The organism is Rhizobium sp. WSM1328 (assembly GCF_057653715.1).
In genome coordinates this window covers 2,354,975-2,576,659 of sequence record NZ_CM172788.1, presented here as the reverse complement: position 1 = coordinate 2,576,659, position 221,685 = coordinate 2,354,975, and the positions used below count along the sequence as shown (strand labels likewise).

Annotated in this window: 224 protein-coding genes, 5 pseudogenes, 1 riboswitch and 1 other annotated feature (2 of these 231 only partly in view); of the genes and pseudogenes, 120 read left to right on the top strand and 109 right to left on the bottom strand. The window is 61.3% G+C overall.

From position 1 onward, the window contains the following. Positions 1-233: the 3' portion of a cytochrome C oxidase subunit IV family protein gene (locus AC2444_RS13115; RefSeq protein ID WP_012758043.1), read on the top strand. 133 nt of this gene lie to the left of the window's left edge; the window shows 233 of its 366 coding nt (coding positions 134-366); the start codon falls outside the window, past its left edge; it ends in the stop codon at positions 231-233. Positions 234-389: 156 nt separating this feature from the next. Here AC2444_RS13115 and AC2444_RS13110 read toward each other — a convergent pair whose 3' ends face one another. Beyond that, positions 390-638 (bottom strand): hypothetical protein, encoded by a 249-nt coding sequence (locus AC2444_RS13110; protein WP_041935544.1) that lies wholly within the window; start codon positions 636-638, stop codon positions 390-392. Between AC2444_RS13110 and AC2444_RS13105 the strand changes: the two genes are divergently transcribed. Both AC2444_RS13105 and AC2444_RS13100 read left to right on the top strand, forming a co-directional pair. Beyond that, positions 637-2,157, top strand: a complete 1,521-nt coding sequence (locus tag AC2444_RS13105) for an FAD-dependent monooxygenase (protein WP_012758042.1) — start codon at positions 637-639, stop codon at positions 2,155-2,157. The genes AC2444_RS13110 and AC2444_RS13105 overlap by 2 nt on opposite strands. Positions 2,158-2,360: 203 nt before the next feature. Further along, the gene (locus AC2444_RS13100) at positions 2,361-2,942 is read left to right on the top strand and encodes a dienelactone hydrolase family protein (protein ID WP_012758041.1); all 582 of its coding nucleotides are present in this window, start codon (positions 2,361-2,363) and stop codon (positions 2,940-2,942) included. Positions 2,943-3,036: 94 nt separating this feature from the next. Here AC2444_RS13100 and AC2444_RS13095 read toward each other — a convergent pair whose 3' ends face one another. After that, the gene (locus AC2444_RS13095) at positions 3,037-3,411 is read right to left on the bottom strand and encodes a VOC family protein (RefSeq protein ID WP_012758040.1); all 375 of its coding nucleotides are present in this window, start codon (positions 3,409-3,411) and stop codon (positions 3,037-3,039) included. A gap of 8 nt (positions 3,412-3,419) precedes the next feature. After that, positions 3,420-3,596: a hypothetical protein gene (locus AC2444_RS13090; protein ID WP_012758039.1), complete on the bottom strand. Its 177-nt coding sequence runs from the start codon at positions 3,594-3,596 to the stop codon at positions 3,420-3,422. Between the two features lie 266 nt (positions 3,597-3,862). On the opposite strand from AC2444_RS13090, the gene AC2444_RS13085 reads away from it, so the two are divergent. From AC2444_RS13085 to AC2444_RS13060, 6 genes are all read left to right on the top strand, one after another. Beyond that, the gene (locus AC2444_RS13085) at positions 3,863-4,843 is read left to right on the top strand and encodes an SDR family oxidoreductase (protein WP_012758038.1); all 981 of its coding nucleotides are present in this window, start codon (positions 3,863-3,865) and stop codon (positions 4,841-4,843) included. Positions 4,844-5,092: 249 nt separating this feature from the next. Beyond that, complete coding sequence (locus AC2444_RS13080) at positions 5,093-6,166, top strand: helix-turn-helix domain-containing protein (RefSeq protein WP_012758037.1); 1,074 nt, start codon at positions 5,093-5,095, stop codon at positions 6,164-6,166. Positions 6,167-6,444: 278 nt separating this feature from the next. Further along, positions 6,445-7,758, top strand: coding sequence for an efflux RND transporter periplasmic adaptor subunit (locus AC2444_RS13075; RefSeq protein WP_012758036.1), 1,314 nt, complete (start codon positions 6,445-6,447; stop codon positions 7,756-7,758). Then, positions 7,755-8,459, top strand: coding sequence for an ABC transporter ATP-binding protein (locus AC2444_RS13070; protein ID WP_012758035.1), 705 nt, complete (start codon positions 7,755-7,757; stop codon positions 8,457-8,459). The genes AC2444_RS13075 and AC2444_RS13070 overlap by 4 nt, the downstream gene beginning before the upstream one ends. Then, positions 8,456-9,595, top strand: coding sequence for an ABC transporter permease (locus AC2444_RS13065; RefSeq protein ID WP_012758034.1), 1,140 nt, complete (start codon positions 8,456-8,458; stop codon positions 9,593-9,595). The genes AC2444_RS13070 and AC2444_RS13065 overlap by 4 nt, the downstream gene beginning before the upstream one ends. Before the next feature lie 4 nt (positions 9,596-9,599). Continuing rightward, a complete protein-coding gene (locus AC2444_RS13060; protein ID WP_012758033.1) occupies positions 9,600-10,802 on the top strand; it encodes an ABC transporter permease in 1,203 nt (400 codons plus the stop codon). Between the two features lie 97 nt (positions 10,803-10,899). On the opposite strand, the gene AC2444_RS13055 is transcribed toward AC2444_RS13060, so the two are convergent. From AC2444_RS13055 to AC2444_RS13045, 3 genes are all read right to left on the bottom strand, one after another. Further along, positions 10,900-11,778 (bottom strand): NmrA family NAD(P)-binding protein, encoded by an 879-nt coding sequence (locus tag AC2444_RS13055; protein ID WP_012758032.1) that lies wholly within the window; start codon positions 11,776-11,778, stop codon positions 10,900-10,902. A 73-nt stretch (positions 11,779-11,851) separates the two neighbouring features. Beyond that, the gene (locus tag AC2444_RS13050; RefSeq protein ID WP_012758031.1) at positions 11,852-12,280 is read right to left on the bottom strand and encodes a limonene-1,2-epoxide hydrolase family protein; all 429 of its coding nucleotides are present in this window, start codon (positions 12,278-12,280) and stop codon (positions 11,852-11,854) included. Between the two features lie 69 nt (positions 12,281-12,349). After that, positions 12,350-13,246 carry a helix-turn-helix domain-containing protein gene (locus tag AC2444_RS13045; protein ID WP_012758030.1) on the bottom strand — a complete coding sequence of 299 codons (897 nt, stop codon included), beginning with the start codon at positions 13,244-13,246 and terminating at the stop codon, positions 12,350-12,352. A gap of 328 nt (positions 13,247-13,574) precedes the next feature. On the opposite strand from AC2444_RS13045, the gene AC2444_RS13040 reads away from it, so the two are divergent. The 3 genes from AC2444_RS13040 to AC2444_RS13030 all read left to right on the top strand — a co-directional run bounded on the left by AC2444_RS13040 (position 13,575) and on the right by AC2444_RS13030 (position 18,511). Further along, entirely contained in the window at positions 13,575-14,546 is a 972-nt protein-coding gene (locus AC2444_RS13040) for a DMT family transporter (RefSeq protein ID WP_041935543.1), read from the top strand. Between the two features lie 526 nt (positions 14,547-15,072). Continuing rightward, complete coding sequence (locus tag AC2444_RS13035) at positions 15,073-16,560, top strand: right-handed parallel beta-helix repeat-containing protein (protein WP_012758028.1); 1,488 nt, start codon at positions 15,073-15,075, stop codon at positions 16,558-16,560. A gap of 457 nt (positions 16,561-17,017) precedes the next feature. After that, positions 17,018-18,511 (top strand): right-handed parallel beta-helix repeat-containing protein, encoded by a 1,494-nt coding sequence (locus AC2444_RS13030; protein ID WP_012758027.1) that lies wholly within the window; start codon positions 17,018-17,020, stop codon positions 18,509-18,511. Between the two features lie 65 nt (positions 18,512-18,576). Here AC2444_RS13030 and AC2444_RS13025 read toward each other — a convergent pair whose 3' ends face one another. The 3 genes from AC2444_RS13025 to AC2444_RS13015 form a co-directional block, all read right to left on the bottom strand. Continuing rightward, positions 18,577-18,858: a hypothetical protein gene (locus tag AC2444_RS13025; RefSeq protein ID WP_012758026.1), complete on the bottom strand. Its 282-nt coding sequence runs from the start codon at positions 18,856-18,858 to the stop codon at positions 18,577-18,579. 137 nt (positions 18,859-18,995) lie between these two features. After that, positions 18,996-19,640 carry an NrsF family protein gene (locus AC2444_RS13020; protein ID WP_012758025.1) on the bottom strand — a complete coding sequence of 215 codons (645 nt, stop codon included), beginning with the start codon at positions 19,638-19,640 and terminating at the stop codon, positions 18,996-18,998. Next, positions 19,637-20,185, bottom strand: a complete 549-nt coding sequence (locus tag AC2444_RS13015) for a sigma-70 family RNA polymerase sigma factor (RefSeq protein ID WP_012758024.1) — start codon at positions 20,183-20,185, stop codon at positions 19,637-19,639. The genes AC2444_RS13020 and AC2444_RS13015 overlap by 4 nt, the downstream gene beginning before the upstream one ends. Before the next feature lie 235 nt (positions 20,186-20,420). Between AC2444_RS13015 and AC2444_RS13010 the strand changes: the two genes are divergently transcribed. From AC2444_RS13010 to AC2444_RS13000, 3 genes are all read left to right on the top strand, one after another. Next, positions 20,421-20,705: a pentapeptide MXKDX repeat protein gene (locus tag AC2444_RS13010; protein ID WP_012758023.1), complete on the top strand. Its 285-nt coding sequence runs from the start codon at positions 20,421-20,423 to the stop codon at positions 20,703-20,705. Positions 20,706-20,792: 87 nt separating this feature from the next. Further along, a complete protein-coding gene (locus AC2444_RS13005) occupies positions 20,793-21,635 on the top strand; it encodes a cytochrome b/b6 domain-containing protein (RefSeq protein ID WP_012758022.1) in 843 nt (280 codons plus the stop codon). Continuing rightward, positions 21,632-22,408 (top strand): molybdopterin-binding protein, encoded by a 777-nt coding sequence (locus AC2444_RS13000; RefSeq protein ID WP_012758021.1) that lies wholly within the window; start codon positions 21,632-21,634, stop codon positions 22,406-22,408. Before AC2444_RS13005 ends, AC2444_RS13000 begins: the two co-directional genes overlap by 4 nt. A 100-nt stretch (positions 22,409-22,508) precedes the next feature. Here the strand turns inward: AC2444_RS13000 and AC2444_RS12995 are convergent, their stop codons facing one another. After that, complete coding sequence (locus AC2444_RS12995; RefSeq protein WP_012758020.1) at positions 22,509-23,285, bottom strand: dioxygenase family protein; 777 nt, start codon at positions 23,283-23,285, stop codon at positions 22,509-22,511. Between the two features lie 343 nt (positions 23,286-23,628). Here AC2444_RS12995 and AC2444_RS12990 point away from each other — a divergent pair, with 343 nt between their 5' ends. Further along, positions 23,629-25,209 (top strand): Na+/H+ antiporter, encoded by a 1,581-nt coding sequence (locus tag AC2444_RS12990; RefSeq protein WP_012758019.1) that lies wholly within the window; start codon positions 23,629-23,631, stop codon positions 25,207-25,209. Positions 25,210-25,294: 85 nt separating this feature from the next. Here the strand turns inward: AC2444_RS12990 and AC2444_RS12985 are convergent, their stop codons facing one another. Next, positions 25,295-27,196: a potassium transporter Kup gene (locus AC2444_RS12985; RefSeq protein WP_012758018.1), complete on the bottom strand. Its 1,902-nt coding sequence runs from the start codon at positions 27,194-27,196 to the stop codon at positions 25,295-25,297. Between the two features lie 342 nt (positions 27,197-27,538). Here AC2444_RS12985 and tyrS point away from each other — a divergent pair. The 3 genes and pseudogenes from tyrS to AC2444_RS12970 all read left to right on the top strand — a co-directional run bounded on the left by tyrS (position 27,539) and on the right by AC2444_RS12970 (position 31,192). After that, positions 27,539-28,803: pseudogene (tyrS, locus tag AC2444_RS12980) on the top strand (tyrosine--tRNA ligase). Between the two features lie 289 nt (positions 28,804-29,092). After that, positions 29,093-30,268 (top strand): MFS transporter, encoded by a 1,176-nt coding sequence (locus tag AC2444_RS12975; protein WP_041935673.1) that lies wholly within the window; start codon positions 29,093-29,095, stop codon positions 30,266-30,268. A gap of 501 nt (positions 30,269-30,769) precedes the next feature. Continuing rightward, positions 30,770-31,192, top strand: a complete 423-nt coding sequence (locus tag AC2444_RS12970; protein ID WP_012758016.1) for a TIGR02594 family protein — start codon at positions 30,770-30,772, stop codon at positions 31,190-31,192. 68 nt (positions 31,193-31,260) lie between these two features. Here the strand turns inward: AC2444_RS12970 and AC2444_RS12965 are convergent, their stop codons facing one another. After that, positions 31,261-32,046: a class I SAM-dependent methyltransferase gene (locus tag AC2444_RS12965; RefSeq protein WP_012758015.1), complete on the bottom strand. Its 786-nt coding sequence runs from the start codon at positions 32,044-32,046 to the stop codon at positions 31,261-31,263. A 153-nt stretch (positions 32,047-32,199) separates the two neighbouring features. Between AC2444_RS12965 and AC2444_RS12960 the strand changes: the two genes are divergently transcribed. Then, positions 32,200-32,676: a GNAT family N-acetyltransferase gene (locus AC2444_RS12960; RefSeq protein ID WP_012758014.1), complete on the top strand. Its 477-nt coding sequence runs from the start codon at positions 32,200-32,202 to the stop codon at positions 32,674-32,676. A gap of 92 nt (positions 32,677-32,768) precedes the next feature. Here AC2444_RS12960 and AC2444_RS12955 read toward each other — a convergent pair whose 3' ends face one another. Both AC2444_RS12955 and AC2444_RS12950 read right to left on the bottom strand, forming a co-directional pair. Continuing rightward, the gene (locus tag AC2444_RS12955; RefSeq protein ID WP_012758013.1) at positions 32,769-33,089 is read right to left on the bottom strand and encodes a low molecular weight protein tyrosine phosphatase family protein; all 321 of its coding nucleotides are present in this window, start codon (positions 33,087-33,089) and stop codon (positions 32,769-32,771) included. A 142-nt stretch (positions 33,090-33,231) separates the two neighbouring features. Then, positions 33,232-34,635 (bottom strand): pyridoxal phosphate-dependent decarboxylase family protein, encoded by a 1,404-nt coding sequence (locus AC2444_RS12950; protein WP_012758012.1) that lies wholly within the window; start codon positions 34,633-34,635, stop codon positions 33,232-33,234. Positions 34,636-34,948: 313 nt separating this feature from the next. On the opposite strand from AC2444_RS12950, the gene AC2444_RS12945 reads away from it, so the two are divergent. The 3 genes from AC2444_RS12945 to AC2444_RS12935 all read left to right on the top strand — a co-directional run bounded on the left by AC2444_RS12945 (position 34,949) and on the right by AC2444_RS12935 (position 37,085). Next, positions 34,949-35,422, top strand: a complete 474-nt coding sequence (locus AC2444_RS12945; protein ID WP_029870541.1) for a hypothetical protein — start codon at positions 34,949-34,951, stop codon at positions 35,420-35,422. Positions 35,423-35,558: 136 nt separating this feature from the next. Next, positions 35,559-36,065, top strand: coding sequence for a GNAT family N-acetyltransferase (locus AC2444_RS12940; protein WP_012758011.1), 507 nt, complete (start codon positions 35,559-35,561; stop codon positions 36,063-36,065). A 99-nt stretch (positions 36,066-36,164) separates the two neighbouring features. Then, positions 36,165-37,085 (top strand): ornithine cyclodeaminase family protein, encoded by a 921-nt coding sequence (locus AC2444_RS12935; RefSeq protein ID WP_012758010.1) that lies wholly within the window; start codon positions 36,165-36,167, stop codon positions 37,083-37,085. 15 nt (positions 37,086-37,100) lie between these two features. Here the strand turns inward: AC2444_RS12935 and dapB are convergent, their stop codons facing one another. Both dapB and AC2444_RS12925 read right to left on the bottom strand, forming a co-directional pair. Further along, positions 37,101-37,871: a 4-hydroxy-tetrahydrodipicolinate reductase gene (dapB, locus tag AC2444_RS12930; protein ID WP_012758009.1), complete on the bottom strand. Its 771-nt coding sequence runs from the start codon at positions 37,869-37,871 to the stop codon at positions 37,101-37,103. Between the two features lie 131 nt (positions 37,872-38,002). Then, the gene (locus tag AC2444_RS12925; protein ID WP_012758008.1) at positions 38,003-38,218 is read right to left on the bottom strand and encodes a hypothetical protein; all 216 of its coding nucleotides are present in this window, start codon (positions 38,216-38,218) and stop codon (positions 38,003-38,005) included. Positions 38,219-38,411: 193 nt separating this feature from the next. Between AC2444_RS12925 and AC2444_RS12920 the strand changes: the two genes are divergently transcribed. Both AC2444_RS12920 and AC2444_RS12915 read left to right on the top strand, forming a co-directional pair. Continuing rightward, positions 38,412-38,801 carry a VOC family protein gene (locus AC2444_RS12920; protein WP_012758007.1) on the top strand — a complete coding sequence of 130 codons (390 nt, stop codon included), beginning with the start codon at positions 38,412-38,414 and terminating at the stop codon, positions 38,799-38,801. Positions 38,802-39,024: 223 nt separating this feature from the next. After that, positions 39,025-40,029, top strand: a complete 1,005-nt coding sequence (locus AC2444_RS12915) for a carbon-nitrogen hydrolase family protein (RefSeq protein WP_012758006.1) — start codon at positions 39,025-39,027, stop codon at positions 40,027-40,029. A gap of 189 nt (positions 40,030-40,218) precedes the next feature. On the opposite strand, the gene AC2444_RS12910 is transcribed toward AC2444_RS12915, so the two are convergent. From AC2444_RS12910 to AC2444_RS12900, 3 genes are all read right to left on the bottom strand, one after another. Next, on the bottom strand, positions 40,219-40,863 hold the full coding sequence (locus tag AC2444_RS12910) for a histidine phosphatase family protein (protein WP_012758005.1): 645 nt from the start codon (positions 40,861-40,863) through the stop codon (positions 40,219-40,221). A 268-nt stretch (positions 40,864-41,131) separates the two neighbouring features. Then, on the bottom strand, positions 41,132-41,467 hold the full coding sequence (locus AC2444_RS12905) for a nucleotidyltransferase family protein (RefSeq protein WP_348630174.1): 336 nt from the start codon (positions 41,465-41,467) through the stop codon (positions 41,132-41,134). Next, positions 41,451-41,606: a hypothetical protein gene (locus AC2444_RS12900; protein WP_348630173.1), complete on the bottom strand. Its 156-nt coding sequence runs from the start codon at positions 41,604-41,606 to the stop codon at positions 41,451-41,453. Before AC2444_RS12900 ends, AC2444_RS12905 begins: the two co-directional genes overlap by 17 nt. A 140-nt stretch (positions 41,607-41,746) precedes the next feature. Here AC2444_RS12900 and AC2444_RS12895 point away from each other — a divergent pair, with 140 nt between their 5' ends. After that, positions 41,747-42,220, top strand: coding sequence for a VOC family protein (locus AC2444_RS12895; RefSeq protein WP_012758004.1), 474 nt, complete (start codon positions 41,747-41,749; stop codon positions 42,218-42,220). A 78-nt stretch (positions 42,221-42,298) separates the two neighbouring features. Here the strand turns inward: AC2444_RS12895 and AC2444_RS12890 are convergent, their stop codons facing one another. Then, the gene (locus AC2444_RS12890) at positions 42,299-42,700 is read right to left on the bottom strand and encodes a GFA family protein (RefSeq protein ID WP_012758003.1); all 402 of its coding nucleotides are present in this window, start codon (positions 42,698-42,700) and stop codon (positions 42,299-42,301) included. Positions 42,701-42,806: 106 nt separating this feature from the next. After that, positions 42,807-43,811: a LysR family transcriptional regulator gene (locus AC2444_RS12885; RefSeq protein ID WP_012758002.1), complete on the bottom strand. Its 1,005-nt coding sequence runs from the start codon at positions 43,809-43,811 to the stop codon at positions 42,807-42,809. 85 nt (positions 43,812-43,896) lie between these two features. Here AC2444_RS12885 and AC2444_RS12880 point away from each other — a divergent pair, with 85 nt between their 5' ends. Both AC2444_RS12880 and AC2444_RS12875 read left to right on the top strand, forming a co-directional pair. After that, complete coding sequence (locus tag AC2444_RS12880) at positions 43,897-44,466, top strand: YybH family protein (RefSeq protein ID WP_012758001.1); 570 nt, start codon at positions 43,897-43,899, stop codon at positions 44,464-44,466. A gap of 163 nt (positions 44,467-44,629) precedes the next feature. Then, positions 44,630-46,510, top strand: a complete 1,881-nt coding sequence (locus AC2444_RS12875; protein ID WP_012758000.1) for an ABC transporter ATP-binding protein — start codon at positions 44,630-44,632, stop codon at positions 46,508-46,510. 31 nt (positions 46,511-46,541) lie between these two features. Here the strand turns inward: AC2444_RS12875 and AC2444_RS12870 are convergent, their stop codons facing one another. The 3 genes from AC2444_RS12870 to AC2444_RS12860 form a co-directional block, all read right to left on the bottom strand. Beyond that, positions 46,542-46,988: a LysE family translocator gene (locus AC2444_RS12870; RefSeq protein WP_244432221.1), complete on the bottom strand. Its 447-nt coding sequence runs from the start codon at positions 46,986-46,988 to the stop codon at positions 46,542-46,544. Positions 46,989-46,999: 11 nt separating this feature from the next. Beyond that, positions 47,000-47,155 (bottom strand): hypothetical protein, encoded by a 156-nt coding sequence (locus AC2444_RS12865; RefSeq protein WP_244432220.1) that lies wholly within the window; start codon positions 47,153-47,155, stop codon positions 47,000-47,002. A gap of 319 nt (positions 47,156-47,474) precedes the next feature. Next, positions 47,475-48,251 carry a phosphodiester glycosidase family protein gene (locus tag AC2444_RS12860; protein WP_012757998.1) on the bottom strand — a complete coding sequence of 259 codons (777 nt, stop codon included), beginning with the start codon at positions 48,249-48,251 and terminating at the stop codon, positions 47,475-47,477. A gap of 252 nt (positions 48,252-48,503) precedes the next feature. Between AC2444_RS12860 and AC2444_RS12855 the strand changes: the two are divergent. Continuing rightward, positions 48,504-48,886, top strand: a pseudogene (locus AC2444_RS12855) (VOC family protein). Between the two features lie 41 nt (positions 48,887-48,927). Here the strand turns inward: AC2444_RS12855 and AC2444_RS12850 are convergent. Next, on the bottom strand, positions 48,928-49,758 hold the full coding sequence (locus AC2444_RS12850; RefSeq protein ID WP_012757996.1) for a class I SAM-dependent methyltransferase: 831 nt from the start codon (positions 49,756-49,758) through the stop codon (positions 48,928-48,930). A 342-nt stretch (positions 49,759-50,100) separates the two neighbouring features. Between AC2444_RS12850 and AC2444_RS12845 the strand changes: the two genes are divergently transcribed. Then, positions 50,101-50,691, top strand: coding sequence for a TetR/AcrR family transcriptional regulator (locus AC2444_RS12845; RefSeq protein WP_012757995.1), 591 nt, complete (start codon positions 50,101-50,103; stop codon positions 50,689-50,691). A 100-nt stretch (positions 50,692-50,791) separates the two neighbouring features. Here the strand turns inward: AC2444_RS12845 and AC2444_RS12840 are convergent, their stop codons facing one another. Further along, positions 50,792-50,962 (bottom strand): hypothetical protein, encoded by a 171-nt coding sequence (locus tag AC2444_RS12840; RefSeq protein ID WP_164902761.1) that lies wholly within the window; start codon positions 50,960-50,962, stop codon positions 50,792-50,794. Between the two features lie 348 nt (positions 50,963-51,310). After that, complete coding sequence (locus tag AC2444_RS12835) at positions 51,311-52,522, bottom strand: argininosuccinate synthase (RefSeq protein WP_012757993.1); 1,212 nt, start codon at positions 52,520-52,522, stop codon at positions 51,311-51,313. Positions 52,523-52,646: 124 nt separating this feature from the next. On the opposite strand from AC2444_RS12835, the gene AC2444_RS12830 reads away from it, so the two are divergent. Beyond that, a complete protein-coding gene (locus AC2444_RS12830; protein ID WP_012757992.1) occupies positions 52,647-53,114 on the top strand; it encodes an Lrp/AsnC family transcriptional regulator in 468 nt (155 codons plus the stop codon). A gap of 17 nt (positions 53,115-53,131) precedes the next feature. Here the strand turns inward: AC2444_RS12830 and AC2444_RS12825 are convergent, their stop codons facing one another. After that, positions 53,132-53,500, bottom strand: a complete 369-nt coding sequence (locus AC2444_RS12825) for a hypothetical protein (RefSeq protein ID WP_012757991.1) — start codon at positions 53,498-53,500, stop codon at positions 53,132-53,134. A gap of 122 nt (positions 53,501-53,622) precedes the next feature. Between AC2444_RS12825 and AC2444_RS12820 the strand changes: the two genes are divergently transcribed. Beyond that, positions 53,623-54,057, top strand: coding sequence for a MarR family winged helix-turn-helix transcriptional regulator (locus AC2444_RS12820; protein ID WP_012757990.1), 435 nt, complete (start codon positions 53,623-53,625; stop codon positions 54,055-54,057). Positions 54,058-54,130: 73 nt separating this feature from the next. On the opposite strand, the gene AC2444_RS12815 is transcribed toward AC2444_RS12820, so the two are convergent. Both AC2444_RS12815 and AC2444_RS12810 read right to left on the bottom strand, forming a co-directional pair. Continuing rightward, positions 54,131-54,862: an SDR family oxidoreductase gene (locus tag AC2444_RS12815; protein ID WP_012757989.1), complete on the bottom strand. Its 732-nt coding sequence runs from the start codon at positions 54,860-54,862 to the stop codon at positions 54,131-54,133. A 43-nt stretch (positions 54,863-54,905) separates the two neighbouring features. Continuing rightward, positions 54,906-55,385, bottom strand: coding sequence for a VOC family protein (locus AC2444_RS12810; RefSeq protein ID WP_012757988.1), 480 nt, complete (start codon positions 55,383-55,385; stop codon positions 54,906-54,908). Between the two features lie 178 nt (positions 55,386-55,563). Between AC2444_RS12810 and AC2444_RS12805 the strand changes: the two genes are divergently transcribed. Beyond that, positions 55,564-56,451 (top strand): transcriptional regulator GcvA, encoded by an 888-nt coding sequence (locus tag AC2444_RS12805; RefSeq protein WP_128449169.1) that lies wholly within the window; start codon positions 55,564-55,566, stop codon positions 56,449-56,451. Between the two features lie 152 nt (positions 56,452-56,603). Here AC2444_RS12805 and AC2444_RS12800 read toward each other — a convergent pair whose 3' ends face one another. Then, complete coding sequence (locus AC2444_RS12800; RefSeq protein WP_041935672.1) at positions 56,604-57,416, bottom strand: hypothetical protein; 813 nt, start codon at positions 57,414-57,416, stop codon at positions 56,604-56,606. Positions 57,417-57,562: 146 nt separating this feature from the next. Between AC2444_RS12800 and AC2444_RS12795 the strand changes: the two genes are divergently transcribed. Further along, positions 57,563-58,438, top strand: a complete 876-nt coding sequence (locus AC2444_RS12795; protein WP_012757985.1) for a bifunctional helix-turn-helix transcriptional regulator/GNAT family N-acetyltransferase — start codon at positions 57,563-57,565, stop codon at positions 58,436-58,438. A 140-nt stretch (positions 58,439-58,578) separates the two neighbouring features. Here the strand turns inward: AC2444_RS12795 and AC2444_RS12790 are convergent, their stop codons facing one another. Then, positions 58,579-59,610, bottom strand: coding sequence for an aldo/keto reductase (locus AC2444_RS12790; protein WP_012757984.1), 1,032 nt, complete (start codon positions 59,608-59,610; stop codon positions 58,579-58,581). 138 nt (positions 59,611-59,748) lie between these two features. On the opposite strand from AC2444_RS12790, the gene AC2444_RS12785 reads away from it, so the two are divergent. Beyond that, positions 59,749-60,369 (top strand): TetR/AcrR family transcriptional regulator, encoded by a 621-nt coding sequence (locus AC2444_RS12785; protein WP_041935541.1) that lies wholly within the window; start codon positions 59,749-59,751, stop codon positions 60,367-60,369. 67 nt (positions 60,370-60,436) lie between these two features. On the opposite strand, the gene AC2444_RS12780 is transcribed toward AC2444_RS12785, so the two are convergent. Beyond that, positions 60,437-61,090 (bottom strand): O-methyltransferase, encoded by a 654-nt coding sequence (locus AC2444_RS12780; RefSeq protein ID WP_012757982.1) that lies wholly within the window; start codon positions 61,088-61,090, stop codon positions 60,437-60,439. Positions 61,091-61,178: 88 nt separating this feature from the next. On the opposite strand from AC2444_RS12780, the gene AC2444_RS12775 reads away from it, so the two are divergent. Further along, positions 61,179-61,823, top strand: coding sequence for a TetR/AcrR family transcriptional regulator (locus AC2444_RS12775; RefSeq protein ID WP_012757981.1), 645 nt, complete (start codon positions 61,179-61,181; stop codon positions 61,821-61,823). 144 nt (positions 61,824-61,967) lie between these two features. Here the strand turns inward: AC2444_RS12775 and AC2444_RS12770 are convergent, their stop codons facing one another. Then, on the bottom strand, positions 61,968-62,171 hold the full coding sequence (locus AC2444_RS12770) for a hypothetical protein (protein ID WP_012757980.1): 204 nt from the start codon (positions 62,169-62,171) through the stop codon (positions 61,968-61,970). A gap of 188 nt (positions 62,172-62,359) precedes the next feature. After that, complete coding sequence (locus tag AC2444_RS12765; RefSeq protein ID WP_012757979.1) at positions 62,360-63,001, bottom strand: dihydrofolate reductase family protein; 642 nt, start codon at positions 62,999-63,001, stop codon at positions 62,360-62,362. 92 nt (positions 63,002-63,093) lie between these two features. On the opposite strand from AC2444_RS12765, the gene AC2444_RS12760 reads away from it, so the two are divergent. Beyond that, on the top strand, positions 63,094-63,615 hold the full coding sequence (locus AC2444_RS12760) for a winged helix-turn-helix transcriptional regulator (RefSeq protein WP_012757978.1): 522 nt from the start codon (positions 63,094-63,096) through the stop codon (positions 63,613-63,615). A 25-nt stretch (positions 63,616-63,640) separates the two neighbouring features. Here AC2444_RS12760 and AC2444_RS12755 read toward each other — a convergent pair whose 3' ends face one another. The 3 genes from AC2444_RS12755 to AC2444_RS12745 are packed head-to-tail and all read right to left on the bottom strand — an operon-like array spanning position 63,641 to position 66,245. After that, a complete protein-coding gene (locus AC2444_RS12755) occupies positions 63,641-64,444 on the bottom strand; it encodes an ABC transporter permease (RefSeq protein WP_012757977.1) in 804 nt (267 codons plus the stop codon). Positions 64,445-64,446: 2 nt separating this feature from the next. Continuing rightward, a complete protein-coding gene (locus AC2444_RS12750; RefSeq protein WP_012757976.1) occupies positions 64,447-65,247 on the bottom strand; it encodes an ABC transporter permease in 801 nt (266 codons plus the stop codon). Continuing rightward, on the bottom strand, positions 65,244-66,245 hold the full coding sequence (locus tag AC2444_RS12745) for an ABC transporter ATP-binding protein (RefSeq protein ID WP_012757975.1): 1,002 nt from the start codon (positions 66,243-66,245) through the stop codon (positions 65,244-65,246). The genes AC2444_RS12750 and AC2444_RS12745 overlap by 4 nt, the downstream gene beginning before the upstream one ends. A gap of 163 nt (positions 66,246-66,408) precedes the next feature. Here AC2444_RS12745 and AC2444_RS12740 point away from each other — a divergent pair, with 163 nt between their 5' ends. Further along, positions 66,409-66,951 (top strand): NADPH-dependent FMN reductase, encoded by a 543-nt coding sequence (locus tag AC2444_RS12740; protein WP_012757974.1) that lies wholly within the window; start codon positions 66,409-66,411, stop codon positions 66,949-66,951. Between the two features lie 16 nt (positions 66,952-66,967). On the opposite strand, the gene AC2444_RS12735 is transcribed toward AC2444_RS12740, so the two are convergent. After that, complete coding sequence (locus tag AC2444_RS12735; RefSeq protein WP_012757973.1) at positions 66,968-67,114, bottom strand: hypothetical protein; 147 nt, start codon at positions 67,112-67,114, stop codon at positions 66,968-66,970. Between the two features lie 140 nt (positions 67,115-67,254). Here AC2444_RS12735 and AC2444_RS12730 point away from each other — a divergent pair, with 140 nt between their 5' ends. The 3 genes from AC2444_RS12730 (at position 67,255) to AC2444_RS12720 (ending at position 70,389) form a co-directional block, all read left to right on the top strand. Next, positions 67,255-67,926: a response regulator transcription factor gene (locus tag AC2444_RS12730; protein ID WP_012757972.1), complete on the top strand. Its 672-nt coding sequence runs from the start codon at positions 67,255-67,257 to the stop codon at positions 67,924-67,926. Further along, positions 67,926-69,278 carry a sensor histidine kinase gene (locus AC2444_RS12725; RefSeq protein ID WP_012757971.1) on the top strand — a complete coding sequence of 451 codons (1,353 nt, stop codon included), beginning with the start codon at positions 67,926-67,928 and terminating at the stop codon, positions 69,276-69,278. The genes AC2444_RS12730 and AC2444_RS12725 overlap by 1 nt, the downstream gene beginning before the upstream one ends. A 211-nt stretch (positions 69,279-69,489) precedes the next feature. Continuing rightward, the gene (locus AC2444_RS12720; RefSeq protein ID WP_017994463.1) at positions 69,490-70,389 is read left to right on the top strand and encodes a DUF3313 domain-containing protein; all 900 of its coding nucleotides are present in this window, start codon (positions 69,490-69,492) and stop codon (positions 70,387-70,389) included. Positions 70,390-70,520: 131 nt separating this feature from the next. Here AC2444_RS12720 and AC2444_RS12715 read toward each other — a convergent pair whose 3' ends face one another. The 3 genes from AC2444_RS12715 to AC2444_RS12705 all read right to left on the bottom strand — a co-directional run bounded on the left by AC2444_RS12715 (position 70,521) and on the right by AC2444_RS12705 (position 72,637). Continuing rightward, complete coding sequence (locus AC2444_RS12715) at positions 70,521-71,111, bottom strand: GNAT family N-acetyltransferase (protein ID WP_012757969.1); 591 nt, start codon at positions 71,109-71,111, stop codon at positions 70,521-70,523. Between the two features lie 255 nt (positions 71,112-71,366). Continuing rightward, positions 71,367-71,888 (bottom strand): BA14K family protein, encoded by a 522-nt coding sequence (locus AC2444_RS12710; RefSeq protein ID WP_012757968.1) that lies wholly within the window; start codon positions 71,886-71,888, stop codon positions 71,367-71,369. Between the two features lie 266 nt (positions 71,889-72,154). Next, entirely contained in the window at positions 72,155-72,637 is a 483-nt protein-coding gene (locus AC2444_RS12705; RefSeq protein ID WP_012757966.1) for a BA14K family protein, read from the bottom strand. A 448-nt stretch (positions 72,638-73,085) separates the two neighbouring features. Between AC2444_RS12705 and AC2444_RS12700 the strand changes: the two genes are divergently transcribed. After that, on the top strand, positions 73,086-74,144 hold the full coding sequence (locus tag AC2444_RS12700) for a calcium-binding protein (protein WP_128449166.1): 1,059 nt from the start codon (positions 73,086-73,088) through the stop codon (positions 74,142-74,144). 159 nt (positions 74,145-74,303) lie between these two features. Here the strand turns inward: AC2444_RS12700 and AC2444_RS12695 are convergent, their stop codons facing one another. The 3 genes from AC2444_RS12695 to AC2444_RS12685 form a co-directional block, all read right to left on the bottom strand. After that, positions 74,304-74,513 (bottom strand): hypothetical protein, encoded by a 210-nt coding sequence (locus AC2444_RS12695; RefSeq protein WP_012757964.1) that lies wholly within the window; start codon positions 74,511-74,513, stop codon positions 74,304-74,306. Between the two features lie 196 nt (positions 74,514-74,709). Beyond that, positions 74,710-74,991 (bottom strand): hypothetical protein, encoded by a 282-nt coding sequence (locus tag AC2444_RS12690; protein ID WP_012757963.1) that lies wholly within the window; start codon positions 74,989-74,991, stop codon positions 74,710-74,712. 43 nt (positions 74,992-75,034) lie between these two features. Next, entirely contained in the window at positions 75,035-75,871 is an 837-nt protein-coding gene (locus AC2444_RS12685) for an alpha/beta fold hydrolase (RefSeq protein ID WP_012757962.1), read from the bottom strand. A gap of 593 nt (positions 75,872-76,464) precedes the next feature. Between AC2444_RS12685 and AC2444_RS12680 the strand changes: the two genes are divergently transcribed. Continuing rightward, positions 76,465-77,421 carry a S1C family serine protease gene (locus tag AC2444_RS12680; RefSeq protein ID WP_012757961.1) on the top strand — a complete coding sequence of 319 codons (957 nt, stop codon included), beginning with the start codon at positions 76,465-76,467 and terminating at the stop codon, positions 77,419-77,421. 38 nt (positions 77,422-77,459) lie between these two features. Here the strand turns inward: AC2444_RS12680 and dusA are convergent, their stop codons facing one another. From dusA to AC2444_RS12630, 10 genes are all read right to left on the bottom strand, one after another. Next, positions 77,460-78,461, bottom strand: a complete 1,002-nt coding sequence (dusA, locus tag AC2444_RS12675; RefSeq protein WP_012757960.1) for a tRNA dihydrouridine(20/20a) synthase DusA — start codon at positions 78,459-78,461, stop codon at positions 77,460-77,462. Positions 78,462-78,640: 179 nt separating this feature from the next. Then, complete coding sequence (locus AC2444_RS12670) at positions 78,641-78,853, bottom strand: cold-shock protein (protein WP_003540801.1); 213 nt, start codon at positions 78,851-78,853, stop codon at positions 78,641-78,643. A gap of 217 nt (positions 78,854-79,070) precedes the next feature. Next, positions 79,071-79,199 (bottom strand): hypothetical protein, encoded by a 129-nt coding sequence (locus AC2444_RS12665; protein ID WP_260687155.1) that lies wholly within the window; start codon positions 79,197-79,199, stop codon positions 79,071-79,073. Between the two features lie 197 nt (positions 79,200-79,396). Further along, positions 79,397-79,864, bottom strand: a complete 468-nt coding sequence (locus tag AC2444_RS12660) for a DUF3828 domain-containing protein (RefSeq protein ID WP_012757959.1) — start codon at positions 79,862-79,864, stop codon at positions 79,397-79,399. Between the two features lie 228 nt (positions 79,865-80,092). After that, positions 80,093-82,921, bottom strand: a complete 2,829-nt coding sequence (locus AC2444_RS12655) for a metal-binding protein (protein ID WP_012757958.1) — start codon at positions 82,919-82,921, stop codon at positions 80,093-80,095. Between the two features lie 227 nt (positions 82,922-83,148). Continuing rightward, positions 83,149-85,395: a metal-binding protein gene (locus AC2444_RS12650; RefSeq protein WP_245461236.1), complete on the bottom strand. Its 2,247-nt coding sequence runs from the start codon at positions 85,393-85,395 to the stop codon at positions 83,149-83,151. Then, positions 85,293-85,946, bottom strand: a complete 654-nt coding sequence (locus AC2444_RS12645) for a calcium-binding protein (RefSeq protein ID WP_245461235.1) — start codon at positions 85,944-85,946, stop codon at positions 85,293-85,295. Before AC2444_RS12645 ends, AC2444_RS12650 begins: the two co-directional genes overlap by 103 nt. A gap of 381 nt (positions 85,947-86,327) precedes the next feature. After that, positions 86,328-86,714 (bottom strand): GNAT family N-acetyltransferase, encoded by a 387-nt coding sequence (locus tag AC2444_RS12640; RefSeq protein WP_026157400.1) that lies wholly within the window; start codon positions 86,712-86,714, stop codon positions 86,328-86,330. A 203-nt stretch (positions 86,715-86,917) separates the two neighbouring features. Beyond that, positions 86,918-89,911: an excinuclease ABC subunit UvrB gene (uvrB, locus tag AC2444_RS12635; RefSeq protein WP_128449164.1), complete on the bottom strand. Its 2,994-nt coding sequence runs from the start codon at positions 89,909-89,911 to the stop codon at positions 86,918-86,920. A gap of 329 nt (positions 89,912-90,240) precedes the next feature. Further along, a complete protein-coding gene (locus AC2444_RS12630) occupies positions 90,241-92,031 on the bottom strand; it encodes a glycoside hydrolase family 15 protein (RefSeq protein WP_012757954.1) in 1,791 nt (596 codons plus the stop codon). A 795-nt stretch (positions 92,032-92,826) separates the two neighbouring features. Between AC2444_RS12630 and AC2444_RS12625 the strand changes: the two genes are divergently transcribed. Both AC2444_RS12625 and AC2444_RS12620 read left to right on the top strand, forming a co-directional pair. Next, positions 92,827-93,219 (top strand): DUF982 domain-containing protein, encoded by a 393-nt coding sequence (locus AC2444_RS12625; protein ID WP_012757952.1) that lies wholly within the window; start codon positions 92,827-92,829, stop codon positions 93,217-93,219. Positions 93,220-93,369: 150 nt separating this feature from the next. After that, entirely contained in the window at positions 93,370-93,759 is a 390-nt protein-coding gene (locus tag AC2444_RS12620) for a hypothetical protein (RefSeq protein ID WP_012757951.1), read from the top strand. Positions 93,760-94,018: 259 nt separating this feature from the next. Here the strand turns inward: AC2444_RS12620 and AC2444_RS12615 are convergent, their stop codons facing one another. Beyond that, a complete protein-coding gene (locus AC2444_RS12615; RefSeq protein ID WP_026157398.1) occupies positions 94,019-94,786 on the bottom strand; it encodes an adenylate/guanylate cyclase domain-containing protein in 768 nt (255 codons plus the stop codon). A 244-nt stretch (positions 94,787-95,030) separates the two neighbouring features. Between AC2444_RS12615 and AC2444_RS12610 the strand changes: the two genes are divergently transcribed. The 3 genes from AC2444_RS12610 to AC2444_RS12600 are packed head-to-tail and all read left to right on the top strand — an operon-like array spanning position 95,031 to position 99,207. Continuing rightward, a complete protein-coding gene (locus AC2444_RS12610; protein ID WP_012757949.1) occupies positions 95,031-96,770 on the top strand; it encodes a rhomboid family intramembrane serine protease in 1,740 nt (579 codons plus the stop codon). Positions 96,771-96,818: 48 nt separating this feature from the next. Then, complete coding sequence (locus AC2444_RS12605) at positions 96,819-96,959, top strand: hypothetical protein (protein ID WP_017994448.1); 141 nt, start codon at positions 96,819-96,821, stop codon at positions 96,957-96,959. Between the two features lie 31 nt (positions 96,960-96,990). Beyond that, a complete protein-coding gene (locus tag AC2444_RS12600; protein ID WP_128449161.1) occupies positions 96,991-99,207 on the top strand; it encodes an adenylate/guanylate cyclase domain-containing protein in 2,217 nt (738 codons plus the stop codon). Between the two features lie 19 nt (positions 99,208-99,226). Here AC2444_RS12600 and AC2444_RS12595 read toward each other — a convergent pair whose 3' ends face one another. Together AC2444_RS12595 and AC2444_RS12590 are read right to left on the bottom strand one after the other, a co-directional pair. After that, the gene (locus tag AC2444_RS12595) at positions 99,227-99,718 is read right to left on the bottom strand and encodes a YHS domain-containing (seleno)protein (protein ID WP_041935540.1); all 492 of its coding nucleotides are present in this window, start codon (positions 99,716-99,718) and stop codon (positions 99,227-99,229) included. Positions 99,719-99,796: 78 nt separating this feature from the next. Further along, positions 99,797-100,444 (bottom strand): ankyrin repeat domain-containing protein, encoded by a 648-nt coding sequence (locus tag AC2444_RS12590; protein WP_080518550.1) that lies wholly within the window; start codon positions 100,442-100,444, stop codon positions 99,797-99,799. Positions 100,445-100,654: 210 nt separating this feature from the next. On the opposite strand from AC2444_RS12590, the gene AC2444_RS12585 reads away from it, so the two are divergent. From AC2444_RS12585 to AC2444_RS12565, 5 genes are all read left to right on the top strand, one after another. After that, on the top strand, positions 100,655-101,443 hold the full coding sequence (locus tag AC2444_RS12585; protein ID WP_012757945.1) for a DUF899 domain-containing protein: 789 nt from the start codon (positions 100,655-100,657) through the stop codon (positions 101,441-101,443). Positions 101,444-101,714: 271 nt separating this feature from the next. Then, positions 101,715-103,472, top strand: coding sequence for a phospholipase D-like domain-containing protein (locus AC2444_RS12580; RefSeq protein WP_128449159.1), 1,758 nt, complete (start codon positions 101,715-101,717; stop codon positions 103,470-103,472). Between the two features lie 280 nt (positions 103,473-103,752). Next, positions 103,753-104,130, top strand: a complete 378-nt coding sequence (locus tag AC2444_RS12575; RefSeq protein WP_012757943.1) for a response regulator — start codon at positions 103,753-103,755, stop codon at positions 104,128-104,130. Between the two features lie 76 nt (positions 104,131-104,206). Beyond that, positions 104,207-104,458: a hypothetical protein gene (locus AC2444_RS12570; RefSeq protein ID WP_012757942.1), complete on the top strand. Its 252-nt coding sequence runs from the start codon at positions 104,207-104,209 to the stop codon at positions 104,456-104,458. 144 nt (positions 104,459-104,602) lie between these two features. Continuing rightward, positions 104,603-104,658: a sequence feature (sul1 is cis-regulatory element that is thought to sense ions involved in sulfur or methionine metabolism; They are found in Alphaproteobacteria), on the top strand. Between the two features lie 70 nt (positions 104,659-104,728). Next, positions 104,729-106,195, top strand: a complete 1,467-nt coding sequence (locus AC2444_RS12565) for a SulP family inorganic anion transporter (protein WP_012757941.1) — start codon at positions 104,729-104,731, stop codon at positions 106,193-106,195. A 137-nt stretch (positions 106,196-106,332) separates the two neighbouring features. On the opposite strand, the gene AC2444_RS12560 is transcribed toward AC2444_RS12565, so the two are convergent. Beyond that, positions 106,333-107,256, bottom strand: a complete 924-nt coding sequence (locus AC2444_RS12560; RefSeq protein WP_012757940.1) for a LysR family transcriptional regulator — start codon at positions 107,254-107,256, stop codon at positions 106,333-106,335. Between the two features lie 100 nt (positions 107,257-107,356). On the opposite strand from AC2444_RS12560, the gene AC2444_RS12555 reads away from it, so the two are divergent. Beyond that, positions 107,357-108,229 carry an NmrA/HSCARG family protein gene (locus tag AC2444_RS12555; RefSeq protein WP_012757939.1) on the top strand — a complete coding sequence of 291 codons (873 nt, stop codon included), beginning with the start codon at positions 107,357-107,359 and terminating at the stop codon, positions 108,227-108,229. Between the two features lie 299 nt (positions 108,230-108,528). On the opposite strand, the gene AC2444_RS12550 is transcribed toward AC2444_RS12555, so the two are convergent. Then, positions 108,529-109,266, bottom strand: a complete 738-nt coding sequence (locus tag AC2444_RS12550; protein WP_012757938.1) for an SDR family oxidoreductase — start codon at positions 109,264-109,266, stop codon at positions 108,529-108,531. A gap of 93 nt (positions 109,267-109,359) precedes the next feature. Here AC2444_RS12550 and AC2444_RS12545 point away from each other — a divergent pair, with 93 nt between their 5' ends. From AC2444_RS12545 to AC2444_RS12535, 3 genes are all read left to right on the top strand, one after another. Next, the gene (locus tag AC2444_RS12545) at positions 109,360-110,271 is read left to right on the top strand and encodes an AraC family transcriptional regulator (protein ID WP_012757937.1); all 912 of its coding nucleotides are present in this window, start codon (positions 109,360-109,362) and stop codon (positions 110,269-110,271) included. Positions 110,272-110,353: 82 nt separating this feature from the next. Then, on the top strand, positions 110,354-111,163 hold the full coding sequence (locus AC2444_RS12540) for a class I SAM-dependent methyltransferase (RefSeq protein ID WP_012757936.1): 810 nt from the start codon (positions 110,354-110,356) through the stop codon (positions 111,161-111,163). Between the two features lie 438 nt (positions 111,164-111,601). Beyond that, the gene (locus AC2444_RS12535; protein ID WP_012757935.1) at positions 111,602-112,852 is read left to right on the top strand and encodes an MFS transporter; all 1,251 of its coding nucleotides are present in this window, start codon (positions 111,602-111,604) and stop codon (positions 112,850-112,852) included. Between the two features lie 79 nt (positions 112,853-112,931). On the opposite strand, the gene AC2444_RS12530 is transcribed toward AC2444_RS12535, so the two are convergent. Further along, positions 112,932-113,759 (bottom strand): RDD family protein, encoded by an 828-nt coding sequence (locus AC2444_RS12530; RefSeq protein WP_012757934.1) that lies wholly within the window; start codon positions 113,757-113,759, stop codon positions 112,932-112,934. Positions 113,760-114,072: 313 nt separating this feature from the next. Between AC2444_RS12530 and AC2444_RS12525 the strand changes: the two genes are divergently transcribed. The 3 genes from AC2444_RS12525 to AC2444_RS12515 all read left to right on the top strand — a co-directional run bounded on the left by AC2444_RS12525 (position 114,073) and on the right by AC2444_RS12515 (position 117,442). Beyond that, positions 114,073-114,420 carry a DMT family protein gene (locus AC2444_RS12525; protein ID WP_012757933.1) on the top strand — a complete coding sequence of 116 codons (348 nt, stop codon included), beginning with the start codon at positions 114,073-114,075 and terminating at the stop codon, positions 114,418-114,420. A 211-nt stretch (positions 114,421-114,631) separates the two neighbouring features. Beyond that, positions 114,632-116,143 carry a DUF1800 domain-containing protein gene (locus AC2444_RS12520; protein WP_012757932.1) on the top strand — a complete coding sequence of 504 codons (1,512 nt, stop codon included), beginning with the start codon at positions 114,632-114,634 and terminating at the stop codon, positions 116,141-116,143. 114 nt (positions 116,144-116,257) lie between these two features. Then, complete coding sequence (locus AC2444_RS12515) at positions 116,258-117,442, top strand: DUF1501 domain-containing protein (protein WP_012757931.1); 1,185 nt, start codon at positions 116,258-116,260, stop codon at positions 117,440-117,442. Between the two features lie 101 nt (positions 117,443-117,543). Here the strand turns inward: AC2444_RS12515 and AC2444_RS12510 are convergent, their stop codons facing one another. Next, entirely contained in the window at positions 117,544-118,533 is a 990-nt protein-coding gene (locus tag AC2444_RS12510) for an aldo/keto reductase (protein WP_012757930.1), read from the bottom strand. A 155-nt stretch (positions 118,534-118,688) separates the two neighbouring features. Between AC2444_RS12510 and AC2444_RS12505 the strand changes: the two genes are divergently transcribed. The 5 genes from AC2444_RS12505 to AC2444_RS12485 all read left to right on the top strand — a co-directional run bounded on the left by AC2444_RS12505 (position 118,689) and on the right by AC2444_RS12485 (position 122,564). Then, positions 118,689-119,588 carry a LysR family transcriptional regulator gene (locus AC2444_RS12505; RefSeq protein WP_012757929.1) on the top strand — a complete coding sequence of 300 codons (900 nt, stop codon included), beginning with the start codon at positions 118,689-118,691 and terminating at the stop codon, positions 119,586-119,588. A 141-nt stretch (positions 119,589-119,729) separates the two neighbouring features. Continuing rightward, positions 119,730-120,818 carry an alpha/beta hydrolase gene (locus AC2444_RS12500; RefSeq protein ID WP_012757928.1) on the top strand — a complete coding sequence of 363 codons (1,089 nt, stop codon included), beginning with the start codon at positions 119,730-119,732 and terminating at the stop codon, positions 120,816-120,818. A gap of 25 nt (positions 120,819-120,843) precedes the next feature. Continuing rightward, positions 120,844-121,260, top strand: a complete 417-nt coding sequence (locus AC2444_RS12495) for a carboxymuconolactone decarboxylase family protein (protein ID WP_012757927.1) — start codon at positions 120,844-120,846, stop codon at positions 121,258-121,260. 71 nt (positions 121,261-121,331) lie between these two features. Further along, entirely contained in the window at positions 121,332-121,814 is a 483-nt protein-coding gene (locus tag AC2444_RS12490) for a cytochrome P460 family protein (RefSeq protein WP_113545884.1), read from the top strand. Positions 121,815-121,847: 33 nt separating this feature from the next. Next, positions 121,848-122,564, top strand: a complete 717-nt coding sequence (locus tag AC2444_RS12485) for a DUF4405 domain-containing protein (RefSeq protein WP_128449157.1) — start codon at positions 121,848-121,850, stop codon at positions 122,562-122,564. Between the two features lie 255 nt (positions 122,565-122,819). On the opposite strand, the gene AC2444_RS12480 is transcribed toward AC2444_RS12485, so the two are convergent. Further along, entirely contained in the window at positions 122,820-123,407 is a 588-nt protein-coding gene (locus AC2444_RS12480) for a hypothetical protein (protein WP_012757924.1), read from the bottom strand. A gap of 19 nt (positions 123,408-123,426) precedes the next feature. After that, entirely contained in the window at positions 123,427-123,813 is a 387-nt protein-coding gene (locus AC2444_RS12475; RefSeq protein ID WP_012757923.1) for an acyl-CoA thioesterase, read from the bottom strand. 290 nt (positions 123,814-124,103) lie between these two features. Between AC2444_RS12475 and AC2444_RS12470 the strand changes: the two genes are divergently transcribed. The 3 genes from AC2444_RS12470 to AC2444_RS12460 all read left to right on the top strand — a co-directional run bounded on the left by AC2444_RS12470 (position 124,104) and on the right by AC2444_RS12460 (position 127,873). Beyond that, positions 124,104-125,921, top strand: a complete 1,818-nt coding sequence (locus AC2444_RS12470; RefSeq protein ID WP_012757922.1) for a methyl-accepting chemotaxis protein — start codon at positions 124,104-124,106, stop codon at positions 125,919-125,921. A 150-nt stretch (positions 125,922-126,071) separates the two neighbouring features. Then, positions 126,072-127,388, top strand: a complete 1,317-nt coding sequence (locus tag AC2444_RS12465) for an extensin-like domain-containing protein (RefSeq protein ID WP_012757921.1) — start codon at positions 126,072-126,074, stop codon at positions 127,386-127,388. 137 nt (positions 127,389-127,525) lie between these two features. Further along, entirely contained in the window at positions 127,526-127,873 is a 348-nt protein-coding gene (locus AC2444_RS12460; RefSeq protein ID WP_012757920.1) for a CAP-Gly domain-containing protein, read from the top strand. A gap of 17 nt (positions 127,874-127,890) precedes the next feature. Here AC2444_RS12460 and AC2444_RS12455 read toward each other — a convergent pair whose 3' ends face one another. Next, complete coding sequence (locus AC2444_RS12455; RefSeq protein WP_012757919.1) at positions 127,891-128,688, bottom strand: class I SAM-dependent methyltransferase; 798 nt, start codon at positions 128,686-128,688, stop codon at positions 127,891-127,893. A 262-nt stretch (positions 128,689-128,950) separates the two neighbouring features. On the opposite strand from AC2444_RS12455, the gene AC2444_RS12450 reads away from it, so the two are divergent. Both AC2444_RS12450 and AC2444_RS12445 read left to right on the top strand, forming a co-directional pair. Next, the gene (locus AC2444_RS12450; protein WP_012757918.1) at positions 128,951-129,346 is read left to right on the top strand and encodes an Ohr family peroxiredoxin; all 396 of its coding nucleotides are present in this window, start codon (positions 128,951-128,953) and stop codon (positions 129,344-129,346) included. Between the two features lie 117 nt (positions 129,347-129,463). After that, positions 129,464-130,525 (top strand): DUF3095 family protein, encoded by a 1,062-nt coding sequence (locus AC2444_RS12445; protein ID WP_012757917.1) that lies wholly within the window; start codon positions 129,464-129,466, stop codon positions 130,523-130,525. A 41-nt stretch (positions 130,526-130,566) separates the two neighbouring features. On the opposite strand, the gene AC2444_RS12440 is transcribed toward AC2444_RS12445, so the two are convergent. Beyond that, complete coding sequence (locus tag AC2444_RS12440) at positions 130,567-130,983, bottom strand: NUDIX domain-containing protein (RefSeq protein WP_012757916.1); 417 nt, start codon at positions 130,981-130,983, stop codon at positions 130,567-130,569. 231 nt (positions 130,984-131,214) lie between these two features. On the opposite strand from AC2444_RS12440, the gene AC2444_RS12435 reads away from it, so the two are divergent. After that, positions 131,215-132,516 (top strand): epoxide hydrolase family protein, encoded by a 1,302-nt coding sequence (locus tag AC2444_RS12435; protein WP_012757915.1) that lies wholly within the window; start codon positions 131,215-131,217, stop codon positions 132,514-132,516. Positions 132,517-132,548: 32 nt separating this feature from the next. On the opposite strand, the gene AC2444_RS12430 is transcribed toward AC2444_RS12435, so the two are convergent. Beyond that, complete coding sequence (locus tag AC2444_RS12430) at positions 132,549-133,022, bottom strand: MarR family winged helix-turn-helix transcriptional regulator (RefSeq protein WP_018074510.1); 474 nt, start codon at positions 133,020-133,022, stop codon at positions 132,549-132,551. 151 nt (positions 133,023-133,173) lie between these two features. Next, positions 133,174-134,229 (bottom strand): GlxA family transcriptional regulator, encoded by a 1,056-nt coding sequence (locus AC2444_RS12425; RefSeq protein WP_012757913.1) that lies wholly within the window; start codon positions 134,227-134,229, stop codon positions 133,174-133,176. A 162-nt stretch (positions 134,230-134,391) separates the two neighbouring features. On the opposite strand from AC2444_RS12425, the gene AC2444_RS12420 reads away from it, so the two are divergent. The 6 genes from AC2444_RS12420 (at position 134,392) to AC2444_RS12395 (ending at position 140,001) form a co-directional block, all read left to right on the top strand. Further along, positions 134,392-135,270: an ABC transporter substrate-binding protein gene (locus tag AC2444_RS12420; RefSeq protein ID WP_012757912.1), complete on the top strand. Its 879-nt coding sequence runs from the start codon at positions 134,392-134,394 to the stop codon at positions 135,268-135,270. Between the two features lie 183 nt (positions 135,271-135,453). Next, positions 135,454-136,206 carry an amino acid ABC transporter ATP-binding protein gene (locus tag AC2444_RS12415; RefSeq protein WP_012757911.1) on the top strand — a complete coding sequence of 251 codons (753 nt, stop codon included), beginning with the start codon at positions 135,454-135,456 and terminating at the stop codon, positions 136,204-136,206. Between the two features lie 7 nt (positions 136,207-136,213). Beyond that, the gene (locus AC2444_RS12410) at positions 136,214-136,873 is read left to right on the top strand and encodes an amino acid ABC transporter permease (RefSeq protein WP_012757910.1); all 660 of its coding nucleotides are present in this window, start codon (positions 136,214-136,216) and stop codon (positions 136,871-136,873) included. Next, a complete protein-coding gene (locus AC2444_RS12405; protein WP_012757909.1) occupies positions 136,870-137,532 on the top strand; it encodes an amino acid ABC transporter permease in 663 nt (220 codons plus the stop codon). Before AC2444_RS12410 ends, AC2444_RS12405 begins: the two co-directional genes overlap by 4 nt. 23 nt (positions 137,533-137,555) lie before the next feature. Continuing rightward, a complete protein-coding gene (locus AC2444_RS12400) occupies positions 137,556-138,785 on the top strand; it encodes an Atu1372/SO_1960 family protein (RefSeq protein ID WP_012757908.1) in 1,230 nt (409 codons plus the stop codon). A 1-nt stretch (position 138,786) separates the two neighbouring features. Further along, on the top strand, positions 138,787-140,001 hold the full coding sequence (locus AC2444_RS12395) for an FAD-dependent oxidoreductase (RefSeq protein ID WP_012757907.1): 1,215 nt from the start codon (positions 138,787-138,789) through the stop codon (positions 139,999-140,001). Positions 140,002-140,191: 190 nt separating this feature from the next. Here the strand turns inward: AC2444_RS12395 and AC2444_RS12390 are convergent, their stop codons facing one another. Further along, positions 140,192-140,962 carry a siderophore-interacting protein gene (locus tag AC2444_RS12390; protein ID WP_012757906.1) on the bottom strand — a complete coding sequence of 257 codons (771 nt, stop codon included), beginning with the start codon at positions 140,960-140,962 and terminating at the stop codon, positions 140,192-140,194. Positions 140,963-141,224: 262 nt separating this feature from the next. Here AC2444_RS12390 and AC2444_RS12385 point away from each other — a divergent pair, with 262 nt between their 5' ends. Both AC2444_RS12385 and AC2444_RS12380 read left to right on the top strand, forming a co-directional pair. Next, positions 141,225-141,836: an O-methyltransferase gene (locus AC2444_RS12385; RefSeq protein WP_012757905.1), complete on the top strand. Its 612-nt coding sequence runs from the start codon at positions 141,225-141,227 to the stop codon at positions 141,834-141,836. 120 nt (positions 141,837-141,956) lie between these two features. Beyond that, complete coding sequence (locus AC2444_RS12380) at positions 141,957-142,352, top strand: hypothetical protein (protein WP_003540671.1); 396 nt, start codon at positions 141,957-141,959, stop codon at positions 142,350-142,352. A 5-nt stretch (positions 142,353-142,357) separates the two neighbouring features. Here the strand turns inward: AC2444_RS12380 and AC2444_RS12375 are convergent, their stop codons facing one another. Next, a complete protein-coding gene (locus tag AC2444_RS12375; protein WP_012757904.1) occupies positions 142,358-143,050 on the bottom strand; it encodes a GntR family transcriptional regulator in 693 nt (230 codons plus the stop codon). A 371-nt stretch (positions 143,051-143,421) separates the two neighbouring features. Between AC2444_RS12375 and AC2444_RS12370 the strand changes: the two genes are divergently transcribed. Next, entirely contained in the window at positions 143,422-144,204 is a 783-nt protein-coding gene (locus AC2444_RS12370) for an alpha/beta fold hydrolase (protein ID WP_012757903.1), read from the top strand. Positions 144,205-144,243: 39 nt separating this feature from the next. Here AC2444_RS12370 and AC2444_RS12365 read toward each other — a convergent pair whose 3' ends face one another. Further along, on the bottom strand, positions 144,244-145,755 hold the full coding sequence (locus AC2444_RS12365; protein ID WP_012757902.1) for an epoxide hydrolase family protein: 1,512 nt from the start codon (positions 145,753-145,755) through the stop codon (positions 144,244-144,246). A gap of 42 nt (positions 145,756-145,797) precedes the next feature. Continuing rightward, the gene (locus tag AC2444_RS12360; protein ID WP_012757901.1) at positions 145,798-146,469 is read right to left on the bottom strand and encodes a TetR/AcrR family transcriptional regulator; all 672 of its coding nucleotides are present in this window, start codon (positions 146,467-146,469) and stop codon (positions 145,798-145,800) included. 93 nt (positions 146,470-146,562) lie between these two features. Between AC2444_RS12360 and AC2444_RS12355 the strand changes: the two genes are divergently transcribed. The 3 genes from AC2444_RS12355 to AC2444_RS12345 all read left to right on the top strand — a co-directional run bounded on the left by AC2444_RS12355 (position 146,563) and on the right by AC2444_RS12345 (position 148,950). Then, entirely contained in the window at positions 146,563-147,183 is a 621-nt protein-coding gene (locus AC2444_RS12355; RefSeq protein WP_012757900.1) for an NAD(P)H-dependent oxidoreductase, read from the top strand. An 82-nt stretch (positions 147,184-147,265) separates the two neighbouring features. Continuing rightward, positions 147,266-148,225 (top strand): acetylxylan esterase, encoded by a 960-nt coding sequence (locus AC2444_RS12350; RefSeq protein WP_012757899.1) that lies wholly within the window; start codon positions 147,266-147,268, stop codon positions 148,223-148,225. After that, complete coding sequence (locus AC2444_RS12345) at positions 148,222-148,950, top strand: esterase family protein (protein ID WP_012757898.1); 729 nt, start codon at positions 148,222-148,224, stop codon at positions 148,948-148,950. The genes AC2444_RS12350 and AC2444_RS12345 overlap by 4 nt, the downstream gene beginning before the upstream one ends. 16 nt (positions 148,951-148,966) lie before the next feature. Here the strand turns inward: AC2444_RS12345 and AC2444_RS12340 are convergent, their stop codons facing one another. The 13 genes from AC2444_RS12340 to AC2444_RS12280 all read right to left on the bottom strand — a co-directional run bounded on the left by AC2444_RS12340 (position 148,967) and on the right by AC2444_RS12280 (position 160,815). Then, positions 148,967-149,959, bottom strand: coding sequence for a dihydroxyacetone kinase subunit DhaK (locus AC2444_RS12340; protein ID WP_012757897.1), 993 nt, complete (start codon positions 149,957-149,959; stop codon positions 148,967-148,969). A gap of 51 nt (positions 149,960-150,010) precedes the next feature. Beyond that, positions 150,011-150,424 (bottom strand): hypothetical protein, encoded by a 414-nt coding sequence (locus AC2444_RS12335; RefSeq protein WP_011652427.1) that lies wholly within the window; start codon positions 150,422-150,424, stop codon positions 150,011-150,013. 1 nt (position 150,425) lies between these two features. Beyond that, positions 150,426-152,030 carry a putative PEP-binding protein gene (locus AC2444_RS12330; RefSeq protein WP_012757896.1) on the bottom strand — a complete coding sequence of 535 codons (1,605 nt, stop codon included), beginning with the start codon at positions 152,028-152,030 and terminating at the stop codon, positions 150,426-150,428. After that, positions 152,014-152,358: an HPr family phosphocarrier protein gene (locus AC2444_RS12325; RefSeq protein WP_017994418.1), complete on the bottom strand. Its 345-nt coding sequence runs from the start codon at positions 152,356-152,358 to the stop codon at positions 152,014-152,016. Before AC2444_RS12325 ends, AC2444_RS12330 begins: the two co-directional genes overlap by 17 nt. Continuing rightward, the gene (gene dhaM, locus AC2444_RS12320; RefSeq protein WP_003540653.1) at positions 152,358-152,756 is read right to left on the bottom strand and encodes a dihydroxyacetone kinase phosphoryl donor subunit DhaM; all 399 of its coding nucleotides are present in this window, start codon (positions 152,754-152,756) and stop codon (positions 152,358-152,360) included. Before dhaM ends, AC2444_RS12325 begins: the two co-directional genes overlap by 1 nt. After that, positions 152,753-153,373 carry a dihydroxyacetone kinase subunit DhaL gene (gene dhaL / locus AC2444_RS12315; RefSeq protein WP_017994417.1) on the bottom strand — a complete coding sequence of 207 codons (621 nt, stop codon included), beginning with the start codon at positions 153,371-153,373 and terminating at the stop codon, positions 152,753-152,755. Before dhaL ends, dhaM begins: the two co-directional genes overlap by 4 nt. 46 nt (positions 153,374-153,419) lie before the next feature. Next, entirely contained in the window at positions 153,420-155,063 is a 1,644-nt protein-coding gene (locus AC2444_RS12310) for a dihydroxyacetone kinase subunit DhaK (protein ID WP_012757894.1), read from the bottom strand. A 53-nt stretch (positions 155,064-155,116) separates the two neighbouring features. Further along, a complete protein-coding gene (locus tag AC2444_RS12305; RefSeq protein WP_012757893.1) occupies positions 155,117-156,145 on the bottom strand; it encodes an ABC transporter ATP-binding protein in 1,029 nt (342 codons plus the stop codon). After that, on the bottom strand, positions 156,138-157,235 hold the full coding sequence (locus AC2444_RS12300; protein WP_012757892.1) for an ABC transporter ATP-binding protein: 1,098 nt from the start codon (positions 157,233-157,235) through the stop codon (positions 156,138-156,140). The genes AC2444_RS12305 and AC2444_RS12300 overlap by 8 nt, the downstream gene beginning before the upstream one ends. Positions 157,236-157,238: 3 nt before the next feature. Then, complete coding sequence (locus AC2444_RS12295; protein ID WP_012757891.1) at positions 157,239-157,451, bottom strand: hypothetical protein; 213 nt, start codon at positions 157,449-157,451, stop codon at positions 157,239-157,241. Then, on the bottom strand, positions 157,448-158,401 hold the full coding sequence (locus AC2444_RS12290; RefSeq protein WP_012757890.1) for a carbohydrate ABC transporter permease: 954 nt from the start codon (positions 158,399-158,401) through the stop codon (positions 157,448-157,450). Before AC2444_RS12290 ends, AC2444_RS12295 begins: the two co-directional genes overlap by 4 nt. Beyond that, positions 158,398-159,366 (bottom strand): carbohydrate ABC transporter permease, encoded by a 969-nt coding sequence (locus AC2444_RS12285; RefSeq protein ID WP_012757889.1) that lies wholly within the window; start codon positions 159,364-159,366, stop codon positions 158,398-158,400. Before AC2444_RS12285 ends, AC2444_RS12290 begins: the two co-directional genes overlap by 4 nt. A 123-nt stretch (positions 159,367-159,489) precedes the next feature. Next, positions 159,490-160,815, bottom strand: coding sequence for an ABC transporter substrate-binding protein (locus tag AC2444_RS12280; protein WP_128449152.1), 1,326 nt, complete (start codon positions 160,813-160,815; stop codon positions 159,490-159,492). A 571-nt stretch (positions 160,816-161,386) separates the two neighbouring features. Between AC2444_RS12280 and AC2444_RS12275 the strand changes: the two genes are divergently transcribed. From AC2444_RS12275 to AC2444_RS12255, 5 genes are all read left to right on the top strand, one after another. Next, the gene (locus tag AC2444_RS12275; protein WP_012757888.1) at positions 161,387-162,832 is read left to right on the top strand and encodes an MFS transporter; all 1,446 of its coding nucleotides are present in this window, start codon (positions 161,387-161,389) and stop codon (positions 162,830-162,832) included. A 277-nt stretch (positions 162,833-163,109) separates the two neighbouring features. Continuing rightward, positions 163,110-164,174 carry a sensor histidine kinase gene (locus AC2444_RS12270; protein ID WP_012757887.1) on the top strand — a complete coding sequence of 355 codons (1,065 nt, stop codon included), beginning with the start codon at positions 163,110-163,112 and terminating at the stop codon, positions 164,172-164,174. A 120-nt stretch (positions 164,175-164,294) separates the two neighbouring features. Beyond that, on the top strand, positions 164,295-164,846 hold the full coding sequence (locus AC2444_RS12265; RefSeq protein ID WP_012757886.1) for a DUF924 family protein: 552 nt from the start codon (positions 164,295-164,297) through the stop codon (positions 164,844-164,846). A 92-nt stretch (positions 164,847-164,938) separates the two neighbouring features. Next, on the top strand, positions 164,939-167,473 hold the full coding sequence (locus AC2444_RS12260; protein WP_012757885.1) for a mechanosensitive ion channel family protein: 2,535 nt from the start codon (positions 164,939-164,941) through the stop codon (positions 167,471-167,473). Between the two features lie 112 nt (positions 167,474-167,585). Further along, entirely contained in the window at positions 167,586-167,852 is a 267-nt protein-coding gene (locus AC2444_RS12255; RefSeq protein ID WP_012757884.1) for a hypothetical protein, read from the top strand. Positions 167,853-167,873: 21 nt separating this feature from the next. On the opposite strand, the gene arsK is transcribed toward AC2444_RS12255, so the two are convergent. The 7 genes from arsK to AC2444_RS12220 are packed head-to-tail and all read right to left on the bottom strand — an operon-like array spanning position 167,874 to position 172,261. Then, complete coding sequence (gene arsK / locus AC2444_RS12250) at positions 167,874-169,109, bottom strand: arsenite efflux MFS transporter ArsK (RefSeq protein ID WP_012757883.1); 1,236 nt, start codon at positions 169,107-169,109, stop codon at positions 167,874-167,876. After that, positions 169,106-169,831, bottom strand: a complete 726-nt coding sequence (gene arsH, locus AC2444_RS12245; protein ID WP_012757882.1) for an arsenical resistance protein ArsH — start codon at positions 169,829-169,831, stop codon at positions 169,106-169,108. The genes arsK and arsH overlap by 4 nt, the downstream gene beginning before the upstream one ends. Further along, positions 169,806-170,234 (bottom strand): arsenate reductase (glutaredoxin), encoded by a 429-nt coding sequence (gene arsC / locus AC2444_RS12240; RefSeq protein ID WP_012757881.1) that lies wholly within the window; start codon positions 170,232-170,234, stop codon positions 169,806-169,808. Before arsC ends, arsH begins: the two co-directional genes overlap by 26 nt. Continuing rightward, on the bottom strand, positions 170,231-170,938 hold the full coding sequence (locus tag AC2444_RS12235; protein ID WP_012757880.1) for an aquaporin: 708 nt from the start codon (positions 170,936-170,938) through the stop codon (positions 170,231-170,233). Before AC2444_RS12235 ends, arsC begins: the two co-directional genes overlap by 4 nt. Beyond that, positions 170,935-171,378, bottom strand: a complete 444-nt coding sequence (gene arsN2 / locus AC2444_RS12230; RefSeq protein ID WP_011652407.1) for an arsenic resistance N-acetyltransferase ArsN2 — start codon at positions 171,376-171,378, stop codon at positions 170,935-170,937. The genes AC2444_RS12235 and arsN2 overlap by 4 nt, the downstream gene beginning before the upstream one ends. Continuing rightward, positions 171,378-171,908, bottom strand: coding sequence for an arsenate reductase ArsC (locus AC2444_RS12225; RefSeq protein WP_012757879.1), 531 nt, complete (start codon positions 171,906-171,908; stop codon positions 171,378-171,380). Before AC2444_RS12225 ends, arsN2 begins: the two co-directional genes overlap by 1 nt. Next, a complete protein-coding gene (locus tag AC2444_RS12220) occupies positions 171,905-172,261 on the bottom strand; it encodes an ArsR/SmtB family transcription factor (RefSeq protein WP_012757878.1) in 357 nt (118 codons plus the stop codon). Before AC2444_RS12220 ends, AC2444_RS12225 begins: the two co-directional genes overlap by 4 nt. A 42-nt stretch (positions 172,262-172,303) precedes the next feature. Here AC2444_RS12220 and AC2444_RS12215 point away from each other — a divergent pair. The 3 genes and pseudogenes from AC2444_RS12215 (at position 172,304) to AC2444_RS12205 (ending at position 174,092) form a co-directional block, all read left to right on the top strand. Beyond that, positions 172,304-172,826: pseudogene (locus AC2444_RS12215) on the top strand (DUF6428 family protein). A 131-nt stretch (positions 172,827-172,957) separates the two neighbouring features. After that, a complete protein-coding gene (locus AC2444_RS12210) occupies positions 172,958-173,461 on the top strand; it encodes a DinB family protein (protein ID WP_012757876.1) in 504 nt (167 codons plus the stop codon). 79 nt (positions 173,462-173,540) lie between these two features. Further along, a complete protein-coding gene (locus AC2444_RS12205) occupies positions 173,541-174,092 on the top strand; it encodes a TetR/AcrR family transcriptional regulator (RefSeq protein WP_244432218.1) in 552 nt (183 codons plus the stop codon). On the opposite strand, the gene AC2444_RS12200 is transcribed toward AC2444_RS12205, so the two are convergent. After that, a complete protein-coding gene (locus tag AC2444_RS12200) occupies positions 174,078-175,061 on the bottom strand; it encodes a hypothetical protein (protein WP_012757874.1) in 984 nt (327 codons plus the stop codon). The genes AC2444_RS12205 and AC2444_RS12200 overlap by 15 nt on opposite strands. A gap of 408 nt (positions 175,062-175,469) precedes the next feature. On the opposite strand from AC2444_RS12200, the gene AC2444_RS12195 reads away from it, so the two are divergent. Next, the gene (locus AC2444_RS12195; protein ID WP_012757872.1) at positions 175,470-176,300 is read left to right on the top strand and encodes a response regulator; all 831 of its coding nucleotides are present in this window, start codon (positions 175,470-175,472) and stop codon (positions 176,298-176,300) included. Between the two features lie 186 nt (positions 176,301-176,486). Then, positions 176,487-177,818, top strand: a complete 1,332-nt coding sequence (locus AC2444_RS12190; RefSeq protein WP_012757871.1) for a diguanylate cyclase — start codon at positions 176,487-176,489, stop codon at positions 177,816-177,818. A gap of 37 nt (positions 177,819-177,855) precedes the next feature. Here AC2444_RS12190 and AC2444_RS12185 read toward each other — a convergent pair whose 3' ends face one another. Next, positions 177,856-178,875 (bottom strand): GlxA family transcriptional regulator, encoded by a 1,020-nt coding sequence (locus AC2444_RS12185; RefSeq protein ID WP_003540607.1) that lies wholly within the window; start codon positions 178,873-178,875, stop codon positions 177,856-177,858. A gap of 467 nt (positions 178,876-179,342) precedes the next feature. Here AC2444_RS12185 and AC2444_RS12180 point away from each other — a divergent pair, with 467 nt between their 5' ends. Next, positions 179,343-182,135 carry a DEAD/DEAH box helicase family protein gene (locus AC2444_RS12180; RefSeq protein ID WP_012757870.1) on the top strand — a complete coding sequence of 931 codons (2,793 nt, stop codon included), beginning with the start codon at positions 179,343-179,345 and terminating at the stop codon, positions 182,133-182,135. A gap of 186 nt (positions 182,136-182,321) precedes the next feature. On the opposite strand, the gene AC2444_RS12175 is transcribed toward AC2444_RS12180, so the two are convergent. From AC2444_RS12175 to AC2444_RS12150, 6 genes are all read right to left on the bottom strand, one after another. Further along, positions 182,322-182,522, bottom strand: coding sequence for a hypothetical protein (locus tag AC2444_RS12175; protein WP_012757869.1), 201 nt, complete (start codon positions 182,520-182,522; stop codon positions 182,322-182,324). Positions 182,523-182,863: 341 nt separating this feature from the next. After that, the gene (locus AC2444_RS12170; protein WP_012757868.1) at positions 182,864-183,511 is read right to left on the bottom strand and encodes a MarC family protein; all 648 of its coding nucleotides are present in this window, start codon (positions 183,509-183,511) and stop codon (positions 182,864-182,866) included. Positions 183,512-183,617: 106 nt separating this feature from the next. Then, positions 183,618-184,022 carry a hypothetical protein gene (locus AC2444_RS12165; protein ID WP_012757867.1) on the bottom strand — a complete coding sequence of 135 codons (405 nt, stop codon included), beginning with the start codon at positions 184,020-184,022 and terminating at the stop codon, positions 183,618-183,620. A 54-nt stretch (positions 184,023-184,076) separates the two neighbouring features. Next, positions 184,077-186,233: a mechanosensitive ion channel family protein gene (locus AC2444_RS12160; RefSeq protein WP_487762894.1), complete on the bottom strand. Its 2,157-nt coding sequence runs from the start codon at positions 186,231-186,233 to the stop codon at positions 184,077-184,079. Positions 186,234-186,283: 50 nt separating this feature from the next. Beyond that, complete coding sequence (locus tag AC2444_RS12155; RefSeq protein WP_012757865.1) at positions 186,284-187,699, bottom strand: alpha/beta hydrolase; 1,416 nt, start codon at positions 187,697-187,699, stop codon at positions 186,284-186,286. A 143-nt stretch (positions 187,700-187,842) separates the two neighbouring features. Beyond that, positions 187,843-189,663 carry an adenylate cyclase gene (locus AC2444_RS12150; RefSeq protein ID WP_012757864.1) on the bottom strand — a complete coding sequence of 607 codons (1,821 nt, stop codon included), beginning with the start codon at positions 189,661-189,663 and terminating at the stop codon, positions 187,843-187,845. Positions 189,664-189,809: 146 nt separating this feature from the next. Between AC2444_RS12150 and AC2444_RS12145 the strand changes: the two genes are divergently transcribed. The 10 genes from AC2444_RS12145 to AC2444_RS12100 all read left to right on the top strand — a co-directional run bounded on the left by AC2444_RS12145 (position 189,810) and on the right by AC2444_RS12100 (position 196,800). Further along, the gene (locus AC2444_RS12145; RefSeq protein ID WP_012757863.1) at positions 189,810-190,067 is read left to right on the top strand and encodes a hypothetical protein; all 258 of its coding nucleotides are present in this window, start codon (positions 189,810-189,812) and stop codon (positions 190,065-190,067) included. A gap of 152 nt (positions 190,068-190,219) precedes the next feature. Next, positions 190,220-191,326: an HlyD family secretion protein gene (locus AC2444_RS12140; RefSeq protein WP_012757862.1), complete on the top strand. Its 1,107-nt coding sequence runs from the start codon at positions 190,220-190,222 to the stop codon at positions 191,324-191,326. Next, positions 191,316-192,344 (top strand): DUF2955 domain-containing protein, encoded by a 1,029-nt coding sequence (locus AC2444_RS12135; protein WP_012757861.1) that lies wholly within the window; start codon positions 191,316-191,318, stop codon positions 192,342-192,344. Before AC2444_RS12140 ends, AC2444_RS12135 begins: the two co-directional genes overlap by 11 nt. Before the next feature lie 92 nt (positions 192,345-192,436). Next, positions 192,437-193,804: a DUF3300 domain-containing protein gene (locus AC2444_RS12130; RefSeq protein WP_012757860.1), complete on the top strand. Its 1,368-nt coding sequence runs from the start codon at positions 192,437-192,439 to the stop codon at positions 193,802-193,804. 20 nt (positions 193,805-193,824) lie between these two features. Further along, positions 193,825-194,781: a DUF2950 domain-containing protein gene (locus AC2444_RS12125; RefSeq protein WP_012757859.1), complete on the top strand. Its 957-nt coding sequence runs from the start codon at positions 193,825-193,827 to the stop codon at positions 194,779-194,781. Between the two features lie 80 nt (positions 194,782-194,861). Further along, entirely contained in the window at positions 194,862-195,095 is a 234-nt protein-coding gene (locus tag AC2444_RS12120) for a DUF2171 domain-containing protein (RefSeq protein ID WP_012757858.1), read from the top strand. Between the two features lie 107 nt (positions 195,096-195,202). Further along, the gene (locus AC2444_RS12115; protein WP_012757857.1) at positions 195,203-195,412 is read left to right on the top strand and encodes a hypervirulence associated TUDOR domain-containing protein; all 210 of its coding nucleotides are present in this window, start codon (positions 195,203-195,205) and stop codon (positions 195,410-195,412) included. Between the two features lie 38 nt (positions 195,413-195,450). Beyond that, positions 195,451-195,636: a DUF3008 family protein gene (locus AC2444_RS12110; RefSeq protein WP_003560205.1), complete on the top strand. Its 186-nt coding sequence runs from the start codon at positions 195,451-195,453 to the stop codon at positions 195,634-195,636. A gap of 212 nt (positions 195,637-195,848) precedes the next feature. Continuing rightward, complete coding sequence (gene greA, locus AC2444_RS12105) at positions 195,849-196,331, top strand: transcription elongation factor GreA (protein WP_012757856.1); 483 nt, start codon at positions 195,849-195,851, stop codon at positions 196,329-196,331. A 109-nt stretch (positions 196,332-196,440) separates the two neighbouring features. Continuing rightward, complete coding sequence (locus AC2444_RS12100) at positions 196,441-196,800, top strand: hypothetical protein (RefSeq protein WP_012757855.1); 360 nt, start codon at positions 196,441-196,443, stop codon at positions 196,798-196,800. A 48-nt stretch (positions 196,801-196,848) separates the two neighbouring features. On the opposite strand, the gene AC2444_RS12095 is transcribed toward AC2444_RS12100, so the two are convergent. After that, positions 196,849-197,742 carry a LysR family transcriptional regulator ArgP gene (locus AC2444_RS12095; RefSeq protein ID WP_012757854.1) on the bottom strand — a complete coding sequence of 298 codons (894 nt, stop codon included), beginning with the start codon at positions 197,740-197,742 and terminating at the stop codon, positions 196,849-196,851. 100 nt (positions 197,743-197,842) lie between these two features. On the opposite strand from AC2444_RS12095, the gene AC2444_RS12090 reads away from it, so the two are divergent. Then, positions 197,843-198,451, top strand: coding sequence for a LysE/ArgO family amino acid transporter (locus AC2444_RS12090; RefSeq protein WP_012757853.1), 609 nt, complete (start codon positions 197,843-197,845; stop codon positions 198,449-198,451). Between the two features lie 98 nt (positions 198,452-198,549). On the opposite strand, the gene AC2444_RS12085 is transcribed toward AC2444_RS12090, so the two are convergent. After that, entirely contained in the window at positions 198,550-198,738 is a 189-nt protein-coding gene (locus AC2444_RS12085) for a hypothetical protein (RefSeq protein WP_012757852.1), read from the bottom strand. A gap of 73 nt (positions 198,739-198,811) precedes the next feature. On the opposite strand from AC2444_RS12085, the gene AC2444_RS12080 reads away from it, so the two are divergent. Both AC2444_RS12080 and AC2444_RS12075 read left to right on the top strand, forming a co-directional pair. Then, positions 198,812-199,753: a LysR family transcriptional regulator gene (locus AC2444_RS12080; protein ID WP_171598639.1), complete on the top strand. Its 942-nt coding sequence runs from the start codon at positions 198,812-198,814 to the stop codon at positions 199,751-199,753. A gap of 169 nt (positions 199,754-199,922) precedes the next feature. Further along, positions 199,923-200,078 carry an entericidin domain-containing protein gene (locus tag AC2444_RS12075; RefSeq protein WP_003560194.1) on the top strand — a complete coding sequence of 52 codons (156 nt, stop codon included), beginning with the start codon at positions 199,923-199,925 and terminating at the stop codon, positions 200,076-200,078. A 75-nt stretch (positions 200,079-200,153) separates the two neighbouring features. Here AC2444_RS12075 and AC2444_RS12070 read toward each other — a convergent pair whose 3' ends face one another. Together AC2444_RS12070 and AC2444_RS12065 are read right to left on the bottom strand one after the other, a co-directional pair. Beyond that, positions 200,154-200,516 (bottom strand): hypothetical protein, encoded by a 363-nt coding sequence (locus tag AC2444_RS12070; RefSeq protein WP_171815690.1) that lies wholly within the window; start codon positions 200,514-200,516, stop codon positions 200,154-200,156. 20 nt (positions 200,517-200,536) lie between these two features. Next, the gene (locus tag AC2444_RS12065) at positions 200,537-201,538 is read right to left on the bottom strand and encodes a glycine betaine ABC transporter substrate-binding protein (RefSeq protein WP_171815689.1); all 1,002 of its coding nucleotides are present in this window, start codon (positions 201,536-201,538) and stop codon (positions 200,537-200,539) included. A 629-nt stretch (positions 201,539-202,167) separates the two neighbouring features. Between AC2444_RS12065 and AC2444_RS12060 the strand changes: the two genes are divergently transcribed. Further along, positions 202,168-203,622, top strand: a complete 1,455-nt coding sequence (locus AC2444_RS12060; protein WP_041935669.1) for a cobyric acid synthase — start codon at positions 202,168-202,170, stop codon at positions 203,620-203,622. 122 nt (positions 203,623-203,744) lie between these two features. Beyond that, complete coding sequence (locus AC2444_RS12055) at positions 203,745-204,515, top strand: SDR family oxidoreductase (RefSeq protein ID WP_012757847.1); 771 nt, start codon at positions 203,745-203,747, stop codon at positions 204,513-204,515. Between the two features lie 79 nt (positions 204,516-204,594). Here AC2444_RS12055 and AC2444_RS12050 read toward each other — a convergent pair whose 3' ends face one another. Continuing rightward, on the bottom strand, positions 204,595-205,728 hold the full coding sequence (locus tag AC2444_RS12050; protein ID WP_012757846.1) for a helix-turn-helix transcriptional regulator: 1,134 nt from the start codon (positions 205,726-205,728) through the stop codon (positions 204,595-204,597). Between the two features lie 186 nt (positions 205,729-205,914). On the opposite strand from AC2444_RS12050, the gene AC2444_RS12045 reads away from it, so the two are divergent. The 4 genes and pseudogenes from AC2444_RS12045 to AC2444_RS12030 all read left to right on the top strand — a co-directional run bounded on the left by AC2444_RS12045 (position 205,915) and on the right by AC2444_RS12030 (position 208,424). Further along, positions 205,915-206,400, top strand: coding sequence for a hypothetical protein (locus AC2444_RS12045; protein WP_012757845.1), 486 nt, complete (start codon positions 205,915-205,917; stop codon positions 206,398-206,400). Positions 206,401-206,442: 42 nt separating this feature from the next. Further along, positions 206,443-206,715, top strand: coding sequence for a DUF4242 domain-containing protein (locus tag AC2444_RS12040; protein ID WP_003560176.1), 273 nt, complete (start codon positions 206,443-206,445; stop codon positions 206,713-206,715). Positions 206,716-206,804: 89 nt separating this feature from the next. Then, a complete protein-coding gene (locus AC2444_RS12035; protein ID WP_012757844.1) occupies positions 206,805-207,026 on the top strand; it encodes a DUF1127 domain-containing protein in 222 nt (73 codons plus the stop codon). Between the two features lie 103 nt (positions 207,027-207,129). Then, positions 207,130-208,424, top strand: a pseudogene (locus tag AC2444_RS12030) (adenylate/guanylate cyclase domain-containing protein). Positions 208,425-208,445: 21 nt separating this feature from the next. On the opposite strand, the gene AC2444_RS12025 reads toward AC2444_RS12030, so the two are convergent. Continuing rightward, on the bottom strand, positions 208,446-210,236 hold the full coding sequence (locus AC2444_RS12025) for a chloride channel protein (protein ID WP_012757842.1): 1,791 nt from the start codon (positions 210,234-210,236) through the stop codon (positions 208,446-208,448). Between the two features lie 259 nt (positions 210,237-210,495). Further along, positions 210,496-210,892, top strand: a riboswitch (cobalamin riboswitch). A 376-nt stretch (positions 210,893-211,268) separates the two neighbouring features. Between AC2444_RS12025 and cobU the strand changes: the two genes are divergently transcribed. Genes cobU through cobO form a run of 4 tightly spaced genes read left to right on the top strand, consistent with a single transcriptional unit; the run spans position 211,269 to position 217,650 of the window. Then, complete coding sequence (gene cobU, locus AC2444_RS12020) at positions 211,269-211,778, top strand: bifunctional adenosylcobinamide kinase/adenosylcobinamide-phosphate guanylyltransferase (RefSeq protein ID WP_012757841.1); 510 nt, start codon at positions 211,269-211,271, stop codon at positions 211,776-211,778. A 4-nt stretch (positions 211,779-211,782) separates the two neighbouring features. Next, complete coding sequence (cobW, locus tag AC2444_RS12015; protein ID WP_012757840.1) at positions 211,783-212,832, top strand: cobalamin biosynthesis protein CobW; 1,050 nt, start codon at positions 211,783-211,785, stop codon at positions 212,830-212,832. Positions 212,833-212,836: 4 nt separating this feature from the next. After that, positions 212,837-217,003 carry a cobaltochelatase subunit CobN gene (gene cobN / locus AC2444_RS12010; protein ID WP_012757839.1) on the top strand — a complete coding sequence of 1,389 codons (4,167 nt, stop codon included), beginning with the start codon at positions 212,837-212,839 and terminating at the stop codon, positions 217,001-217,003. Continuing rightward, positions 217,000-217,650: a cob(I)yrinic acid a,c-diamide adenosyltransferase gene (gene cobO / locus AC2444_RS12005; RefSeq protein ID WP_012757838.1), complete on the top strand. Its 651-nt coding sequence runs from the start codon at positions 217,000-217,002 to the stop codon at positions 217,648-217,650. Before cobN ends, cobO begins: the two co-directional genes overlap by 4 nt. A gap of 5 nt (positions 217,651-217,655) precedes the next feature. On the opposite strand, the gene AC2444_RS12000 is transcribed toward cobO, so the two are convergent. From AC2444_RS12000 to AC2444_RS11990, 3 genes and pseudogenes are all read right to left on the bottom strand, one after another. After that, positions 217,656-218,450 carry a helix-turn-helix domain-containing protein gene (locus AC2444_RS12000; RefSeq protein ID WP_017994374.1) on the bottom strand — a complete coding sequence of 265 codons (795 nt, stop codon included), beginning with the start codon at positions 218,448-218,450 and terminating at the stop codon, positions 217,656-217,658. Continuing rightward, complete coding sequence (locus AC2444_RS11995; RefSeq protein ID WP_017988609.1) at positions 218,450-218,863, bottom strand: nuclear transport factor 2 family protein; 414 nt, start codon at positions 218,861-218,863, stop codon at positions 218,450-218,452. Before AC2444_RS11995 ends, AC2444_RS12000 begins: the two co-directional genes overlap by 1 nt. A gap of 51 nt (positions 218,864-218,914) precedes the next feature. Beyond that, positions 218,915-219,181 (bottom strand): annotated as a pseudogene (locus tag AC2444_RS11990) (TSUP family transporter); the annotation flags it as partial. 100 nt (positions 219,182-219,281) lie between these two features. Here AC2444_RS11990 and AC2444_RS11985 point away from each other — a divergent pair. From AC2444_RS11985 to cobA, 3 genes are all read left to right on the top strand, one after another. Beyond that, entirely contained in the window at positions 219,282-219,701 is a 420-nt protein-coding gene (locus AC2444_RS11985; protein WP_026157385.1) for a cobalamin biosynthesis protein, read from the top strand. A 70-nt stretch (positions 219,702-219,771) separates the two neighbouring features. Then, on the top strand, positions 219,772-220,725 hold the full coding sequence (locus AC2444_RS11980; RefSeq protein WP_012757836.1) for a nucleoside hydrolase: 954 nt from the start codon (positions 219,772-219,774) through the stop codon (positions 220,723-220,725). A gap of 185 nt (positions 220,726-220,910) precedes the next feature. Next, a protein-coding gene (cobA, locus tag AC2444_RS11975; RefSeq protein ID WP_012757835.1) for a uroporphyrinogen-III C-methyltransferase crosses the window boundary here: on the top strand, positions 220,911-221,685 show its 5' portion. It continues 65 nt past the right edge of the window; only the first 775 of its 840 coding nucleotides appear in the window; the start codon lies at positions 220,911-220,913; its stop codon lies off the right edge, out of view.

Sequence of the window (221,685 nt, the reverse complement as noted above, 5' to 3'; positions counted from 1 at the left end):
TCGATTATCTCGGCGTCCAGAGCTACTTGAGGTGGACGCTGATCCTCGTGTTCATGATGCTGAAGGCCGGGCTGATCGTTGCCGTCTTCATGCATATGGCCTGGGAACGGCTGGCGCTCGTCTACGCCATCCTGCTGCCGCCGCTGCTGGTGCTGGTTTTCGTGGCGCTGATGGTATCGGAAGCGGACTACACGATCTTCACGCGGCTGGCCTTCTTTGGTGCGGCGCCGTAGGCCAGCGTTCGCCGATGTCTCACACGGCAAATCGGGAGAGCGTCTGCTCTGCCGGGCTGCTGTGATGAAATCGGCCGACTGGCAGATCAGCGCATCTCCCTCACGTCAGACCTGGCATAAGCGGCATTCCCCCGCCGTAAGGGCTTCTCCGTCAGGTCAGACCTTCAGAAGAGCATATCTTCTGTTGCCGATCGATCGCCCGGCGGCTATGTTGCCGATGTCGGAAAAGGCATGACTTGGTGTGGTTGGCCCAAGTCCTTTCGGAAACGAAAGCTCTGTTCCTTGCCTCGTGCATGAGTTCTCCACGACGAACAACGGACGCTGTTCAAGCGTCTCATTGTTCGTCCGCGTGGTTCTCGAAACGACGAACTGCTCCGGTCGAACGACCATAAAGGAGTAGTTCATGCCCGATTTTCTTGTGATTCATGATGTTGTGATTTCAGGTGCAGGCCCGGTCGGTCTGTTTCTGGCCTGCGAGCTGCGGCTGGCCGGCCTCTCGGTGTTGGTGCTGGAGCAGGCCGAAGACCCGCATTCGCCGTTGAAGCGGCTGCCGTTCGGCATGCGCGGCCTTTCCGCGCCGACCATCGAAGCCTTCTATCGTCGCGGGCTGCTGGATGACATCATGGCTCCGCAACGCGAAAAAGATCAATGGACTTCAGCGCATTGGATGCAGCAGCCGCGTCGCCCGGGCGGCCATTTCGCCGGCATTCAGTTCTTTCACGACACCATCGACACCTCGACGTGGCCCTATCGCCTGCCAGGTCCGGCCGGCACCAGCATGGCGGTCGAGATGGAGCATCTCGAATTCGTCCTGGCCGCCCGCGCAAGCGCGATGGGTGTCGAGACCCGGCGCGGGCTCGGTGTCGATGGCTTCGATCAGTCGGGCGGAGGCGTGACCGTTCGCGCGGGTGGCGAGATCTTTCTCGGACGATGGCTCATCGGTTGTGACGGCGGGCGCAGCACCGTGCGCAGGGCAGGCGGGTTTGAATTCGTTGGCACCGATCCCGAGTTCACCGGCTATTCCGTTCAAGTCGAGATGGCCGATCCGGAGAAGCTCGTCCCAGGCCGCCATTACACGCCGACAGGCATGTATACCTACCAAAAGCCCGGCACCATCGCGATGGTCGATTTCGATGGGGGCGCGTTTCACCGAACGCAACCGATCACGCCCGAGCATGTGCAATCGGTGTTGCGGCATATTTCCGGCGCCGATGTCACGGTGACGGGCCTTGAGCTTGCCACCACCTGGACGGATCGCGCCTACCAGGCGACGGCTTACCGCAAGGGCAGGGTGCTGCTTGCGGGTGACGCTGCGCACATCCATTCCCCGTTGGGCGGCCAGGGCCTGAACCTCGGGCTCGGCGACGCGATGAATCTTGGATGGAAGCTTGCAGCGACGATCCGCGGCGATGCGCCGGAGGGCCTGCTCGACAGCTATTTCTGCGAACGGCATCCAGTGGGAGCGCAGATTCTCGACTGGTCGCGCGCCCAGGTCGCACTGATGCGGCCGAGCCGGAGTTCGCGCGCGCTCGAAGCCATCATCCGCGACCTGATCGACACGCGTGACGGCGCGACATACTTTGCCGAGCGCGTCTGGGGTGTTTCTCTCTGCTACGATCTTGGCGGCAGTCACCCGCTGGTCGGCCGCAGCGCTCCTGATTTCGAGCTGGCCGACGGCACGAAGCTCGGTGATCACTTCAGGCAGGGCAAAGGCCTGCTTTTGGACTTTGACGCCGGTGCACCGCTGCAAGCGCTGGCAAGCCGCTGGAATGTGATCACCTATGTCGCCAGTGACGCCAGGGATCGGCTGGGGTTGAGCGCGCTGCTCGTGCGCCCCGACGGCTTCGTGGCGTGGGCTGGTGAGGCTGTGCCTGACAATGAGGAAGCCGCGCAGGCCGCATCGCGGTGGTTCGGCAAAGCCTGAAACTATGAATGGAGCAATCGATGTACAGCTCTCGGAGAGGTTCTTCAACCTTATCAGTCCGGTAGAGCGTCAGGAGGTTTCCCGCCTATCGGTTTCCGGCGGGTTTTCAGATGTTGTTTCGGCAACGTGTCCGCACTCTTTCCGGCGAGGCGGCGACGCTGTAGAGTGGCGATGCGCCCGACCGTCCCGCCCGGAGGCTCCTTATGGCTGAGATCCTGTTGTTCCATCACGCACAGGGGCTGACCCCGGGTGTGCGTGCGTTTGCCGACGATATCAGGGCAGCCGGTCACATCGTGCACACGCCCGATCTGTTTGACGGGCGCACATTCCCAAGCATCGAAGCGGGGATCGCCTATATCGGCGAGATCGGATTCGACGCCGTGCGGGAGCGCGGCGTGCGCCTCGCCGACGACTTGCCTGCCGGGCTCTTCTATGCCGGGTTCTCGTTCGGTGTGCTGCCGGCGCAGAAGCTGGCGCAGACGCGTCCCGGCGCCCGCGGGGCTCTGCTCTTCTATTCCTGCCTGCCGATCAGCGGCGAATGGGCCTTCGGACCCTGGCCGGCCGGCGTCGCGGTGCAGATCCACGGCATGGACAACGACCCGATCTTCGTCGGCGAGGGCGATATCGATGCCGCCCGCGAGATCGTGGAGAAGGTCGAGGACGCGGAGCTTTTCCTGTACCCAGGCGATCAGCATTACTTCGCCGACAGCTCACTGCCCTCCTATGATGCGGATGCGACCGCGCTGCTCACCCTCCGCGTGATCGAGTTCCTGAATCGCGTCTGATCCAGACATTCCGCGGGAGATCCGGTTGGTTCTGGTTAGCAGTCCGGAGATGGGTGCCGTTCATCCTGTAGCGCGCCTTTCGGCCCGGATCGGACTATTCGGACGCCACGCAGAAATTGTTGCCTTCGGGATCATTCAAGACCGTGTAGCCATCCGCTTCGCGGACGAAGCTCGCTCCCAGGGATAGAAGCCGTTCTACCTCCCTGGTCCGATCGGGGGTGGCAATATCGAGATGAAGCCGGTTGCGGGCCGGACGCTCCCCCTGGCGAAGGTGGAAGCAAATGCGGGTTCCGGGACCTTCGACCATCACGGTCGGGTCAGTCTCGGGTGTCAATCCGACCGCGGCAAGGCGGGCCAGTTCTTCGTCGTCATATGGCATCACGTCGTAACCATCGAGCGCTTCCGCCCAGAACCGGGCGACACGCGAGGGGATGTCGCAATCGATGACGATTTCTTTCAGCCTTGCCATGGAACCCTTCAAGAATTGTTGGGCCGGCGACAGCAAACGCGTTCGACGAGAGCGCCACCGACGGCCGGCAGCAATGCGAAAAGCACGAGCTGCGGTGTCTCCGTCAGCTCCAACAGGCCAGACATGAGGAAGGCGACCAATAATCCTGCCAGCACCCCGGCTGCATAGGGCAGATAATCCTTCAAGAAAGCCTCCGTCTTGTGCTGATCTCAAACAGAAGGGGCATTATTGGCTTGAGATAGAGATCTTTGCGGTATCGGCAATGGCTGGTTGCGGCCGAACCTCACGTCGTCCGATCCGGCTTATGCGGAATGCCACCGCGTTGGTTTACGGGACAGGTCGACCCAAACGACGTGAGCCGGTGCACGTGTTTTGCAGGAGACGACCGATTTCTTTCGCGCTATGAAGACTGACCGCATATCCCGCCACATCCGACACCGAGGTCCTTCCCATGGCTTTGAAAATCCTTTTCGTTGGCGGTACCGGCCAGATTTCCTATCCGTGCGTCGAACGCGCCGTGGTTCAGGGCCACGATGTCAGCGTCTATAACCGCAGCTTGAGAGGCGACCCATTGCCTGCGGGGGTTACCTCGATCGTCGGCGATCTCGCGGCGCCCACCTATGCGGACTTGGCCAAGGCCAATTATGACGTCGTGTGCCAGTTCATTGCCTTTACGCCCGATCAAGTCGCGCGTGACATCAATGTGTTTGCCGGGCACTGCGGCCAGTACATCTTCATCTCTTCGGCTTCGGTCTATGAAAAGCCGCCGCGCCATTATGTGATTACCGAGCAGACACCGGCGATCAACCCCTACTGGCGCTATAGCCAGGACAAGATTGCCTGCGAGACGCTGCTCAAGAATTCCGAGAATCTCGCCTGGACCATCGTTCGTCCCAGTCACACCGTTCGCACGGGCCTGCCCATCATGATGGGCGACAGCGATGTCATGGCGAGACGCATGCTGGATGGCGAGCCCACCATCGTGGCGGGCGATGGCCACACGCCCTGGACACTGACCCGCTCGGTTGATTTCGCGGTGCCCTTTGTCGGGCTTTTCGGCAAGCCGGCGGCGTTGAACGAGATCTTCCACATCACCTCCGACCGCGCCCATATCTGGAACGATATTCAAACGACGATCGCCAGATTGCTTGATGTCGAGGCCAGGATCGTGCACGTGCCGACGGACACGCTGGTCCGGTACAATCCGGAGTGGGTTGGCCCGCTGCGTGGCGACAAGGCATGGTCGGCGATCTTTGACAATTCAAAGGTCAAAAGCGTTGCGGGCGACTTCACCTGCGCCGAGAGCCTTGATGAAATTCTGGCGGAGCCGATCATGCATCTCAAGCAGCGCCTGGCCAAGAACCGTCCGCCAAAGGGCGATCTCGATGCTTTGGTCGATCGGATCTGCGCAGCACAAAGCGATCTCGGGTAGGCGGGGCCCTCGAAGAGCGCGTGCATGGTATTTTATGATCCGCGCTCGCCTGTCGGCGCGCGCCACTGCGGAATGCCAACCGGCGCACGGTTCGCCACAATGATCGCCGCCACTTGTCCTCGACGCAGAATCTGCAGGGCGGCCCCGGACCGTCGGACGAGGGATGGCCCGGCATATCGCTCACAAAAAAATCCCAGCCTAACGCGTCCTAAAACATGATGGAGGTCGCGCCGGGTGAGGATCTCGGCAATGATGGCCATCCATTCGCCACTCCGATCCTATCAGGCCATGCTGTTCATTCCGCTTCCCTTCGTCGTTGCCCTTCTGCTGCTCATCCTCTTCGTCACCGTCCTCAGGCGCGACGAGGAGGCGCAGCCCAACCTGCCGTTTCTGGCATTGATCCTGCTTGCCGTGCTGCAATCCGTCCTCTCCGGCCTGCGCTGGGGCTACGGAGTGCAGGCGGTAGGCGTGATCGCGCCGGTCACCGCGGCGATGGTGCCGCCGCTTGCCTATGCCGGGGTTTCCAGGCTGGTAAGGACGAGCCGGCGGCCGCTGGCGGCGCGGATTGCGCTGCATGCCGTGCCCACGGCCGTCATCCTCTTATTGATGGTGGTCTGGCGGGATGTGATTGATATCGCGCTGGTGCTTGTCTTCGTCGGTTATGCCCTGGCGATCCTGCTTCTGATGCGGCCGGGCGCGGATGCGCTTCGGCTTGCGCCCTTCGAGGGAGCGGTGCCGGCCTATCGGGCCATCATCTTCGCGGCGGCGGCGCTATGCCTGTCGGCCTCGGTCGATATCTTCGTCTTTTTCGATTTCACATGGGCGCATGGCGAGCATGCGCTGACGCTGATCAGCGTCAGCAATCTCGCGGTTCTCGTCATCCTCGGCATTGCGGCAGCCGCCGCCAGCCGAAGCCGGGCGCCGGCCGAGACGATGGAGGCGGTGCTGAAGTTCGAAACGACCGAGGACAAAGAGACGATCGCCACCGTCGATGCGCTGATGGAGGCAAGGAAACTCTATCGCGACGCCAATCTCAATCTCGACCGGCTGGCCCGCAAGGCCGGCATTCCCGCCCGCCAGATCTCGACGGCGATCAACCGGGCGATGGACAAGAACGTCTCGCAATATGTCAATGACCACAGGATCGGCGAGGCCTGCCGGCTGCTTGCCGCTACCCAGAAATCGGTGACCGAGGTGATGTTCGAGGTCGGCTTCCAGACCAAGTCCAACTTCAACCGCGAATTCCGCCGCGTGACCGACATGACGCCGCTTGCCTGGCGGGAGAGGAAGGGCGGGGCGGGGGGCTCTCCGGCCTCGTCCTGAGGTGCGTCCTCTCAGCTCCCACCTCCGCAATCACCCGCCCTCGTGGTTCGAGACGGCCCCCCGGGCCTCCTCACCATGAGGGCTAATCGCAGGTGTCTTTCCGCGCTGAGTGATTGGTGTATCTCAGATCGTGAGAGGAGGCCTCCAGGCTCATCCTGAGGTGCCCCCGCAGGGGCCTCGAAGGATGGGCTGGCCACCGCGTCGCTCTAACAATGCGCCACTCGCCCTCGTGGTTCGAGACGGCCCTTCGGGCTTCCTCACCACGAGGGCTGACCGGTGTGCCTAGCCGCGCCACGTACACAATCGCGATCGAGGACTGTCAGAAACGTGTTCGAGGTCGCGGTTTTGCCGCTGTTGGTCATTGTGGCGGCATGAACACGACATCAGAACATGACCGAGACCTTGCCGCCAAGCTGAGATCACTTTCGATCAGGCTCGCGGCTTTCAAGACAGAGCCGCCGGAGCCTCGTGCCCGACGGTGGGTGATCCCTGGAGCAATGCTGGCCCTTGCCACGACGGCATCGCTGGCGGTGGTTCTTTTCTATCGGCCCGATACGCTGGAGCGCATCGAGACTGTGCTTGCGGGTTTCATAGGCAAGGACGAGGCCGCAATATCCGTCGATGGAACAGACGTGCCCGCCGCCGATCCGATCCGGGCTCTGCCCTCCAATGACCCAGCGGACAGGGCATGGCCGCCCCGGGAAGTCACCGGCTCCGGCTACGTCGTGGCATCCGACATCGCCACCGTCTTCTCCAAATATGAGGGGCGGATCGTCACTGTTGAAGTCGAGGCCGGCGACCGGGTGGCGGTGGGGCAGGTTCTGGTGCGGCTCGATGATGCAGGTGCGCGCTTTGCGCTTGAGGGCGCCGAGATTGCCAGGCGGTCGGCGGAGCTAGCGCTGGCGGCGAAGAGTATTGATCTCTCGCAGGCGCGGTCTTCGCTCACGCGGATCGAGCGGCTGGCCGGGCGCGATGCGATGTCGGCGCAGACACTGGAGGAGGCGAAGACGGCGTTCGACACTGCCGAGAATGCCGCCCTGCAGGCACGGCAGGACGTGGCCAAGGCCGATCTCGATATCGACAGGGCGCGCGAGCAGGTGGAGGCGCTGACCGTCCGGGCGCCGATATCAGGCACAGTTACGCGGCTTACCGCGCATGTCGGCGACACCGTGCTGTCGCGCGAGGACAGCGTGCGGGAGAATGAAAGCCTGCTTGCGATTGCCGACATGGCAAACATGGTCATCGATGCCGATGTGGCGGAGGCGAATATCGCGTTGATGCGGCCAGGCTTGCGTGGTGAGGCTGCGCTCGACGGCTTTCCCGACCTGCCCTTTGCGGTGGAAGTATCGAAGATCGCTCCGGTGATTTCGCGCGAGAAGGGGACGGTGACGCTTCGCCTGTCGCTCTCCTCGCCGCCGCCAGACATGCGCCCCGCCATGGCCGCGCGCATCCGCCTTGTGGTGGGTGAGGCCGCAACCTCTGTTCCCACAGCCTCTAATCCCCCGGGCACCGGCGCACACACGGGCGGACCTACGACCTTTCGGCCGCAGGCCGGGGATACCAGAGACCAGAAGCAAGGAGCAGAGCGATGACCGACACTCAAGAACCTTATATCGCGCTTCGCGGCGTCAGGAAGGCATTCAGGATCGGCGCGGAGACGATCCCGATCTTTTCCGGGCTCGACCTTTCCATAGCACGCGGCGATTTCGTCGCCGTCATGGGGCCGTCGGGCTCGGGGAAATCGACACTGCTCAATATGCTCGGCGGTATCGACAGCCCCGACGGAGGGGAGATCAGGATCGGCCGCAGCCATCTCGAGCAGATGGGCGAGGGCGCCAGAGCCGCATGGCGGGCACACAGCATGGGCATCGTCTTCCAGTTCTACAATCTGCTGCCGATGCTGAATGCGGGCGAGAATATCGAGCTGCCGCTGCTGTTGAAACCGCTCAAGCGCAAGGAGCGGCGGGCGCGCGTCGAAACCGTGATGGATCTGGTCGGGCTCTCCGGGCGGCAGCGGCAGTTTCCATCCAGCATGTCCGGCGGGCAGCTGCAGCGTGTCGGCATCGCCCGCGCCATCGTCAGCGATCCTGATCTGCTTCTCTGCGACGAGCCGACCGGGGATCTGGATCGGAAATCGGCGAATGATATCCTGGAGATGCTCGGCTTTCTTAATCGAGAACTGCGGAAGACCATCATTATGGTGACGCATGATCCCGAGGCGGCTTCCTTTGCCCGGCGCACGCTGCATCTCAATAAGGGCGAATTCGTTGAGCAGGAAAGGTTGGCCCAATGACCTTCTTCCAGCTGATGCGCCGCAATGCTTGGCGCAAGCCGCTCAGGGCCACGCTTCTGATGTTCTCGGTCGGCGTCGCCTTCCTGATCTATGGGCTGACGGCGAGCTTTCTCAGCGGCTCGCAAGGGGCGGCCGGGGCGAGCGATACGCTGCTCGGCGTCTTCAACAGATCGGGGCGGGCGCAGCCGCTGCCGCTTGGCTATCTCAACAGGATCGCCGCCGATAGCGATGTCGCCGCCGTCGCCTACATGACGCGCATGCGGGGCTTCGTCGATGTCGAGAAGAATGTCGTGATGACGAGCGCGGTCGATCCACGATTGATCGCCGCGGCCAATGGCGACGAGCTCAGGCTGACGCCGCAGCTGATATCAGCGCTGGAAGAGGGCCGTGACCGGGTGCTGGTCGGCCGGGCGCTGGCGGAGGCGCAGGGCTGGTCGGTCGGCCAGCGCATCGGCGTCACCAGCCACCTGACAAGGGAAGACGGCAGCCGCAACTGGAGTTTTGAGATCTCCGGCATCTTCGAGGGGGCCGACGCCAGCACCGACACCTATTTCATGATCGCCCGCTATGATGCCGTCAATGCGGCGCGCGCCCGCGGCAAGGATACAGTCGATGGCTTCGTGGTGCGACCGCGATCGGGCGTTTCATCTGCCGTGCTGGCGGCAAGAATCGACGCGCTGTTTGCCAATTCGGCGGCACCGACGCGCACTCAATCAGAAAAGCAGTTCCTCGAGGCTTTCTTGCGGCAGTTCGCCGATATCGGCCTGATCGTCAGCCTCGTCGTCGGCGCCGCCTTCGTGACGATCCTGATGATCGTGGTCAACACCATGCTCTTTGCCGTGAGGGAGCGCAGCTTCGAGATCGGCGTCATGAAGGTGCTCGGCTTTTCCAGGGGGCGGATCATTGCGTTGATCCTCGGCGAGACACTGTTCGTCTTCGCCGTCGGCGGGGCGGGTGGGCTCGTTCTCGCCAAGCTCGCGACGCTGTTTGCCGGGCCGGAATTCGGCCTCGCCTTCACCTCGTCCGTGCTGCTGAAATCCGTCGCCATCATCGCCGGTCTCGGCCTCCTGACTGGATTGCTGCCTGCCGCCAATGCCATGCGCCTGCCCATCGTCAACGCTTTCAGAACGAGATAGTCGAATGTCATTAACGCTCAAGCAGATCTTTCTCATGATCAGAGTCAATCTCGGCAGCCTGCCGCGGCGGCTGTGGATCTCGCTGTCGATGGTACTCTCGGTGGCGCTCGTGGTGGCGGTGCTTGCGGGTTTTCTCGCCATGGCCAGGGGCTTTGAGGCAGCCCTTCAAGGCGCGGGTTCGACCGGCATCGCCGTCATTCTCGGCGGCGGCACCAACCAGGAGACCGGCTCGGATGTGCCGGCCGAAGCGATCCGCAGCCTGACCGCCGCAACCGGCGGGATCGGCGTGGCGCGGAATGCCGCGGGCGGCCTGGCGCTGTCGCGCGAGATCGTCGTTGCCGTCGATGTCACTAGGGCAAGCGACGGCGCCGATCAGACGCTGTCGCTGCGGGGCATGGATCTGGCCGGCCCCGGCTTGCGCGACCGCGCCACGCTGTCGGCGGGCAGGCTGTTTTCACCAGGCGCCCGCGATATCGTCGTCGGCGCCCGCATCGCCGATGAATTCTCCGGCTTCGCCGTCGGCGACAAGGTGCGACTCGGCGCGGTCGACTGGACGGTCGTCGGGCATTTCACGTCAGGCGGCAGCGCCTTCGAATCCGAGATCTGGGCGGATCTGGAGGCGGTGCAATCGGCCTTCGATCGGCAGGGGCAGGTGCAGAGCCTGCGCGTGCGGCTTGCGGGGGCAGGCGGGTTGCCTGTGTTGCAGGAGCATCTCTCCGTATTTCCCGGTGCGCCGCTCACCGCCGTCTCCGAGGCCGATCTTTATGCCGCGCAATCTGAGCGTACCGCGAGCCTCATCCGCCTGTTCGGCTGGCCGCTGGCGCTGTTGATGGCGGTCGGCGCCACCGCTGGCGCGCTGAACACGATGATGAGTTCGGTCTCCGACCGCACGGTCGAAATCGCCACGCTGCGCCTGCTCGGCTTCGGCCGCCTGCCGGCCTTCACTGCCACCTGGGTCGAGGCCGTGCTTCTCTCAGTCGCAGGCGTCGCCCTCGGCATCCTCGCCTCATGGCTCGCCTTCAACGGCTGGCAGGCCAGTACGATGGGCGCTGACAATACCAAGATGGCCTTCCAGCTCGACGTCAGCGCCGACGTCGCGCTCACCGCCGGACTGCTGGGACTTGCCATCGGCATAATCGGCGGCGCGTTGCCGGCACTTGCGGCGACACGGCTGTCGCTGACCTCGGCTTTGCGGGCGAGAGGGTAGAGGCTTGCTGCTTAAACCTGCCTGGCGGGTGAAATCATCACTGCGAACAGCGGATTGCTCTTGCAGTCCGCTCGACTGCAAGAGCCAGGTTTCGACGTCACTGCGGCGGAAGAAGCGGCCGGAGCGCGTCGATCAGTTCGGTCGCGCCATGGCGAACTTCGCCTGTCTGTGGTTCGATGTCGATCAGCCCGCCTTTGTTGTGAGCGTCGTAGAGGTTGATCAGCAGTTCGGTGGCGCTCGGACTCAAGGCGCGCTCAAAGCTCTCCTTCCATTGCGAGCGGGGCACGGCCTGTGCTTCAACTGTTCGGCCAAGCAGCTGGCTCAGCGCCGCCGCCACATCATTGGCGCTGTACCGGCGCGGTCCTTCGGCATGAACAACCTGCGGGTTTTCCTCGGTGGCGGGCTGCAGCAGCAAGCCCGCGGCAATCAAGCCGAGGTCTGCCGCCGAAATCGTTGGGAACTTCATGTCGACCGGGTCGTGAAAGCTCGGCAGGGTAGCTGACGCAATGGCGACCGGAATGACGAGGCCCCATCCTTCCATATGTTCGGCCGATCGCAGGAAGATCTTGTGGGCATCGAGTTGGCGAAGCCGCTCCTCGAACACCCGGAACATAGTGGGCATTCCGACGTCTTCGGCGATATGAGCGCCGTAGTCGGAAATTGCCAGCACTCGTTTCGGGCGCGCTTGCCCGAGCGCCTCGGCAAGGCCTTCGATCGATTGCCGCATTTCGCCGACCGCGTCCTCGGCCCGTAGCGGGGGTGGGAGGATGACCTGGACGGCATCCGCACCGGCAATCGACCTGGCGAGCGCTGCAGGATCCCGCAGGTCGGCGAGCGCAATCTCGCAGCCGATTTCGCTGAGCGGCGCTGCCTTTGCCTCGTCGCGCAGAATCGCTCTGACCGGCAGGCCCGCCTTGCGCAGTGCCAATGATGTTGAATAGCCCACCTTTCCGGCGGCTCCGACAATTGCAAACATATTTGATGTCCTGGTTATGGTGAGAAACGACCAAGGGGTCGACGGTCGTTCGGCATGATTTGAGCGCCGTGGCCTAATCAGGCTGCGCCCCTAAAGCTGCAGCAAAGCCGGCGGTGTCGAAGTAATCGCGCCAACGTGCGATCTTTTTGCCCTCGATCTCCAAGACCCCGAGCGCCCGGACCGTAAGAATGATCGAGCCGTCCGGCCGGCAGAAATGATCGAGCCGTTCGGCATAGACCCGATCGCCGGCGCCGGAAAGGACGAGATCCTCGACCCGCAAATGGTCGAATTTTACCGGAAACGCGCGCGCGAAATTCCGGGCTTCGACAGGCCCGACTGTGGTGGCGACGCCGACATTCTCCCAGACGGTCGCCTCGGTGAAGTATGCGTCGAACGAATTCCAGAAACCGTCCGGCGTCGCCACGGTCGCGTCGAAGAATTCCTTGACGAGCTGGACGGGCTGCGATGTCCCGGATTCGGTGTGTGCAAGACTTGATGACATTCCCTGAACTCCTTTCCCTGCTGAAGACGGGCAAGGAGTAGGGAGCCGTTCGCAATCCGTCGCACAGATTCAGGCGGTTCTTTGCAATTTCGGTCGGATTTCGCTTGCCTGGCGAGCGATCTCGCCCGGCGTCTGGCCGAGGATACGGCGCATCGTCGAGGCCATATGGCTCTGATGGGCAAAACCGGCGGCAAGAGCGACCTCGCTTGCCGGCATCGTCGTCGTGGCGATCAGCGCGCGTGCATATTCAATGCGGCGACGGATCACATATTGATGCACTGGCGTTCCGGTGCTGTTTCGAAACAGTGTTTTGAGACGAGTCATGCTGACACCTGCGACCGTCGCCAGATCGGCAAGATGAAGTTTCCGATCAAGGTTCGTCTCGATAAAATCGGTCAGCATTCGCAGCTGGCGCGTCGACATTTTTGCTGCGCCGGAGCGTTCCGAGTGCTGCCGGCCGCCATCGGCGGTTTCAATCAGCCGGACCGCCAATGCGTTCGCGAGATGATCGATGTAGAGCGGATCAGATGGCGTATCGGCCTCGAGATCCGCCCTTATGGCCCAACCGATCGCTTCGATGCGGGCGTCGCGAAGTTGAAGCCGGGGGATCAGATCGACCATGGCGGCATCTCTTCCAAGATCCTCGGCAACCTGGTCCAGGAGCGATGGGCGAAGGCTCAACCGCAGAATCTGGCAGTCCGCATCGTCCTCCCAGGAGCCGTCCATTCCCGCTGGAACGAAATCGATGTCGCCATGCCTCTGCAAGCGCCGCATCCGTTTGCCGCCACAGGAGCAATCCGCCCTGACGGGAGGGCCGACGTGGATCCCCAGACTGTGCAGTTCACCGTCCCGAACGCGTGACAGCCCACGCGGGACACGCAGGAGAGCGGCATCGAGCCCGCTCCACGCTCTTCCGGCGCTTGAAAGGAGAATGTCAGGCGAAGGCTGCAGGGAGAGGAGTGTCATATCCGGATGTGCTCAAGCCTCAACGTTTTGAACAATGCTATCCCTCAATCGTCGTCGCAGCAACGCATCAACTGAGCGGTGGCTTTACCTAGATGCCTGCTTCTGGCGCGAAGCCGACGCCGCCCTGACCGCCGGCCTGCTCGGCCTCGCCATCCTCGGCGGTGTCCTGCCGGCGCTTGCCGCGACACGGCAACCGCGCTTGTCCTTGCACGGCGGTGGCGAGGACTCCGGACCAAGGTGAACGGCATCCAGGGGGTGTTGTACTCACAACAGGCGGAGCGCCGCCGCCCATCTGTGCAGCCCACGGAAATTGTGGCATAACTGAGCCATGGCAATGAATGTCTTGGCGGTCCATCGCGACACGGTCGGGACGGAACAGGCGGCAGGCAATTCGCTTGCCGCCGCCTATTCCGTGGGCGTTCTCTGTTGGCTGCTGTCGGCCGGCGTCTATATCGCGGCGAAATGGGTTTCTACCGAGATGCCGCCCTGGGCGCTCTGCTTCTGGCGCGTGCTGATCGCCTTCGCGATCCTGATGCCGATCGTGCGCCGGCATTTTGGCGACATGGTCGCGCTGGTGCGGGCTCGCGCCCTCGAACTGCTTCTCATTGGCGGTGTGGGACTGGCGATCTGCCAGGGCATGATTTTTGTCGGTCTCGAACATGCCGATGCCACCACTGCCGGCATCATCATCGCTCTGATCCCGATCATCACCATGATCCTTGCCCGTTTAATGCTGGCCGAGCCGATGGGACGCTGGCAGGTGATCGGATCGATCCTGGCCTTTCTCGGGATCGTGGTCATCATCATCAAGGGCAGTCCGGCCGCGCTGATGCGGCTCGACTTCAACCCGGGTGAACTGTGGATCGTCGCCGGCGCGTTCTGTTTCAGCCTCTATACCGTCCTGCTCCGCCGCGCGAAATTCGACATGAATCGCCTTGCGCTCCTGGTGCTGCTGCTCGGCGCGGCGGTGCTGACGGCGCTGCCCTTCTACCTCTTCGAGCTATTCTCAGACGAGCGCTCGACGCTCAACGGCAGCGGGCTCATCTCGCTCGCCTATGTCGCGATCCCCGGCGGGGCGGTCATGTACTACCTCTTCAATCGCAGCATCGAGGCACTGGGGGCGGCTCGGGCGGGTGTCCTCCTCTACATTCAGACCATCTTCATCGCCGTGCTCGCCTATCTGATCCTCGGCGAGCAGTTGCAACGCTATCACCTCGAAGGCGCGGCACTCATCATTGCCGGCTTGCTTCTCATCATCCTGCTGAAGCCGAAGATCAAGGCCGAAGCGGCTACTGCATAATTCCTTAAATCGGGATCGATTTAAGGATAAAATTATGCAGCAATTCAAAGTGCTACAGCGTCCTTTGCGCGTCTGAAAAGACGCGCGGCGCTGTAGGGCCTGAGGTCTCCCCATCGCTGCGACATGGTTGCCGCTGACCTCGGCTTTGAGGGTGAGGGGGTTAGGGTTTCACCTTGGATTGCGCCTTTCGCTTACGCTCAAGGCGTTCGTCGTTGGCGCTCCTCACGCCTTGAGCGTAAGCGAAGGCAAGAATCACATGGCGTACAGACCGAAGGCGACGTGCGCCTCGCGCAAACACGCCGCGATTTATTCACCTCGAAGTCGCCGATTTCTCGGCCCAAGTTGTAACTTTCGTCACACCAGGCAATTGCCTGTGGAATGAGGCTCGCGAACCCGCCCGCTGCCCCATTGACAACATCTTATCGCCTTCTTGCCGTGGCCGGTTGCCCCGCCGCGTCCGATCGGCCGATTCCTGGACGATCCCGGCGGCGACATAGCGATCCGACGAACAGGGCAACATGGCGATATGACAGTCTACTATGTGAACTCAGCGAGTGGCTCCGACCGCAACAGCGGAACGGGCCAGACATCGGCTTTTGCGACTTTGTCCAAAGTGGAATCCTTGAAGCTGAAACCGGGCGACAGCGTGCTTCTTGCCAAGGGGAGCGTGTTCAACGAGCAGTTCGATATCAAATATTCCGGCAGCGAGAGTGCGCCGATCAAGATCGGCAGTTACGGGACGGGTGCGGCACCCGTCATCCACAGCAGCGGCGACGGCATCCACAGTCTCTATGCCTCGAACATCGTCATCGAGAACCTGAAGATATCGAATACCGGGGGGGCGGGCATTTATGGCGGCAGTATCACGAACTGGACGGTCCGCGACGTCGAGATCGCCAAGACGGGATTGTCGGAAAACTCAGGTGCCGTCACCTTCCGGAGCAGCAAGAACGTCACGGTCGAAGACAGCACGATATCGGGCGTCAAAGGCGACGGCTTCTGGATCGAGAAGGTCAACGGCATCAAGATTCTCAACAACACCGTCACCAACGCCCATGGCGCGACGGCCGATGGCGTGCAGGTGAACGACAGCAGCAACATTCTGATCAAGGGCAATCATCTCGACCAGACGCATGCCGATAGCCCGAAGGGCGTCATCGCGCTCGTCAGGCCGGTGAATGCCGTGGTCGAGGACAATGTGATCATGGGCGGCGGCTTCGGCGTCAGCGCCCAGGCGGGCAAGAACGTCGCCATCCGCGACAACGACATATCGGGATTTCACGGCTACAGCTGGTCCTTCGCCGTCGGTCTCGGCGACACCGGCAATACGCGAGACTACGATATCGCGGGCAACCACATCCATGACGGCGCTTGGGGCGTGGTCATCTCCGCGGCCGGCAGCCCCAGCTATGTCCGCACGAATATCAAGGTCCACGACAATGTCTTCGACGACCTCTCACAGGCGGCGTTAAAGGTCGACAGGCCGGCATCCGGCTCCTTTTCCAACAATACGATCGAGACCGGCACCAAGGCCACCAGCATTTCCCCTTCCATCGTCGACGCGCACACCTTCTCCGTCAGCAACAACCATACGGTCGCCAATGTCGAGACGGCGCTGGCGAGCCCAGTTGCCAAGACTGCCGCAGCGACGGAGGCGGCCGTGGATCCGGCGGTTGTCGCCGTCCATGACAATTTGAAGATCTTCACCGATACGGGTGCTGCCCATCACGGCAATCTCCTCGAAAACGACAGCTCGGACAATGACACCCTGGTGCTGCGCCGATTCGGGGACGAAACCGTCGGCAAGCACGGCCTGACGCTGACCGGGGAATACGGTGACATCCACGTGGACCGGGAAGGCAACTATGCCTACACGCTCGATGAAACGAAGCTCCCTGACCATAGCGGACATGTGAGCGAGTCGTTCAGCTACGGGATCAACGATGGAACCTCGCATCACAGCGACGGGGATACGCTGACCGTCTTCATCCATCTGGATGGCTTGCTGAGCTGAGGTGAGCGTGCCTCGGCACTACGCCGGGGAGGCTGCTTCCGGGGAAGACTCCCTGGGGAAGCGTTGCTCCTGCCACCAAATGGCTCCGCAGCGCCCCTCATCCGGCTGCCGCCGGGTGAGGGTAAGGGGCATGCCACACGGCCTCAACCTTTCTGGCTTGCGACTGACCTGAAACAGGACGCTGCTCCTCCCACGACCATTCGTCGCCGAGGCGTACGATACCGTTCGTTCACCTTTCGGTCGTTGTTGTGTAGATTGTTTGCGTATAAGTTGTAGTCTCGAAGATGCAGCCACCGCCAGGCGCTTCTCGGGACCAAGGCAGGCCCACAGGGTCTGCCAACCGCCGTGAAGGCAATATCGAAGACCTTCTTGAACATGGCCTTTAGCCCCGACCGCATCCGATCCACGCGTCGCAGCCGATCCAGACGGCTGCGCGGCAATTCGAGAACAAGGCGATATGGCAATCTATTATGTGAATCCGGCAATAGGCTCCAACGGCAACAGTGGAACGAGCGAGGACACGCCGTTTGCATCGTTCTGGGCGGTGGAAAACCTGAAGCTGCAGCCGGGCGACAGCGTGCTGCTCGCCGCCGGAAGCGTGTTCAACGACCAGCTCGACCTGAAATATTCCGGCACAGTGAATGCCCCGATCACCATCGGCAGCTACGGGGTCGGCGATGCGCCGGTCATCCATAGCCCCAACGACGGCATCCACAGCCTCTATGCATCGAACATCGTCATCGAGAACATCAAGATCTCCGACACCGGCGGTGCGGCCATCTATGGCGGCTCTGTTTCGAACTGGACGGTCCGCAATGTCGAGGTCGATCACACCGGACTGGCGGGCAAGTCAGGATCGATCACCTTCCGGACCGGCTCGAACATCACCATCGAAAACAGCACGATCAACGACGTCAACGGCGATGGCGTCTGGATCGAAAAAGTCAACGGCGTCAATTTTCTCAACAACACCGTCACCAATGCCCACGGCACCGCGGCAGATGCCGTCCAGATGAACGACAGCAGCAATATTGTGATCAGCGGCAATTACCTTGACCAGACCGGCGCAGCTACGCCGAAGGGCGTAATCGCGCTCGTTCGGCCCGTAAATGCCTTGGTCGAGGACAACGCGATCATCGGTGGCGGATTTGGGATCGGCGCGCAAGCCGGCACCAACGTCGCTATTCACGACAACGATATTTCAGGTTATGGCGGCTACAGCTGGTCCTATGCCATCGGTCTCGGCGATCAGGGCAATACGCGGGACTACGATATATCGGGCAATTACATCCATGACGGCGTATGGGGCGTGGCGATCAGTGCCGCCGGCACGACCAGTTACGTTCGCGAAGATATCAATATCTACGGCAACGTTTTCGATGACCTGTCCTCAGCGGCGCTGAAGGTCGACAGACCGGCATCCGGCTCCTTCCACGACAATGTCATCGCCAGCGATGTCACGCCCTACAGCATATCGCCTGCCATCATCGCCGCGAACACCTTTCCCGTCAGCAACAACACGACGCTCAACGAGGCCCAGGCGACGATGCTTGCGAGCAGCGATAGTCTCGCGGTCGGCGATGTGACGCACACGGACACGGCGCCTGCGCTTGTCGCAACCCATGACAGCCTGAAAATCACCTCCGACCTGGACGCCGCCCATTACGGCAATCTCCTCGAAAACGACAGCTCGGCCAATGGAACCCTGCTGCTTCGCCGCTTCGAGGGCGAGTTCGTCAACAAGGACGGCGTGACGCTGACCGGCCAATACGGCACCATCCATGTCGACGGTGATGGCGACTATAGCTATACGGTCGACGCGGCGAAGCTCGCCGGGCTTAGCGGAGAGGTGAGCGACACCTTCCACTACAAGATCTCCGATGGGACTTCGCTACATTTCGACACGGATACACTGAGCATCTCCATCCATGTCGATGACCTGCTGATCTGATAGGGACGCCGGCAGCAAACGGCTTGCATCATCGCTGCGGCAGTCCGCCCAGCCCTTGCGAAGTCTCATTGATCGCCGAGCAGGATACTAATGACGTCGACTTCGATTTCCGCGCAGATGATCTCGTATTCGGTGATGACTGCGGGATCGGCCGATCTATCCCGGCGCATGCGATCGAGGACGGTGCAGGCTTCGCCGTAGGCGCCGCACAATTCATAAAAATGGGGCTGGCTCGCCGCAACTGCTCTGATCGTTGCCCGCGTCGCAGGCAGCCTCATCATCAGCCTGGCCAGCCCCTGTTCCGCGGACTGCCGGGTGAGGTGGGCTACGCCTTCGTTCCTGACCATGCCGTCATTCCTTGCTGCGTGTGTTTTCCGATCCAAGGGGGTACGCAATACTCATCCCCCGACTAGTACGCAGGAATGCTGCATCTGGTTTCATGCCGGATGAAGGATTAGTGGCGCAGTGCCGCAAACAGCCGGTGCTACCAGCGCAGGAGGCGGGGGCCGAGCAGCGCGCCGATTGCGCCGGTCAAAAGGATGCCAAGCGAATACCAGAGGGTGACGAAGGGCAGGCCGTTTTCCGTGCAGAACCAGGAATAGACCCAGGCGCCGGATGCGCCGGCGGCAATGCCGGCGATGAAGCCTGCGATGCCGAGGTTGCTCGGGGCGCCGCCACGGAGAACCCAGGTATTTGCGATCAGGATCGGCATGGCAAAGGCAAAGATCAGCAGCGGGCAATGCAGGGCGGAGGAGCCAAGCACCAGCACGGGATAGCTTGCGGCCGGCGACAAAGCGAGCTGGACGGCCGCCATGACGGCGAGGGCGAGTATGATGGCCGCGGCAATCCCGAAAAAGCGCCCCTCCGAGCCATCCGGCCGGGACAGGCGGTAAACGGCTGCGAAGGCGGCGATTGCAAGCAGGGCATTGTAGGCGGACTTAATCCAGAAGACCGGCAGCATCAGCGCCTGCGCCATGTCGGTGCGAAGGCCGAGGACGATAAGCATCAGCAGCAGCGAGACTGCTAAGGCCGGCAGGATGGCGAGCGCGAAGCGGCGTTCGAGCGCATGTCTCGGCACCGGCTTCAGATCCCGGACAAGGCTGTCGATCACGTCCTCAGTCTCTCTCACATCCCACCTCGCAATCTTGCCGCCAGCGCCTTGATACCTCTGTGTACGCCAACCTTGACCGCCGATTCCGACTGTCCGGTGCGGCTTGCCGTATCGGCCACCGACTGCCCCTCGAGCTTGATCTGACGGATCAGTTCCTGCTGGTGCTGCGGCAGGCCGTTCAACAACCGTTCGACATCCATGCGCGCTGCAATCGCATCCTCCCTGAAGTCGTCTTCGATCTCCTCGTCCAATTCCATTTCCGCCTTGTACCGGCCGCCATGCTTTCGGTGGTGGTCGATCAGCTTGTAGCGGGCAATCGAGAAGAACCACGCGGTGAACGGCCGCTCCCTGTCATAGGTCGCCCGGCGCGAATGCAGCGCCAGCAACGTCTCCTGCACGAGATCTTCCGTGTCGGATTTCGCGGTAGTGCCGATCCGCCCGCCATAATAACCGACGAGCAGGGTTCGCAACGTCACGAGCAGACGCCGATAGGCTGCCTCGTCTCCGTCTAGGGAAAGAAGCATCAGCATCTTCAGTGCTTGTTCCGAATGGGCGCTCGTCATGTCGTCTGCAATATCATTCGGGTGGATGACGCTTTGGTTACAGGCGGGTTCAAAAAATCTTCCGGCGGCAATTCAAAGTGTACAGCGTCCTTTGCGCGTTTCGAAAAGACGCGCGGCGCTCTAGCGCTATCACATAAGCGTGAGGCTGTAACCGTCTTCGCAAGGGGATCGAATTCAGGACTGTGAGCCGTCGGCGGGTGCCGGCGGACATGTCAATCGATCCGAGGAGACCCTCATGACCAAGATCCTTTCCAGCCTTGCCGCCTGCAGCTTCGTCATCGGCCTGTCGCTTGCCGGTGCTGCCAGCGCCCAGAGCAGCGATGCCATGAAGAAAGACAGCATGAAGACCGACACGATGTCGAAGGATGCGATGTCCAAGGATGCAATGTCGAAGGACGCAATGAAGAAGGACACCATGGCGACCGGCAGCACCAAGGCCGACTGCATGCACAACGCCGGCATGGAGAAGGACACGATGAAGAAGGACACGATGACGAAGGCCTGCGACGCGATGAAGTAAGCTTTGGGCGCGGCCGCTGAAACTATTTGGCCGGCGGCCGCGTCCTTTTCTCGCGAAGACCTTTCATATCGATCCGGAGGAATTACCATGGCCACGACTGATGCCGGCATGGCGAGCGGAGGCACGCTCTTCTACCGCCATGGCCTGCTGGTGCGCCTGTCGCACTGGGTAAACGTGCTGTGCATGACGGTGCTGCTGTACAGCGGCCTGCAGATATTCAACGCCCATCCGGCGCTCTATTGGGGCCAGTACGGCGCCGACAACGATCCGTCCTTTATTTCCATGGAAGCGGAACAGGAAGGCGATGCGCTGAAGGGCGTGACGCGCATCGGCGGATTGAGCTTCGACACGACGGGCATACTCGGGGTTTCGAATGTCGACGGCGAGGCTGCGGTACGTGGTTTTCCGAACTGGCTGACCTTGCCGAGCTACCAGGATCTGGCATCGGGCCGGCGCTGGCATTTCTTCTTTGCCTGGCTGTTCGTCATCAACGGCTTCATCTATCTCGCCTATGGTTTTATCAGCCGGCATTTCCGCCGCGATCTGCTGCCGGCGGCCGTAGAACTGAAGCCTTCGCATCTCGGCCATGAGATCGTCAGTCACGCCCGGCTGCGCTTTCCCAAGGGGGCCGAGGCACGCCATTATAATACGCTGCAGAAACTCGCCTATGTCGCCGTGATCTTCGTTCTGCTGCCGCTGATGATCGGGACGGGGCTTACCATGTCGCCGGGCTTCAATGCGGTTGCGCCTTGGCTGCTCGATCTGTTCGGCGGCCGGCAATCGGCCCGCACGCTGCATTTCCTGACCGCTTTTTCGCTCGTCGCCTTCGTCGCCGTGCATGTGGCGATGGTGCTGGTTTCGGGTGTGTTCAACAATCTGCGCTCGATGATCACCGGTTACTACGATATCGAGCAGGGAGGAAAGTCATGAGCCGCATCATCACCAGGCGTCGCTTCCTGATCGGCGCGACCATGACGGCATCGGCGCTGGGGCTCGCCGGCTGCGATGCGCTCGTCGAAAGCGATCGGACGAAATCGGTGCTGAAGATCGCCGAAGGCTTCAGTATGAAGACGCAACGCTTCTTGCTCGGTGACGACGCGCTCGCCCGCGAATTCACGGAAGCCGATATCTCGCCGACCTTCCGGGCCAACGGCACGAGCATGCCAGATAATGCCCGCTATATCGACTGGATGAACCAGCGATTTTCAAGCTGGAAGCTCGAGGTCGGCGGGCTGGTCGACAGGCCGATGCAGCTGACGCTGGCGGATCTGAAAGCCCTGCCGGCCCGCACGCAGATCACGAGGCATGACTGCGTCGAAGGCTGGAGCGCGATCGGCAAATGGACCGGCGTGCCGCTCGGTGCGCTGCTTCAGACGGCGGGCCTCAAACCCGAAGCCCGCTACATCGTCTTCCACTGCGCCGACGAATATGAAAAGACGCTCGACGGCAGCGGCTGGTACTATGAAAGCATCGATCTCGTCGATGCGTTCCACCCCCAGACGATCCTTGCCCATACCATGAACGGCCGCGATCTCGAAGTCGCCCATGGCGCGCCGCTTCGGCTCCGGGTCGAGCGCCAACTCGGCTACAAGCAGGCAAAATACCTGACCGGCATCGAAGCCGTCGCCGATCTCGGCCAGCTCTACGGCGGCAATGGCGGCTTCTGGGAGGATCGCGGTTATGAATGGTATGCGGGCATATAGTCCCCGACCGATATGCCGACCTTGACGCTTTCCTCGTCTCGGGTTCCACGGCCGGAGAGGTCGTCGTGATCGAGGGTGTGGAACCTCGCCGCTGCCCCGCTCAGGTAGAGAGGCCGATGGTGATGGTAGCGGACAGCACGCCGCTATCGAGCTTTTCGAAATCGAAGATGTGGTCGGCCGCATCCTCCGGGATGAGGCCGTCCTCGTCGTTGCGCGTATCGCGGGCAGGGCGTCCAATATAGTCCGGATGCTCGCCATAGATGATATCGCTCAGCACATCATCGAAATAGATCTGGCTGACGAGAAGCTCCTTGCCCTCGACGAGGATGAGGCAGTGAACATGCGGCGTACGGCCCTTGTACCATCCGGGATAGGCCGTCAAAAAGCTTGCCTGCCCCTTGGCATCCGTCAGTTGGCGCCCGCGGAAGGCAAGCCCGCTGATGGCCTCGGCATCGCCAAGTGTACACATCTGCGCAGCCTCGCGGCCGGAATAGATGCCGCGGTGATCGGTATGCCAGATTTCGATATCGGCATTTTCGACCGGCCGGCAATCGGCTGCGTGGACGATCCGAACGGCCAACCGCAAAGGCAGCCCGGCCTTTCCGTCCGAGATGTCCTGACGAGCCGGGACATTGTTAACATGGCAGGGGCCAAGGGTCTGGGCGACGGTTACGACGCAATTCGGACGGCTGCGGAAGAGCGGCTCGGGCAGCTTTTCCAAGGTAACCGATTTCGTGCCGCCGCTCACGAAATCCGTTCCCTTCCAGTCGAATGTCCTGGCGGCAACAACGACATGCCGCCGTGGCCAGATCGCCACCGCAGCCACGGATGATGCGACAATGGCCGCACCTCCAAGTACAAGGGTTCGCCTCCTCATCTGTCTTCCTTTGCCTCAAGACGCAGGATTTAAGGAGGATGCGCGGAAAATTCCAATTAAATCCAGGCAATGATCGGCGCCAACGAGATCATCGGCATCAGATGCCCGCAGAGCCGTTAGCTGGGTTCGAAGTGGCCATTCCAGTTCGCGCAACGTATTGACGAGAAAGCGTATTCTGCCGATGTTAGCAAGTGGACGGTTGCTCAAAGGCGTCTCGTCGATTCAATCGCGCAAAGACTGCTGTAACGCGTTGAATTGCTGGATAATTTTGTCCTTGAATCGATTCCGCTTTGAAATATGCAGTAGGCATCCAAAATTCGTTTCCGAGCCGGGGCAGAGGCATATGGAACCAACACACTTGTTCGAGCTCGTCATCGCGATGTTTCTTGCGATCATCGCGCTGCATTATGCCGCCCACCGGCTCGGACTGCCGCCGTCCGTCGCGCTGCTGACCGGCGGCGCCTTGCTGGCGTTTGTGCCGGGGTTGCCGGCGATATCAGTCGATCCGGAGCTGGTGCTCGTCATCTTCCTGCCGCCGCTCCTCATGGACGGCGCTTGGGCCATCGCGCTGGCGCGGTTGCGGCGCCATATGATCGGCATCGCCTCGCTGGCCGTCGGCGCGGTGTTGTTCACCTGTGCGGTGGTGGCCGTCGTGGCCCATCTTATCTTTCCGTCGCTTCCCTGGGCCGCCTGCGCGGCCCTTGGCGCGATCGTTGCACCGCCGGACGCGGTCTCGGCGCGCGCCGTGCTCGAGCGCGTCAGGCTGCCGCGGCGGCTGCAGATTCTATTGGAAGGCGAGAGCCTGCTCAACGATGCGAGCGGCCTGGTTCTTTTCCGTTTTGCCGTTGCCGCCGTCGCAACCGGAGCCTTCAGCGCGGGGGAGGCGGTCGGCAGCTTCTTCGTGCTGGCGCTCGGCGGCGCCGTCGTCGGCGTCGTTGTGGGGACGGCATGGGTCAAGCTCGCCCGGCGTCTCGGCGACGAATATCTGATCATCGCAGCCACGGTGCTGCTTGCCTGGATTTCCTATCTGCTCGGAGAGTTGCTGCATGTTTCCGGCGTCATCGCCACCGTCACCACCGGCCTGATCGCGTCCTGGCACCAGCACACCGTATTTTCGGCCGCAACGCGCATGCGCGGCACGTCGTTCTGGACCGTGATGATCTTCCTGATGGAGGCTTCAGTCTTCACGTTGATCGGGTTGTCGCTGCGGGATGTCGTCGAACGCGGCGGCGGCTTAACCACCGTGATCGCGACGATGGGACTAGCGATGCTGGCGATCCTCCTCACGCTGGTGGTGGCGCGGTTTGCCTGGGTTTTCGCCTCCGATCTCATCATCAAGTTCTGTGCGGCCCTGGGGGTGACGCGAGCTCAGCCGCTCGGCGTCGGCGGCGCGACGGTTCTCAGCTGGGCAGGTGTGCGCGGCGTGATCACGCTCGCCCTGGCGCTCAGCCTGCCCGAGGGGTTCCCGGGCCGTGACTTCATCCTTGCCACATCCTTCGCCGTCATTCTCGGAACCGTGCTGGTGCAGGGCACGACATTGGGGCGGGTGATTGCCTGGGCGCGGCTGGCACCGGAGACGGAAAGAGCGCGCCTCACCATGAGCCAGGCCGAAGCCGCCATGGCACAGGTGCAACTCGGGATCGTCAAAAACCTGGCATATGACGCAAAGGGAACGCTCATCCACCCGCAATTGCTGGAGCGCTATCAGCGCAGGGCCACAGCGATCGTCGACTATGCCGAGAGAACGGAGCATTACGTACCGGTGCTCCATGCTCATTTCGACGTCGTTCTCGAAGCAGTTGCCACGGGACGCCGGGAGCTTATTCGCCTCCATCGCGCCGGCGACATCGACGACGAAACGTTAGACGAGCTGGAACGGGATCTCGATCTCGAGGAACTGAGCGCGATCTCGGCCAAGGCGTGAGGTTCAGCGCTTTGCGCCTTCGGCTTCATCGTCAACGCATTGCGATATCTAGGCTGATACCTGCGCGATCCTGATGTCGCCTACCCTAAATGGCGATTTGTTCGCCGAGTTCGACGACGCGGTTGGAGGGCAGGTTGAAATAGTCGGAAGGGTCAATCGCCAAGCCTTCCAGCGCCATGAATATGCGCTCCTGCCAGGCGGGCAACCCGGTGTTCGGCGTCCTGACGAGGTTCCGGCGGCCGAGATAGAAGGAGGTCCTCATGATCTCGAACTTGAAGCCGCCCTCCCGGCAAAGAGCCAATGCCCTGGTGACGTCAGGGTCGTCCATGAAGCCGAAGGTGATGTCGAGGCGGACGAAACGCGGCGAGAGTTGGCTGATCTTGATGCGGCGGCTGTCGGGAACATAAGGTTCGTCCTCGGTCCAGACGGTCAGGATGACGTTCTGTTCGTGGAGCACGTGGTTGTGCTTGAGATTGTGGAGCAGAACGTTCGGCGTCCGGTCCGGAACGCTGGTCAGGAAGACTGCCGTTCCCGGAACGGTGACCGGCGAATGGTCCGACTTTCGCTCGATCGACCTGATGAAGGAATCGAGCGGGATCTCGTTGTTGGCCCGCAGTCTCTTCAGATAGGCCTGGCCTCGGGTCCATGTCCACATCAGGATCATGATCGCCAGCGCAAGGGCGACCGGAACCCAGCCGCCATCGTAGATCTTCAGCAGGTTGGCCGCCAGGAACATGACTTCGATGGTGAAGAGCGGCAGCAGCCAGGCGGCGGCGAGCACGAGGGAATAGCCCCAGACGACCCGAAGGAACTGGAAGACCAGCATGGTCGAGATGACCATGGTTCCCGTCACGGAGATGCCGTAGGCGGTCGCCAGCGACTCGGAGTCGCCGAAGGAAAAGATCAGCATCAGCACGCCGACCAGCAGGAGAAGATTGACGGCCGGCACGTAGATCTGGCCGGTGTTGGTCTCCGACGTGAACTTGATCCTGAGCCTCGGCAGGAAGCCGAGGTGAACCGCCGAGCGGGACAGCGAAAATGCGCCTGTGATCACCGCCTGGCTGGCGATGATCGTTGCCATCGTCGCCAGGAGAACCATCGGCGGCAAGGCCCAGTCGGGATACATCAGAAAGAACGGGTTGCCTGCCGTTTCGGGATGGGCGAGAACCAGCGCGCCTTGCCCGAGGTAATTCAGCAGCAATGCGGGAAAGACAAGCACGAACCATGCCATTTGGATCGGGCGGCGTCCGAAATGCCCGAGATCGGCATAGAGCGCCTCAGCACCCGTCACCGTCAGAAAAACGGCGCCGAGCACGATGAGGCCGACGCTGCCGGCATGGGTGAGGAACAGGAATGCATTGGCCGGATTGAGCGCGGCCAGGATCCTCCAGTCGTCGCCGATATGGATCAGGCCGCCGGCCGCCATGGCTAGAAACCACAACACCGTGATCGGCCCGAAAAGCTTGGAAACGGCGGCCGTTCCCCTCGACTGGACGGCAAACAGAACGATCATGATTGCCGCCGATGCAAGCGGGACGTATTCGGCAAAGGCGGGTGTGATCAGTTTCAGGCCTTCGAGCGCCGACATGACCGACAAGGCAGGCGTGATCATCGCATCGCCGATGAAGAGGGCGGCGCCGATCAGGCCGGCGAAAAAGAGCACCGGCACGTTTCGTCCCATCTTCTTCATCAGGAGGGCGAGGAGCGAAAGCGCGCCGCCTTCGCCGTCATTGTCTGCCCTGAGAAGGAAGAGCACATATTTGAAGGTCACGATGATCGTCAGCGTCCAGACCATCAGCGAAATCAGACCGATGACCTCGGCCTCATGCACGCCATCGGCGGCAAACGGCCTCAGCGCCTCGCGAAAGGCATAGAGCGGGCTGGTGCCGATATCGCCATAGACGACGCCGACCGCGCCGATGACCAGTCCGACAAAGCCCTTCCCGCCGGCGCCATCCCCCGTCTTATCCATATGCGTCGACGTCATGGTTCCCCGCTCATGCCACTTGCCTATGAGAACAAACATATGCCGCATTGCAGAACGGCAAGCAAATTGATGCGGGTGCGAATTTTTTGTGAGGGACAGATGCGGAGATGGGAGGGGCGTTGCGATCCGTTCAAATATCGCCAGTTCGCATCCCCTTGTGATTGCGCTGTCGCATGATAAAAAGAATACATGACCTGCGCCCTGAACCTTTCGAGCTTGTATTACACGCTGCTCCCATAGAGCGGCCCAAGGTCATATTCCTGACACTTGAGACGCCGCACGGTCGGCGGCACGTGTGTCAACAGATGGTCTCCGGCCTCATCGGCCCAAATGGAGACTCTCGTGATACTATCCCCTCAGCCCACCGGACCTAGTCCGACTTTCTTCGCACTTTGAGCGAGCGCGGCTTCCTGCATCAATGCACCGACTTGGCAGCACTAGACAGCTGGCTTTGTTCAGGGGCCGGCACGGCCTATAACGGCTTCGATCTTACCGCCGACAGCCTGCATGTCGGGCATCTCATTCCGATCATGATGCTGCGGTGGTTCCAGAAGACCGGTAACAAACCCATCGCTTTGCTCGGCGGCGCGACAAGCCGCCTGGGCGATCCGAGCTTCCGCGACACGTAGCGTCCCCTTCTCAATCAAGAGCAGATCACGAAAAACCTGATCGGCATCCGGCGTGTCTTCGAGCGGTTCCTCGCTTTCGGGGACAACCCGACCGATGCTGTCATGGTCAACAACTCCGACTGGTTGGGCGGGCTCAACTACCTCGATTTCCTGCGCGATATCGGGCCGCATTTTTCAGTCAACCGGATGCTCACATCGGAGAGTGTGCGCCAACGGTTGGAACGAGAGCAATCGCTGTCATTGCTGGAATTCAACTACATGGTCATGCAGGCCTACGACTTCCATATCCTCGCAGAAAGCTGCGGCTGCCTGCTTCAACTGGGTGGCTCCGACCAGTGGGGCAATATTGTCAGCGGCGTCGAATTTGGACGGCGGATCGGTGGACGCACCCTGTTTGGATTGACTGCCCCGCTGCTAACGACGACGTCGGGCGCGAAGATGGGCAAGAGCGTTTCAGGGGCGGTTTGGCTCAACGCCGATCGGCTGTCGCCCTATGAGTTCTGGCAATTTTGGAGAAACACCGGGGATACCGATGTGGGGCGTTTCCTCAGGCTGTTCACCGAGTTACCCTTAGGCGAAATTGCACGCCTCGAAGTGCTTCGGGATTCCGAGATCAACGAAGCGAAAAAGATCCTTGCCGACCAGATCACGAGGCTGTGCCACGGGCTCGATGCGGCAGTACAAGCTTCCGAAACTTCCCGGCGCATCTTCGAAGCGGGCGAGGTGCCGGCGGGTCTTCCGACGGTCAGGCTCCCGCATAGCCTTCGCGGTGCCTTTCCGCTCGTTGACGCCATGGTCGTTGCCGGGCTCGCCAAGTCGAAAAGCGAAGCACGCCGATTGATCGTCGGCGGCGGTGTGCGGGTGAATGGCCGCAGCGCAAACGATCAGGCAATGCGGCTTGTCGACGCCGACATCCAGAACGGCGTGATCCGGCTATCGGTCGGCAAGAAGCGACACGTCCTCCTTCAGCCGGTTTAGCGTGGTCTGTTCAATTCGGAGAGCGGGCAACCTCGAACCTCCTTGTCGCGCTCTCTGCGGGTGCCGTTGACAAGGTGGCCCTTCGGCCCGACTTATTTTGCAGCCTTCAATTGGAGCGGCTGCTCGGCATTGAATTGTGAAATCAGCGGCGGCGGCATCATGCTGACAGGGAATGTCAGCAGCGGTGGTCGATAATCCTGAGATCGCGGGTTTCTCAGCCAGTCGCCATTTCGTCGGAATGTCCGGTTATGCCGCCGATATCCCGCCCCAATCGGAGCAGAGTGCCGAGATGAAGCCGCACCACCGCATTTTCTTCATCCAGTTTGCCGTGGCCCTTTCCTTAGGCGCGTTTGTTTCGCGGCTGCCCGATCTTCAGCTCAAGTTCAGCCTGACCGAGGGAGAGCTGGGCCTTTTGCTCGCTGTCATGTCCTCCGGGGTTCTCTGCGGGTTGACGTTCTCGGTGAGGTTGATCGAGAGGCTCGGTGCGCGCACCACGGCTTTCGTCACCGTCTTCGGTGCGGCGCTGTTTTTCGCGCTGATCCCCTGGATGCCTTCAGCTCTCCTGGCCGTGCCATTGTTCTTCATTGCCGGCATTTTCACCGGCGCGTTCGAGATCAACGCCAATATCGAAACCGATCGCCGTGAGGCGCTGCTTGGGTACCGCATCATGAGCCGGGCTCACGGCATGTGGAGCCTCGGCTTCTGCATCACCGCCCTCGTTGCCGCCGGCATGCGGCAGGCTGCCGTCTCCATCGAACTGCATAGCTTCATCGTCCTGGTGACGGTCTTGATTGCCGGGTCGATCGTTTTCTCCGGGATCGAGAATGCGACCCGGCGGCAGGACGCTCACCCCGGAGATACGCCGATCATCGCTTTTCCCACGATCGGACTACTCCCGCTTTGCCTTGTCGCCGCAGCTCCGCTTCTTGCCGAAGGCGCAAGCGTCGATTGGTCGGCGATCTATATGCGCGACGTGTTCGCGGTCGAACCCTTCGTCGGCGGGCTCAGCGTGACCATTTTCTCCTCGTTCATCGCCATCGGACGGCTCGGCATGGACCCTGTCATCGACCGCTTCACTCCGCGGCCGGTCGCCATCACTCTCCTTGGGATCTCGACCATCGGTGTTGTCATGGTTGCGACCGCGACACACCCTGCTATCGCGCTCGCAGGCTTTGGCCTGACAGGTATCGGCTGCTCTTCAGTCTATCCGCTTGCCATCTCGGCTGCGGCCCGACGCACCGATCGACCCGCACCCGTCAACGTTGCAGCGCTCGGGCAGACGACGTTCCTTGTGTTTTTCGCCGGGCCGCCACTACTCGGTTTCGTTGCCGAACACTTCGGCATCCGCTTTTCGTACTGGGCGGTCGTCCCTGTTCTCGCCGCAGCACTGCTGGTCACCAGGGCACTTGCTGCTGATCCTGCACCGGTCACAGGCCAACCCGAACCGGCGCAACCACACGGTTGACCCGCCACGCCGGCCTGCGCTGTCGTAAGCTCGTTCACGTCCGCAACCGGAGGGGCAACCTCCGGCTTTCGCTGGTGAATTTGGCGAACTCAATGTATTTCCTATCGCGCCGAAGTATTATTGGCGGTCATCGGAAATATAGCTCGTATAGGTGAGGGGTTAATTCCGCGCGCTGTCGTCAACTCTTGGCGAATGGTTTTGCTGCTCAAGCATTGCGGACACAGTCCATCTCCTTTGAATGGACCTGGTTGCGATGGCGAGACTCCAGCCTTTCGGCCTAGCAAAACATATGTATTGCGGGGTTTGTGATGGCGGTCTCCTGCCGCAAGGGGAGGCTCGCCCACGGTGCTCTGCGCCTCGCTTCGGACAAATTTCCGCCGCCAAAATGCCAGTATTAGTTGTTTCTAAATCACGCCATAATTCGCATCTACGTTGCCGCGCCTGTTTTATTCTTCGCCACATTTCGGAATTTCAACATTATACAAACAATGGTGGGTAACTATGAAGGTTATTCTCGTCATCGTCCTCACGGCGCTTGCCGTGCCCTGTGAGGCGGACATGCTCGGCACGGCGTCCAAGTACAAGAGCATGCACGAACGCTCCATCTCCTTCCTCAGCATCAATCCGCGCAGGGTATCGTGGTGCGGCGCATTCCTGGCCTTTGTCGCCAAGCGATCTTCGCGGCAACCGCCGCCCAACCCCAACATGGCGGCGTCCTGGAGGAAGTTCGGCAAGCCGGTCGGCGTCCGCTCCGCCAGGCGAGGGGATGTCGTGGTGATCCGCACCGGTCGGCGCTTTCATGTCAGCCTGTTCGATCACATCGACCAGCGCCGGCAGTACGTCTACCTGTTCGGCGGCAACCAATCCAATCGAGTCCAGCTCTCGCGCTATCGCGCCAGCTCGGTGGTCGCCGTGCGACGATGATGTTGGGTGAGAACCCGGGTGAGAACTCACCCTCCTTCCAAACCTCGGTGGCGGCGGGAAAACAGGCCTTACGCCTTGCGCGCCCTGATGTGGAGGAAGATCGGCGCGATGCGGGTATCGGCGACCATTGGCTCGGCGAGCGCCACCTCGACTGACGCCATCGGCTCGCCGAAAGCTTCGATCGTCAGTCCCACTTCGACGATCATCGACACCCAGGTCGACAGCGTCCGGTGAAAACGCGGAACGGCGAACGGCGTCAGTGTCGCCCGTTCGGCCTCGGGGATGGAGGAAAAGATCCAGCGATCGATCCGGCCGTCGCTTTCGTCGAAATAATCGGCGATCTCGACCGCGACGGGCTCGCCGGCCTGATTGCGGATATTGCGGCGCGTCGGCGGCACAAAACAGGGGTGCAGGATCGAAAACTGCAGGAAGCCGCCCGGCTTCAGGACCCGGTGGATGCCTTTCAGCACCTCGCGCTGGTCGGCCATGTCCATCATCGACATGAAGGCGGTGACGAAATCGAAGCTCGCCTCCGGGAAATCGATGCTCTGGCCGTCGCCGAGCACGTAGTCGATGCCGAGCGGCGCTTCTGCCTCGCTCTCGCGGGCATAGCGAATGAAGGTCGGGGCGATGTCGAGCCCGGTCATGCGGGCGCCGAGACGGGCGACGGCGCGGGTATTGGAACCTTCGCCGCAGCCAAGGTCGAGCCCAGCAAGGCCTGCGACCGGCGGCAGCATGTCAAGAAAGGCCGGCGTGTTCAGCGCGTCGCGATATTTGTCATAGCCGGCGCGGCTATAGATCGTCCAGGTCTCGGCATTGCTCTCCCAATGTGCGGCGACATCATTGGCGTTCATGGCTCTCCTCCTTGTGCGATCGGAACGGGCGGGGAGCTATAAGCGCAGCGGATTACAATGGGAAGACAGGCAGTCTACTGTAAGTGGTTCACACCCATGGATCATGACCGAGTTCGCGTGCACTATCATGCGACCGAGAGGTAGGGGGCTGCTGTGTCCGACGAAGTGATCATCCGCGAGCTGGTCGGCCTCGATCAGACGATGGCAATTTTCCCGCTGTACAGCCAGGTTAGTCGCCTGAGTCAGGCCGTGGTTTGCCAAAGACTTTCAGCCATGTTCGCACAGAGCAACTATCGCTGCATAGCAGCATACATCGACGAACGGATGGTGGGTGCGTCGGGTTTCTGGACGGGCACTCAGTTGTGGTGCGGCAAGTATATCGAGGCGGACAATGTGGTGGTAGACAGCGCCGTGCGCGGTCAGGGCATCGGCGGCAAGATGATGGCGTGGATCGAGGCGGAGGCGGAGCGGACTGAATGCGCTGTGGTCCGTATCGCCATGGTTCTGGGAAGGGAGCGTACGCACCAGTTCTACGCGAGAAATGGCTACTTCGACGACGGCCTGCTGATGGTGAAAGCCCTAAGTCGCGGTGCGGCCGAGTTTCCGGAATATGTCTCTCAACAAGTTTGACTGTCGTCCCCCCGCAGCTCGGCGCAAGTTGCCACCATTGGCACGCGCGCCTTCTTGTTCGGGGCGGCGATTTTACGGTCGCATGACCGAGCTTAGAGATGCCGAGGCACCTTTGCCTTCAGCAGTTGCACGAGCGCGGGATCCATGAAATCGTAATCGTCAGGAATATGAAGGCAGATCAACCGCTTGTCCTTGAGAGCTGACCGGTACTTGCCCTGAACTTTCGCACGGTGAGCCTTCTCCATGACGAAGACGATATCGGCCCATTCGATCAGCTCGTTCGATAGTGGGTTTTCGGCATCGTTGTTGGTGCCGGCCGAGGAGACCTCGATCTCCGGCCAGCCTGCGAAGACCTGTTCGGCCGTCGGGCTGCGAAGTTTGTTCTGACTGCAGACGAACAGGACGTTTTTCACGTTTCGATCTCTCTTGAAGCGAGCGAGGCCCGCGATAGCACAATTTCACTCGCTAACGAACCAGGTATCCATCGACAGAATACCGGCGGCCCTGCGTCCGTTGAGGTCGGCAGAAGAATTGCCTTCGCTGTCGCGCGTTGCGTCAGCCGCCGCTCACACTCTTGAACGCAGCGATGATGCTTTGTGCGGCGAGTTGGGCCTCATCTGATGTTGTCTGGAAATTGGTGACGGAAAGGCGCAGCACGTCGCGGCCGCGCCATTTGGCGCCGCCGGCGAAGATGATGCCGTCAGCTTGGATCTTTTCGATCGTCTTTCGGGTCAACGCGTCGCCTTCTTCGGAGGGCAGGTCGGCTCCGAAGCGGATGACGAGCTGGTTCAGCGTCACCTCGTTCAGGATGGCGATGCCCGGTTGTTGCGACAGGAGATCGGCCACGATCCGCGCTGAGGCGCAGCACTGGTCGATCAAGGCGGCGATGCCGTCGCGGCCGAGATGTTTCAGCATCGCCCAGGTGGCAAAGCCGCGGGCCCGTCTCGAAAGCTCGGGCACGTAGTGCGAGGGATCGCGTTCCCCTTCGCCGGCGAGCGGCAGGTAGCTCGCGGCGATCGTCATGGCGCGGCGATGGGCGAGCTCGTTGCGGACGATGGCATAGCCGCAATCATAGGGCGTCTGCAGCCACTTGTGGCCGTCGGTCGCCCAGCTGTCGGCCGCTTCGATGCCGCGGCTGAGGTGGCTGGTCTTCGCTGATGCCTGCGCCCAGAGGCCAAAGGCGCCATCGATGTGCACCCAGGCACCTTTCGCCTTCAACAGCGGGATGATGGTGGCGAAATCGTCGAAGGCGCCAGTATTGATCTGCCCCGCCTGGAGAACGGCGATGACGGGTCCAGAGACGGTATCGAGCGTGCCCACCAGCGCGGCCGGGTCTATCCGTCCCATCGCGTCGGTGGGCAGGCGCAGCACGCGATCATGCCCGAGGCCGAGGAACTGAAGCGCGGAGAAGACGGTCGTGTGGGCATCGTCGCCGATCAGCACGGTAATCTCAGGCGCTCCGAACAGGCCCTTTGCATCGGCATCCCAGCCCACCTGGCGCAGCACCTCGCCGCGGGCGGCGGCAAGGCAGGTGAAGTTCGCCACCGTTGCGCCGGTGACGAAGCCGACCGAGCTTTCGGCCGGCAGCTTCAGGAGATCGAGAAGCCATCTTGCCGCGACGGTCTCGACGGCGGCCGCGGCCGGGGCGGCGACATGGTTTCCGGCATTCTGGCCCCAGGCGCTGGTGAGGAAATCGGCCGCGACGCCGACCGGATGGGAGCCGCCGATGACCCAGCCGAAAAAGCGCGGCCCAGTGGTTGCATGAAGCCCGGGTTCGGCGCCGTCCGAGAGACGCCTGATGACATAAAGCATATCGGAACCGGCGGCCGGCAGCGGCTCTTCGAAACAGGCAAGCGAGGCTGCGTAGTCGTGGGTGGGCATATGGCGGGCGGGCGCTGCCTGCCGGAATCCTGCCGCAAGGCGGGCTGCTTCCTGAAACAGAGATGCAATTGCCGTCATGCGGATCCCCCTGCCGCTACCGATCCTGGAGGGCCTCACCCTCGAAAGCAGGCTGCCGGCACACGCAATCTAGCCCATATCGCCGAGGCTGTCTTCGCCTGACAGATCTCGGATCTGGGTTCCGAGGCCTTCCCTGGGCTTGCCGAGACCTCAAGACAAAGTGAGCATCGGGGAGGTGCTTCCTAAATATCTACAATAACTACCTTATCCCGTTCTGTGCATTTTTGAAATTTCGGGGCGCTTGTTGAAAATGATTGCCTTCCCTTCAAGTATCGTTCAATGATGCGGAAATATCATTTGCACCATTGTCAAGTTGGTGCTGCCAATCAGCGAGGGATATGCACTGAAATATTTCCTTCTCTACGCGCTGACGTGCACGTTGGTCGGGATAGTTCTTCTCTTCATCATCCGTGAAGTTGTACCGTTCACGATCGACAAGCCAGCCGATCAATCGGTGGCCGACTCAATTGATGAGCCAGTTGCCGGGCCAACCGAGCAATCAGCGGCCCGACCAACCGGTGAGCCCCTGAACGCGGGAACCGGCCAGCCGGTGCCGGGGGCAACCGGGAAGCCGGTGCCCGGGCCAACAACCGATCAATCCGCCGTCCAGCCAGCCGATCCCCTGGTCGTCCGATCCACCGGCCAGCCGGTCGACGGGCCAGCCCGTGAACCGGTGGTCGGGCCAACTGGCGAACCGGCAGCGAGGCCGACCGATCAATCGGTGGTCGGCCCGCCCGGCGAACCGGTCGTCCGGAAGGGTGGCCGGCTGGGGAGCCCGGCGCAGTGACCGGCGCCTGAGACGACGGATTTCCGTTCGATCTCGTCACTTCGAGCATGTGCTGAACTACGAAGCTTCCTGACACCGGTTGCATCGGCTGAGGCCATCTGTATTGACAGTACCTCTCATCTCGCAGGAGGTCCCGATGGATGGAAGCGGCACGACGATCAGGCATGTCAGGGCAGACGAAGTGGAGGCTTTCCGGCGCATCCGTCTGGAAGCGCTTCGCACCGAACCGTCTCTCTTTGCAAGCCGCTACGAGGACTGGGAGGCTCTTTCTCTCGAGGAGTGGCGCAATCGCCTGAATGAGCCGGTTTTCATCGCCTTTCAGGATGGCGAACCCGTCGGCATAACCGGCCTAGTTCGGCAGCGGTCGAGCAAGATGGCCCATCGCGCGACGATCATCATGGTTTACGTCAGAAGGAGCCTGCGCGGAACGGGCCTTGCCGGCAAGCTGCTCGGCGCGGTAGCCGATCACGCGCGCGATATCGGCATCTTGCAGCTGGAACTCTTCGTCAGCGCAGAAAACCCGGCGGCAGTACGCTTCTATCAGCGGGAAGGCTTCTCCGAGATCGGCAGGATTCCCGGCGGGGTTCTGGAGGAGGGCAGGGAGATCGACGACGTCATGATGGCTCGCCGTCTGGTCGGTTAGGTCTCACGCCGATGTTTCAGCGCATATCGGTTTGCTTGACCTATTGACCTCAAGCGGGGTTGGGGTTGCAGCATGCCGGCATGGGCTGGAGGTTTGGCCGTGACGAAAATTCTGAAAGACGAGAACCTGGTCGGCAGCGCGCTGATGGTGGTCGCAATCGATGCGCTCGAGACCGCTTTTCTCGCGAGGGCCGGCAATCGACTGATCTCCCCACCCCGGCACCATGTCTCGTTTCCCGGTCGAGGCGATCTCGTCTTCACCATCGGCGGCATCCTCGGCGAGAAACCGCTTGCGGGCTTCCGGGTCTATGAAACATTCGACGGGGCTGAGCATTCGCAGATCGTCGCTGTGTGGTCGGCCGACGACGCGAAGCTCAAGGGCATTATTCTCGGAGAGCGTCTCGGCAACCTCAGAACCGGTGCGATCGGAGGGCTCGCCATCCGGCATCTCAGCGCGCCTGACGCCAGCATCGTCGGGATCCTCGGCAGCGGAGCGCAAGCGCGAACCCAGCTTGCCGCGGCCGCCGCCGTTCGAAAACTGGACCGCGCCCGCGTCTATAGCCGCGACGAGAAAAATCGCGCCGCCTTTGCAGACGAGATGCAGCACACCTTGGGTATTGAAGTGGAGCCTGCCGGCAGCGCCTCTGAAGCCGTCGATGACGCCGACATCGTCATTTGCGCGACGACGAGCCGAACGCCCGTCATCCATGCGCGGGATTTGAAACCCGGCGTGCATGTCAACACCGTTGGCCCGAAAACGCATGAGGGATATGAACTCGGCCTGGATATCGCCGATGTCGCAGCCGTGATCGCGACGGACTCTCCCGAACAGACGCGCGCCTATGCTTCGCCGTTTTTCCTGGCCGGCTCCGGCAATGAACACCGCATCGCTGACCTTGCCGATATCATGGCCGGGAAGGCGGCCGGGCGAGGATCTCCTGGCGATACGACGCTGTTTTGCTCCGTCGGATTGGCTGGAACCGAAGTCGTCGTCGCCTCGGCAATCCTCGATATGCTGTGAGCCTGTTTCCCTTATTCACGCCAGACCCAGCACATCCCGCATGGCGTATTGGCCGGGTGGGCGCCCTGCGATCCAGCGGGCGGCGGCAAGTACGCCGCGGGCGAACATGCCGCGGTCGAGAGCCGAATGCGAGAGCGTCACGACTTCTTCGGCGGCGGCAAAGAGCACGCTGTGTTCTCCGACGAGCCCGCCGGCCCGCAACACGGCAAAGCCGATTTCACCGGGCGGCCGCTCGCCGGTGATGCCGTCACGCCCGCGCCGCTCGACGGATGCGAGGGAAACGCCACGGCCCTCGGCGGCGGCTTCGCCAAGCATCAGCGCCGTACCCGACGGCGCGTCGATCTTCCTGTTGTGATGGGCTTCGAGGATTTCGATATCCCAGCCATTCGCGGGAAGGGCGCGGGCGGCCTGGGCGACGAGGCCGACCAGCATGTTGACGCCGATGGAGAAATTACCGGAGCGCAGGATCGGAATCGCGCGGGCGGCCTCTGCGATCCGTTCGAGCTCATCCGGCTCGAAACCCGTCGCCCCGATCACCAGGGCAGGTCCGCCGGCGGAAGCGCACAGGCCGGCAAGTTCGGCGGCAGCACGTCCCGTCGTGAAATCCAGGATCACGTCGGCGGCCTTAATCGCGGACGAACGGTCAATCAGCCCGGCGCCTGCGGAGCCCTCGCGGCCGATGCCGCCGACGAACGCAAAATCCGGATCGGCCGCCAGCAGCGGCAGGATGGCACGACCCATGCGGCCATTCGCGCCGGCGACGGCTATTTTGATTGGTGAGGTCACGGACTTTCCTTGGCTGGCGATATTCCCGACGGACGGCTGTTTGCATCGTCATTACGCCGGCGAACGGGATCTGCAACTACCGCACTTGCGCTCCCGGCGCAAAGCAGGGATCTCTTCTGGTCGTCAGGTGCTTACCAGTTGCCGGGGTCGGCGGTGTGATCGATGCTAGCGAAGTCGTCTGCCTTTTGCCGGTCCAGCTTCACCTCCGTGGCAGCCTTCGTCTCGTCGGTGACCGAGTAGCGGTCGGGGATCGGTCCCCTTGATAGGTCCTGATACAGGAGCAAGGCGGCCTCCTCGGCGGTGTCGGCCTCGATCTCACGGGTGATTGATACGGTGAACTTGTGCATGGCTTCGGCCTCCTGGATCGGCGCGCCGGCGTGTGCGCAGCTTGCGTAGTCTGCCACGAGTTTTGTGTCGATGACACTAAAACTGTTCGCTTAGAATTTGATTCATCCGATGGCTTCATGTCTTTGTTTTTATGAATGTCGTGGTGCCAAACTGCCGCACAGTGTAGGGCGAACTCAGCTGAGGGGATAAGTCATGCGCCTGAACCAGGTAACCGTTACGATGCCTGACCTCGATGCGGGCTGGAACTTCTACTGCGCTCTCGGTCTCAAGCCCGTCGTCGACGCCCGTCCTCGCTATGCGCGCTTCGTCTGCCCGGACGGGGACAGCACCTTCTCCCTGCATCAGGGCGAAGGCGGCGGTGGCGGCACCACGGTGTATTTCGAGTGCGAGAAGCTGGACGAGACGGTCGGCAGTCTCAGCGAGGCCGGTCTTCGTTTCGTCACCGGACCGGAGGATAAGAGCTGGCTCTGGCGCGAGGCGGAGCTTTTCGACCCCGGCGGTAACCGCATCATCCTTTATTTCGCCGGATCGAACCGCACCGATCCGCCGTGGCGCGTGGATAAGGTGGACCGCCCGAAGTAGGCAGCCTCGGCGCCGGCCTATCCCGGCCATTCCCCGAATTGACGAATCGCGGTCGCCTCGGCATCTTTGTGTCGGCGTGGCCTAACGCCGAACCTCCCAGGACCTTCCCCAGCAGGGTCTTCAACCGGAGGCAAAGGGACTTTCGTCTCGGGTCGTGATCCTTGGTCCTGATGTTTCGGGCCTGTTGCTGGGGAACGATGTCCGGAACGTGAGAGGCCCTGATATGACTGAGAATGGAAATTTCAAGCGGCGGGTGCGTGCGCGCGCCGCCAAGACGGGTGAATCCTACACCGCCGCCCGCATGCATGTTCTTCCCAGGTCGGCGAACGATGCACTGCCTGAGGCAAGGCGCTTGCGTCTTGCCGTGGCCCAGACCACCCATGCCGACGATCCCCGCGATGCCGACAAGCTTCGCCAGAGCGGACAGGAGATGCGCCTGCTGATGCGGCAGGCGCGAGAGGCAGGGGCGCGGCTTATTCACTTTCCCGAAGGAACGACATCATCGCCGAACAAGCGCATCATGTCGGAAATCGGGCCAAGAGAGATCGGGCCGTCCGATTGGCGGCGGTTCGAATGGGCCGTGTTGCGTGAGGAGCTGGATACAACGCGCAAACTGGCGCACGAACTCGGCCTCTGGGCGATCATCGGCTCGGTGCATCCGCTGACGCCGCCGCACCGGCCGCACAACAGCCTTTATGTCGTCTCCGATCGCGGCGAACTGGTGACGCGCTACGACGAGCGGCTGCTGTCCAACACCAAGATCTCCTTCATGTACACGCCGGGTTCGATCCCCGTGACCTTCGAGGTCGACGGCATCCGCTTCGGCTGTGCGCTCGGCATGGAGTGCAACTTTCCTCAAATTTTCACCGAATACGAGCGGCTCGATGTCCACTGCGTGCTGTTTTCGTCCACTGGGGGGACGTCGGCCAATGATACCTCCTTCGCCGCCGAGGTGCAGGGGTATGCGGCGAGCAACAGGTACTGGGTGAGTTTCTCCATACTGGCACATCCCGGTTTAGCCGATCCGGCCTCTTCCGGGATTGTCGCTCCCGGTGGCCGGTGGGCCGCGCAATGCCCTGCGGATGGAACGGCCGCGATATCGCTCGCCGATATCGACGACAATCACGGCGATATTGCCCGGCCGTGGCGGCGCAAAGCGCTGAGCGGCCTCTACGAGCCGCACCGCGTGGCCGGCGACCCGCGCAGCGACGGGCGGGATATGTTTTAGAGCCGCGTCGAACCTCATCCATGCGACGCGCTTGCCCAGTGATTTTCCAGTGGCTAGCTCAGTTAAGTTTTATCACCGGTGGCTCGACTCCAGCGGTGATGCAGCACCAAAAGAGCCTCACTCTAAGGGGCCTGAAGGTCGATGTTCGCAAGTCGAGGCGTCAACCGATGGCATTGAGCCGCGTTATAGTCAGCATTGGCGGCCGGGCTGGCACTCAGGGAGGAACCCTTCCTCAGCGACCACGTCGGATATCATATCAGCCGAACCGCTTACCAAACTGAACTCACCGTCGCAAAGACAATAAAACCCGTCTTGGGGAACGGGCAATTCCAGCATTTCCTGCTTTGAAAGGCCGGCATATACTCCACGCACCAATCTGCCAAACAGCCCGTGAGAAATCGCAACTGTCGGTCCATGTATGCCTACGATCCAGTCCTTTGCTCGCGCACAGGCAGCATCGAAGCTCTCCCCGTCTGGAGATTTGAAATACCAATCGAAAGCGTCGGACCCGTCCAGCATTCCTGGAAACTCGTTGTCGATCTCGAACTTGGTCATGCCGTCCCAAGAACCGACAGTCACCTCCATTAGCCGCGATTCCGGACGGGCCGCCAGCGGCAACACCCGTTCGATGCGAGCCGCAGTCTCCTGCGTTCTGCCGAGAGGGCTGACATGGAGTTGGAATGATTGTTGGCTCCCTGCCATTTCCTTTTTCAGAAGCTTCGCCATCTGTTCTGCCTGTTCGATGCCGCGCTCTGTAAGCGGTGAATCTTTTTGGCCCTGGAACCGACCTAAGGTGTTCCAAATGGTCTCGCCGTGGCGAAGCAGGTAAATCATTGGTGTTGTCCAAAATGAATTGATGAAACAATTAGCTGAGCTACCCGCCCGAGGGCCGATTGTAGCAGCTAGGTCGTGCGACAGTTCAATGATGACCGCAATTGGCGTGATCCAGGCGAGCCCGACGTTTTTCTACTGGCTCAAAGCTAGCAAGGACCTCATTGGACCTCCTCGCTCGATGCCGCTGGCTCGACACGCAGCCACGGCCAGCGCTGCTGATATTGTCTGCATTTGCGGGCGAACAATTCGGGCTGAGCGTTAAGTGGGTTCACCTGAGTATGCCGTGCCACATATCGTCGAGGTAATCGGGTGCATAGAGGCTGGCGTCATGAACTCTCACCCCTAGCCGAGTACAGGAGATGAGATAACGATCAACGCCGTCTTCAGTGCATTTGAAGGCAGGGAAGTCTTTGCCAAACTTCTCGCCATACCAGAGGTGGACGCGAGCCTGGTTCTTTATGTCAACTTTGTCTGCGAGGTCTCCCAGCAAGGCCTTGCCACGACGGATTACTTTGTCCTCGGCTTCCCATGAGAGATCGTGGTCGTCAAAATAAAAAATGTCATGATCTTTGATGCCGTGCTCTGGATCATTTCCGGTCTTCAAGTTCCATACTGTCTGAAAGAGGCAGCCAGCCGTCAGCATACATTGCGGGCAGGCCCAGAGCCGGCAATTTCTCCAGGAGCAGATGGTTGACCGGATTAAGCCGAATGCGGGCTAGAAATTGTTCAGGGGTGATGGTCACGCTTATCCCTTCCTCTCTGCGATCATAGTCGATTCTCGTCTCGCGATCGTCCGCGTAAAATTGCTTCCATGGGCTGGAGAAAGACGGTTTGCCTCTTATTTCAGTGGGCAATGCGAAACGAAGAGCGAAAGGACAGCGCAATGGCAAAGAACACGATCTGCGTATGGTACGACAAAGAGGCTGAGGCGGCTGCCCGTTTCTATGCCGCGACTTTTCCCGATAGCGCCGTGGGTGCGGTCAATCGTGCACCGGGAGATTATCCTGACGGCAAGCAGGGAGACGTACTGGTCGTGGAATTCACCGTTGCCGGCATTCCTTGCATCGGCCTGAACGGCGGTCCTGCGTTCAAACACAACGAAGCCTTCTCATTTCAGATCGCAACCGACGATCAGGAAGAAACCGATCGCTATTGGAACGCGATCGTCGGCAATGGCGGCCAGGAAAGCGAGTGCGGCTGGTGCAAGGACAGGTGGGGTGTGTCCTGGCAGATTACGCCGCGCATCCTCTCCGAAGCGCTCTCGGCAGGCGGTGGCCAGGCAAAGCGTGCTTTTGACGCGATGATGACCATGAGGAAGATCGACATTGCGGCGATCGAGGCGGCGCGGCGCGGCTGAGATGGCCTTGCGCAGGACGATGTTTTGCCAGGGTTCGCATCTGGCGCGATCCGGCCCGGGGCGATCTTCGCAGTCGGCTCAGAACCAGAGATCGCGCACGCAGCGCCCCTTGGATGGAAGGTCTTCAAACGTGTCCAGGCCGTCGAAATGATCGATAGGCAGATGCTGAACGAGATCCGGCGGCGCAAGCCGCATGTTGACGGCCATGCGCCGGCGGCCATCCTTTGGAAGCCGCAGGCCGCGCCAACTCAAGACACAGGCGCAGGATGGGCAAAACAATATTTCGAGAGACGGCTCGTCCCTGTCGGCGCGGGCGTAGGAGGCGGTCTCACCGGTGAGAGCGATGCGCTCTCCTTCGTAGTCATAGGCCCATAGCGTACCGTAGCGTCGGCAGAGCGTGCAGTTGCAGGCGGTGATCGAGCCCGGATCACCTTCGAGTGTCCAGCTTGCCTTGCCGCAATGACATGAGCCCGTCAGCATGAGCGTCGGTTCGATCCTGCTCTCTGTTCAAGGACGGCATCCTGCCTCAATCGCGCGATGACCGCAATTGGGCGATCCAGGCGCCAGGTCTTATGCTATCGGCGGCTCAAGTGCCTGCCTTTCTCCGGGCCGGAGGACTTCCGCTGTGAGCTCCGGTTTTATCTATCGCGTTATCCATGGATGCCTGCAGGAGTCTTACCAGCCAGGCCACGCCTTCGTCACGTATTGCCGCCTTTGGCGCAGTCGCGTTTATGGCGAAGCGTCCGAGTGGCAGGGGAGGATTGACGCTGACGACGCCGAACCGCGCTGCATGCATTTCGACGAAACGGCGTGGCAAGGCCGAGATAAAATCTGTCTCCGCAAGCACGGCGAGCGCGAGCATGAAGTTCGGGACCGTCAGCGCCACCCGCCTGGAGCATCCATGGCTGGCCAACAGATTGTCGACAAAGCCATGTGTATCGCCCAGATGCGAGACCACAAGGTGCTGCGCGGCGCAGTAGGTGGCCAGGGTCTGATCTATCAGAAAAGGGTGGCACTGACGGGCAGCGATGACAAAATCCTCCTCGTAGAGCAGCAGGCTTGCAAAGCGGATTGGAAACCCGGCCTGAGGAATGATGGCGATGTCCATATCACGGGCTTCCAACGCGGCTAGCGCATCGCGCCAAGCCAGATCAGGCGATGGCTCGCCTTGTTTGGGCAGCAATTGCCGGACGCTGATTGCGATGCCGGGAGCGAACTTGGCCAGCAGGTCGAGCAATGGCGGTAGAAACACAGACGAAACGCCATCCGGCGCGCCGATCGTAAATCGTCGCTGAGAGTGGGCTGGATCGAATGGCTCCGCTGTCGCCACCACGCTGCGAACACGTGCCAATATGTCGGCGATGGGTGCCGCAAGTTCTTCGGCCCGATCTGTCGGAACGACGCCCTTCGGTGTTTTAAGAAATAGTGGGTCGCCCAGCAGCATGCGCAGCCGGCCAAGGCCGTGACTGATCGCGGATGGCGAGAGGTTCAACCGCTGCCCCGAACGCCCGACATGGCGCTCCTCCATGACAGTCTCGAACAGCACGAGCAGGTTGAGGTCGATTCTGGATAGATCAATGTGGTTCAGCATATTGCTGAAATCATATCATTGGATTCATTACCCTGAAAATGGGAGATAACGACCATCCGACGGCTGCCACCGACAGGAAGACCCCATGTCCCCCTTTAAGAACAAAACATCGCTTGGCGACAATGAGCCCATGCGCGAGTCCAAAAGCATTTCCCGTCGAGCCGCTCTGGCAATGGCGATCGCCGCGACAGGGCGCGTTGCGCATGCCGCCCCGGCATCCGATCAGGCATTGCCAGACATCATCAGCCGCACAGAACAACAGGCGGCGGCTTTCATGGCCGGCGACATGACAAGGTGGGCGAGCCTCATCCGGCTCGATGACGATTTCACCCTGATGCAGCCCTTCGGTGGTCCGGCGAGCCATGGCTTCGACGACAGTCCGGAGCGTCTGGCCGAGCTCGCCCGGTTCTTCCGCAATGGCGGCGGAACCCTCGAGGTGGAAAAGTCCTATGTCAGTGGCGACCTGATCGTATTGGTGATGATCGAGCGCCAGCATGGTGAGGTAGGCGGTCTGCCCGACCAGAACTGGTCGCTGCGCGTGACTCAGGTCTATCGCCGGCATGGATCAGACTGGCGGCTCGCCCACCGTCATGCCGACCCCCTGGTCGGGAAGATCTCGCTGGAACAGGCCGCAGCCCTGGCCCGGGGCGAGTGATGTCCGTCCGGATTGAAAACAATCGCGTGCTGCGGACGTCTCGTGTCACGGCTTTTTCAGCGATTTTCTGAAATTTCTAATTGAGACTGCAGCCTGAAGATGATTGTCTGCCACCTTGCGTAGCTGAGTCCACGCCTCCTCCCGATTTTAATCCGAGTGGCCCATGTCGATTTCAGATGCGATCTATCGTCCTTTCGAAAGCCTGATCCGGCCGCTCGATATTCCCTACCGGCCACTGCCGTCCAAGGGGCCGGTGGCAGTGCTCCTGCATTTCATCTCGATGTTTCGCGGCGTGCTGATTGTGGTGACGCTTTGCACCATGGCGAACGAGGCCATGAATCTAAGCATTGTCTGGGGGCTGTCGGTCATCGTCGACGGTGTTACGCAACAGGGTGCATCCGCTTTCCTGGCGAGTGAATGGCCGCTGCTGACCTTCCTCGGCCTGCTGCTCTTTCCGGCCATGCCGATCGCCTCGTTCCTCGTCAACACGCTGACTTCGCATACGCTCGGCATCGGCATGCCGGCCGCCATCCAGTGGCAGGGCCACAAGGCGGTGGAGCGGCAGGATCTCGGCTTCTTCCATGATCTCTACGCCGGCCAGGTCGCCTCGCTCCTGCAGCAGGTGGCCTCTGCTGTCCAGCAGCAGCTCATTTCCGCCTTCCAGTCCATTCCACGCTTCCTGATGCAGATGGTGGGCTCCGTGATCCTACTCAGCGCCTTGTCCTGGCAACTCGCCGTGCCGACCGTCATCTGGATCACGCTCAACGTCCTGCTCGCCGTCAGGCTGGCACCGATCTTTACCGAGCGCGCTCGCCGCTCCGCCAAGCGGCGCAGCCTGATCGCCGGCGCCATCACCGATCTCTACACCAACATGCAGATGGTCAAGCAGTTCGCCGCTGAAGACAGCGAGGCGGGCACCATCCGCGGTATTATCGGCAAGTCGATCGAGACGCAGCAAAGCGAACAACGCATTTATCGCACAGCCGAGCTGACGGTCGTCGTCCTCAACGTGCTGCACTGGCTGTCCATTCTGTCGATCGGCTTTACCGGCCTCGTCGAGGGGTTCGTGACGATCGGCGAATTTACCGGCGCCGTCTATGTCCTCCAACGGCTGTCCGGCCACACCTTCACCTTCCTGCAAATGGGCCAACAGATCTTCCAGGCGATCGGCACGATCAAGGATGCCATGCCTGTTATGACGACACCGCCCACTATCACCGACCGGACGGATGCGAAGAACCTCGTGGTCGAGCGTGGTGAAATCCGTTTCGAAAATGTCCGCTTCGCCTACAAGTCCGGCAAGCCTGTTATCGATGACCTGTCGCTGACGGTTCGGCCCGGCGAAAAGGTAGGGCTCGTCGGCCTCTCCGGTGCCGGCAAGACGACGCTGGTGAGCCTGCTGCTGCGTTTTTACGACATAGAGGATGGTGCGATCTTCATCGACGGGCAGGATATCCGCGCCGTCACCCAGGCGAGCCTGCGCCGCTCCATCGGGGTCATCGCGCAGGACGTCGCGCTGCTGCACCGTTCGGTCGGCGACAATATCCGTTACGGCCGGCCGGAGGCGACGAAGGACGAGATCGAAGCGGTGGCGAAGATTGCGAGTGCCGATGTCTTCATCGCCGATCTTTCCGACGGCGAAGGCCGCAAGGGCTACGAGGCCTTCGTCGGCGACCGCGGCATCAAACTGTCAGGCGGCCAGCGCCAGCGCGTAGCCATCGCCCGCGTTCTCCTGAAGGACGCGCCGATCCTGGTGCTCGACGAGGCGACCTCCGCCCTCGACAGCGAATCCGAAGCCGCCATCCAGGAAAGGCTCAACCTCGTCATGGAGGGAAAGACGGTGATCGCCATTGCACACCGCCTGTCGACCATCGCCAGGATGGACCGGATCGTCGTGCTCGATCACGGGCGCATCGTGGAGGAGGGCAGGCCGGACGAACTGGTCGAACAAGACGGCTTGTTCGCGCGCCTATGGAAACGCCAGACCGGCGGCTTCATTCCCGAAGATATCGACGAACCCTTGCCGGCCTCGCCTACGACCTGAGTGGCTGGTCCTCACGAAAACCGGGATAACATCAGCGGGCTAGGAGCAGGCGACTGCCGATGAGGATCAGGGCGGCGCTCATCACGCGCTCGATGCCGGCCTTGAACCGCAGGAAGCTGGCGGAAACGCGCGGGTTCGAAAAGAAAAAGGCCAGGCCGCAATACCAGAGGGCCGAAAGGAGGAAGCAGGTCAGGGCGATGACGCAATAGAGCCAGATCGGCGCATGTGCAGGGATGACAAGCGCAAAGATACTTCCGAAGAAAGCCACTGATTTCGGATTGGTCATGCTGACGACGTAAGCGAGGCGCATCGCGGAGCGCCATGTGACTTCGGTCGGCCCCGTCGTCTTCAACGGCTTGGCCGCGCCGCGGATCATCTTCAGGCCCAGCCAGATCAGATACAGCGCGCCGACCACCTGCAACGTCACATGCAGCCAATCGAAATGCGTCAGCAGAAAGCCAAGCCCCGCCATCGCCATGACGGCCCAGGTCAGGGATGCGAACGCAAGCCGAGACCCGCAAAGAGCCCGGCGGCGCGTGATACCGTCATGCTTGTGTTGGTGACGATGATGAAATTCGGTCCGGGGCTGACGAGGGAGACGATGTAGACGCTGACGAGCAAGGCGAGTGAATCGATGTATTCCATCCGGCTTTCCTATTTTGCAGGCCGGGAGCCTATGCGAAGCAGGCGGTTTTTGAAAGGCTCGCCCTCCCAAGCATGATGCATCCGCGTACGGGATTGGCACCTTCTCCATCGCCGCACCCTTGACGATGGCGGCGACCGTCCTGCCTATTGCCGGGAAGGGAAACGGGGGCAGGGTGGTCATGATCAATCCGTCGAGCAGGTCGGGCAGGCGCGACCACGATGGCACCATCCGTCCCCTGGTAACGGCGACCTCCCGCTTCGGTTCCGAAGGCAAACTGATGAGATGCCAGGTCCGGCTGAAAGCGGATTCCCTCATGCGCTATTCGACGAGCCCGAAGATAGGGCCGTAGCCGCCGTGCCAGGATCGGTCGTTGCGGCCCATTTCGGGATTGTAAAGTCCGACACCGCGTCCGCCATCGAGAAACAAGGCGTCGGGGCATTTCAGATGGTCGCGGAAGAGCCGTGCAAAATCGTGGAAATTCACCCCGTCTTCGCTGATCGCGAAACGAACCGCGCCACCGTCGCAGACGCCGACACCGCTGCGGCGGGTCCGGTCCGTCGATCCGACGATGAAGATCGGGTTCAGTTTGTTAGCGATGACAAGCATCGGGCCGGATTGCGTGGCGAACCGCACTTTGGGGCGATGCTTCAGAAATTCATCGGTCGGGAGTATGCCGGCGCTTGCTTCACTCAGAAAAAATATGCCGTTCGGCTTCCTATAGAAATTCGGTACCTGGCCCGAGGAGCTTTCGGCCTTTGTCGTATTGGCGGGCTGCAATTCCCTGCTGTTCTCAACGTAAAGCCCCATCGGGGAAAAATCGACCCGGTACATCCCGGCGTTGACGGCGAAAGCCAGCATTCGCCCCTCGGCGTGAACGGCTTCGGCTAGGCTTGAAAAAGCGCGATATGGCGCGCCATCGGCATTCTTCCAGAACAATCGCAGGTCGGCTTTACCTGGTTCAAGCGCACAGACAACGTATTTCGCCTCTTCGAAGCTTTCCTGCTCACACGGTTGCGCATGCGCCGGATGCGGGTATGTCATCGTTGCTGCCAGCATGATGGCCGCGGCGAGTATGCCATGTTTGAGATGGGTCATTGGTGCAGGACTCTCGTTCATATATCGCCAATGAAGCGTTTATCTATGAGATTGCAATAGTTTGGTGCGGCGAGTGGGGAGGGGTTTCGAGCTCGCAGGTAGCAAAGAGATCCACTATCGCCGCCCTAGTTAGTTTTCGACCTGCTGCAGCGATCCGCTAATTTTTCGCATGACCTCAATCGGGTGTTCTTTTTATGTTCTCATGTTTGCAATGTGAATTCACCCGATCTTGGAGCAGCAAAAGGGAAGACCATGCGTGTCTACGCAACCGTCGGCGCAATCGATTCCGTCAAATCGAATGGCTTTTATGATGCGACCTTGGCAACGATCGGGTGGAGCAAACATGGGGAATTTCCCGGATGGAGCGCCTATTCCGAAGGCGGGAAGGGTGACGGTTTCGTTCTATGGGTTTGCACGCCGTTCAACGGCGAACCGGCGAGCGCCGGAAATGGCTCGATGGTTGGTTTCATGGCCAAGTCCCATGCCGAGGTGAACGCTTTTTACGATGCTGCCTTGACAAACGGCGGAACGGACGACGGCGCGCCTGGTTTACGTCCGCACTACGGGCCGAACTGGTATTCCGCTTATGTGCGTGACCGGCCGGAAACAAGATTGCTGTCGTCTACGACAGCTGAGGCCAGCTCGATTGCAGCAACTCGACATCTCGGGGATTTCCCTATTTCCCGGCGAATATGATGCGGGGACCGGCGCCGCGGTCCGGCGCATCCCGGGGCAGACCGAAGAAGCGTTTTGCCATTTCGGTCGGGCCGATATCCTCCAGAGATGTGAAGCCCAGGCTCAGCAATCGGTTCGCAAGATCCTCGGGATCGAAGTGCGTCAGCCATGGCTCGCCGGCCGCGGCCGTGCGCGCGCCCATTTCCGCGGCGCGGGCACGGCGTTCGGGCGAATAGTTTTCGAGGGGTTCACCGTAGTCGAAGACGATGGATGCGCTCGGCAGGCTGGCGACGAAGCGCAACAGCGTAAAGACCGACGCCTCCGTGAGATATGGCACGACGCCAAGCCAGATGAAGAAAGACGGTGCTTCGGGCTCGAAGCCGGAATCGACGAGACGCGTTTTCAAATCCTCATGTTCGAAATCGACGGGAACGAATGTCGGCAGGCTTTGCGTCAGTCCGGTCTCGCTGAGCCGCATCTGCTTCCAGCTCTGCGTGGCGGGATGATCGACTTCGAAGACCTTCAGGCCGGCATGGGGATTGCGCAGTGCAAAGGTGTCGAGCCCGGCGCCGAGGATGACGGCTTGCCTGTCGCCCCTTGCGACGGAGAGGTCAAGGCAGTCTTCGGCATATCGGCTTCGCGCCGCCACGAACAGGCGAAAGGATCGCGTGGCGGGGTCCTGCGCTTTCAGATCGGCCTCGGCGCAGGCCGCCTCGCCGAGGATGCGGCGGGCGTAGGGGTCAAAGAAAATGGCGCCGCCATCCACACGCTGGTGTGCTGCTCGATAGGCTGCCGCACCCATCGCGGTGCGGCTTGGTTCGGATGCTCGCATGAAGGCCTCTTTCTCTGTAAACCTTGGTTTGTAAACCTTGTCAGTGCCGGGACGCGGCGCCCAGGAGAGCCTCACTTTGAGGTGACCGCAGGGCCTCGAAGGGCGAGGCGGGCGTCGGATGCATGCAAGAAGTAGTGTTGAGCGTGTCCTTCGAGGCTTCGCCCTTCAGGATGAGGTGGATTGGAGGATGCCGCGCGCCCAAAAAAATGAAGGCATTGGGGATGCCGCCCAATGAGGGACGTTGGAGGATACAGCCCCCAATCGCGATCTCCTCTCATCATGCCCTTGTCATGGGAGGCAGACTAGAGCATTATTTTAACACTGTAAAGATTAGATCGAGACATGGCCACGCACGACGGATTGACCCGCTATCATCACGGCAATTTGCGCCCCACGCTGCTGTCCGTGGCGCGGGCGCTGCTGGAGGAGGGAGGCCCGACTGCGCTGAGCATGCGGGAGATCGGCCGTCGTGCCGGCGTCTCGGCTCCGGCGGCATACCATTATTTTAACAGCCTGGACGCCATCGCGGCAGCACTCGCCGAACAAGGGTTTGCCGAACTCAGCGAAAGCATCGATGCCGCGCTAGCCGGTCCTCGACGCAATCTGCTCGCCGGCGGCATCGCCTATGTCGCCTTTGCCCGCGCGAATCCCGGTCTCTACCGGCTGATGTTCGGGGAGGGCTTTCAGGCCTATTCCAAAGGAAATGAGGCGATACGCGCCTTGCGGATGCAGGTCTACCGGCAGATGAAGGACGACCTGGAAAAGCGGCTGACGCCCGAGGACGTGCCGAACGCCGCGCTCTTTCTCTGGTCGCTGACGCATGGCCTCGCCTTGCTGATGATAGACGGCCAGGTCGAACCCGGCGCCGATCCCGACGCCAAGGTCGAGGATATCCTGAAGCTCGCCGGCATGGGGTTGCCTGCCGCGAGATAGGCTATCGACGCGCTCGGGTTTCATCCATCCCGCATGGGCGATCCAGCCAGGATCGCTTCGATCCTATTGTCGACGGCGATGCCGGGACATTCAATCGCTATCAGGCGGTACGGGCGGTGCCGAGCGCGGTCGTATGAGAGGATGAGACCTGGGCGACCTGCGCCTTGAGCGACACGACGCAGTTTCCCGGAACGCTGAGATTGTGCGACGTCAAGTGTTTCAGCAATGTCTCGGCGTCGCGCTTTTCGGTTAGCGGAAATGTCACAGTCATGCGAGTTCTCCAACGAATAAACTGAGCATCTGCAAAAATTAATGTCTAAATTCTTTTGCGCTGCAACAAGAAAATTTTAACGATAAAATTAAAATCGATTAGCTTTCGGAGTGGCTATTTTAAAAATCGTTTGAAATTGGATTCGGGGCTTCTCCATGGATGCCTGGACTGCTTCGGCCAACCGCGAGGGAAGATGCCGTCAATGTGGGCATTGACCTATCCGCCCATCTGACCCTCGCAGCTTATTGGGATCCGAACCGCTCGTTTCGTCCGGTTCCTGCCGGTCGAAGTGAAGGCGTTTGGAGCGTCGTGAGCGTTGAGTGCGCTGGCTGCCGTAAGATCGGGCGGTCATCTGCCGTTGCGGGCGACCCAGCTCCTGAGCCGCAATCCGTTGAGCCTGATGAAACCTTCCGCGTCGTGATGATCGAAGGCGATGGTGCTTTCTTCGAAGGTGACGAGGTCGGCGGAGTAGAGGGAGCAGGGGGAGGCGCGGGAGATGACCGAGGCGCTTCCCTTGTAGAGCCTGAGCGTCACTTCGCCGCTGACGAAAGCCTGGCTGTGGTCGATCAGGGCTTGCAGCATTTCCCGCTCGGGAGCGAACCAGAAACCATTGTAGATCAGCTCGGCGTAGCGGGGCATGATCTCGTCCTTCAGATGGGCGGCGGCGCGGTCGAGCGTGATCGATTCAATGCCGCGATGTGCCGTGAGCAGGATCGTGCCTCCCGGCGTTTCGTATATTCCCCTCGACTTCATGCCGATGAAGCGGTTTTCGACCAGATCGAGCCGCCCGATGCCATGCCGGCCGCCCAGTCCATTGAGCTCGGTCAGCAATGCGGCCGGTGTCATGGACTTGCCGTTGACGGAAACCGGATCGCCCCAATCGAAGCCGATGGTGACGATCTCGGGTGTGTCGGGCGCGTCGACGGGATCGACCGTGCGCTGATAGACATGATCGGGCGCGACCTCCGCCGGATTTTCGAGAATCTTGCCTTCGGTCGAGGTGTGCAGCAGGTTGGCGTCGATCGAGAACGGCGCTTCGCCGCGCTTGTCGCTCGGCACCGGGATATGATGCTTCTCGGCATATTCCAGAAGCTGCATGCGGGAGCGGATGTTCCATTGGCGCCAGGGAGCAATGACCTTAATCGACGGGTCGAGCGCATTGACCGCCAGCTCGAACCGGATCTGATCATTGCCCTTGCCGGTCGCGCCGTGGGCAACGGCGTCGGCGCCAACCTCCCGGGCTATGCCGACCAGATGCTTGGCAATCAGCGGCCGTGCGATGGAACTGCCCAGCAGGTACTGCCCCTCATAGAGCGCGTTCGCCCGCAGCATCGGAAAGACGAAGTCGCTGACGAACTCCTCGCGCAGATCGACGATGCGGATGTCCTTGACTCCCACCATCTCCGCATTGGCCCGCGCCGGCTCGAGCTCCTCGCCCTGGCCGAGATCGGCGGTGAACGTCACCACCTCGCATCCGTAGGTCTCCTGCAGCCATTTGAGGATGATCGAGGTATCCAGCCCGCCCGAATAAGAAAGCACAATTTTCTCTATCTTCGTCATTTACCCATCTCCATCTCGATGCTGGAACGATAGGCCAAGTCCTGCGCAATGAGCTTGCGAAGCATCCGGGAAATTGCAAAAATTTAGCATATCATGCCACTACAGTATGAATCGGAGCTATGAAATGCCAGTCATCCTGGACCCGATCGACCGCCATATCCTGCGTGTGCTTCAGCGTGACGGGCGTATTTCGAACGTCGATCTGGCAAAGGAGGTAGGCCTGTCGCCGTCACCGTGCCTGCGTCGCGTTCGGCTGCTGGAGGAGGCCGGGATCATCGATCGCTACGTCGCCGTGCTGGACCCTGCAAAAGTCGGGGCGGGGCTGACGGTTTTTGCCCGCGTCTGGTTCAAGACCCAGGATGCCGAGGTCACCCTCCGCTTCGCCGAAGCCGTCAGGCGGTTTCCCGAGGTGATGGAATGCTACTTGACGACAGGGGAATGCGACGCCGTGCTTCGGATCGTCACCGCCGATCTGCATAGCTATTGGCGTTTTCAGGCCGATCACTTGACGCGCATTCCGAGCGTCCTCAGCGTCAAGACCGAGGTGCCGATGGAAACGCTGAAGCGAAGCTTCGAACTGCCGTTGAGATAGGCGTCGTGGCCCGATCCCTATCCGAGAGAAGAGGCGCTCCGGCTCCTTGCCAGCCAGACGAGGCCAGTGACCAGGAGCAGGATCATCACGGTATGGGTGATGTAATCGAGGTTGGTTTGCGGGCCGACGCCGACGGCGATGGTGAAGGCGCCGACGATGGTGCCGAGGAGGGCGAAGGACTGGGCGAAGATCGCAGCCGTTCGGCTCCATGATCGGTCAAGGCCGAGCGAGATCAGGCCGAGAAGGAGTACCGCTGATATCACCGCTTCGGCAATCATCGCCTGCCGGTGTTCGTGTCCTTCTAGGACGAACCCGGCATGGGTGAGCGAGGCAATGGCATAAAGACAGGTTTCGATCAGGAAGAGGATGGCGACAGCTGAACGCATGGCATGGCTCCCTAGCAAGGTGGACGCCCAATGGACTTTCCGGGGAAGTCGCCGATAAGGTTTGATTGATACGATAATTTGAGTAATAAAACTATTTTTCAAGTGTGTTGTGAGGATATTTGATGCCTTCTGCCTCCGACCGCCATGCCAAAGCCGCCGCCTCGGCGTGGCGGATGATGTTCGATCTCTTGATGAAATCGGCGCCACAGCGGCTGGAAAGCCTTCAGGCGAGGGGGCTGACGCCAAACGATTCCAGGGCTCTGTTCACCTTGCACGACGAGGGGGAGCCGATCAGCATGCTTGCCCGCCAATGGGGGTGCGACGCCTCGACCGCGACATGGCTGGTCGACCGGCTGGAGCGTGCGGGTCTTGCCGAACGCGTAACCCCGGAACGTGACCGCCGCGTCAAGCTGGTACGGCTGACCGGCAAGGGCGCGGCCACCAAGGATGAGCTTTTGACGGAGCATTATCGCCCGCCGGCGGAACTCCGGCACCTTTCGACCGGAGAGCTCGAAGAACTGGCCAGGCTGCTTGCCAAGACCGAAGGAGAGGGGTGACGGGGTTCGGGACCGATTGCCGTTTACCGCACTCCCTAGACGATCGCATAGAGATGAGAGCGGTTCATCCCGGCTAGATCAGTCTTTGACCGCCATCCACATGGATCGTCTCGCCGGTCGTGAAATCGCTCTCCATGAGGTAGATGTAGGCGCTGGCGACATCGGCGAGGGTGGCGATGCGGCCTGCGGGCAGGCGCCCGGCCATGTCCTTGAGATAGCCGGATTTGGCGCTTCCGACGAGTACATCCCACATTGGGGTATCCACCCAGCCGGGGGAGACGACGTTGACCCGCGAAGGCGCAAGTTCGAGGGCCAGGCCGTGGGCGAAGTAGCTGAATGAACCGGCAATCGCCGCCACGACCGCTCCGCCCGGTACGGGCGGCCGATCCTTGTTGATCCCCGAGGTAATCGTCATCGACCCGCCACGCTTGAGATATGGCGATGCATGCTTGGCGAGGGCGATGGTGCCGATCAGCTTGTTGTCGACGAAGCGCCTGATGACGTCGAGGTCGAGGGCTTCGATCGGTGCGCCCGGCGGCGGCGTGCCGGCCGTGGTAACGAGGTGGTCGAACTCCCCAACCGTCTCGAAGAGGCGAGTGAGATCGGCCTCCCGCTCGAGATCGGCGGCAAAGCTTCGCAGGTGGGGAGGCCCGCCGAGCTCTTCTTCCGCAGCCTGCAGTTTTTCCTCGGAGCGCCCGGCGATGACGACATTGGCGCCGCGTTCGAGAGTGGCCGCGGCAACGCCGAGGCCGATGCCAGAACTACCGCCGAAAATAATAATGGTTTTTCCTGTGAGCGAGGTCATGGCTGCTCTCGTTTGCTGATGAGGTTCGGAGCGTGGACGGCATCTAGCCGGCATAGGCCGCTTCAAGATCGGCGATGATGATCTTCTGCATTTTGTACATGGCCTGGAGCGTCCGCTCCGCTTTCTTGCGGTCGGGATCGCCGATAAGGCGGAGCGTGATCTCCGGGCAGACCTGCCAATTGACGCCGAATTTGTCCCGCAGCCAGCCGCAGGCCCGCTCCGAGCCACCGCGCGATGTCAACGCTTCCCAGTAATAGTCGGTCTCGGCCTGATCCCTGGTTTCGATGAAGAACGAGACGGCGTCGTTGAAGCCGTCGCCGGGGCCTGCGTTGAATGTCCTGAGCCTGAGGTCTTCGAGCGCGAAATCGTAGGTGGCGATTGGCACAGTGCGGTTCGTTCCTGAGACCCAGTCCGGCACCTCCGTGGAGCCGAGTTTCTTCGCGTTTCTGAAGACAGAGAGATAAAAATCGCGGGCTTCTTCAGCCTGGGTGTTGAACCAGAGGAAGGGGAAAATCGTTGCCATGGTCGGTTGCTCCGCAACATCGGATATAGGTGATAGGAAATCACAGATCGTCTCGTTGGCGCCGATGTCGTCTCGTAACGAGACGCGGCGCTCATCCAGAACATATGAAGCGCATGGCTGGACGACAAACCAGATTTCGGCAATGATCTGTGATCAAAACTCACAAATGAGCCGAGCTATGCCGAGACGATTGCCGCCGCTGAACGCCCTGCCGAGCTTTGAGGCGGCCGCGCGCCATCTGAGCTTTTCCCGGGCCGCCGACGAACTGAACGTGACGCATGGCGCGATCAGCAGGGCGATCAAGCACCTCGAGGAGCAACTCGACGTGCAACTGTTCGAAAGGGGAACGCGGTCGGTCCGTCTGACCGCCATTGGAGAGCCTTATGCGCAGTCGGTCCGCGAAGCGCTCGATCTGTTGGCGGCGGCGACGAAATCCGCATCGGCCCGCCATTTGGACAAGACGCTCAATGTCAGCACGTCAGACGGATTTGCCGGCCGGTGGCTGGTGCCGCGGCTCTATCGTTTCCATCAGGCCAACCGCGACATCGATGTGCGGATATCGACGACAGGCCGGCTGACGACCTTCCTCGCCGACGGCATCGACATCGCAATCCGCTATGGCGGAGGCGAATATCCTGGGCTCACATCGGAATTTCTGACCGGCGAAGAGGTCTTTCCCGTCTGCAGCCCAAGGCTTCTGGAGGGCGCACACCCCCTGCGAGCACCTGGCGATCTGAAGCATCACACCCTCATTCACGATGGATTCCCCATCGACTGGGCGACCTGGCTGCGCAGTGCCGATGTCAGGGATGTCGATCCGAAGAGCGGCCTGACCTTCGACTCTGCCACCTTCGCCGTCGAATCCGCCGTGCAGGGGGAAGGCGTGGTCCTGGGGCGCACGATGCTAGTCGCTGCCGACCTTGCCGCGGGTCGGCTGGTCAGACCCTTCAGGCTGGCACTGACATCCGCGTCGCAGTATTTCGTGGTCTATCCGCCGCGCGCAATTCACCAGCGCAAGGTGAAGGCATTTCGTGATTGGCTGCTTGCCGAAATCAGTCATTTTTGAGATGCCGGGTGCAACAGGGCCTTGGCTGTCGCACTTTGAATTGTTGCTCGATGCCTTGGAAGCCATAGCCGCATCCCGATTTGACGGATGCGTCGAATGCAACATGACGACGGCGATCTATATCGCACGGCTACGTTCCTCAGATGCGGCCACTAGTCGACCTCGATATGAATATGGTCGTCGTGGCGGGCGGCGCGGCAGCCTTGAAAGCGGATATGGCCATCGGTGATCCCAAGCGCGTTCTTCAGATGCGGCTCGATGAAGATCTTCTGCAGGCCGAAGCGCGTCACACCTTCGCTCGTCAACCAGCCGATCGCGGCCGACGTACGCTGCTCCTCGATCCGATAGGCCGGAAACAGAGACTGCAGCGCATCGAAGTTCCAGCGGGTGGTGAGCCAGTCGTTGCGCCCTTCGCATGGTAGTTCGTCGCCGGGGACGGGTTGCTCGAAGGCGAAATAGCCGATTGGGGAGCGGGTGGCGCCATTCAGGAAGGCACCGCCCACATCCTTGTAATAATAGGCGAAGTCGAGCTTTTTCCCGTCGGCATGCGACAGGTGCGGCAGCAGCGGAAAGCCGTTCACAAAGGGGAAATTCGCATCCAGCGCGACGGTAATGGTTCCGGGAAATTCCTTGTCCATGTGGGCGGCAAGCGCCTTTGCCAGATCGCGTACCTCGGGTGTGACGTAGTTGCGGTTCAGCAGGCAATAGATCGGGGAGCGGACCACCAGCCTGTCCGCGGCGTTGGCGACGCAGGAGATGGGAACTCGCCCGAAGATCGGCGCGGCGAGGCTCGCGACAAAGGTGGCGCCGGCATAGCAAAGCAGGAAGATCGCAAGCTTTGCCAGAAACCGCCGTAAGCCCGAGGCGCGTGAGGCGGCCAGCGCCGCGAGATAGGCGATGCCGCCGATCTGGGTCAGCAGCGTCAGGATGAGAACGATCAGGGCGTGAAGGGCAAAACGGAACACGGGAAGGCCTTCGGAACGTTGCCATCCCATAGGCGAGGCGATGCTGCTGCGCAAGGCGGATGGCGGGGAAGTGCGCAGCTCATTTATGCCCTTCCTTTGAGTGCTCAGAATTGACAGGAGGAATTAGCTGACTAAAGTCAGATAATATGACTTACGATCCTGTCGCTCGTGTCCGTCGCTTCAACCGTGCCGTCACCTCCGAAGTCGGCGCTCTCGATACGTCTTTCCTCGGACGCGGCCGTCCGCTGGGTGCTGCCCGCGTCCTCAATTCAATCGGCCGGGGGCAATCGGATGTTGCGGTAATCCGCGATTATCTCGGTCTCGACTCCGGCTTGATGAGCCGTCTGCTGCGCAGTCTGGAAGAGGAGGGTCTGATCGAGACGCTACCGAACCCTCAGGACGCGCGTCGCCGCGTTGCCCGATTGACCGAAACCGGCCGTTCCGAGTTTCAGGCTTATGAAGCGCTTTCCAATGCGCAGGCGAAAACATTTCTGGCGCGCCATCGGCGCCCGGACGAACTGCTGCGCGCCATGGATATCGTTGCTTCCTCGCTGAGACGCGAGCAGATCTTGCTCGAGGAGAAAGATCCTCGGCACGAGGACGCCAGCTATTGTCTGAACGAATATTACGGCGAACTCGCACGCCGCTTCGAGAAGGGTTTCGATGTATCGCTTTCTCGCGATCCCGACGCCAAGGATATGATCCGTCCGCACGGTGCATTCCTGGTGGCCATGTCGGATGGCCTGCCGATCGGCTGTGTCGGGCTGAAGGGCAATGGCGGCGAGGTCGCGGAGATCAAACGGCTCTGGGTCGCCCCGTCTGCGCGTGGTCTTGGGCTCGCAACGCGCCTTATGACGGCCGCCGAGAACATCGCCCGCGAGCTATCCATCAAGCTCCTGCGTCTGGATACGAATAGCGCGCTGCCCGAGGCAACGCAGCTTTATCGTGGAACCGGCTGGAGTGAGATCGACCGTTTCAATGACGATCCATACCCGGACACGTTCTTTGAGAAACGCCTTTAAGTGACGCTCGCTTTGCGCTGCCCGAATTAGGGGAGGCGCCGCTGCCCGGCCCTTCGCATGGCTCAGGGCGTTCGGCCCTGCGATCGATTCACTGGATAGATCGCTCCTGCTTCGCAGGGCCGGGCCTCACTCCCTGCCAGTCAGGCGGCGAAGCGCTCCGCTATCGGGCGGCGGCGCAGGTTGGGCAGCGTTACCGCAGGCGGGTTATAGGCCGCTTCCAACGGGCCGGTGTCGGTGCCGGGTGGGACGATCGCGTCGATCCGATCGAGGATTTCGTCCGTCAGGCTCACCCCGGCGCCGGCAAGCAGATCGTCGAAGTGCTCCATCGTGCGCGGGCCGATGATCGCCGAGGTGACGGCGGGATGGGCGATGGTGAAGGCCATCGCCATGTGGGCCAGTGCAAGCCCTGCCTGTTGGGCGAGCGGGATGAGCCGTTCGACCGCGTCCAGCCGGCGCTCGTCGTTCATCTGCCTGGGGAAGCGTTTGGCGCGGGCGCTGTCGGGCTGCGGCGCGCCCTTGCGGTATTTGCCGGTGAGCATGCCCATCGCGAGCGGGCTCCACACCATCGCTCCCATTCCATAGCGCTCGCAGGCGGGCAGCACTTCGCGTTCGATGCTACGATTGAGGATCGAATAGGGTGGCTGCTCGGCGCGGAAACGTGCCAGCCCGCGGCGCTCGGAAACCCATTGCGCCTCGACGATTTCCGAGACGGGGAAGGTCGACGATCCCACGGCACGCACCTTGCCCGCCTGTATCAGGTCGGTGAGGGCCGATAGCGTCTCCTCGATGTCGGTATCGGGTGCCGGCCGGTGGATCAGGTAGAGATCGATATGGTCGGTCTGCAGGCGACGGAGCGAATCCTCGACTGCGCGGATCAGCCAGCGGCGCGAATTGCCCTGTCGGTTTGGGTCGTCGCCCATCGGCAGATGTGCCTTGGTGGCGAGCACGACGTCGTCGCGCCGGCCCTTGAGCGCCTTGCTGACGATCTCCTCGGATTCGCCGCGGCTGTAGATATCGGCGGTGTCGATGAAGTTTATACCGGCATCGAGAGCCTTGTGGATGATCCGGATCGAATCCTCGTGGTCAGGATTGCCGGCGGCGCCGAACATCATCGCGCCGAGGCAATAGGGGCTGACCTTGATGCCAGTTCTTCCAAGCGTGCGGTATTGCATGGTCTGTTCCTTTTATTGGGGAGGCGGACTTCGTGCGCATCGATGTGGCCAACACCGTCGCGCTGTGTTAATTTGCATAAACGGAACCGTATTCCGTTTATATACGGAACAATGTTCCGTTTTGCAAGCGGGTGAATGATGGGCGGCGACGAGAGCAAAGAGCAGGAAGACGGGCTGAAGCCCGGGGAAAGGGCGGACAGGCGCGTGCGCGCCGACGCCAAGCGAAATCTCGACGGGCTGCTTCAGGCGGCATTGACGGTGTTTGCGACCTCCGGTGTCGATGCCCCGGTGCGTGAGATCGCGGAAAAGGCCGGCGTCGGCATCGGCACCGTCTACCGGCATTTTCCCGAGCGTTCCGACCTCGTCGTCGCCGTCTTCCGCCGCGAAATCGACGCCTGTGCTGACGCTGCGCCGATCCTTGCCGCCAAACATGCGCCGGGCGAAGCGCTGGCCAAATGGATGCAGCGTTTCGTGGATTTCATCGCGGCCAAGCGCGGGCTTGCGGCGGCCCTGCACTCCGGCAACCCAGCCTTCGATGCCTTGCCCGCCTACTTCCAGCAGCGGCTGCAGCCGGCCCTTCGCTCGCTTCTCGACGCCGCCGCTGCCGCCGGCGAGGTCCGCACCGATATCGCCGCCGAGGATCTTTTGAATGCGGCCGCAAGCCTTAGCATGCACGCCTACGCCCAAGGGTCCGAACATGCCCGGCGCATGGTGTCCCTGCTGGTCGACGGGCTGCGCTACGGCGCTGTACAGCGGTGACGCCCCGACAATGAAACACGCCATTGCCCGGCCGGCACGCGCGCTCGGCCGGGCAACGAACTTGGCTTCAGGTCCGCATCGACAGCTCGATATCCTCTTCGAATGGCGTCGAGAGGTAGCCGGCTGCAGGCGAGCGTACGCGGGCAAGGTATTCCGGGCAGAGGTCGGCATTGTCGGCGATGATGAGGGCGCCAGGCCTCAGGCGGTCTTCCACCAGTTCCAGAATATCGCGATAGAGCGCCTTGGCGCCATCGAGGAACAGCAGGTCGATCGTTTCCGGGAGGTCCGTGCTCAGGGTCTCAAGGGCATCGCCTTCGCGGATCTCGACGAGGTCGATGAGGCCGCCGGCCGTCAGGTTGGCGCGGGCGCGGACCAGCTTCGACGGCTCGAACTCGCTGGTGATCAGCCGACCGCCGCCATTGTCGCGCAGCGCGGCTGCGAGATGGAGGGTCGAGATGCCGAAGGATGTGCCGAATTCGACGATAGTTCGTGCGCGGCTGCTTCGCGTCAGCATGTAGAGCAGCACGCCGGCCTCCCTGGAGACGGGAAGCCAGAGATCCTTTAGGCGCCCGTAAAGGTCGAGATATTCGGTCTTGCTGCCGATCAGGCGCATTCGCTCATCACCTGATAAGCCTGACATTGCCGGGCTCGTCGCCGCAGCGGCTTCTTCGAATAGACCGTTGAGCAGGGGCGCCAGCGGGGCGGTGGTCAGTGTCGTCATGCAAAATCTCCTGGATGACCGCTTCTTGTGTGGGGCGAAAAATACGAGTAATTCGTCGCATCTGCTATTCGCATTGCGGAGCGCTGCCATGACCGATCGTCCAAGAGCCCGGATTTCCTCACGAAAACAGCCCAAACAGGCTCGATCGAGCGAGCTCGTGGCGGCGATCCTGGATGCCGCTGCTCAGGTTTTGGCGCGGGAAGGCGCCCAGCGCTTCACTACGGCGCGGGTGGCCGAAAGGGCGGGCGTCAGCATCGGATCACTCTACCAGTATTTCCCCAACAAGGCGGCGATCCTCTTCCGCCTGCAGAGCGACGAATGGCGGCAGACGACGGACATGCTCGGCGGCATCCTCGCCGATGCGCAAAGGCCGCCGCTCGAACGGCTGCGCCGCCTCGTCCATGCCTTCCTCCGCTCGGAGTGCGAGGAGGCGGCGATGCGCGTGGCGCTCCATGACGCAGCACCTCTTTATCGCGATGCACCGGAGGCGCAGGCGGCGAGGGCATCGGGCGACCGCATCGTCGAACTGTTCATGCAGGAAGTGCTGCCTTCTGCGCCGGAGGCGACACGGGTGCTCGCCGGCGACCTGATCACCACGACCCTCGGCACAGTGGGAAAGCAGTTCTCGGAGGCACCCCGGAGCGATGCGGAGATCGAAGCCTATGCCGACGCCATGGCCGATATGTTCTGTGCCTACCTCGAACAGCTTAGGGCTGGCCGGGACGGGGCATGATGTTCCGGCTGCGATCTGTTGGGCCTGGTGTTCCTGGATGCTGGTGTTCCGGGGCGGCGGCGCGAGGGAGCGGTAAGCGAAAGCGCTGCATCCCAGCGCCTGTCATCGCAGAATGCTATGGTGCTTAGATGGAGGGAGAGGGTTCTACTGGTTGTCCAGTTGCTTCGACAGCTCGGCAAAAAGCCCGTCGTGGTTAGTGTTCATCTGGACGAGATCGACGGCGACGGTGATGGCGTGGCGTCCTTCTATGCTGTCGATGTCGAGTTTCCTCTCGCAGCACCATTGCCGAACGGCATCGGTGACGATGGTTATTTCATCATCGTTGAGCGAGATGAGCGACAGGAGCATCTTCGTATCTTCCATGAAGCGGCAAGAGCACCTATGTCTCTCAAGCGGTCGCGTCGATGATCCGATGGCGTTTACTCTACGCTCATTCCGCAGCAATACCACGGCCATTTTGACACGGCTTGGTGACAGCCGAACGATCCCGACAGGCGGCCGTCAGGGCGGCACCTGCCAGGATTGCTTCGACTCGTTTATTTCGCCAGCACGATATGCGTGGCGTGTTCGGTTGCGACATGCTCGGCGAAGCGGAAGCCGAGGGCCGGGAGGTCGATGCCTGTGAACATCGCCTCGCCCTTGCCGAGCACGACCGGCGAGACGGCGAAATGCAGTTCGTCGATCAGGCCGGCCTGCAGATACTGACGGACGGTGCTGACGCCGCCGCCGATTTTCACATCCTTGCCGCCGGCCGCAGTCTTCGCCTTGTCAAGCGCTTCCTCGACGCCGCCGGTGACGAAGTGAAACGTCGTGCCGCCCTCCATGACGATCGGTTCGCGGGGATAATGCGTCAGGATATAGGTCGGCGCGTGATAGGGCGGGTTCGGTCCCCACCAGCCCTTCCAGGCATCATACGGCCAATCGCCGCGGATGGGGCCGAACATGTTGCGTCCGAGAATGAAGGCGCCGAAATTGGCCATGCCGCGGGCCGCATAACCCTCGTCGACGCCTTCAGAACCGCCGTCCTTTCCGATCATCGCGCGGAAGGTGCGGGTACGGAAAAACCATTCGAACATCTCCGTCCCCCGCTTGCCCAGCGGATCGGTCATGCTTTGCTCCGGCCCGGCGCCGAAACCATCCACGGAAAGGGAAAATGCTGCGACACGCACCTTGGACATGCTACTCTCCTCCATCTGATTGCGATTTGAAACTAGTTGCGTTGTTGCATAAGTGATCCTATATTGCAACCAGTTTTTCGAGGAGAGAATTGGTGGATATTGAACTGCGGTCGGGCTGCCCGATCAACCTGACGATGGAAGTGCTGGGCGACCGGTGGAGCCTCATCATCATCCGGGACATCATGTTTGGCAACCGCCGCCATTTCCGCGATCTTCTGACCCATTCGGAGGAGGGGATTGCCTCCAACATTCTGGCCGCCAGGCTGAAGCGTCTGCTCTCGCTCGGATTCATCAGCAAGCGGGACGATCCGAGCCACAGTCAGAAAGCGATCTACAGCCTCCTGGAGCCAGCGATTCAGCTCGTGCCGGTCTTTGCCATGATCGGCGCCTGGGGACGGCGGCATCTGCCTGTGAGCGAGGAGCTGAGCATCCGCGCACAGCTTCTCGAAGAAGGCGGACCGCCGCTTTGGGACGAGTTTATGGAGGATCTCCGGCAGATCCACATCGCCGACCCGATCGGCGGCGCCAACGGTACATGCACCTCACCGGTGCTGGTGAAGCTGACTGCGGCATTCCTCGAGGTTCGCGCGAGATCGTTGTCGCAGGCATCCTGATATCGAGGAAGGTCGGTCGGCTCGATCAGCCGCCGGCACCCTGGTATTTGCCGGTGGCGTACCGCCAGTGAGTGATTGCCATCAAGACCCAGATCGGCCCGGCCACAAGAGACGCCGGCCCGGCCCAGTCCCCGAGGATCGGGATGGGTTTGCCTAGCAGGGCGCCGACAGGGACCGAGCTGGTGAGGGCCAGCGGAACCGCGGTGATGAGGATGGTCTGGATGCCGCCCGGAAAAATATTGAGCGGGTAGCGCGTCAATTCCCAAAAGCCGAAGAAGATCGAGAACAGGTGGTTGGACCGCACCCAGATCAGCGCTGTGGCGCCGATCATGGTGATGAGTGCCCCCGTCAGCAGCGTCGCGCTGATAAGCGCAGCAATTAAGAATGACGCGGACCAGACCGACCAGGTGAAGTCGACGGACAGAACTGCCCAAGCCATCAGCGCCACTGCGAGGATGACGTGGCCGGCATAGCCGATATTAAGGCCGGAAAAGACCAGATAGGCCCAAGGGCTGAAAGGCTTGACCAACAGCGTGTCGTAAGTGCCGAGCCGTACCAGTTCTTCGAGCTCGCGCAGCTGCACGAAGCTCATCGCAGCGCCGAGCGAATAAGCCAGCAGCTGGAAGCTGAACAGCAGCGCAAGCTCCGGCCAGGTCCAGCCGCCGAGCGTGTCGAAGCGGGCAAGCAGGATTCCGATGGTGGCGAAGACGCTGCCATAGGAAAGGATCTGCGCAAGGCGGTCGAGCCAGAAAGCGCCGCGATATTCCATCTTGGAGCGGACGTGCATCCGCACCAGCAGCGGAAGGACGCGCAGGTGGTGCATGAGCATGATCAACCTCCCTGCACCGTGATGCGGCCGGAGGCGCAGCGCCACAGCCAAAGGACGCCGGCCAGGAACAACGCGGCCCAGGCAAGGCCCAGGCCGAAATGGAGCCAGACATCGGCAGTGGAAAGCCTGCCGAGATAGACGGCATTGGGATAATAGACCACCCAGGCGAAGGGCAGGTGGCGGGCAATCGTGGCCAGCGGTTCGGGGAAGAACCAGAACGGTATCAGCAGGCCCGAGAACAATTGCAGCAGGGCGCCCAGGATCCAGTCCAGCGAGAAGCTCGTCATCAGCCAGAAGGCGACGAGGCCGAAGAGCGCCGACATCAGGAACAGCAGCGTAAAGGACAGCGCCCAGAAGGCGATGAACATCAGGCCATCGAACAGGCTTGCCGGCGGCAGCATGCCGTAAAACAACGCAGTAAAGGCGATGGTCGGAATGACCTGGGTCATCAGGCGATAACCGAAGCTGCCGCATTCGTTGGCGAAGAGATAGAGCGGATAGGACAAGGGCTTGAGCAGCCATACCGCGATATCGCCTGTCTTGAGCGACCGGCCGATTTCGCCGATGATCCTTTCAGGGCGGGTTGCGCCCATCACCGCGCCGCCGAGCAGGGCATAGGTCACCATCTGCTGCAGGGAAACGCCGTCGACTACGATGCCGCCGATGCCGGCATAGGCCGCCTGCCAGATGGCGACACGCGCGAAGACCTGCACGAGTTTGCCGAAGATATTGGCCCATACTTCGTTGCGGTAGGCGAGCTGCGAATGGAAGGAACTGCGCGCGAAGGCGAAATAGGCGCTCATGATGCCAGAGCCTTGGCATTGCGCCGCTGGTAGAAGGTGCGGATGACCTCTTCGATGTCGGGCTCGTGCAGCGCCACATCCTTGAGATCGCGGCCGTTGCCGACCTCCGACAGGATCGTGACCAGCGAGATATCTTCACGCTCGATGAGATAGTTCTTGCGCAGGCCCTCGTCGCTGACGAGGGCCGCGGTGCGCAATGGCAGCGGTCCAGGGTCACTGGCAAATTCGAGTGTCAGCCGCCGGGCCGAGCCCAATGCTGCGCGCAGGCTCTTCAACTCGCCGTCGAAGATGAGCCTGCTATGATCGACCATGATCAGCCGCGGGCAGATAGTCTCGATGTCCTGCAGATCATGGGTGGTGAGGATGAGGGTGACGCCGCGCTCACGGTTGATCTCGGCGAGAAAACGCCGCACGGCATCCTTGGCGACCACATCAAGACCGATGGTCGGTTCGTCCAGAAAGAGGATCTTGGGATCGTGCAGCAGCGACATCACGATCTCGGCGCGCATGCGCTGGCCGAGGCTGAGTTGGCGCACTGCGCGGTCGAGAAAGGGCGTCAAGTCGAGCAACTCGCTGAAGCGTCGGAGATTATCCGCATAGCGGGCGGCGGGGATGTCGTAGATACGCTGGTGCAAGGTAAAACTGTCGACCAGCGGCAGGTCCCACCACAGCTGGCTGCGCTGGCCAAAAACGACGCCGATCTCGCGGGCATTGTCCATCCGCTTCAGATGTGGCGTCCGGCCGAGCACCGAGAGCGTGCCGTCGCTCGGCACCAGGATGCCGGTCATCATCTTGATCATCGTCGATTTGCCGGCGCCATTCGGGCCGAGATAGCCAACGGCTTCGCCTGCCGCGATGTCGAAACCGATGTCGGAAACGGCCAGGACTTCCGTATATTCGTTGGTCACCAACGTCTTCAGCGCGCCCATCAGGCCCGGAAATCTCTTGTGCTGCCGGAAGCGTTTGCTGACGCCCCGCGCCTCGATCAAAGCCGACATGTGTATATCCTCAAGGGGTAATTCCAGCCGATTCGGCAGCAGCACCCAAGCTAACGCGGGGCTCGGCCAGTTCAAGCTAAAGTCGCTTTTGGGGCGCTACTCAATCGCGCCTAGCCTAGCCTTTTGCGTTGACAGCCATGATCAATCGATTCCTGTTAGGGTCATGAAGATTCTCGCAATATCCGGCAGCGCCCGGCGCAATTCCACCAATACCGCCATGCTGCAGGCTGTTCGCGCCGTTGCGCCAAATGAGATCGAGATTTCGATCTTCGACGGTGTGGGGCGGTTGCCGGTATTCTCGCCCGATCTCGAGGGAGAGCATCTGCCGGAGGCGGTGCGGGATCTCATCGATGTGATCGCTCAGAGTGACGGGGTGATCATTGCCAGCCCGGAATATGTCCGATCCATCCCGGGCGGCCTCAAGAACGCGATCGATTGGCTCGTGTCAGGAGAGCAGATCGTCCATAAGCCGATCGCCCTGCTGCACGCATCACATCGCGGCGACGACATGCTGGCGGGTCTTCGCACCGTTCTTGCGACCATTACCGACCGGTTCGCGGGCGATATTTTCCTCAGGCTTCCTTTGATGAAGTTGGAGCCGACCGAGGTGTTCAACACCATTGAGGCAGCGGAGAACCGTTTCAAGGTGCAGGCCTATCTTCAGGCATTCTCGGCCTATTGTATGGCAGACAGTAAGACCGCCTGAGGGTTCGCTCGCTGCATCATCGGACGTCCATCAGCAGGCCGTTCTCGAATGCCGTCTTTTCGTGAAGCGTGTGCAGAATGACGAGTGGGGCTGCGAGCAGCGCGGCAAGGATGAAGGCGGAGAGAAAGTGTCTCGTCAGGAGACGGAGGATAGGTCGGATCATCTTGATCTCCAGCTGCTGCGGATAGTCTTTGTGCTGGACCTCAACAATTGCAGCAGCATGACCGGCTGCCTTGCAAGCTCCGCAATGCTGCCGCAACCCTTGTGGCAGACAGAAGGGGTGAGCGAGACAATGGACGGGCGATGCGGATACTGCTGATAGAGGATGAGAGGGAGCTGGCCGAGGCGCTGTCGGCCGCACTCGGCAAACATGGGATCGTCACCGACCACACGATGCATCTGGCAGACGCCGTCGAGCTGACGCGGCAGAACCTCTACGATGCGATCCTGCTCGACCGCCGCCTGCCCGACGGGGAGGGGCTGAGCTTCATTCCGGATCTGAGGCGGACGGGGAAGGATACGCCGATCATCGTGCTGACGGCGCTGAACGAACCGAAGGAGCGGATCGAAGGCCTCGACCTCGGGGCCGACGACTATCTCGGTAAGCCGTTCCTGGTGGAGGAGCTGATGGCGCGGCTCAGGGCCGTGCTGCGGCGATCGCCTGAACTGGCGGAACTCAAGATCACGGCCGGACGAATGGTGATCGACCCGCTGCATCTGAGCGTCACCGTCGATGCCGTGCCGCTGGACCTGCCCCGACGCGAACTTTTGGTGCTGGCCGCACTGGCTAGGCGCAACGAGAAGACCGTGCTGCGTTCGACGCTGGAGGCGGCGGTTTATAATTACGAGGAGGAAATCCAGTCGAATGCGCTCGACGCGCATATATCGCGGTTGCGCAAGCGGCTGATCGATGCCGGCGCCGGCGTAGCGATCCATAATATCCGCGGCGTCGGCTATCTCATGAAGGAAGAATGATGCGCGAGGCGACCAAGTCGAACCTTTCACTCTGGTGGACGCTCAGCTGGCAGCTCAGTATCGTTTTCGTGGCTGTTGTTGCGACTGTCATCATCGGGCTTTGCATTTACGCCACCAGCATCCTCTCACCCAATGAAGGAATGCAGGTTCAGCTGACTGCAGCCCTCGAGGAAGCTCTTACGCGTGACTCGCGGGGCAGGATCGTCATAGCTGATAGCCCGCGTCTCAGGTCGTTCAAGGCTGAGAACAACAGGCTCTGGTTTTTCGTCGCAACACCCAGTGGAGAAACGGCCTCCTATGGCGTAATGCCGGCGCCCTATGCGGACCTAGCCCGGTACGTTTACCTCATCAAAGACGCCGACATACGAGGGGCGTCTGGTACGACCGAGGTCGCCTCCATCGACCGTGTCGACACGGCAGAAGGCGAGTACAGAGTGATGTACGGCGGAAACGCCAGCAGAAGCTCCGCATTTCTGGCAATACTCGGCAAAACCTACCTCATTTACACACCACTTTTGGCCATCGCTTTGCCCGGGGTTTTTCTAACGATCCCCCGCGTCGTAGCGCGCGCTTTGGCCGGCGTGAAGGATATAGCGAGCAAGGCATCGGAAATCGAACCCCGCCGGCAAGGAGCCCGATTGCCGGTGGATGGTATTCCCACGGAAATCGCACCATTGGTGATTGCTTTTAACGGAACGCTTGAGCGGCTTGAGAACGAGTTTAAGAAACGTCAGCGCTTCCTGCTCGACGCGGCGCATGAGCTCCGGACCCCGATCGCCATCATGCAGACGCGGATCGACGGCATGCCAGACGGGCGCGAGCGGCAGCGGCTGCTCGATGACGTGGCGCGGCTTGGGCAGGCGGCCGAGCAACTGCTCGATTTTGAGCGCAACGATCAGGCGGCTGACCTCGACGAACCGGTCGATCTCGTCGAGATCGCCCGAATGACGGTTGCCGATCTCGCGCCGCTGGCGATTGTCGCCGGCTACCAAATTTCGTTTCAAAGCGAGGTCGAGAGGCTCGAACGCAAAGGCAGCCCGTCGGCGCTACCGAGGGCGGTGAGCAACCTCGTACGCAATGCCATCGACCACGGAGGCAACAGCGGTATGATCGCGGTTTCTGTGTCGGGTTCACCTTCCGGCGGCGAGCGGATCACGGTCACCGACGAAGGGCCGGGCATTCCGGCTGAACACCGGGAGTTGGTTTTCGAGCCCTTCTATCGCGTCACCCCGAAGAGCAAGGGCGCCGGTCTCGGCCTCAGCCTCGTCAAGCAGATCGTCGCAAATCATGGCGGCGAGGTTAGCATCGAGAGCAGTGCTGCAGGGACGCGGGTGACGATCGAACTCGCATAAAGGTCGGGCCTGCTTGAGCAGTATCCGCCCCCCGAGCCTTTCCTGGTTCTGATCAGGAAAGGCTCTGGATCTGTAATGTTGCGGCAATTGTCGACCGCCACTTTCGCCCGACACTAGAGCGCCGCGCGTCCGACAGGACGCGCCAAGGACGCTCTAGCGTTTTAAACCTGCGCATAATCCTTTCCGAAAATCGATCTCGATTTTCGGGGTTATGCGCTATCGGCGACGGAGGCCAGACAGCGTGCGCAGCAATCCATTTCCATTTTCCCTCCCCGTGGCGTCGAGAGGCTTGTCCCTCGCTCTGCCGGTGGCGCTCGCCATGGCCGCGGCCGGGTGCAGCTCGGTGCCGCTAAAGGAGGCCGGCACGCTCTCCTCCTACGGCAATCTCGGCGCGCCGAAGGGCAAGCTGTCGAAATCGCGCGTCTATGTCGATGGGACGCGCCTTAGTCCGGCAAAGACGGTCAGCATCGTGCCGACGACCTTCGCTTTCAACGCCGCGACCCGCGTCAAATCGAACGCCGACCGCGTGATGGTGGCGAACGCTCTGGACCGGGCGCTCTGCATTTCGCTCAGTGACAAATACCAGCTGGTCTCTGCCGGCCAGCCGGCAGATCTGACTATCCGCTCGGTCGTCACCGACATTGTGCCGACCAACAAGGCGATGGCGGGTGTTTCGACCGTCGTGACCGTCGGCACCGGTTTCGTACTGCCCGTCAGCGTGCCCCGGCTGCCGGCCGGCCTTGGCGGACTGGCGGTCGAGGCGGAGGCCGTCGACAGCGGTGGTGTGCAGCGGGCGGCAATCGTCTGGTCGCGCGGGGCAAACTCGCTGCAGAACAACCCCCGCGTTTCCGAAGTCGGCGATGCCTATAGCCTGGCTTCGAAATTCAGCAGCGAGTTTTCCCGCATGCTGATCAAGGGCAAGGAGCCTAAGGGATTGGATATCTCGCTGCCCTCAGGGCATCGGATGAAATCCTGGCTCGGCGGCAAACCGAAATACGCCGCCTGCGACGCCTTCGGCCGGCCGCCCGGACTGATGGGCGCCGTGGCCGCCAAATACGGCGCGCCGCCGCAGTGGACCGAGAAGAAGCCGAAACCGGCCGCGACCTATTGAGAGACAATACGCAGCGACGCCGCGAGCTGCTGCGCGACCAGCACTCAGCCCCACCCCAGGCTGACGGGACGGACGGAGCAAGGGCGGGCAAGGCCCGTGCTCCGTCCGTCTGAAAATCCGTCGGCTGCACGTCAGCCGGCGATTCCGGGCCTCAGCCAGAAATACAGTTTGATCTGATCGGGCCTGTCGGAGGGATGCGGGCCGCGCATGAACAATTCGCCGCCATTGCGCTCGATCACGCGCCGCGAGGCATCGTTATCCTCGTTGCAGAGGATGACGAGGCGGTCGAGGCCTTCCTTCGATGCCAGTGCCAACAGCAGTCTCAACGCAGCGGTCGCGTGGCCGTTGCGCTGTTTCCACGGCACGACGGAATACCCGACATGACCCGACACCTCGGGCGGCAGCTCCTCTATGCCCGCTTGAAAACGCAGGCTGATGCTGCCGCAGAATTCGCCGTCCCAGATCCAGAACAGACGGGTGGTGAGAGGCGGCGATCCGGACCCGGCGTGCGGTTTGCCATCACGAATGAGATCGTCGGGGAACTTCGCCCGGTCCTGGCGCAGCCGCTGAAGTTCACCGCGAACATAGGTTTCGTCGCCTGCGCGGCGCGGATCGGGAGACCAGCCGGCGGCGAGCGCCGCTTCGAAGCCCGACAGGTTTTCCATATCCGGCGGCAGCAGGATGACGGGCCCGGCGGGCTTTGTTGTCTCTCCGGATGTCATTCCGCACCTAAAGCACGTCGCGATCCTTTAGATTCGCTCCTGACGCATCTTTCTATCCAACGCATGTCGTTATCGCAAAACGGCTGCGCACTATTGCGCGACATGCTTTAGGTTCGTGTCGCCCAACTGAGCGAGTCGACCATGACCGCGCAGACCAGCACGGCCGACCGGCGATCGGAAGCCGTGTAGCGGGCTTCCGATCATCAAAAAAGCCCCGCATCTTCATGCGAGGCTTGCTCTGATGCGTGGGCCGGATTACCGGCACTGGCGGCGCGGGCCATAATTCGGCTGATAGGTATTGTCGTAGGCGCGGTATGACCGATAGCGGCTATAGCAGTATTCAGCATGCGAAGAACCATAGGCACGTGCGCGCGGCTGCGAAGCAATGATGCCGCCGAGGAGGGCGCCTGCTGCCAGGCCGCCGATGATGGCGCCGTTATTGTCATATCGGTTATCATATCGGCGATACCGGCGATCGTGACGGCGATCCCAGCCATAACGGTCGTCGCGGTCGTAGCGGCGATCGCGGTAGCTGCGGCGGTCGCGGTCTCGATCGTTGTCGCGGTCGCGGTTGCGGTAGGATCTGCGGTTATCGCCGTTGCCCGAGCAGACGATGGAGTAAGGGTTGCAGGCGACTGTCATGATCCGGGCATCGATACTTTGAGGCGCCGGCTGGGCCGATTGCATCGGGCTCGCCACGAAGGCCGGGGCCGCCGAGGCCGGCATTCCCGAGAAGGCCGTCGCTATCGACAGGGCAATGATGCCGAATTTGTTCATTTCACTCACCTTGGGTCAACGGATGTATTGGGGGATAACGCGGGGGAAGGGAATAGGTTTCATTTTGGGATCGGGAGGGATTATGTATGTGCGTATCTGCTAACGTACCGTGCTTTCATACATATAGAGCTGGTCGATAGGGGGCAAGGCGATTTGCTGGACGGCGTGACAGTCTACGGTGTCCCCGGGAGAGCCGCGTAACGGGCATTCGGGTATCAAAAAGCCCCGCATCTTCATGCGAGGCTTGCTCCAATGGAACGGGCCGGCTAGCGGCACTGGCGGCGTGGGCCGTAGTTCGGCTGGTAGGTATTGTCATAGGCGCGATAGGACCGATAACGGCTATAGCAATACTCCGCATGCGAACCAGAACTGTAGGCACGCGTGCGCGGCTGCGAAGCGATGATACCGCCGAGGAGGGCGCCGGCCGCCAGACCGCCGATAATGGCACCGGTATTGTCATGGCGGCGATACCGGCGATCATAGCGACGATCCCAGCCATAACGGTCGTCGCGGTCGTAATTCCGGTCACGATAGTGATTGCGGTTGCGATACCACCTGCGATTATTGCCGAACTGACCCGGGCAGTTCGTGAAGTTATTGCAGCCGACGGTCGTGATGCGGGCATCGGTGCTTTGAGACGTCGGCTGCGCCGATTGCACCGGGCTCGGCACAAAAGCCAGGCCTGCCGAGGCGGGCATTCCGGAGAAGGCCGTCGTTATCGACAGGGCAATAATGGCGAATCTGTTCATTTCACTCACCTTGGGTAAACGGATGTATCGGGGGATAACGCAGCGGAAGGGAATAGGTTTCATTTTGGGATGGAATGAGGCGGTGTATGTGCGTGGGTGCTAACGCAGCTGGGTTGCGCGCACTGCTGGACGGCAAATCGGCCGGCCCATATGGGGTCTCGCGAGCACTCCAGAGCAACCGCAGCCCGAGTGCGACAAGGAAGGGGGCGGCCACCTTCATGACGAAGAACAGGATGGCAGAGCGCGGAACGGCATGTTCAACCTCCCAGAAGGGCCGCCAAGGCCCAGAGGGGGACGGGATTTACTGGAGGGGCGCGGGGGCCGGTCATTCTTGCAATAGGTACCGTTAACACAACAGACATCTCAGGGTGGTAATTCCCTCCAAACAGAGCTTGGCTACCGGCGGCGGTTGATGCCACCGGGGCGCGTCTTGCCGGGGACTGGAAGAATGCCGAATTGGCGCGTGCGGCGGACGGCCCTGATCCTTGGGTTGGGCCTGATTTTGTCGATTAGCATCTACGATAGGACATCGCGTGACAGCGGGCGGGTCGTCAACAACATCATCCTTACATCCGATCCCGACAGTAACCAACAGATCCATGCCGGTGCGGGCGATGATGTGGTGTATGGCCGAGGCGGACAGGATGAAATCCGAGGTGACGAGGGAGATGACACGCTCTACGGCAACGAGGATGACGATCTTCTGACCGGCGGCACCGGCAACGACACCTACGGCTATGCCCGCGGCGACGGCAACGACACCATTGTGGAAACGATCGAGGATAGCGGCGACGCCGACACGCTGATCTTTTCCGATATCGGCCCCGGTGATATCGGCCTTCGCCAGGAGGGTGACGATCTCATCATTGCGATCAGGATGAGTGCGGCAGATGCCGCCAAGAACGTATCAATTCTCGAGGAAGCGAGGCCTGCGGCCAAGAGCGACGGCAGGCTCACCTGGGCGCTTGAAAGGACTGCCGCACGTATGGCCGCGGGCGGGTCGATCCTCATCGAGTCGGGACGATCAGGTGGCGATAAGGGGATCGAAAGCATCAGGTTCAGCGACGGGACAATCTGGTCGAAGCAGGACATCGCCGCGCATATCAGTGGGGTTCTGCCCGAGGGTATTGCCGGCACTGTCGGCCGGGAAACTCTAGAAGGCACGATGGGCGACGATCTGATCATCGGACTTGAAGGAAACGACACGCTTTCCGGATCCTTTGGCGACGACACCTATGTCTATACCAGCGGCGATGGCTCCGACGTCATCGATGACATCGTCAACATGTCGAACGAGATCGACACGCTTCGCCTGACCGATCTCACCGCTTCCGACGTGATGTTGCTGCGGAATGCGGCAAAGCTGATGGTGATCGTCAAGCCCACGGGCGAAGTGATCACCGTCGAGAAGCAGTTCTTGGCCGAGGGCTATTGGGGCATTGAAAAGATCGAATTTTCCGATGGATTGTCCTGGGATAGGGACAAGATTCTTGTGCGCTTGCGCTAGGTGCTGAACCGGAATGACTGCGCCGACCCCATCGTCGTATGTTCATGCAGCGGCGGCGCAAGTTTCTGCGCCGTGGGTCTCCATGTGCGTGTCAAAGCCGGTAAATGGCGGGAGGAGTCGGTCCGCTCTCGTTGTGCTAACGTGAGGCCGCTATCAGGCTCACCTTCCGCCGGCCAGCAACAGAAGCTGCCTTTCGTCATGCACACCCTGGCGGTAAAGCTCGATGATGAGGGCGCCCAGACGGTCGGCCTCCTTGCTCGATCTGTCGATCTTTAGCCCGCTACAGAGAGCTTCGTGGACACGCCTGCACACATCGAGGTCCTCGGAGGCGAGCGGTTCGTCACGCGTGCTGAACAGCTTGTCTGACATCGCAATCTGCCCTTTTTTGGATGCCGTGAATCGCTTTCGTGAAAAAAGATAATTTCGCGATCTTTGCTCTGCAAGATGGGCGAAGGTCCGAAATTCAAAAAGAATTCTGGGCACGCACGGGAAGATACCGGCGAGGGCGGCAGGGCATGGATATGAGACCGATCGGCGTGTCGACAGGATAGAGTGAGCGTGAGATCTACTTGGTTGCGGGGTCCTTGGCGCCCAGCTGCGACAGCCGCAGCTCTTTCAGCCGCTTGGTTTTTTCCCGGCGGGCCCGCTGCTCCGCTTCGATGGTTTCCTTGGCGGCGCGCTCGGTGTTTTCGAAACGATCCTGCCGGTAAGCCTTTGATGAGGGTTCACGTTCTCTTTTCATGGCCGCTAAACGCAAATCGCCGAAAACGGTTTCATAGGAAAATGAGTCACTGGCCGTCAATCGATCGACGTGGCCAGAATGCCGGCGTGCGGGATGGCAAGCCATCGTGGCAACCGGGCGCCTGATCGGCGCCCGGCAACATCACGGATCAGCCTTTGATGAAGGCGAGGATGTCGGGATTTATGATGTCGGCATGGGTGGTGCACATGCCGTGCGGGAATTTCTCGTAAACCTTCAGCGTGGCGTTCTGCAGAAGCTTGGACGAGAGCAGGGCGGAGTCGGCGATCGGCACGATCTGGTCGTCGTCGCCGTGCATGACGAAGGTCGGCACGGTGATGATCTTCAGGTCTTCGGTGAAGTCAGTTTCCGAAAAGGCCTTGATGCCATCGTAATGCGCCTTGGCGCCGCCGATCATGCCTTGGCGCCACCAATTGTTGATGATTGGCTCCGACACTTTCGCGCCCGGCCGGTTGAAGCTGTAGAACGGGCCGGCCGGCAGATCGCGATAGAATTGCGAGCGGTTGGCGGCGAGCTGCTTGCGCAGGTCGTCGAAGACTTCGATCGGCAGGCCGCCGGGATTGGCATCCGTTTTCACCATGAGAGGCGGCACGGCGCCGATGATCACCAGCTTTGCGACGCGGCCCTGCGGCTGGCCGTGGCGGGCGACGTAATGGGTCGCTTCGCCGCCGCCGGTGGAGTGGCCGACATGGACGGTGTTCCTGAGATCGAGATGCTCGACGACGGCTGCGGCATCGGCGGCGTAGTGATCCATGTCGTGACCGTCGCCCACCTGGGTCGAGCGGCCGTGGCCTCGCCGATCATGGGCGACGACCCGGTAGCCCTTCTCAAGGAAGAACAGCATCTGGGCATCCCAGTCGTCGGAGCAGAGCGGCCAGCCGTGATGAAACATGATCGGCTGAGCGCTCTTCGGCCCCCAATCCTTGTAGAAGATTTCGACGCCGTCCTTGGTGGTAACCGTGCTCATCTTTTGGCTCCGTTGGTTGGGGTTGGTTGGATTAATGCGGTCAGAAGTTTGCGCTGTTGCCTGCAGAATTGACAAGGCCACGAGCGCCGTTGGGCCGGAGGCTAGGGGCAAGAAGGTCGCGCCTGATCAACCCGAATATGTTGATGTGCTTATTGAGTTCCTCTTTCTATTCTATTGATATGACAGAAGTTTGTATGTCTACGCGAGATGGGTATAGCACCCGCCCATTTCGCATGACGCGCGGGAGCCCGGGTGATCCTCGCCTGGCTGCTTTGCGCTGCGAACATTGTTTTAATCCACTGTATCTCGGCTGTCGGCCACCTCAGGCTAGTTCGTCACGGGCGAGACGAACGTCTGCAATGAGCCATTTTTTTATTATTCGTTCAATATATCCGTCCGGGTAGTTCAATATATCTGTCCGGGGTAGGTGTGTTCCCATTCTGCCGCCGTGCATGCCGCTGCTGGCGCACACTTGAACGCGGTTCATCGCCCAACCATCTAATCCTCATACAACAGCGCCATGGCGGACCGTCGCAACCGCGACGGCTTCGCCGGCGGCGGGACGGCCGTTACTGCCGCCTGAGGATTCAATAATGGGTTACATGGACAAGCAGATAGCGCCTCAGAATGATGGGGCGCTGATCGATGCCTATTCGCAATCGATCGCAGCAGCAGTCGATACGGTCGGGCCAGCAGTCAGCCGGATCGAGAGGGTGGGAGGCCGGCAGGGGCAGGGGTCCGGCTTCGCGGTCTCGCCTGATGGCCTGATCATCACCAACAACCATGTCGTTGACGATGCCAAGGTCGTTCGCATCACCACGCCTGACGGTTTCGTTACCGAGGGCCGCGTGCTTGGCCGGGATGTGGATACCGATATCGCCCTCATTCGCGCCAATACAAGCACCGGCGCCTGGGCGAAGCTCGGAGATTCCCAGCGCCTGCGCAGGGGCCATATCGCGATCGCGATCGGAAACCCGCTCGGCTTCGAATGGACGGTTACGGCCGGTATCGTCTCGGCGCTCGGCCGGTCGATGCGGGCGGCCAGCGGCCGGCCGATGGAAGATGTCATCCAGACCGATGCGGCGCTCAATCCCGGCAACTCGGGCGGGCCACTGGTGTCTTCGGGCGGGGAGGTCATTGGCGTCAACACCGCCGTCATCCAGGGCGCGCAGAGCATCGCCTTTGCCGTGGCGTCGAATACGGCCAATTTCGTGGTTTCGGAGATTCTTCGCTATGGCCAGGTCAGGCGCGCCTTCATCGGCATAGCAGGCGATACGATCGTGCTGCCGCGCCGGGTGGCGCTTGCCGCAGGCACGACGCAGACGACCTCGGTTCGCATCCGGCGCGTCGAAGCCGACGGGCCGGCGGCAAAGGGAGGGCTGCAGGAGGGCGATTATATTCTCGCCATCGATGGCAGCCCGGTCGGCGGCGTCGATGATATCGTCCGATTGATGGATGGCAGCAGGATCGGCAGGGATACGGAAATCCTGGTGTTCTCGCTGGCGGGCCGGATCGAGACGAAGATCTTGCTGCCGATGGCGCGGTCCTGACGCTTCACCTCAGCGCCATGACTAGGCATCACCTCACGTCAGGCGCTGACTGCTTCCTGATCCGTCCCCGAGAAATCCACTGCCGCAAAGGCCGCCGCCAACACTTCCGGCCCGGCGCCGGTTTTTGCCGCATCGGTTGAGAGGATCTGACGGTAGCGGCGGGCGCCGGGCAGGCCGGTGAAGAGACCGACCATGTGGCGGGCCACGTGCTGTAGCCGGCCGCCGCCGGCGATGTGGCGTTCGGCATAGGCCATCATCCGGTTACAGAGCGCCTCCCAATCCGGTTCGGCCGCAGGCGCACCAAAGAAGCGCTGGTCGATGTCGGCAAGGATCGCGGCATTCTGGTAGGCGGCGCGGCCAAGCATGACGCCGTCGACATGTTCGAGATGGACGGCGGCTTCGTCGAGCGTGCGGATACCGCCGTTGATGCCGATGAAGACATCGGGCCAGCGCTGCTTCATCCGATAGACGATCTCGTAGTCGAGCGGCGGGATCTCGCGGTTTTCTTTGGGGCTCAGACCCTTCAGCCATGCCTTGCGGGCATGGATCCAGATCGCGTCGGCGCCGGCATCGAGAACGCGGCTGATCAGCTCTGGCAGCGCCTGTTCCGGCTCCTGCTCGTCGACGCCGATCCGGCATTTCACCGTTACCGGCGCGGTCGCAACCCTCTTCATTGCCGCGATGCATTCGGCCACCGTTTCCGGCGTCAACATCAGGCAGGCGCCGAAGGTGCCGGACTGCACCCGGTCGGAAGGGCAGCCGACATTGAGGTTGATCTCGTCATAGCCATAGGGCTGGGCGATTTTCACCGCTTCGGTAAGCTTTGCCGGGTCCGATCCGCCGAGCTGCAGCGCCAGCGGATGCTCGGCGGCGTCATGACCGAGCAGCCGATCGCGCGGGCCGTGGATGATCGCATCGGCCACCACCATCTCGGTATAGAGCAGCGCCTCGCGGCTGATCTGGCGGTGGAAATAGCGGCAATGCCGATCCGTCCAGTCGATCATCGGGGCGACTGCAAAAATCGGCCTCTTCTGCGTCATCGACGTTCCACTGTTCCTTGTTACCGCGCCGCAGTGCGGTGCCCCCGCCGCAGGGGCGGGCATCTATAAAGGGCGCATATAACACTTGCCAATGTGATCGACAAATGACCGCCGATCACCACAAACAGAAACGGCGCCCCTTGCGGAGCGCCGTTATGCCGCGCGAGCGGAAGTCTGACTTACGAAGCCGAGATGTTGACAGCCTTCGGGCCCTTGCCCATGCGGTCCGGCTCGGTGTCGAAGGTAACCTGCTGGCCTTCGCGCAGCGACTGGATGCCAGAAGCCTGCAACGCAGAGATATGGACAAAAACGTCCTTTGCGCCGCCGTCCGGCGTGATGAAACCAAAACCCTTGTCCTGGTTGAAGAATTTTACGGTGCCCTTGGTGGCCATTGGGATCGTCCTTTTCCCTTAGTCTGTGTAGTATCCGCGCCCCCGAGAGGAAGCGGACGGCTTTAGCTTTCGCCCCGATCGATTGGGACGAAGGGTCAGTCGGAGAAGTCACGTACGGGGAAAGAACGTCTACGTAGGCGGGTAGTCCCGCGCCGCCTTCCAAACGGAAGGGATTACCACATCAGTCCAGTCACCGGCATGCAAATGCCCGAGTAAGTCAATTCGTGCCAGCATTTCGGGCAAAAAGCAAGCGGGATTCTTTTGGCATGCCTGCATCGATGTCGGGAAATGCCGAAGATTCAGATACTTGACGATGGGTTAACGGATTCTTGCGCGGCTGTGCCATATCGGGATTCCGTGCCGAAACGGGATGAGCGGCAGATTCGATAGCCGGGCAGGTTTTTTGTTCGTGGGCGGGGCGGCAGGCACGCCGATCAGTCTCATGGTGAGGGTGAGGAGCGGAGCAATCGATCCAGTGAATTGATTGCCCGTGACAAACGCAGGGTCGCCTCGACCGGGAGGGCGGGTGGCTGGGCTGCCAGCCTACTGCGCATCCCCCAGCAACCCGCTCAGGCTCCAGGGATTATCCCCCTTCTGATTGGCGATGTCGTCGACCTTCCAGCCGCCGTGTTCGCGTACCAGCGTATAGAAGAGCGTCACCTCTTCGCCGTTTTCGAACTCCACCTCCACCTCGGCCTTGTCATCCAGCAGGATCGGCTGGCCGATCCTGACGTCGCTGGCGGTGCCATCCTGGCCAGCGATGACGGGATCGAAGTCGATCGCACCGACATCGCCCTCTGCCGTGTTGTCGAGATCGGTCTGGAGGAGCTTGGTCAGGTGGTCGGAGAAGAAGGCGGAATAGGGCGAGGGCGCCTCGGCGTCGCTGTTGTCGGTGTCGTAGCTATAGAGCGCCTTGAGCAGCGCCTTCGGCGTCTTGTAGGTCGCTGCCGATGCAGGCAAGGCTGCGAGCGCCGAGACGGCGAGGGCGAGGATGAATGTGGGCAGGCGCATGCGGGCTCTCCTCGGATCGGCAGGAAATCATAGCCGAATCGGGTGCGAAGGGGGAGCAGCAATTTGGACCGGGCGGTAAGCCGAACTCCCTCTTCTACCCAGTGGGGAAAAGAGATTCGGTGGGGCACCTTGTTCCGCCTGATCGATACGGGGGCTTGCTGACCGCAAGCACCCCGTTTTGAAGGCCATTGGCGACGCATTTCTGCGTCGCCTGGAATCCAGTCGCAGTTAGATCAACGCCTCATGCGAGAAGCTCGAAACCGCCGGCTCGAAGACGTCCTTCACGGCGACCGTGAAATCGTGGCTGGTGACGTTTCCGGCCGTGTCGTAGGCTTCGGCAGTGAAGGTCAGGTTGTGGGTGCTTTCGTAGTCGATTGCAGCCTTCGTCTGGATCTTGTTGCCGACGAGCTTGAAGATGCCGTCGGCATCATCCGTCAGCCGCCATTTTACCGTGCCGCCTTCTGGATCGACCGCCGAGAGAAGGCCGACCGAGGTGCCGATCGCGACATTCTCGGAGATCGAGCTGCGCGAGAAGGCGAGATTGGTCGGCGCCTTGTTGACAGGTGCTTCGTTGACGTCGAGGACATTGATCGTGATGTCCTTTTCGACCGTGACCTTGCCGTCGGAAACGGCAACCTTGATCGTGTGCGACTTGTCGGTCTCGTAATCCAGCGCCTTGGAGGTGACGATACGGTCGCCCTTTATCCGGAAATGATCGTTGGCTCCGTCGAGCAGCGTATAGGTGAGGGCGTCGCCATCGGCGTCCTTGGCGCTGAGCAGGCCAACGGTGGTCCAGATCGGCGTGTCCTCTGAGAGGGCGGTCTTCGAAAGCTGGAAATTGGTCGGCGCGGTGTTATTGCTTGTGAAAGTTTCCGTGGCGAAATCGTAGACGCCGTCGGCAAAACGGGCGAATTCAACATCAGTCAGCGTATCCTTGCCCTCCAGGGCGCTCGTCAGGATGTGGCTGCCATTGTCGATCGCGAAGGAATAGCTGGCGAAATCGCCGGAGAAGACGGCCGTGTCGATGCCGGTGCCTCCAAAGAGCATGTCGTTCCCGCCATAGCCATCAATTCTGTCATTACCAGCTCCACCGTCGAATATGTCGTTACCATCGGTGCCTTCAAGTTGGTCGCTGCCGCCACCGGTCGCGACGTCAATACCGAAGGCCGTGCCACTGATATATGCCGAACGGGTGGCCAACTCGTCCGAGAGATCGACATGGGCACTGTCGGTCAATGTCAAGGAGATGATGCTTTCGTATCCCGGCTCGTAGACTACGATTTTGTCGAAACTTTCGAACTGCGCAGCCGAACCAATAGCGCCCGCTCCGCCCAATTCGAGGATTTCGAAATTTTGGATCGTCAGGCCGCTCAGATTATAGGCTTGCAGCGTGTCGGTGTCGGCACCGCCATTGAGTGTTCCGGACGCCTCGACATCGGAGCCGCGAAACACAGTTACGGTGTCGTTGCCGTTGCCTGCATCTATATCGAAGATTTTTGCATCGGCGTAGTCGTCACCATCGGTGATCGTATCATCGCCCGCACCGCCTCTCAGGACGTCATTGCCGGAGTAGCCATCGATAACGTCATTGCCGGCGCCGCCGTCGAAAATGTCGTTGCCATCAGTACCTTCAAGTTGATCATTGCCGCCACCGGTCGTGACGTCGATGCCGAAGGCATTGCCGCTGATATGCGCCGAACGGGTGGCCAGTTCACCAGCAAGGTCGACGTGAACCCCGTCCGTCAATTTCAACGAGATGGCATAGCTATCGTAGTTTGGATCGTCGTAGACGACGATCTTTTCAAAGCTTTCAAACTGCGCCGCCGAACCAATAGTTTCCATTCCCCCCGTCTCAAGAATTTCGAAATTCTTGATCGTCAAGCCGGTCAGATTATAGGCTTGCAGCGTGTCGGTGTCGGCACCGCCATCAACTATTCCCGAATTTTCGATACTGTATGCGATCTGCAGGTTCACGGTATCATTGCCGTCGCCCCCATCTATATCGAAGACTTCTGGAGGGCCGAAAAAGTCACCGTCGCCGATCGTGTCGTTACCCGTTCCACCCCTGATCACATCATTTCCGGCGCCCCCATAGACTTGGTCGTTGCCTTCGCCGCCGGTCAACAGGTCATTTCCAGCATTGCCATGCAATGTGTCGTTGCCGGCGCCGCCGTCGAAAATGTCGTTACCGGCTGTTCCGACGAAATTGTCATTACCGGCGCCCGTCGTGACGTCTATGCCGAAGGCGGTGCCTGTGATGGAGGTCCGACGGGCTGCCAGCTCGTCGGAGAGATCGACATGAACGCCATCCGCCAATATCAAGGAGATGACGGAACTGTCGTAGATCGGATTGTCACCGTAGATGATCTTGTCGAAGCTTTCGAACTGAGCAGCCGAACCGGCAAGGTGGATCCCTCCCGTTTCAAGAATTTCGAAGTTCTGTATCGTAAAAGCGGTCAGATTGTTCAAGCCGGAAAGAACGTCGATCCCGTTGCCGCCATCGATCGCCCCTGTCAGCGATTCATCGCTTGCTAATATAATTACTTTGTCGTCGCCGTCCCCTGCATCGATCGTCGTTTTCGGTGTGTTAAAGTGCGCAGAGTCGGTGATCGTGTCATTGCCCGCGCCACCATTGATCTTGTCATTACCTTGCCCGCCGTCGAGCGTGTCGTTGCCGTCCCCGCCATTCAGCGTGTCATTACCAGCTCCACCTCGGATCGTATCTTCTCCGGCACCGCCGTTCAGCGTGTCTGCGCCATCGTCGCCATTTAGCGTATCGTTGCCTTCTCCGCCATTCAGCGTGTCATTGCCATTTCCGCCCGATATAGTGTCGTTGCCCCTGCCGGTTGTAATCGCATTGGCACTGCTCGAGCCCGTTATTTCTGCGGAAACCGAGTCCAACTCATCGGCAAGGTTTATCGTGCCGAAATCCGACACCTTCAGAGTGACCATGGCGAGAGGATTATCGGCGGAGTAGCGGATGACGTCGTACGCCTCGAACTGCGCACCGGTCTTGATAACTGTAGCGCCGTTCGTGTCCAGAATATTCAAGGCCATGTAAACTTTCCAGAAGATGCGTTGGATTCTGCAAGAACGAATTGTGTCTTTTCTGCCGTTCCGGGTGGAGAAGGTTCGTGGGGGCAGCCCTCTTATTCGGAAAGACTGCGACCTTAGGCTGTGCGTTCGGTGCGGTGGTAGCGCCCGCGTGCTCGTTTAAAGGAGCACGCGGGCGCATCCTGCCCTTGTCGCGGGACCCATTTCTGCGTCCCGCCACAGTGTTGTGGCTAGATCAACGCCTCATGCGACAAGCTCGAAACCGACGCCTCGAAGACGTCCTTCACGGCGAGCGTGAAATCGTGGCCCGTGAAGTTTCCGGCCGCGTCGTAGGCTTCGGCGGTGAAGGTCAGGCTATGGGTGCTTTCATAATCGATCGCCGCCTTTGTCTGGATCTTGTTGCCGACCAGCTTGAAGATGCCGTCGGCATCGTCCGTCAGACGCCATTTCACGGCGCCGCCTTCCGGATCGACGGCTGTGAGAAGGCCGACCGAGGTGCCGATCGCGACATTCTCGGAGACCGAGCTGCGCGAGAAGGCGAGCTTGGTCGGCGCCTGATTGACAGGGGCTTCGTTGACGTCGAGGACATTGATCGTGATGTCCTTCTCCACGGTGACCTTGCCGTCCGAAACTGCCACCTTGATCGTGTGCGACTTGTCGGTCTCGTAGTCGAATTCCTTCGAGGTAACGATGCGGTTGCCCTTTATCCGGAAGTGATCATTCGCCCCGTCAATCAGCGTATAGGTGAGGGCGTCGCCATCGGCGTCCTTGGCGCTGAGCAGGCCAACCGTGGTCCAGATCGGCGTGTCCTCTGAGAGGGCGGTCTTCGAAAGCTGGATATTGGTCGGCGCGGCATTTCCCTTAGGCGTAAAAGTTTCCGTGGCGAAATCGTAGACGCCGTCGGCAAAGCGCGCCAATTCGACGTCTGTCAGCGTATCCGTCCCTTCCCCGGCGCTCGTCAGGATGTGATCGCCATTATTCAATGCGAAGGAATAATTGGCGAAATTGCCGGAGAATATTGCCGTATCGATGCCGTCGCCGCCATTGATGGTGTCGTCGCCGGCGCCACCGGTCAATTTGTCATTGCCGGCATTGCCATTGAGGATATCGTTGCCGCCGTTGCCGTCGAAAATATCGTTGCCGTCGGTGCCTGTGAACTCGTCGTCGCCGCTGCCGGTCTTGACGTCAATGCCGAAGGCGTGGCCGTCGATGAATGATCCGAGATCTCCCAGCTCGTCGGAGAGATCGAGGTGGGCGCTGTCCGTCAGTGCCACTGAGGCGCGAAAATCGCCGAAGGGATCGGTCGACCAAACGATCTTGTCGAAGCTTTCGAGCTGCGCGCTCGATCCGGCAACCGACCATCCGGCCGTTTCAAGAATCTCGACGTTCTTGATCGTCAGGCCCTGGAGCGAGCTTATCTGCAGCGTATCGATCCCGGCGCCGCCATCGATCGTTCCGGAATTCATTGGGGCGAATGTCTCAAGAGTTATGGCATCGTTACCGTCGCCTGCATCGATATCAACCACTTCAGAGGCAAGGCCAAAAAGCTCACCATCGGAGATCGTATCGTTACCCGCGCCGCCTCTGATAACGTCGTTTCCAAGGTCGCCGGATATGTGGTCGTTGCCGTCACCGCCATTCAGCGTGTCATTGCCATTTCCGCCCTGGATCAGATCGTTTCCGGCGCCGCCGTTCAGCGTGTCTGCGCCGTCACCGCCATTGATGTTATCGTTGCCTGCGCCTGTCGTGATCGCATTATCGCCACTTGAGCCCGTCACATTTGCGGAGCCGGAGCCCAGTTCGTCGGCAAGGTCCACCGCCCCGGAATCCGAGACGACCAGATTGACCGCGACGAGAGGATTGATTTCGGAGTCGCGGATGACGTCGTAAGCTTCGAACTCAGCGCCGGTCTTGGTAATTGTGGCGCCGTTTGTGTCCAGGATATTCAGCGGAGTACCCGGCTCGGTGCTGTTGAGCGTGAAGGTTTCCGTCGCGAAGTCGTAAACGCCATCGGCAAAGCGCGCGAATTCGACGTCTGTCAGCCTATCCGTGCCTTCCAGCGCGCTCGTCACGACACGGCTGCCATTGTCGATCTCGAAGGAATATTCGGCAAAATTGCCGGCGAATGCCGCCGTGTCGATGCCGGCGCCGCCATTGATGGTGTCGTTGCCGTCGCCGCCGGTCAATTTGTCATTGCCGTCGTTGCCATTGATGAGGTCGCTGCCGCCGCTGCCGTCGAAAATGTCGTTGACGTCGCTGCCCGCAAACTCATCATTGCCGTCGCCGGTTTTGACGTCAATGCCGGAGAAGCCGCGGACAAGGGTCCCGAGATCTCCCAGTTCGTCGGAAAGATCGAGGTGGGCGCTATCCGTCACTACCAGTGAGGGGTCAAAATTGAAGACTGGATCGGTCGATCTGGCGATCTTATCAAAGCTTTCGAACTGTGCACTCGAACCGCTAACCCGAAAATCTGCCATTCAAGCACTTCGACGTTCTTGATCGTCAGGCCCCGGAGCGCCGAGGCACGCAACGTATCGATCCCGGCACCGCCATCGATCGTTCCCGATATCAGTGGAGCGAATCTCTCAATGGTTATCAAATCGTCGCCGTCGCCGCCGTCAATGTCGACGATTTCTGACTGGAGGCTGCCATCAGGTCCGAGCACAAAGCCAAAACCACCATCAGTGATCCTGTCGTTGCCGTCACCGCCGATCAGTTTGTCGTTGCCGGCGTTGCCGTAGATCGTATCGTCGCCGCCGCCGCCGCTCAGCGTGTCCGCGCCTTCGCCGCCTGAGATGTTGTCGTTGCCGGCGCCCGTCGTGACCGTGCTGCCGCCGCTCGATACCGTCACGTTCGCCGATACCAAGCCCAACTCGTCGGCCAGATCTGCCGCCGAGGAATCGGAAACAGTGAGAGAGACAGGTGCGGAAGGGCTGGTTTCAGAGTCGCGGATAACATCGTAAGCTTCGAACTCAGCGCCGGTCTTGGTAACTGTGGCGCCGTTCGTGTCCAGAATATTCAAGGCCATATATATCTTTCCCCAAAAGATGCGTTGTACTCGGCAATATGAGACATCCCCGAAAAAACTGTTTTATTGCTCGGCGGACGACAACCCCTCGGGGATCTATGCCAATCCCTGATTAAGTTTTCAATGCAAAATTGTGTCTTTTCATTGCTTTTTTAATGAAAAACTAAGGATGAAATACTGGGGAAACGAATTTTAATTTGAGAACTCAAAGTCATGGTTTGGTTTCGTAAATAGTATTATCTTTCATTTTCGGGCGGGATGCTCTCGCGAAAATTGTGTTTTCAGCGGGTTTGTCGGTAGCGCTGCGCCGCGCGACCATTCGCGTCACTATCGCAGGTTGGTGTTTGGCTTCGACTTGTTCAGACTTCCCGCGCGGAAGAACTACACGAGCTTGATGAGTCCTGCCTTCGTCGGCCTGAATCCACAGGCGCGGTAGAAGCTGGTCAGATGCGGTTCGAAATCGACATGCAGCCACTCGGCGCCGCGCTCCCCCGCAACCCGCGTCGCTTCCCTGACCAGCCGCGTCGCGATCCCCTGCCGGCGCATGTCAGGGTGAACCGAGGTGTCGAGGATGAAGGCATGGATGCCGCCATCCCAGGCGACATTGACGAAGCCGACGAGCCGGTCGTCCTGATAGGCGCCGATATGGGCGAGGCTGCGGGAGAGGATGGGGGTGAAATCGCGGTTGTGCGGGCTGCCCCAGGCGGCGGAAAAGAGCGCGTTCAGTTCGGCGGCGGAGGGGAAGGGGTCGATGCAAATTTCTGGCATGGGGAATTCCGTCTGTGGACACGCTGCAAGCCAGAAAGGCTGATCCATAAAATCGCCCATGGTGTCTCCAAAGCGATTGCCTAGACACGCACCCATGGTGTTAGCATCCGAGATTCGTCAACCGCGCCGATTACGAAAGGCGCGGCTGACCCAGCGACACACAAACCATCTTAAACCAGGCCGCCTGGTTGGCCGGTTTGTCGTTACCGCCCCGGCCGCCCAGTCTTCCCCTTCGTCCGCCCCTTGCGCTTCTGCTCGCCCGGGTCCTCATAGCTCCCCACGCCCGTCTTCCCACGCACGACCGGCCGCACGTCATCACGCTCCGGCTGGCCTTCGAGCAGCGGTGAAAACCGCTTCGTGCTTTTGGCGGCATCCGGCTTTTCCGGCAGTGCGCCGGTGACCGGCTTTTCGGTTCGGCCGACCGTCATTTCATCGAGGTCGTTCTTGCGGAAGAGGGTCTTCTTTGTGGGCTCGGCAATGTCGCGGCCCATCTCATCCAGAGCGGGTTTGCGGAAGAGGGGGGTGGTGGTGTCGGTGCCTGGGCCCATGTCGTCGATCGAGGGTTTGGCGAAGTAGGAGGGGGTGGGCCCCTCATCCGCCCTGCCGGGCACCTTCTCGCCGGCTGGGAGAAGGGACTCGCGGGTCGCTTTGGCGTTCCGTCTGACGCCTTCCATCGCCTTCGCTTCCTCGCGGGCCATCGGGTCGTCCATGGCGGCGAGTTCCACGGCTTTGAGGCGTTTGATTTCGTCGCGGAGGCGGGCGGCTTTTTCGAAGTCTAGGTCGGCGGCGGCGTCGCGCATGCTCTTTTCGAGCGCGTTGAGATGGGTCTGCAGGTTGTTGCCGACGAGGTTGCCGCCATCGGCGAAACCCTTGCCCGAGGTGCCCGAGATATCGGCGCGGACGTGGTCGCGTTCGTAGACGCTGTCGAGGATGTCGTTGATCCTGGCCTTGACCGATTCCGGCGTGATGCCGTGTTCCTGGTTATAGACCATCTGCTTTTCGCGGCGGCGGCTGGTTTCCTCCATCGCCCGCTTCATCGAGCCGGTGATCTGGTCGGCATAGAGGATGACCTTGCCGTCGACGTTGCGCGCGGCGCGGCCGATCGTCTGGATCAGCGAGGTTTCGGAGCGCAGGAAGCCTTCCTTGTCGGCGTCGAGGATGGCGACGAAGCCGCATTCGGGAATGTCGAGGCCTTCGCGCAGAAGGTTGATGCCGACGAGCACGTCGAAGGCGCCGAGGCGGAGATCGCGGAGGATCTCGATCCGCTCCAGCGTGTCGATGTCGGAGTGCATGTAGCGCACACGCACGCCCTGCTCATGCAGATATTCGGTCAGGTCCTCGGCCATGCGCTTGGTCAGCACGGTGCAGAGGGTGCGATAGCCCTTGGCAGCGGTCTCGCGGATTTCGCCGAGCACGTCGTCGACCTGGCTGCGGGCCGAGCGGACCTCGACCGGCGGGTCGATCAGGCCGGTCGGGCGGATCACCTGTTCGGCGAAGACGCCGCCCGATTGTTCCATCTCCCAGCCGCCCGGCGTGGCCGAAACGGCGATGGTGTCGGGGCGCATGGCGTCCCATTCCTCGAAGCGCAGCGGCCGGTTGTCCATGCAGGAGGGCAGGCGGAAGCCGTATTCGGCCAGCGTCGCCTTGCGCCTGAAGTCGCCCCGGTACATGCCGCCGATCTGCGGCACGGTGACGTGGCTTTCGTCGATGAAGACGAGGGCGTTGTCGGGGATATATTCGAACAGCGTCGGCGGCGGATCGCCGGGGTCGCGGCCGGTGAGATAACGCGAATAGTTCTCGATGCCCTGGCAGGAGCCTGTGGCTTCGAGCATTTCGATATCGTAGCGGGTGCGCTGCTCCAGGCGCTGGGCCTCCAGCAGGCGGCCGGCCTTTTCCAGCTCGGCCAGGCGTAACCTCAGCTCTTCCTTGATCGACTTGATGGCGCCGTTCAGCGTCGGGCGCGGGGTGACATAGTGCGAATTGGCGTAGATCTTCACCGATTTCAGGTCGCCGACCTTCTGGCCGGTGAGCGGGTCGAACTCAGTGATGGCGTCGATTTCGTCGCCGAACATCGAGATGCGCCAGGCGGCATCCTCAAGGTGGGCGGGGAAAAGCTCGATCGTATCGCCGCGCACGCGGAAGGAACCGCGGGTGAAATCCATGTCGCGGCGCTTGTATTGCTGGGCGACGAGGTCGGCCAGCAGCTGGCGCTGGTCGAGCCGGTCGCCGACCGACATCTGGAAGGTCATCGCCGTATAGGTTTCGACCGAGCCGATACCGTAGATGCAGGAGACCGAGGCGACGATGATGCAGTCGTCGCGTTCGAGCAGCGAGCGCGTCGCCGAGTGGCGCATGCGGTCGATCTGCTCGTTGATCGAGGATTCTTTCTCGATATAGGTGTCGGAGCGCGGCACATAGGCTTCCGGCTGGTAATAATCGTAGTAGGAAACGAAATATTCCACCGCATTGTCGGGGAAGAAGTTCTTGAATTCGGAATAGAGCTGGGCGGCCAGCGTCTTGTTCGGCGCCAGGATGACGGCCGGGCGCTGCGTTGCCTCGATCACCTTGGCCATGGTGAAGGTCTTGCCGGAGCCGGTGACGCCGAGCAGCACCTGGCTGCGGTCGCCATTCTCCAGTCCCTCGACGAGGTCGCGGATGGCTGTGGGCTGGTCGCCGGCCGGCTCGTAATCCGACTGCATGCGAATGGCGATGCCGCCTTCTGACTTGTCGGGCCGGGCAGGGCGGTGCGGCGTCCAGATCTTGCCGTTCTTGTGCAGCGGATTGCCGCTCTCGATCAGCGCCGACAGCGCCTCGACCGTGGCGGTGACGGCAGTGCCGGCCTGCAGCGACGAGGCCTCCTCCAGCGTCGTATCCATGCCGGAGACGGGATTGAGGCCGGCGGCCGCGCGCGTCTTCGGGTCGGTCGAGCCGCCCATGGAGGTGCCGCGCGCCGATTTCGACGCGCTGACGCCGCCGTCGCTGGTTTTCGTCCTGGCGGCGATTTCCACCTTCTTGCGATGTTTGCCGGCCTTGGAGGCGATCTGGCGCTGGGTCTCGACGCCCGAGGTTTCGGCATCGGCCTCCAGCTGCTTCACCCAATCGGCAACCGAGCCTGAGAGGGGGGCTCCCTCAAAAGACGATTGAGGGGCTTCCTCGAAGCCATTCGGGGCGGGGGATTTGTTCGGAGATTTGGCCATGGCGCGAATATGGAGAGAGTCAGCGCGAAAGTGAAGAGGGAAAGAGTACAAAAGGGAAACGAATGAATCGTTCGGATTTTTGAATAGTCTCCCGGTCGCGTGATACTAAGAGACCCCGCCCCAAACCCCTCCTGTAGGATGCCGGGGTCGAGCCACGGGTCTCGACCCGTCCTTCGGACCCCCACAAGTGGGAGGGGCTTAACCTGCCGCGCCGGCTTTCCAAATCCTCAACGTTTCGGAAGAGGCAAGGCGGTGCCGCCGGATTAGCCCCTCCCACCTGTGGGAGGGGTTGGGGAGGGGTCTTTCTTCAGCGGTTCTTACCACACTCATCACGCCGAACGCTGGTCCGCCGGCCCCTCCAGCCGCGCGAGGTTCAACGCACTGTTGATCAACCCGACATGGCTGAAGGCCTGCGGGAAGTTGCCGAGCATGCGGCGGGCGGCGGGATCATATTCTTCCGCCAGAAGCCCGACATCGTTGCAGATAGAAAGCAGCCGCTCGAACAGGCGCAGCGCATCGTCGCGGCGGCCGATCATGCCGAGGGCGTCGACGAGCCAGAAGCTGCAGGCGAGGAACGCGCCTTCGCCTGGCGGCAGGCCGTCGTCCACCTCCTGCGTCTCGTAGCGCAGCAGCAGGCCATCGCGCAGCAGCCTGCGCTCGATCGCCTCGACTGTCGCGACATAGCGCGGATCATCAGGCGGGATGAAGCCGACCATGCCGAGATGCAGCAGGCTGGCATCAAGCGCCTTGGAGCCGTAGGCCTGCACGAAACAGCCGAGTTCGGGATCGAAAGCCTTCTCGCAAACCTCGGCATGGATGTGATCTGCGAGCGTGCGCCAACGTACGGCGGCCTCGGGCTCGCCGTCCGCCTCGGCAATCTGGACGGCGCGGTCGAAGGCCACCCAGGCCATGACCTTCGAATAGGTGAAATGCTGGCGCTGGCCGCGCACCTCCCAGATGCCTTCATCGGGCTCCATCCAGATTTTTTCGAGAAAGGGCAGAATGGCCGCCGCCAGTTCGCGTCCGCGGTGATGCGGCGGAAGCCCGCCCTTGCGGGCCTGCAGCAGGGCGTCGGCCACCTCGCCATAGACATCGAGCTGCACCTGTTCGGCAGCGGCATTGCCGATGCGTACGGGTGTCGAGCCCTCGTAGCCACTCAGCCAGGGAACCTGCCATTCCAGCAGATTGCGCTCGCCGGCGACGCCATACATGATCTGCATCTGCGCCGGGGCGCCGGCGACCGCGCGCAGCAGCCAGCTGCGCCAGGCACTGGCTTCCTCGTAATAGCCGAGTTTCATCAGGGCGAGCAGGGTCAGCGTCGCGTCGCGCAGCCAGCAATAGCGGTAGTCCCAGTTGCGCGGCCCGCCGATCTTTTCCGGCAGGGAGGTTGTCGCCGCGGCGACTATGCCGCCCGTCGGCATGTAGGTCAGTGCCTTGAGCGTGATGAGCGAGCGTTTGACCTGTTCCGTCCACCGGCCCACTTTCGGGCATTTCGCGGCAAAGGATTGCCAGAATTCCTCCGTGTCCGGCAGCGCATATTCCACCTGCCGCTGAGCCGGCTGCGGCATATGCGAGGGGGACCAGGTCAGGGTGAAGATCTGGCTCTCGCCAGCGGCAACCTGGAAGGAGCCGACCGTGCTCAGGCCGCGGCCTTCGAGCGGGACGGCGCAATTCATGGTTAGCCTGTCCGGGCCGGCAATGGCGGTGATGCCGCCATCCTCGCCATGCGTGACCCAGGGAACGGTTCGGCCGTAATCGAAGCGAAGGTTGAGCTCCATATCGAAGGCGACAGTGCCGCTCTTGCCCTCGACGATGCGCATCAGATCGCTCGTGCCATCGCGAAGCGGCATGAAGTCGATGAGAACGGCGGTGCCGGTCTCGGTCTGAAACTCGGTTTCGAGAATGAGCGTGTCGTTGCGGTAGCGGCGCGTGACGCGGACATTTTCACCTGACGGTGACAGCGACCAGAAGCCGTTATCCTCGGCGCCGAGCAGGGCGGCAAAACAGGCGGGGGAATCGAAGCGCGGAAAACAGAGCCAGTCGATCGAGCCGTTCTTCGAGACGAGTGCGGCGGTTTCGCAATCGCCGATGAGCGCGTAGTCCTCAATGGGTACCGACACCGGAGCCTCCTTTGCATAGCAGTCGGGCTTTTAGGTAGAGGCCGTGCGCGGAGGTCAAGCGCGGAAACTAACGGGGCGGTAGGCGTGCCGGCTATCGTGCAAACTCCGGATATCAATTGTGGGAAGACCGCAGCTTTGACTGCCGCGCTCTGACGGATGATATCTCCACTGAAAGCGCGTTTCCCTTGTTCGCCATTGCCCAGGTGAATTCCGACGACCGCCGGGCGTCCGTCGTCGCTCGTGGTCAAGAGCGGACCTCCACTAGCGCCACTGCCGCAGTCGCAAAGGTGGCGAAGCTCAGGACCACCGGTCGGACTGACTTGACACAGGCTGAGGACGATTTGGTTACGGTCGCTTACGAAGCCGGCAAACCGAGCCGGAAAGCGGCGCGCCCTCAAAAGACGATTGAGGGGCCTCCTCGAAGCCATTCTGGGCGGGGGATTTCTTCGGAGATCTGGCCATGGCGGGAATATGGAGAGTCAGCGCGGAGGGAAGAGGGAAAGAGTACCAAAGGGAAACGAACTGTGTGTTCGGAAGATGGAATAGTTTACAAACTTATGGCGCTGCGAGCCGACGCACCCGCCCCGCCCTTCGAGGCCCCTTGCGGGGCGCCTCAGGGTGAGGCTCTCTTGAGCGTTGGCGCGGCATCCTCCAGCGCCGGCTATCGGCTACGGCATGCTCCAACGCCCCTCATGCTGAGGTGCGCAGCCCCCAGGGCGAAGCCTCGAAGCACGCGCCGCAGCGTGGCTGCTGGCAGCCATTGCTTTAGCCTGGAATGGATTACCGGCGCCCGTGATGTCCGGCGGCGATCATTCGGCCCAATACTGGAACCGAGATCGGTCTCCCGCAGTTAGTTTCCCAGTCACTTCACTTCTAGGTGCAACTGCCATTAGCGACCATTCTGCCTTCTGGGAAACCCCCATCTCGATCGACCTTGATACCGGCGAGCGGCTGGTTCTGCGCTCACCGCAGGATGCGCTTTATGCACTCGTCTCCGACTGGCCGGTCAATGGCGGCGTCCACCAGCAAAGGGCGATCGATTTTTGCCGCGCCTGGCTTGCCGGGCGGATGCCGGCCGAGACGGTGCGGCAGGCTTTCATCCTGGCCGCGTTGGAAGCCGGCGTTACGATCAATGATGATGAAGATGAAGACGGGGCCGGAAGCTCTGTTGTGAACCCTTCAGTGTAGGTGTGCCGACACTGATATATCCACGTCACGCGGCCGGCATCCTGCAGTCGCAACAATATTCCTATGAAGTATTGCAAATATTATTCTCGCTGTGTTTGTAGGAATACGCAGCGTTTATTTGCGCTCCGATTCTTTTAGGGATTCAGCTGAATGAAAATGAAAGTCCTTGTTTGCGTCGCGCTGCTGGCTCTCGCCGGCTGCAATGCGCCGGTGTCGCAATCCGTTGCGGATTCCCAGCGTCCTCCCTCGAGTGACGTCCGGCAGAATTTCATCAACATCGTGTTCAAGAGAAGCTACAGGCACGAAGCAGGAGAAGTCGTATGGGCCCGCATTTCCAGCGTGGTGGTGCTTGAACCTGAGAAAAAGATCTATGCTTACTGCGTGCGTTTGGTGGCCAAGCGCGGCTGGGGAGACTGGGCCTACCTCGGTGTCTCCTTCACGGATGGCAAAATATTAGGGGCGACGGTGAATGACGATCGCTGCCGCGACAAGCGGCTGCGCTACTACCCGTTTCCTGAGCTGACCGGCATGAAGACCTGACGCAGGGCGAAGGTTCCGGCCGCGTCGTCGTTCAAGGCTTTGTTGAGCGGCGGCGCGACGGCGGCGTTGGGGGGCGGCACCTCCAGCCTTCTTCATCCTGCGGTGCGCAGCCTGCAGGGCGGAGCAATGGCATAGAGATAAGCCATGTTCGTTTCCGGAAGATTAATTGGCTTGCAATTTGACGAGTTCGGCAACCACAGCGTGAGAAACAGCGGCTGCCACGTTGAGGACAGATAGACGCTGGGAAGAGGTTGGCAGCTCAGCGCTTGGCCAGCACTCGTGCCTGCACCGGCTGCTCGATCCCCTTGAGCACAAGCATGCGGGTTTCGGCGCCTGCCGCAAGGTCGGCGGCCTTCGCGGCTGTTTCGGAGGAGATCAGGATCTCGCCGGCGGCGGCCTGGGATTCGAGCCTTGCGGCCTGATTGACAACGCCGCCGATGGCGGTGAAATCGCTGCGAAAGCTTGAGAATTCGCCGATCTGGACCTCACCGGAATGGATGCCGACGCCGACGCCGAGGGTGCGGCCGGGTAATGCCTCGAGCACCAGACCGCTTAGCGCGGCGGCGCAGTTTCGCTGGATCTCCTGCGCGGCCAGGATCGCGGCGCCGGCGTGATCCTTTCTGACGATCGGAAAATTGAAGATCGCCATCAGGCCGTCGCCCATCTGCTTGTTGACGATGCCGTCATGCGCCCAGATCGCTTGCGCGCAACGATCCTGAAACAGGCTGACGATCTCGCTCAGCTGCACCGCCTCGATGCGCTCCGAAAGATCCGTGAAGCCCCTGATATCGGCAAAGAGGATGGTGGCGTCAACGGTGATCTGGCGCTGCTTCTTGACGTACTGGAAGGAGCGTTCGCAGATCGTGCAGATATCCGGGTTCATCTTGCTGCGCGTGATGCCGAGGGCGCGGAAGGGCAGGGCAAGCGGACCGCCGATCGGGATCGGCACATGCATCTGGTCCCAGCAGCCGCGACAAATCCTGGCGCTGCCGTGCCTGGTTGGCTCACTCGATGAGGCTGTCGTCATGTCGCGCAATCCATCGCCTGATAACCAAGAAATAAGCTTCCGATACTCGCCTGCTTTTTGCGACTCTGCTGATGGTCTGGGGTGACGATGACCTGAAGTATTTCATATCGAATTATGATGCGTTCATTTTGTTGAGGATGTCGAAACCCATCTTGCAAAATGCTATTCCCGGTAGATAAATTCGATCCAGTGTCATCGCCTTGTCTACAAGGTGCAGTCGATACTTTTTTAGCGAGAAGTTTGGATGACGTCTGAAGAATTGCGCAGATCGGAATATGCCTACAACAAACGTAAATTGCTCCTGATCTTCCTGGTTATAGTTGCCATCACGGCAGGAATCATTTGGCTAGGCTTCCATCCACCTGGGGATAAGGACCCTCGTGTGGCTTGGTTCTTCGTGGTGCCGGGTGCAGCGTTTTTTGGCATCCTAGCATTGCTGCTGCTGCCCAAGCTATTCTCCGTGGAGCCGGGACTCGTCATGTCGACGGCCGGAATCCGTTTGCCGAATTTCCCCGGCCAGATACTGCCGTGGTCTGCCATTCAAAGCATTGGCAGAGTCCAGACCAAATATGCGGATAACATCATTCTTCACCTTGATCCCACTGCCGCCAGGACCTTGGTCAGACGGGGGCTGACGAGCCGGCTGCCGGAATGGTTTGTTGGTTCACGCGCCAAGGTCGGCGTTGCTCTGAAGCTCTTGCGGGGCAATTCGGACAGGATATTCGATGAGTTCGTCGAATTGCTGTCCGAAGCTTACGAAGCCGAACGCCAAACCATGCAGGAAGATGGCTCGACCGCCCCGGATGATGAAGACGAAGCGTTGGAACCCGCTCTCAACAGCGGCGGGCATCCTATATTCACCTACATTCTTCTCGCCACTCTGATTGCGGTCTATGCCGGCGAACTAACCTTCGGTCTCGAGCCGCCCGTCGCCGGCACTCCCACCAATTGGACTCTCTTCGTCCTCGGTGGGACGTTTCGTCAAAGCATTGTCGAGCATGGTCAATGGTGGCGGCTGTTTACCGCACCCTTCATGCATGGAGGTATCCTCCATCTCGCGTTCAATTGCGTTTCCTTATGGTTCGCAGGAGGGCTCTTTGAACGGCTGATCGGCTGGCGCTGGTTTGCAGCGATTTTTTTCGCAAGCGCGCTTGGCGGGTCTGTCGCATCGGTGTGGATCAATGCGCCGAACACGATCGGGGTCGGCGCCTCCGGCGGGATTGTCGGTCTTTTTGCAGCCGTGATCGCTGCCAGCTTCCGTTTCCGCTCAGGGCCGATTGCAGATACCCTGCGGATCGGGGCAGCTCAAATTCTCATTCCCTCCCTGCTGCCATTCCTTTCGGCAGCAAGAGGCGGTGAGAACATCGATTATGCCGGACATTTCGGCGGCGCCTTGATCGGGGCCGCGCTATCGTCGCTGCTGTTGGCTTTCTGGCCGAGAGAACGCCCGACGCCTCGTTTCGGCGCGGCGGCGACAGCCTTCAGCACTCTGTTCGTTATTATAGCGGCGGCATCGCTTTGGCCGATCAGCAATACACGTCAATTCATCGTCAATGACCCCATGGCGAACTATTTCGCAGGAAAGTACGAGCAAGCCGCGACAGGGTTCGCCATTAGGACAACCGAGAATCCCCCGACGGCTCCCTATTATCATCTCTGGCGCTTTATGGCTCAAAGCCGGGGCAATGATACAAAGGCAATCGCCGATCTCAAGATCGCGGCCAGTAAAACCGACCAGGGAACATGGCCCTATCCCGTTTTCAGTCTCTTTCTCGGCGATTTGAAACCAGATGAACTGATGGCGAAGGCGGCCGATAGCAACCAGCGTTGCGAGGCCACATTTTACAATGGCGAATGGTATCTGTTGGGCGGCAACACCCAGGAGGCGCGCCGACGTTTCGAGGCCGCCTTGTCCTCCTGCCCCACGACATACATGGAATATGACGGCGCGAAGGGTGAATTGAACAGCCTCGGCGTGCAGTAATTCTGTGCCCGCTCGGGCCCGAAACCGACCGGGATCGGGAAAAGGCGGATGAATTCGCCAGTATCGATCACACCGCCGTGGCAGGCGGCAGACGTCTGCTTTATCTGTGTGATCGACAGCATCGCTAAGTTGAATATCGCGAGCGCCGACGATAGCATCGCGGCAGGACATACTGTAGAATATTTTTAGTAATACATTCGCTCTCCAGGAAAGACCGGGGATGGAGCGCCGTCTTGCAGCAATCCTGATCGCTGATGTCGCCGGTTACAGTCGATTGAGCCAGATCGACGAAGAGGGCACCCGTGCGCGTTTTCAGGCGGACCAGAACGATGTCTTCGAGCCGGCGATTGCGCGTCACCATGGCCGGCTGGTCAAAACCATGGGCGATGGTCTGCTGGTCGAATTTCAGAGTGTCGTCGATGCCTTGCGCTGCGCGGTGGAGGTTCAGCAACTGAAAGCGACGCAGAGTGCCGCGGCACTGCCGGAGCATCGGCTCGAGTTCCGGATCGGCATCAATCTCGGCGATATCATCGTCGAGGGCGAAGACATCCAGGGCGACGGCGTCAATGTCGCCGATCGAATACAGGCGCTGGCCGAACCGGGCGGCATCGCCATATCGGGCACGACATACGACCAGGTGAAATCGAAAGTCCCGGTCGGTTTTGCTTCGCTTGGCGAACAGCGGTTGAAGAGCATCACCGAACCGGTCCGGGTCTATCGCGTCCTGCTTGACCCCACTTCTGCCGGTAAAACCCTCACAAGCCGGAGGCGCCTGCCGAGACGCCGCCTCGTTGCAGGCATCGCAGCGGCCGTTGTCCTTGCTCTTGCGGGCGCAGGACTCTGGTGGCAGCCGTGGATGCCGGCAGAACCGCCGGGGCCTGCCGAACGTTTCGCCTATCCGTTGCCGGACAGGCCCTCTGTCGCGGTTCTGCCATTCATCAATGTCAGCGGCGACAGCGAGCACGACCATCTCGCAGAGGGTTTGACGGACGATCTGATCACCGAATTGTCCAAAGTATCAGGCCTCTTCGTCATCGCCCGCCACTCGGTCTTCGCCATCCAGGGCTCCGTCGGCAAGATCCAGGACGTGGCCGCCGAACTCGGCGTGAAATATGTGCTCGAAGGAACCTTGCAGCGCGCCGGGCCGCGGCTGCGGATCAATGTCAAGCTGATCGACGCAGTCACCGGCCTGTCGCTTTGGGCCGAGCGCTACGATCGCCAATATGCCGACCTCTTTGCCGTTCAGGACGATGTGATCGGCAAGATCATCTCGGCCCTGTCGGTCAAGCTCAGCGCGCGCGAGCGCGACCAACTGGCCCGGATCCCGACCGAAAATCTCGAAGCCTACGATTATTACATGCGGGCCGAGCAGGAAGGCTTCATCTTGAGGGATGTCGATACCTATCGCCGGACGCTGTCCTTCTACCAAAAGGCGATCGATCTCGATCCGGGCTTTGCCAATGCCCATGCGGGAATCGCCCGCGTCGCCGTCGATGTCTGGCGCAACGACTATAATTACCTCTGGTCGGCCGCCGTCGCCCGCAAGATCGCCTATGACGCCGCCGGGCAAGCTCTCAAGCTGGATCCCAACAATGCCAGGGCGCACACGGTGCTTGCCCTGCTGCAATGGGTGGATGGACGCGAGACGGAGGCCAAAAATTCCGCCAACATGGCGGTTGCGATGGAGCCGAACGATGCGGAGGCCGCCGCCAATCTCGCTCTCATTCTGGTCCACACCGGAAGCAGCGGGCAGGCGATCACGGAGATGGAAAAGGCTTTGCGGCTCGACCCTTCGCCGGCGTCGAGCTTTCAACTGCTGGCGGGGATCGTGTTTTATACCGCGGGCGATGATCAGCGCGCGATCTCGCTGATAGAGCCGACGCTCGACAGCCTGCCGAAGGTCGAGCCGGCACGCGAATACCTGGCGGCGGCCTATGCCGACCAGGGCAATGAAACCAAGGCTGCAGCGGAGACGGCAAAGCTGCTGGAGCTCTTCCCGGAAAGCAATCTCACCTATTACGGCTATCTCTATGACTACTGGCGGGACGGCGATCTGCAGCGCCATCTGGCCGCATTGCGCAAGGCCGGCATTCCCGAATGGCCCTTCGGTTTTACAGGCAATCAAGCCGACAGGCTCGGCGAGGCAGACCTGCGCAATCTCGTCGACGGCAAGAGCTGGACCGGCAAGCACAAGAACGGCACGGATTTCACCCAGTTTTTCGACAAGGCTGGAAACACTGCCTATCGCAGTGCCAATACCAACATCACCGGTATCGCCGAGGTGCGAGGCGACAGTCTCTGCGAAAAATTCGACGGCTATTTTCTCGACCGGATGGTGTGCGGATATGTTTACCGCAACACGTCAGGTGAACAGCGCGACAGGCCATACGTCCATGTCACGCCGCGCGCCTTGACGTTCTTTTCACCCACACCCTGACGGGTCGGGCGTTGCGGCTTCATTTCGTATCCGGCTGCTGCCAGACGGTGTGCATCTTCTCCGAAATCAGCGTCTGCTGAACTTCGGACCAATGCTTCTTCGAGTCGGTCACCTTGGTCGGATTTTTCTCCATGCCTTCGGCCGCGCCGGGGTCATAGCTCAGGTACAGTTTGCCATCGATGATCCGCCAGGCTTTCGGATCGATATTGGTGGTCACTGTCCCGAAAGACACGCCGTCGGCGCAATAGCCGCCATATTGCGGCGCATATTTGGACGGATCGCCCTTGAAGAGGTCGCGATTTCTAGCGCTGGCGAAATACCAAGTCGCGCCAAGCCAGTGGTGGGAATATGTCTCGGATCCTTCGACGGCCTGGTTTTCAGTGAAATAGGCGACCGGGTCGTAACCCTTGATCGCGACATCGCCGAAATAGCCGGTATTGACGAGTTCCTCGGCCCCCGCAGGCTGAAGCAAGGAAAGCAGCATGACCGCAGCGCCAACAGCCACGCCCATTCGCTTTCCGGATTTTCGCGCATGATAAGACATAACAAGCTCCATTCCTGGACGCGGTCTGTTACCTCAAGCGAAATGCTATTGCCGTTTGGTGCATTCCTTGTAGAGCGGTTCGCCCACAAGCTCGGCTTTCTGGCAAACAGCACCGGCTTCCATGAGTAATTTGGCCGTATCCCAATGCGCCCGCCACCCGGCTTGAGTGAGAGGCGTGTACCCGTTTCTTTCCGTCGCTTCGACATCCGCGCTCTTCGTCAGCAGAAAAGCGACCACGTCGGTGCGGCCCTCTTCGGCGGCGCCGTGCAGCGGCGACATCTGATAGAAATTCTTCCTGTCGTTGACATCAGCTCCCTCGGCGACAAGCCGTTTCACCACCTCCAGATTTCCTCCATAGGCTGCTGCATGCAGTGCCGTCAGCCCACCCTTGTTGCGAACTTCGATGTCGGCGCCGCGATCCAGCAAAAGAACGACGACATCGGCATGGCCGGCCAATGACGCGATAATCAGCGCCGGCTCGCCCGCCTCATCGAGCTCCGACAGATCGGAGCCGTGGTCCAGCAACTGTGTGACGCGGGCGATATCGCCATCCTTGGCCGCTTCGTGCAAAGGACCTGCCCACGATGGGATGACGCCAATGACAAGCGCAGCAACAGTCGCGATAAAAACATTCACGGGCACGATCTCGGTTTGATCAGGGTTCGTATGCGCCGTTTTGTGGTGTTGTAGCACGTGTGCAATTCGTAAACAAGATTACGCTAATGGACGCGCTCCCGGCCAAGACCACTCGCGCACCAAGGCTGCGACCGGCGGGTTCCAGGGAATACGGTCACACTTGTTACTCCCCCTGTTCGATTTCCGATGCGAAACTATCTCAGACCAATGCGCGATGAACCGGGCTTCCAAGCCTGGGAAATCGCCCCAATGAGGAGATTGAAAGCCATGACTGCTTCAGCCGAGAATGGGAAAAGCGGACAAGCCATGCGCAAACCGCCGGTCGTGTCGCCGCAGACCTGGGAGGCGGCCCGCGCGCAGTTGCTCGTCAAGGAAAAGGCTGAGACCCGCGCCCGCGACGCACTCGCCGCCGAGCGCCGACGCATGCCGTGGATGGCGGTGGAGAAGGCCTATGCGTTTGAGGGGCCTCAGGGCAAAGTCAGTCTGCTCGACCTGTTCGATAACAGACATCAGCTCATCCTCTACCGCGCGTTTTACGAGCCTGGCGTGTTCGGCTGGCCCGACCATGCCTGCCGCGGCTGCTCGATGGTGGCCGATCAGGTCGCCCATGTCGCCCATCTCAACGCCCGCGACACGACGCTGGTCTTTGCCTCGCGTGCGCCGCAGGCCGACATTGCACGGCTGAAGGCGCGGATGGGCTGGACGATGCCGTGGGTCACGATCACCGACAGCTTCGACAAGGACTTCGGCGTCGACGAGTGGCACGGCACCAACGTATTCTACCGCGACGGCGAGCGCATCTTCCGCACCTATTTCATCAACAACCGCGGCGACGAGCAGATGGGCGGCACCTGGAACTACCTCGACATCACGCCGCTCGGCCGCCAGGAAGTCTGGGAGGAATCGCCCGCGGGCTATCCGCAGACCCCGACCTACAAGTGGTGGAACTGGCACGACAGCTATGTGCCGGACGCCGAGCCCGACAAGAAATGGGTCGAGGTCTCCGATGCCGGCGAGGCGGCGTTCCGGGCCGAGAGCGCAAACGAGAAACCGTAGGGTCGGTTCGGCCGGATCCTCCGTCCTCGCGGCAGGAGGATACGGCGGTCCGCATGAAAGTCTGGCGAACCGCAGATTTCCTTTCAAGGCAGCGCCGGTCGTCGACGATCGAGCCAACGATTGACGACTGTGCGACAGGGGCAACGTCCCCGAACGCGCTTGCGCCATACCGCCTCTTCCCTGCACCTTCTGCGCGCAAAATTTCACCGACATATCTCCTTACTGTCACGGAACCGTGCTAGATTTCGCCCGATTTCCAGGGGAGGCGGGCATGGATACGGATTTTCGTGTGACCGGCGGGAATGCGGCTGCGCTTTTTGCGCTGACCATCCATCGCGGCGACGGCATGGTGCTGATCGGCATGGACTGGAAGAATGGCCGGCCGCCTGCCGATTTCGTTGGTTTCGCCATCCAGTATCGTGAGCCGGATACTGATTTCTTCAAGACGGTGCATAACCGCATCGGCTTTCCCGGCCAACTGGTTCCCGAAGATGGCATCCGCACCACGGAAGCGCCGATCCAGAAGTTCCGATGGGTGCATTTTCCCTTCAATGCCGATCTGCCCGGCAAGTTCACCTACCGCGTCACGCCAAAGTTCATGGATGCCGCGGGCGCGCTGACATCGGGCGAGGCGCAGGAGGCGGAACTGGCGCTGATGCGAGAGACCATTCCCGGCAAGCTCAACGTCGCCTTCACCCGTGGCTTCGTCTCGTCGCAGGCCTTCGTGCGCAATTTTGCCGCCGGCGGACCCATCATCACGCTGGTGCCACCGGATGGCGACCAGGGACTGGACTTCGTGCCGACCCATGCCGATGCCGAGCGGGCGCTCGCCTGGATGGACTTCGAGGCGCGGGCCGAAACGCTCGATCTGCTCGACAGGGCGCACGCTGCCGGCGCCGAAGTGCGCGCCATCGCCTATGACCTCAACCTGCCCGAGGTGGTCACCCGGCTGGAAGCGCTGGGGCCGAAGCTCAAGATCATCATCGACGACAGCGCCAGCACCAAGGGCCATGGTCGCCCGAATTCGCCGGAGACAAGGGCGGCGGAGCGGCTGATCGCCTCGGCGGGTGCTGCCAACGTCAAGCGCCAGCATATGGCCAACCTGCAGCATCAGGAATCGATCGCGGTCAGCGGCGGCGGCATCTCGACCGTGCTTTACGGTTCGACCAATCTCAGCTGGCGCGGGCTCTATGTACAGTCGAACAACAGCCTGGCCGTCCACAGCGACAAGGCGATCGAGGATTATTTCACCGCCTTCGAGAGCTATTTTACCGCCAAGCGCGCCGACCATTTCCGCGCCTCGCCAAGTTCTGCCGGCTGGATCGATCTCGGCCTTGACGGCGTCGACGCCAAGGTCGCTTTCTCTCCGCACAGCGACGCCAATGGCCGGCTGGACGAGATCGGCGCAGATATCGATACCGCGCGGTCCAGCGTGTTCTTCTCGCTCGCCTTTCTCGGCCAGATGACCAAGGGGGCGATCGGCCCGGCATTGGGGCGCGCCCTGGAGCGCCCCGATATGCATGTGATGGGCATTGCCGATGCCGAGGTGCGGGCCGGCAATCTGGGCCTGACCGTGCTCACTCCTGACAACCGTCGGCGGGTGGTACGGTCGGCGGCGTTGACGGGCAACGTGCCGCCGCCCTTCGTGACCGAACCCTCGGGCCTGTCAGGCATCGACGGCAAACAGCGCGGCACGCGGATGCATCACAAGTTCGTCGTGCTCGACTTCGACAAGCCGACGGCGCGGGTCTATCTCGGCTCCTACAATTTCTCCGAACCCGCCGATGATGAGAACGGCGAGAACCTCGTCGTCGTGCGCGACCGAACGGTTGCGACCAGCTACATGATCGAGGCGCTCAGGATGTACGACCACTATATCTTCCGCGTCGCCTCCGAAGCGAGCAACGGCCCGGCCCGTCCGCTGGAGCTCAAACACCCGCCTCAGCCCGGCGGCACGCCCTGGTTCGAACGCGACTGGACCGACCCCATCCGCGCCCGGGACCGGGAGTTGTTTGCGCGGGCGGAGTAATGTCGCTGGTCAGGATGGCCCTTGAACCTCAACCATTCCACGCGGGTGATTTCGAAAGGCGGTCCTTCGCTTTGGGGACGATGGCCTTGTCCGTCGAAGAGTATGAAAAGTGGCTGTCCGCATGGCCGAAGGGCCATGGAGCACCTGACATCCCGAAGTCAAATTAATACTTTGCCGGTTGCCAACATATTCTTCTCAAGGTGGAAACATTCCGGGGTCGGTTGCGTTTTACCCGCTACCGGCAGTGCGACCGACATCCCGTCTAGGAGGAGGCTTATTCATGAAGGTAATGATCGTCGAAGATGAGAATTTTATCGCTCTGGAGCTCGAACGCATTGCGCAAGAGGCAGGACACCAGACTATCGGGCCGGTATCGACGGTGGAGCAGGCTCTCGCCCACGCAAAAAGAAGCGATGTCGCGCTCGTCGATCTCAGTCTCTCCGATGGGCTGAGCGGCTCCCAGCTCGCGCGGCGGCTGATCGACCGCCATGGGGTTGACGTGATCTTCGTGACCGGCAGTCCCGAGAATGTCGGCCACGGTATCGAAGGCGCGCTCGATGTGATCTCCAAGCCCTTCACCGATGAGAGGATCGCCAGCGCGCTCTCGCGGGCGGAGGAGCGACGCAAAAACTTCGACAGCAGCAAGGCTGCGTTCTGAACAGCATCAAGGCTGCGTGTTATAAGAGGAAATCGACGTCGCTCAGGCCGCTGCGCCTGCCCGAGGAGAAGTCCGAATGAAATACGCGCTCATTGCCGTTCTCTTCGCTCTCTCGGCCTGCGCCAGCGCCGGGGATCCGCAACCTCTTCCCGGCAGCCTCACCTATGGCGGAAAGGTTCTCCGTTCGCCTTACCGTCCGGGAACGGTGGTCAAGAATACCTTTCTTGGCGATTTCGGTTACCGTGTGTTCGAGACCTATGTCGTCCAGCCGGACGGGACGCTGAAGCTGACCTCACAGAGCACCGGGCCGGACTTCCTCTGGCAGTGAGGACTTCCGGTTCCTCGGCGTCCAAGCGAAGGGGTGAGCAGAGTGCCGTCCGGTGAGAGGATGACGGCTCGCGTTTTCGCTTTCGTCCTTGGCAATTGAATGTTGCGCTGCAGTAAAGATCTCGTCTATACCGCAGGCATTCACCACGGACCCGGTGAGATCCCGGGTGGCTCTTCTGGCCGCCGATCCGCCAGACAACGCAAAACCTGCATGCCATCACGCGACCGCTCGAAAGAGTGGGGCCGGCTATGCTTTGCGAGAATCCTTCCTATGTTGCTTTCCTCCATCCGTCGTGATTGGTCCGCCAATCCCATGCGCGAAATGCTTGCCGGAGCGGTGGCGACCTTCGCCCTCATCCCCGAGGTGATCGCCTTTTCCTTCGTGGCGGGGGTCGATCCCGAGGTTGGTCTGTTCGCCTCTTTCGTGATCAGCATCGTCATTGCCTTTACCGGTGGACGCCCGGCGATGATTTCGGCGGCGGCCGGGTCGGTGGCACTGGTCGCGGCACCGCTGGTGCATGCTCACGGCTTGCCCTATCTTTTTGCGGCCGGGCTGCTGGCGGGGTTAATCCAGATCGTCTTCGGCCTGCTGCGGCTAGGCGTGCTGATGCGCTTCGTGTCGAAATCGGTCCGCACCGGCTTCGTCAATGCGCTGGCCATTCTGATCTTTGCCGCGCAGATGCCGCATATTGTCGGCGCCGGCTGGATGGAATATGCCGTGCTGGTTGCCGGGCTCGTCATCATTTACCTGACGCCGCGGATCACCACGGCGATCCCGTCGCCGCTGATCTGCATCCTGATCCTGACCGTCGCTTCGCTGGCGCTCGGGCTTCCCGTCCTCACCGTTGCCGACCTCGGCAAGCTGCCGGATTCGCTGCCTGTTTTCGGCTGGCCGGCGGTGCCGCTGACGCTGGAAACGCTTCGGATCATCGCCGGACCCGCATTTGCCATCGCCATGGTCGGGCTGCTGGAATCGATGATGACGGCGAGTGTCGTCGACGATCTCACGGATACGCCGAGTTCGAAGAACCGCGAATGCACCGGTCTCGGTCTCGCCAACGCGGCCGCGAGCCTGTTCGGCGGCATTGCCGGCTGCGGCATGATCGGCCAGACAGTCAGCAACGTGAAATATGGCGGGCGCGGCCGGCTCTCGACGCTGTTTGCCGGCGCGTTCCTGCTGATCCTGATGGTGCTCCTGAAGCCGTGGGTGTCCGAGGTTCCCGTCGCCGTGCTGGTGGCGATCATGGTCATGGTATCGATCGACACGTTCGACTGGTCGTCGCTTAGATCCGTTGTGGTTCATCCTCGGATGTCGAGCGCCGTGATGGTGGCGACCGTCATCGTCACCGTCTTCACCGCCAACCTGGCGCTCGGGGTGACGGTCGGCGTGCTGCTCAGCGGCGTGTTCTTCACCTTCAAGGTTGCCAGCCTGCTGCGGGTGGACGTCGCGCCCGACACAACGACCGGGCGACTGACCTACCGCGTGTCTGGCCAGGTGTTCTTTGCCTCCGCCGACGTCTTCGTCGAAGCCTTCGACGTTCAGGACGCGATCGGTAGGTCCGTGCTGATCGACGTGTCCGAAGCGCATTTCTGGGACATCACCGCCGTTGCCGCACTCGACAAGGTCGTCCAACGGTTCGGGGCGCATGGCATTGCGGTGGAGGTCGTCGGCCTCAACCAGGCGAGCGCGACCTTGATCGGGAGCCTCGACAGCAAGGTGGTGCTGAAAGAGGTGTGACGGCGCGAGCGAGGGCGGATTTCCTCGAGCATGATGCCGAAAATTGTGAGCGGTTTTCGGACGACATCATGTTCTGACTATATAATGTAGAACAGGATTCAAATTTTTGGGCCGACCCGGCCTAAAATCTTCCTGTTCTAGCGCGAGACGATTGCGAAATCATCGCCCCCGCCGGTTCCTGTGGCGTTCAGCCGTCTGACGGCCAGTTCAATGAATGCCTTGACCAAAGGCGGCAGGTGTCGGCTGCTGGGATAGACGACATGCAAGCCGCCGGCCGGGGTCGTATAGCCGTCGAGAACACGGCGCAGCCGCCCGTCCTTGATGCAGGCTTCGGCGAATCGGTGCGGCAATTGGGCGATGCCATGGCCGGCGATCGCGGCGGCCATCACCGCCTGCATCTCGTTGGCGGCGAAGCGGCCCGAAACCGCGACCGTTTCCTGACCGTGCGGACCTTCCAACAACCATTGCGCATGGGCAGCCTGGCCGGCGATGACGCAGTCGTGGCGGACCAGATCTTCAGGTGCAGCGGGCGGGCCGCGGCGGGCGAGATAATCCGGGCTTGCGCAGAGAAGGCGGTGCAACGAGCCGAGTTTGCGGGCGACCAAGGTAGAATCTTCGAGGATGCCGGTGCGGAAGGCGAGGTCTATACCGCTTTCGACGAGGTTCAGCCTGTCGTCGGTCAGGCGCAGTTCGACCCTCGCCTTCGGGCAGGTCGAAAGAAATTCGAAGATCGCATCCTGGAGGAAGTGGCCGCCGAAGCCGACTGGTGCCGATATGCGGATCGTGCCGGCAGGCTCCGCACGCGCTTCCGCAAGCCGCTGGTTGGCTCCCTCGATCGTGCGCAGCGCCTGGCTGCTTTCTTCGTAGTAGAGACGCCCCGAAGCCGTCAGGTTGAGGCTGCGGGTCGTGCGCTGCAGCAGCCGCACGCCGAGTTCGCGTTCCAGCGCGGCGATGCGGCGGCTGACCGTCGTCTTCGGCATGCCGAGCAAGCGCGCGGCGGCGGTGAAGCTGCCCGCTTCGACGACGCGGGCGAAGATCATGATATCGTTGAGATCGAGCATTGTATCCTTGATTGGCACGATGTTTTCCAATTATATGCCATTATGGTTCAATGCGACAGGCCCTAACTTTGCTGCATCAGTCACAACAAGGAGCAGGCAGATGAGCAACACACGAAGCGTACTGGTCACAGGCGCCACCGGCCAGCAAGGCGGCGCGGTTGTACGCGCGTTGATGACGCGGGGACACCGCGTCAAGGCGATCACCCGCCGGCCCGAGAGCGACGGCGCGAAGCGGCTGACCGCGGCAGGAGTCCAGGTCGTCGCCGGCGATCTTGACGACGCGGCATCCGTGGCGGCAGCAGCAGAGGGCGTCGACGCGGTGTTCCTGATGGGCAACAGCTACGAAGCCGGAACGGAGGCGGAAACCCGTCAGGGCATTGCCGCCGCCGATGCGGCAAAGGCCGCCGGCATCGGCCACCTGATCTATTCCTCCGTCGCCGATGCCCACAAGACGACCGGCATTCCGCATTTCGACAGCAAGTATCTCGTCGAGAAGCACATTGCAGGCCTCGGCATCCCTTACACGATCAGCGCACCCGTCGCCTTCATGGAGAACACCGTGGCGCCCTGGGCGATCGACGGGCTGCGCCAGGGCGTCTATGCCGCAGCGCTGCCGCCCGCCCGTGTGCTGCAACAGGTCACCATCGATGACATCGGCGCTTTCGTCGCGACGTTGGCCGAGAGGCGCGAGCAAGTGTTCGGCAAACGTTTCGACATCGCGGGCGACGAATTGTCGGGCGAGCAGCAGGCGAAGATCTTGTCCGAGGTGTTCGGCCGCCCAATCACTTACCGGGAATTGCCGATCGCGGCGATACGGCAGCAGAGCGAGGATACGGCGCTGATGTTCGAATGGTTCGACCGTACCGGTTACGACGTCGATCTTGCCGCCCTGCGCCGCGATTTTCCTGAGGTCGGCTGGCACAGCTACGCCGACTGGGCGAAGGGGTTCGATTGGAGTGTGGCGGCTTGGTGAATTCGCTGTGACACCGGTGATCTGACCGGTGTCACCGACAGGTGATGCCTTGATGGCCTTCGCCACACTCTCCGTCATCCTCGGGCTCTACATTTGAGCCGAGGATCCATGCCACGGCCGCTTACGGGTGCCGCGTGGATGCTCGGGTCAAGCCCGGGCATGACGGAGAGCAGGGGGCATGTCCGAACTCTACATCGCAGAATTGAAGAGCGCTGGACCGGCAGATCGATCGCTTCCACGCCGCATGGCGATTGTCCTGCTGTTCAAGATAGACAGGAGCCGCCGCTGCCAACGATACCTCACGCCTGAGCGGTGGGCCTAACAACGATGTCGCTGATATCGACATCGGCGGGTTGCTCGATGGCGAAGGCGATGGCGCGGGCGATGGCATCGGGTGAAATCGCCATCTCGTCCATGCGCTTTGCCATCTCGGCCTTGATCTCTGGGCTGGTCATGGAGCCGGCGAAATCGGTTCTTATAAACCCCGGCGAGATGTTGGTGACGCGCAGATGCGGGCCGGCCTCCAGCCGCAGGCCCTCGGCGATGGTGCGCATGGCGTTTTTCGTGCCGGCATAGACGGCCATGGTCGGCTTGATGATGAGGCCGGCGGTCGAGAGCGTGTTGACGAAGTGGCCGGAACCCTGCCGGCGGAACACCGGCAAGGCTGCGGCGATGCCATAGAGCGGGCCCTTGATGTTGACGTCGATCATCTCCTCCCAATCCTCGACCCGCAGTTCATCAAGAAGGGAGATGGGCCCGATGCCGGCATTGTTGATCATTACGTCGATCCTGCCATAGCTGTTGCAGGCAAGCGCCACGAGAGCTGTGAGGTCCTCGCGCTTTTTCACGTCCATGGCGAGGCAGATGGCCTCGCCGCCTTTTTCGGCGATGCGTCGTGCCAGGGCCTGCAGTCGGTCGGCGCGGCGGGCTCCAAGCACGAGCTTTGCGCCGCGCTCGGCCAGCAGCAGCGCCGTGGCTTCGCCGATGCCGCTGCTGGCGCCCGTGATTGCAATAACCTTGTCCTTGATATCAGACATCTTCGTTCTCCTTTGTGCCTTTGAGGATTGCAGGTGCTGCCTGGAGAATCTATGCTAGTTGCTCCATGATTTCGTCTAGATCGTCCAGAACCCATGATCGATCCCTTGTCCGATGTCTTTTCGCTGCTCGACATAGAGAGTGCGCGCTGCACACGTTTCGAGGTCGGCGGGCAATGGGCGTTTCGTTTTCCAGCCAAGCCCGCGCTCAAATTCGTTGCTGTCCTCCGCGGCGCGTGTTCGATCGTTCTGCCGGGTGAGCCGCCATTTTCGCTTGTCGCGGGCGACACCTTCCTGCTTGCCAATGCGCCCGCCTATGTGATCGCCAACGATCTCGATCGGGAGCCGGAGGACGGGATCGCCTTCTTCGACTGGGAGCATTCCGACATCGCCCGGCACGGCAGTGACGAGACCGCGCTGATCGGCGGCACCTTCGTCATCGGAGGCGGCAACGCCCGGCTGCTGCTCGACGCGCTGCCGCCGTTCATTCATATCCCGGCCAGCGACCGCGCCGCCGCGCTGCTCAGCACTACGCTCGCAACCCTCGACGACGAACTCGAGGCCGGGCAGATGGGCTCGACGCTGATGACGCGGCGCATGGGCGACATCCTGCTCGTGCAGGCGCTGCGGGCCTATGTCGGCCGGAAGGGTGCTGCCGAAACGGGATGGATCGGCGCGCTGACAAATCCGCAGATCGGCGCGGCGATCAGCCTGATCCACAACAGCCCCGGCCATCGCTGGACGGTCGAGGCGCTGGCGACCCGGATCGGCATGTCGCGCTCCGCCTTTGCGCAACGCTTCAAGGAACTGGTCGGCGTTGCGCCGCTCGACTATGTCACGCGCTGGCGCATGCATCGCGCCCGCGAAGCCCTGCGCCGAGAGGATGTCTCGGTCGCCGGCCTTGCCGCGGCACTCGGATATTCCTCCGAAAGCGCCTTCGGAAACGCGTTCAAGCGTGTCTTCGGGCGCGCACCGAAGCGCTACTGGTCGGACGCGAAGATCGGGTGAGAACGGCTGTTCCGCTTGCTAGGGTTGCTGGGGAATCCTATTGTCCGGCGGCGGACCATCGTCCTTGAAGGGGGAGACTTCAATGCCGTCGAGTTTCAATGTCGAAAGTGCGGATGGTTATGAGCGGCTGATGGGGCGCTGGAGCAGGAGGCTGGCGCCGATGCTGGTCGATTTCGCCGGTCTCGCGGATGGCGATCGCGTGCTCGATGTCGGCTGCGGCACCGGCAGCCTGGCGTTCACTTTGGCGGAAACGCCCGGCCTGGAGGAGATCGTCGCTATCGACTATTCGCCCGTCTTCGTCGAAGCGGCCAGGCGGCGCAATACCGACCCGCGCATATCCATCCAGCAGGCCGATGCCTGCGCGCTGCCGTTCGAGGACGGCCGCTTCGACAGGGCGATGTCGCTGCTTGTACTGCATTTCGTGCCGGAGGCGGGAAAGGCGGTATCCGAGATGCGCCGTGTGGTGCGCCCGGGCGGCGTGGTTTCCGCCGCCGTCTGGGACCATTATGGCGGCATGTCCGGCATGCGGATGATGTGGGATACGGTGGCGATGCTCGACGAGAACGCGCTGGCGATGCGCCGCAGATATTGTTTCCAGCCGATGATGCGGCGGGGGGAAATGAAGGAGAGCTTCATCGCGCAGGGCCTAGCCGATGTCGAGGAGACCTCGCTGTTGATCCGGATGGAATATCTTTCCTTCGAGGATTACTGGGATCCGATCGCCTCCGGCGAGGGACCGCTCGGCAAATATGTTGCCGGTCTGGACCCGGCGAAGCGAAAGGCCGTCGATGCCGCCGTCAGGGCCGCTTATGAGGCTGGGGAGCCGAATGGGCCGCGGTCGTTCGCGTCGGTGGCGTGGGCGTGCCGGGGCAGGGTGCCGGGCGGTGGATAGCGGTGTGTGATGCCGGCGACGGTTGATAGACAGAGAGTTTGCGCCACGTCCAAGAGAGCCTCATCCTGAGGCGCCCCGAAGGGGCCTCGAAGGGCGGCGCGGGCGCGCCGGCGTCAAATGGACACACGGAGCAGCGTTGCGGCGTGTCCTTCGAGGCTCCGCCCTACGGGCTCCGCGTCTCAGGATGAGGGATGTTGGAGGATGCCGCGCCCAAGGGCAGGGCGCAGCACGGTCGTATGCCTGCGACAAGGAGCCGCGTGGGACGTCACCCGATCACGGCAATCGTGATGGAACACGGGCAGCATTGCTGACGTTATTGCCCGCTGTCGCCGACTGCAAACGCAGCCGCAACAGCATCACCCGCCCGTTTCGGGCACCCCTTCCGACGGCATCCGGAATTGCCCGCCTCGCCGCCGCTTTCGGACGGAGGAATATCAGATGTCCGCTTTGGAAAGCCTGCGCCGGCTGACGCCGCAGCAGCGCAACACCGTCATCGCCAGCTATCTCGGCTGGACGCTCGATGCCTTCGATTTCTTCATTCTCGTCTTCGTTCTCAAATATATCGCCGAGGAATTCCACACCGACGTTCCTGCCGTCTCGGTTGCGATCTTCCTGACGCTAGCCATGCGGGCGCTCGGCGCGCTGATCTTCGGGCTGGCGGCCGACCGTTACGGGCGGCGCATCACGCTGATGGCCGACGTGCTGCTTTATTCGCTGTTCGAATTCCTGACCGGCTTCTCCACGGGGCTCACGATGTTTCTCGTGCTCCGAGCGCTCTACGGCATCGCCATGGGTGGTGAATGGGGCGTCGGCGCCTCGCTTGTTATGGAGACGGTGCCGGAGGAAAGCCGCGGTATCGTTTCCGGCATCCTGCAGGCCGGCTATCCCTCGGGCTATCTGATCGCCTCGATCGCGTTCTTCCTGCTCTTCCCGGTCATCGGCTGGCGTGGCATGTTTTTTGTTGGCGCGGTGCCGGCGCTGCTGGTGCTCTACATCAGACGCAATGTCGAGGAGAGCCCAGCCTTCCTGAAGCGGAAGGCCGAGGGGCGCCGGCCGTTCCTGACGGTCTTGCGCGAAAACATTCCGCTGTTCATCTGGGCGGTGCTCCTGATGACGGCCTTCAACTTCTTCAGCCACGGCACGCAGGATATCTACCCGACCTTCCTCGAGACCCAGCGCAACTATTCGAGCTATACGGTCGGCGCGATCGCCATCGTCTACAATATCGGGGCGATCTGCGGCGGGCTGTTTTTCGGGGCACTGTCGCAGCGGATCGGCCGGAAGAAGGCCATCGTCATCGCCGCACTGATCGCCGTGCCCGTCGCGCCGCTCTGGGCCTATGCGCCGGGGCCGGTGCTGCTCGCCATCGGCGCTTTCCTGATGCAGTTCTTCGTCCAGGGCGCTTGGGGCATCGTGCCGGTGCATCTGAACGAACTGTCACCCGACGAGGTGCGCGGCACCTTTCCTGGCTTCGCCTACCAGCTCGGCAACCTGCTGGCCTCTGGCAATGCTACGCTGCAGGCGGGGCTGGCCGCCCGCTGGGACGGCGACTATGCCTATGCGCTCCTGATCGTTGCGGCCGTGGTGGCGCTCATCGTCGCGGCCCTTGCCGGCTTCGGCTACGAGAAGAAGGATGTCCGCTTCGGCACGGAGGAGGCCGAGGAACCGCATGGCGCGATGCGAATCTAGCGCTGCCTGCGGTTACGAAGGCCGGCGGCAGTTGTCGCCGGCCTTTCTTTGTGCCCTGTTGCCCGATCCCGGATGCCTTTCAGGCACTCACCACCTTGCAGGCGCAGATGCGATCGTAAAATGTCTGTCCCTTCCAGACGATGAACGGCCATACCCACCAAGCCACGACCGCTATAGTCCAGATAAAGTACGATTTGGCGGTGCCATGGTCCTCAGGCGTGTATCCGCTGCGGAACATTCCAAGCAACGCGTCGAAGTCTTCCGTGGGATAGACCGGGAGCAGCGAGATTGCGAAAACGGCGGCGCTGAAAAGAAGATTCGGGCTGAATTTCAGGATCTCGCGTTTAAACGCGGTGCCGAAGTCGGGATTTTTTCCATCGACGGATTGGACTCTCAGGAAGAAAACCGCCTTTCCGAATGTGCGGCGGCTATTGGCAGAAAAACAGGCGAAAGCCAAGGCTATCAGTGCGGTGTTGGCTATGCCTGACATCAAGCTGGAATATGCAGGTATGGTTTTGGTCAGTGGATAGTTGTTTGCGTCGATAGGGATGGTTAGCACCTGCGCCGGTGTCACGTAGTCCCAAGGCTCGATTGCAACATTTATTTGCAAATATTTCTGTTTTCGCCAATCGATTTGACTTACCTCGCAAATCTCACTGGTGCGAATTTCCGTGGCTCTCAACGGCCATCCCGCGTCAATTCGCTGTGCAAGTTGATCGGGCACCGCCTCGCTGCATTCCATGGAAGTCCGGCCGTGCAAAAGGAAGTCCAAGGGAGAAATCGTTGAAAAGTAGTAGACGGCTATGAGGATGGCAGCCTGAAAGATGATGATGTCGACGGTATAGGCAGCGAAGCGTCGCCAGAAGTGGCGGGAAGGCAGAGGCGGCATCTGCGGTGTAGTGTCCATGTCGCCCCCAATGTCCACGCTACCTGATCCAACACGTTGATTCGTTTCAACATGAAGTAGCAAAAATGCATGATCTTATCACAGAGGTATCATGCTCTTGCGAGTCCAGTTCTGGGGCGATTTCTGGGCCTGGAAGGCGAGCCGCCGCGCGACCTGCCGGCCATCCGCATCGCCTCGATGGCGTGACGATATGCCGACCGTCCTCGAGCGTTGTGGGGCTTGTCGCCGAACGCCGCCATGCTAGGTAAGGGCTGCCGGCATCGATCTCCTGCTGCCGGATGAATCCTTCCCCTCCGCAGCCCCGAGTTTTTCCATGTCATTTTCTCCCGCCGCCCTCTGGCCCGTCGTCATGCTGTTTGCCTCCAACATCTTCATGACATTTGCCTGGTACGGGCATCTCAAGCACAAGAACAGCGCCATCTTCCTCGCCATCATCGTCAGCTGGGGCATCGCCTTTTTCGAATATTGCCTGGCGGTGCCGGCCAACCGTATCGGTTCGGCGGTCTATACGACAGCACAGCTGAAGACGATGCAGGAGGTGATCACGCTGATCGTCTTTGCCGGCTTCTCGATCTTCTGGCTCGGCGAGAACCTGACCTGGAACCATGCGATCGGCTTCGCCCTGATCGCAATCGGGGCATCTTTCATCTTTCGTGCATAAACTTTAGCCTTTTCAATAGATTACAAATTGTCCATGTCTAGATATCGCCACATTTCCTACAGATTGGCGTCGCAATCGGCTGGCAGCCTGTCAGTTCAAGCATTTCCGGGTCGCGGAAATGCTCTGACGTTTGTTTGACGCAATTCCGGACGCAAAACCGCGACGCGCTTTTGCTGGAATTGCTTTAGCGGTGATCATGAGGTGAACGGCCATGAGCCTGTCTTTCCCGACCATGGCGGCGATCCGGTTCGGCTATGGTTTCCGGCCGGGCGAGGCGCCGCCGAGCAGCAAGGACGAGCTCATCGACCAGCTGCGCAAGGGGGCGGCGGCGACGCCGGACTTTCCCCTCGGCGGCCCCAACATGCGCCACCAGGCGATCCTCAGCCTGCAGGAGCAGTTGCAGCAGATCCGACAAGACGCCAAGACGGTGACCGACGATACGACGCAGCGCGAGATGCGCAAAGGGGTGCAGCGTCAGGCGCAGCAGCAATTCCAGCACGATGCGAACCTGCGGCTGATGCAGGCCGTGTTGTCGCCGTACGGCTTCTACGAGAGGCTTTCGACCTTCTGGACCAATCATTTCTCCACCAGCGCCAACAAGAGCCTGCCGATGCGCCTCATCGTGCCGCTCTACGAGGCCGAGGCGATCCGGCCGTTCATATCAGGCACGTTCGGCGATCTCTTGCGCAATGCCACCGCCCATCCGGCCATGCTGATCTATCTCGATCAGGCGGATTCGCTCGGGCCGGATTCGGCCGGCGGCATCAAGCGCAACAAGGGGCTCAATGAAAATCTCGGCCGCGAACTGCTGGAACTGCACACGCTCGGCGCCGGCAGCGGCTATAGTCAAGCGGACGTCACGGCGGCAGCCATGGTGCTGACGGGGCTCACCATCGACCGCAAGGAGATGGACATCGCGTTCCGGCCGAATATTTCGGAGCCCGGGACACATGAGGTGCTCGGCGTCAGTTATGGCGGGCGCAGGCGCTCGCGCGACGATTATCTCGACATGCTCGACGATCTCGCCCTCCATCCGAAGACGGCGGCGCATATCAGCCGCAAGCTGGCGGTGCATTTCATCGCCGACCAGCCCGATGAGGGGATGGTGTCCGACATGGCCGAAGCCTGGAAGAAAACGGATGGCGACCTGACCGCCGTCTACACCGCCATGCTCGACCATCCCGCCGCCTGGCGCGACGAGGGCGCCAAGGCGCGCCAGCCTTTCGACTATGTCGTCACCGGCCTGAGGGCGTTGAATGCGGGACCGGTCAACGGCGTTGTCGGCAGTTTCCTGGCGGCCAACCAGCAGGGCACGGACGAGGGCGACATGGCGGCGAATACGCCTGGCATGGCTGGATCGCCGGTGACGACCGATCCCGCCGGCGAGGCAAGGGAGAAGCGCCTCAAAGCCTTCCAGACGGCGCGGGCGCTGGGGCAGGGGGCACTCAGGCGCATGGGCCAGCCGACCTGGCTGCCGCCGAGTCCGGCCGGTTTCGAGGAAGGCTTCTCCGCCTGGATCACCGGCAGCCAGCTCGCCGAGCGGCTGGCCTGGGCAAGGCGGGCCGCAGCCCAGTTCGGCCGGGATGAGGATCCGCGCGAATTCCTGAAGTCGACGCTTGCCGATGCCGCCCGAGACGAGACGATCCGCGTGGTGTCGCAGGCGCCGAACAAGATCAGCGGGTTGACGCTGGTGCTGGCATCGCCCGAATTCAATCGCCGCTGAGCAGACTTTCGTTGGCAAGCCAACGCTTCGTCTGCTTAGCTCCTTTGTTTTGTCGCAGGTTCTGGCTGGAAAACCGTCGGACACTTTTCCGGAACCTGCTTAGGAGGCCCGCCAATGACGCTGCCCATGAACCGGATTTCGCTGTCCCGCCGCGGCTTTCTGACCTCTGCCTGCTGTCTTGCCGCTGCCCCCGCCTTCACGCCGGTCACTTTCGCGGCGATGCCGGGTGACAAGCGTTTCGTCACCATCGTGCTGCGCGGCGCGATGGACGGGCTGGATCTGGTGCAGCCCTATGGCGATGCCGGCTTTGCGGCGCTTAGGCCGACACTGGCGCTGACGCCCGATACCGGACTTCTCGATCTAGATGGCCATTTCGGCCTCAATCCGGCTGCCGCAGAGCTGATGCCGCTGTGGAAGAGCCGCGAGCTTGCCTTCGTGCACGCGGTGTCGACGCCCTACCGCGACCAGCGCAGCCATTTCGACGGGCAGGACATGCTGGAATCCGGCGGCGAGCATGTCGCCGAGGAAAAGACCGGCTGGCTGAACCGGGCGCTCGCCGTCATTCCGCGCTCGGATGCGCGCAAGGCGATCGACATCAACACTTCGACGGAGCTGATCCTCTCCGGACCCAACAATGTCGATGTCTGGGCGTCGGATTCCAATCTGGCGCCGGCGCGTGACGAGATGCAGTTCCTGGCGCGGCTCTATGCCGGCGATCCGCCGTTCGCCGAGGCGCTTGCCGAGGCGACGCGGGCCAATAGCGCCTCGATGATCATCGAGCCGGAGGGCCAGCGCGGCGCAAAGATCGCCGATGTGGCGGCGCTCGCGGCCAACATGCTGAAGGGCGATTACCGCATCGCCAGCTTCTCGATATCAGGCTGGGACACGCATATCGGCCAGGCCGGCCAGTTCAAGCGGCCGGTGCAGGACCTTTCGCAGGCGATCAATACGTTGAAGACCACGCTCGGGCCTGAGATCTGGGCAAAGACGGTGGTGCTTGCCATGACCGAGTTCGGCCGCACTGTGCGTCAGAACGGCTCAGCCGGCACCGACCACGGCACCGGCGGCTGCGCGCTGCTATCAGGCGGCACCATCAACGGCGGCCGCATCCTCGGCCGTTGGCCGGGCATCGGCGACGGCCAACTGCTCGACGACCGCGACCTGATGCCGACCGCCGACGTGCGCGAGCTCGCCGCGGCAATGCTCTACCGGCAGTTCGATGTAAGCGCCGATGATTTGACCGGGAAGATCTTTCCGGGGCTGGGGTTCGACAAAGGGTCGCAGTTTCTGCGTGGGTGAGGCACGGTCCCGCAAAGCGGGAGCGATCGATCCAGTGAATCGATCGCAGGGCCGAACGCCCTGAGCCCAAGCGAAGGGCCGGGCGGCATCGGCGACAGGCGCTATCGGCCGGTCATCTTGAGCGCTGCCTCGGGAAGCCGCTCGCCGTGAACCTCGATGCCGGAGAGGGCGGCATCGATTTCGGCGAGGTCCTCGGGCAGCAGGTCGACGTCTATCGCCCCGAGATTTTCTTCCAGCCGGTGCTGCTTCGTTGTACCCGGGATCGGGACGATCCATGGCTTTTGGGCCAGCAGCCAGGAGAGGGCGATTTGCGCGGGCGTTGCGCCCTTGCGGTCGCCGATACGCCTGATCAGGTCGACGAGTGCAAAATTGGCCTTGCGCGCCTCGAGCGAAAAACGCGGCACGCTGTTGCGGAAATCGCTTGGATCGAACTTGGTGTTCTCGTCGATCTTGCCGGTCAGGAAGCCTGCGCCGAGTGGGCTGAAGGGCACGAAGCCGATGCCGAGTTCCTCAAGGGTGGGCAGCAGTTCCGCCTCGGGGCCGCGCCAGAAGAGCGAATATTCACTCTGGACGGCGGTGACTTTTTGAACGGCATGGGCGCGGCGGATCGTCTGGACGCCGGCTTCGGAAAGACCGAAATGTTTGACCTTGCCGGCTGCGATCAGGTCCTTGACGGCACCGGCCACGTCTTCGATCGGCACGTCGGGATCGACGCGGTGCTGGTAGAACAGGTCGATGTGGTCCGTCTTCAGACGGCGCAGGCAGGCATCGGCAACCGCCTTGACATGTTCGGGGCGGCTGTTGGTGCCGCCGCGGCGTTCACCTGTTTGCTGATCGATATCAAAGCCGAATTTGGTGGCGATGACCACCTGGTCGCGGATCGGTGCGAGCGCTTTGCCGACAAGCTCTTCATTGACGAAAGGGCCATAGGCTTCGGCCGTGTCGAACAAGGTGACGCCCTGCTGATGGGCGGTGCGCATCAATTTGATCATGTCGCCCTCGGCGGCGGGCGGGCCGTAAGCGGCACTCATGCTCATGCAGCCGAGACCAAATGCCGAGACTTCGAGGCCGCCGATATTGCGTCTTTTCATGGTCGTATCCGTTCCTGGTTTTGCATGGGCTCGGGCAGTCCGTTCCGCGGTGCGGGAGCAGCCGGGCTTGCCGTCGGGTTGACGCGAACTTAGTCCTCGTGTCAGCTTTCGATTAGATGCTGTAATGCGCATGGACCTATAAGACGGACTAATGAATGCCCCTGGACAACAATTTCAACGAACTCGTGGCCTTTCTGACCGTCGCCCGGGAACGGAGTTTTACCCGGGCGGCCGCGAAGCTCGGCGTGTCGCAGTCGGCGTTGAGCCAGACGGTACGCGGTCTCGAAGAGAAGCTCGGGCTGCGCCTTTTGACCCGCACGACCAGAAGCGTGTCGCCGACACAGGCAGGAGAACGTCTGTTGGAGCGGGTCGGACCCAGATTCGAGGAGATCCAGTTCGAGATCGCCGCCTTGAGCGAAATGCGTGAGCGGCCGGCTGGCACGATTCGCATCACGGCAGGCGAGCATCCTGCGATTTCCGTCCTTGCCCCAGCATTGGCGCGGTTTCTTCCTGATCATCCGGATATCAATGTCGAGGTGATCGTCGACTACGGCCTGACCGACATCGTCGCCGAGCGCTACGACGCCGGCATCAGGCTCGGCGAGCATTTGGCAAAGGACATGATCGCGGTCCGGATCGGTCCTGAAATATGCATGGCAGTTGTTGGAGCGCCCTCCTATTTCGAGCACCATCCGCGCCCGGATATCCCGCAGGATCTGACGGCTCACAACTGCATCAATATGCGGCTGCCGACACACGGAACGATATATCCCTGGGAATTCGAGAAGGATGGACGTGAACTGCGCGTCCGTGTCGAGGGCCAGACGGTGTTCAACAACATCGCCATGCGGATCGGCGCCGTGCTGGACGGACTGGGGCTGGCCTACATGCCTGAGGACCAGGTTCAGTCCTACATTGAAGACGGGCGGCTGATCCGGATTCTGGAGGACTGGTGCCAGCCCTTTCCAGGATACCATCTCTACTATCCGAACAGGCGGCATGCATCTCCCGCCTTCACCCTGTTCGTCGATGCGCTCCGCTATAGAGGAAAGTAATGCCGATTTTATTCCATCACGGCTTATCAACAGCTTGTGATTAATTAGTCTACCTAATAGACCCTAGCTGTCCGAGGCGTCTAATCCTTTCGGTCCGATGCCGTTACCTTCTCGCCATCTGAAACGAAGCGAGAAGCCGACATGCGATATGGATTGTCCAACACCCTGGCCGCATTGCTGCTTGCCTCAGCGCAGCTTGCCGCGCCATTGGCGACGGCTGCCGATGCGGCAAAGCCCGAGCCATTGGTCATCCAGGAGCAGGGCAGCTTTGCCGTCGGGGGAACCAGTACGACGGCGCCCGGAACCTTCGATCCGCTGAAACCTCTCGATCCCTCAGGGCAGACCTATCACGGCGATCATGCCTTTGCCTTCTATCAGGTGCCGGCAAACCCGCGTCAGTATCCGATCGTGATGTGGCACGGTGCCGGACAATTCTCCAAGACCTGGGAGACGACGCCCGACGGCCGCGAGGGCTTCCAGAACATCTTCCTGCGTCGAGGTTTCTCCACCTATCTCGTCGACCAGCCGCGCCGGGGCGGCGCCGGGCGGAGCATGGCCGAGACGGTGGTGAAGCCGACAGCGGACGAGCAGCTCTGGTTCAACCAGTTTCGCGTCGGCACCTGGCCGACCTATTTCGACGGCGTGCAATTCTCCCGCGATCCGGAAGCGCTGAACCAGTACTTCCGTGCGATGACGCCGAACATCGGGCCGTTCGATATGGACGTTGTGTCGAATGCGGTGGCAAAGCTGTTCGAGAAAATCGGTCCCGGCATTCTTTTCACCCATTCGCAGGGCGGCGGACCGGGCTGGCTGACGGCCATCAAGAGCGACAAGGTCAAAGCCGTCGTCGCCTTCGAACCCGGCAGCAGCTTCGTGTTCCCGGCAGGCGAGGTTCCCGCCGATATGCCGAGCGCCTTCGACACGCTGAAGGGCGTGCCGGTACCGATGGATGACTTTATCAAACTGACGAAGATCCCGATCGTCATCTATTACGGCGACAACATCCCAGACCAGCCGACGACGATGCCGGCGCAGGACAGCTGGCGGGTACGCCTGGCAATGGCCCGCCTGTGGCGCGATACGGTGAACAAGCATGGCGGTGATGTCACCGTCGTGCACCTTCCCGAGATCGGCATCCGCGGCAACACCCACTTCGCGTTCTCCGACCTGAACAACGTAGAGATCGCCGACCTGGTCTCGGCTTTCCTTAGCGAGAAGAAGCTCGACTGATCTCGGAAATTATGAGGTGAAGACCATGAAACAACTGTTGGGAAACTTGATGCTGTCCGCCAGCATGATGCTGGCTGTTCTGCCGGGCGTCGTCAGCGCTCAGGCACCGGCCGAAGGCGACGACAAGTCCCGGCGTTCGCGCGCCCAGCAACTGATGGGTGCGACCGCGCCGAAGCTGGCTGAACTGACCGACGACGTCCTTTATGGCGACATATGGGAGCGCCCGCAGTTGTCGAAGCGGGATCGCAGCCTGGTGACCGTTGCCGCGCTGATCGCAATGAACCGGCCCGACCAGCTCAGATCCCATCTAGCCATGGCCCGCCAGAACGGTGTGTCCGAGGACGAGCTGATCGAGACGATCACCCACCTTGCCTTCTACGCCGGCTGGCCGAATGCGGTCTCGGCCGTTGCCGTCGCTAAGGACGTCTTCGGACGTGAATGAGGCGATTGGCCTGCCGCTTTTGCCGAAGCCGGTCGCCCGAATGTTCCGCACAAAACCAGGAAAAGACATCCATGCGTCATCTCATCAAGCGCATTTCCATTCTCTTTGCCATGGCCGGCGCCGTAGTTCTGGTCGGCTGGAACGTCGATGCCGAACCGAACCGGACGACGCTGCCCGAATTGGCGGGCCTTGTCCATTACACGACCGTCAGGCGCGGCAACGTGACCGAACACATCATGACGACGAACGAAGCGATCGAGGCTGTGAAGAATGGGCAGCCCGTTCCAGACGGTACGCACTTCGTGCTGGTCGATTACCGTGATGGGGAAATCTATCGCACCTTCGTCATGGAAAAGGGTTCCGGCTGGGGCAGCGATTATGACGAAGACCGTCGCACTGGCGACTGGCAGTTCCAATGGTTCAAGCCTGACGGCGGCGTCAACATGGCCGAGAATACGGCGCGATGCCAATCCTGTCATTCGTCCAGGGCCGACGAAGACTTCCTCTACACGCTCGACGCTCTCAAGGAGTTTGACGGAGCCGTCATTGACTAGGCCGGATCGAATCTCCGGCGAGGGCGTCGCATCGTGAGTCCTTTTTTCGTGATCCGCCTCGTGCTTGACTTCACCGCCGCTGGGCTGCTCTTGGCCGCGCTCGCCTACTGGTGGCTCGACAACACCTCGCATGAGCTGATCGGCACCAGCATGTTCATCCTTCTCCTATCGCACAACGTCTTCAACAGGCGGTGGTGGGCGAGGCTTCCGAAGGTGGAGCGCGGCAAGCGGAGCTTTCTGACAATTGCTTCGAATATCTCGATCGCCTTGGCGATATCAGCTTTGCTGGTGACCAGTCTGCTGATATCGCGCAGCGTGTTTGCTTTCCTTCCCGTCAGCGGCCGGCCGACGGCGCGCGAAATTCACATCCTTGCGGCCTATTGGGTGTTCATCCTCGCAGCCGCCCATCTCGGCCTCCACTGGTCGATGATCATGGCGGTCATAGGCAGATTGCTGCGGGTCGGTGCCCCAAACCCGATCAGGACCGCTTCCCTTCGCGTAGCCGCGAGCGCAATAGCGGCGTGGGGCATCCACAGCCTGTTCGTCATGGGAATCGGAGACAGGCTCATTGCCCGGCCATCGATCGATTTCTGGGACTTCCAGGAGTCCACGATCGGGTTCTTCCTGCATCACATCGCGATCCTGGGGACGTGTGCGTGCGCTGCTCATTATCCGGTCGTCTGGCTTCGGGGGGTGATTAGGGTGCCCGCGCGTGTGATATTCGCGCTGGCGGTGATGCTGTGGCGGTGAGGGGGCAACCTCTCTTCCGTCATTCCTGTGCTCGTCACAGGAATCCAGCCACGGCGTGTCCGCGCCGTGAATGACTTGCCAGAACGAAGGGACTCTCCCGCGCCCAAGGACTTGGGCGCACTGGATTCCTTTGACAGGCACAGGAATGAAGGAGAGGCTGTGTATCGCCGCCGCCCGGCCCTTCGCACGGCTCAGGGCGTTCGGCCCTGTGATCGATCCACTGGATCGATCACTCCCGCGAAGCGGGACCGGGCCTCACCCCAACACATCATAAAGCCTGAAAATGAAGCTGATCTGGTAGATCAGGTTGGCGATGATGAAGGCGGTGTGGAAGCGGCGGTTGGGGGTCCAGGCGGCGATGGCGCAGAGGAGGATGTAGATGATGTTGCGGGCTGGGTACTCCCAGCCGAGCGAGAGGATGCGCTCATGGCCCTTGATTGCCGTGTCGAGAATATCGACGGCGTAGGTGAGGCCGAGGATGCCGAAGAACCATTTGCGCCGCGAGATGAAATATTCCTCGTAGCCGCCATATTCGTCGAGCGAGGCAGGAAAGAGCAGGGCGCAGAGCAGGAAGAACAGACTGCAGAAGCAGATGAGGAAGAGATAGATGCCGAAGCCGATCGCCGGCACCGCCTGCAGGCGATATTCCCACCACCAGATATGGATGATGAACAGGAACATCGACAGCGCCCAGCCGAGATGGATGGGATAGACCTTGGCCTTGGCGGGATGCTGGACGATGCCGGCAAGGCCGGTGAGCACTCTGGCGAGTGAAAGGCTGATGACCATGCCCATCACCACCTTGATGTGAAGGAAGACTTCCGGCGAGCCGACCGTTTCCATGCTTTCGATCCTTAGGCTGTCACTCCTCGGGGACTTGCTTCGGTTTGCCCTCTTCGTCGAGTGCCACCATGATGAAGGTGCCGGCGGTGACCTTTTCCTGCTGGTTGTAGCGCGAACGATGCGCCCAGGCTTCGACGATCAGCGTGATCGAGGTGCGGCCGACACGGTCGATATCAGTATAGACGGAAAGCGTGTCGCCGATCTTGACCGGCAGCTCGAAGGCCATCTCTTTGACGGCGGCGGTGACGACGCGGCCCTTGGCGCGCTCGGCCGCACGGATGCCTGAGGCAAGGTCCATCTGCGCCATGACCCAGCCACCGAAGATATCGCCGGCCGGATTGGCGTCGCCCGGCATGGCAAGCGTCCTCAGCGTCAGTTCGCCTCTCGGCTTGGCGGCATCGGTCATCAAGTCTTCTCCATCTGGTGCGGGCCACGGGCCGGCGATTCACTGGGAAGCACCCTAGTGCAAAGGCTGTGGGGTGTAAAAGACGGCAAGGCCAAGCGCTACGGACGGCCGACGGGAAAAATGTTGCTGCCGTTTCCGATTGAAATTTCATTCGATTTCAAATGGTTGAATTTTGCAGCTTTCACCTGACCTTACGTTATTTAATATTTTTCTAATTAAGCTTTACGCTCCAGTAATTCCGGCAATTCAGAATGCGATCGATCTCAAATACAAGAATCGCCGGGAACCTCATGCGCAACGTCAAGATTTCCACCCGCCTTTACTGCCTCGTCGCATTCGCGCTTGCCGTGCTCGCTGCGACGATGGTCTTCTTTCTGAACTATTCCTATTCTGAGCTGGAAGCGGAGCGGAAGGCGGGGCTGGCGCAAATGGATGCAACGGCGCTCGGCATCTTCGACAAATATTACAAGATGGAACAGGCGGGCACGATGACCCGCGAACAGGCGCAGGCGGCCGCCAAGGACGTGATCGGCGCGATGCGCTACGGCGCCGACGGTTATTTCTGGATCAACGACATGCACCCCACCATGGTGATGCACCCGATCAAGCCGCAGCTGAACGGCACCGATATCTCCCAGATGAAGGATCCGACCGGCAAGTTCCTGTTCGTCGAGTTCGTCAACAAGGTGAAGAAGGACGGCAAGGGCTTCGTCGATTATCTTTGGCCGAAGCCGGGCGCCGACCAGCCAGTGCTGAAATATTCCTATGTCGCAGGTTTCGAGCCCTGGGGCTGGATCGTCGGCACCGGTGTCTATGCGGATGACCTTGCCGCGCTCTATCGCCAGAACGCGATGTGGGCCGCGCTGCTCTGCCTGCTTGGCGCCGCCGCAACGATTGCCATCGCCTATGCCATCGTGCGTAGCGTGACTGCACCGATCGCCCGGCTGAAGGCGGCGATGAACGCGATTGCGGCCGAAGAAGCATCGGTGGAGATATCAGGCAGCGACCGTCGCGACGAGATCGGCCAGATGGCCAAGGCGCTGCTGGTGCTGCGCGATTCCGTCGACGAGCGCAGCGCGTTGCGCGGGCGGGAAGACGAAAGACAGCAGCAGATCGAGGAAGAGCGCCGCGGCAACGAGGCAAGCCTGCGTTCAGCATCCGAGCGGCAAACCCAAGCGATGCAGGCGCTCGGCGTCGGCCTTGAGAAGCTGGCGGGCGGCGACCTCACGGTTGCGATCGGCGATATCGGCGAGGATTACGCCAAGCTGAGGAGCGATTTCAACGCCGCCGTCGATGCGCTGAACGGCGTCATCCATGCGATCGCCGAATCGAGCCATGTCGTCAACGAAAGCGCTTCCGACATCAGCGAGGCAACCGGCAACCTGTCAAAGCGCACGGAGCAGCAGGCGGCCGCACTCGAAGAGACGGCGGCAGCGCTCGACGAGATCACCGCGACGGTCAAGACGGCATCCGAACGGGCGAACGAGGCGCGCGAGATGGTGGCCGAGACCAAGGCGAGTGCCGGAAAATCCGGCGAGATCGTCCGCAATGCGGTGACGGCGATGGGCAGGATCGAGGATTCCTCCAACCGCATCGGTCAGATCATCTCGGTCATCGACGAAATCGCCTTCCAGACGAACCTTCTGGCGCTGAATGCCGGCGTCGAGGCTGCGCGGGCGGGCGAGGCGGGCCGCGGCTTTGCCGTCGTCGCCCAGGAAGTGCGCGAACTCGCCCAGCGTTCCGCCAATGCGGCCAAGGAGATCAAGGAACTGATCAGCCGGTCGGCGACGGAGGTCGAGGGTGGGGTGGCGCTGGTGCGCTCGACGGGCGAAGCGCTGCTGGAGATCGAGGCGCTGGTCAACCAGGTCAACGATCACGTCGCATCAATCGCGACGGCGGCGCGCGAGCAGTCGACCGGGCTGAACGAGATCAACGGCTCCGTCAATCACATGGACCAGATGACGCAGCAGAATGCCGCCATGGTCGAGGAGACGACGGCGGCAAGCCGCACGCTCGCCGACGAGAGCACTCAGTTGAAGACGCTGCTTTCGAATTTCCGCCTGCGCGCCGAGCAGTCGGCGGTGACCCGATACACACGGGCAGCGTGAGGAAGCGGAGAGATGAAAGGCCGGGAAACCGGCCTTTTTCAATCCGTCGCGTTCAGATTGTGCCGGTAAGTTTTCATTCACCGTTTTTAATTAAAATTGGAGTGAGTTTTTTCGGTCACTGCCCAGCCAGCCTGCGGAAGCGATAAGAGTATGGCGTTTGTTTCCTTTCCTCGGCGAACCCTTTTGCCCGTTATCCTCTCGGCGGCGCTGACGACCTGTTCGATCAGCGACGGACTGGTGCCGCCCGCCAATGTCGACAACGGCACCAGGGCCAGTTCGATCTCGCCCGCGCGGGCACCAGCGGCGCGCATGGCGCCTTCGGTCCGAATGGCGCCGGTGGAAAGCCAGGCCTCCTATCCGGTTTCCAGCGCGCCCGTCGGCAATAGCCAGGGCTCCGTCGATTACCTCGACACGCCAAACCTCGCCGGCACCGGCCACGCGGCACGAGCCGCTCCGCCGCAAACCGCACCGGGACGTAAGCTGCCGATGATCGACAGCGACGAGGCGCTGGCGCAGCAGAACCAGAACTGGGGCGGCACGCAAGATCTTGCGATCCCGTCCGGCGGCGTCAACATGGATGACGATCTCGGGGCGGAGCCGGTCGTCGGGCTGGCACAGGAACAACAGCAGCAGATCGCCGAGGGCAATGCCACCGAGCCTGTTGTCGACGGCATCGGCACCGACAATCCAACGCAACTCAACCAGCCGATGCGCCAGCCCGTACCGCAGGCGATGCCGCAGCCGGCGGCCGAGGCACAGATGAGCCGGGCGCCCGCCTGGAACGACGGCAGCCCTGTGGTGGCGCCATCACGTGTTCTCGAAGAGGACGAGAGCGAAGAGGTCGCGATGCTGCGGCCGAATAATCCGATGATGAGCGAGCCGGCAGCACCCGTCGATCCCAGCGTCATGCCGTCCTCCGAGCTTGCCTGCCGGCGCGAGCTGAAGCGCATGGGCGTGCTCTTCGACGACAAGCCACCGATCTCGAATGGGCCGGCCTGCCAGGTGCCCTATCCCGTGTCGTTGAAGGGGCTTTCCGGCAATATCGGCGTCCGCCCGGCCGTAACGCTGAACTGTCAGGTGACGCTTGCCTTCGCCAAATGGGTGAAAAACGAACTGGCGCCGTCCGCCCGCTATCGTTACTGGTCCGGCATCAAGACGATCCAGCCGCTCGGCGGCTATTCCTGCCGGCGCATGAACAACAGCCGGCAGAAATACAATCCGATGTCGGAACACGCCCGCGGCAACGCCATCGACGTCGGCAAGTTCGTGCTGAAGAACGGCCACGAGATCGACGTGCGCAAGAAGGGCCTGTTCTCGCTGCGTGAGGGGCGGCTGCTGAAGGCGGTGCGCAGCGACAGCTGCCGCTATTTCAACACCGTGCTCGGCCCCGGCAGCAACCCGGAGCATTGGAACCACTTCCACTTCGATCTTCGCTCCCGCAAGAGCGGTAAGGCCTATTGCGACTGATGCCTGTCCTCCTACACCATGCGGCGGGTGCCGATGTTGCGGCCGCAATTGGGCCGGGCTGGCAGAAAACGGTTCATCCCCGCCGCAGGGCACGCTATAGATCGGCCAAGCGGATTGCCGTTTCGAGAGTTTGATCCATGAGCTATGATTTCCATGTCGGCCAGAAGGTCGTCTGCATCAACGATACCTTCAAGCATGTCAGCATCGACCAACTGATCCGCAAGGGCGAGATCTATACGATCCGCTGGGTGGGCGAATATACGCATTATATCGACGGCACCTTCATCGGGGTGAAGCTCGCGGAGATCAACCGCGGCAATGATGACGGGCCGGAAGGTTATGGCGCGGCCGACATGCCTTATCGCGCGACGCGGTTCCGGCCGCTGGTGAAAGACAAGATCTCGTCACTGCGCAAGCTGTTGGCGCCGACGCCCGATGCGCCGGTCGAACCGAAGGAAAAAATCAGGAAGAAAGAGAAGGTCTGACCGCCCCAAGACACCGATCAGGCCGTCTTTCTGCTCAGGAACAGCGCAGTCTCTTTGCTGACCTCAAGCATGCCGTTGCGTTGGCTGAAGGCATCGGCAACGGCTTGACGGAACCTGGTGAGCTGGAGCTCGCTGGCGCCGTCGCCGGGCGGATAGGAGGTGAGCGCCAGGAAGACATCCTCGGGCTCAGTGATCCGCAGGCTCGCCGGATGCTGCGACATGGTCACGTTTCCAAACTGCGACCGCATCGATCGTTCGGCAGCGTCATATCCAAAGGCTTCGGCAGCCGGGTCGGATGGAGCGCTGCCGAATACGGTCGTCAGCGCGTAGATCTCGCGCATATTGCCGGCGCCGTTGGTTGTGACCGCGAGCAAGCCGCCCGGCCTCAGCACTCTTGACATATCCGCGATGCCTGCGGCCGGGTCGGGCAGATGATAGAGCATATGCATCGCGACCACGGCATCGAAAGCGTCATCTTCGAAGGGGAGCGCGGCTGCGTCGGCCTGGCAGCCCCGGACGGAGCCGAATGGCAGGGTGCTGCAACGCGCCACCGCCTCGTCGACCATGCCTTGCGAAAGGTCGGCGAGCGTCAGGTCAAGATTCTCCGGCAGCAGACCTGCCGTGGCTGCCCAGAACCAGGCCGGTCCGCAGCCGACGTCGAGGACACGATCGCCTGGCTTCAGGGACAGTTGCGCCGCAACCCATGGAAACCAGGCCGTCTCGGCGATGGTGTATTGGCTATGCAGTCGAGCCCGCGCGGCGAGCTTCCTGCTGTCGCCATACTGTCCCGCATTGTCTGCTGTTATGGAGGACATGGCATCTCTCTGGGCTTCTTCACGGGCGCCGCGAGCTTGTTTGCAGAAACTATAGAGAGCTCTGCCCCCGGACAAGACCTGACTTTGTGGGGGCGAGCCGAGCTGCCGTTGAGGGATTGCCTTGGCGCGACGAGACTGGCTGTGAAAAATAAATCGTATCCGATTAAATCGGAATGGTGTTGACATCAGTTTTAGCGAAGCGTATTAGAGCGCATACGATTTAATCGGACACGTACAAAACTAAAACCGAAAGGATATCACCATGACCGAGAAGCTTCTTTTTACCGGCAAAACCCACATCTCCGGCGGTCGCAATGGCTCCGCACGCAGCAGCGACGGCACGATCGACATCAAACTGCCGCAACCGCATCCGACTGCCGAAAACCTGTTCGGCATCGCCTGGTCTGCCTGCTATATCGGCGCCATCGAGTTTGCCGCTTCGCAGCGGAAGATCACGCTGCCTGATGGTCCAGAGGTCGATGCGGAGATCGATCTCAACGTCGATAATGGCTCCTTCTTCCTCAGGGCGCGCCTCAATGTCAGCCTGCCCGGCATCGATCGCGACGTTGCGCAGGAATTGATCGACGCAGCCCATGGCATCTGCCCCTATTCCAAGGCGACACACGGCAATATCGACGTCGAGACTACGCTTGTCTGAGCGGGGAAGGGCGGACCTCACCGCCAGAGGATTTCATGCGGAGGGCCTGCCGATCGGCCGGCAGACCCCTTCTTGAGGTAGCAGGCACCGGAACCTTGCCGATCTGGAGAACATGCCATGATCAATAGCCACGCCCAGCCACACCAGGCCTATGACGAGTTTTCGCTCGTACTCGACCCAGCCGTCTATGAGCCGCTGCCCGAGGATTGGCTGATCGGCATCACCGACGTCGTCAGCTCGACGCTGGCGATCAAGTCGGGACGCTATGAAGATGTCAACTTCGCAGGCGCATCTGTTATCGCCGCTCTCGGTAATGCCTGGGGTTCGTTCGATTTCCCCTTCGTGTTTCGTGGAGACGGGGCGGCATTCGCCTTGCCGCCGCACGGCATCATGGCCGCGACCTCGGCGTTGCGGCAGGTCGCGAGCTTTGCAAGAAGCGATCTCGATCTCACCCTTCGTATCGGGTTGCTCACGGTGCGCGAAATCCGCAATAGTGGGCGCGACGTAAGAGTTGCGCGCTATGCGGCTTCGGAAAACGCGACCTATGCGATGTTTGCAGGGGGAGGGCTCAAATGGGCGGAGCAGCAGATCAAGAGCGGCAGGTATCTGGTCAGGCCGGGCCGCTACGCGACGAAGCCCGATCTGACCGGACTGAGCTGCGACTGGACGCCATTCCCGAGCCAGCAGGGCGAGATCCTGTCGCTGCTGGTCGAGCCGGATGACGATACGAGCCCGGAGGTCTTTGCGGCGCTGGCGAAGCGTGTACTTGCCGTCTTCGATGCGCCGTCGCACCGGTCTCATCCGGTTCCCGTAGATATGGCTATCCCCAGGGATATTGCCATGCCCAAAGGCAGCGGGAAGCGCGTCGATGCGAAACGCTGGTCGGAGGTCGCCTCCCATTCGGATTTCCGCAAATTCGATGACGGTTTGCGCCTGACGCTGGACTGCACGCGCGAACAGATCGACAGGGTCGAAACCATGCTTCTTCTGGCAAGGGCGCGCGGCGAGATCAATTTCGGACTGCACCGCCAGTCGCATGCGCTGATGACCTGCCTCGTGCCATCAGGCAGCCCGGATTCGCATCTGCATTTCCTCGACGGAATGGGCGGCGGTTATGCCAAGGCGGCCGAGATGATGGAGGCCGGTGCGCTTGGCGACGTCCTGCATCATGCTCGCTGAAGACCCGTCCAGCCGGAGAGACGTCGTGGCCGCCTATCAACCTAAGCGGGCGTGCCTGTTTCCCGCATGGCCAGATTTGCCAGCATTTCAGTGAGCTGAGGCAACGCCAATTCGGTTTCTTTTTCTATCTCGGCGGCGGTGAACCATCTGAGCTCGGTGTGTTCATCACCGACAAGTCGCGGCCGGCCGTGCCATTTATCGACGTGATAAACATGGAAGGTGACGGATGCTTCGGGCGGGTCTTCCGATACGAACCGTCCTAGAAACTGCCAGAGCTCCGACGTCACGCCTATTTCTTCCATCAATTCCCGGCACATTGCCGTCTCGGCGTCTTCGCCCTCTTCGATATGGCCGCCCGGGAGGCTCCAGCGATCCGGGTGCACTTTGCGCTCGGAACTGCGCCTGGCCAGAAGAACGGTTCCATTCTGGCTCAAGACGCCCATCGCGATGTCGGGCATGCATTCTCCTCTCCTCATCGATCTCGCGCCGATGCTGCCCGGAGCTACGGTTCTTTGCAATGACCGGTGTCCATCAAGCCCCTCGACTCATAGTCTGACCGTATAGGTTGACCCCCGACGTTGCCCAGGAGCATAGTCCCCGGACAGACGCGAATGACCTGCTGATGCGAACGAGGTCGGTCAGTCGATCTTCGTCCGTTTCCGAACAGATCAAACGGAGAGGAGGGCGTCATGCCACCCACATCCCTATCAACGCCCACGCGGCGCGAACTGCTTGCGGCCACGGCCGCCGCCGGAGCCATGAGTATGCTTGCCGGGACGCGTAGCGCTCAGGCAAACGGCGACGGGGTTAGCCCCTTCAGCGTCAATTTCCCCGAGGATCAGCTTGACGATCTGCGCCGGCGCGTCGCGACCACCCGTTGGCCTGACAAGGAAACCGTCGCGGACGATACCCAGGGCGTGCAGCTCGCAACGATCCAGAAACTCGCGAAGCATTGGGCGACGGATTACGACTGGCGCAAGATGGAGGCGCGGCTCAATGCGCTGCCGCAGTTCATCACCGAGATCGACGGGCTGGATATCCACTTCATTCACGTGCGCTCCCAGCATAAAAATGCGCTGCCGTTGATCGTCACACATGGATGGCCTGGCTCGATCATCGAGCAGTTGAAGATCATCGAACCGCTCACCGATCCGACAGCGCATGGCGGGAGCGAAGAGGACGCATTTGACGTGGTGATCCCGTCTTTGCCGGGCTACGGCTTTTCCGGGAAACCGACGGGGTCGGGGAACTGGAACCCGCCGCGCATCGCCCACGCCTGGGTGACGCTGATGCAACGTCTCGGCTACACGAAGTTCGTGGCGCAGGGTGGCGACTGGGGCAACGCGGTCACCGAATTGATGGCGGTGCAGGAGCCGCCGGGATTGCTCGGCATCCATACGAACATGGCGGCCACGGTTCCGGCTGACATCGCCAAGGCTCTTGCCGCCGGCGGCATGCCGCCCGCCGACCTGTCGCCGGACGAAAGGCGCGCCTTCGATCAGCTCGACGATTTCTACAAGAACGGACTGGGCTATGCGATCGAGATGAACAACCGGCCGCAGACCCTCTACGGGATCGTCGACTCGCCGGTCGGGCTTGCGTCGTGGATGCTCGATCACGACATCCGCAGTTACCGGATGATCGCCCGCGTTTTCGACGGAGAGCCCGACGGGTTGACGAAGGACGATATCCTCGACAACGTCACGCTCTACTGGCTGACGAACACCGCAATCTCCTCGGCACGCCTCTATTGGGACAACGCGCACCATCCGTCGGGCGGGTTCTTCGACCCCCGGGGCATCAAGATCCCGGTGGCGGTCAGTGCTTTTCCGGATGAGATCTACCAGGCGCCGCAGAGCTGGGCGGAGAAGGCCTATCCGAAGCTCATCCACTACAACCGGCTGCCGAAGGGCGGTCACTTCGCCGCCTGGGAACAGCCGATGGCTTTCACTGCCGAGCTCAGGACTGCGTTCCGGCCGCTGCGGCAGTAGACTCAGGCGGGATCAGGCGACTGAGGCCGCGATCACGATTTCTCCGGTTCGCCCTGAGTTGACCGCAGCAGGTTGTCGCGCAGCGTCGTCACCGATTTCTGCACGACGGGAAAGTCGTCGCCGAGGCCGATGGCGCCAAGCAGCGCGTTGCCGGGATCGGTTTCAACGAGTTGGCGTCCTGCCGGCGTCAGGCTGACCCGCACCTGCCGTTCGTCGGCAGGATCGCGGTGACGGGTGATAAAACCATTCGACTCCAGCTTCTTGAGGATGGGCGTCAGCGTGTTGGATTCGAGGAACATCTTTTCCCCCAACACCCCGACGGTCTGGTCGTCCTCTTCGGAGAGAGCCACCATGGCGATGTATTGGGTATAGGTCAGGCCAAGCTCGTCCAGGATCGGCTTATAGGCGCGGCCGAAGGCGAGATTTGCCGAATAGACCGCGAAGCACAGGAAATTCGAAAGTTTCCTGCCTTCCTTGCCCGCTGGCGGGGAGGCGGGCGCAGGCATATCCGGCCCCTTAGCTGCTTTAGATGTCGGCATCGGTCCATCCTGTCCAAGCTTTCTGACGATGACATCTATATATATATCGCATCCGATTAAATCGCAATAGTGTCGAAGTCGGTTTTCGATCCTGCCGTTTGTGGTGACTCGACAAAGATCAGCGGAAACTCCTGGGAGGCTTCCCATACTTCTTGCGAAAAGCGGTCGCGAAATGGGCGGAGTCGGAGAATCCGATTTCAAAGGCGATCGCCGTCATGGGCAGTGTGCTGTTTTCGACTAGAAACCGGCCATAGCGCAATCTCGTCTCGACGATAAAACGCTTCGGGGTCATGCCGATATTGTCCTGGAACAGACGCGCGAACTGGCGTGGTGACAGGCCGACCAGAGAGGCCACCTGTTCCGGTGAGACATCGCGGCCTTTCCGACTCTCGACGAGAACGACGGCTCGCTGAATACGCGAATCTTCTGCGCGGCGAAATGTTGTGGCGCGGCCGTGATCGAAGGCGCTCATGTGCTTCTGCTCCGAGAGCGAAAGCTGGTGCACGGCCTTGGCCGCCCGATCCGGTCCGCAATGCGTGCGGATGAGCTCCGTCATCAGCGACAGGATCGATACGCCGCCAGGCACGGTAATGCGGCCGTTTTCGATCAGGAAGTCATCGCGCGTGGAGAAGGCAAGACGGGGGAAGGTAATCCGGAAATCCTCCGCGTGAAAGGGATGAACGCACGCCTTGCGCCCCGCGAGCAGTCCCTCCTGCGCCATTACGAAGGCGCCCGTACACACACCAATGACCGGAACACCCGCCGATGCCGCCACCCTGAGATAGTCGCGATGCTTGCTAGGTGCGGCGCGCAGATGTGGCAGGAGGCCACCGATAACCACGACGTAGTCGAAGTCGGTCGGGTTAATGTAGGGCGCATCGGCGTGGACCCGGATGCCGCAGCTGGCGACCGCTGCATGGCCCGGAGCCCCCATGATCGACCAGCGACAATGTAGTGGACGGGAATTGTCGGCAAAGTCCGCCGCATGCCTGAGAGGCTCGACGATACCCGTCAGCGACATCATCGGGAATGTCGGCCAGAGGAGAATGCCGACCGAGAGATCGGCCTTTCGGTCGCGTGCGACCAGAAGCCGCTCGGCCCAAAGATCGTCGAGCCAGCGCACATAGTCCGGCTCGTTGGCAGATATTTCGGAAGGTTCCTCGGATGTGATCATGGCGCATGGCAATGATAGAACAACCATGTCCTTTTTTCAAAGAAAATGTCCGATTTATAAAATTCAGCGGCAGTCTTCAGTGTCAAGTTTGCTCTCGTCGAACGCGACATCCGGGGACAGAAACCACCGGACCTGGGAACCAACAAATCAAGGATCAGAACAATGGCACTTTCTCTTTCGAGAAGGATGGTGACGTGCGCTCTGCTGGCAGGCAGCTTCATGTCCCTTTCATCTATCGCCAATGCTTTCGAACTTGCCGAGCAGGGCAAGCTGACGGTTGCCTTCACCGGCGACATGCCCGGCTCCGGCTGGCAGGACGGGAAGCTGGTAGGCTATGACGGTGAAATCATGCAACGCATTGCCGAGAAGCTCGGCCTCAAGATTCAGCCTGCCCTCATGGAATGGTCGGGTACGATCGCCTCCGTTCAGTCGGGCCGCGTCGACGTCATGCTCGGCACCATGGGCTGGACCGAAAAACGCACGAAGATCATGACGCTGTCCGAGCCGATCCACTACTTCAAGAACGGCATCATGCAATCGACGAAGACGAGCTGGGACAAGCTTTCTGATCTGGAAGGCAAGAAGATCGGCACGATCACCGGCTTTTCGTTCGTCCCTGAACTGAAGAGCATCAAAGATCTCCAGCTTTCGCTCTACGACACTTCCGATGCGGCCGTGCGCGATCTTATCGCCGGGCGCATCGACGCTGTCATCGGCGATCCGCCGGTGATCTCCTACGCCATCAAGCAGAACCCCGATTGGAATATGCACTTCCTCGCCTTCACCGATAACAGTCCGGATTTTCCGCTGCTGACCGGTCTCGGCCAGGTCGTTTATGGCCTCAACCAGAAGAACGACGATCTGCGCCAGAAGATGGACGCCATCATCGCCGACATGTGGAAGACTTGCGAGATGAAGGAAATCGGCGCCCGCTACGGATTGTCGTCGGATGTCTGGTTCAAGCCTGCGGGTCAAAACTTCCGCGCCGGTGTCGATCGCCCCGCAGATTACAAGCTGCCGTCCTGCGCAGCTGGCGGCTGAACGGCCGTGTGGACGGAAGCAGCAGTCGGCAGCTTTCGTCCACCCTCTTCGCCTACTGCATAATTCCTTAAATCGGAATCGATTTCAGGAGAAAATTATGCAGCAATTCAAAGTGCTACAGCGTCCCTGGCGCGTCTGAAAAGACGCGCGGCGCTGTAGATATAATCGCACAAGGAAACGGCGATGAATGCGCTTCTGAGCGTTGCAGGCCTGCGCAAGAGCTATGGTCCTATCGAAGTTCTCAAAGGTATCGATTTCGACGTCGCGCCAGGTGAGAAGATTGCCCTGATCGGCCCTTCCGGCTCCGGGAAATCCACCTGTCTGCGCTGCATGAATTTTCTGGAAAAGCCCAGTGCCGGCGAGATCCGCCTCGATGGCGAGCGGATCGGTACGCACAATGGCCGTATCATGAGCGACCGGCAACTTGCACCGCAGCGCGCCGAGATGGGCATGGTCTTCCAGCTCTTCAATCTCTGGCCGCATCTGTCGGTGACGGAAAACGTGGCGATCGCGGCGCGCAAGGTGCGCGGTCTGCCTGCCGCCGAGGCACGCGAACTGGCTTTGGAGATGCTGGCCAAAGTCCATATGACGCACCGCGCCGAAGCCTCACCACTCGAGCTGTCCGGCGGCCAGCAACAGCGCGTCGCGATTGCGCGGGCGCTTGCCCAGAAGCCAAAGCTCATGCTGTTCGACGAGCCGACATCGGCACTCGATCCCGAACTGGTCCAGGAGGTTCTGAAAGTGATGGAGGAGCTGGCAGACGAAGGGCGCACGATGCTGATCGTCACGCACGAGATCGCGTTTGCACGCGAGATTGCCGACCGCGTTCTGTTTCTCGACGGCGGCACGATCGTGGAATCCGGCCCGGCACGCCAGGTCATAACCGCTCCTCGGGAAGCGCGCACGCAAGCGTTTCTCAACAAGATCCGGCACTAGGCGTGTCATGATTGGATTTTCCGTATTCTTCTCGGTCGTCGAGGGGCTTGTCGCCGGGCTTGGCGTAACCGTTTTCGTCACGGTCGCCTCACTGGCGCTCGCAGCCGCCTTCGGGTTCCTTCTCGCCCTGCTCAGGCAATTTTCCGGGATCAAATTCATCGATCTGGCGATCGATGCCTGCTGCGAGATTCTCTGCAATGTGCCGGCCTTGACGCATCTGTTTATCCTCTACTTCGGGCTTGCCAGCCTCGGCGTGAAATTGACGTCGATCACGGCGGCCATCCTGGGCCTCGGGCTCATCGGGGCGGCGATCACCTGCGCAATCTTTCGCGCCGGTTTCGCCGCGCTGCCTGGCGGGCAGGCGGAGGCGGCGCTTGCTGCAGGGCTGACCCCACTCCAGACCATCTTTGAGATCCTGACGCCGCAGGCCATGCGGATAGCGCTTCCGGGGCTCGGAAACTACGCGGTGCAGCTTCTCAAGGATACATCCGTCGTCTCGGCCATTGCGGCGCCGGAAATCATGTTCTTCGCCCGTTCAATGGTGACGTCGTCCTTCCAGACAACAATGATCTATGCGACGGCGGCGGCACTCTACCTGTTGCTGAGCCTGCCATTGATGCAGGCAACGCAGTTCCTCGAAAGACGTTACGGGAGATTGAAAGGATGAGTGCTTTCCTGGCGCCCTATGGCGATTATGGTGCCGAATGGCTGCCTCTGCTGCTGCGGGCGATGGTGAATACGGCCCTGCTTTCCGTTTGTGCGTTTGCCCTGGCATTCGTTTTCGGCCTGCTGCTTTCGCTCTGCCAGAAATCCAGTTTCGCAGCGCTGCGGTATTTTGCGGCTCTCTATGTGACGATCGTGCGTGGCGTGCCGCTGCTGGCGGTTCTGTTTCTGATTTATTTCGGCTTGCCGGGTGTCGGGATTGTCCTTGATGCTTTCGGCGCGGCGATTGCGGGCCTGGCGTTGTGTTTCGCGGCCCAGGTCGCAGAGCTTTTCCGCGCCGGCCTGAAGGCTATACCGGCCGGGCAGAGCGAAGCCGCGTTGGCCGCGGGCTTTACCCCGGCCCAGAGCTTCGTCCTGATAATCCTGCCGCAGGTCGCCCGTGTCATTCTGGCGCCGATGATCATCACCTTCGTCTCGCTGCTCAAGGATTCTTCTCTCGCTTCGCTGATTACCGTCAACGAACTGGTCCTCACCGGGCGGTCCATGGCGACCGAGTATTTCCTGCCCTTGCAAATCTACATTGCCGTCGGCCTCTGCTATTTCGCGATAGCCTGGCCTTTCTCGGTCCTCTCGCGCCGGCTAGCCCTTTCGGCCGCCCGCTAACTCGTCATCACAAGGCCAAGACCATGACCATTGAAACGACCGTTGCCACGGGCAACGCACGTCGGCATGCAACGCAATCGCATGAACCTCGCTGGCCGGTGATCCTCATGACACCCGACGTTAGCGAGGCGCCCGATGCGCCGACCGAAACGGAGTATGTGGTGCGTGCCAACTATGCGGACGCCATAGCCGAGGCCGGGGGAATTCCGTTGATCCTACCTTATAACACCCGGAACCTGGCATCTGCGTTGGCGCTCGCCGATGGCATCGTCCTCACCGGTGCGCGGCCGGGGACTGAGGTGACAGGCGCGCGCAGACAGTTCGAAACTCAGCTGGTCGAGCAGGCCTTGAAAACGGGCAAGCCGCTTCTCGGCATATGCCACGGGATGCAACTGATCGGCGAATGCCTTGGAGGCGAATTTCAAACCGAGCTGCCGGCCGCGGCCGTATCCCACATCCCGCAAGATATCCCCGACGTTTTGGCGCACGAGATCATCGTCGAGGAAGGCAGCGTGCTGACCGATTGGGTGGGGAAGGGGCCGGCACGCGTCAACAGCCTGCACCGGCATGCTTTGGCCGGCCGAGGACGCTTCCGTGTCGCCGCGCGGGCGCCGGACGGAACCATCGAAGCATTCGAAGGGGACACGGACGGCTTTTGCCTGGGCATCCAGTGGCACCCCGAATACCGGCTGAGCGAACTCGACAGGAATATCATGAGGGCCTTCGTCGACCGCAGCGCAGAAGCAGCAGTCCGCAAGGCACACGATGCTTCATCGGCTGGAAGCAATCGCGTACGCGAACGGCTGGCACAGCTCGAGCTTGCTCTGCCGGAAGCATCCTCGCCGCCAGGCGCATTTTCCGGGGCTGTGCGGACCGGCAGCATCATCACCGTTTCCGGTCAGGTGCCGCTGAAGGATGGTGTGGTGCTGCGGACGGGACATCTCGGAGCATCCGTCTCCATCGAAGAGGGGCGAGAATGCGCGCGCTGGGCGCTTCTCAATGCGCTTGCGCAGCTGGAAGGGGCTGCGGGCGGCTTTGACAACATCCTGGGCTTCGTCCGGCTCGCGGGCTATGTCGCGGCGGATGCTGCTTTCGAGCGCCACGGCGCCGTCATCGATGGGGCTTCCGAATTGCTCCGAGAGCTCTTCCCGGATCGATGGGCGCATGCCCGCATCGCAATCGGCGTAACATCCCTGCCGCGCGGGGTTCCTGTTGAAGTCGAGTTGACGGCCGTCGTCGGCGACGAGGCTTGAGATGGCGCGCGTTGCGGTGATCGGCGCCGGCGTCATCGGCGTATCGTCGGCCTATCTTCTGGCCCGGGCGGGGCATGATGTGACACTTATCGATGCGGCAAGCGAGCCCGGCATGGGGGCGAGTGCCGGCAACGCCGCGCAGCTGTCCTGGGCCTACGGTGACGCAATGGCATCACCAGCCCTGCTGAAGCATCTGCCAGCCATTGCGATGGGCCGCGATCCAGCCTTCCGGATCCACTGGCAACTCGATCGGGACTTTCTCTGCTGGGGGCTGAAATTCCTTGCCAATACACCGTTCAGGCGTTGGTGGAACAATACAGAGGAGATCCTGCGCCTTGCCGAGCAATCCCGTCACGAGCTCGCAATCCTGCTTAAGGAAACCGATATCGAATTCGACTATCGTGTCGCCGGAAAACTGCACCTCTATGCCGATCGGCAAAGTTTTTCTGCCGCCGATTCCAGTGTCGCGCGCAAGAATGCCCTCGGCTTCGAACAGCGCCTGCTGACGCGAGTGGAGGCGGAAAACATCGAGCCTGCGCTCGCCGCGTATCAGGGAGAGATTGCCGGGGCCGTTTACACTCCCGGTGATGCCCTCGGCGATGCGGCCGGATTTTGCCGCCAGCTGACCGCCTGGATGATCGAGCGCCGGCAGGTGTCGGTGCTTTTCGGCAGGAGGGTCTCGAGCTTCGTCCAAGCGGGAGGCGTGCTGACGGGGCTGAGGTTCGAAGACCGCGATGAGCTTCACGTCGATGCAGCCATCGTCGCCGCAGGACCGCAGATCCGTTCCCTCATATCCGATTTGCCCGAGGCCCGAGACATACGCTCCATCAGAGGCTACTCGCTCACCGTTCCAAGAACTGGCCTTGCACCAAGTATCAGCCTGACAGACGTCAAGCGAAAGCTTGCCTTTGCAGCCATCGGCGACCGTTTTCGTGCCGCCGGACTGGCAGATATCGAGCGTTCTGGGGCCGGTTTTGATGCCGGACGTTTCGAGACGCTGAGGCTGGCCGCGTCTGTTGTGCTGCCCGACCTTTTCGAGCGTTCGGACGAACTGATGAGATGGTCGGGCGAGAGGCCGATGACGCCGACCTCCAAACCCATTATCGCCGCCTCCCGACACATCAAAGGTCTCTACATCAATGCCGGTCACGGCATGCTGGGTTGGACGCTTGCATTGGGCTCTGCCCGCCGCGTGGTCGATCTCCTCTTTCAATAAGTCGGTGGCTGGCGCCCGGTGCCTACAGTTGCTGACGCTCTTCCACCTGCCGCAGCGTTCCGGCAGAGGCTGCCGAGACTTCGCTCAATTCATACCTCTTCACATCCATCTGATCGTTCCGGATCATAAAATCCGGAACGAAGGGAGTCAGAGCTCATCACCAAATGGAATCCGGAATGCGAGGTTGGTCCTAGCCGAATTTCTCGGTCGTATCGGCCTTGCCGAAGACCCAGTAGCCGGAAGCCTTGATCCAGCCGAGCGGGCAACCTCGTTCCAGCAGGTAGGCGCGGATATCGCGTGTCACCGAGGCTTCCGCCGCGACCCAGATGAAGGTCTCCGGCTGGACATCGACCGTACTCAACAGTTTCAGCAGTGCTGCGGCATCGGTTGCCTGCGAAAGCGGCCGGTGCACCCAGTGGAGGTGCAGCTCGGCTGATGTCTCGAAGGTCTGCTCTTCCAACGGGCCGGTGACGGCTGCGATTGTGGTGACGACGGTTCCGGCGCCGATTTCCTCGATCCGGCGGCCGATCGCCGGCAGTGCTGTTTCGTCGCCGATCAGCAGCCATCGTTTTACGGTCTTCGAGACTACGGCGGAGCCTCTTGGTCCGCCGATCTCGAGCCTGTCGCCCGGGTTGGCGTCGATCGCCCATTTCGTCACCGGACCTGCCTCATGCAAGGCAAAGTCGATAGTCAATCTCCGCTCGGCATTGTCATAGCGGCGCGGCGTGTAGTCACGGCGCTCTTCTCCACCATCGGCAGTGGGAATGAAGATCTTGATGTGGTCGTCAGCACCGAGACTGATGAAATCGGCGAGATCGTCACCTGCCAATACGACCCGGCGCATGCTCGGAGTGATATCGACGACGCTTTCGACTGTCAGTAAGCGCCGCCGCGTGTCGTGGCGAATCCGCTCGATGCCAGGGGTCGATGAAGCTTGATCTTTGAATTGATTGCTATCCATGTGTCCTTCCGGGGCTTCTGAAGCTCGATCCGCAGGACACAGTCGCGCAGATCGAAGCCGCAAAGCCGTTCGATCATACGCGTTGAGTGACGTTAACGCTTACGTGGCCGGGTGACCCGACCATTGACGGCATGATGTAGCCGACGGCGGCGGCATGTGCAACCGCAAGGGAGCTAGCAATGGCGATGATTGCCAAAGTTTAACTTTCCGGTGCCGTTCCGGTTGGGCAATGATCGGCCGATCAGCGGTTATGGAGAAGACAATGGACAGCAGAATCCAGGACGTGCTCGACATCTATCACGCGATGATCGAGACGGAGCATAACAGCCCGCGCGAGCTGCCTCCGGGCGGCCGCGATGGAGGACAGGATCAGCGGTTGCGCGCGGTCGGGCCCGCGACCGGGCAGTTCATCAATATCCTCGCCAAGAGCCTCAAGAGCCCGACCATTCTCGAACTCGGCACCTCCTTCGGTTATTCCGGGATATGGCTGGCGGAAGCCGCGCGCGCTTCCGGCGGGCGGCTGATCACCATGGAAATGCACGACTACAAGTCTGGCTACGCACGAGACATGGCCGTCAAGGCAGGGCTCGCCGAGCATGTGGAATTCAAGGTCGGCGATGCCGTCCAGATGATCGGCGCGCTTTCCTCCGGCATCGACTTCGTGCTGGTGGATCTGTGGAAGGATCTCTACGTTCCCTGCCTCGAAGCCTTCTACCCCAAGCTCAATCCAGGCGCGATCATTGTCGCCGACAACATGCTGCGCCCGGGAGGCGATGATCTCAAACGCTATGGTGAGGCTGTCCGTGCCAAGCCCGGGATATCAAGCGTGCTGCTGCCGGTCGGCAGCGGGCTTGAGGTCAGTCGGTTCGATTGAGGCTGACGTGAGATTAGCGGCCATTTTGTTTTTAGTTGCAGCAAAAAAGATGACACGTTTGAAGCTAATTTCCGACACTTTCCCGATCAAAGCTCCGCCATCGCGAGCTTTGGAGATGTGATGTCGGGCATTCTTATCGCCACCCTGTTGGCAACGGTTTCAGCAAAGATTCCTGCCGGATTTTCCAGCGGTGACCTGCTTTATTCTGATTGCGGCGGCTCCCGGCAGTTTGTCGTCGGATATGTCGCGGGTTGGTTGGACAAGTGGAACCGGGACGAGTATTTGGCCCGCCGTATTTTCACTGAAGTCGTTCCTGCGCCGAAAGCAATGGTGAACTCGGCGTATTTTGCCAACTCCGTTGGGGTAAACGTCTGTGTGCCGGTTGGAACGACCGCGGAAGCAATCGGCAATACGTTGTGTACATTCCTGGAAGAGAATCCCGGCATTCGCGAGGCCACCGGCGACGAGCTGATGACGACGTTGATCGCCTATAAATACCGCTGCCCCGTGCCGTAGGAACGTCAAACTCCCCCCGGCTTGTTGGTTTCGATGAAACGGCTGAGCGAGGTGGCGGCGTTCAGCATGTGGGCGCGCATGCGCCGGGATGCCATCTCGCCGTCGCCTTCGGCGATCGCCTGCATGATTGCCTCGTGTTCGTCCCGGGATCGGCGGAGCCGTTCGCCCTGGCGCAGCTGCGTGCGCCGAAAGGCATTCAGGCGGTTGCGCACGGCGATCGCCTGTTCGGCAAGGAAGCTATTGTGGGTGGCGTGATAGATGGCTTCATGGAATTGGCGGTTGAAGCTGTCATAGGCATCGAAATCGCCGGTCTCGACGATCGACTCTGAGAGGTCGTGCAGTTCGATCAGATGGCTGCGTTCCAGCGGTGTCATGCGGTAGGTGGCGAGCCTGACGCAAATGGCCTCGATCTCGGCCACCGTCTCGAACATCTCCATGATGCGCTCCGGTGTCATACGGGCAACGACGCCGCCGCGCCGGGCGCGAAGCTCGACGAGGCCGCCCGCCGCCAGCTGACGCAGCGCTTCGCGAACCGGCGTGCGGGAGGCGCCGAAGCGATCGGCAAGCTGCTGTTCGTCCAACGCTGCGCCCGCCGCCAGCGTGCCGGTGGCGATCTCGTCCGTCAGGGCGTTGCGAATGCGGTCGGAGAGCAACCCGCGATCATCGCCGTCATCCTCGGTTTCGAAACCACTCGCCATTTCCGTTATCTCCGATCTGTTTCAGCATCGACGGCTCGATCGATTGTGTATGCAAATGCGATTGACGTGCCGCTAGGCGTATACACTGATAGCATCACGAAGGTGTTACGTATTCAATAATTGACTTTATATCAGATGGGAATACATAAATCTCCAGCAAGCAGGCTTCTGCATACACGAAGCCGCTTCCAATACCGATTTGAATACGACGGGAACCGCAACGCGACGAAGGCCAGCGCATCGCGCCGGGCAAAGCGAACTGTTCCGACACGGCATCACAGACCAACCGATTTTGACTTGGCTTCGGTTCTTCGGTCCCGAGCCGACATGCTTTCGATCCTTCAATTCCTGGACGCACAAGGAACCAGATCATGATGATGAACAGACGGACTTTCTCGGCTGCCCTTGTTGCCGGCGCCGCCGCTTCTCTGCTTGCCACCCGCGGCATGGCCGCGACACCCTCTGCCGTTAAGGCGCGCAACGTCGTGCTGGCGCACGGGCTGTTTGCCGACGGCTCGTGCTGGACCGAGGTGATCGCCCGCCTGCAGGCGGCCGGGCTCAACGCCACGGCGGTGCAGAACCCGCTGACGACGTTGCCCGAGGCCGTCGCTGCCGTGAAGCGGGTGCTCGACCGACAGGATGGCCCGACGGTTCTGGTCGGGCATTCGTTTTCCGGCATGATGGTCACCGAGGCCGGCGTGCACCCTGACGTTTCGGCGCTCGTCTATGTCGCGGCGCGGGCGCCGGATGCAGGTGAGGATTATACCGCTCTCGCCAAAACCTTCCCGACGCCGCCGGCGTCCGCCGGCATCGTCTTCGACGCCGACGAAGGTCGGCTGGGCGAGGAAGCATTCCTGCGTGATTTTGCCGGCGACCTGCCGGAGGCGAAGGCCAAAGTGCTTTATGCCGTGCAGCAGCCATTTCAAAAGGCGCTGCTGACCGGCAAGACGACACAGGCTGCCTGGCGTTCGAAGCCGAGCTGGTATGCCGTTTCGACCGAGGATCGGACGATCAATCCCGATCTCGAACGCTTCATGGCCAAGCGCATGGGGGCGAAGACCATTGAAATCCAGGCCAGCCATCTGTCGTTGATCTCCCACCCGGACGAGATCACAAAGCTGATCCTCACGGCGGCGGGGCAGAATACGGACTGATGCCGAGGCCGGAAAGCGGCAGGGCCGTTCGCCGGCTGGTCACCGGCGCAGCGGCCTGAACGCTGCTCGAAGCTCGGCGGAGAAGAGCTCGGGCTGCTCCCAGGCGGCGAAGTGGCCGCCCTTGTCGACCTTGTGGAAATAGATAAGGTTGCGATAGGCGCGACGGGCCCATGTCTCCGGGGCCTGATAGCTCTCCCCAGGAAAGACGGTGATGGCGACCGGAAGCGCGATCTTGGAGGTCTTCTCCCCGGCCGCAAGGACGGGACTGCGCCCGCCGCCATATTCCCAGTAGATCCGGGCCGAGGAAGCGGCGCTGTTGGTCAACCAGTAAAGCGTGATGTCGTCGAGCACCTCGTCGGGAGACTTTTCGGGATCGCTGCTGTCGTAGGTCCAGTGCGTGAAGCCTGGATGACCGAGCGTCCATGCCGCAAGGCCGGCCGGGGAATCCGATATGGCGTAGCCGATCGTCTGCGGTCTCGTGCCCATCATCGTGGCATAGGACCTGTTCCCCATCTTGGCTGCGGCGCTGAGGGCATCGAACGCCGCGCGTTCCTCGGTGGAGAGTCGCTGCGGCGCTGGCCCGCCAGCGGCGAGCACCGCGGCAACTTCGGGCGGCACGACAGCCGGCAGGTTGATGTGGATGCCGAGCAGACCTTGTGGCGCGAGCCGTGCCATCGCGCCGGAGACCGGCGAGCCCCAGTCGCCGCCCTGGGCGACGTAGCTGCTGTAAGCGAGGCGCTTCATCAGTTCTGCCCAGGCCCGCGCGATGCGGTCCGGCCCCCAACCGGTGCCGGTCGGCTTGCCGGAGAAGCCGTAGCCCGGCATCGACGGAATGACCACGTCGAACGCATCTTCGGCGCGTCCGCCATGAGCGGTCGGATCGGTGAGCGGGCCGATGATCTTGAGGTTCTCGAATACCGATCCCGGCCAGCCATGGGTGATGATGACGGGCAGGGCATTCGGATGTTTCGAGTGGACGTGAATGAAGTGGATGTCTAGGCCGTCGATCTCGGTGATGAATTGCGGCAGCGCGTTCAGCTTCGCTTCCGCCTTTCGCCAGTCGTAGCCGGTGCCCCAATAATCGACGAGCGGCTTGATCTTTTCGAGCTGTATGCCCTGCGTCTGGTCGTCGACCGTCTCGCGTTCGGGCCAGCGTGTTGCCAGCACGCGCCGGCGAAGGTCGAGGAGGTCCGCCTCGGGAGTGTCGACGCGAAACGGGCGGATCGCATCTCCCGTGGCAGCCGATGCCGGATAGGACGGAAACAGGCTGGTCGCGCCCACGGCGGCGATCCCGATCGCCGCGGTGGTCAGGAACCTCCGTCGGTCGCGGTTCGGGGATTCCGAGCCGGCACTTGTGAGCATTTTGAAGAGCATGGTCATGGCATTGTCCTTTGAAGCAGACGCCTTGGGCAAGACTTCGATGAGTTCGGCCGTCGTCAGAATAGCATGGGCGTAGGTCGGGCCGTTCGGCTTGTGCGCAGCATGCATCATTAGGTGCGAGAAGGCGGCCGTCGCGTCGCTCGCCAGGGTCGCGAAATAACCGAGTTCCATGACGAAGCGGGCGGTGGATTCGATACAGGTATCCCCGCCGGATCATCTCGATGCGAGGCCGGCCGTATTGCGCAGGTGATCGGGATGCGTGCCGCCGCCCATACTTCTCGCCACCATCGCGACGATGGTTTCGAAGAGTTCGTTCTTTGCCTCGACGGCGGTGATGTCGCCCGACGCGGCGGCATAAGAGAGGGCTTCGGCGGCGCCGAGCATGGCCCAGAGGCCGGCTGCGGCGATCGTGCCGGCACCGGTAAAGGGCGAAAGCGCGATGCGGCATTTCTCGATGAAGGCCGCTTCGTATTCGCGCTTGATCCTTTCGAGTTCCGGCGAGCCGGCAAGTGCTGCGATCACACCGGGGATTTCGCGGCCCTGAAGAAGCACGCAGTCGACATAGGAGGTGGCGATGACTGTGGCCCGGTCGGCGAGCGACGGCTGGCTTGCCGCAAGGGCTGCGTCCATCACAGCCGTCTGGCGGGCGTCGAATTCGCGGTAGAGCGCTGCGAGCAGGCCGGGGCGGGTTTCGAAATGATCATAGACCACGGGTTTCGTTACGCCCGCCAGCTCTGAAAGCCGGCCGAGGGTCAGCGCTTCCGTTCCTTCGTCACGGACGATCTGCCAAGCGACGTCGAGCAACTGGCGATGCCGATCCTGCCGCGACAGGCGGCGGCGCGGTTGCGGATTGGTCGGCTGACCTGTTGTTTCGGCGCTTGACATCGCTATATACCAAAAGTAACTTACTGAAAGTAGCTTACCAAAGGTATACAGCCCGCGACTTCCGTCCGCAATCATTCAACGGGAGTTTTCTGCATGCACGCGCTCATCGTCGTCGCGCATCCCGATCCCCGGTCGCTTACCCATGGCGTTGCTGCGCATCTCGCCGAGGGCATCACTCTTTCCGATGCCGGCCATTCCTTCGAGATCGCCGATCTTGCGGCCGAGGCCTTCGATCCTCGCTTCAGTGCTGCCGATATCGCCCTGCATCTCAGGGAAGGGGTGTTGCCCGCCGATGTTGCCGCCGAGCAGGCAAGAATCGATCGCGCCGATGCGCTGGTGCTCGTCTATCCCGTCTATTGGTGGTCGATGCCGGGGCTGCTCAAGGGATGGATCGACCGGGTCTTCACCAATGGCTGGGCTTACGACTACGGCGCGGATGCTAGGCTGGTGAAGCGGCTTGGCCGACTGCCGGTGCATCTGGTCGGCCTCGGCGGCGCTGATGTCAGGACCTATGCGCGGCACGGTTATTTCGGCGCGATGAAGACGCAAATCGATCATGGGATCTTCGACTATTGCGGCGCCCGGGTCGTGACATCAGAGGTGCTGTTCGAAGCCGGACCGGACCATGCGACCGCTCATCTGGAGGCTGCGCGTGCCGTTGGCCGCAGGCTCTTCGTCACATCCGGGCGATACGAGGCGACTGACGCCGCGTAAAGGTGTCCGAGTGTCGGTAAGGTTTATCGGCTGGCTAAGGCAGAGTCTTGCGCCGCCGGCCTTTTCACGAGACAAGCCTTGGATGACTATTCCGACGACACATCCCTTCGCCTTCGATCCAACCTACGGCATGAAGCTTGACGAGCTTCTTGCGGTCGAGCCGCCCGAAGCCCCTGAGGGTTTCGATGTGTTCTGGAAGGCGCGTTATCTCGAGGCGCTGACGGTCGATCCGCAGCCGGTGCTTTCCCGCAGCCGGATCACCCATCCCGACTGGCATGTGCTCGACCTCGTCTATCTCTCGACCGGCGAGTTCCGGATCGGCGGCTGGCTGCTCCTGCCGCGGGAAGGGCAGGTGCGGCGCGGCCTCGTCGTCGGGCACGGTTACGGCGGGCGGGATGGTCCTGATTTCGATCTACCGGTCAGGGAAACGGCGCTCATATTTCCCTGCTGCCGCGGGCTGTCGCTCAGCGCCCATCCGCCGATCTCCGAGAACCCGTCCTGGCATGTGCTGCACGACATCGACACACCGGAGGCCTATATCATCGGCGGCTGCGTCGAGGATATCTGGCTCGCTGTTTCGACGCTTACGGCACTTTATCCCTGGCTTTCAGGGTATATCGGCTATAGCGGCATCAGCTTTGGCGGCGGTGTCGGAGCAATGGCGATCGCCTACGACGAGCGCATCGATCGCGGCCATCTGGCGCTGCCGAGTTTCGGGCATCAGCCGCTGCGGCTGATGCTGCCGAGCGTCGGCAGTGCGGAATCGGTGCAGGAATATCAGGCTGAACATGGAAACGTGCTGGAAACGCTGCGCTTCTACGATGCGGCGACCGCCGCCAGCCGGATCAAGGTGCCGATGTTGACGGCCGTCGCCCTTTTCGATCCTGCCGTCGCGCCACCCTGCCAGTTCGCTGTCGCGAATGCGATACCAAAATTTAATGAAATCTTCATCCTGGATGCGGGGCATTTCGACTATCCTGGCAGCGCTGAGCAAGAGGCGGTTCTCCGCGACAAGGTGAGACAGTTTTTCAGGGTGCCATGAACCGCGAATATCTGCGCTGGTATAGTCAGCGGCTGCATCGAGACATGGAGATGCTGGTGTTCGGCCATGCCGGCGCCAAGGTGCTGGTCTTTCCGACGCGAGACGGGCGTTTCTTCGAATATGAACAGCTCGGCCTGGTCGCGAGTCTCGCCGACAAGCTGGAAGCTGGCCATCTCCAGCTCTATTGCATCGAGGGCCTGGCGGCAGAGACCTTCTATGGCTTTCACCGTCACCCCGCCGAGCGCATCCGCCGGCATGGTGCCCTTGAGGATTACATTCTCAACGAGGTGCTGCCGCTGATGGCGACGAAAAATCCACATGACTGCACCATCGTGCATGGCTGCAGCCTCGGGGCCTTCCAGGCGGCGAGCCTGTTCTTTCGCCATCCGCATCTCTTTCGCAAGCTCGTCGCCTTTTCCGGCCGTTACGACCTGACGACGAAGGTGGAATCCTTCGGCGACCTGTTCGACGGCTATTACGATGACAGCGTCTATTTCCACACGCCGGCGCATTTTCTTCCAGGGCTCGGCAGCGACTGGCGGCTCGACAGGCTGCGTGAGCGCGACATCGTTCTCACCATCGGCGACGCCGACCCTTTCCTCGGCAACAACCGCTATCTCAGCCGGCTGCTCGGCGAAAAGAATATCGGCCATCAGCTGTATGTCTGGGACGGACGCGCCCACCGCGCCGGCGCCTGGCGAAAGATGGCAGCGCTTTACCTCTGACACCCTCGGGATGCCGTCACGGCCAACGCAAAGCCGCCGTCGCAACCGGCGCGTCCCAGAGCGCGATCTCCTCGTCGGTCAGCAAGGCAAGGGTGACCGACAGTCCCTGCATGTCGAGCGAGGTGACGTAGGTTCCCACAAGTGAGCGCTCGATCGGGATGCCTCTTTCCTCGATGAAGCGGCGGGCGCCATTATAGGCGAGGTAGAGTTCAGCCGGCGGCGTGCCGCCGAGGCCGTTGACGAAGAGCAGTGCGCGGGTACCCGGCGCCACCGCGATATCGCCGGCGATGGTTTCGCAGAGATGGCCGATGATGGCGTCGGAGGCGGCGAAGGGCTGCCTGGCATGGCCGGGCTCGCCATGGATGCCGACGCCCATTTCCATGTCGCCCGGCCCAAGCGAAAATGTCGTGCGCTCGGTCTGCGGCACCGTCACGCCGTTCAGCGCGACACCCATCGAGCGGATGCGGGTGTTCAATCCTTCGCCAAGCTGCTTCAATTCGGCAAGCGACATGCCGCGTTCGGCCGCAGCACCCAGGAGCTTTTCGACGATCAGCGTTCCGGCAACGCCGCGCCGGCCATTGCCTTCGCCGGACCTTGATGTCTCGATATCGTCGCTGACGACGACCATGTCGATGTTGTGGCGGTCGCCGGCCATCTCGATCGCCATTTCGAAATTCATCAGATCGCCGTCGTAATTCTTGACCACGAGCAGGCAGCCGGCGCCGGTATCGGCCTCTTCGATGGCGGCGATGATCTGGCTCGGTGTGGGAGAGGTGAAGATATGGCCGACGCAGGCGGCATCCAACATGCCGTGGCCGACGAAGCCGATATGCATCGGCTCATGACCGGCGCCGCCGCCTGATATAAGCGCCACCTTTTCAGGCGTGAGATGGCGACGGCGGATGAACCTGCGCTCGGGGCCGAACACTACGAAGGCCTCATGGGCGCGCACGAAGCCTTCGACGCTTTCGGCGACCATGGTTTCCGCAGTGTTCATGAATTTCTTCATCAAGCCCCTCCCAAGGCCAAAAGCATTACGTCACGTCAACCCGCTCACTACTCACTGCTCACTCGCCCCTGAAATCGCGACGATCTTCTGCACCAGATCGGAGATCGCCTCTTCCAATAGGCGGTTTTTCCTGTCATCGCCGAAGTCGGGCACCATCAGCGAAAGGTGCCGCAATTTCTCGGAATGGCCGAGGTCCGGCAGCTTGCCGGGATGGGCGGCCTGATAGGCTTCGAGAAAGCGCTCCTGTTCGGCGGCGCTGAAATGGCAGACGCGGACGATCGTGGCGAGATGGCGCGCCGGCAGCGGCGTCGCATAGGTCGGGCTGGTGATTTGGGTGACGAAGCTGCGATGTTTTCCAAGCGCCGTCGCCAGGCGCTGGCGCGTGCCGGATGGCCTGTTGTCGATGATCTGCGCCAGAATGGACTTGTAGGCGATAATGGCGTCTTCGGTGTCTTCGCGCGCCATTCTACTCTCCGGCTGCCCTTGTGCCATCGGCGTTGAGGCCGATGATCGCCGATCTTATCGCGGGACGCCGGGCCGGCGCCACGGAAAAATGCCTAAGACCGGCGGCGAGCAGGCCGGGCAGATAGTGCGGATTGCCGGCCATGTCGCCGCAGATGCTGACTGGCTTGCCGGCGGTCAGCTTCACCGCCTGGGCAAGCAGCCGGAGCACGGCGGGTGCTGCCTTGCCGGTATCGGCATCGATATCGTCGCGGGCGGAGGCGGCGAGATACTGGGTAAGATCGTTGGTTCCGAACGAGAAGAACGCCGCAGATCCGAAGGTGTCGAGCATCAAAGCGGCAGCCGGTACCTCCACCATCATGCCGATCGGCGGCATTCGGTGGTGCAGGGCGCGGCGGCCGAGCTTTTCGGCTTCCTCCCGGAAGATGTCGCGCATCCTGTCGATTTCGTCGGGAAAGGTCACCATCGGCAGCATTACGGACAGCCTACCGAAGACGGCGGCGCGCAGCAGGGCGCGGGCTTGGACGCGGGCGATTTCCGGCCGGGCAAGCAGCAGTCGGATGCCGCGTAGGCCCGAGGCAAGAGCCGGCAGATCTTCCAGGCCGGGGAGCGGCTTGTCGCCGCCGATATCGAGCATGCGGATCGTTACCGGCCTGTCGCCTGCCTGCTCCAGCACGCGGCGATAGATCGCCAACTGCTGTTCCTCATTGGCGGCATCGGCCACTGAGGTTATCGAAAATTCCGAGCGCATCAGGCCGACGCCTGCCGTTGCCGGATCGAGCGCATCGATCTCGGCGGGATCGTTGATGTTGATCGAGAGCAGGATCGGCACGCCGTCCGCCGTGCGCAACTCGCCGCCGGTGGTTTGCGTGTCGCCGGCGGGTTCTTGTGCAGGCACGAGCGGCGGGATCAGCATGCTGCCCGCCTGCAGGATGACCGCACCGGCGTTGCCATCCACGCTGACAGGATCTCCGTCTGCGGCTGAAAAGCGGCCTGTGCCGATCACCATCGGCACCGATTTCGCCCGGGCGAGCAGGGCGACATGGCCGGCGGTGCTGCCTGCGAACAGCGCGATGCCGCCGCCTTTCGACCAGTCATGGGCGAGAAAGCGGCTCGGCTCCATGTCCTTGCCGACGAAGACCGAGCCGGGCGGGAAATCGGCAATCGGGGTGCCGGCGAGCGCGCCGAGCACGCGGTTCTTGATGTCGAGAATATCGACGGCGCGTGCCCGCATCTGCTCCTCGTCGGCCGCTTCGAGTTCGCCGATATAGGCGTCGAGGGTGGCGACCCAGGCAAAGACGACATTCTCGTCGGCTTCCAGGCGTGCGCCGGTCGCTTCCGCGATCGAGGGATCGCGCAGCACCTCGATCTGGAAATCGATGATATCCCGGCTTTCGGCGTCGGCTCCATCGGCAAGGTGCTCGAGTTCGCTGATCGAGATGTCGATCGCCTTCTCCAGCGCACCGTATCCCCCGACGGCTCGGGACGCAGGGGCGGTGTCCGGCTGCTCGGCAGCGGAAGGAGCCTTCGGCTCCTCCGCGAGAAAGGCCGGGCCGGATGCGATGCCCGGGGATGCGCTCTTGGCTTGCAGTCTAAGCGGTTCGGCCATGTTTCTTTTCCTCATCGAAGTTGCGCTCGATGAGTTCCTTCAGGGCGCGGATCGCCTCTTCGGCGAGAATGCCGTCGGCCCGTATTCTAAGGATCGACCCTTTTCGGATTCGCGCGCCCATGATCTTGATGATGCTCTTGCCGTTCAGCCAGACATCGCTGCCGTTGACGGCGATCTCGATCGAACAGGGGAAGGACTTGGCAAGCCGCGTGAAGGTGACGGAGGGGCGGGCATGCAGCCCGACGCCGTGCTTGACTTCTACCTCCGTCTGGCAATTCACATGCAATGGATCGGGCTCCTGTTTTTCACTACGCAATCCTGTTGTCATCAGGGGGACAGTTCCTCGGCTGTGGCGACGACCTTGGCCAGCGAAGCGCCCCCCGACGCCTCGGCGGCGGCGATGACGGCGCCTTCAACCAAAGGCGCGTTGCAGATGGAGACGAGGGCTGCGCGGGGAAGGCCCAGCATTTCGATCGCCATCTCGCTGTTCGTTTCAGCACCGCCGAGATCGACGAAGACGGCGACGCCGGCATCGGACCAAGCGGCCTCGATCGCCCTGAGGATACCGCCGGCATCGGTGCCGAGTTCGCCATGGACATTGCCGCCCGACCAGGCGAGCGGCACGCTGTCGCCCACCATCTGTCGCACCATATCGGCGATCCCCCTTGCCACCAGCGGCGAGTGGGAGACGATCACGATACCCACATTTGCGGTCTTTCCATTCATTGCGGACGATGCTCCCCGAGATAGCGGCAGATCGCCGTGGTCAGCAGCGCGCAGCTCGACGCGCCGGGATCGACATGGCCGATCGAGCGGTCGCCGAGATAGGCCGCGCGCCCGCGCATCGCCTTCATGTCAGCCGTGCGGCTGGCAGAACGTTCGGCCTTGCGGGCGACGTCACCGAGTGGAGACCGCTTCTCCAGCGCGGCATGCACGGGATAGAGCACGTCGAGCAGCGTCTTGTCGCCGGCATGCGCCCGCCCGCGCCTTGCGACGGCGTCGATTGCCTGTTTCAGCACGAGGGAAAAATCGGCTTTCTCGTTGCTTTTGCGAAGCTCGCGGCCGATCTCCATCAGCAGCGTGCCGTAGAGTGGCCCGGCGGCACCGCCGACATTCATCACCAGCGTCAGGCCGATCTTTTCCATGGCGTCGGGGAAGGGCAGGCTGGACAGGCTTTCGCCTTCGGCGCTCACTGCCTCACAGCCGCGCCGCATGTTGGTTCCGTGATCACCATCGCCGATGGCGCGATCGAGCGCGCAGAGGTGATCGCTGTTTGCCGCGATCGTCGCGCGGCACACCTCGATCAATCCTGCCACAAGCACCGGTTCCGCCTGCACTGCCATCCTCCTAGTCGCCGCGCCTCCCGCGGGCTTTCAAACGTCACATCGGTCAGGCGAGGCTTGCCGCCACACCGAACGCGCCGGCAACCGCGACGGCGCCGGGATCGGCAACGCCCGCCAGATCCCTTTCGCCGACATAGGAGGCGCGTCCGGCTTTCGCCTTCGTCATCGCCTTCGTCGACTCCGCCCCCGCTGCCGCAGCCTTTGCCGCGGCGGCGACATCGCCGGATGCGAGCGCCTGCAGGGCAGGCGACAACGCATCGACCATCGTCCGGTCGCCGACTCCGGCTCCGCCATAGAACGTCATCCTGTCGAGCCCGGCAAGAAGGGCTGCTGATATATCGGCCTTGTCAGCCATCGCCTTTGCTGCGGCGGTGAAGAAGATCGATAGCAGCACGCCACTCGATCCGCCCATGCTGGTGCCGAGGATATCGCCAAGCGAGGCAAGGGTTGCGGCCGGCCGGTCGAGCGGCAGTGTGTCGAGGCGGGCCAGCACGCTGCGGGCGCCCGTCGCCACCGTCGAGCCGGTATCACCGTCGCCGACGCGGCCATCCAGCCGGTTGAGTTCGCTTTCCTGCGAGATCAGATGTTCGCAGAGTGCCGTGATCAGGCGCCGGTTGTGGGCGTCATCTCCAGCTGCGCCGTTCGCGCCGTTCAATCCGGCTGATGTTCTCGGTGCGGCGATGATCTGGATCTCGTGGCGTTCGACGGCCGGCATCCAGGCATGCGGTTCGACCGCTGCCGTTAGCGCGGCCTCACGCACGGCGTCCAGCCGGATCAGCGACAGCGAGAAGCCGTTCATGTTGAGCGCGGTCATCATCGGCGCCGGGCCAATGATCAGCCGGACGCGGCGGCCAAGCGGCGAGGACAGCACGGCATTGGCAATGACGGTCATTTCGAGTGGCGGCACGGCGCCGAGATTGTTGATGAGGAGGGCGTGGCTTGCCCCTTCGCGCAGCGCAGGCGACAGGCGCGCCACCATGGTGGCGACGATATCGGCGACCGGCTGCAAAGTGATGCGTTCGACGCCGGGCTCGCCATGGATGCCAAGGCCGAGTTCGCCCTCGTTCTCGCCGAGACGGTCCTCATGCGCCTGGCCCGGCACGCTGCAGGTGGAAAGCGACATACCGAGCGAGGCGATGTCGCCGGCTGCCGCGGCGGCATGGGCTGCGACCGTCTTCAGGTCCTCGCCCCTTTCGGCATGATAGCCAGCGATCTTGTGGACGAAGAGCGTGCCGGCGACACCGCGGGGCTGGTTGATCTCGGGGATGGCGATGTCGTCGGCGACGATGACCATCTCGACGTCGAAGCCCTCGGCGCGCGCCTTTTCGGCGGCGAGGCCGAAATTCAGCCGGTCGCCGGTGTAGTTCTTGACGATCAGCAGGGCGCCCTTTTCGCCGGTCACGGCGCGGATCGCCGTCAGCACGGCATCGACGCTCGGCGAGGCGAAAATCTCGCCGGATACGGCAGCCGTCAGCATGCCCTTACCGACGAAGCCGGCATGGGAGGGCTCATGGCCGGCGCCGCCGCCGGATATGATCGCCACCTTCGACTTGTCCCAGTCCGCGCGCAGGATCACCTTGATGTCGGGAAAGCTGTCGAGGCGGGCAAGACGACCCTTGCTGCTCGTCAGAAGCAGACCGTCCAAGGCTTCGGTGACGATGTTTTCCCTGCGGTTGAAGAAGTGTTTCATCGATTGAGACCCGTCTGTTTGTTTTTCATGCCATCATCAAGTCTGTTTGCCGGTCAGGACAGGCGCTGTCCAGCCACATCGAAATAAAGCGGATCACGTAGCGTCAGGCTGATCCGGTCGCCCGGCGCAATCGCCAGATATGGATCCGCAAGTGTGACGAGCTTGTGTTCCCGCGCGGCCTGCCTGGGATCGCGGACCCTGATGTGCAGATGGTTCTGGTCGCCCAGATGTTCGATCCAGTCGATCTCGGCGTTGGCATCTTTGCCGACGACGATATCAAGATGTTCGGTGCGGGCGCCGACGGTTTTCGTGCCGGCCGGCGGCTGACCGCCCGGGAGCAGGTCCGCCGGCAGAAGGTTGATATGCGGCTGGCCGAGGCGGGCGGCGACATGCAGGTTGGCGGGATTGCCGTAGATTTCGCGCGGCGTTCCCACTTGCATCAGCCGTCCCTCGGCGACGATGCCGATGCGGTCGGCCATGGTCATGGCTTCCACCTGGTCGTGGGTGACATAGAGTAAAGTCGAGCCCAGTTCCTTCTGGATACGCTTGAGCTCCAGGCGCAGTTCGGCGCGCAGCTTGGCGTCGAGCGAGGACAGCGGCTCGTCCATCAGGTAGATCGCCGGCCGGCGCACCAGCGCCCGGCCGATCGCGACACGCTGCATCTCGCCGCCGGAAAGCCTGGTAGAGCGGTTCTCCAGCTTGTGGTCGATCCGGACCATGCGCGCGACTTCGCGCACGCGCCGGTCGATCTCCGCAGTGCTGAGTTTGCGGACCGGCGCCTTCAGCGGGAAGGCGAGGTTCTCGTAAACCGTCATATGCGGATAGAGCGAATATTGCTGGAAGACGAAGGCGACGTCGCGTTCGGCGGGCGCTTCGGCGGCGACATTGCGGCCGCCGATCTCGATGCCACCGCTGTCGGGCTTTTCGAGGCCGGCGATCAGCCGCAGCGTCGTGGTCTTGCCGGCGCCTGTGGGACCGAGCAGCACGACGAACTCGCCGTCGCGGATCGAAAGATCGAGGTCGGCCAAAGCCTGGGTGTCGCCGAAGCGCTTGGCGAGGTTCCTGAGGACGACATTAGCCATGCCGGGTCTCCTGATAGAGCGAGGACGGTACGGCACGGCCCGATGTGCAGTCGAAGAGCGCGAGTTTCGCCGGGTTGAATTCGAGGCCGACCCTTTCGCCGATCTGGAAGCTGCGATTGGCGGGAACGCGGGCCTTGATCAGGCCGCCCTGGGTTTCCACAGCCACGACCTGGTTAGTGCCGAGATATTCGCTGCCATAGACGGCACCGCGCAGCGCCGAGGCGTCGCTGAAGCGGATATGCTCCGGCCGGACGCCGAGCGCCAGTTGGCTTTCGGCCATGTCTTGGTGGATCTCAGGAACGGCGACATCGACGCCGTCGAGCAGGATCGACTTGTCGCCGCTTTTCAGGCCCGAGGTGAAGCGCATGAAGTTCATCGGCGGCGAGCCGATGAAATCGGCGACATACATGGTCGCCGGCTTGGCATAGATCTCCTGCGGCGTGCCGAACTGCTCGATGACGCCATGGTTCATGACGGCGATCTTGTCGGCCATCGCCATCGCCTCGTGCTGGTCGTGGGTGACGTAGACGGTGGTGGCATGGATGCGGTTGTGCAGTTCTCGCAGCTCGTGGACCATGATCTCGCGGAACTCGGCATCGAGCGTGCCGAGCGGCTCGTCCATCAGGAAGCATTTCGGGCGCCGGACGATGGCGCGGCCGAGCGCCACGCGCTGCCGGTCGCCGCCGGCAAGGCCCGAGACCGAGCGGTTGAGAATATGGTCGATCTGCAGCAGGCGGGCGGTCTCTTCGACGCGTTGACGGATTTCGGCTTTGGGCATGCCCTGCGACAGCAGCGGGAAGCCGATATTCTTACGCACGTTCATATGCGGGTAGAGCGCGAAGAGTTGGAAGACGAAGGCGATGTCGCGGGCGCTGGCGCGGTTGAAGGTGACATCCTCGCCGTCGAGATAGATCTTGCCGCTCGACGGCAGCTCGAGGCCGGCAATCATGCGAAGCGTCGTCGTCTTGCCGCAGCCTGATGGACCGAGCAGTGCCAGGAACTCGCCGTCATGGACGGTGAAGCTCGAATCCTCGACGGCGACGAAGCTGCCGAATTCCTTGCGGAGATTTTCGATCCGGATATCCGCCATGGTTCACTCCGGGAATTTCGAGACGATGATGAACATGACGGTGCCTGCAAGCAGGGTGACCAGCGAATAGGTGTAGAGCACCAGCAGGAAGGGCTGGAACAGCATCAGGAAGCCGAGCCCGATCAACACGGTGGCGATGGTCTCCATCGGGCCGCGGCGCAGGAAGAACGACCGTTTCGGACGGGCAGGGGTGCGTGTTTCGATCAGGTGGCTCATTTGCGGACGGCTCCGAAGGTGATGCCGCGCAGCAGCTGTTTGCGCAGGAGAATGGTGAAGACCAGGATCGGAATCAGGAAGATCGTCGTGCCGGCGGCAACCGCCGGCCAGTCCTGACCGCCTTCGCCGATGATCGTCGGGATGAAGGGCGGCGCGGTCTGCGCCTCGCCCGAGGTTAGAAGGGCGGCGAAGGCATATTCGTTCCAGGCGAAGATCAGGCAGAAAATTGCGGTGGCGGCAATTCCTGTGGTCGCCTGCGGCAGCACGACCTTGCGGAAAGCCTGCAGGCGGGTATAGCCGTCGATCATCGCCGCTTCCTCATATTCGCGCGGGATTTCGTCGATGAAACCCTTGAGCAGCCAGACGGCGAGCGAGACGTTGACGGCGGTGTAGAGCAGGATCATGCCGAGCGCCGTGTCCGAAAGGCCGAGCTCGCGATACATCAGGTAGATCGGGATGGCGACGGCGATCGGCGGCATCATGCGCGTCGACAGGATGAAGAACATCAGGTCGTCGGCGAGCGGGATCTTGAAGCGGGAAAAGCCATAGGCGGCGAGCGTGCCGAGGAAGACCGCGAGGAAGGTGGAGCCGAAGGCGATCACCAGCGAATTGATGAAGCGCGGCAGGAAGTTTGACGGGCCTGCTATCACCATGTTGCGCTTGCGCGTCACCTCATCGCAGGTGCCGACCGGTGCCGGCAGCGAGGCGATATAATCAGGTGTCTGCCGCGTGCGCGTGGTGAACAGATTGCAATAACCTTCGAGCGATGGCGAAAAGACGATCTTCGGGGGATAGCTGATCGAATCCGGCGGCGACTTGATGCTGGTCAGGAAGATCCAGACGAGCGGGATGAGGGTGATCAGCGCGTAGAGGACGACGATGGTGCCGGCGATGCGCTTGCTGGACAGGCTCGGTACGACAACCGAATGGGCTGAGTTGGCGGCGCTCATCGTTGCTTCACCTTGTTCAATGCCTTGACGTAGATGTTAGCGAGGCCGAACACCGCGACGAAGAGGATGATGGCGAAAGCCGAGGCCCGGCCGGTCGCCCAGCTTTCGAAGGCGGCGCGTTTCAGCGTGATCGAGGCGACCTCAGTGACCGAGCCCGGCCCGCCGCCGGTGAGCAGCGTCACCATGTCGAACATCTTGAAATTCTCGATGCCGCGGAAGAGTACGGCGAGCATGATGAAGGGCAGGGCCATCGGCACGGTGATCGACCAGAACTGGCGCCATGGCGAGGCGCGGTCGACCTCGGCCGCCTCATAGATATAGTCGGGGATCGAGCGCAGCCCGGCTAGGCAGATCAGCATCACATAGGGCGTCCACATCCAGGTATCGACGATGATAATCGCCCAGGGCGCCAGCGAGACATTGCCGAGCATCTGGATATCCGACGTCGGGATGCCAGACACCATCGACACGGCATAGGCGAAGAGGCCGATCTGCGGCTCGTAGAGGAAGCGCCAGAAATTGCCGACGACGGCGGGCGACAGCATCATCGGGATCAGGATGATCGTCGTCCAGAAGGCATGGCCGCGAAACTTGCGGTCGATCAGGTAGGCGAGCGTGAAGCCGATCACCGTCTGCAATACGATCGTCCAGAAGACGAAATGCGCGGTAGTCTGCATCGCTTGCCAGATATCGGGGTCGTTCAGAACGCGCTGGTAATTTCCAAGGCCGACGCCCAGGACCGGCGCATTCGGCCGGTTGGCGCGGTAATTGGTAAAGGAGAGATAGACCGCCCAAAGCAGTGGGAAGATATTGATCGCCAAGAGCAGGGTGATGGCAGGCGCAATAAACAGCCAGGCGATCGCCCTGTCGGAGAGGCCGCGGACGCGCCGGGCGACCGAGGAGGGCGTTGCCCTCGCAGTCGCATCGGCTGCCTTCTCGACGATGGAGGAATGGGAAATGGTCAAGTCTTCACCTGGTATTTTTGGGGTACGGGGTCTATTAGGATATGAGAGATCTGGCGGCCCGGCTCGTCTGCCGATCCGGGCCGCCATCCTGTCGAGGATGGCACGCATCAGGGATGACACGCGTCAGATCTTGCCGTCGTCCTTGAAGACGTCGCTCCAGTCTTTCACCAGACCGTCGAGCGCTTCCTTGGCAGTGCCGTTGCCGGCGACCACGTAATTATGGACGCGCTTCTGCATGGCCTGCAGCAGCGAGGCGTAGCTCGGCTCGGCCCAGAAATCCTTGACGATCGCCATCGAGTCCAGGAAGGCCTGGGCATAGGGCTGGCTCTTGGCAAAGCCTGGCGCATTGACGACGGAGTTCAGGCAGGAAAAACCGCCGAGTTCCCACCATTTGGCCTGTACATTGGGCTGTGCGAACCACTTGATGTATTGCAGGGCGGCATCGCGTTTGTCGGAATAGGAGACCACCGAGATGCCCTGGCCGCCGAGCTGGGCGAAATGCGCCTTTTCAGCCGGATTGGGGAAGAAGCCGATCCTGTCGCCGCCGACCTTCTCGTCCTTGTAAAGGCCGGGCCAAGTGAAGGCGAAGTTCATCTGCATGGCGACCTGGCCGGATTTGAAGGCGTCGGCGGATTCGACCATGTAGACGTTGGAGCTGCCGGGCGGGGTGCAGCAATCATAGAGCGACTTGTAGAATTCGAGGCCCTTGACCGCGTCGGCCGAGTTGACGAAGCCTTCCATGTCATAGGGCTTCTTCGGGTTCTCGTACTGGAAGCCCCAGTCGTAGAGCACGTTGGTGACGCCCATGGTGATGCCTTCGGAGCCGCGCTCGGTATAGATCGAGGCGCCGTAGACGGTCTTGCCGTCGATCTCACGCTTCTGGAAGAACTCGGCGATCTGCTTCAGTTCGTCGTAGGTCTTCGGCGCTGCGAGATCGTGGCCGTATTTCTCCTTGAATTCCTTCTGCAGTTCCGGCTTCTCGAACCAGTCCTTGCGGTAGGTCCAGCCGACGACGTCGCCCATGGCGGGCAGCGCCCAGTAGTTCGGGGTGTTCTTCGGCCATTCCGAGTAGCCGACGACCGTCGCCGGCACGAAGTCATCCATCTTGATGCCTTCCTTGTCGAAGAAGTCGTTGAGCTTGACGTAATGGCCGTTCTCTGCCGAGCCGCCGATCCACTGGCTGTCGCCGATGATCAGGTCGCAGAGCTTGCCGTGCGAATTCAGCTCGTTGAGGAAGCGATCGGCATAACTCGTCCAGGGAACGAATTCGAACTTCATCTGCGTGCCGGTCTTGGCGGTGAAATCCTTCGAGAGCTCGACCAGCGCATTGGCGGGGTCCCATGCGGCCCAGCACAGGGTCAGTTCATCGGCTTTGGCGAGATTGGGCAATGCCGACGACATGACAAATGCCGTGGCCAGCCCGAAAAGGGCTTTCGATGTTTTCTGCATAAGTTCCTCCCAGAACTAAGGGCCGGCTCCCCGCCGGCGTCGCATGTTCACCCACTTCAGAGAATGCTCACATGAACTCCCCAATCATCATGTTTAGCAATATGTTTAGTGATATCTATTTTTATAAACATTGCAAGCGCCAATCGTTGCTGCGATGCGACAGGTGTCGCGCCACCTGGGCGGATAGTTTTGGGGGCCGATCTTTTCCGGCGGATCGCGAAAAATTCTTTGGCGAGCGTACCGATGCAGCGACATCTGGCCTCGCTGCGACATGGATCACACGGTATGGACTGCGCGCCGCTCCTGTTTTTCCCCGGAGCGGATCAAGCTTGGCCTCGCTTCGGCGGGGCCTTTTTCTTGAATCCTTTCTTGGGATTGATAGTGGCCAGCTATCCGGCTGCATCGGGAATATTCCTGCGTAGTGCGAGATTTAGCCTTTCCGGCCGGATGCAACGGGCGTATTCAGCCAGTGCGCAGCTTTCCAAGTCCGCGCACCTCCGCGCGTCAGATCTTCGATCGGCTTCCTTCCCGTTTCCCTGCCGCGTCATCCGGAATTTTTATTGGCAGATCGATGACCACGGCTGAGACGAGCGAGAATGGGCAAGAGGCGGCGAGCGGCCGCCAGGCGAAGATCGTGGCGCTGGTCGTTGCCGTTTCCTTCTTCATGCAGATCCTCGACGGCACGATCGTTACCACCTCGTTGCCGCAGATGGCGGCAAGTTTCGGCGTGCAGCCGGTGTCGATGAGCATCGGCATCACCGTTTACATGCTGACGATGGCGGCTTTCATTCCGCTGTCCGGCTGGCTTGGCGATCGGTTCGGCGCACGCCGCATCTTCCTGATGTCGATCGCTGTCTTTACCGGCGCCTCGCTGTTTTGCGGGCTGTCCGGCAGCCTTGCGGAATTTGTGCTGTGGCGCGCCGTCCAGGGGGCGGGCAGTGCGCTGATGACGCCGGTCGGGCGCATCATCGTACTGAAAAATGCCCGCAAGTCGGAACTCGTCCAGGCGATCGCGCTGATCACCTGGCCGGCACTGACGGCGCCGGTGATCGGCCCGGTGCTCGGCGGCTTCATCACCACCTATGCCAGCTGGCACTGGAACTTCCTCATCAACATCCCGATCGGCATTCTCGGCATCACGCTGGTGCTGCGTTTCGTGCCGGAGCAGCGCGAGACCAATCCGGGCCGGCTGGATCTCCTGGGCTTCGTCCTCAGCGCTGCGGGACTGACCTTTCTGCTCGCCGCGCTCGAACTCTCGGTCAAATGGGACGGCGGGCTTTTGCCCGTCTTATCAATGCTGGCGGCGGGCATCGTACTGTCTGTCATGGCGACGCGGCATTTCCTTGCCGTCGACAATCCGCTGCTCGACCTTTCTGCCTTCCGCATCCAGACCTTCTCGATGTCGACGCTGTCGGCGGGCACGGCCTGCCGGATGGCCATCAATGCGACGCCGTTCCTGCTGCCTCTGCTGTTCCAGCTCGGCTTCGGCCTCAGCTCGATTGCCGCCGGCACCTATCTGCTCGTCTATTTCCTCGGCAATTTCAGCATGAAGGCGGTGACGACGCCGCTGCTGCGCTTCTTCGGCTTTCGCACAGTGCTTGGGGTCAACGGGCTGATCGCCGCGCTTTCGATCGTCTGCTGCGGTTTCCTCTCGCCGCAGACGCCGCCATTTTTCATCCACGCGCTGCTTTTCCTTGCCGGCCTGTCGCGCTCGATGGAATTCACCGCTTTGAACACGTTGGCCTTCGCCGATATCGGCCCGGCGCAGCGAAGCTCGGCCTCGACGCTGTCGAGCATGCTGCAGCAGGTATCGATGCTGCTCGGCGTGGCGGTGGCGGCGGCCGTGCTCAACATCGGCTCGGCTCTCAGGGGCGCCGACAATCCGGTTCTTGCCGATTTCCGCTGGGCTTTCGTCGTGGTCGGCGCGATCGGCGTCGTCTCGTCGCTGCGCTTCCTGCAATTGCCGGCGGAGGCGGGGGCCGAAGTATCCGGCCATCGGAAATTCCAGAAAAGTTAGCTTGCTGCGGAACCAATCGGGCCGCTCGGCGTTTATGCATCTCATTTCAGGTTCTTCGTTTCCCCATCTCCTTCAACGGCTTCCATGGGATCCTCCCCAGGCCAGGGTCATGTTCTGAAAATGCCGGATTCCCAACATCCTTCTTCCGCGCCGCCTGCAACAAGAGCGAGGGATAACCGCTGTTTACCCCGGGCGGCCAATACAATACGACATTGCCATGCGGACGACTCGGACGCTTGCGGGCGGTCGTCGCTGCGAGAGAACGCCGGGAGACCGAATGAGCAATTCTAGCGGCGATGCGGATGCCCTGATCCACATCCTCTATATCGACGACGACGAGGGGCTTGCCCTACTGATGCAGAAAAACCTGCGTGGGCGTGGCTTTTCGGTCGAGCGGGCCGAGAGCGGCGCGGCCGGCCTTGCGAGACTCGGCGAAGGCGGTATCGACGCCGTCTTGCTCGATCATATCCTGGCCGGCGAGACCGGCCTCGACATTCTGCCCTGCATCACGGCGATGCCGGATCATCCGCCGGTGATCTATGCGACGGGTTCGGACGATACCAGCATCGCGGTCGCGGCGCTGAAGGCCGGCGCCGACGATTACATGCTGAAGGGGATCTCAGCCGATTATTTCGACCTGCTCGCCGCCGCCCTCGAACAGGCGCTGGAGCGGGCGCGTTTTCGCCGCGAGACGGCGCAGGCGCAGGAGGTGATCCGCCAGCAGCGCGACCTTGCCGAAATGCTGCTTACCGAAGTCAATCACCGCATCGCCAACAGCCTCGGCCTCGTCGGCGCGCTGATCCGTATGCAATCCTCGATGACCACGGATCAAGTGGCGATCGACGCGCTGCACGAAACGCAGATGCGCATCAATGCCATCGCCAGCGTGCACCGCCGGCTCTATACCAACCGCCAGGTCGGCTCGGTGCAGGTCGACGAATATCTGAACAGCTTGCTCACCGAACTCGAAACCTCGATGCGCGACGACAAGCGACCGCACCGGATCGTGCTCACCGCGCAGCCGGTCAATCTGGCGACAGACAAGGTGATCACGCTCGGGCTGATCGTCAGCGAGCTCGTCACCAATGCCTTCAAATATGCCTATCCGGACAGCGTGCCGGGCGAGATCCGCGTCATCGTCGACCAGACGGACGAGGCATTGCGTGTCATCGTCGAGGATGACGGCGCCGGTTTCGACCCATCGAGCCCGGCCAGGGGAACCGGCCTTGGTACACGCATTTTGACGGCGATGGCCGCCAGCTTGAAATCGGATTTCGCCTATGACCCCGGCCACGACGGAACCAAGGCGACGCTGGTGTTTTCGTTGCACGAGGTGAAGTAGCGTTTGACGCTGGACTCGACGATGTTTCTCTCGTTCGCCGCTATACAACAGGCCGTTTGTCCCATCTCTACAATAGTTTACCGACATCACAGCAAGGAACATGACGCTAGGGGAGGAGACATGACGACGATTCGCACACCGAAGGAAGTCTATGATTTCTGGTTCGTCAGATGCGGCCGGGAGCTGTGGTTCCGCGCGACGCCTGACCTCGACGCGGAGATCAGCACGGTTTTTCGCGATACCCATCAGGCCCTTGCCGCGGGTGTTGACGCCGAATGGCGGGCGGATGCGGAGAGCCGGCTGGCGGCTGTCATCGTGCTCGACCAGTTTCCCCGCAACATCTATCGCGGCACGGCGCTTGCCGTTGCGACCGATGGGCTGGCGCTTCGGGAAGCCAAAGTCGCGCTTGCGTCGGGCGCCGATCAGGCGGTCGAACCCGCATGCCGGACCTTTTTCTACATGCCGTTCGAACATGCCGAGGACCTTGGCGAGCAGGAGCGATCGGTGGAACTGTTCGGCGCGCTCGGCGATGCCGAATATCTCGATTATGCGATCCGCCACCGCGACGTGATCGCCACCTACGGCCGTTTTCCGCACCGCAATGTCATGCTCGGGCGGGAGTCCACGGCTGAGGAATGCGACTATCTCACCCGGCCCGATGCCGGTTTCTAAGGGTTTCCAGGGAGCTTCCGCCTTTCTGTCGCCTTTCTTTACTAAGACAAGCTGGCATTCTATTCCGACGACAACCTTTCCCGGAGGCGCTTTTGCGGCTGAGACCGATCCTGCTTCGCACCATTCTTCTGCTGACGCTGGCGGTCGCGGGCGCGCATTTCAAGGGTGTTGCGGCTTTCGCACAGGAGCCGCAGGCACCGGCGGCCGTGCAGGCGCCGCTCGCCGATACGCCGTTCGACCAGGCGACAAAGGAGATCGACAAGGCGAAGGTCCAACTGACGGCGCTTCAGGACGGCGTCAAGCAGAATGCCGACAACGACGATGCCCTGGTCGGGCTTGCGACCAAGGCCGACGAGCTCAGCCGCGCCGTCATCACCATATCGGTCAATCTTAGGCCGCGTTTCGACCAGATCAAGAACCGGCTTGCCGAGATCGGCGATCCGCCGAAGGACGGACAGCCGCCGGAAGCCGAGGTCGTCACCCAGGAGCGCAACGCGCTCGCCGCCGAACGCGCGCAGATCAACGCGCTGACGGGCGATGCCGAAAACCTCTCGATCACGGTGACGAAGCTCGTCAACGAGATCACCGAGATGCGGCGGCGGCTGTTTGCCGATACGCTGCTCAGGCGCACCGAGATTTCGGTCTCGGTGCTCGACGATGCCGGCAGCGCCTTTGTGCACGAGGCCAGCGAATTCTCGCAGGCGCTGTCGAGCTGGGCCACCTTCGTCTGGAAATTCAAGCGTTTCCCGATGTTTGCCGCGATCTTCCTGTCGCTTGCCGCGGCGCTGATCCTGCTCTCCGGCAGCTACCGGCTGTTCGGCTCCTACCTGCAGCGCGACGAGGCTGTCGAGAACCCGTCCTATATCGGCCGGCTGTCGATCGCCTTCTGGTCGACGTTGATCCGCACCCTGGCGCTCTCGGTGCTGCTCGTCACCTCGTTCTTTTTCCTTAACGGGTTCAATGTGCTGAGGCCCGACATCGCACCTGTCATCGGCGCGCTGTTCGGGGCGATCGGGCTCGTCTATTTCGTCGGCCGCTTCGTCAATGCCATCTTCGCACCGCACGAACCGCGCTGGCGCCTCGTTCGGCTTTCCAATCTCGGCGCGCGCTCGATCGGCTACTGCCTGCTGGCGATGGCGATCGTCAACGCGCTTGATTATCTGTTTGGCACGATCGGCGAGGCGATGGGCTCGCCGCTGGTGCTGACCGTGGTCAGAAGCCTGATCGCCGCGCTGATCATCGGTCTGATCCTGATCGCGGTCTCCTTCGGCAAGCCGATGCTGGCCAGGAACGGCGATCCCGATGCGCCGGGAAGGCATTGGCCGCGCGGCATGGCGATCATCCTGCGGGTAGTCGGCGCCGGCCTCATCCTCACCGCGCTGACCGGTTATGTCGGGCTCGCGCGCTTCGTCGCCACGCAGCTCATCATCACCGGCGCGGTCGTCGTCACTATGTATGTCGGCCTGCTTTCCGGCAAGGCGATATCAAGGCAGGAAAGCTTCGGCGACACCTTCTTCGCAAGCTTCCTGACGCGCCGCTTCAAGCTCGGGCCGGTGGCGATCGACCAGGCCGGCCTGCTTGTCGGCCTTGCCATCTATGCGGTGGCGCTTCTCGTCGGCATCCCGCTGATCCTGCTGATGTGGGGCTTCCATGTGCAGGACCTGCAGATTCTTGCCTATAGGCTATTCACCGAGGTCAGGCTCGGCGGTATCAGCATCTCGCTGCTCGGCATCTGCACCGGCATTCTCTTGTTTGCCGGCGTCTACCTGCTGACGCGCTGGCTGCAGCGCTGGCTCGACGGTAATGTGATGGCGAGAAGCCATGTCGATCTCGGCGTGCGCAATTCGGTCAAGACGGGCATCGGCTATCTCGGCGTCGGCATCGCGGCGATCATCGGCGTTTCGGCGGCCGGCATCGATCTGTCGAGCTTCGCGCTCGTCGCCTCCGCACTTTCGGTCGGTATCGGTTTCGGCCTGCAGAACATCGTCTCCAACTTCGTCTCCGGCCTGATCCTGCTCGTCGAACGGCCGTTCAAGGTCGGCGACCATGTCGTTTCCGGCACGGCCGAAGGCATCGTCAAACGCATTTCGGTGCGCGCCACGGAGATCGAGACCTTCCGCAAGCAGTCGATCATCGTGCCGAATTCGGAGTTGATCAACGGCCTCGTCGGTAACTGGACACACCGCAACAAGATCGGTCGCTCGGAAATTCCGGTTTCCGTCGCCTACAACGCCGATCCGCAGCAGGTGATGGACATCCTGCTGGAACTGACGGCCAAGATACCGCTCGTCATGCGCAATCCGGAGCCGCATGTCGAATTCCTGCGCTTTGGGCCCTATTCGCTGGATTTCGAGCTGCGTTTCTTCCTCGCCGATATGGGTGACGGCATGGCGGTGCGCAACAATCTCAGGATCGAGATCCTTAAGCGCTTCAAGGCCGAGGGCATCGAGATCCCGCTGCCACAGTCCGATCTTACCATCCATCGAGAGGCTCGTCCCGCGCTTGCCGATGCGGGCAGGGATCAACCCAACGAGCAGGAAAACTCGGCCGACACGCCCATGGAGGAGGAAGAGCAGCCGGTGCGGCAATTGCGCAGCAAGACGGCAGACGGCAATCGGAAAGGCTGAACGGGTCATTCAGCCATCATTCACAGCTATATGTGCATGATCTCCACTATCGGGATCGCTGCCGGGGGCAGCACCGATCGTTCGAGGGGAGGGCGCGCCAGCGCCGCCGCACATGATGGCAAGATTTGCCGCCGTTCTGCTTGTCCCGCTGCTTGCCACACCCGCGGCTGAAGCGGCATCCATCACCAACACCGATCCAGCCGCCGTCGTGCTCGTCATCACCGAGAGCGGCCAGCGCGTCGAGGTTGTGGTCGATGCCGGCGCTTCGGAAAACCTCTGTGCTTCCGGCTGCTTCATGACGACGCCCGACGGCGACCGCATCGGGCTCGACGGCGGCGAGACGATCGACATCGTCAAGGGCTCGGCCGTCGTCAAGTAGCGCCTGTCCCGACTAATGCGCTCAAGCTTCTCCGGGATTGGGAACAGGTTCCGGCCGGGCAACAACCGGGCGCGTCAGCCGCGTGATGGCGAAGAATGCGGCAACGGCGACGGTGCTGAGCAATGCAGCGATCGATAGTGACCATGATACGCCGAGATAGCCCATCAGGAAGGCAAGCGCGAACGGCGCCATCGAGGAGACGACGAGACGAACCGACATGATTTGTCCTTGCCGCCGGCCGTAGCCATCGCTTCCGAAGAGCGCGAGCGGCAAGGTTCCGTAGACGATGCTGTTAAGCCCCGAGCCGAGGCCGAAGACGACGGCGAAGACCAGCGCACCAGGCACCGAGGGTGCGGTGGCGATGAGGATGACAAGGGCTGTCGGCAGCAAGATGGCGCAGATGATCGCGAGCATCACTTGCGACAAGCTCTCGCCAAAGACCATGTTGATGAGGCGGCTCAGCACCTGTGACGGGCCGAAGAGCGTTCCGACCACCACTGCCATGGCGCCGAGGCCGAGGGCCGACATCACAGGCACCATGTGAACCAGAAGCGCCGAGTTCACGAAGCTTTCCAAAGCAAAGCCTGTCACCATCAGGATAAAGGCCAGCCTGCGCACCGACGGCGGAAGGCTCGGCTCGGCGCGTTTTGCGGCCTCCTCTCCGGTCCGTCCCCTGGTTTGGCTGATGCCACGGGAGAGCCAGGCATGAATGGGAAGGCAGACAACGAGATTGAGCGCGGCGAAAATCAGATAGACGTTCTGCCATGAGAGATGCGCATGCAGCGCCGTGGTGATCGGCCAGAAAATGGTTGAGGCGAAGCCGGCGATTAGGGTCAGATAGGTGATGCTGCGCTGGGCGACCTGCGGCCTGATCTGCACGAGCAGGGCGAAGGCTGCGCCATATTGCACCAGGTTCGAGGCGATCTCGATGCCGATCAATGCCGCGACGAAAGCGATCTTTCCCGGCGCGAAGGCGCAGGCGACGAGGGCGGCGGCGGCAATCGCCGAGCCCGACGTCATGATCCTGCCTGCGCCGAAGCGATCAATCCACGTGCCCATGAGAGGTGCGGCCAGACCGCCGATCAGAAGGGCCACAGAGAGCGCGCCGAAGATCCATTCAGATGACCAGCCCAAATCACGGGCCATGTCGGGGGCGAGGATGCTGAAGCTGTAATAGAGCGATCCATAACCGATGATCTGCGTCAGCCCGAGCGCGGCAATGGCCGCTACCGGTGGTCGTTCGGTGCTGATTGTCATAGGGATCTGAGGCTCACGCGCTGTTCGAGCTTTTCGGCTTCTTCCTTCCTCTCGCTGTAGCGGTCGGTCAGATAGTTCGAGGCATCACGGGTCAGCAGCGTGAACTTCACCAGTTCCTCGCAGACGTCGACGACGCGGTCGTAATAGGACGAGGGTTTCATACGGCCGTCCGCGTCGAATTCTTGGAAAGCTTTTGCAACCGAGGACTGATTGGGAATTGCGATCATCCGCATCCATCGTCCAAGGATGCGGAGCTGGCTTACCGCATTGAAGGACTGGGAGCCGCCAGAGACCTGCATCACCGCCAGCGTCTTGCCTTGCGTCGGCCGAACAGAGCCGACCGACAATGGAATCCAGTCGATCTGCGCTTTCATGATGCCGGTCATCGCGCCATGACGTTCGGGGCTGACCCACACCTGGCCTTCAGACCATGCCGACCATTCGCGCAACTCCTGAACTTTCGGGTGGCTCGCCGGCGCCGCATCAGGCAGCGGCAGACCTTCCGGATTGAAGATGCGCACTTCGCAGCCGAAATATTCGAGCAGCCGCGCGGCCTCCTGTGCGAGGAAGCGGCTGTAGGACACTGCTCGCAACGAGCCATAAAGGATCAGGATGCGCGGCTTGTGCGTCGAGAACGCCGGCCTGAGCGCGTCCATATCCGGTTGACGCAGATGCATCGGTGATATGGCAGGCAAATCAGACAATGCGCTTGCCTCCGGCATCGAGCACCTTCTCGCCGTCTTCCTTGGTGAAGGCGCCCTGATGCGTTTCCGGCAGGATTTCGAGAACAAGTTCCGAGGGCCGCGACAGACGCGTGCCGAGCGGCGTGATGACGAAGGGCCGGTTGATCAGGATCGGGTTTTTCAGCATCGCGTCCAGCAATTGCTCGTCGGTAAGATCAGGGTTGTCGAGGCCGAGCTCCGCATAGGGCGTGCCCTTTTCGCGGATCGCCTCGCGAACGCTCAAACCGGCATCCGCAATCACCTTGATTAGCTGGTCGCGCGACGGCGAGTTTTTCAGATATTCGATAACGTTGGGCTCAATGCCGGCGTTCTGGATCATCGCAAGCGTGTTGCGCGAGGTGCCGCATTCGGGGTTGTGATAGATCGTAACATCTATGGTCATGAGGCGGATTCCGTCTTGGTGAGAGTTTCAGGATCGCGGGCTTCCATCAGCAGCCATCCCGCAAGCATCAGCGCCAGCAAGGCGCCGAGGACTTCAGCGGCGATAAACCCCGGTAGATCGATCGGGCGGATGCCGGAAAAGGTGTGCGTCAGCGATCGAGCAATCGCGACGGCGGGATTGGCAAAGGACGTGGAGGCGGTGAACCAGTAGGCGGCGGTGATATAAAGGCCGACCAGCCATGCCACGGCATCGGCGCGAAAGCGCACACCGGCTAAGATGACGAAGACGAGGCCGAAGGTTGCCGTCACTTCAGAGAGCCATTGCGCGCCGCCGGTGCGCACGGTTTCCGAGGCCTGCAGCACGGGAAGGGCGAACATCGCATGAGCGAGCATCGTTCCGGCAATGCCGCCGACGATCTGCGCGGCGATATAGGGGGGAACGGAGGAGGCAGGCAGTTCGCGCCGGAGCGCAAACACCAGCGACACGACCGGATTGAAATGAGCCCCGGAAATCGGGCCTAAGATCGTAATCAGGACGACGAGGATTGCCCCCGTTGCCAGCGTATTGCCGAGCAGCGCAAGCGCCGTATCGTCCGTCAGGCTATCCGCCATGATGCCCGAGCCGACGACGGTTGCTACGAGCAGCAGCGTGCCGAGCGCTTCGGCGACCAGTCGTCGAGACGGGGGAAACATCGGCGCGCTCATGCCGGCAGGCTCCGGACCATCAGGGCGGCCGATGCCGGGCACAGGCTTGCGGCCTGCCGCGTCGTCAGGATCTCGGCCGGCGCTTCATCGCGGGCGATCGGACGAAAGCCGAGCGATTGAAAGAAGGAGGCGGCTGTTTCTGTCAACAGATAGGCGGCAGTGGCGCCTTTCCTTTGTGCCTGATCGAGCAGGCTAAGGGTGATCGCATGGCCGAAGCCAAAGCCTTGCTGATCGGACAGCACGACAATGGAACGCAGGAGTACAGTCTCGCCATAGAGTTCCAGCCCGCCGAAGCCGACCGTCTCGCCGCCACGTGAAAACCGATAGAAGCTTCGGCCGGCGTCTGTGAGGTCATCGACCGGAAGCCCGGCGCCTGCGAGCGCGCCGCGAAGTCTGTCGTCGTGCCCTTCCAAGGCCTGCTGGTTCAAATCGAAACCCATCAGCTCGCCTTGGGCTGTTTAATGCTGGCGCCTTCCATGGTGCCGATCTGGCGCAGGTGCGATTCCAGGGCGAGCTTGTCGATCGAGGAAAGAGGCAGGCTCAAAAAGGCGCTGATCCGGTTCTTGAGGAAGCGGGCGGCCTGCGCGAAAGCGCGGCCTTTGTCGACTTCGCTGCCCTCGACGACAGCCGGGTCCTCGACGCCCCAATGGGCGGTCATCGGATGACCGATCCAGACGGGACAAGCCTCGCCGGCAGCGCTGTCGCAAACCGTAAAGATGAAGTCCATCTCCGGAGCGCCCGGCTCGGCGAATTCGTCCCAGCTCTTTGAACGGAAGCCGACTGTTGGGTAGCCCTGCGCCGCAAGCTCCTTCAGCGCATAGGGATTGACTTCACCCTTCGGCTGGCTGCCGGCCGAATAGGCCTTGAATCGACCCTTGTCTTCGGTCTCAAGGATGGATTCAGCCAAGATCGAGCGGGCAGAATTGCCCGTGCAGAGAAAGAGCACATTGTAAATGCGGTCAGGGGTCATTGCAATTTCTCCTTCATTTTAGGGGCGCAGCAGGCCGCGACCTCCGCGGCAGGTGCGCAGATTTCCGGATGCCCGGAACAGCAATCTTCCATCAGAAAGCGAACCAAGCCACCAAGTGCCTCGTAGTTCGCGGTGTAAATGATCGATCGGGATTCACGCTGTTGCGCGATCAACCCCGACCGTTCCAGCTCTTTCAGATGGAAGGAGATATTAGAGGGCGAGACCTCCGCCTTCTCAGCGATCGCGCCTGCCGCCATGCCGTCGGGACCCGAAACCACGAGCATGCGGACGATGTGAAGGCGGGTTTCCTGCGAGAGCGCGCCGAATGCGATGAGGGCTTGACGTTGATCCATATTTCAATAATCCTTGAATCATTGAAACGAGGATTAGCGCTAATGAACGTCATCGACAACAGCAAAATTCAAGAGAACGAAATCGATCTCGGCCTGCTGCAGTGTGCTTACCGGCGCCAAGGATTCTCCGCTGATTTTCTATTACGACGGCAAGGCGGTAAAGCCTGGCTATCATGTCACCGAGGTCAAGGCGGGCCAATTCTCGGCGTTGGATTGCGGCGCCAATCCTGAAGCGTGGGCGGAAATCTTCATCCAGCTCTGGGATATCGAGGAAGGCGACCGCACGCATATGCTGGCCGGCAAGTTCCATGCAATCATCCGCAAGGTTTCCGATCATGTGCAACTGGATGGTTCGGCGAAGCTGACCTTCGAAGTCAGCGACGGCGTGCGGCCAATGCAGCTTTATTGCGCAGCGATGCCGGTTCTCCGTGCCGGCGCCGTCCATGTTGCGCTTTCGCCGCGGCCGTCAAGCTGCAAGCCGCGCGACCGATGGCTGGCAGAGGAGAACAGCAAGGCGGCGGCCTGCTGTGGGCCGCAAGCGGCAGCGAGCGGCTGCTGCGCGTAACGACACATAAGAACGCGCGGCAGGGCAGGTGGCAGAGAGATCGGGATCGTATTGACTGACCACCAGTCAGTGATGTAGGTGAGGCTGCCGGTTTGATGTCGGCGCCACCCGTTTCATATCCGGAGATCGTAATGAGCGCGCAGCCCCTGTTGAACTCGCTGTTCCAATACAAAGCCAGCGTCGACGACAAGCTTCTCGATGCCTTGTACGCGCTCGGGGCTGAGGTGCGATCCGACGAGTTCCGATCGGCCCTTCGCGTGCTCAATCACGCCCATCTCGTCGATCGCATCTTCACCGCCAATCTTCAACGGCTGGATCACTCCTATGCGGCGAGCTGGAGCAGCGAAGCGCCGCCTTTGGCACAGTTGTCCTCCGATATCCGGGATACGGATCGTTGGTATATCGATTACACCTCGCGTATAACGCCCGAGGAAATGGAGGAGGTCGTCGACTTCACCTTCACCGATGGCGGACGCGGACGCATGTCCCGCGAGGAGATGCTGGCCCATGTGGTGACGCATGCCGGCTATCATCGCGGTGAAGTCGGTCGTCTGCCGCCTGAGATCGAGATTACCGCAATGCGCGACGTGTTTACCGGCTATCTGCACAGGACCGATCCCGCGCGCCGTCAATGAGAGTGGACCAGTCTTGCCGCCGGCCAATCCTGTTTCAAAACCGAGAACCAAGCCCCCCGAAGAGCGGCGTGACGAGCTGATGACCGCGGCCGAGCGGCTGTTTCTGGAAAAGGGCCTGGAGCAGACCACGATCGAGGAGATCACGACCGGGGCGGGGGTCGCCAAGGGCACCTTCTACCTGCACTTTTCCTCGAAGGCCGATGTTCTCCAGGCGCTGCGCGCCCGCTTCGTGCAGGGCGTGCTGGATGGCATCGTCGCGGCGGTCGAAGGACGGCGGCACGAGGATTGGCGCGGGAAGCTGGCGGCCTGGTCGACGGCATGCGCCACCGGCTATCTCGACACCGCCGGGCTGCATCACCTCGCCTTCGTGGCAGCCCCTCCCGCAACAAGGGAAGGGCTTTCGCGCAACATCCTGATCGATCATCTGAACGAATTGCTTGCCGCCGGCGCTGGCGAGAATGTCTGGTTGGTCAGGGATCCCGGCTTTACGGCGGTGTTTCTGTTCAACGCCCTGTACGGTGTGGTCAATCAGCCCGGCATCGGTGAGACGCCCGCGGCCCGCGCCGAATTGCTGCGGGCGCTTGAGGGGCATTTCCTACGTGGACTGGGATTGCCGTCAGGCATTGATTGAGGGCTGGGCATCCCACCATCTGAGCACCCGCATCGCTCGGAGCGTCACCCACCGCGAGGGCTTGCCTTGCCCGTCATCGACCTCGAACCACACCCGACCGGCAGGGCTGTTGTCGAGCGGCCAGCTGCCGTCCTGCAGGCGTCTGGAACGAAGGTGGTCGATCGCCTCGCCGAGACGCGGATCGGGATTCGCGCCGGTTAGGATCGCGCCGGCGCGGAAATAATCGAGCGCGCGCAAAATGTCGTAGCGCCACCGGTTCGGATGCAGGAGGTGAAGGAAGCGTTCGTCGGCCGGCTCGCCGGTGCCAAGGCGGCGGAAGAGGTTGCGGGCCAGCAGAAACTCCTCGCCCGTCCTGCGCGCCTCTCGAGACCGATGCGTGCCGCCGGTCGATCTCTCATATTCCAGCAAGCCTTCCAGCACATTGATGGTGCTGGCGAACGACGAGCGGACGGAGCCATTGATCCGCTCGCAGTTCCAGCCGCCGTCGTCGAGACGCTCACCGGCCAGCCTGTCGACGATGGGCGAGACGTCGACGCCGAAATAGGCGCCGTCGGCAACGGTGCGACCGTTGATGCACTCCTCGACTTCGCCCTCCCAATAGGGCTGGCCACCTTCTTCCCAACGGGCGTTGGCGCCGATCAATTTGACGGTGCGCCGGACGCAGCCACAGGCGGGATCGAGACCGAATTCCCGCAATTGCGACAGCGAGAAGGTGGTGGCCGTCCACGGCTGGCCACGCTCCTCCCACTCGAGCGGGTCGAAACCGGCGGGCAGGAAGGCACCGCCTGCCCATTGCCCGTCCTCATCCTGGCAGGAGAGCAGCCTGGCGCCCCAGCCCTCGGTCTCGACTTTGGCCCGCTCAGTCATCCATTCCCGCTCCGGGGCATCGAGAAGGTCGCGCATCACCTGCCATCGGATCGACGGGTCGGAGTCGAGAAGCCATTCGATCACCGGGTCGGATTGGATCATGGGCGAACCTGTCGGCGGGTCGGGGTCGATGGCTCGTTTATAACCGCTTCGGCCAAGCGGTGCCAGCCGGATGGGCTCGTCGGCCGCGCCACCAACGGCGCCTTCGGCTTCCGCATCAACCGCTCGCCGGCGCTTGCCATGCTGCGGCCGGATTGCGCCAAGGAGGGCACGAAACCGAAGATCAAAACGTCGGTTCGACCTATAATGCGACGGTTGTCGGCGAAAACCCGTGCGACGCCGAGAATGCGGCGCTTCGCGCCTGATTTCTTAATCATATCCGCAAAGAAGTTGGAGGCGGCTCGATCGGGCCGCCTCTTCATTTATATCCAGGCGTGCCGATTAATAATTACTCAAATCAATTGATGTATCAGTTTGATCCGGGGACAGATTTTACATCAAAGGTTTGCTATGGCGTTTCTAGGTATTTCGGGGATGCAATATTCCGGGGAAATGTTTGCGGGTGCGCGCATTATTGTCGCGGAAGATTCCAACGTATTCACCTCGATGATCAGCAAACGCCTGAAGGAGCTGTTCGACATCGATGTCGAGATCTGCCGCAACTTCGAGGATCTGCAGGTTTCCTACGACAAGTCTTCCGATCCGATCACGCTGGCGATCTCGAACATCAACCTGCCCGGCGCCGAAAACGGCGAAGCGCTCGAATATCTGGTCGATCTCTCCATACCCACAATCGTCTTCACCGGCACTTTCCATGAAAACATGCGCGACAAGCTGATGGCCAAGGATATCGTCGACTATATCCTCAAGGACAATATCTTCGCCGTCGACCTGCTGGCGGAATCGATCTGCCGCTTCCTCACCAATCATCGCCACCACGTGCTGATCGTCGACGATAGCGCGACCGCGCGCGCCCTGCTTTCGAGCCGGCTGAAGCGCTACAATTTCCGTGTCAGCGTCGCCGAGAGTGGCGGCAAGGCGCTGGAGATCCTGAAGGCCAACCGCGATATCGGCCTTGTCATTACCGACTACAACATGCCGGACATCGATGGCTTCGAACTGACGCGGCGCATCCGCGCCAGTATCGGCTCGCACGAGCTGCGCATCATCGGCGTTTCCTCCTCCTCGAACCGGCTGCTTTCGGCACGATTCCTGAAAGCCGGCGGCAATGATTTCATGCTGCGTCCCTTCATCGACGAGGAGTTCTACTGCCGCGTCAACCAGAACCTCGATACGCTGCTGCAAATTCAATCGATGCGTAAGGAGCGGGCGGTTGCCTGACGACCCTTCCAGTATCGGTGTCGCCAGGGCGGCGGAAATGATGGTCGGGGACAGTCGTCGAATTTTTGCAATTACAAGTAACAGCGCCATTATTTGTCCCCTTCACGCGCACAGGTCTCTCGGTTATCGTCCCCGCCGGGGAGAGGGCCGAGTCGTGCCCGTCAGACGCATGGGGGAATAGCGGCTGTGGCTTTTCAAGCGGATTTTCTGCGGGATGGCATCGGGTTACGCTCCGGCGGGCTCAAAATACTTCTGGTTGAAGATTCCCGGATGTTTTCCGCCGTGCTCTGTCACCGGTTCCAGACGGAGCTGGGCCTTGCCGTCAAATCATGCCCGTCGCTGAAGGCTCTTCGCAAGGAACTTGCCGACGACGCTCACGGCTACACTATGGCCGTCGTCGATCTCAACCTGCCGGATTCGCCCTATGGCGAAGCGCTGGACTGCACGATCGAGCACGATATCCCGGCGATCGTCTTCACCGCGACATTCGATCTCAACACGCGCAACAGGATCATGGAGCGCAATGTCATCGATTACGTGCTGAAGGACAATGAATTCGCGCTCGACAATCTGGTCGCCACCGTCCGGCGGGCGATCTCCAACCGCAAGACGCGGGTGCTCGTCGTCGACGATGTCGTCTCGGCGCGCCAGGTGCTCGTCGATCTCCTGAAGGCACAACAATATCTCGTCGTCGAGGCAAATTCGGGGCTCGAGGCGCTGGCGGCGCTCGAGGCCTACAGCGATATCGAGCTCGTCGTCACCGATCACCACATGCCCGATATGAGCGGCTACGAGCTGACGCGGCGCATCCGCCATCGATTTGGCTCGGACAGGCTGCGTGTCATCGGCGTTTCCTCCTCCAACGACCGCATGCTTTCGGCGAGCTTCCTCAAGGCCGGCGCCAGCGATTTCGTCTACCGGCCCTTCGTCGCCGAGGAGTTGCAATGCCGCATCGCCAACAATGCCGAAACGCTGGCGCAGATGCGGCAGCTGAGGGCGGCGGCGGCCTGCGACTATCTGACCGGCCTCTATAACCGCCGCTATTTCTACGACAACGGCCCGAAGCTGGTGAACGAGTGCCTGCGGCTGAAGGTGCCGAGCTCCGTCGCCATTCTCGATATCGACCATTTCAAGCGGTTGAACGATACCTATGGCCACGAGATCGGCGACAAGGTGCTGAAGGCTGTCGCAAACAGGCTGTTCACGATCTTCGAAGGCAGCGACAATCTTCTCTCGCGGCTCGGGGGCGAGGAATTCGCCATCCTTTTCCCGCAGATGGATTCGGCAGCCGCAACCAAGCTCTGCGACGAGATCCGCTCGGACATTTCGCGGCTGAAAGTCACGGCCGACGATGAGGAACTCGGCGTCACGATTTCGATCGGCATCGCCGAGATCGCCGGTTACGAAACCTTCGAAAATTACCTCAACGCCGCCGACCAGTTTCTCTACATGGCCAAACACAGGGGCCGCAACCAGGTCTATTCCGACGCCAAGATGACGGAAGAGGCGGCGCAGTAGCGCCTATGAGGGTGGGGCCAAGCCGCCGCCCTTAATCTCAGGCGGCGACGGCCTGGCGAGCGGTCGCCATGGTCATCTTGCGCTCGGCGCGCTCCTGTTGCGGCGAGCGATGGTAGAGTTCGCGATAACACTTGGAGAAATGCGAGGCGGAGACGAAGCCGCAGGCAACGGCGACCTCGACGACCGGCATCGAGGACTGCACCAGGAGGTGGCGCGCACGGTCGAGACGGATTTCCAGATAGTAGCGGGCCGGCGAGCGTCCCATTTCCTGGCGGAACAGCCGTTCGATCTGGCGGCGGGAGAGGCCGGCGCCGTCGGCGATTTCGATCAACGACAGCGGCTCGGCGAGATTGCCTTCCATCAGCTCGATGATCGACAGAACCTTGGCATTCTGCACGCCGAGACGGGCGCGCAGCGGCAGACGCTGGCGGTCGTGCGGGTTGCGCACGCGGTCAGTCAGGTGCTGCTCGCAGATGCGGTTGACAAGGCTTTCGCCAAAGTCCTCGCCGACGAGGTTCAGCATCATGTCGAGCGAGGCGGTGCCACCGGCGCAGGTATAGAGATTGCCGTCGATCTCGTAGAGATCGGCATAGACCTCGGCCTGCGGGAAGGCTTCCGAAAAGCCCGGGAGGTTTTCCCAGTGGATGGCGCAGCGCTTGCCATTCAGGAGGCCGGCCTGGGCAAGCACATGCGCGCCCGTACAGAGGCTGCCGACGGCGACACCGCGATTGTAGCATTCACGCAGCCAGGCATTGACCGACTTGTTGTTGAACTGCTCGACATCGATGCCGGAACAGACGAGGACCATGCCCGGCCGGTTTTCGCCGCCGAGATGACGGCGCTCCTCGGCAAGCGAGGAATTTGCCTCGACGCCGATGCCGCAGGAGGAATAGACCTTTTCTCCATCGACGGAGGTCAGCCGCCAGGTATAGGCCTGATAGCCGAGCATGCGATTGGCGATGCGCAAGGTGTCCACGGCCGCCGAAAAGGGCAGCATGGTGAATTGCGGTACCATAAAGAAGACTACCGAACGCTTCTTGATCTGCATCCTGTTCATAGCAAAATCCATGCTCGAGGGGCGATGACACATTCGTTGCGCGGAATGCGTCGCGCCGATGTCCTGAAAGCGACACTGGCATGGAAAAATGCGGCCGGGAAGAGCAAATATGCGACATCGCCGGCGATTTGGCCGATCAAGCCGTGGGAACGGCTGCGGGCAAGGCAAATGAGAGGCTCATAGGCGACTGAAATTCAATGTTGAAAATGGCTTAGGAATGGACGATCAGGCCACGAAAAAGGCGGCGTTGCACGAGGCAGGCGCCGCCCTTATCTGGGGAGGAATGTCGCATTCATTACAGCCAGCTGATGTTCATTGCGCTGTCGTTGAAATTTCGTCAAAAGGCATGCGGGAAGCATAACTGGCGCTGCATGACCCACGCCAAGATGGTGCAGTGTTTCCTGAAGAGTATTTTAGTCGGAGCTTCCACAACGACTCGTCGCATTTAATCCAAAAGGCAGCATTGAATGAAGGACCTCGCTTTTCAGGGCACGTGGCGAGCATATCAGCAGAAGATACTTGATGATCTTGCAAATCTCATCGGCGATGACGGATTGCATATTGTCGCGGCACCCGGCTCCGGTAAAACGGTTTTAGGTCTTGAAGTGATGTGCAGGCTCGGCGAGGCGACTTTGATTCTGGCTCCGAGCAAGACCATCCGGGACCAATGGGCGCATCGGCTGCGCACGATGTTCCTGCCCCCCGACCTTGCGGAACCGGAGTGGATTTCCCACGATGTGAGAGCGCCCGGAACCGTCACGATCATCACCTATCAAGCTCTGCATGCGGCGTTCTCGGGCCATCCGTCCGAAGAAGAAGTCCTCGACGGTGAAGAGGAGGGCAGCGACGGGGCGGAATCCGGCGAACCAGGCAAGCAGGAAACGGAGAAGGCGAGAAAGAAAATCATCGCGAAGCTGCGCGAGGAGAAGGTTCGCACCCTTGTGCTCGATGAAGCGCACCATCTTAGAAACGAGTGGTGGAAGGCGCTGACGATGCTCAAGGAAGCACTAGGCCAACCCACTGTCGTCGCGCTGACAGCTACGCCTCCTTATGATGTAGATCCTCAGGAATGGGACCGCTATCAGGCGCTTTGCGGGCCGATCGACGGTGAAATTTCCGTGCCGGAACTTGTGTTGCAAGGCGATCTTTGCCCGCATCAGGATTATGTCCACTTCAGCCTGCCGAGTGCGCTGGAAGCACAGAAGCTGGCCGAGTTTCGCGCGCAGATCGGAGACTTCATTGAAACGCTGCTTGAGAGTGCAGAATTCAAAGAGGCAATTCTGCGCCATCCATGGATTACGCAGCCGATCGAGAATGTGGAGCATATACTGGACGATGCACGCTTTTTCTCCAGCATGCTCATCTTCCTGAATTCCCAATATGTCGACCTGCCGCAGTCGACTCTCGACATTCTCGGCGTCAAGGTGCGTGAAATACCGGATCTGACGCTTCAATGGATAGAGGTATTGCTGAACGGCGTTATCTACACCTATCGCAATGATTTCGAAGAAGCTGAACAGGCAATCCGCTGCCAGCAAGACAGGCTGAGGGAAATTAGGGCAGTGGAGCACAGCAGAGTGCGACTGACTGATCCACGATCGGTTCAGAAGCTGCTGGTATCAAGCGCGAGCAAGCTAAACGCGATCGTCGATATTACCCGGCTCGAAAGCGCGTCGATGCGTGACGAACTCCGTATGGTTATCCTTTCCGACTATATAAGGAAGGATGCGCTGCCCACTGCCCCCGCGGACCTTCAGCCCATCGAGAGAATGGGCGTCGTGCCAATCTTCGAGACGCTGCGGCGGTCCGAACTTGATCTCAAGCTTGGAATTCTGACCGGGAGTCTGGTTGTCATTCCGGCGGGGTCAAAAGGAATTCTTGACGAGATCGCAGACCGTCTTGGTATAGGTGCAGAACATATCCGTTATCAACAGACGGCATTCGATGCCGGCTTTCTGAGCGTGGAACTTGGCGGCGAGCTGAGCCGCAATATTGTCCATATGATCACTGAACTGTTCAGTCGCGGCGGGATCACGGTCCTGGTCGGCACCCAAGCTTTGCTGGGTGAAGGATGGGACGCACCGTCCGTAAACACTTTGATCCTGGCAAGTACGGTGGGATCATACGTGCTCTCCAATCAGATGCGCGGTCGTGCCATTCGCATCGATCCTCGAAGCCCTCAGAAGGCCGCGAACGTCTGGCATCTGGCGGTCATCGACCCTGAAAAGCTCGAGCAGAGAATACCGCTGCGCTTCGGGAGGAAATCGACCGACAGAAAAGCGCCCGATCCCTATGACACCATGACAATAGACCTGGGCAGCGACGTCGATGCGCTAAAACGCCGATTTTACGCGTTTGAAGCTTTGTCCTTCGGCGAGCCTCCGCTGATCCAAAGCGGTTTTCAACGATTGATGCTGGGTACTGCCAAATGGAATGCGCGCGGTGTTGATGACATCAACAAAATGATGGAACGGAGGGCTGCAGACCGCAAATCACTGAAATTCCGCTGGCATAGCGCGCTGCACAGCAAACGCGCCGTTGCGAGGATGCAAGAAACATTGGAGAGCAACTATGCCCCTAAGGGGCTAGTTAACTGGAATACGACAAAGTTTCTGTTTGCGCACAGCGCCGCGCTCGCCGGCATGATCTTGAACGGATTTTTGCACAGCTTTCGCGTTACGCACATCCGATCGCTCCAACAACTGGAGTTGGTCCTGTTCGTTATGTTCGCAATACTGGCCATCTTCTGCTTGCCGGGTGCACTCAAAGCTAGTCTGTTGCTGCTGCGGAACGGCTCCCTGGAAGGGAGCATGGAGCAAGTGGGAATAACCGTTCTGGAGACGCTGCATCATATGGGCGTCATAAGGACCGAATTGGGAAAAGTGAGTGTCGAGGCGACGCTCGACCAAAACGGCATGATTTACTGCCGGCTTGAGGGTGCCACGACAATTGAGCGGTCCCGCTTTCTCGACGCTCTACGGGAAGTCCTCATTCCCCCACAGAATCCCCGCTACATTCTCGTCAGGTCGTCAAAATTCTGGCGGCTGAACCGGGTGGATTATCATGCAGTCCCGTCGATCATCGGCCGGAAAAGGGAGGATGCCATATATTTCGCCCAGCTGTGGAATCGTTACGTCGGTTATTCGGAACTTGTATACACGCGCAGTGCCCAGGGTCGCCTGAAACTGCTCCAATTCCGCGCGAAGTCATTCGCTTCTGCGTTTACAAGGAAAACCGATAGAATTAGCCGGTGGGAGTAATTGGGAAAGCCTGATGCTGGCTCCCACCTGCCGCGGCGCGTTTGCGCCTGATATGCAGTTGCGGGGCCATCCAATGCCGGAAAGGCGAGCGACAATCGATAAGCAGATTCGGGAATTCGGAAGAAGAAAAAGGTGGCGTTGCACGAGGCAGGCGCCGCCCTTATCTTGGGAGGAATGTCGCATTCATTACATGGTCCGGTGTTTGTTGTCGTCCGTGCTCGGCCAGCCGATGTCCTTGCGAATGTCGAAGGGCATGGCTTCGATTTCGCGGGCCGTCTGCCAGCGCGTCCAGGCGAGCACAAGCTTACGGGCATAATCTGCCAGGTCGAAGCGGCTTTCGCTGGAGGTGAGGGACTTACCACCACCGCGATAGGTGAGAGTGGTCATTTTCCGGTTCCTTTCTAGGGTCAAGGGCATGGTCGTCAATGGGAGGTTCGTCCATGTCCATGATCCTAATATGGGCCTTGAAAACTCATCATTCAAACGAATAGAACTTATGGATAACATCAGAGATATTGAATGATCGTTGCGTGCCCGCCGGCCGTCTATGGCACCTTTGCAGCCTGTCATCGAGCTTAATCCCCCGGCTTTCCGTGCAGGGGGATCGCAAATCTGCAGCTAAACATGATGCCGAGATGCGTGAGCGGTTTCGGACGACATCACGCTCTATTTCTTGATTTAGAGTCCCGGTTCAAATTTTAGGTCGGTCCGGCCGAAAATTGTCGGATCTAGTGTGCCGCGCCCGGGGTGATGATCCCGAGATTGCCAAGCCCGACGACGATCAACTGGACTGCGACTGCGGTCAGCAGAATGCCGAAGACCACCTCCGAGACGATCATGGTGACCGGCTTCATACGCTTGGCGAGCTTGTCGATGTTGGTGAACACCAGATAGTCCAACGCGCCGACGATCAGGATCAGGCCAATGACGAGTATCGCGCTGGTGATCGAGACGACTTCACCGGAGGCGATGATGATGACCGTAATGCCGACAGGATTGAGCAGGTAAGGGACCGCAAGCGGAAATACGGCCAGCTTGTCTGGATCGACTGGCGCCGCAATGTCGTCATGCGGCTTCTCTATCGGTCCTGATGCCATCTTGATCGCGATCAGCGCGAGGATGATGCCGCCGGCGACGGCGACGGCGCCGCCCGTGATGTGGAGAAGCCGCATCAGCAGAGCGCCGGTGGCGAAAAGGATCAGGGCCGTGACAACGGCGATCATAACCATCTGGCGCCCGATGCGCACCTTGGTTTGGGTATCGAAGGCGTGGGTCTTTTCCAGAAACGGCACCAGGGCAATCTTCGGCCCCATGCCGATCAGAAGCAGCAGGAGAAGTTTTCCGACGAGTGCGGCATCGATGACTGTGAAATCCATGGAACGTGCCCTCTAAATTTGTGACGCGGAAATTGAGACCCTCCCCAGCTGGGGGAGGATAGTGACGAAGAGAACCAAACGAACTCGCCGGTCTTTCTGCGAGCACTCAGCGCGGGCACACGTCCCAGAAGCCTGTCGTCTTGGCGGGCGAGGTGTAATACCAGCATTGACCGGACTGTGGCGGCGTACCTGCCAAGGACACGGCGGCAGCTCCGGCGACGAAACCGATGGCAGCACCTGCGGCGATGGCGGTCCCTGGACGCCAATAGCGGCGAGGGGCGACGACCACGACGCCACGCCGGACGGGCGGGCGAACGACTGGAGCGGTTCGGCGTCCGACCGCAGCGCATCCGCGTGGTCCGCAGGCTGCGGCGCCACAGCCTCTCGGACCGCATGCCGCCACGCCACGACGGGCGGCTTCGGCCGTTTCGGGAACGAGGACGGGCGCGCTGACCGTCATCATGACGGCAAGTGTCGCAAGCATGTGCGATAGAATGACCAGGATCTTCATTTCATTTCCTCCCATTGCTCTCGTGTTTCGTTTCATTGCCTAAAAGCGCCGGCCTCAGGCCGGGCCCGCAGCGGTGGCCGCGTTGTGAGCGGCGAGCGTCTGCTGGGCAGCGGCTGCAATAGCGTCGTCCCTGCCGCCCGAGACCTGGACAGTCGGCACGGCGAGCTTAATGCCGTTTTCGTTGAACGCCTCATGGATCATCCGCAGGGCCCGCCGCTTCAGCGTGAACTGCTGGCCCGGAAGTGTCATGACCTTCATCCGCAGGAGCAGGCCTGAGTTGCCGAGGCTGTCTATCCCCTGCATCTTCAACGGCTCGATCGTCGTCGGTTTGAACTCCGGATCCTCGAACAGTTCCAGGCCGATCTTCTTGATGATCTTGCGGGCCTTCTCGATGTCGGAATCGTAAGTGATGGTGATCGTCATCTTCTCGATCGCCCAGTCGCGGCTCATGTTCTGGACTGCTCCAAGCTCGCTGAAGGGCACGATGTAGACCGCGCCGCGCTGGTGCCGGAGCTTGATGGATCGCAGGCTGAAGGACTCGACGGTGCCCTTGTAGCTGCCGCTTTGGATATACTCTCCCACTCTGAAGGCGTCATCGAGCAGGTAGAACATCCCGCTGATCACGTCCTTGACAACAGTCTGCGCCCCGAAGCCGATCGCGACGCCAACCACGCCGGCGCCTGCGATCAGCGGACCGATTTCGACCCCCAGCGATGACAGTGCCATCATGATTGCGACGGCACTGAAGAGGATCATCAGGAAATTGCGAAGGATCGGTAGGAGTGTTCTGAGACGCGTGCGCCGCCGCTCTCGTTCGCTACCGACTTCCAGGACGGCCTCGGTGTCGCCGAGCTTGCGATCGATCAGCACTTTCACGACGCTCCAGGCAAGATCGACGACCAGAAGAATGATCCCGGCGCTGAGGAGGCCACGCACGAGGCGTAGAAGCGGCGAATCCTGCATCGTCATTTGCGTCAGCCTGATATCGAGCGCATCGGCAAGCAGGATGATGGCGCCGACGATCAGCGCCGCCCTGATGCCGCGCTCGACGATCACCGAGACGACGGTGCCTTTCTTGTGGCCGTCCTCTTCGTCCGTGGAAGAGCGCAGAATATTGTTGACCGACGCCTTGGTGAGGGCGATGGCACCGGGCAGGGCGGCACAGACCACGGCGATCCAGAACAGCCTCATGGCGCCGACCACCCACAACAGCCAGACGGCAACGAAATAGACTGTCCAGAGCCAGTTCCGCGTCCGCAGGCCGATCCGGCTCGCTTGACCGGCAGCCAATTGAGACGGCCGTCTCCAGACGGCTTCGATACCGATGAAAAGCAGCACGAGGCCGAGAGAATAGGCGGCGAGCTGTCGGGCCGGGACCGAAAAGCCGAGAGTACCGAGCAGGCGGATGCTCACCCAGCCAAAGGCATACCAGCCGACGAGATAGCCCAGGCGTTTTGCCCAGTGGCCGGCGGTATCGCTTGTGATCGGGACGACACGAAATCCACCCCCTTCCTCCGCCCGCGGCGCCAGGAACACGTCGAAAAGCGCGCTCGCCAGACGGAAGACGACAATTGCGAAGAGGTACCCGACGACGATCTCCCTGATGACTGGCGGCCATTGGAACAGCAGGAAGAAGCCAATGCTGCCGAGACCGAACGAAAGGACGTAACATGCCGCCCACAGAAGCCTCGCAGTCAATGCGGTCACTCTTTCCAGAACCGTCGCATAGGGTGCACGTGCCATCCATGAGCGCCAGCCGGCGCTGATCCACCAGAACAGCCATTGCGCGGCCAGACCGACGGCGACGAAGGCAGCGACCAGGAAGATCGGCCGCGTCCCGCCGTTCGCCTGGATGTCTTGGTCGAGTATGGCCGCACCACGCATCGTCTCCGAAGGAAAGGACTGGATAGCCCCGAGAAGGCCGGAGGCGTGGACACGGAACCGCATCGCAAATTCCGAGAATGAAGGGTCGGCGTTCGGCGTTGCGACGGGCGGTTCCGTCACGGCCTTGGCAGCTTCCGACTGCTGCTGCAGGAAGCGCTGGACATCCGGATCCGAGAACATGCCGATAAAGCGCTGGACACTTTCAGGCTGCGGGCTCGCAGGCGTCGCGCTCTGCGCCACGGCAATGGAGGCACAAAGGAGAATGGATGCCAGGGTGGCCCCGATGACAAGCGGCCTGACCATGCGGATCTTGGAAAGTAAAGGCATCGTCTATCCTGATCTCGATGAAGCTGTTGCGTCTGCCGGTTGCTGAAGCGCTATTGCCTGCATGTCTCCTTCGATCGGCCCGCGGCAGTGCACTCGGACGCCTTCGGTCGCGTACCCACGGGACCCGTGAGGCCGCTGACCTGGCCGGCGTAATTATCTCTGGTGTCGGCATCGACGACCGCGACCGGGGCGGCAAGGATCAGGCCGGCGGCGCTGCCCGCCGCCGCCGCCGTGCTCGTCGTCGCGGCGAGGATCTTGTCCCCGAGCCCGACCTTGCTGTCGGTCAGCGTCTGGCCGTCGGAAATCCGAGCGCCGATGAGCTGAACGACCTCGGGCGATTCCGCGAATTTTCCATGGTTCAGCCTGTCGCCCGCCTTGACCTTGGTGAGGTCGATCACGGTGATCTGGCTGTCGGCCAACTCTTTCTTGAAAGGGGCCTGCTCGGGATCGATGGCGCCGAGTCTGGCGACGTCGCCCCATACCCTGCGGGAAACCGCGAGCGCGCGGTCGTCTCGCGAAACGAACAGGGTGAAATTCGGATGCTGCTTGCCCATGTCGACGATCTGCTGGCGGAAGACATCGACATCCACGTCGGGCGAGGCCAGCATGACATTCTTGAACTTGGCAGGGAGGCGGCCGTTGCGGATCGCCATCTGCCGAAGCGCTTCCAGCGCCAGCCAGTTCCCCATCGAATGCGCCAGGATCGAGACTTCCTTCACCTCTGGATCCTTCGCGAGATACTGGAAGAGCATCTCCAATGCGTTGCGCGTGTAGTTGGTGCTCTCCCTGTCATAGCCATATGCGAGCAGACTTCCGCGCGACGGCCACGTCACCAGCACGGGCGCACTGTGGACGCCAGAATCCTTGACGATCTGAGCGAAGCGATAGACGGAATCTTCGAAACGGTTGTTGAAGCCATGGATGAACACCAGCACGCTGCGGTCGCGGCTCTTCCTGACAGAGGCGCTCAGCCATTTCTTGGCGTCGTCGCGCGTGATCTCCTCGGCTTTCAAGGTTGCGAAGTCCGTTGCCGGATTGGATGGAAGCCTTTTCGGCCAGGCGACTTCGCCGATCTTGCGGACGTTCGCAGGCGGGATGGATACGGTGATGTCGGCAAAGGCCGGGGCGAGTGCGCGTTCGCCCGTGAACATTTCGCCTTGGATCGTGGAGCGGCTGCGCGTCGTGGTCACGAGCATGGCGACCTTGGTGGCGTTCGGCGCGCTATCGGCAACCGGGATGAGCACGTTCTTCGGGTGGCCGCCGCATCCGGCCAATGCGCAGAGCAGCAGCAGAGCCGATATCCATTTCAAACCCAGAGCATTACCTAGTTTCTCCGAGCCACGGAAATGCTCTGTCTTTTTGTTTTCACGCAATTCCGGACGCAAAACCGCTGCGCACTTTTGCTGGAATTGCGCTAGGGAAGGGCTTGGTTGAATTCGGCCGTCAAGACATTTTGCTGTGCTCACTGGCGTTCCTCATAGCCCTGTCAAGTTTGTACGGGCCTCGACGCCGCACGCCGCGGCGGTCGAAGTCGGCACTGAGGTCAGACTATGCGAAGACGAGATGGCGTGCCCGTATGATCGGGTATGTTACGGTCGGGGAGACAGTATCAGCGAGGTTGCAGGTCCGAGGTGGCGGCAGTCGACGCAATTGCGTCGGGATCGGGCACCGTCATCCCCGCTTTGCGAAGTCCTTCGATCAGACGATTGCGATCTTCGGGCTGCATGTTGCGCATTGCGAGTTCCGTTACAATGTTCGGCAGGAAGTCTGGTCGCATGCCGACGAACACCTGTCCTTCCCGGCGGGCGTCGTCCATCATGCCAGCTTCTGCGTAGATGATGGCGGCAACAACATGGAATAGAGGGAACTTCTGCATGTTCGCCTGCCTGATCTCCAGCACGGCGGTGTGGTTGTCGCGGAGCATGTAGGCGGCCAGGGCTCGCGTTCCGTGGTAGAAGCCGCCGCTGCCTGGATTGAGCGCGATGGCCTGGTCCAGCAGGCTTGCTCCACGTTGCCACTGGCCAGCGATCGCAAGCCGCGTTCCGAACTCGCCCATCAGTTCGGTGTCATTGGGATTGGTGGCGAGCGCCTGCTCGCCCACACGAAGTGATTCAGCCAGCTGCCTGTCGAAGAACAGCGCCGTCATCAGCGCTTGAAGTCCGCGCGTATTGTTCGGATCGATCTGCGTTGCGCGCCTGGCGGCATCGAGTGCGCGCTGTATGGCCGAATCCTGGCCTGGTGTCGGATTGAACTTGTACCGGTCCTCATCGAGATAGACGATCGACAGCATTGCCCAGGCGGTCGCATAGCTCGGAAACCGCGCGACCGCAGCTTCTAGGCAATCCCGGACGCGCGCATGCGCTTCGGCGCTCAGTTCCGAACGATAGGCATAGAAGCGCAACGTGCACTCATACGCGCCGAGGTCGTCCGGCGGCGGACCGGCGGAGTCGATCTGTGCCATGACCCCGTAGGGTTGGGCGATGGCGGTCGCGACCTTTCTGGCGACATCCGTCTGGATCGCAAACAGGTCTCCCGATGCGAGATCATTGTCATAGTTCTCCGACCAGAGGATCTCGCCGTCCGAGGTATCGAGCAGTCTCGCCGTCACACGAAGACGCTTGCCCGACGTGCGTACCCCGCCGGCAAGGAGGTAGCGTGCGCCGAATTCGGCCCGAATCTCCGATGCGCCCACATCCGCGGGGAGGGACTTGGACGTTTCGCGGCCGAAGACCTTGATCTCCTTGAACCGTGGCAGGATGGTCATCAGTTCCTCGGTCAGGCCAGCCGTGTAGAGCTGTGCCTCCGGCCCTTCGCCGAGATTGGCAAAGGGAGCGACCACGAGGGCCGGACGATCGGGCGACAGGCTTGCAACGCGTTCGAGCGACGGAGCGGGAGATCGCGTCCCGATCCAATAGAGCGAAATAGTCACCGCAGCGAGCGCAGCAGCACCCGGCAACAACACCCGCCTTGCGCGCCACCAGCCTCCGGGGCGGACCTCAGAGGGCGATGTTTCGCCAGCGTCTTCGTCTCCAATTTCGGCTGACTCCGGACAGGACCAGGCGAAGGTTGGAACATATCCGCCTTTGGGGATGTCGATCCTGACAGGGTCATGCTGCCCGGCGACGAGATAATAGCGCTCGAGCGACCGCCGCAGCCGTCCGGCCTCGATCCTGACCACCGGATCGTCCTGGGTGAAGCCGGGATCCCGGCCGAACACCTCGATCGCGATCGAATAGGCTTTGATCCGGTTGCCCCGACCCTCGAGGGTTTCCGAGACGACATAGCGGAGAAACGCTGCCGCGCGACCGACGCCCGGAAATTCAGGGCTGGAGACGACACGTTCCAGTTGCTCGCTGATATCGTCGGCTTGAGGCGCCGGCCTTGAAGAAATGGGTGCAGCAGACCCCTCTGCTGGTATCGATGTCTGCATGTCTGTCCCCAATCCCCCGTGGAGTCACATCGCTGCCAGACCGTATGTTACGGTAACATACTCCACGAACCGATCGTCGTCCATGAAGATCGGGATCTGGCACACGTTGCAGTGGCGACGTCTCGAATGCCGGTAAGGAGTGGACCATGGACGAAGACGTGACCGCAGTCCGTCGGCAGTTTCCAGCCAGGATCAAGGCGATCGACGATCTCTCTGCCCGCAGTGAGGATTTTCGGGAAATCTGCAGGGACTTTGCCGACGCCCAATCGGCGCTGCAAAAATGGAACGTCTCAACCGATCCGAAACGCGAGGAGCGCGTCGTCGAATACCAGGAACTGATCGCCGAACTCTCCAAGGAGATAGAGGGCGCGCTTGACGCCTCGGTACCGCCAACCGCTCGCTGACGAGGCGAGACTACGCACGCGGCAAGCCATCGCGAGGCGTATGTTACGGTTACCTACTTGCGTTCCATCGCCCGGCAACGACCATCGCGACAAATGTCCGGCGCTGAAACTTTGCGCTTCCACGAAACGAAACGCCTCCGAAGGATATTGCCGTGGTTTCCGAAAACTTGGACGAGCCTGCCATTTCCCCAACGCCTCGGAATCCACTCCGCAGGATAGCACTCATCGTCCTCCTCCTTGCGCTCGTCCTGTTCGTCCTCTCCATCTTCATGGAGCGGCGCACGCCGTCGACCTCGCAGGCTCAGGTCCAAGCCTATATCGTCGGCATCGCGCCCGAAGTTACCGGCCGGGTGGTGGAAGTCGGCGTCGCCGACAACTCGCGCGTCGAGGCCAATCAGATTCTCTTTCGTATCGATCCCGAGCGCTATGAACTCGCGGTCAGTGAGGCCGAGGCGAGCCTTGCAAGTGTCGGCCAGTCAATGGGCGCCTCAACGGCTGCTGTCGATGCGGCGCAGGCAAAGCTCGTAACGGCCCAAGTCGATCGGGACAATCTTCGCGAACAAGCTGCGCGCGCCGCAGAGCTGCAAAAGAGGGGCGTGTATTCCAAAGCGCGGGCTGATTCAACCAAATCGGCTTTCGGTCAGTCAGAGGCGGCCGTCACCGGTGCTGAGGCTGAGTTGGCCAAGGCCAAGGAGCAGCTCGGGCCGAGCGGAAATGACAATCCGCAGCTCCGGGCAGCTCTGGCTGCGCTCGAAAAGGCACGACTCGATCTGCTGCGGACCACCGTTCAGGCACCTTCGGCCGGGGTCGTGACCAACCTCCAACTTACAACGGGTAAGGTTGTGTCGGCTGGACAGTCAGCCATGACCTTTATCGATGTCGGCACGATCTGGATCACCGCCGCCTTCAAGGAGAACAGCCTCGAGAAGGTAGCCGTCGGCAACCGGGCGGAAGTTCTTTTCGACGCGCTTCCCGGTCGGGTGTTTCCGGCGCAGGTCGAGAGCGTTGGTTTCGGTGTATCGCAAGGGAGCACGGACCCGAACACCGGATTGCCGACGATCCGGAGCGATAGCGGCTGGGTCCAGGAGCCGCAGCGGTTTCCGGTCCGCCTCATCATCGAGGAGGCGCAGCGGCCCAAGGGCGGCGTACGCTACGGCTCGCAGGCGACCGTCGTCATCTACACCGGCGACAACCCGGTCACCAATGCCTGGGGATCGCTCTGGATCCGCATCATGTCGGTGCTGACCTATGTCCGCTGAGAGGAGCCTCGCGGTCGAGGAGCAGAAACGCAAAGGGCTGCGGGTTGCGTTCGCGGTCTCGATCGGCTTCACGCTCGCAGTCTATGCGGGGGCCATTGTGCCCTTCCTCGGTCCGCTCTTTGCCGCCCAGTTTCTGCTCGGAAGTTCGCGGCCGATGCCGCTCGGCAAGACCATCGGCGCGGCGATGATCATCCTGATCGCCGGGATGGCGATGATGGTTCTGACCAAGGTGCTCGGCGACCGCCCGGCGCCATTTCTGCTGATCCTGGGGCTGACCTATTTTGCGTGCTTCGCCGCACAGTCGACGGGAAAGGGAGGACCGGCCGTCTTTCTCGTGCTCGTCGTTTCGATCATCGTGCCTCTGCTCGGCATCCTGAACAAGGAGCTCGCCAATTCCATCCTGTCCATCCTGGTCGCCGGGGTGTTGTCCGGCACGGCTCTGATGTGGTTCGCCCATGCGGTCTTTCCCGAGCCGTTCTCCCTGGAGGTTGAGGCGGTGGCGATCGACGAGCGGCCGCCGGCCTTGCTTCGGGCGCTGGCAAACACGGTCATCCTTTTGGGCTCCGTCGTGATCTGCCTGACGAGCGACAACCTGACCGCTGCGGCGGTCATTCCGATCACTGTTGCTTCGCTGCTCGGGCAGCTCGACGTTGCCGCGAGTGCGCGAGTGGCGATCGGGCTCGTGCTCGTCAACCTGTTCGGCGGAGTGCTCGCCTCCGTTGCCTATGCCGCGCTATCGCTGCGCCCCAATCTTTTCTCGATCTTCCTCATCGTTCTCGTCGTCGTCCTCCTCATCGGAGGGCGCGCGGCTGGTCGCTCGAAGGACGCCCCGGTTTTTGCCGGCGCCCTGACAACCTTCCTGATCCTGTTCGGCCTCGGGGTCTCGCCTCTGCCGGGGAGTGCTGCAGAATCCTTCGCGACCCGCATCGTCTATGTCGCAGCGGCCTTGATCTACGCGCTGCTGTTTGCCGTCATCCTGTGGCCGCGGACGAGGGAAACGAAGAGGATATCGGCATGACATTTCCTCGCCACTGGAATGAATGTAAGTATATGTGAATATACTAAAGCCGGCAGCCTACACACCATGTCTGACCTCAAGGAGGATTTGAGATGGCTAGACCTCATGCATTGTTAATCGCCACGGGCCTGTTCCTGCCTTTTGCAGGGTTCCCGTTTTCGCCACATCCGATGCCGATCGCCGCCGCGCAGGAGCCTGCCGCTTCCAGTCCCGTCGCGGCGGAAGACGACGCGCCGGCGCCGCTGAGCGAGGACGAACTCGAAATCCTGGTAGCGCGGATTGCACTTTATCCGGACGAACTGGTCGCGCTCGTCACATCGGCGTCGCTCTATCCTCTGCAGGTCGTGGAAGCAGCCCGGTTTCTCGAAACCTTGAAGAAGCAGCCCGAGCTCAAGCCGAAGACGACGTGGGACGGCAGCATCGTATCGCTGCTGAACTATCCTCAGATCGTCACGATGATGAGCGAGGATCTGGACTGGACGCAGTCTCTCGGAGAGGCGCTCTCCTACCAGCAGAAGGACGTTCTGATCGCCATACAGCAACTGCGCGACAAAGCGGTCGCCGACGGCATCATCAAGAGCGACGACAAGATCAAGGTCAGCCAGGAGAACGACAATGTGGTGATCGTCTCCGCCAGTCCCGACAAGATCTACGTTCCGCAGTATGCGCCGGAGATGCTGTATGAACCGAACTATGTGGCCGCGCCGATCGGCTACTATTCCGAGCCGTATCCGAACTACTACTATCCGACCGCCACCTTTTTTGCCGGCGTGGTGACGGGAGCAGTGTGGGCGGCTGCCGTCGACTGGAACCGTTGGGGTGTATGGGGCGGGCGCTGGAACGGCAACGTTGATATCGACTGCAACAACTGCTTCAACAACATCAACGGCAAAGTGAATATCAACGACGTCGACTGGAAAAACGTCGACCGCAGCAAGATCGGGTTCGACAGTGCGCAGTTCAACAAGATCGACCGCAGCTCCTTCCGGACCAGTATCGAGGCGAACGGCAACAACAGGGTCGGAGCAAGAGGCAACGATCGTGCGAACACGATCCGCGACCAGCCAGGCAAAGTCAGCGTCAACGATGTCCGCAAGAGCAAGATCGATGCGGACAGGGTCAATGCTGCTCGCAACAAGGCAGGCAATACGGGAGTGGCTCCCGGGGGCGGGAAGGGCGCGCAGGCTGCGCAGAACCGCAGGCCCGAGGCAAGGACGCCGAACAGGGCTGCCGAAAACGCAAGGCCCGGGGTCAACGCCAAACGCCCGGTCGCAAAGCCGAAGCCCGCGGCCCGGGTCGACAGCCGGCCGAGAAAGCCGTCGGCACTCGGCCAGGTCGATAGCGGCAGGCGCGCTGAGATGCAGTCCAACCGCGGCAGACAGGCCATGGCCGGCGGCAATCGCGGTGGCGGTCGTGGAGAAATCCGCCGCGGCGGTGGTGGCGGCGGCCGTCGTCGATAACCGGAAGAAGGAGGAAAGTCATGACCAGATCAGTCAGAAACATGCTTCTGGGTTCGGTGTTCGCTTTTGCGGTTCTCGCCACCAATCCGGTTTCCACATCTGCAGCGGAGCCATCCGATGCGACCGTCATCTCGGGCTTCGCCGCGCAGAGCGATCCGCCCGTATTCGAGACGCCGGAACAGGCCATCGACGCTTTCAAGGCGGCCTTGGCGGCTGATGATTTCGATAAGTTTACGGCGCTGCTGGGCATCGATGCAGCGAAAGCGAAAGCAGGCGAAGGGGTGATGGACACCTACGCACAGATCCGGGACGGCACAAGCAAGAAGATCGTCGTCAAGGACGTCGATAACCGCAAGATCATCGAGATCGGCGACAAATTATGGCCTCTGCCATTTCCGATCGTGAAGGGCGACGATGGCAAATGGGGTTTCGACACCTATGCCGGGTTCGAGGAGATCATCAATCGTCGCGTTGGCGAGAACGAATTGCAGACTATCGACACGATGCAGGCCTATGTCGACGCCCAAAAGGAATATTCTTCCGCCGACCACGATGATGACGGCGTCCTGGAGTATGCCCAGAAACTGATCAGCAGCGACGGCAAAACCGATGGTCTCTATTGGTCGCCTGATCTCGGCGAGAGTGATAGCCCGGCGGGCAATGCCCTCGAAGACAATGCGGCGCTTGATAAGGCCAAGGCCGGCGAGGGCTATTACGGCTATCGCTACAGGATCATCGACAGCCAGGGGCCGAACATCGCGGGCGGAGAGTTCGATTATGTGATCAACGGCAACATGATCGCAGGATTTGCCCTTATCGCCTGGCCGATCCGATATGGCGAAACCGGCGTGCACACCTTCGTCGTGAACGCGAACGGCACGGTCTACCAGGCCGATCTCGGCCGGGAGACCGAAAAAATAGCTGCTGGCGTCAGGACCTTCAATCCGGGTGACAATTGGGACGTGACTGCCGATTGAACACGGTGCGCGTGTTTGGAACCAAGTCTGCTCCACCTCGTTGCCGCTTCGTACCTGACAATGTTGCAAAGGAGGAAACGATGATTTCCGCAGAGCAGATCCGTGAACATATGGAAGTGCGGGCTGCCGACGGCACCCATGTCGGCACAGTCGATCACCTCGACGGCCCCACGCGCATCAAGCTGACGAAGCTCGATTCGGAGGACGGCAAGCACCACTTGATCCCGATCGATTGGGTCGATCACGTGGATGCTCACGTCCATCTGTCGAAGAACGCCAGGGATGTTCGAAGCCAGTGGGCCACCATCAACTGACAGCCGGTCGGCTGCGGCTTGCGGGCCGCAGCCTCCTTGGAACAGGATGATCAGAGCACGATGTCGTCCAAAAACTACTCACTCTTTTCGGCAAAAGGAGCCCGCCAATGTCGAAGCAATTGAAGAGGGGCGATGAGGTAAGCTGGAATACTAGCCAGGGAAAGACCGAGGGCAGGGTGGTCAAAAAGCAGAGCAGTCCGACGAAGATCAAAGGCCACAGCGTGAAGGCATCGAAGGCCGAGCCGCAATATATAGTCGAGAGCGACAAATCGGGAAAGCGCGCGGCACACAAGCCTGAGGAACTCAAGAAGCTTTGACGCCGGCGGCCGTTCTGTTCGAGCAAAAGGAGATCGATATGCCAGCCAAGTCCAAGGCCCAGCAGAAGGCGGCAGGCGCCGCACTTTCGGCCAAGCGTGGCGAGACGCCGAAGAGCGAACTCAAAGGCGCCTCGAAACAGATGGTGGAATCCATGAGCGAGAAACAGCTTGAGGAATTTGCATCGACCAAGAGGAAGGGCAAACCCCAGCACGTCTCGAAATAGGGGTGCCGAGCACCGCCATGCGTTACAGGACGTTCCCGCGCTTAACAGCTACGGGGCCGTGACCTTGAAAGCGGTTGCCTCTGCCGCCGGCGATGGCTGCCTATGAAGCAAGATTGGCGGTTCGTCCGCGGTCGGTGTATGGTTCCGACGATCGTTTCGAGGCAATTGCCCATCAGCTAGAAGAGCGCATCGCGCTAAAATGGAGTTCGAGATTGGCCGTCGCTTTTACCAAGGAAGAGAGTTTCGAAACCGCTTCGGAAACCCTGCTGCCCGATCGTCCGATTTCGGCTCATCCGAACCTTGTCACGGAAGCGGGGTTGAAGGCTCTGGAATTACAGTTCCAGCAGGCTCGCGAGGCCTATGATGCTGCGAGCCCAATCGAAGACGTGAACGAAAGGCGGCGGCAGGCGGCCAGTCCTTTGCGTGATCTTCGCTACTTAACGGCAAGACTTCGCACCGCTCAGCTCATGCCTTCCCCTACGTCAATCGATACTGTCGCCTTCGGCAGCACGGTGACTTTCCGTCGTGACGACGGGCGGGTGCAGACCTATCGCATCGTCGGAGAGGACGAGGCTGATCCGAAGGCCGGATCGATTTCCTATGTCTCGCCAGTCGCACGGCTTTTGATGGGCAAGGCTGTCGGCGATATGGTGGAGACAGGCGGCCAGGAACTGGAGATCATCGCCATCGCGTAGGAGAGCGCTATTCGCGTAGCCCTCTCATTATTTTGGTACCATACGGTACTTTATTTATCGAACATTTACCATCCGTGGCTAGAACGATGACATTCCATCATCGAAAGTCATGCTCATGGTCAGCGCAATTTCCAGTTCTGCATCCACCATTTTGAGTTCAGCCGCTTCAACCTCGTCTTCCAGTTCGTCAGACCAACTTGCCTCTCTCGAGGCGCAGCTTGCCGAAAAGCAGGCAGCCCTGTCGGAAACGCAGGACGAGCAAGAGAACGCCACGATCGAAAAATCTATCGATACGCTGGAGGCGAAGATCGCCAAGCTCGAAGCGAGCGAGAGCAGCCAAACTCAGGCGTCTGCTGCATCGAAGCCTGCCGGTGACGTTCCGAAAGAACTTTCCGGCGAAAGCGAGCGTATCGGCACGACGAATTTTGACGAGACCAGCGAGTTCGGCAGCCGCACGGCTTACGTCTGATAAAAGCAACCCGGTCACCGGGATGATGCCGCATTTTTGAGTGATGCATCAAAGACGGCGCTGGGCCACGGTGACGACTTCGCGCGTCAGATCCGCCAGGCGGTCGGCGGCGAGGCGATTTATCTGCCAGTAGAGCGAGACATCGAGCGGAGTGTCGGGCACCAGCTCGACTAGCCGTCCGGATGCGAGGTGCTCGCGGGTCAGCTGTGTCGGGTTCATTCCCCATCCCATGCCCGAAAGGCTCGCCTCGACGAAGCTCTGCGGCGACGGCAGCCAGTGGGTGGGATAATCGAGATCGCGTCCGAACGTTCGCCTGATCCAACTGCTCTGCAGCCTGTCCTTCTGATTGAAGGTGAGCGCCGGAGCGTTGCGGATCGCCTCTGATGTCACGCCCTGTGGAAAATGGCGCGCGACGAAATCGGGCGTTGCCGTGGCGTGGTAACGCAGAACCCCAAGGGCAAAACGCCTGCATCCGCGGACCGGCTTTTCCAGGCTGGTGACGGCGGCGATCACCCGCCCGCGCTGCAGCCATTCGGCGGTGTGGTCCTGATCGTCGACGGCGATATTCAGCAGATAGGAAGAGCTTTTGGCAAAATTCGACATGGCCTCGACGAACCATGTCCCGAGGCTATCGGCATTCGTCGCGATTTGAAGCGTGACCCTTTGGCGTGGTTCGTTGGGATCGACGAGGGCCGGCAGCTGCCCGAAGAGTTCTGCTTCGAGCATGCCGACATTTTCCATATGGCGGCAGAGCCATTCTCCCTTTTCGGTCGCCGTGCACGGCGTGCCTCTGACGATGAGGACGACGCCTAGACGCTCCTCGAGCTGCTTCACGCGCTGGGAAATGGCCGAAGGCGTCACGTTCAGCGCGGTCGCGGCTCTTTCGAAGCTGCCTGTCTGGACAATGGTTGCGACGGCGCGAAGAGCGGGATAGTCGAGCATGGATTAGTTTTGCTTAATTGGAGTAAGATGGATTAATTAGCCTAATTCTCCTAATCGCGATAGCGCAGCCTCACCGAAATGAGGGGCGTTGGCCGAAGCGATGAATTTTTCGATCTATGGAACCGGCCTGATGATGGGCCTCAGCCTGATTGTCGCCATCGGCGCGCAGAACGCCTTCATCCTCCGCCAGGGCTTGCGCAACGAACATGTCTTTGCCGTCTGCCTCGCATGCGCTGTATCGGATGCCGCGCTTATCGTGCTTGGCGTGACCAGCCTGCAGCAAATCGCCAGGTTCATGCCATGGCTCGATCCGGTCATGCGCTATGGCGGAGCCGCATTTCTGGTCTTGTACGGAGCAAGAAGCCTCTATTCCGCCTTGAGATCGTCCGCTGCTCTGACGGCCGGGGAAGCAAAGTCGTCAAGCTTTCGGCAGACGCTCGCGACCTGCCTCGCACTCACCTGGCTCAATCCGCACGTCTATCTCGACACGGTCGTGCTGCTCGGCACGATATCGACGCGATATCCGGGAGAGCAGACTTCTTTCGCCGCAGGGGCGGTGACGGGCTCCTTCCTGTTCTTCTTTTCGCTCGGATATGGCGCAAAGCGGCTGCGGCCGATCTTCTCGAAACCCTCATCCTGGCGCATGCTGGAAACGCTCGTCGCTTTCACGATGTGGATCATAGCGTTCAAACTGCTGGGTGGGTTGTGATCGGCGTTCGGCGTTCGGCTGTCGGTGCGGCGCAGGTCGAGCGGAAGTTGCAAGTGGACCGGCAGCGATCTGAGCGGATTCAAAGCGATCAAGCGTCTCTACCGCGTTCCATCGCACGCGCGGCGCTCCGGGACGGTCAACTCTAGCTCGCGCTGGCAATCTGCCAGCAGATGTGGCGGAAAGCGCCTTAGCTCCCGGAGCGCATGCTCATGGTTGGCATCCCTGCGCCTCTGCGACTTGAATGCGGAAAGGGCCTGTACGATATTCCAGATGCTTGTTTGAGACATGTCGGGCCTCCTTTGCTGCATTTAGCTGCCGACACCCGAAATATGAGGGTCAATTGACATTCAATCAAACAAAATGATATGGGGTTATAAATCAGAAAAATTGAAAGATGCGACGATGAGCATTCCATTTCGCCGTCCCATTCCGCTGCTTGACAACGAAGTGCTGCGTACCTTCGTGGCTATCGCCGAGACAGGCAATTTTTCGACCGCCGCCGAGGCGGTCTTCCGTACGCCGTCGGCAGTGTCGATGCAGATCAAGAAGCTTGAAGAGCAACTGGGGGCAACGCTGTTTCTGCGCGACGCCCGTTCGGTGTCGCTGACACGCCACGGCGAGATGTTGCTATCCTATGCGCGCAACATGCTGGCGCTGTCGAACGAGGCGGTGTCGCGCTTCATCATGCCGGAACTCAGCGGCGTCGTGCGGCTCGGCGCGCCGGAAGATATCGGCGAACGGCTGCTACCGAGCATCCTGAAGAGTTTTGCCGAAAGCTATCCCGGCATCATGGTCGACGTGACCATCGACATGAGCATCGGGCTGAAGAAGCGCATGGAGGAGCAGCGGCTCGACTTGGCCTTGATCAACTGTGCGACACGGCCGTTCCCGACGGGCGGAGAGGTGGTGTTCCGCGAGCGGCTGGTCTGGGCTGGCGCCAAGTGCGGTTCGGCGCATCGCCGCGATCCGCTGCCGATCTCGATCTGGGAAGACGGCTGCATCTGGCGCCAGGAGGCGCTCTCCCAGCTCGAACGCAACAAGCGGCATTATCGCGTCGCCTATCTCAGCGGCCACACGATGGCGCAGCGCGCCGCCGTGCTTTCCGATCTCGCCATCGCGCCGTTGCCGCTGTCCTATGTCAACGAAGACATGGCGATCCTCGGGCCTCAGGAAGGGCTGCCGGAACTCGGCGCCTTCGATATCCGCCTGCTGACCGCCTCGCAGGTGTCGGGGCCGATCGAGACGGTGGCTGACAGCATTCGCGGCGCCTTTGCCGAGAGAGCAAAGGCGGTCGCCGCCTAGCTGCATCGGACAGGATTATGCTCCGATCGAAAGTGATGGCGCGTCCTATCGGACGCGCGGCTTTAGCCGGTGTTCTTATAACCAGTGAACCTTTTGGTTTGTCGTGCGTTATTGGCGCGGGACGGCAATTGTCGCCGTTCGGGGTTGATTTCAAACAAGGATATCCGAGATGACGACAACGGCCAAAATTGCCGCAGCTTTTATGGTTCTTCTTGCCCTTTCCTCCTGCGGCAACACGATCCGCGGTATAGGAAAAGATACGGCAAATACCGTGAACGCCACGCAGGATGCCGGCCGCTCGGTCGACCGCGCCGCGAAGAAGTAACGACCGTTCAGATCGCTGCTAGAATCGCCGGATCAGGTGCTGACCCCGGGGATCATCAGCCGGGTCCGGATCATCCTAACGGATGACCGGGGGATAAATCTTTTCCAGCCCGCCGGATCGGTCGAGACCGGTCCGGAAGGCCTGGTAGGCGGGATGTTGGCTGGAGCGGGCGGTTTCCGTAAGCCGGATCTGCAGCCGGTCCGGCGCATGGCTTCCGAGCCAGATTCCCAGATTTTCGAGCTTCAGCGAGTTCAGGAATCGCGATCCGGCGGCGAGATCGAGATGGCGGCGCAGGCCGTCGAGCAGGTTGTCGTCCTGGGCGGCGTTTTCCATGAGCAGCGCCAGGTATGACTTGTCGGTCTCCGACAGCCCAGCGAGCTTTTCCGCAACGGTTTCGCGGTCGGGAAAGGGAACATTGCCTGTCATCGAATCGTCCATGCTTGATCGTGTTTTGGCCGTTATAAGCTCGCCTTGACCTTCTCGGCTACATCGACTGGCACCCATTTCGTCCACAGGCTCTCGTAATTGCGAAGGAAATAGATCGCGGCATCCTCATTGGTTTCGCGGTTTTCGTCCTGCCAGGCGAGCACCTGGTTGATCGTCGCATTGTCCCATTTGCGGGTCTTGAGATAGGTCGTGACAGGTCCGGTGCGGCTGGCGAAGGACCTGGTCATCAATGTGAAGGCGCGCGAGACCGGGTAGGAGTTGAGCTCGGGCCTGGCGCAGCCGGCAACCGCGGTACAGCGGTCCCATTCATTCTTGTTGTGGCCGACGCCGAAGCTCAGGCGCGTCATGTCGTATTTGCCGAGGATGGCGGTCGGCGCCCAGTAATAACCGAGCCAGCCGACCTTGTTTTCGAAAGCGCGGGCAATCGACGCATCCAGCTGTTCGGGACTGCCGGTCTCGACAAGTTCGAAGCCCTTCTTGTCGGCGGCAAGCGCCTTGAACAGGTTGGTGGTCGATATCTGGCAGCTCCAATCGGCGGGGCAGTTGTAGACTGCGCCTTTCGACGGGTCGTCCTCAGCGGGGAAGAGTTCGGGATGTTTCAGCGCGCCTTCGACCGAGCGGATGTCGGGGTGGGCGTCGGCGATGAATTTCGGTATCCACCAACCCTCGACGGCGCCGTCAGCCAGGATTTCGGCCCCCTGGACCAACCGGCCGCTATTGACGGCTTGATCGAGCAGGGACCTGACGGAATTGATCCAGTATTCCGAGGCGATGTCGGGGGTGCCTTTCTCATTCATCGAGGCGAAGGTCGGCAGAGTGTCGCCATCGACAATGGTGACGGAACAGCCGTATCCCTTTTCCAGGATGATCTTATCGAAGCTCGCCGCAATGCCTGCGGAGGCCCATTTCATTTCGGCGATCGAAACGCTGCCGCATTCGGCGGCTTCAGCCGGCGCGACGATAGAAAGAGCCGCGGCAAAGACGGCCGGAATCAGAAACGTCTTCATCGTCATTCCCCGAATTCTTCTTAGGTGGACGTGCAGCAGGCTCTGAAATTCACCGACAAATCTCTCCGAGCACCCGAATGCCGGGGCGATACCGCAACAGGCTTTCCGGTTCATAGGCAAGCCATGTTCAACAATGGCGTGTTATGACGGAGCCTACGCGTTCGCTCGCAGAAATCAACCATCTTCTGCTCATGGTTGCGTGACTAAATTATTGAATTCGAAGAATTTATGTCAGCATTCCGAAACTGGCACCCTCGGGTGAAAAGCACGCTCTTGGCGACAGGCTGCGGATCTTCGGCAGAAATTTTGGCCAGAATGTCAAAAAAGATCAAAATTAACATTTGCGTAAGCCTTCAATAACTCTCCGGTAAGAATGTGCCGTTATCAGTTGGGGCGTGGCAGCAATGACCGCCGCTTCTCCGGTTCAGGTAGTGCGTACCGGAGAAAGCGAGCTTCGCCGTGTAAGGGCGAAGACGCCTGAGTTTTTCGGCAAACCGCGCAGAGCCAAGGCCATGCGCGGTTTTCGCGTTTGCGTGGGTACTTGTCCCAAGCTAAGTCTTGCGCCGGGCCAAGCTTGACCCGAGGTTGCCGCCCATTGTAGGCCTCGCCTGAACGAGAGGCGAATGCGGGCCATCATGGCAAGAGCGATCATGCTGCAGGGAACCGGCTCCGATGTCGGCAAGACGGTGCTGGTCGCAGGGCTCTGCCGACTGGCGGCCAATCGCGGGCTGACGGTCCGTCCGTTCAAGCCACAGAACATGTCGAACAATGCGGCGGTCGCCGATGACGGCGGCGAGATCGGCCGGGCGCAGTGGCTGCAGTCGCTGGCCGCGCGCACGCCATCCTCGGTCCACATGAACCCGGTGCTGCTCAAGCCGCAATCGGACAATGGCAGCCAGATCATCGTCCAGGGCAGGGTGTTCGGACAGGCAAAGGGACGCGACTATCAGCGGCTGAAGCCCGAGCTGCTCGGCGCCGTGCTCGAGAGTTTTGAAAAAGTGGCTGCGGGGACCGACCTCGTTATCGTCGAGGGCGCCGGATCGCCGGCCGAGATCAATCTCAGGGCTGGCGACATCGCCAATATGGGCTTTGCGACGCGGGCCGGCGTGCCTGTCGTGCTCGTCGGCGATATCGACCGCGGCGGTGTCATCGCCTCGCTGGTCGGCACGCATGCGATCCTCGACGAGGGCGACCGGGCGATGATTGCGGGCTATATCATCAACAAGTTCCGCGGCGACGTCTCGCTGTTCGATGACGGCATTCGCGCCATCGAAGGTTTTACCGGCTGGCCGTGTTTCGGCATCGTGCCTTGGCTGCGGGGTGCCGCGCGCCTGCCGGCCGAAGATTCGGTCGTGCTCGAACGGCTGGCGAGGGGCGGGGCGCGCGCGCTGAAGATCGCCGTGCCGGTGCTGCCACGTATCGCCAATTTCGACGATCTCGATCCACTGAGGACCGAGCCGGATGTTGAGTTGGTCTTCGTTCGCGCCGGCGAGCGGATGCCAGCCGATGCGAGCCTCGTTGTGCTTCCCGGCTCGAAATCGACAATATCGGATCTCGCCGACTTCAGGGTGCAGGGCTGGGACCGCGATCTCCAGGCGCATGTCAGGCGCGGCGGCCGGGTGATCGGCATCTGCGGCGGTTACCAGATGCTCGGCCGGACGGTGCACGATCCGCTCGGCATCGAGGGCGGGACGCTGGAGACACCGGGGCTTGCGCTTCTCGATGTCGAGACCGAGATGGCGCCGGAAAAGACCGTGCGCAACAGCCATGCCCGCTCGACCGAATATGACGCGCCGCTTGACGGCTACCAGATCCATCTCGGCATCACCCGCGGCCCGGATTGCAATCGGCCTTCGGCAATCATCGATGGAGCACCCGACGGGGCGCTTTCGTCCGACGGCCGGATCATGGGCACCTATCTGCATGGGCTCTTCGGCTGCGACACTTACCGCGCTCGACTGCTCCAAAGTTTCGGCCTATCAGGCGAGCGGAGGAATTACCGCGAGAGCGTCGAGCAGGCGCTCGACGACGTCGCCGGGGAATTGGAACGTCATCTCGATCCACGCTGGCTGGCCGGGCTGCTTGGTTAGGTCGGATGTGTACCGGACGGGGCTGCCTCACCATCATCCGGTCTCGTCGTTCGGCTATTGCCAAATTAATTGACTGAGTCCATTAATTGTCGCGGCGGACCCGGTTGAGAGCGACGAAAACCATGAGCATATTGGACAGATTTTCGCTGGCAGGGCAGGTGGCGCTGGTGACCGGCGGTGGCCGTGGTCTGGGCTTCGAGATGGCGCGCGCCCTTGCCGAAGCCGGCGCGCATGTCATCGTCAACGGACGTACGGCGGCGACGCTGGAAAACGCCGTATCGACCATCCGGGCCGCGGGCGGCACGGCGGAGGTCGCGGCATTCGACGTCGCCGATCGCGAGGCACAGCGTGCTGCGATGGCCGATGTCGACAAGAACCATGGCCGTCTCGATATTTTGATCAACAATGTCGGCGCCCGCGACAGGCGGCCTCTGGCCGAATTCGACGATGATGCGATCATCGAGCTGCTGCGCACCGACCTGGCGGCGGCGATGACGCTTTCGCGCGACGCTGCCGTGTTGATGAAGCGGTGCAATCACGGCCGCCTGATCGCGGTGACCTCGATCAGCGGCCATGTCGTCATGCCCGGCGACTGCGTCTATCCGGCAGCCAAGCAGGGCCTGACCGGACTGATGCGCGGCATGGCAGTCGAATTCGGCCCGCACGGCATCACCAGCAACGCAATTGCGCCCGGCTGGTTTGCCACCGAGACGAACGCGGCGATGGCTGCGAACGAGGAATTCATGCCCTTCGTGCGCCAGCGCATCCCGGTCCAGCGCTGGGGACGGCCGGACGAGATCGCCGGCGCGGCGCTGTTTCTGGCAAGCGCCGCCGCTTCCTTCGTCAACGGCCATGTGCTGACGGTCGACGGCGGTATGACGGTCAGGATGTGAGCGGAGCCCGCAACTGCCGTGGCGCCGGCGTGCCTTTTCGCGTAATCCGCCCAATCGACCGAAGTTTGATGTCGACTTCTTAGGCGCGCCTGACAGGTGGGCTGAGTTCGCGTACGAGCTGCTGCAGGCTGCGCTGGTCTTCCGCTCCCGTCTTGTCGTAGATGGCGGCCAGTTGCGATTTCACGGTGCCGTCGGCAACGCCCTGCGCATTTGCAATCTCGGATCGCGTCATACCTTCGGACACGTAGCCGACCACGCGCCGTTCGGCAGGCGTGAGAGCAAAAAGGGCGGCAACGGCTTCGACGGCAGACTGGACCACCGTTCCAGCCGCGGCGAGAAAGATCGCCGCCGCCGCCCGGCTTTCGAAGCGTCCCCTTTCGGTGCGCCGCTGCAACGGCAGAACGTGGGCGACGGCGGGGCGCTCCGCCGAGGCAAGGGGAACATCGATCCCAGCGGCTGCGAGACTGATTTCGTCGCGCGCGCCAAGCGCCACTGCGTTGGAAAGGGCGGCGCCTGCATAACTATAGCGAGCGGCCAGACGGCCTGAAAGCGAGTGGACCACGTGCTGCTCGCGCAGCCGCGCTTCGGCGGCTTCATTGGCGAAGAGGATTGTCATGTCTTCTGCAACGATGAAGACCGCATGATCGAGGGCGTCGATGACCTCCCTGAGGACGGCGGCTTCGGCGCGCTCCATCTCGAACATGTCGTGGATCGTCACGGCACGGCGGATATGCGGACCGAGCAGCCCGATGATGTCGAAGACACGTCGCTCGCTCGGTTCGTATTGCACCGAAATGTTGATCGTCCCGACACGGGTCGGGCGCTTCAGCACGGCCATGTCGATCGAGTTTAGAACCCCATACCTGGCATGAAAGTTCTGGTGTAGCGCACCGCTTTTCCAGACGGCTTCGCCATCGGGTCCATAGAGGGAAAACATCCGCTCCAGCGTATCCGGCTGATCGATCTCCATTCGGTGGAGAAGGTGGAAGAACGGGACGTCCTTCGCATGCGCGACGAGGGTGCGGATGGCCTCTCCGTCGTCGCAGGCGATCTGGGCCAGCCGTGCGGAACGCGTGGTGGTGTCGAAGACGGCAAGCGTGGTTAGAAAACCGTTCACCTGACCATTGATCAGACGAAGAGCGTTTGGCCAGGCATCCTCCCGGGCCACGCAATCATAAATAGCGCCAATAATTTCCGACAGCTGCTGTTCCATGATCACAATCCTGCATCAGCCCGGCCAGCCCGGTCAATTGTCGCCGGCCACGGCGCCTTCATTTCCGGGATTTGCGGAAGATTTCATCCCCCATGCGGGAGATGTTTCATCGCGCGGATTTTTTACAACGCACTGCCGGCCGGAATCCAATCGGCTTGGACAACCAGAAATTGGAGGGCAATCTTCATGAAAGCGACAAAAGCGCCGATCGCGGCGCTTCTCATTATGGCAGCTCTTCCGGCTGCAGCGCTCGGCGGCGGCGGCCTGCCGGAACAGGTCCGGGAGGCCAATGCGCGCTTCCGGGACGTCAACCAGGCCGTCAAGGAAGGCTATTCGCCGATCCCGTGCACCAGCGGCATAGATGGAGGTGCGATGGGTATCCACTATGTCAGTGCCGACCTCATCAAGGATGAGGCCATTGATCTCTCCAGACCGGAGGCCGTGATGTACGAGCCTGACGAACACGGCAAGATGAAACTCGTCGCTGTCGAATACATCACGACGAAAGGTCCCGCCAATCTCGGCGGCCAGCTGTTCAGTTTCACGAACGCACCGAACCGCTACGGCCTTCCGGCTTTCTACGAGCTGCACGTCTGGGCATGGAAGAACAATCCGAGGGGACCGTTCGCCGACATGAACCCTGACGTCAGCTGCCGGCATGCGCACGGTTGATGAAGCTCCAGCTCACTCAAAACATCATGAAAGGATAAAACAATGCCGCAATTCGTTGTCGAACGAAACATTCCAGGTCTCGGGGACATGGACAAGGAAACTCTGCGCGAGATCTCGGCGAAATCCAACGCCGTCGTAGCGTCCCTCGGCGAACCCTATACCTGGATCACCAGCTATGTGACCGGGGACAAGATGTACTGCGTTCATGAGGCCGAGAGCGCGGAAGCGGTCTATCGGCACGCGGAAAAGGGTGGCTTTCCGGCGGACCGGGTGACGGAGATCACGACGCTCATCGGCCCACATTCGGCGCGCTAGGATGTCGGAACCGGCCGGCGAACGAGTCGCCGACCGGTTCTCCGGGTTGCGATCTTGCCATCGGCACGCGCAAATTCATGGGGATCACAATGAACGAGAAGCTCTTGTCCGGCGCGGTCGAGCTGCGACTGCGCAAAGTGATGGCGCTGCTTACCTCTCCGCTGCGCGCCCTTGTCGTCTGGCGACGCAGGCGATCGGCGGCAAATCAGCTTGGCGCCTTGCCAGATCACATGCTGAAAGACATTGCCTTGTCGAGGGGCGAAATACCCTTCGTCGCCTCCCAGGATGCAGACTGGAGCAGGTTCCGCTAGCGTCTCGTGGTGGGCGTCCGCATCGGGCGTAAAACCTCGCAATGCGTCGATAACGGTATCAATCTCTCTGCCATCTGCCCCGCGGTTGTGGTGGCCGAGCTCGATGGCTAGAAACATCGGTTTGGCCGGGCTATCACTGGATGTCGTGGCGACCCGGTTCGGATTGCCGCCCATTTGCCCGATTTGCCATCATAAGATTGTGGCGGCTCATGTGGAGGTTTAAAAATTAGCAATCATATTCAGTGGCTTATAGAACATGGAATCACAGCTGAGCATATCGCCGAGCTGATAGCCGCATTGTGCGATCGGTTGATCGCGGATGGCTTTCCGATCTGGCGGGGAAGCATTTCAATGCCGTCAATTCATCCCATGTATGGCGGCGTCTCGGCCAATTTCGTGCGCGGCGGTGCGACCACGATCGAGAATGCCGAATATGGCACTGCGGGAGTGCTGAATTTCGAAAAGACCCCGATCTATTTTCTTTTGGGCCGTGGCGAAACGTCAGGTCGCTGGAACATCGCCAAGGGTGAGGGTGTCGATGACTACCCGCAGCTTGCGGAATTCGCGCATAGCGGCGGCACGGATCACCTGGTCAGCCTGCTGGAGTTCCCGAAGGAGGCTGCGCTACGCGGCGTCAGCCTGTCCCTCACTAGCGACAGGCCGGGCGGATTTTCCGATGATCAACTGGCGATCGTCGCGAAGCTCTTCCCGGCGCTGGGGCTGGCTTGTTATCGTATCGCGGCAACGAAAACCGCATCGGATATCCTCGCCGTCTATACAGGCGCCAAGACAAGTGCACGCATCCTTGCAGGCGATATTCAGAGGGGAAAGGGAGGGGCGATCAATGCTGCGATCCTGCTTGCGGACCTGAGAAACTTCACGGCGCTGACCGAGGTTTATCAGCCGGGCGAAATCGCCGGGTTTCTGAATGAACATTTCGAGCTGATCGGCTGGCATGTCGAGGAAAATTCGGGCGAGATCCTCAAGTTCATGGGCGATAGCGTGCTGGCGATCTTTCCGACCGATGCTGAAGATCCGCAAAAGGCCTGCATGGCCGCTCTGGCTTCAGCAAGGAATATTCTAGAAGCCAACAAGGTGCTGAATGGTCAGCGGAGGAATGATGTAGGTCCTGACATCGGCGTCGATGTCGTGCTGCATCTCGGCGAGGTCTTCTACGGAAATATAGGCGCACGCGGCAGGCTTGATTTCACGGTGATCGGCAGCGCCGTCAACGAGGCTTCGCGGCTCGAAAAGCTCTGCGGCACGCTCGGGCACCATTTGCTGATGTCGGAGAGTTTCGCGGTCACCTCTGCCGTTGCCAGCGAATGTCTCGGCTCCTTCGAATTGCGCGGCGTTTCGAAGCCGGTCAACGTCTTCAAACTCGCCGGCACCGACTGACGACGGAGTGTTCCGACTTGCTCAGATCTCGCCTGAGACCTCGCGGCGGCGGCGGTCGAGTTCTTCGCTGTAGCGGCGCAGCGTATAGCTTTCGCTGAGCTGGCCGATCACCTTGCGTTCGATCAGGTTGTTGACGACGGCGAGCGCTTCGCTTTCGCTCTTGTCGAAGATCGCCGCCGCCTGCCTGGCATTCATCTGCGGCTGCAGGAAATCGTTGCGATAGTGGATGAAATCGGCAAGCGTCTTGCCCTCGTCCTGCGCATCGGTCGGATTGGCGTAAATCTCCGGCACCAGCACGAGGCCCGCATATTTGTCGCTCTCCTCGACGAGGATGACGCGCTGGGTCGAGCCGATCGGGAAGGCCTGCTTGAATTCCTCCAGAGAAATGCCCGCCCTTGCCGTCTTGACGTCGGCGCGCATCAGCTTGTCGACCGTCAGATTGCGGATCCAGCCGACATCATGGGCGCTGCGGATGCTTTCGCCGCGCAGGTGGAAGCGCCATGTGGCGAAGGAGTAGCCGAAGGTCGAACGCACGACCAGCGAGGAGGTGATGACGGCAGCGAGCACCAGCGCCGTGATCGGAAAGTCGCCGGTGATTTCGAGCGCCAGGAAGGTCATGGTCAGCGGCCCGCCGATGACGGCGACGGCAAGCGAACTCATGCCGACCACGGCATAGATGACGGGCGTCAGCGTCGCATCGGCGAAATAGGGGCCGCAATAGGCGAAGAGTTTGCCGAGCAGGGCTCCCATGAACAGAGAGGCGAAAAACAGGCCGCCCCTGAAGCCGGAGCCGATCGAGATCGCCGAGGCGAAGGATTTCAAAAGGAAGAGGCCGATCAGCGTCGGGATTGCCACGTCACGGGAAAGGTTGAGATGCAGCGCGCCGTGGCCGGCCGAAAGCACCTGCGGCGAGATCATCGCCAAGAGCCCGACGATGATGCCGCCGAGTGCCGGGCGGAAGGGTGGGGCGATCGAGCTCTTGCGCGCAAGCTCCTCGACAAAAGCGACGCCCTGCATGATCAGGATGCCGACACCGGCGCAGAACGCACCGAGCAGCAGCGCTGGGATATAATCGGCCGGCACGACCGAGCCGAAGCTGCCGATATCGATGGTGAAATCGCTGCCGGCGAGCAGCCTTGCGATCAGGGTGGAGACAAGGGCGGAGACGACGACAGGCGTCAGCGAGACGATCGTATAGGTGCCGATGATCAGCTCGAAAGCATAGAAGGCGCCGGTCAGCGGCGCGTTGAAGGCGGCGGCGATGGCGCCCGCCGCGCCGCAGCCAACGAGGGTGCGCAGGTCCGAGCGGCGAAGCTGCAGCTTCAGACCGAATTTCGAGGCGAGGCCGGCGGCAAGCTGGGTATAGCCGGCCTCCAGGCCGACGGAGGCGCCGAAACCGTTGGAGATCAGGTTCTGCACGGCAACGATGATGCTGTCGGTCAAGGACAGGCGGCCGCCATGCAGCGCATTGGCCTCGATCGGGTCGACCATCGGTTTCTTGCGTCGTTTCGCCAGCACGAAAAGCAGCAGGCCGAGCAGGGCGCCGCCGATAACCGGGGCGGTGAGCAGCAGCAGCTTGTTCTCGATCTCGGAGGAGCTCAACCTTTCGCTGTCGGCAATGCCGAAGACCAGCTGATGCAGCTCGTTGGAGACGTAGCTCATGCCGGTGACGGCAAGACCCGAGATGATGCCGACGACGGCGCCCGCCAGCGACAGGCCGACCTCGCTGCGCCGGGTCAGCGCCCTCAGGCGTCCCGGATCAAAGAAAACACGCAGCGCGCGGAAACCGCGCCGATCCAATTTCATAAGCATGGCTAGACAACTAGGCGGGGAGAGGCCCGGTCAAGGGCGGAGATGGTCGGGCACTCCGCTTGCGACGCAATTGCGGCGAAAAGCCGGAGCGCGGGATAAATATTTATCACGTAAGTCTCTGATAAAAGACGATATTTTAGGTAGAGTAAGTCGTGTTGGCGTGGGCGCTCCAACCGGCCGGCTATTCCCTAGCCGTGAAGGCCGGTTGACTTCACCCCTGCGCTTGCCTAACCATCCCGATAACGGATGGTCGACTGACCATCCTGACATAACGGATGGTTCCGGATCGGTGTTGCGCCCTTCCGGATGAAAAGGGAATGTGACGGGGCGGACCCAAGCCGGGCGCCTTCATCACAGCCGACCCCGCGACTGTAGAGCGGTCAGGGTCTTCCATCCGGCACTAAGCCCTTCCGGCCGGCGGCTTGCAATCATGCAAGCGGGCGGGATGGGCGACATGCCGGAAAAGCCACTGGATATGCATGGTGATCAACCGGGGTCGGACGCCTCTCAAGTCTACGAATCGTCCACCTTTTCACTGATGCAGCCGGGAAGGCGAGGATGATCCGCTGGCACGATCAGGGCGACCGGTTTCCGGTCCGCCCCGATCGCGGCCGATAACCGCGAGCCAGGAGACCTGCCATGCGGCCGGGCGAGAAGCCCACACCTGGGCACTATGCCCGTTGCCAGCACGGAGGTTGTCTTGGCTGAACGATTGAATTCGGCGCGGCCTGGTGCAGGGCGCGCGACGCCTCCAAGCAGTGCTGCAAGAGGTGTGCTTTCGGCCGTTTATGTCGAATGCTGGGTCCCCCCCTCTGTCCTGCCGGACATCTCCCCCACAAGGAGGGAGATCGGCAAGCAGCACGACCGTCGCCCTACATCAATTGTTTGGAGAAAAGCTCTCGGCGATTTAATCTCCCCCCTTGTGGGTGAGATGTCCGGCAGGACAGAGGGGGGTGTCACACCCTCAGTAGCCGAGAAAGGTGCACTCGGAACAAGCCACGGCTACGCACTCTCCCTGAGGGGCGTTTGAGCATGACTGCCACCTTCATCCTCGGCGGCGTACGCTCCGGCAAATCCCGTTTCGCCGAAGACCTCGTGACGGCCGCCGGACTCGACCGCCATTACCTTGCGACCGGCCGCGCATGGGACGAGGAGATGCAGGCGCGCATCGCCCAACACAAGGTCGACCGCGGTCCGTCCTGGACGACGCATGAGGAGCCGCTCGATCTTGTCGGCAAGCTCACCGCCATCGACGGACCGGGGCGCATCGTGCTGATCGACTGTCTGACGCTCTGGATCACCAATCTGATGATGGAGGAGCGGAACATGGCGGCGGAATTCGCCGCCCTTGCCGATTTCCTGCCCGCCGCGAAAGCGCGGCTCGTTTTCGTTTCCAATGAGGTCGGTCTCGGCATCGTGCCCGACAATCGCATGGCGCGGGATTTTCGCGATCATGCCGGCCGGCTGCACCAATCGATCGCGGCGAAGGCCGCCGAAGTCTATTTCATCGCGGCAGGCCTGCCGCTGAAAATGAAGGGTTAAGTCCATGAACCAGCAGAAGATCCCCGCAACCGTCATCACCGGCTTTCTCGGCGCCGGCAAGACGACGATGATCCGCAACCTGCTCACCAATGCCGGCGGCAAGAAGATTGCGTTGATCATCAACGAATTCGGCGATCTCGGCGTTGACGGCGATGTGCTGAAGGGCTGCGGTGCGGAGAATTGCACCGAGGACGATATCATCGAGCTGACCAATGGCTGCATCTGCTGCACCGTCGCCGATGACTTCATTCCGACGATGACCAAGCTGCTCGAGCGCGAACAGCGTCCTGACCATATCGTCATCGAGACTTCGGGGCTTGCCCTGCCGCAGCCGCTGGTCGCCGCCTTCAACTGGCCCGACATCCGCACGCAGGTGACCGTCGACGGCGTCATCACGGTGGTCGACAGCGCTGCGGTTGCCGCCGGCCGTTTCGCCGACGACCATGATGCCGTCGATGCGCGCCGTGCCGAGGATGAATCGCTCGATCACGAAAGCCCGATCGAGGAGCTGTTCGAGGACCAACTCACCTGCGCCGACCTCATCGTGCTCAACAAGACCGACCTGATCGATGCTGCCGGCCTTATCAGGGTGCGTGACGAGGTCGCCTCCCGCACCGCCCGCAAGCCTGTCATGATCGAGGCACGGAACGGCGAGGTGTCTGCCGGCATCCTGCTCGGCCTCGGCATCGGCACGGAGGACGATATCGCCAATCGCAAGTCGCATCACGAGTTGGAGCATGAGGACGGTGCGCCGCACGACCATGACGAATTCGACAGCTTCGTCGTCGAGCTCGGCCCGGTCGCCGATCCCGCCGGCTTCATCGCGGCGCTGAAGACGATCATATCAGCCCATGACGTGCTGCGTCTCAAGGGTTTCGTCGATGTCTCGGGCAAGCCGATGCGCCTGCAGCTCCAGGCCGTCGGCAGCCGCATCGACCATTATTTCGACCGCGCCTGGGGCGCGAGCGAAAAGCGCGCCACGCGCCTCGTCGTCATCGGCCTGCACGAAATGGATCAGGACGCGGTGAGGGCGGCGATCGAAGCGCTGGCGTAACCCGATGCATCTGCTTCTGGCTCAACAGGGAACGATCAGCGACGGCGAGGAGGCAATCGACCTCGGGCAGACGCCGGGCGATATCCTGTTCCTGTCGGCGGCCGACAGCGAGCTTGCCGCGATCGCAACCGCCCATCGCGAGCGCCGGGCGGGGCCTTCGCTCCGGCTCGCCAGCTTGCTGAGCCTCAAGCATCCGATGTCTGTTGATACCTATGTCGAGCGCACGGTGCGGCATGCGAAGCTGATCATCGTGCGTGCGCTCGGCGGCGCCAGCTATTTCCACTATGCGCTGGAGGCGCTGCATGCGGCAGCAGCGCGCGCCGGTGCGCTGATCGCGGTGCTGCCGGGCGACGCCAGGCCGGATGCGGGGCTGGTGCCTTTCTCCAACGTTGATCTCGACGATCTCAACGCGCTCTGGGCCTATCTGATCGAGGGCGGCGATGCCAACGCGCGGGCCTTTCTCGACTATGCCGAGGCGATGCTGTCTGGCGCCGAGAAGCCGGCGCCGGCTGTGCCTTTGATGAAGGCTGGCATCTGGTGGCCGGGGCGGGGACTGATCGGGGTTGAGGAGTGGCGGCGGATTGTTGCTTCGCTCCAGGGTGCGCCTTTGGGTGTGGCACCCCCCTCTGTCCTGCCGGACATCTCCCCCACAAGGGGGGAGATCAGGGATGAGAGGTCTCGCTCCATCTCCTCGGCCGAAGGCACGGTATCCTCCAACGTTTCTTTTGTGCGAAGCCCAAGCGACTTGCCGATCTCCCCCCTTGTGGGGGAGATGTCCGGCAGGACAGAGGGGGGTACTACGAACTCGACGCAACAGGCATCCCCCATCGTCGCCATCAGCTTCTACCGCGCCCTCGTCCAAAGCGGCGAGACCGGGCCGATCGAAGCTCTGATCGAAGCGCTGGTGACACTCGGCCTCCGCCCGCTGCCGGTCTTTGCCTATAGCCTCAAGGATCCGGTTTCCACAGGCATTCTCGAAAGCGTGTTTTCGACGCTGAAACCCGATGTCGTCATCAACACCACGGGCTTTGCCGTCTCGGCACCGGGTGCGGACCGGCAGGCGACGGTGCTGGAGGCGAATGAGGCGATCGTGTTGCAGGCGATCCTGTCGGCCTCGTCGAGGGAGGCATGGGCGGCTTCCTCGCAGGGCCTGTCGGCGCGCGATCTCGGCATGAACGTGGCGCTGCCTGAAGTCGATGGCCGGGTGCTGGCGCGGGCGATCTCCTTCAAGACGGCAGCGCGCTACGATGCTGCCGTCGAGACGAATATTGTCGCCAGCGAGCCGGATACCGGGCGGGTGCGCTATACGGCCGAGCTTGCCGCCAACTGGGCGCGGCTGCGGAAAACATCGGCCCATGACCGGCGCATCGCGCTCGTCATGGCGAATTATCCGAACCGGGACGGTCGACTTGGCAACGGCGTCGGCTTGGATACGCCGGCCGGGACCACTGAGGTGCTGAAGGCTATGCGGGCTGTGGGTTATCCGGTCGCCGAGATTCCCGCCGACGGCGATGCGCTGATCCGCCACCTGATGGAAGGGCCGACCAATTCCGGTTCCGATGGAAAGATCATCCGCGAGACGCTTTCCCTGAGTCTGTACAACAGCTTCCTGGAATCTCTTCCCGATAAGATTCAAGATGAGGTGAGAGCCCGCTGGGGCAATCCGCAAGACGATCCGTATTTTCGCGAGGGCGTCTTCGCCCTGCCTTTCGCGCGTTTCGGCGAGGTGCTTGTCGGCATCCAGCCGGCGCGCGGCTATAATATCGATCCGAAGGAAAGTTATCATTCGCCGGATCTCGTGCCGCCGCACGGTTATCTCGCCTTCTATGCTTTCCTGCGCCGCGAGTTCGGTGCCCATGCGATCATCCATATGGGCAAACACGGCAATCTGGAATGGCTGCCGGGTAAGGCGCTGGCGCTGTCGGAGACATGTTATCCGGAAGCGATTCTCGGGCCGTTGCCGCACCTCTATCCTTTCATCGTCAACGATCCGGGCGAGGGCACGCAGGCCAAGCGCCGCACTGCCGCCGTCATCATCGACCACCTGACACCGCCTTTGACGCGGGCCGAGAGCTACGGACCGCTCAAGGATCTGGAGGCGCTGGTCGACGAATATTACGAGGCCTCCGGCGGCGATCCCCGCCGCATTCGTCTGCTCAGCCGGCAGATCCTCGAGCTCGTTGCCGATATCGGCCTCGACCGGGATGCCGGGATTGCCAAGGGCGAAAGCGAGGGCGAGGCGCTGAAGAAGCTCGATGCCTATCTCTGCGACCTCAAGGAAATGCAGATCCGCGACGGGCTGCATGTCTTCGGTGTGTCGCCTGAGGGGCGGCTGCTGACCGACCTGACCGTGGCGCTGGCGCGGGTGCCGCGCGGGCTGGGCGAGGGTGGGGATGCGAGTTTGCACCGGGCGATTGCGGCGGATGCGGGCTTGGGCGGCGGCATGCGGGGGATACCCCCCTCTGTCCTCCCCGACATCTCCCCCACAAGGGGGGAGATCGGGGATGAGAGGCCTCGCTTAATCTCATGTGTCGCAGGTGCGGCATCTTCAAACGGTTCTTTTTCGGGAAGCCCAAGCGACTTGCCGATCTCCCCCCTTGTGGGGGAGATGTCCGGCAGGACAGAGGGGGGTGCCTCCATCTTCGACCCTCTCAACACCGAAATGGCCGCTCCCTGGACCGGTCCACGGCCCGCAATCCTCGCAGATATTCTCGATGCTCCATGGCGAACCAACGGAGACACTGTCGAGCGCATCGAACTGCTGGCGGCAAAGTTTGTTTCCGGTGAGATGGAATGCCCGACCCTCTGGTCCCAAACCAGATGTGTACTCTCCGAGATCGAAACCCGCCTCAAGCCCTCCATTCTGGCCTGCGGGCCGGCCGAAATCGCTGGCCTGCTCGCCGGCCTCGACGGCCGCTTCGTCGCGCCCGGCCCCTCTGGCGCACCGACGCGCGGGCGGCCCGATGTACTGCCGACCGGGCGGAATTTCTACTCCGTCGACAGCCGCGCCGTGCCGACGCCGGCCGCCTACGAGCTCGGCAAAAAATCGGCGGAGTTGCTGGTACGCCGCTATGTGCAGGATCACGGCGAATGGCCTGTCTCCTTCGGGTTGACGGCCTGGGGCACGTCAAACATGCGCACCGGCGGCGACGATATCGCCCAGGCCCTGGCGCTGATCGGCGTCAAGCCGCTCTGGGACATGAGTTCGCGGCGCGTCACCGGCTACGAGATCATTCCGCCGGCGATGCTCGGGCGGCCGCGCGTCGACGTGACGCTCCGCATTTCCGGCTTCTTCCGCGATGCCTTTCCCGAGCAGATTGCGCTGTTCGACAAGGCGATCCGCGCCGTCGGCGCGCTTGAAGAGGACGAAGCCGACAATCCCATCGCTGTGCGGATGCGCGGCGAGGCAGCTAGGCTTGCGGCCGCCGGCCTCGACGAGGTGTCGGCTAAACGGCGGGCAGGCTACCGTGTGTTCGGCTCGAAACCCGGCGCTTACGGCGCCGGATTGCAGGCGCTGATCGACGAGAAGGGTTGGGAACGGCGCGCCGATCTTGCCGAGGCCTATCTCGTCTGGGGCAGCTATGCCTATGGCGCCGGCGAGGAGGGCAAGGCCGAACGCGGCCTGTTCGAAGAACGGCTGCGCTCGGTGCAAGCCGTCATTCAGAACCAGGACAATCGTGAGCACGACCTGCTCGACAGCGACGATTATTACCAGTTCGAGGGCGGCATGGCCGCCGCCACAGAACAGCTCACCGGCGCACGGCCTTCGATCTATCACAACGACCATTCCAGGCCGGAGCGGCCGGTGATCCGCTCGCTGGAGGAGGAGATCGGCCGCGTCGTGCGAGGTCGCGTCGTCAATCCGAAATGGATCGCAGGCGTCATGCGCCACGGCTACAAGGGGGCGGCCGAGATCGCCGCCACCGTCGACTATCTCTTTGCCTTTTCGGCGACGACAGGGGCGGTCGGCGAACATCACTTCGATGCCGTCTACCAGGCCTTCGTCGCCGATGACGGCGTGCGCGATTTCATGATCGAGAAGAACCCTGCAGCATTCGACGAGATGAGGGAGCGGCTGCTTGAGGCGATCGACCGCAGCCTCTGGACGCCGCGCAGCAATTCGGCTCGGTTCGACCTGGCCGCCAGACAACAGAATGAGGTGAACCAATGAGCGACGAGACCACGAACGCCGAGATCGGAGAAGCCGGGAGCGGCAAGGACGATGCGCGCCACGCCGAGAAGATGGCGAAGAAGAAGGCCGCGCGCGACAAGATCATGGCCACCAAGACGGATGGCAAGGGGCTGATCATCGTCCATACCGGCAAGGGCAAGGGCAAGTCCTCGTCTGCCTTTGGGATGATCTTCCGCCACATCGCCCATGGCAAGCCGTCTGCCGTCGTGCAGTTCATCAAGGGCGCGATGTGGACCGGCGAGCGAGACCTGATCGAGAAGCATTTCTCCGATCTCTGCCAGTTCCACACGATGGGCGAGGGATTCACCTGGGAAACGCAGGACCGTGCCCGCGATGTCGCCGCAGCCTCTGCCGCCTGGGAAAAGGCCAAGGAACTGATCCGCGACGAGCGCAATTCCATGGTGCTGCTCGACGAGATCAATATCGCGTTGCGTTACGACTATCTCGACATCAACGAAGTCGTCGCCTTTCTGAAGAGCGAGAAGCCCCATATGACGCATGTCGTGCTGACGGGGCGCAACGCCAAGGAAGAATTGATCGAAATCGCCGATCTGGTGACCGAGATGGAACTCGTCAAACACCCCTTCCGCTCCGGCATCAAGGGTCAACCGGGCGTGGAGTTCTGAGGCGGTCAGTTGAGCGCGAGGCTGCGCAGGATGGCAGCCGTTTCCTCATCCGCCGGGAAGAAGGATTCGACCGCGAGTTCCGACAAAGTGATTTCTACGGGCGTGCCGAACACAGTCGTCGTCGAGATCAGGGAAAGCAAGCCGGCCTTGCTCGAAAGCTGAAGGGGAACGGCGATGCCGGCGTAGTCGGTATGGACCTCGCCAGCAGTTTTAGGCGCCGGATAGGACAGCAACTCCTTTAAAAGCTTGTCCAACATTGGATCGCCCGAAGCCGAGAACTGCTGGCGCAGCCTGCCGATAAGGTGGGCGCGCCACTCGGAAAGGTTTTTGATATGGGGCGCCAATCCTTGTGGATGCAGGCTGAGGCGCAGTACGTTGACGGGTGGCGTGAGCAGAGACTGGTCGGAAACGGCTGAGAGCAGCGGAGCGATGGCCGCATTGGCCGCGATGAGTGTCCAATGGCGGTCGACAGCGATTGCTGGGAAGGGCTCGTGCCCTTTCAACACCATGTCGATGGCGCGACGGGCCGGTTCCAATGCGGGATCGTCGAGTGCGCGTTCGGCAAAAACAGGAGCGAAACCCGCCGCGAGCAGCAGCGGGTTCCGATCGCGAAGGGGTACGTCGAGCCGTTCGGCAAGATGCAGCAGCATGTCGCGGCTCGGTGTCGAGCGCCCGCTCTCGATGAAGCTCAGATGCCGCTGCGAGATCTCCGCCTCCAGCGCGAGGTTGAGCTGGCTCATGCGGCGGCGCTGGCGCCATTCGCGCAGATGGTCTCCAAGGGAGCGGGCGGTCGGCGTCATCAGGCGGCTTCCGGCAGCAAATCTATGAAACCGCGGACGGATTTCAGCTTGCCGCCTTCGAGTTCGGCGAAATCCGTGCCCTTGATCAGCGCATCGCCGTTTTCCGGGCCGAGGCCCCAGGAGAAGCGCAGGTTGTCGCCGTAGCCGTCGGCCGCGCCGATCAGGGCGAAGCGGAAGCCGGGGAAGCGGCTTTGTACCGCCTCGACCAGCGAATTGATCTGCTCATGGCCTTCGCCGCGCATCAGTGGGTCGATATAGGTGGCGGCTTTGCTCCAGCTCTCGGCGATGAGAGCGCGACGGCGAGCGGCATCCGTCTCGTTCCAGATGGCGAGATAGCGCTCTGCGTTGGTGTTTGCGTCGTTCATCGGGTCATCTCCTTTTGATCGCCCGTCAGTTCCAGGCAGTCCGATCATGCGGGAAGGCGATGCACCCTATCAATTACGCCAGAGGTAATGGAAGATGGTCGAACCGCCCATGACAGCCATCAGCGCCATCGGCAGTTGTTCCGCAAGCTGCACATGGCCCTTGCGGGTATAGGTGATCGTGGCCGAGGCCGCGCCGAATGGGGACTGCACCTTGTTGGTGCCGAGGGTCTGGAGCGGCGGAATGCCCGCGATCAGCATGATGGGGACGGTGATGAGGCCGCCGCCGCCGGCAATGTAATCGACCAACCCGGCAAAGAAAGCCACGGCGCAGAGCAGCAGAAGCAGATGGAAGGCGATATCGGGCAAGGTGGTTTTCCGGGCAGGGATTTCGAACGGCCTTGTTGCATTTGCCGCCCCAAGCTGCAATGGCTGCAAAGACATGGGCAGGGCGTATTTGACGGTTTCCATGAGCGATATCTCTTTCGATACGGCGAGGCGCCACGTGCTCGGGCTCGGCTGCGAGCGCGGCACGCCGCCTGCCGAGATGCTGGCGCTTGCGATCGAGGCGCTCGACGCAGTCGCTATAAGCGCGGCGGAACTCACAGCCATTGCCTCGATCGACAGCCGAAGACTGGAGCCCGCGATCCTTGCCGTTGCCGCGCATTTTTCCGTGCCCGCCGTGTTTTTCGGCGCGCTGCGGCTCGAGGAGGAGACGCCGCGACTGGCGAATCCTTCCGCGATCGTCTTTGCCCGCGTCGGCTGCCATGGGGTCTCCGAGGCAGCTGCGCTGGCGGCTGCGGGGCCGGATGCCGAGCTTGCTGTCGCCAAGATCAAATCTGCACATGCGACGGCGGCAGTTGCCCGCAGCGGGTTGCAGAAAGCCTAGTGGACGTTATGGTGGCGCCAATTCGCAGCGCCGTTCGGCAGCTTCACGGTTCACATCTAGAGGATATCTCATGCACAAGGTCATCTACGACACTGACCCTGGCGTCGATGACGCCATGGCGCTTCTGTTTCTGCATCGTCATCCCGAAATCGACCTCCTCGGCATCACCACGGTCTTCGGCAACGCCTCGGTCGAGACGACGACGCGCAATGCGCTCTTCCTCAAGCGCGAATGGAATATTGCGGCACCCGTTTCCAAAGGCGCCAGCGTCACCATCGATTCCGCGCGCGCGGAGCGGCCGTGGCCGGCCATGGTGCATGGCGAGAACGGCCTCGGCGATATCGATGTGCCCGAGACGATCGACCTGCCGCTCGATCCGCGCCCGGCGCATCGCTTTATCATCGACACGGTGCGCGCTCATCCGGGCGAAGTGCGACTCGTCGCCGTTGGCCGAATGACCAATCTGGCGCTGGCGCTGAAGGAAGATCCCGAGATTGCGACGCTGGCCAAGGACGTCGTCATCATGGGCGGCAATTTCTATGTGCCGGGCAATGTCTCGCCGGTCGCCGAGGCCAATATCCACGGTGATCCCGAAGCTGCCGACATCGTCATGACCGCGCCCTGGAAGGTCGCCGTCATCGGCCTCGACGTCACCGCGATCACCACGATGAGCCGCAGCTATCTCGGCGAGATGGCGGCTAGGGGTGACAAGGCGGTGAAGCAGCTCGACGCACTCTCGCAGTCCTACATCGATTTCTACAAGCACGCGGTCGAAGACGGCATGATGGTGCATGACAGTTGCGCCTGCGTCTATGTCGTGGTGCCGGAGCTGTTCTCGTCGATATCGGGGGCGGTGCGCGTCGTCTGCGGCGGCATCGCCGATGGTCAGACGATCGTCAGGCCGGATGGGCGGCGTTTTCCGCCTGACGGCGCTTGGGATGGCCTGCCGAGCCAGGTCGTCTGCACCGGTATTGAATCGGAGAAGGTCCTCGACCTCATCCGCAACACGCTGCTTGCAGCCTGAGGGATGGGTGAGCCGGCGCATCGCGCCGGCTTTCGATATATGATAATATATTCATATTGTTGTGCCGGTTTTTCGAGAATTCGAATCCGCCTCTTTGCAAAGTGAGTCATGGTCGTCTTAGCAACTTCAAGTGAGGTGATGGGCGCGGCGTTGACCTTGCCCTTTGCGGGGCCTAGATCAGCAGGATGATCGATGCCGCATTCTCCCATCTTCCGGTGCTTGAGCCGGGCAGCGTCTGGCTCGTCGGCGCCGGTCCCGGCGATCCCGGGCTTTTGACGCTGCTCGCCGCCAAGGGGCTTTTCGAGGCCGACGTCATCGTCCACGACGCGCTGGTCAACGAGGAATGCCTGGCGCTGGCGCGGCCGGAAACGCTGGTGGAATATGCCGGTAAGCGCGGCGGTAAGCCTTCGGCGAAACAGCGCGACATTTCGTTGCGGCTGGTGGAGCTGGCGCGCGCCGGCAAGCGGGTGCTGCGGCTGAAGGGCGGCGATCCTTTCGTGTTCGGGCGCGGCGGTGAGGAGGCGTTGACGCTGGCCGAACACAACATTCCCTTCCGCATCGTGCCCGGCATCACCGCCGGTATCGGCGGACTCGCCTATGCCGGCATCCCGGTGACGCATCGCGACATCAACCATGCCGTGACCTTCCTTACAGGCCATGATTCGTCCGGCATCGTGCCCGACAGGATCAACTGGGAGGCGATTGGCCAGGGCTCGCCCGTCATCGTCATGTACATGGCGATGAAGCATATCGGCGAGATCAGCGCCCGGCTGATCGCCGCAGGCCGGCTGCCGTCGGAGCCCGTTGCCTTCGTCTGCAATGCTGCCACTGGCCGGCAGCAGGTGCTGGAAACGACGCTCGGGGAGGCGACTGAGGCCGTCGCTGTCTCCGGGCTGGAGCCGCCGGCGGTGGTCGTCGTCGGTGAGGTGGTCCGGCTCCGAGCTTCACTCGACTGGCTTG

What these genes read in the sequence shown, in the direction of transcription:
- AC2444_RS13105 (WP_012758042.1), top strand. Translation starts at nt 637, where the DNA reads ATGCCCGATTTTCTTGTGATTCATGATGTTGTGATTTCAGGTGCAGGC.
- AC2444_RS13110 (WP_041935544.1), bottom strand. Translation starts at nt 638, where the DNA reads ATGAACTACTCCTTTATGGTCGTTCGACCGGAGCAGTTCGTCGTTTCG.
- AC2444_RS13100 (WP_012758041.1), top strand. Translation starts at nt 2,361, where the DNA reads ATGGCTGAGATCCTGTTGTTCCATCACGCACAGGGGCTGACCCCGGGT.
- AC2444_RS13095 (WP_012758040.1), bottom strand. Translation starts at nt 3,411, where the DNA reads ATGGCAAGGCTGAAAGAAATCGTCATCGATTGCGACATCCCCTCGCGT.
- AC2444_RS13085 (WP_012758038.1), top strand. Translation starts at nt 3,863, where the DNA reads ATGGCTTTGAAAATCCTTTTCGTTGGCGGTACCGGCCAGATTTCCTAT.
- AC2444_RS13080 (WP_012758037.1), top strand. Translation starts at nt 5,093, where the DNA reads ATGATGGCCATCCATTCGCCACTCCGATCCTATCAGGCCATGCTGTTC.
- AC2444_RS13070 (WP_012758035.1), top strand. Translation starts at nt 7,755, where the DNA reads ATGACCGACACTCAAGAACCTTATATCGCGCTTCGCGGCGTCAGGAAG.
- AC2444_RS13065 (WP_012758034.1), top strand. Translation starts at nt 8,456, where the DNA reads ATGACCTTCTTCCAGCTGATGCGCCGCAATGCTTGGCGCAAGCCGCTC.
- AC2444_RS13060 (WP_012758033.1), top strand. Translation starts at nt 9,600, where the DNA reads ATGTCATTAACGCTCAAGCAGATCTTTCTCATGATCAGAGTCAATCTC.
- AC2444_RS13055 (WP_012758032.1), bottom strand. Translation starts at nt 11,778, where the DNA reads ATGTTTGCAATTGTCGGAGCCGCCGGAAAGGTGGGCTATTCAACATCA.
- AC2444_RS13050 (WP_012758031.1), bottom strand. Translation starts at nt 12,280, where the DNA reads ATGTCATCAAGTCTTGCACACACCGAATCCGGGACATCGCAGCCCGTC.
- AC2444_RS13045 (WP_012758030.1), bottom strand. Translation starts at nt 13,246, where the DNA reads ATGACACTCCTCTCCCTGCAGCCTTCGCCTGACATTCTCCTTTCAAGC.
- AC2444_RS13040 (WP_041935543.1), top strand. Translation starts at nt 13,575, where the DNA reads ATGGCAATGAATGTCTTGGCGGTCCATCGCGACACGGTCGGGACGGAA.
- AC2444_RS13035 (WP_012758028.1), top strand. Translation starts at nt 15,073, where the DNA reads ATGACAGTCTACTATGTGAACTCAGCGAGTGGCTCCGACCGCAACAGC.
- AC2444_RS13030 (WP_012758027.1), top strand. Translation starts at nt 17,018, where the DNA reads ATGGCAATCTATTATGTGAATCCGGCAATAGGCTCCAACGGCAACAGT.
- AC2444_RS13025 (WP_012758026.1), bottom strand. Translation starts at nt 18,858, where the DNA reads ATGGTCAGGAACGAAGGCGTAGCCCACCTCACCCGGCAGTCCGCGGAA.
- AC2444_RS13015 (WP_012758024.1), bottom strand. Translation starts at nt 20,185, where the DNA reads ATGACGAGCGCCCATTCGGAACAAGCACTGAAGATGCTGATGCTTCTT.
- AC2444_RS13010 (WP_012758023.1), top strand. Translation starts at nt 20,421, where the DNA reads ATGACCAAGATCCTTTCCAGCCTTGCCGCCTGCAGCTTCGTCATCGGC.
- AC2444_RS13005 (WP_012758022.1), top strand. Translation starts at nt 20,793, where the DNA reads ATGGCCACGACTGATGCCGGCATGGCGAGCGGAGGCACGCTCTTCTAC.
- AC2444_RS13000 (WP_012758021.1), top strand. Translation starts at nt 21,632, where the DNA reads ATGAGCCGCATCATCACCAGGCGTCGCTTCCTGATCGGCGCGACCATG.
- AC2444_RS12995 (WP_012758020.1), bottom strand. Translation starts at nt 23,285, where the DNA reads ATGAGGAGGCGAACCCTTGTACTTGGAGGTGCGGCCATTGTCGCATCA.
- AC2444_RS12990 (WP_012758019.1), top strand. Translation starts at nt 23,629, where the DNA reads ATGGAACCAACACACTTGTTCGAGCTCGTCATCGCGATGTTTCTTGCG.
- AC2444_RS12985 (WP_012758018.1), bottom strand. Translation starts at nt 27,196, where the DNA reads ATGACGTCGACGCATATGGATAAGACGGGGGATGGCGCCGGCGGGAAG.
- AC2444_RS12975 (WP_041935673.1), top strand. Translation starts at nt 29,093, where the DNA reads ATGAAGCCGCACCACCGCATTTTCTTCATCCAGTTTGCCGTGGCCCTT.
- AC2444_RS12970 (WP_012758016.1), top strand. Translation starts at nt 30,770, where the DNA reads ATGAAGGTTATTCTCGTCATCGTCCTCACGGCGCTTGCCGTGCCCTGT.
- AC2444_RS12965 (WP_012758015.1), bottom strand. Translation starts at nt 32,046, where the DNA reads ATGAACGCCAATGATGTCGCCGCACATTGGGAGAGCAATGCCGAGACC.
- AC2444_RS12950 (WP_012758012.1), bottom strand. Translation starts at nt 34,635, where the DNA reads ATGACGGCAATTGCATCTCTGTTTCAGGAAGCAGCCCGCCTTGCGGCA.
- AC2444_RS12940 (WP_012758011.1), top strand. Translation starts at nt 35,559, where the DNA reads ATGGATGGAAGCGGCACGACGATCAGGCATGTCAGGGCAGACGAAGTG.
- AC2444_RS12925 (WP_012758008.1), bottom strand. Translation starts at nt 38,218, where the DNA reads ATGCACAAGTTCACCGTATCAATCACCCGTGAGATCGAGGCCGACACC.
- AC2444_RS12920 (WP_012758007.1), top strand. Translation starts at nt 38,412, where the DNA reads ATGCGCCTGAACCAGGTAACCGTTACGATGCCTGACCTCGATGCGGGC.
- AC2444_RS12915 (WP_012758006.1), top strand. Translation starts at nt 39,025, where the DNA reads ATGACTGAGAATGGAAATTTCAAGCGGCGGGTGCGTGCGCGCGCCGCC.
- AC2444_RS12910 (WP_012758005.1), bottom strand. Translation starts at nt 40,863, where the DNA reads ATGATTTACCTGCTTCGCCACGGCGAGACCATTTGGAACACCTTAGGT.
- AC2444_RS12895 (WP_012758004.1), top strand. Translation starts at nt 41,747, where the DNA reads ATGGCAAAGAACACGATCTGCGTATGGTACGACAAAGAGGCTGAGGCG.
- AC2444_RS12890 (WP_012758003.1), bottom strand. Translation starts at nt 42,700, where the DNA reads ATGCTGACGGGCTCATGTCATTGCGGCAAGGCAAGCTGGACACTCGAA.
- AC2444_RS12885 (WP_012758002.1), bottom strand. Translation starts at nt 43,811, where the DNA reads ATGCTGAACCACATTGATCTATCCAGAATCGACCTCAACCTGCTCGTG.
- AC2444_RS12880 (WP_012758001.1), top strand. Translation starts at nt 43,897, where the DNA reads ATGTCCCCCTTTAAGAACAAAACATCGCTTGGCGACAATGAGCCCATG.
- AC2444_RS12875 (WP_012758000.1), top strand. Translation starts at nt 44,630, where the DNA reads ATGTCGATTTCAGATGCGATCTATCGTCCTTTCGAAAGCCTGATCCGG.
- AC2444_RS12870 (WP_244432221.1), bottom strand. Translation starts at nt 46,988, where the DNA reads ATGGCGATGGCGGGGCTTGGCTTTCTGCTGACGCATTTCGATTGGCTG.
- AC2444_RS12865 (WP_244432220.1), bottom strand. Translation starts at nt 47,155, where the DNA reads ATGGAATACATCGATTCACTCGCCTTGCTCGTCAGCGTCTACATCGTC.
- AC2444_RS12860 (WP_012757998.1), bottom strand. Translation starts at nt 48,251, where the DNA reads ATGACCCATCTCAAACATGGCATACTCGCCGCGGCCATCATGCTGGCA.
- AC2444_RS12850 (WP_012757996.1), bottom strand. Translation starts at nt 49,758, where the DNA reads ATGCGAGCATCCGAACCAAGCCGCACCGCGATGGGTGCGGCAGCCTAT.
- AC2444_RS12845 (WP_012757995.1), top strand. Translation starts at nt 50,101, where the DNA reads ATGGCCACGCACGACGGATTGACCCGCTATCATCACGGCAATTTGCGC.
- AC2444_RS12840 (WP_164902761.1), bottom strand. Translation starts at nt 50,962, where the DNA reads ATGACTGTGACATTTCCGCTAACCGAAAAGCGCGACGCCGAGACATTG.
- AC2444_RS12835 (WP_012757993.1), bottom strand. Translation starts at nt 52,522, where the DNA reads ATGACGAAGATAGAGAAAATTGTGCTTTCTTATTCGGGCGGGCTGGAT.
- AC2444_RS12830 (WP_012757992.1), top strand. Translation starts at nt 52,647, where the DNA reads ATGCCAGTCATCCTGGACCCGATCGACCGCCATATCCTGCGTGTGCTT.
- AC2444_RS12825 (WP_012757991.1), bottom strand. Translation starts at nt 53,500, where the DNA reads ATGCGTTCAGCTGTCGCCATCCTCTTCCTGATCGAAACCTGTCTTTAT.
- AC2444_RS12820 (WP_012757990.1), top strand. Translation starts at nt 53,623, where the DNA reads ATGCCTTCTGCCTCCGACCGCCATGCCAAAGCCGCCGCCTCGGCGTGG.
- AC2444_RS12815 (WP_012757989.1), bottom strand. Translation starts at nt 54,862, where the DNA reads ATGACCTCGCTCACAGGAAAAACCATTATTATTTTCGGCGGTAGTTCT.
- AC2444_RS12810 (WP_012757988.1), bottom strand. Translation starts at nt 55,385, where the DNA reads ATGGCAACGATTTTCCCCTTCCTCTGGTTCAACACCCAGGCTGAAGAA.
- AC2444_RS12805 (WP_128449169.1), top strand. Translation starts at nt 55,564, where the DNA reads ATGCCGAGACGATTGCCGCCGCTGAACGCCCTGCCGAGCTTTGAGGCG.
- AC2444_RS12795 (WP_012757985.1), top strand. Translation starts at nt 57,563, where the DNA reads ATGACTTACGATCCTGTCGCTCGTGTCCGTCGCTTCAACCGTGCCGTC.
- AC2444_RS12790 (WP_012757984.1), bottom strand. Translation starts at nt 59,610, where the DNA reads ATGCAATACCGCACGCTTGGAAGAACTGGCATCAAGGTCAGCCCCTAT.
- AC2444_RS12785 (WP_041935541.1), top strand. Translation starts at nt 59,749, where the DNA reads ATGGGCGGCGACGAGAGCAAAGAGCAGGAAGACGGGCTGAAGCCCGGG.
- AC2444_RS12780 (WP_012757982.1), bottom strand. Translation starts at nt 61,090, where the DNA reads ATGACGACACTGACCACCGCCCCGCTGGCGCCCCTGCTCAACGGTCTA.
- AC2444_RS12775 (WP_012757981.1), top strand. Translation starts at nt 61,179, where the DNA reads ATGACCGATCGTCCAAGAGCCCGGATTTCCTCACGAAAACAGCCCAAA.
- AC2444_RS12770 (WP_012757980.1), bottom strand. Translation starts at nt 62,171, where the DNA reads ATGCTCCTGTCGCTCATCTCGCTCAACGATGATGAAATAACCATCGTC.
- AC2444_RS12765 (WP_012757979.1), bottom strand. Translation starts at nt 63,001, where the DNA reads ATGTCCAAGGTGCGTGTCGCAGCATTTTCCCTTTCCGTGGATGGTTTC.
- AC2444_RS12755 (WP_012757977.1), bottom strand. Translation starts at nt 64,444, where the DNA reads ATGCTCATGCACCACCTGCGCGTCCTTCCGCTGCTGGTGCGGATGCAC.
- AC2444_RS12750 (WP_012757976.1), bottom strand. Translation starts at nt 65,247, where the DNA reads ATGAGCGCCTATTTCGCCTTCGCGCGCAGTTCCTTCCATTCGCAGCTC.
- AC2444_RS12745 (WP_012757975.1), bottom strand. Translation starts at nt 66,245, where the DNA reads ATGTCGGCTTTGATCGAGGCGCGGGGCGTCAGCAAACGCTTCCGGCAG.
- AC2444_RS12740 (WP_012757974.1), top strand. Translation starts at nt 66,409, where the DNA reads ATGAAGATTCTCGCAATATCCGGCAGCGCCCGGCGCAATTCCACCAAT.
- AC2444_RS12735 (WP_012757973.1), bottom strand. Translation starts at nt 67,114, where the DNA reads ATGATCCGACCTATCCTCCGTCTCCTGACGAGACACTTTCTCTCCGCC.
- AC2444_RS12730 (WP_012757972.1), top strand. Translation starts at nt 67,255, where the DNA reads ATGCGGATACTGCTGATAGAGGATGAGAGGGAGCTGGCCGAGGCGCTG.
- AC2444_RS12725 (WP_012757971.1), top strand. Translation starts at nt 67,926, where the DNA reads ATGCGCGAGGCGACCAAGTCGAACCTTTCACTCTGGTGGACGCTCAGC.
- AC2444_RS12720 (WP_017994463.1), top strand. Translation starts at nt 69,490, where the DNA reads ATGCGCTATCGGCGACGGAGGCCAGACAGCGTGCGCAGCAATCCATTT.
- AC2444_RS12715 (WP_012757969.1), bottom strand. Translation starts at nt 71,111, where the DNA reads ATGACATCCGGAGAGACAACAAAGCCCGCCGGGCCCGTCATCCTGCTG.
- AC2444_RS12710 (WP_012757968.1), bottom strand. Translation starts at nt 71,888, where the DNA reads ATGAACAAATTCGGCATCATTGCCCTGTCGATAGCGACGGCCTTCTCG.
- AC2444_RS12705 (WP_012757966.1), bottom strand. Translation starts at nt 72,637, where the DNA reads ATGAACAGATTCGCCATTATTGCCCTGTCGATAACGACGGCCTTCTCC.
- AC2444_RS12700 (WP_128449166.1), top strand. Translation starts at nt 73,086, where the DNA reads ATGCCGAATTGGCGCGTGCGGCGGACGGCCCTGATCCTTGGGTTGGGC.
- AC2444_RS12695 (WP_012757964.1), bottom strand. Translation starts at nt 74,513, where the DNA reads ATGTCAGACAAGCTGTTCAGCACGCGTGACGAACCGCTCGCCTCCGAG.
- AC2444_RS12690 (WP_012757963.1), bottom strand. Translation starts at nt 74,991, where the DNA reads ATGGCTTGCCATCCCGCACGCCGGCATTCTGGCCACGTCGATCGATTG.
- AC2444_RS12685 (WP_012757962.1), bottom strand. Translation starts at nt 75,871, where the DNA reads ATGAGCACGGTTACCACCAAGGACGGCGTCGAAATCTTCTACAAGGAT.
- AC2444_RS12680 (WP_012757961.1), top strand. Translation starts at nt 76,465, where the DNA reads ATGGGTTACATGGACAAGCAGATAGCGCCTCAGAATGATGGGGCGCTG.
- dusA (WP_012757960.1), bottom strand. Translation starts at nt 78,461, where the DNA reads ATGACGCAGAAGAGGCCGATTTTTGCAGTCGCCCCGATGATCGACTGG.
- AC2444_RS12670 (WP_003540801.1), bottom strand. Translation starts at nt 78,853, where the DNA reads ATGGCCACCAAGGGCACCGTAAAATTCTTCAACCAGGACAAGGGTTTT.
- AC2444_RS12665 (WP_260687155.1), bottom strand. Translation starts at nt 79,199, where the DNA reads ATGGCACAGCCGCGCAAGAATCCGTTAACCCATCGTCAAGTATCTGAA.
- AC2444_RS12660 (WP_012757959.1), bottom strand. Translation starts at nt 79,864, where the DNA reads ATGCGCCTGCCCACATTCATCCTCGCCCTCGCCGTCTCGGCGCTCGCA.
- AC2444_RS12655 (WP_012757958.1), bottom strand. Translation starts at nt 82,921, where the DNA reads ATGGCCTTGAATATTCTGGACACGAACGGCGCTACAGTTATCAAGACC.
- AC2444_RS12650 (WP_245461236.1), bottom strand. Translation starts at nt 85,395, where the DNA reads ATGGCAGATTTTCGGGTTAGCGGTTCGAGTGCACAGTTCGAAAGCTTT.
- AC2444_RS12645 (WP_245461235.1), bottom strand. Translation starts at nt 85,946, where the DNA reads ATGGCCTTGAATATTCTGGACACGAACGGCGCCACAGTTACCAAGACC.
- AC2444_RS12640 (WP_026157400.1), bottom strand. Translation starts at nt 86,714, where the DNA reads ATGCCAGAAATTTGCATCGACCCCTTCCCCTCCGCCGCCGAACTGAAC.
- uvrB (WP_128449164.1), bottom strand. Translation starts at nt 89,911, where the DNA reads ATGGCCAAATCTCCGAACAAATCCCCCGCCCCGAATGGCTTCGAGGAA.
- AC2444_RS12625 (WP_012757952.1), top strand. Translation starts at nt 92,827, where the DNA reads ATGTCCGGCGGCGATCATTCGGCCCAATACTGGAACCGAGATCGGTCT.
- AC2444_RS12620 (WP_012757951.1), top strand. Translation starts at nt 93,370, where the DNA reads ATGAAAATGAAAGTCCTTGTTTGCGTCGCGCTGCTGGCTCTCGCCGGC.
- AC2444_RS12615 (WP_026157398.1), bottom strand. Translation starts at nt 94,786, where the DNA reads ATGACGACAGCCTCATCGAGTGAGCCAACCAGGCACGGCAGCGCCAGG.
- AC2444_RS12610 (WP_012757949.1), top strand. Translation starts at nt 95,031, where the DNA reads ATGACGTCTGAAGAATTGCGCAGATCGGAATATGCCTACAACAAACGT.
- AC2444_RS12605 (WP_017994448.1), top strand. Translation starts at nt 96,819, where the DNA reads ATGAATTCGCCAGTATCGATCACACCGCCGTGGCAGGCGGCAGACGTC.
- AC2444_RS12600 (WP_128449161.1), top strand. Translation starts at nt 96,991, where the DNA reads ATGGAGCGCCGTCTTGCAGCAATCCTGATCGCTGATGTCGCCGGTTAC.
- AC2444_RS12595 (WP_041935540.1), bottom strand. Translation starts at nt 99,718, where the DNA reads ATGGGCGTGGCTGTTGGCGCTGCGGTCATGCTGCTTTCCTTGCTTCAG.
- AC2444_RS12585 (WP_012757945.1), top strand. Translation starts at nt 100,655, where the DNA reads ATGACTGCTTCAGCCGAGAATGGGAAAAGCGGACAAGCCATGCGCAAA.
- AC2444_RS12580 (WP_128449159.1), top strand. Translation starts at nt 101,715, where the DNA reads ATGGATACGGATTTTCGTGTGACCGGCGGGAATGCGGCTGCGCTTTTT.
- AC2444_RS12575 (WP_012757943.1), top strand. Translation starts at nt 103,753, where the DNA reads ATGAAGGTAATGATCGTCGAAGATGAGAATTTTATCGCTCTGGAGCTC.
- AC2444_RS12570 (WP_012757942.1), top strand. Translation starts at nt 104,207, where the DNA reads ATGAAATACGCGCTCATTGCCGTTCTCTTCGCTCTCTCGGCCTGCGCC.
- AC2444_RS12565 (WP_012757941.1), top strand. Translation starts at nt 104,729, where the DNA reads ATGTTGCTTTCCTCCATCCGTCGTGATTGGTCCGCCAATCCCATGCGC.
- AC2444_RS12560 (WP_012757940.1), bottom strand. Translation starts at nt 107,256, where the DNA reads ATGCTCGATCTCAACGATATCATGATCTTCGCCCGCGTCGTCGAAGCG.
- AC2444_RS12555 (WP_012757939.1), top strand. Translation starts at nt 107,357, where the DNA reads ATGAGCAACACACGAAGCGTACTGGTCACAGGCGCCACCGGCCAGCAA.
- AC2444_RS12550 (WP_012757938.1), bottom strand. Translation starts at nt 109,266, where the DNA reads ATGTCTGATATCAAGGACAAGGTTATTGCAATCACGGGCGCCAGCAGC.
- AC2444_RS12545 (WP_012757937.1), top strand. Translation starts at nt 109,360, where the DNA reads ATGATCGATCCCTTGTCCGATGTCTTTTCGCTGCTCGACATAGAGAGT.
- AC2444_RS12540 (WP_012757936.1), top strand. Translation starts at nt 110,354, where the DNA reads ATGCCGTCGAGTTTCAATGTCGAAAGTGCGGATGGTTATGAGCGGCTG.
- AC2444_RS12535 (WP_012757935.1), top strand. Translation starts at nt 111,602, where the DNA reads ATGTCCGCTTTGGAAAGCCTGCGCCGGCTGACGCCGCAGCAGCGCAAC.
- AC2444_RS12530 (WP_012757934.1), bottom strand. Translation starts at nt 113,759, where the DNA reads ATGGACACTACACCGCAGATGCCGCCTCTGCCTTCCCGCCACTTCTGG.
- AC2444_RS12525 (WP_012757933.1), top strand. Translation starts at nt 114,073, where the DNA reads ATGTCATTTTCTCCCGCCGCCCTCTGGCCCGTCGTCATGCTGTTTGCC.
- AC2444_RS12520 (WP_012757932.1), top strand. Translation starts at nt 114,632, where the DNA reads ATGAGCCTGTCTTTCCCGACCATGGCGGCGATCCGGTTCGGCTATGGT.
- AC2444_RS12515 (WP_012757931.1), top strand. Translation starts at nt 116,258, where the DNA reads ATGACGCTGCCCATGAACCGGATTTCGCTGTCCCGCCGCGGCTTTCTG.
- AC2444_RS12510 (WP_012757930.1), bottom strand. Translation starts at nt 118,533, where the DNA reads ATGAAAAGACGCAATATCGGCGGCCTCGAAGTCTCGGCATTTGGTCTC.
- AC2444_RS12505 (WP_012757929.1), top strand. Translation starts at nt 118,689, where the DNA reads ATGCCCCTGGACAACAATTTCAACGAACTCGTGGCCTTTCTGACCGTC.
- AC2444_RS12500 (WP_012757928.1), top strand. Translation starts at nt 119,730, where the DNA reads ATGCGATATGGATTGTCCAACACCCTGGCCGCATTGCTGCTTGCCTCA.
- AC2444_RS12495 (WP_012757927.1), top strand. Translation starts at nt 120,844, where the DNA reads ATGAAACAACTGTTGGGAAACTTGATGCTGTCCGCCAGCATGATGCTG.
- AC2444_RS12490 (WP_113545884.1), top strand. Translation starts at nt 121,332, where the DNA reads ATGCGTCATCTCATCAAGCGCATTTCCATTCTCTTTGCCATGGCCGGC.
- AC2444_RS12480 (WP_012757924.1), bottom strand. Translation starts at nt 123,407, where the DNA reads ATGGAAACGGTCGGCTCGCCGGAAGTCTTCCTTCACATCAAGGTGGTG.
- AC2444_RS12475 (WP_012757923.1), bottom strand. Translation starts at nt 123,813, where the DNA reads ATGACCGATGCCGCCAAGCCGAGAGGCGAACTGACGCTGAGGACGCTT.
- AC2444_RS12470 (WP_012757922.1), top strand. Translation starts at nt 124,104, where the DNA reads ATGCGCAACGTCAAGATTTCCACCCGCCTTTACTGCCTCGTCGCATTC.
- AC2444_RS12465 (WP_012757921.1), top strand. Translation starts at nt 126,072, where the DNA reads ATGGCGTTTGTTTCCTTTCCTCGGCGAACCCTTTTGCCCGTTATCCTC.
- AC2444_RS12460 (WP_012757920.1), top strand. Translation starts at nt 127,526, where the DNA reads ATGAGCTATGATTTCCATGTCGGCCAGAAGGTCGTCTGCATCAACGAT.
- AC2444_RS12455 (WP_012757919.1), bottom strand. Translation starts at nt 128,688, where the DNA reads ATGTCCTCCATAACAGCAGACAATGCGGGACAGTATGGCGACAGCAGG.
- AC2444_RS12450 (WP_012757918.1), top strand. Translation starts at nt 128,951, where the DNA reads ATGACCGAGAAGCTTCTTTTTACCGGCAAAACCCACATCTCCGGCGGT.
- AC2444_RS12445 (WP_012757917.1), top strand. Translation starts at nt 129,464, where the DNA reads ATGATCAATAGCCACGCCCAGCCACACCAGGCCTATGACGAGTTTTCG.
- AC2444_RS12440 (WP_012757916.1), bottom strand. Translation starts at nt 130,983, where the DNA reads ATGCCCGACATCGCGATGGGCGTCTTGAGCCAGAATGGAACCGTTCTT.
- AC2444_RS12435 (WP_012757915.1), top strand. Translation starts at nt 131,215, where the DNA reads ATGCCACCCACATCCCTATCAACGCCCACGCGGCGCGAACTGCTTGCG.
- AC2444_RS12430 (WP_018074510.1), bottom strand. Translation starts at nt 133,022, where the DNA reads ATGCCTGCGCCCGCCTCCCCGCCAGCGGGCAAGGAAGGCAGGAAACTT.
- AC2444_RS12425 (WP_012757913.1), bottom strand. Translation starts at nt 134,229, where the DNA reads ATGATCACATCCGAGGAACCTTCCGAAATATCTGCCAACGAGCCGGAC.
- AC2444_RS12420 (WP_012757912.1), top strand. Translation starts at nt 134,392, where the DNA reads ATGGCACTTTCTCTTTCGAGAAGGATGGTGACGTGCGCTCTGCTGGCA.
- AC2444_RS12415 (WP_012757911.1), top strand. Translation starts at nt 135,454, where the DNA reads ATGAATGCGCTTCTGAGCGTTGCAGGCCTGCGCAAGAGCTATGGTCCT.
- AC2444_RS12410 (WP_012757910.1), top strand. Translation starts at nt 136,214, where the DNA reads ATGATTGGATTTTCCGTATTCTTCTCGGTCGTCGAGGGGCTTGTCGCC.
- AC2444_RS12405 (WP_012757909.1), top strand. Translation starts at nt 136,870, where the DNA reads ATGAGTGCTTTCCTGGCGCCCTATGGCGATTATGGTGCCGAATGGCTG.
- AC2444_RS12400 (WP_012757908.1), top strand. Translation starts at nt 137,556, where the DNA reads ATGACCATTGAAACGACCGTTGCCACGGGCAACGCACGTCGGCATGCA.
- AC2444_RS12395 (WP_012757907.1), top strand. Translation starts at nt 138,787, where the DNA reads ATGGCGCGCGTTGCGGTGATCGGCGCCGGCGTCATCGGCGTATCGTCG.
- AC2444_RS12390 (WP_012757906.1), bottom strand. Translation starts at nt 140,962, where the DNA reads ATGGATAGCAATCAATTCAAAGATCAAGCTTCATCGACCCCTGGCATC.
- AC2444_RS12385 (WP_012757905.1), top strand. Translation starts at nt 141,225, where the DNA reads ATGGACAGCAGAATCCAGGACGTGCTCGACATCTATCACGCGATGATC.
- AC2444_RS12380 (WP_003540671.1), top strand. Translation starts at nt 141,957, where the DNA reads ATGTCGGGCATTCTTATCGCCACCCTGTTGGCAACGGTTTCAGCAAAG.
- AC2444_RS12375 (WP_012757904.1), bottom strand. Translation starts at nt 143,050, where the DNA reads ATGGCGAGTGGTTTCGAAACCGAGGATGACGGCGATGATCGCGGGTTG.
- AC2444_RS12370 (WP_012757903.1), top strand. Translation starts at nt 143,422, where the DNA reads ATGATGATGAACAGACGGACTTTCTCGGCTGCCCTTGTTGCCGGCGCC.
- AC2444_RS12365 (WP_012757902.1), bottom strand. Translation starts at nt 145,755, where the DNA reads ATGGAACTCGGTTATTTCGCGACCCTGGCGAGCGACGCGACGGCCGCC.
- AC2444_RS12360 (WP_012757901.1), bottom strand. Translation starts at nt 146,469, where the DNA reads ATGTCAAGCGCCGAAACAACAGGTCAGCCGACCAATCCGCAACCGCGC.
- AC2444_RS12355 (WP_012757900.1), top strand. Translation starts at nt 146,563, where the DNA reads ATGCACGCGCTCATCGTCGTCGCGCATCCCGATCCCCGGTCGCTTACC.
- AC2444_RS12350 (WP_012757899.1), top strand. Translation starts at nt 147,266, where the DNA reads ATGACTATTCCGACGACACATCCCTTCGCCTTCGATCCAACCTACGGC.
- AC2444_RS12345 (WP_012757898.1), top strand. Translation starts at nt 148,222, where the DNA reads ATGAACCGCGAATATCTGCGCTGGTATAGTCAGCGGCTGCATCGAGAC.
- AC2444_RS12340 (WP_012757897.1), bottom strand. Translation starts at nt 149,959, where the DNA reads ATGAAGAAATTCATGAACACTGCGGAAACCATGGTCGCCGAAAGCGTC.
- AC2444_RS12335 (WP_011652427.1), bottom strand. Translation starts at nt 150,424, where the DNA reads ATGGCGCGCGAAGACACCGAAGACGCCATTATCGCCTACAAGTCCATT.
- AC2444_RS12330 (WP_012757896.1), bottom strand. Translation starts at nt 152,030, where the DNA reads ATGGCCGAACCGCTTAGACTGCAAGCCAAGAGCGCATCCCCGGGCATC.
- AC2444_RS12325 (WP_017994418.1), bottom strand. Translation starts at nt 152,358, where the DNA reads ATGACAACAGGATTGCGTAGTGAAAAACAGGAGCCCGATCCATTGCAT.
- dhaM (WP_003540653.1), bottom strand. Translation starts at nt 152,756, where the DNA reads ATGAATGGAAAGACCGCAAATGTGGGTATCGTGATCGTCTCCCACTCG.
- dhaL (WP_017994417.1), bottom strand. Translation starts at nt 153,373, where the DNA reads ATGGCAGTGCAGGCGGAACCGGTGCTTGTGGCAGGATTGATCGAGGTG.
- AC2444_RS12310 (WP_012757894.1), bottom strand. Translation starts at nt 155,063, where the DNA reads ATGAAACACTTCTTCAACCGCAGGGAAAACATCGTCACCGAAGCCTTG.
- AC2444_RS12305 (WP_012757893.1), bottom strand. Translation starts at nt 156,145, where the DNA reads ATGGCTAATGTCGTCCTCAGGAACCTCGCCAAGCGCTTCGGCGACACC.
- AC2444_RS12300 (WP_012757892.1), bottom strand. Translation starts at nt 157,235, where the DNA reads ATGGCGGATATCCGGATCGAAAATCTCCGCAAGGAATTCGGCAGCTTC.
- AC2444_RS12295 (WP_012757891.1), bottom strand. Translation starts at nt 157,451, where the DNA reads ATGAGCCACCTGATCGAAACACGCACCCCTGCCCGTCCGAAACGGTCG.
- AC2444_RS12290 (WP_012757890.1), bottom strand. Translation starts at nt 158,401, where the DNA reads ATGAGCGCCGCCAACTCAGCCCATTCGGTTGTCGTACCGAGCCTGTCC.
- AC2444_RS12280 (WP_128449152.1), bottom strand. Translation starts at nt 160,815, where the DNA reads ATGCAGAAAACATCGAAAGCCCTTTTCGGGCTGGCCACGGCATTTGTC.
- AC2444_RS12275 (WP_012757888.1), top strand. Translation starts at nt 161,387, where the DNA reads ATGACCACGGCTGAGACGAGCGAGAATGGGCAAGAGGCGGCGAGCGGC.
- AC2444_RS12270 (WP_012757887.1), top strand. Translation starts at nt 163,110, where the DNA reads ATGAGCAATTCTAGCGGCGATGCGGATGCCCTGATCCACATCCTCTAT.
- AC2444_RS12265 (WP_012757886.1), top strand. Translation starts at nt 164,295, where the DNA reads ATGACGACGATTCGCACACCGAAGGAAGTCTATGATTTCTGGTTCGTC.
- AC2444_RS12255 (WP_012757884.1), top strand. Translation starts at nt 167,586, where the DNA reads ATGATGGCAAGATTTGCCGCCGTTCTGCTTGTCCCGCTGCTTGCCACA.
- arsK (WP_012757883.1), bottom strand. Translation starts at nt 169,109, where the DNA reads ATGACAATCAGCACCGAACGACCACCGGTAGCGGCCATTGCCGCGCTC.
- arsH (WP_012757882.1), bottom strand. Translation starts at nt 169,831, where the DNA reads ATGCCGGAGGCAAGCGCATTGTCTGATTTGCCTGCCATATCACCGATG.
- arsC (WP_012757881.1), bottom strand. Translation starts at nt 170,234, where the DNA reads ATGACCATAGATGTTACGATCTATCACAACCCCGAATGCGGCACCTCG.
- AC2444_RS12235 (WP_012757880.1), bottom strand. Translation starts at nt 170,938, where the DNA reads ATGAGCGCGCCGATGTTTCCCCCGTCTCGACGACTGGTCGCCGAAGCG.
- arsN2 (WP_011652407.1), bottom strand. Translation starts at nt 171,378, where the DNA reads ATGGGTTTCGATTTGAACCAGCAGGCCTTGGAAGGGCACGACGACAGA.
- AC2444_RS12225 (WP_012757879.1), bottom strand. Translation starts at nt 171,908, where the DNA reads ATGACCCCTGACCGCATTTACAATGTGCTCTTTCTCTGCACGGGCAAT.
- AC2444_RS12220 (WP_012757878.1), bottom strand. Translation starts at nt 172,261, where the DNA reads ATGGATCAACGTCAAGCCCTCATCGCATTCGGCGCGCTCTCGCAGGAA.
- AC2444_RS12210 (WP_012757876.1), top strand. Translation starts at nt 172,958, where the DNA reads ATGAGCGCGCAGCCCCTGTTGAACTCGCTGTTCCAATACAAAGCCAGC.
- AC2444_RS12205 (WP_244432218.1), top strand. Translation starts at nt 173,541, where the DNA reads ATGACCGCGGCCGAGCGGCTGTTTCTGGAAAAGGGCCTGGAGCAGACC.
- AC2444_RS12200 (WP_012757874.1), bottom strand. Translation starts at nt 175,061, where the DNA reads ATGATCCAATCCGACCCGGTGATCGAATGGCTTCTCGACTCCGACCCG.
- AC2444_RS12195 (WP_012757872.1), top strand. Translation starts at nt 175,470, where the DNA reads ATGGCGTTTCTAGGTATTTCGGGGATGCAATATTCCGGGGAAATGTTT.
- AC2444_RS12185 (WP_003540607.1), bottom strand. Translation starts at nt 178,875, where the DNA reads ATGAACAGGATGCAGATCAAGAAGCGTTCGGTAGTCTTCTTTATGGTA.
- AC2444_RS12180 (WP_012757870.1), top strand. Translation starts at nt 179,343, where the DNA reads ATGAAGGACCTCGCTTTTCAGGGCACGTGGCGAGCATATCAGCAGAAG.
- AC2444_RS12175 (WP_012757869.1), bottom strand. Translation starts at nt 182,522, where the DNA reads ATGACCACTCTCACCTATCGCGGTGGTGGTAAGTCCCTCACCTCCAGC.
- AC2444_RS12170 (WP_012757868.1), bottom strand. Translation starts at nt 183,511, where the DNA reads ATGGATTTCACAGTCATCGATGCCGCACTCGTCGGAAAACTTCTCCTG.
- AC2444_RS12165 (WP_012757867.1), bottom strand. Translation starts at nt 184,022, where the DNA reads ATGAAGATCCTGGTCATTCTATCGCACATGCTTGCGACACTTGCCGTC.
- AC2444_RS12160 (WP_487762894.1), bottom strand. Translation starts at nt 186,233, where the DNA reads ATGCCTTTACTTTCCAAGATCCGCATGGTCAGGCCGCTTGTCATCGGG.
- AC2444_RS12150 (WP_012757864.1), bottom strand. Translation starts at nt 189,663, where the DNA reads ATGCAGACATCGATACCAGCAGAGGGGTCTGCTGCACCCATTTCTTCA.
- AC2444_RS12145 (WP_012757863.1), top strand. Translation starts at nt 189,810, where the DNA reads ATGGACGAAGACGTGACCGCAGTCCGTCGGCAGTTTCCAGCCAGGATC.
- AC2444_RS12135 (WP_012757861.1), top strand. Translation starts at nt 191,316, where the DNA reads ATGTCCGCTGAGAGGAGCCTCGCGGTCGAGGAGCAGAAACGCAAAGGG.
- AC2444_RS12130 (WP_012757860.1), top strand. Translation starts at nt 192,437, where the DNA reads ATGGCTAGACCTCATGCATTGTTAATCGCCACGGGCCTGTTCCTGCCT.
- AC2444_RS12125 (WP_012757859.1), top strand. Translation starts at nt 193,825, where the DNA reads ATGACCAGATCAGTCAGAAACATGCTTCTGGGTTCGGTGTTCGCTTTT.
- AC2444_RS12120 (WP_012757858.1), top strand. Translation starts at nt 194,862, where the DNA reads ATGATTTCCGCAGAGCAGATCCGTGAACATATGGAAGTGCGGGCTGCC.
- AC2444_RS12115 (WP_012757857.1), top strand. Translation starts at nt 195,203, where the DNA reads ATGTCGAAGCAATTGAAGAGGGGCGATGAGGTAAGCTGGAATACTAGC.
- AC2444_RS12110 (WP_003560205.1), top strand. Translation starts at nt 195,451, where the DNA reads ATGCCAGCCAAGTCCAAGGCCCAGCAGAAGGCGGCAGGCGCCGCACTT.
- AC2444_RS12100 (WP_012757855.1), top strand. Translation starts at nt 196,441, where the DNA reads ATGCTCATGGTCAGCGCAATTTCCAGTTCTGCATCCACCATTTTGAGT.
- AC2444_RS12095 (WP_012757854.1), bottom strand. Translation starts at nt 197,742, where the DNA reads ATGCTCGACTATCCCGCTCTTCGCGCCGTCGCAACCATTGTCCAGACA.
- AC2444_RS12090 (WP_012757853.1), top strand. Translation starts at nt 197,843, where the DNA reads ATGAATTTTTCGATCTATGGAACCGGCCTGATGATGGGCCTCAGCCTG.
- AC2444_RS12085 (WP_012757852.1), bottom strand. Translation starts at nt 198,738, where the DNA reads ATGTCTCAAACAAGCATCTGGAATATCGTACAGGCCCTTTCCGCATTC.
- AC2444_RS12080 (WP_171598639.1), top strand. Translation starts at nt 198,812, where the DNA reads ATGATATGGGGTTATAAATCAGAAAAATTGAAAGATGCGACGATGAGC.
- AC2444_RS12075 (WP_003560194.1), top strand. Translation starts at nt 199,923, where the DNA reads ATGACGACAACGGCCAAAATTGCCGCAGCTTTTATGGTTCTTCTTGCC.
- AC2444_RS12070 (WP_171815690.1), bottom strand. Translation starts at nt 200,516, where the DNA reads ATGGACGATTCGATGACAGGCAATGTTCCCTTTCCCGACCGCGAAACC.
- AC2444_RS12065 (WP_171815689.1), bottom strand. Translation starts at nt 201,538, where the DNA reads ATGACGATGAAGACGTTTCTGATTCCGGCCGTCTTTGCCGCGGCTCTT.
- AC2444_RS12060 (WP_041935669.1), top strand. Translation starts at nt 202,168, where the DNA reads ATGGCAAGAGCGATCATGCTGCAGGGAACCGGCTCCGATGTCGGCAAG.
- AC2444_RS12055 (WP_012757847.1), top strand. Translation starts at nt 203,745, where the DNA reads ATGAGCATATTGGACAGATTTTCGCTGGCAGGGCAGGTGGCGCTGGTG.
- AC2444_RS12050 (WP_012757846.1), bottom strand. Translation starts at nt 205,728, where the DNA reads ATGGAACAGCAGCTGTCGGAAATTATTGGCGCTATTTATGATTGCGTG.
- AC2444_RS12045 (WP_012757845.1), top strand. Translation starts at nt 205,915, where the DNA reads ATGAAAGCGACAAAAGCGCCGATCGCGGCGCTTCTCATTATGGCAGCT.
- AC2444_RS12040 (WP_003560176.1), top strand. Translation starts at nt 206,443, where the DNA reads ATGCCGCAATTCGTTGTCGAACGAAACATTCCAGGTCTCGGGGACATG.
- AC2444_RS12035 (WP_012757844.1), top strand. Translation starts at nt 206,805, where the DNA reads ATGAACGAGAAGCTCTTGTCCGGCGCGGTCGAGCTGCGACTGCGCAAA.
- AC2444_RS12025 (WP_012757842.1), bottom strand. Translation starts at nt 210,236, where the DNA reads ATGCTTATGAAATTGGATCGGCGCGGTTTCCGCGCGCTGCGTGTTTTC.
- cobU (WP_012757841.1), top strand. Translation starts at nt 211,269, where the DNA reads ATGACTGCCACCTTCATCCTCGGCGGCGTACGCTCCGGCAAATCCCGT.
- cobW (WP_012757840.1), top strand. Translation starts at nt 211,783, where the DNA reads ATGAACCAGCAGAAGATCCCCGCAACCGTCATCACCGGCTTTCTCGGC.
- cobN (WP_012757839.1), top strand. Translation starts at nt 212,837, where the DNA reads ATGCATCTGCTTCTGGCTCAACAGGGAACGATCAGCGACGGCGAGGAG.
- cobO (WP_012757838.1), top strand. Translation starts at nt 217,000, where the DNA reads ATGAGCGACGAGACCACGAACGCCGAGATCGGAGAAGCCGGGAGCGGC.
- AC2444_RS12000 (WP_017994374.1), bottom strand. Translation starts at nt 218,450, where the DNA reads ATGACGCCGACCGCCCGCTCCCTTGGAGACCATCTGCGCGAATGGCGC.
- AC2444_RS11995 (WP_017988609.1), bottom strand. Translation starts at nt 218,863, where the DNA reads ATGATCGGACTGCCTGGAACTGACGGGCGATCAAAAGGAGATGACCCG.
- AC2444_RS11985 (WP_026157385.1), top strand. Translation starts at nt 219,282, where the DNA reads ATGAGCGATATCTCTTTCGATACGGCGAGGCGCCACGTGCTCGGGCTC.
- AC2444_RS11980 (WP_012757836.1), top strand. Translation starts at nt 219,772, where the DNA reads ATGCACAAGGTCATCTACGACACTGACCCTGGCGTCGATGACGCCATG.